This is a genomic window from Cetobacterium sp. NK01, assembly GCF_024506395.1.
Taxonomy (GTDB): domain Bacteria; phylum Fusobacteriota; class Fusobacteriia; order Fusobacteriales; family Fusobacteriaceae; genus Cetobacterium_A; species Cetobacterium_A somerae_A.
This window is the reverse complement of sequence record NZ_JANIBO010000001.1, coordinates 1,498,995-1,729,680: the sequence shown is the minus strand read 5'-3', so window position 1 is coordinate 1,729,680 and position 230,686 is coordinate 1,498,995. Positions and strand designations below refer to the sequence as shown.

203 protein-coding genes, 1 tRNA gene, 3 rRNA genes, 1 other RNA gene and 4 riboswitches (2 of these 212 only partly in view) are annotated in these 230,686 nt (G+C 29.6%); of the genes, 47 read left to right on the top strand and 161 right to left on the bottom strand.

Annotated elements, in window-relative coordinates; translation table 11 throughout:
• The 18 genes from nuoF to NON08_RS08260 all read right to left on the bottom strand — a co-directional run.
• Window positions 1–52, bottom strand: the beginning of a protein-coding gene (gene nuoF, locus NON08_RS08345) for an NADH-quinone oxidoreductase subunit NuoF (protein WP_256691002.1). It extends 1,736 nt beyond the left edge of the window; only the first 52 of its 1,788 coding nucleotides appear in the window; its start codon is at window positions 50–52; the stop codon falls past the left edge of the window.
• 39 nt (window positions 53–91) lie between these two features.
• On the bottom strand, window positions 92–586 hold the full coding sequence (locus tag NON08_RS08340) for a complex I 24 kDa subunit family protein (RefSeq protein WP_256691001.1): 495 nt from the start codon (window positions 584–586) through the stop codon (window positions 92–94).
• A 145-nt stretch (window positions 587–731) separates the two neighbouring features.
• Window positions 732–1,709, bottom strand: coding sequence for a class II fructose-1,6-bisphosphate aldolase (gene fba, locus NON08_RS08335; protein WP_256691000.1), 978 nt, complete (start codon window positions 1,707–1,709; stop codon window positions 732–734).
• A gap of 72 nt (window positions 1,710–1,781) precedes the next feature.
• A complete protein-coding gene (locus NON08_RS08330) occupies window positions 1,782–2,255 on the bottom strand; it encodes a hypothetical protein (protein WP_319941556.1) in 474 nt (157 codons plus the stop codon).
• Complete coding sequence (gene serS / locus NON08_RS08325) at window positions 2,239–3,510, bottom strand: serine--tRNA ligase (protein WP_256690998.1); 1,272 nt, start codon at window positions 3,508–3,510, stop codon at window positions 2,239–2,241. The genes NON08_RS08330 and serS overlap by 17 nt, the downstream gene beginning before the upstream one ends.
• A gap of 31 nt (window positions 3,511–3,541) precedes the next feature.
• On the bottom strand, window positions 3,542–4,129 hold the full coding sequence (locus NON08_RS08320) for a TIGR03936 family radical SAM-associated protein (protein ID WP_256690997.1): 588 nt from the start codon (window positions 4,127–4,129) through the stop codon (window positions 3,542–3,544).
• A 131-nt stretch (window positions 4,130–4,260) separates the two neighbouring features.
• On the bottom strand, window positions 4,261–5,259 hold the full coding sequence (lpxD, locus tag NON08_RS08315) for a UDP-3-O-(3-hydroxymyristoyl)glucosamine N-acyltransferase (RefSeq protein WP_256690996.1): 999 nt from the start codon (window positions 5,257–5,259) through the stop codon (window positions 4,261–4,263).
• Between the two features lie 22 nt (window positions 5,260–5,281).
• Window positions 5,282–5,767 carry an OmpH family outer membrane protein gene (locus NON08_RS08310; RefSeq protein ID WP_256690995.1) on the bottom strand — a complete coding sequence of 162 codons (486 nt, stop codon included), beginning with the start codon at window positions 5,765–5,767 and terminating at the stop codon, window positions 5,282–5,284.
• A 27-nt stretch (window positions 5,768–5,794) separates the two neighbouring features.
• On the bottom strand, window positions 5,795–7,879 hold the full coding sequence (locus tag NON08_RS08305) for an outer membrane protein assembly factor (RefSeq protein ID WP_256690994.1): 2,085 nt from the start codon (window positions 7,877–7,879) through the stop codon (window positions 5,795–5,797).
• Window positions 7,880–7,896: 17 nt separating this feature from the next.
• Window positions 7,897–12,237 carry a hypothetical protein gene (locus NON08_RS08300; RefSeq protein ID WP_256690993.1) on the bottom strand — a complete coding sequence of 1,447 codons (4,341 nt, stop codon included), beginning with the start codon at window positions 12,235–12,237 and terminating at the stop codon, window positions 7,897–7,899.
• A 26-nt stretch (window positions 12,238–12,263) separates the two neighbouring features.
• Complete coding sequence (rsmG, locus tag NON08_RS08295) at window positions 12,264–12,968, bottom strand: 16S rRNA (guanine(527)-N(7))-methyltransferase RsmG (RefSeq protein WP_256690992.1); 705 nt, start codon at window positions 12,966–12,968, stop codon at window positions 12,264–12,266.
• Window positions 12,969–14,858, bottom strand: coding sequence for a tRNA uridine-5-carboxymethylaminomethyl(34) synthesis enzyme MnmG (gene mnmG / locus NON08_RS08290; RefSeq protein ID WP_256690991.1), 1,890 nt, complete (start codon window positions 14,856–14,858; stop codon window positions 12,969–12,971).
• 15 nt (window positions 14,859–14,873) lie between these two features.
• Complete coding sequence (locus NON08_RS08285) at window positions 14,874–15,530, bottom strand: potassium channel family protein (RefSeq protein WP_256690990.1); 657 nt, start codon at window positions 15,528–15,530, stop codon at window positions 14,874–14,876.
• Window positions 15,531–15,546: 16 nt separating this feature from the next.
• Complete coding sequence (locus NON08_RS08280; protein WP_264759778.1) at window positions 15,547–16,893, bottom strand: TrkH family potassium uptake protein; 1,347 nt, start codon at window positions 16,891–16,893, stop codon at window positions 15,547–15,549.
• Window positions 16,894–17,019: 126 nt separating this feature from the next.
• Window positions 17,020–17,820, bottom strand: coding sequence for an ankyrin repeat domain-containing protein (locus tag NON08_RS08275; protein WP_256690989.1), 801 nt, complete (start codon window positions 17,818–17,820; stop codon window positions 17,020–17,022).
• Window positions 17,821–17,839: 19 nt separating this feature from the next.
• Window positions 17,840–19,645: a translational GTPase TypA gene (typA, locus tag NON08_RS08270; RefSeq protein ID WP_256690987.1), complete on the bottom strand. Its 1,806-nt coding sequence runs from the start codon at window positions 19,643–19,645 to the stop codon at window positions 17,840–17,842.
• 18 nt (window positions 19,646–19,663) lie between these two features.
• Complete coding sequence (gene truB, locus NON08_RS08265; protein ID WP_023051838.1) at window positions 19,664–20,521, bottom strand: tRNA pseudouridine(55) synthase TruB; 858 nt, start codon at window positions 20,519–20,521, stop codon at window positions 19,664–19,666.
• Between the two features lie 68 nt (window positions 20,522–20,589).
• Window positions 20,590–22,188 (bottom strand): putative glycoside hydrolase, encoded by a 1,599-nt coding sequence (locus NON08_RS08260; RefSeq protein ID WP_256690986.1) that lies wholly within the window; start codon window positions 22,186–22,188, stop codon window positions 20,590–20,592.
• A 138-nt stretch (window positions 22,189–22,326) separates the two neighbouring features.
• On the opposite strand from NON08_RS08260, the gene NON08_RS08255 reads away from it, so the two are divergent.
• Genes NON08_RS08255 through NON08_RS08240 form a run of 4 tightly spaced genes read left to right on the top strand, consistent with a single transcriptional unit; the run spans window position 22,327 to window position 26,743 of the window.
• The gene (locus NON08_RS08255; RefSeq protein WP_256690985.1) at window positions 22,327–25,104 is read left to right on the top strand and encodes a M16 family metallopeptidase; all 2,778 of its coding nucleotides are present in this window, start codon (window positions 22,327–22,329) and stop codon (window positions 25,102–25,104) included.
• Window positions 25,105–25,434 (top strand): DUF1904 domain-containing protein, encoded by a 330-nt coding sequence (locus tag NON08_RS08250; RefSeq protein WP_256690984.1) that lies wholly within the window; start codon window positions 25,105–25,107, stop codon window positions 25,432–25,434.
• Between the two features lie 5 nt (window positions 25,435–25,439).
• Window positions 25,440–25,958, top strand: a complete 519-nt coding sequence (locus NON08_RS08245) for a shikimate kinase (protein ID WP_256690983.1) — start codon at window positions 25,440–25,442, stop codon at window positions 25,956–25,958.
• An 11-nt stretch (window positions 25,959–25,969) separates the two neighbouring features.
• Window positions 25,970–26,743, top strand: a complete 774-nt coding sequence (locus NON08_RS08240) for an SDR family NAD(P)-dependent oxidoreductase (protein WP_256690982.1) — start codon at window positions 25,970–25,972, stop codon at window positions 26,741–26,743.
• A 35-nt stretch (window positions 26,744–26,778) separates the two neighbouring features.
• Here NON08_RS08240 and NON08_RS08235 read toward each other — a convergent pair whose 3' ends face one another.
• From NON08_RS08235 to NON08_RS08220, 4 genes are all read right to left on the bottom strand, one after another.
• On the bottom strand, window positions 26,779–27,540 hold the full coding sequence (locus NON08_RS08235) for a formate/nitrite transporter family protein (RefSeq protein WP_256690981.1): 762 nt from the start codon (window positions 27,538–27,540) through the stop codon (window positions 26,779–26,781).
• A 145-nt stretch (window positions 27,541–27,685) separates the two neighbouring features.
• The gene (gene brnQ / locus NON08_RS08230; protein ID WP_256690980.1) at window positions 27,686–28,918 is read right to left on the bottom strand and encodes a branched-chain amino acid transport system II carrier protein; all 1,233 of its coding nucleotides are present in this window, start codon (window positions 28,916–28,918) and stop codon (window positions 27,686–27,688) included.
• Window positions 28,919–29,043: 125 nt separating this feature from the next.
• A complete protein-coding gene (locus tag NON08_RS08225) occupies window positions 29,044–29,898 on the bottom strand; it encodes a WYL domain-containing protein (protein WP_256690979.1) in 855 nt (284 codons plus the stop codon).
• Window positions 29,899–29,926: 28 nt separating this feature from the next.
• A complete protein-coding gene (locus tag NON08_RS08220) occupies window positions 29,927–31,276 on the bottom strand; it encodes an alanine/glycine:cation symporter family protein (RefSeq protein WP_256690978.1) in 1,350 nt (449 codons plus the stop codon).
• A gap of 302 nt (window positions 31,277–31,578) precedes the next feature.
• On the opposite strand from NON08_RS08220, the gene brnQ (NON08_RS08215) reads away from it, so the two are divergent.
• Entirely contained in the window at window positions 31,579–32,838 is a 1,260-nt protein-coding gene (brnQ, locus tag NON08_RS08215; RefSeq protein ID WP_256690977.1) for a branched-chain amino acid transport system II carrier protein, read from the top strand.
• A gap of 52 nt (window positions 32,839–32,890) precedes the next feature.
• On the opposite strand, the gene NON08_RS08210 is transcribed toward brnQ (NON08_RS08215), so the two are convergent.
• A complete protein-coding gene (locus NON08_RS08210; protein WP_256690976.1) occupies window positions 32,891–34,177 on the bottom strand; it encodes an NCS2 family permease in 1,287 nt (428 codons plus the stop codon).
• 88 nt (window positions 34,178–34,265) lie between these two features.
• A riboswitch (purine riboswitch) is annotated at window positions 34,266–34,363 on the bottom strand.
• Between the two features lie 111 nt (window positions 34,364–34,474).
• On the opposite strand from NON08_RS08210, the gene NON08_RS08205 reads away from it, so the two are divergent.
• The 5 genes from NON08_RS08205 to NON08_RS08185 all read left to right on the top strand — a co-directional run bounded on the left by NON08_RS08205 (window position 34,475) and on the right by NON08_RS08185 (window position 38,822).
• Window positions 34,475–35,497: a threonine aldolase family protein gene (locus tag NON08_RS08205; protein WP_256690975.1), complete on the top strand. Its 1,023-nt coding sequence runs from the start codon at window positions 34,475–34,477 to the stop codon at window positions 35,495–35,497.
• Between the two features lie 148 nt (window positions 35,498–35,645).
• The gene (locus NON08_RS08200) at window positions 35,646–36,143 is read left to right on the top strand and encodes a PTS glucose transporter subunit IIA (protein WP_256690974.1); all 498 of its coding nucleotides are present in this window, start codon (window positions 35,646–35,648) and stop codon (window positions 36,141–36,143) included.
• Between the two features lie 92 nt (window positions 36,144–36,235).
• Window positions 36,236–37,078, top strand: a complete 843-nt coding sequence (locus NON08_RS08195; RefSeq protein ID WP_256690973.1) for a fumarate hydratase — start codon at window positions 36,236–36,238, stop codon at window positions 37,076–37,078.
• A complete protein-coding gene (locus tag NON08_RS08190; protein WP_264759777.1) occupies window positions 37,075–37,617 on the top strand; it encodes a Fe-S-containing hydro-lyase in 543 nt (180 codons plus the stop codon). Before NON08_RS08195 ends, NON08_RS08190 begins: the two co-directional genes overlap by 4 nt.
• Window positions 37,618–37,646: 29 nt before the next feature.
• The gene (locus NON08_RS08185) at window positions 37,647–38,822 is read left to right on the top strand and encodes an NADP-dependent malic enzyme (RefSeq protein WP_256690972.1); all 1,176 of its coding nucleotides are present in this window, start codon (window positions 37,647–37,649) and stop codon (window positions 38,820–38,822) included.
• A gap of 26 nt (window positions 38,823–38,848) precedes the next feature.
• Here the strand turns inward: NON08_RS08185 and NON08_RS08180 are convergent, their stop codons facing one another.
• Together NON08_RS08180 and dapF are read right to left on the bottom strand one after the other, a co-directional pair.
• Window positions 38,849–40,159, bottom strand: coding sequence for a hemolysin family protein (locus tag NON08_RS08180; protein WP_256690970.1), 1,311 nt, complete (start codon window positions 40,157–40,159; stop codon window positions 38,849–38,851).
• A complete protein-coding gene (dapF, locus tag NON08_RS08175) occupies window positions 40,150–40,983 on the bottom strand; it encodes a diaminopimelate epimerase (protein WP_256690968.1) in 834 nt (277 codons plus the stop codon). Before dapF ends, NON08_RS08180 begins: the two co-directional genes overlap by 10 nt.
• A gap of 156 nt (window positions 40,984–41,139) precedes the next feature.
• Between dapF and NON08_RS08170 the strand changes: the two genes are divergently transcribed.
• The 4 genes from NON08_RS08170 to ffs all read left to right on the top strand — a co-directional run bounded on the left by NON08_RS08170 (window position 41,140) and on the right by ffs (window position 45,032).
• Entirely contained in the window at window positions 41,140–42,729 is a 1,590-nt protein-coding gene (locus NON08_RS08170) for a ClC family H(+)/Cl(-) exchange transporter (protein ID WP_256690967.1), read from the top strand.
• A gap of 78 nt (window positions 42,730–42,807) precedes the next feature.
• Window positions 42,808–43,533 (top strand): 3-oxoacyl-[acyl-carrier-protein] reductase, encoded by a 726-nt coding sequence (fabG, locus tag NON08_RS08165; RefSeq protein WP_256690966.1) that lies wholly within the window; start codon window positions 42,808–42,810, stop codon window positions 43,531–43,533.
• A gap of 63 nt (window positions 43,534–43,596) precedes the next feature.
• Window positions 43,597–44,874, top strand: a complete 1,278-nt coding sequence (locus tag NON08_RS08160; RefSeq protein WP_256690965.1) for a hypothetical protein — start codon at window positions 43,597–43,599, stop codon at window positions 44,872–44,874.
• 58 nt (window positions 44,875–44,932) lie between these two features.
• An RNA gene (ffs, locus tag NON08_RS08155) (signal recognition particle sRNA small type) lies at window positions 44,933–45,032 on the top strand.
• Window positions 45,033–45,109: 77 nt separating this feature from the next.
• On the opposite strand, the gene efp is transcribed toward ffs, so the two are convergent.
• The 3 genes from efp to NON08_RS08140 are packed head-to-tail and all read right to left on the bottom strand — an operon-like array spanning window position 45,110 to window position 47,807.
• Window positions 45,110–45,673, bottom strand: coding sequence for an elongation factor P (gene efp, locus NON08_RS08150; protein WP_256690964.1), 564 nt, complete (start codon window positions 45,671–45,673; stop codon window positions 45,110–45,112).
• An 11-nt stretch (window positions 45,674–45,684) separates the two neighbouring features.
• Window positions 45,685–46,851: an elongation factor P maturation arginine rhamnosyltransferase EarP gene (earP, locus tag NON08_RS08145; protein WP_256690963.1), complete on the bottom strand. Its 1,167-nt coding sequence runs from the start codon at window positions 46,849–46,851 to the stop codon at window positions 45,685–45,687.
• The gene (locus NON08_RS08140; protein WP_256690961.1) at window positions 46,851–47,807 is read right to left on the bottom strand and encodes an NADH:flavin oxidoreductase; all 957 of its coding nucleotides are present in this window, start codon (window positions 47,805–47,807) and stop codon (window positions 46,851–46,853) included. The genes earP and NON08_RS08140 overlap by 1 nt, the downstream gene beginning before the upstream one ends.
• A gap of 168 nt (window positions 47,808–47,975) precedes the next feature.
• On the opposite strand from NON08_RS08140, the gene NON08_RS08135 reads away from it, so the two are divergent.
• From NON08_RS08135 to NON08_RS08120, 4 genes are all read left to right on the top strand, one after another.
• Window positions 47,976–49,598, top strand: a complete 1,623-nt coding sequence (locus NON08_RS08135; protein ID WP_256690959.1) for an ABC-F family ATP-binding cassette domain-containing protein — start codon at window positions 47,976–47,978, stop codon at window positions 49,596–49,598.
• A 64-nt stretch (window positions 49,599–49,662) separates the two neighbouring features.
• On the top strand, window positions 49,663–50,193 hold the full coding sequence (locus NON08_RS08130; RefSeq protein WP_256690958.1) for a chromate transporter: 531 nt from the start codon (window positions 49,663–49,665) through the stop codon (window positions 50,191–50,193).
• Window positions 50,190–50,726 (top strand): chromate transporter, encoded by a 537-nt coding sequence (locus tag NON08_RS08125; RefSeq protein ID WP_256690957.1) that lies wholly within the window; start codon window positions 50,190–50,192, stop codon window positions 50,724–50,726. Before NON08_RS08130 ends, NON08_RS08125 begins: the two co-directional genes overlap by 4 nt.
• Before the next feature lie 22 nt (window positions 50,727–50,748).
• Window positions 50,749–51,516, top strand: coding sequence for a sulfite exporter TauE/SafE family protein (locus NON08_RS08120; protein WP_256690956.1), 768 nt, complete (start codon window positions 50,749–50,751; stop codon window positions 51,514–51,516).
• Window positions 51,517–51,568: 52 nt separating this feature from the next.
• Here NON08_RS08120 and NON08_RS08115 read toward each other — a convergent pair whose 3' ends face one another.
• The 8 genes from NON08_RS08115 to NON08_RS08080 form a co-directional block, all read right to left on the bottom strand.
• Window positions 51,569–52,885 (bottom strand): ATP-dependent nuclease, encoded by a 1,317-nt coding sequence (locus NON08_RS08115; RefSeq protein ID WP_256690955.1) that lies wholly within the window; start codon window positions 52,883–52,885, stop codon window positions 51,569–51,571.
• On the bottom strand, window positions 52,886–53,347 hold the full coding sequence (locus NON08_RS08110; protein WP_256690954.1) for a DUF2147 domain-containing protein: 462 nt from the start codon (window positions 53,345–53,347) through the stop codon (window positions 52,886–52,888).
• 9 nt (window positions 53,348–53,356) lie between these two features.
• Window positions 53,357–54,271 (bottom strand): hypothetical protein, encoded by a 915-nt coding sequence (locus NON08_RS08105; RefSeq protein WP_256690953.1) that lies wholly within the window; start codon window positions 54,269–54,271, stop codon window positions 53,357–53,359.
• A gap of 111 nt (window positions 54,272–54,382) precedes the next feature.
• Window positions 54,383–55,891: a glutamate--tRNA ligase gene (gene gltX / locus NON08_RS08100; RefSeq protein WP_256690952.1), complete on the bottom strand. Its 1,509-nt coding sequence runs from the start codon at window positions 55,889–55,891 to the stop codon at window positions 54,383–54,385.
• Window positions 55,892–55,964: 73 nt separating this feature from the next.
• Window positions 55,965–57,069 (bottom strand): peptide chain release factor 2 gene (gene prfB / locus NON08_RS08095; protein ID WP_256690951.1). Its coding sequence is split into 2 segments (ribosomal slippage): window positions 55,965–56,996 and window positions 56,998–57,069, totalling 1,104 coding nucleotides; the frame shifts between segments, so codons are not numbered across the junction.
• A gap of 19 nt (window positions 57,070–57,088) precedes the next feature.
• Complete coding sequence (locus NON08_RS08090) at window positions 57,089–57,508, bottom strand: NAD(P)H-dependent oxidoreductase subunit E (RefSeq protein WP_023051163.1); 420 nt, start codon at window positions 57,506–57,508, stop codon at window positions 57,089–57,091.
• Window positions 57,505–57,879 (bottom strand): holo-ACP synthase, encoded by a 375-nt coding sequence (gene acpS / locus NON08_RS08085; protein ID WP_256691241.1) that lies wholly within the window; start codon window positions 57,877–57,879, stop codon window positions 57,505–57,507. The genes NON08_RS08090 and acpS overlap by 4 nt, the downstream gene beginning before the upstream one ends.
• 9 nt (window positions 57,880–57,888) lie before the next feature.
• Entirely contained in the window at window positions 57,889–58,647 is a 759-nt protein-coding gene (locus NON08_RS08080; RefSeq protein ID WP_256690950.1) for a TatD family hydrolase, read from the bottom strand.
• A gap of 193 nt (window positions 58,648–58,840) precedes the next feature.
• On the opposite strand from NON08_RS08080, the gene NON08_RS08075 reads away from it, so the two are divergent.
• From NON08_RS08075 to NON08_RS08055, 5 genes are read left to right on the top strand one after another with little or no spacing between them, the layout of a single operon-like run.
• Window positions 58,841–60,448, top strand: coding sequence for a putative manganese-dependent inorganic diphosphatase (locus NON08_RS08075; protein WP_256690949.1), 1,608 nt, complete (start codon window positions 58,841–58,843; stop codon window positions 60,446–60,448).
• 6 nt (window positions 60,449–60,454) lie between these two features.
• A complete protein-coding gene (locus tag NON08_RS08070; protein ID WP_256690948.1) occupies window positions 60,455–62,161 on the top strand; it encodes a YgiQ family radical SAM protein in 1,707 nt (568 codons plus the stop codon).
• A 2-nt stretch (window positions 62,162–62,163) separates the two neighbouring features.
• Window positions 62,164–63,483 (top strand): ribosome biogenesis GTPase Der, encoded by a 1,320-nt coding sequence (gene der / locus NON08_RS08065; protein ID WP_256690947.1) that lies wholly within the window; start codon window positions 62,164–62,166, stop codon window positions 63,481–63,483.
• A 9-nt stretch (window positions 63,484–63,492) separates the two neighbouring features.
• Complete coding sequence (locus NON08_RS08060) at window positions 63,493–64,149, top strand: response regulator transcription factor (protein WP_256690946.1); 657 nt, start codon at window positions 63,493–63,495, stop codon at window positions 64,147–64,149.
• The gene (locus NON08_RS08055) at window positions 64,130–65,470 is read left to right on the top strand and encodes a sensor histidine kinase (protein ID WP_256690945.1); all 1,341 of its coding nucleotides are present in this window, start codon (window positions 64,130–64,132) and stop codon (window positions 65,468–65,470) included. Before NON08_RS08060 ends, NON08_RS08055 begins: the two co-directional genes overlap by 20 nt.
• A 23-nt stretch (window positions 65,471–65,493) precedes the next feature.
• Here the strand turns inward: NON08_RS08055 and NON08_RS08050 are convergent, their stop codons facing one another.
• The 44 genes from NON08_RS08050 to kdsB all read right to left on the bottom strand — a co-directional run bounded on the left by NON08_RS08050 (window position 65,494) and on the right by kdsB (window position 115,397).
• On the bottom strand, window positions 65,494–65,901 hold the full coding sequence (locus NON08_RS08050; protein WP_256690944.1) for a F0F1 ATP synthase subunit epsilon: 408 nt from the start codon (window positions 65,899–65,901) through the stop codon (window positions 65,494–65,496).
• Between the two features lie 2 nt (window positions 65,902–65,903).
• The gene (gene atpD, locus NON08_RS08045) at window positions 65,904–67,307 is read right to left on the bottom strand and encodes a F0F1 ATP synthase subunit beta (RefSeq protein ID WP_256690943.1); all 1,404 of its coding nucleotides are present in this window, start codon (window positions 67,305–67,307) and stop codon (window positions 65,904–65,906) included.
• Window positions 67,308–67,326: 19 nt separating this feature from the next.
• Complete coding sequence (gene atpG, locus NON08_RS08040; protein ID WP_256690942.1) at window positions 67,327–68,178, bottom strand: ATP synthase F1 subunit gamma; 852 nt, start codon at window positions 68,176–68,178, stop codon at window positions 67,327–67,329.
• 14 nt (window positions 68,179–68,192) lie between these two features.
• On the bottom strand, window positions 68,193–69,695 hold the full coding sequence (atpA, locus tag NON08_RS08035; RefSeq protein ID WP_256690941.1) for a F0F1 ATP synthase subunit alpha: 1,503 nt from the start codon (window positions 69,693–69,695) through the stop codon (window positions 68,193–68,195).
• 33 nt (window positions 69,696–69,728) lie between these two features.
• Window positions 69,729–70,250 carry an ATP synthase F1 subunit delta gene (gene atpH, locus NON08_RS08030; protein WP_256690940.1) on the bottom strand — a complete coding sequence of 174 codons (522 nt, stop codon included), beginning with the start codon at window positions 70,248–70,250 and terminating at the stop codon, window positions 69,729–69,731.
• The gene (gene atpF / locus NON08_RS08025; RefSeq protein ID WP_051364176.1) at window positions 70,247–70,753 is read right to left on the bottom strand and encodes a F0F1 ATP synthase subunit B; all 507 of its coding nucleotides are present in this window, start codon (window positions 70,751–70,753) and stop codon (window positions 70,247–70,249) included. The genes atpH and atpF overlap by 4 nt, the downstream gene beginning before the upstream one ends.
• A 47-nt stretch (window positions 70,754–70,800) precedes the next feature.
• Window positions 70,801–71,070: an ATP synthase F0 subunit C gene (gene atpE / locus NON08_RS08020; protein WP_185874994.1), complete on the bottom strand. Its 270-nt coding sequence runs from the start codon at window positions 71,068–71,070 to the stop codon at window positions 70,801–70,803.
• 45 nt (window positions 71,071–71,115) lie between these two features.
• Window positions 71,116–71,928 (bottom strand): F0F1 ATP synthase subunit A, encoded by an 813-nt coding sequence (gene atpB, locus NON08_RS08015; protein WP_256690939.1) that lies wholly within the window; start codon window positions 71,926–71,928, stop codon window positions 71,116–71,118.
• A 23-nt stretch (window positions 71,929–71,951) separates the two neighbouring features.
• A complete protein-coding gene (locus NON08_RS08010) occupies window positions 71,952–72,326 on the bottom strand; it encodes an ATP synthase subunit I (protein ID WP_256690938.1) in 375 nt (124 codons plus the stop codon).
• A 13-nt stretch (window positions 72,327–72,339) separates the two neighbouring features.
• Entirely contained in the window at window positions 72,340–72,525 is a 186-nt protein-coding gene (locus tag NON08_RS08005; RefSeq protein ID WP_256691240.1) for an AtpZ/AtpI family protein, read from the bottom strand.
• A 49-nt stretch (window positions 72,526–72,574) separates the two neighbouring features.
• Window positions 72,575–73,285: a class I SAM-dependent DNA methyltransferase gene (locus tag NON08_RS08000; protein WP_256690937.1), complete on the bottom strand. Its 711-nt coding sequence runs from the start codon at window positions 73,283–73,285 to the stop codon at window positions 72,575–72,577.
• 8 nt (window positions 73,286–73,293) lie between these two features.
• Window positions 73,294–74,652 carry a phosphoglucosamine mutase gene (gene glmM, locus NON08_RS07995; RefSeq protein ID WP_256690936.1) on the bottom strand — a complete coding sequence of 453 codons (1,359 nt, stop codon included), beginning with the start codon at window positions 74,650–74,652 and terminating at the stop codon, window positions 73,294–73,296.
• A gap of 5 nt (window positions 74,653–74,657) precedes the next feature.
• On the bottom strand, window positions 74,658–75,164 hold the full coding sequence (locus NON08_RS07990) for a Gx transporter family protein (RefSeq protein ID WP_256690935.1): 507 nt from the start codon (window positions 75,162–75,164) through the stop codon (window positions 74,658–74,660).
• A gap of 1 nt (window position 75,165) precedes the next feature.
• Window positions 75,166–76,599 carry an adenylosuccinate lyase gene (gene purB / locus NON08_RS07985; RefSeq protein WP_256690934.1) on the bottom strand — a complete coding sequence of 478 codons (1,434 nt, stop codon included), beginning with the start codon at window positions 76,597–76,599 and terminating at the stop codon, window positions 75,166–75,168.
• Window positions 76,600–76,624: 25 nt separating this feature from the next.
• Complete coding sequence (locus tag NON08_RS07980; RefSeq protein ID WP_256690932.1) at window positions 76,625–77,050, bottom strand: GNAT family N-acetyltransferase; 426 nt, start codon at window positions 77,048–77,050, stop codon at window positions 76,625–76,627.
• Window positions 77,051–77,053: 3 nt separating this feature from the next.
• Window positions 77,054–77,980: a signal peptidase I gene (gene lepB / locus NON08_RS07975; RefSeq protein ID WP_256690930.1), complete on the bottom strand. Its 927-nt coding sequence runs from the start codon at window positions 77,978–77,980 to the stop codon at window positions 77,054–77,056.
• A gap of 88 nt (window positions 77,981–78,068) precedes the next feature.
• Window positions 78,069–78,419, bottom strand: a complete 351-nt coding sequence (gene rplS, locus NON08_RS07970; RefSeq protein WP_256690929.1) for a 50S ribosomal protein L19 — start codon at window positions 78,417–78,419, stop codon at window positions 78,069–78,071.
• A 104-nt stretch (window positions 78,420–78,523) separates the two neighbouring features.
• Complete coding sequence (locus tag NON08_RS07965; protein WP_256690927.1) at window positions 78,524–79,102, bottom strand: LA_2272 family surface repeat-containing protein; 579 nt, start codon at window positions 79,100–79,102, stop codon at window positions 78,524–78,526.
• 49 nt (window positions 79,103–79,151) lie between these two features.
• A tRNA-Asn gene (locus NON08_RS07960) sits at window positions 79,152–79,227 on the bottom strand.
• A 10-nt stretch (window positions 79,228–79,237) separates the two neighbouring features.
• Window positions 79,238–79,354 (bottom strand): 5S ribosomal RNA (rrf, locus tag NON08_RS07955).
• 49 nt (window positions 79,355–79,403) lie between these two features.
• Window positions 79,404–82,318, bottom strand: a 23S ribosomal RNA gene (locus tag NON08_RS07950).
• A gap of 176 nt (window positions 82,319–82,494) precedes the next feature.
• A 16S ribosomal RNA gene (locus tag NON08_RS07945) occupies window positions 82,495–84,008 on the bottom strand.
• Together the 16S, 23S and 5S rRNA genes with 1 tRNA gene alongside form the textbook arrangement of a ribosomal RNA operon.
• A gap of 241 nt (window positions 84,009–84,249) precedes the next feature.
• Complete coding sequence (locus tag NON08_RS07940; RefSeq protein WP_256690926.1) at window positions 84,250–85,005, bottom strand: fimbria/pilus periplasmic chaperone; 756 nt, start codon at window positions 85,003–85,005, stop codon at window positions 84,250–84,252.
• A 9-nt stretch (window positions 85,006–85,014) separates the two neighbouring features.
• Complete coding sequence (locus NON08_RS07935) at window positions 85,015–85,923, bottom strand: toxin-antitoxin system YwqK family antitoxin (protein WP_256690925.1); 909 nt, start codon at window positions 85,921–85,923, stop codon at window positions 85,015–85,017.
• Between the two features lie 15 nt (window positions 85,924–85,938).
• Window positions 85,939–88,542, bottom strand: coding sequence for a hypothetical protein (locus NON08_RS07930; RefSeq protein WP_256690924.1), 2,604 nt, complete (start codon window positions 88,540–88,542; stop codon window positions 85,939–85,941).
• On the bottom strand, window positions 88,542–89,378 hold the full coding sequence (locus NON08_RS07925) for a DUF4402 domain-containing protein (protein ID WP_256690923.1): 837 nt from the start codon (window positions 89,376–89,378) through the stop codon (window positions 88,542–88,544). Before NON08_RS07925 ends, NON08_RS07930 begins: the two co-directional genes overlap by 1 nt.
• A 20-nt stretch (window positions 89,379–89,398) precedes the next feature.
• Complete coding sequence (locus NON08_RS07920) at window positions 89,399–90,850, bottom strand: ABC transporter substrate-binding protein (protein ID WP_256690922.1); 1,452 nt, start codon at window positions 90,848–90,850, stop codon at window positions 89,399–89,401.
• An 18-nt stretch (window positions 90,851–90,868) separates the two neighbouring features.
• On the bottom strand, window positions 90,869–92,977 hold the full coding sequence (locus NON08_RS07915; protein WP_256690921.1) for an HD domain-containing phosphohydrolase: 2,109 nt from the start codon (window positions 92,975–92,977) through the stop codon (window positions 90,869–90,871).
• A 52-nt stretch (window positions 92,978–93,029) separates the two neighbouring features.
• Window positions 93,030–93,105: riboswitch (cyclic di-GMP riboswitch) on the bottom strand.
• A gap of 53 nt (window positions 93,106–93,158) precedes the next feature.
• Window positions 93,159–94,616 carry an IMP dehydrogenase gene (guaB, locus tag NON08_RS07910; RefSeq protein ID WP_319941550.1) on the bottom strand — a complete coding sequence of 486 codons (1,458 nt, stop codon included), beginning with the start codon at window positions 94,614–94,616 and terminating at the stop codon, window positions 93,159–93,161.
• 79 nt (window positions 94,617–94,695) lie between these two features.
• The gene (gene purD / locus NON08_RS07905) at window positions 94,696–95,946 is read right to left on the bottom strand and encodes a phosphoribosylamine--glycine ligase (RefSeq protein WP_256690920.1); all 1,251 of its coding nucleotides are present in this window, start codon (window positions 95,944–95,946) and stop codon (window positions 94,696–94,698) included.
• A 13-nt stretch (window positions 95,947–95,959) separates the two neighbouring features.
• A complete protein-coding gene (gene purH / locus NON08_RS07900; RefSeq protein WP_256690919.1) occupies window positions 95,960–97,489 on the bottom strand; it encodes a bifunctional phosphoribosylaminoimidazolecarboxamide formyltransferase/IMP cyclohydrolase in 1,530 nt (509 codons plus the stop codon).
• Window positions 97,490–97,494: 5 nt separating this feature from the next.
• On the bottom strand, window positions 97,495–98,070 hold the full coding sequence (purN, locus tag NON08_RS07895; protein ID WP_256690918.1) for a phosphoribosylglycinamide formyltransferase: 576 nt from the start codon (window positions 98,068–98,070) through the stop codon (window positions 97,495–97,497).
• Window positions 98,064–99,095: a phosphoribosylformylglycinamidine cyclo-ligase gene (purM, locus tag NON08_RS07890; RefSeq protein WP_319941555.1), complete on the bottom strand. Its 1,032-nt coding sequence runs from the start codon at window positions 99,093–99,095 to the stop codon at window positions 98,064–98,066. The genes purN and purM overlap by 7 nt, the downstream gene beginning before the upstream one ends.
• A 6-nt stretch (window positions 99,096–99,101) precedes the next feature.
• Window positions 99,102–100,499: an amidophosphoribosyltransferase gene (gene purF, locus NON08_RS07885; protein WP_256690917.1), complete on the bottom strand. Its 1,398-nt coding sequence runs from the start codon at window positions 100,497–100,499 to the stop codon at window positions 99,102–99,104.
• 2 nt (window positions 100,500–100,501) lie between these two features.
• Window positions 100,502–101,224 (bottom strand): phosphoribosylaminoimidazolesuccinocarboxamide synthase, encoded by a 723-nt coding sequence (gene purC / locus NON08_RS07880; RefSeq protein WP_256690916.1) that lies wholly within the window; start codon window positions 101,222–101,224, stop codon window positions 100,502–100,504.
• Window positions 101,225–101,248: 24 nt separating this feature from the next.
• Window positions 101,249–104,938 carry a phosphoribosylformylglycinamidine synthase gene (locus NON08_RS07875; protein WP_256690915.1) on the bottom strand — a complete coding sequence of 1,230 codons (3,690 nt, stop codon included), beginning with the start codon at window positions 104,936–104,938 and terminating at the stop codon, window positions 101,249–101,251.
• Window positions 104,939–104,947: 9 nt separating this feature from the next.
• Window positions 104,948–106,039 (bottom strand): 5-(carboxyamino)imidazole ribonucleotide synthase, encoded by a 1,092-nt coding sequence (gene purK / locus NON08_RS07870; RefSeq protein WP_256690914.1) that lies wholly within the window; start codon window positions 106,037–106,039, stop codon window positions 104,948–104,950.
• A complete protein-coding gene (purE, locus tag NON08_RS07865) occupies window positions 106,026–106,475 on the bottom strand; it encodes a 5-(carboxyamino)imidazole ribonucleotide mutase (RefSeq protein WP_413774045.1) in 450 nt (149 codons plus the stop codon). The genes purK and purE overlap by 14 nt, the downstream gene beginning before the upstream one ends.
• Window positions 106,476–106,761: 286 nt before the next feature.
• Window positions 106,762–106,862: riboswitch (purine riboswitch) on the bottom strand.
• Between the two features lie 112 nt (window positions 106,863–106,974).
• Window positions 106,975–110,019: an efflux RND transporter permease subunit gene (locus NON08_RS07860; protein WP_256690912.1), complete on the bottom strand. Its 3,045-nt coding sequence runs from the start codon at window positions 110,017–110,019 to the stop codon at window positions 106,975–106,977.
• 22 nt (window positions 110,020–110,041) lie between these two features.
• Window positions 110,042–111,073: an efflux RND transporter periplasmic adaptor subunit gene (locus NON08_RS07855; RefSeq protein WP_256690911.1), complete on the bottom strand. Its 1,032-nt coding sequence runs from the start codon at window positions 111,071–111,073 to the stop codon at window positions 110,042–110,044.
• 14 nt (window positions 111,074–111,087) lie between these two features.
• Window positions 111,088–112,374 carry a TolC family protein gene (locus tag NON08_RS07850; RefSeq protein WP_256690910.1) on the bottom strand — a complete coding sequence of 429 codons (1,287 nt, stop codon included), beginning with the start codon at window positions 112,372–112,374 and terminating at the stop codon, window positions 111,088–111,090.
• On the bottom strand, window positions 112,374–113,012 hold the full coding sequence (locus tag NON08_RS07845; RefSeq protein WP_256690909.1) for a TetR/AcrR family transcriptional regulator: 639 nt from the start codon (window positions 113,010–113,012) through the stop codon (window positions 112,374–112,376). The genes NON08_RS07850 and NON08_RS07845 overlap by 1 nt, the downstream gene beginning before the upstream one ends.
• 94 nt (window positions 113,013–113,106) lie before the next feature.
• The gene (locus NON08_RS07840; RefSeq protein WP_256690908.1) at window positions 113,107–114,663 is read right to left on the bottom strand and encodes a SpoIID/LytB domain-containing protein; all 1,557 of its coding nucleotides are present in this window, start codon (window positions 114,661–114,663) and stop codon (window positions 113,107–113,109) included.
• Window positions 114,660–115,397 (bottom strand): 3-deoxy-manno-octulosonate cytidylyltransferase, encoded by a 738-nt coding sequence (gene kdsB, locus NON08_RS07835; protein ID WP_256690907.1) that lies wholly within the window; start codon window positions 115,395–115,397, stop codon window positions 114,660–114,662. Before kdsB ends, NON08_RS07840 begins: the two co-directional genes overlap by 4 nt.
• A 91-nt stretch (window positions 115,398–115,488) precedes the next feature.
• Between kdsB and NON08_RS07830 the strand changes: the two genes are divergently transcribed.
• Complete coding sequence (locus tag NON08_RS07830) at window positions 115,489–116,103, top strand: histidine phosphatase family protein (RefSeq protein ID WP_256690906.1); 615 nt, start codon at window positions 115,489–115,491, stop codon at window positions 116,101–116,103.
• An 87-nt stretch (window positions 116,104–116,190) separates the two neighbouring features.
• A complete protein-coding gene (ftsZ, locus tag NON08_RS07825; protein ID WP_256690905.1) occupies window positions 116,191–117,135 on the top strand; it encodes a cell division protein FtsZ in 945 nt (314 codons plus the stop codon).
• 37 nt (window positions 117,136–117,172) lie between these two features.
• On the opposite strand, the gene NON08_RS07820 is transcribed toward ftsZ (NON08_RS07825), so the two are convergent.
• The 3 genes from NON08_RS07820 to dut are packed head-to-tail and all read right to left on the bottom strand — an operon-like array spanning window position 117,173 to window position 119,592.
• Entirely contained in the window at window positions 117,173–118,039 is an 867-nt protein-coding gene (locus NON08_RS07820; protein ID WP_256690904.1) for an RluA family pseudouridine synthase, read from the bottom strand.
• Window positions 118,039–119,142, bottom strand: coding sequence for a rod shape-determining protein RodA (gene rodA, locus NON08_RS07815; protein ID WP_256690903.1), 1,104 nt, complete (start codon window positions 119,140–119,142; stop codon window positions 118,039–118,041). The genes NON08_RS07820 and rodA overlap by 1 nt, the downstream gene beginning before the upstream one ends.
• A gap of 9 nt (window positions 119,143–119,151) precedes the next feature.
• Complete coding sequence (gene dut, locus NON08_RS07810; RefSeq protein ID WP_256690902.1) at window positions 119,152–119,592, bottom strand: dUTP diphosphatase; 441 nt, start codon at window positions 119,590–119,592, stop codon at window positions 119,152–119,154.
• Between the two features lie 125 nt (window positions 119,593–119,717).
• Here dut and NON08_RS07805 point away from each other — a divergent pair, with 125 nt between their 5' ends.
• Window positions 119,718–120,743 (top strand): IS6 family transposase, encoded by a 1,026-nt coding sequence (locus tag NON08_RS07805; RefSeq protein ID WP_256690901.1) that lies wholly within the window; start codon window positions 119,718–119,720, stop codon window positions 120,741–120,743.
• Window positions 120,744–120,858: 115 nt separating this feature from the next.
• Here the strand turns inward: NON08_RS07805 and NON08_RS07800 are convergent, their stop codons facing one another.
• The 44 genes from NON08_RS07800 to NON08_RS07585 form a co-directional block, all read right to left on the bottom strand.
• Entirely contained in the window at window positions 120,859–122,106 is a 1,248-nt protein-coding gene (locus NON08_RS07800) for a M16 family metallopeptidase (protein ID WP_256690900.1), read from the bottom strand.
• Window positions 122,107–122,114: 8 nt separating this feature from the next.
• Window positions 122,115–123,194: an LptF/LptG family permease gene (locus NON08_RS07795; RefSeq protein ID WP_256690899.1), complete on the bottom strand. Its 1,080-nt coding sequence runs from the start codon at window positions 123,192–123,194 to the stop codon at window positions 122,115–122,117.
• A complete protein-coding gene (locus tag NON08_RS07790; protein ID WP_256690898.1) occupies window positions 123,191–124,270 on the bottom strand; it encodes an LptF/LptG family permease in 1,080 nt (359 codons plus the stop codon). The genes NON08_RS07795 and NON08_RS07790 overlap by 4 nt, the downstream gene beginning before the upstream one ends.
• Before the next feature lie 9 nt (window positions 124,271–124,279).
• Window positions 124,280–124,813, bottom strand: coding sequence for a CvpA family protein (locus NON08_RS07785; RefSeq protein WP_256690897.1), 534 nt, complete (start codon window positions 124,811–124,813; stop codon window positions 124,280–124,282).
• A 17-nt stretch (window positions 124,814–124,830) separates the two neighbouring features.
• Window positions 124,831–126,015, bottom strand: a complete 1,185-nt coding sequence (locus NON08_RS07780; RefSeq protein WP_256690896.1) for a class I SAM-dependent rRNA methyltransferase — start codon at window positions 126,013–126,015, stop codon at window positions 124,831–124,833.
• Between the two features lie 11 nt (window positions 126,016–126,026).
• Complete coding sequence (gene alr, locus NON08_RS07775; protein ID WP_256690895.1) at window positions 126,027–127,136, bottom strand: alanine racemase; 1,110 nt, start codon at window positions 127,134–127,136, stop codon at window positions 126,027–126,029.
• 61 nt (window positions 127,137–127,197) lie between these two features.
• Window positions 127,198–128,136 (bottom strand): protein translocase subunit SecF, encoded by a 939-nt coding sequence (gene secF, locus NON08_RS07770; RefSeq protein WP_256690894.1) that lies wholly within the window; start codon window positions 128,134–128,136, stop codon window positions 127,198–127,200.
• Between the two features lie 4 nt (window positions 128,137–128,140).
• Window positions 128,141–129,361: a protein translocase subunit SecD gene (secD, locus tag NON08_RS07765; protein WP_256690893.1), complete on the bottom strand. Its 1,221-nt coding sequence runs from the start codon at window positions 129,359–129,361 to the stop codon at window positions 128,141–128,143.
• Window positions 129,362–129,377: 16 nt separating this feature from the next.
• The gene (gene ruvX, locus NON08_RS07760) at window positions 129,378–129,797 is read right to left on the bottom strand and encodes a Holliday junction resolvase RuvX (RefSeq protein WP_256690892.1); all 420 of its coding nucleotides are present in this window, start codon (window positions 129,795–129,797) and stop codon (window positions 129,378–129,380) included.
• A 16-nt stretch (window positions 129,798–129,813) separates the two neighbouring features.
• Complete coding sequence (gene alaS / locus NON08_RS07755) at window positions 129,814–132,420, bottom strand: alanine--tRNA ligase (protein WP_256690891.1); 2,607 nt, start codon at window positions 132,418–132,420, stop codon at window positions 129,814–129,816.
• Window positions 132,421–132,453: 33 nt separating this feature from the next.
• Window positions 132,454–133,179: an LPS export ABC transporter ATP-binding protein gene (lptB, locus tag NON08_RS07750; protein WP_256690890.1), complete on the bottom strand. Its 726-nt coding sequence runs from the start codon at window positions 133,177–133,179 to the stop codon at window positions 132,454–132,456.
• Between the two features lie 9 nt (window positions 133,180–133,188).
• Window positions 133,189–135,945, bottom strand: coding sequence for an LPS export ABC transporter periplasmic protein LptC (lptC, locus tag NON08_RS07745; RefSeq protein WP_256690889.1), 2,757 nt, complete (start codon window positions 135,943–135,945; stop codon window positions 133,189–133,191).
• Window positions 135,946–135,954: 9 nt separating this feature from the next.
• Window positions 135,955–138,579: a DNA mismatch repair protein MutS gene (mutS, locus tag NON08_RS07740; protein WP_256690888.1), complete on the bottom strand. Its 2,625-nt coding sequence runs from the start codon at window positions 138,577–138,579 to the stop codon at window positions 135,955–135,957.
• Between the two features lie 14 nt (window positions 138,580–138,593).
• On the bottom strand, window positions 138,594–139,532 hold the full coding sequence (gene dusB, locus NON08_RS07735) for a tRNA dihydrouridine synthase DusB (RefSeq protein WP_256690887.1): 939 nt from the start codon (window positions 139,530–139,532) through the stop codon (window positions 138,594–138,596).
• A 157-nt stretch (window positions 139,533–139,689) separates the two neighbouring features.
• Window positions 139,690–140,700, bottom strand: coding sequence for a tRNA (adenosine(37)-N6)-threonylcarbamoyltransferase complex transferase subunit TsaD (gene tsaD / locus NON08_RS07730; RefSeq protein WP_256690886.1), 1,011 nt, complete (start codon window positions 140,698–140,700; stop codon window positions 139,690–139,692).
• A gap of 101 nt (window positions 140,701–140,801) precedes the next feature.
• Complete coding sequence (gene pflA, locus NON08_RS07725; RefSeq protein WP_256690885.1) at window positions 140,802–141,527, bottom strand: pyruvate formate-lyase-activating protein; 726 nt, start codon at window positions 141,525–141,527, stop codon at window positions 140,802–140,804.
• A 24-nt stretch (window positions 141,528–141,551) separates the two neighbouring features.
• Window positions 141,552–143,792 (bottom strand): formate C-acetyltransferase, encoded by a 2,241-nt coding sequence (gene pflB, locus NON08_RS07720; RefSeq protein WP_256690884.1) that lies wholly within the window; start codon window positions 143,790–143,792, stop codon window positions 141,552–141,554.
• Window positions 143,793–143,975: 183 nt separating this feature from the next.
• Window positions 143,976–144,701: a lysophospholipid acyltransferase family protein gene (locus tag NON08_RS07715; protein ID WP_256690883.1), complete on the bottom strand. Its 726-nt coding sequence runs from the start codon at window positions 144,699–144,701 to the stop codon at window positions 143,976–143,978.
• A complete protein-coding gene (locus NON08_RS07710) occupies window positions 144,701–145,255 on the bottom strand; it encodes a regulatory protein RecX (RefSeq protein WP_256690882.1) in 555 nt (184 codons plus the stop codon). Before NON08_RS07710 ends, NON08_RS07715 begins: the two co-directional genes overlap by 1 nt.
• Complete coding sequence (gene recA / locus NON08_RS07705; RefSeq protein ID WP_256690881.1) at window positions 145,227–146,300, bottom strand: recombinase RecA; 1,074 nt, start codon at window positions 146,298–146,300, stop codon at window positions 145,227–145,229. The genes NON08_RS07710 and recA overlap by 29 nt, the downstream gene beginning before the upstream one ends.
• A gap of 6 nt (window positions 146,301–146,306) precedes the next feature.
• A complete protein-coding gene (locus NON08_RS07700) occupies window positions 146,307–147,305 on the bottom strand; it encodes a glycosyltransferase family 9 protein (RefSeq protein WP_256690878.1) in 999 nt (332 codons plus the stop codon).
• 1 nt (window position 147,306) lies between these two features.
• Complete coding sequence (locus tag NON08_RS07695; protein ID WP_256690877.1) at window positions 147,307–147,978, bottom strand: lipopolysaccharide core heptose(II) kinase RfaY; 672 nt, start codon at window positions 147,976–147,978, stop codon at window positions 147,307–147,309.
• Between the two features lies 1 nt (window position 147,979).
• On the bottom strand, window positions 147,980–148,990 hold the full coding sequence (locus tag NON08_RS07690) for a glycosyltransferase family 9 protein (protein WP_256690876.1): 1,011 nt from the start codon (window positions 148,988–148,990) through the stop codon (window positions 147,980–147,982).
• A gap of 1 nt (window position 148,991) precedes the next feature.
• Window positions 148,992–150,017, bottom strand: a complete 1,026-nt coding sequence (locus NON08_RS07685) for a glycosyltransferase family 9 protein (protein ID WP_256690874.1) — start codon at window positions 150,015–150,017, stop codon at window positions 148,992–148,994.
• Window positions 149,974–150,762 carry a glycosyltransferase family 2 protein gene (locus NON08_RS07680; protein WP_256690873.1) on the bottom strand — a complete coding sequence of 263 codons (789 nt, stop codon included), beginning with the start codon at window positions 150,760–150,762 and terminating at the stop codon, window positions 149,974–149,976. Before NON08_RS07680 ends, NON08_RS07685 begins: the two co-directional genes overlap by 44 nt.
• Window positions 150,763–150,886: 124 nt before the next feature.
• Window positions 150,887–154,465, bottom strand: a complete 3,579-nt coding sequence (gene nifJ, locus NON08_RS07675) for a pyruvate:ferredoxin (flavodoxin) oxidoreductase (RefSeq protein WP_256690872.1) — start codon at window positions 154,463–154,465, stop codon at window positions 150,887–150,889.
• Window positions 154,466–154,638: 173 nt separating this feature from the next.
• Window positions 154,639–155,844 carry an acetate/propionate family kinase gene (locus tag NON08_RS07670; protein WP_256690871.1) on the bottom strand — a complete coding sequence of 402 codons (1,206 nt, stop codon included), beginning with the start codon at window positions 155,842–155,844 and terminating at the stop codon, window positions 154,639–154,641.
• Window positions 155,845–155,944: 100 nt separating this feature from the next.
• Window positions 155,945–156,943, bottom strand: coding sequence for a phosphate acetyltransferase (pta, locus tag NON08_RS07665; protein WP_256690870.1), 999 nt, complete (start codon window positions 156,941–156,943; stop codon window positions 155,945–155,947).
• A gap of 133 nt (window positions 156,944–157,076) precedes the next feature.
• Entirely contained in the window at window positions 157,077–158,246 is a 1,170-nt protein-coding gene (ftsY, locus tag NON08_RS07660; RefSeq protein ID WP_256690868.1) for a signal recognition particle-docking protein FtsY, read from the bottom strand.
• A gap of 14 nt (window positions 158,247–158,260) precedes the next feature.
• Entirely contained in the window at window positions 158,261–159,652 is a 1,392-nt protein-coding gene (locus NON08_RS07655; RefSeq protein ID WP_256690867.1) for an NAD(P)/FAD-dependent oxidoreductase, read from the bottom strand.
• Between the two features lie 22 nt (window positions 159,653–159,674).
• Window positions 159,675–160,151, bottom strand: a complete 477-nt coding sequence (locus NON08_RS07650; RefSeq protein ID WP_256690866.1) for a hypothetical protein — start codon at window positions 160,149–160,151, stop codon at window positions 159,675–159,677.
• 16 nt (window positions 160,152–160,167) lie between these two features.
• Window positions 160,168–161,277, bottom strand: a complete 1,110-nt coding sequence (yqeH, locus tag NON08_RS07645) for a ribosome biogenesis GTPase YqeH (protein WP_256690865.1) — start codon at window positions 161,275–161,277, stop codon at window positions 160,168–160,170.
• A gap of 32 nt (window positions 161,278–161,309) precedes the next feature.
• Complete coding sequence (locus NON08_RS07640) at window positions 161,310–162,212, bottom strand: tyrosine-type recombinase/integrase (protein WP_256690864.1); 903 nt, start codon at window positions 162,210–162,212, stop codon at window positions 161,310–161,312.
• A 12-nt stretch (window positions 162,213–162,224) separates the two neighbouring features.
• Window positions 162,225–163,532 (bottom strand): methylenetetrahydrofolate--tRNA-(uracil(54)-C(5))-methyltransferase (FADH(2)-oxidizing) TrmFO, encoded by a 1,308-nt coding sequence (gene trmFO, locus NON08_RS07635; protein ID WP_256691237.1) that lies wholly within the window; start codon window positions 163,530–163,532, stop codon window positions 162,225–162,227.
• A 59-nt stretch (window positions 163,533–163,591) separates the two neighbouring features.
• Window positions 163,592–165,883, bottom strand: coding sequence for a type I DNA topoisomerase (gene topA, locus NON08_RS07630; RefSeq protein WP_256690862.1), 2,292 nt, complete (start codon window positions 165,881–165,883; stop codon window positions 163,592–163,594).
• A 63-nt stretch (window positions 165,884–165,946) separates the two neighbouring features.
• A complete protein-coding gene (dprA, locus tag NON08_RS07625) occupies window positions 165,947–167,011 on the bottom strand; it encodes a DNA-processing protein DprA (RefSeq protein ID WP_256690861.1) in 1,065 nt (354 codons plus the stop codon).
• Between the two features lie 12 nt (window positions 167,012–167,023).
• The gene (locus NON08_RS07620; protein ID WP_256690859.1) at window positions 167,024–167,644 is read right to left on the bottom strand and encodes a tetratricopeptide repeat protein; all 621 of its coding nucleotides are present in this window, start codon (window positions 167,642–167,644) and stop codon (window positions 167,024–167,026) included.
• 1 nt (window position 167,645) lies between these two features.
• The gene (gene xseA, locus NON08_RS07615; protein WP_256690858.1) at window positions 167,646–168,845 is read right to left on the bottom strand and encodes an exodeoxyribonuclease VII large subunit; all 1,200 of its coding nucleotides are present in this window, start codon (window positions 168,843–168,845) and stop codon (window positions 167,646–167,648) included.
• Window positions 168,846–168,854: 9 nt separating this feature from the next.
• Window positions 168,855–170,825: an excinuclease ABC subunit UvrB gene (gene uvrB, locus NON08_RS07610; RefSeq protein WP_256690857.1), complete on the bottom strand. Its 1,971-nt coding sequence runs from the start codon at window positions 170,823–170,825 to the stop codon at window positions 168,855–168,857.
• A 56-nt stretch (window positions 170,826–170,881) separates the two neighbouring features.
• Window positions 170,882–171,556, bottom strand: coding sequence for a tRNA1(Val) (adenine(37)-N6)-methyltransferase (locus NON08_RS07605; RefSeq protein WP_256690856.1), 675 nt, complete (start codon window positions 171,554–171,556; stop codon window positions 170,882–170,884).
• 9 nt (window positions 171,557–171,565) lie between these two features.
• Window positions 171,566–172,504: a stage 0 sporulation family protein gene (locus NON08_RS07600; protein ID WP_413774044.1), complete on the bottom strand. Its 939-nt coding sequence runs from the start codon at window positions 172,502–172,504 to the stop codon at window positions 171,566–171,568.
• Between the two features lie 101 nt (window positions 172,505–172,605).
• On the bottom strand, window positions 172,606–173,556 hold the full coding sequence (locus NON08_RS07595; RefSeq protein ID WP_256690855.1) for a TIM barrel protein: 951 nt from the start codon (window positions 173,554–173,556) through the stop codon (window positions 172,606–172,608).
• Window positions 173,543–174,403, bottom strand: coding sequence for an ABC transporter substrate-binding protein (locus tag NON08_RS07590; RefSeq protein WP_256690854.1), 861 nt, complete (start codon window positions 174,401–174,403; stop codon window positions 173,543–173,545). Before NON08_RS07590 ends, NON08_RS07595 begins: the two co-directional genes overlap by 14 nt.
• A gap of 87 nt (window positions 174,404–174,490) precedes the next feature.
• Complete coding sequence (locus NON08_RS07585; protein ID WP_256690853.1) at window positions 174,491–176,368, bottom strand: TonB-dependent receptor; 1,878 nt, start codon at window positions 176,366–176,368, stop codon at window positions 174,491–174,493.
• 25 nt (window positions 176,369–176,393) lie between these two features.
• Window positions 176,394–176,563: riboswitch (cobalamin riboswitch) on the bottom strand.
• A gap of 119 nt (window positions 176,564–176,682) precedes the next feature.
• Between NON08_RS07585 and NON08_RS07580 the strand changes: the two genes are divergently transcribed.
• Entirely contained in the window at window positions 176,683–177,159 is a 477-nt protein-coding gene (locus NON08_RS07580; protein WP_256690852.1) for a methylated-DNA--[protein]-cysteine S-methyltransferase, read from the top strand.
• Window positions 177,160–177,174: 15 nt separating this feature from the next.
• On the opposite strand, the gene putP is transcribed toward NON08_RS07580, so the two are convergent.
• From putP to NON08_RS07560, 4 genes are all read right to left on the bottom strand, one after another.
• A complete protein-coding gene (gene putP, locus NON08_RS07575) occupies window positions 177,175–178,608 on the bottom strand; it encodes a sodium/proline symporter PutP (protein WP_256690851.1) in 1,434 nt (477 codons plus the stop codon).
• 322 nt (window positions 178,609–178,930) lie between these two features.
• Window positions 178,931–179,224, bottom strand: coding sequence for a rhodanese-like domain-containing protein (locus NON08_RS07570; RefSeq protein ID WP_256690850.1), 294 nt, complete (start codon window positions 179,222–179,224; stop codon window positions 178,931–178,933).
• A gap of 9 nt (window positions 179,225–179,233) precedes the next feature.
• Window positions 179,234–179,737: a flavodoxin gene (locus NON08_RS07565; protein ID WP_256690849.1), complete on the bottom strand. Its 504-nt coding sequence runs from the start codon at window positions 179,735–179,737 to the stop codon at window positions 179,234–179,236.
• 2 nt (window positions 179,738–179,739) lie between these two features.
• Window positions 179,740–180,465: a ThiF family adenylyltransferase gene (locus tag NON08_RS07560; RefSeq protein WP_256690848.1), complete on the bottom strand. Its 726-nt coding sequence runs from the start codon at window positions 180,463–180,465 to the stop codon at window positions 179,740–179,742.
• A gap of 167 nt (window positions 180,466–180,632) precedes the next feature.
• Between NON08_RS07560 and htpG the strand changes: the two genes are divergently transcribed.
• On the top strand, window positions 180,633–182,450 hold the full coding sequence (htpG, locus tag NON08_RS07555) for a molecular chaperone HtpG (RefSeq protein WP_256690847.1): 1,818 nt from the start codon (window positions 180,633–180,635) through the stop codon (window positions 182,448–182,450).
• A gap of 29 nt (window positions 182,451–182,479) precedes the next feature.
• Here the strand turns inward: htpG and NON08_RS07550 are convergent, their stop codons facing one another.
• Genes NON08_RS07550 through NON08_RS07540 form a run of 3 tightly spaced genes read right to left on the bottom strand, consistent with a single transcriptional unit; the run spans window position 182,480 to window position 187,613 of the window.
• The gene (locus NON08_RS07550) at window positions 182,480–184,366 is read right to left on the bottom strand and encodes a fructose-1,6-bisphosphatase (RefSeq protein WP_256690846.1); all 1,887 of its coding nucleotides are present in this window, start codon (window positions 184,364–184,366) and stop codon (window positions 182,480–182,482) included.
• Window position 184,367: 1 nt separating this feature from the next.
• Complete coding sequence (ppdK, locus tag NON08_RS07545; RefSeq protein WP_256690845.1) at window positions 184,368–186,938, bottom strand: pyruvate, phosphate dikinase; 2,571 nt, start codon at window positions 186,936–186,938, stop codon at window positions 184,368–184,370.
• 39 nt (window positions 186,939–186,977) lie between these two features.
• Window positions 186,978–187,613 (bottom strand): helix-turn-helix transcriptional regulator, encoded by a 636-nt coding sequence (locus NON08_RS07540; RefSeq protein WP_256690844.1) that lies wholly within the window; start codon window positions 187,611–187,613, stop codon window positions 186,978–186,980.
• 206 nt (window positions 187,614–187,819) lie between these two features.
• On the opposite strand from NON08_RS07540, the gene NON08_RS07535 reads away from it, so the two are divergent.
• Genes NON08_RS07535 through NON08_RS07520 form a run of 4 tightly spaced genes read left to right on the top strand, consistent with a single transcriptional unit; the run spans window position 187,820 to window position 191,298 of the window.
• Window positions 187,820–188,941 carry an aminotransferase class I/II-fold pyridoxal phosphate-dependent enzyme gene (locus NON08_RS07535; RefSeq protein WP_256690843.1) on the top strand — a complete coding sequence of 374 codons (1,122 nt, stop codon included), beginning with the start codon at window positions 187,820–187,822 and terminating at the stop codon, window positions 188,939–188,941.
• Window positions 188,919–189,524, top strand: coding sequence for a pimeloyl-ACP methyl esterase BioG family protein (locus NON08_RS07530; RefSeq protein ID WP_256690842.1), 606 nt, complete (start codon window positions 188,919–188,921; stop codon window positions 189,522–189,524). Before NON08_RS07535 ends, NON08_RS07530 begins: the two co-directional genes overlap by 23 nt.
• Window positions 189,502–190,170, top strand: a complete 669-nt coding sequence (locus NON08_RS07525; protein WP_256690841.1) for a methyltransferase domain-containing protein — start codon at window positions 189,502–189,504, stop codon at window positions 190,168–190,170. Before NON08_RS07530 ends, NON08_RS07525 begins: the two co-directional genes overlap by 23 nt.
• A gap of 18 nt (window positions 190,171–190,188) precedes the next feature.
• Complete coding sequence (locus tag NON08_RS07520; RefSeq protein ID WP_256690840.1) at window positions 190,189–191,298, top strand: pyridoxal-phosphate-dependent aminotransferase family protein; 1,110 nt, start codon at window positions 190,189–190,191, stop codon at window positions 191,296–191,298.
• Between the two features lie 24 nt (window positions 191,299–191,322).
• Here the strand turns inward: NON08_RS07520 and recR are convergent, their stop codons facing one another.
• From recR to accD, 5 genes are read right to left on the bottom strand one after another with little or no spacing between them, the layout of a single operon-like run.
• Window positions 191,323–191,916: a recombination mediator RecR gene (gene recR / locus NON08_RS07515; protein WP_256690839.1), complete on the bottom strand. Its 594-nt coding sequence runs from the start codon at window positions 191,914–191,916 to the stop codon at window positions 191,323–191,325.
• 12 nt (window positions 191,917–191,928) lie between these two features.
• The gene (locus NON08_RS07510) at window positions 191,929–192,249 is read right to left on the bottom strand and encodes a DUF496 family protein (RefSeq protein ID WP_256690838.1); all 321 of its coding nucleotides are present in this window, start codon (window positions 192,247–192,249) and stop codon (window positions 191,929–191,931) included.
• Window positions 192,250–192,263: 14 nt separating this feature from the next.
• Window positions 192,264–193,229: a 6-phosphofructokinase gene (pfkA, locus tag NON08_RS07505; RefSeq protein WP_256690837.1), complete on the bottom strand. Its 966-nt coding sequence runs from the start codon at window positions 193,227–193,229 to the stop codon at window positions 192,264–192,266.
• Window positions 193,230–193,268: 39 nt separating this feature from the next.
• Window positions 193,269–194,213 carry an acetyl-CoA carboxylase carboxyltransferase subunit alpha gene (locus tag NON08_RS07500; RefSeq protein ID WP_256690836.1) on the bottom strand — a complete coding sequence of 315 codons (945 nt, stop codon included), beginning with the start codon at window positions 194,211–194,213 and terminating at the stop codon, window positions 193,269–193,271.
• A gap of 26 nt (window positions 194,214–194,239) precedes the next feature.
• Window positions 194,240–195,124 carry an acetyl-CoA carboxylase, carboxyltransferase subunit beta gene (gene accD / locus NON08_RS07495; protein ID WP_256690835.1) on the bottom strand — a complete coding sequence of 295 codons (885 nt, stop codon included), beginning with the start codon at window positions 195,122–195,124 and terminating at the stop codon, window positions 194,240–194,242.
• Between the two features lie 138 nt (window positions 195,125–195,262).
• Between accD and NON08_RS07490 the strand changes: the two genes are divergently transcribed.
• Genes NON08_RS07490 through citG form a run of 4 tightly spaced genes read left to right on the top strand, consistent with a single transcriptional unit; the run spans window position 195,263 to window position 198,862 of the window.
• Window positions 195,263–195,934 (top strand): chorismate mutase, encoded by a 672-nt coding sequence (locus NON08_RS07490; protein ID WP_256690834.1) that lies wholly within the window; start codon window positions 195,263–195,265, stop codon window positions 195,932–195,934.
• Window positions 195,935–195,959: 25 nt separating this feature from the next.
• Window positions 195,960–196,478 (top strand): hypothetical protein, encoded by a 519-nt coding sequence (locus NON08_RS07485; protein WP_256690833.1) that lies wholly within the window; start codon window positions 195,960–195,962, stop codon window positions 196,476–196,478.
• The gene (gene citC, locus NON08_RS07480; protein ID WP_256690832.1) at window positions 196,475–197,509 is read left to right on the top strand and encodes a [citrate (pro-3S)-lyase] ligase; all 1,035 of its coding nucleotides are present in this window, start codon (window positions 196,475–196,477) and stop codon (window positions 197,507–197,509) included. Before NON08_RS07485 ends, citC begins: the two co-directional genes overlap by 4 nt.
• A gap of 6 nt (window positions 197,510–197,515) precedes the next feature.
• The gene (gene citG, locus NON08_RS07475) at window positions 197,516–198,862 is read left to right on the top strand and encodes a triphosphoribosyl-dephospho-CoA synthase CitG (protein WP_256690831.1); all 1,347 of its coding nucleotides are present in this window, start codon (window positions 197,516–197,518) and stop codon (window positions 198,860–198,862) included.
• 32 nt (window positions 198,863–198,894) lie between these two features.
• Here the strand turns inward: citG and NON08_RS07470 are convergent, their stop codons facing one another.
• Window positions 198,895–199,503, bottom strand: a complete 609-nt coding sequence (locus NON08_RS07470) for an NUDIX hydrolase (protein WP_256690830.1) — start codon at window positions 199,501–199,503, stop codon at window positions 198,895–198,897.
• Window positions 199,504–199,651: 148 nt separating this feature from the next.
• Here NON08_RS07470 and NON08_RS07465 point away from each other — a divergent pair, with 148 nt between their 5' ends.
• From NON08_RS07465 to NON08_RS07420, 10 genes are all read left to right on the top strand, one after another.
• Window positions 199,652–200,395, top strand: a complete 744-nt coding sequence (locus NON08_RS07465) for a DeoR/GlpR family DNA-binding transcription regulator (protein WP_256690829.1) — start codon at window positions 199,652–199,654, stop codon at window positions 200,393–200,395.
• Window positions 200,392–201,306: a 1-phosphofructokinase gene (gene pfkB / locus NON08_RS07460; protein WP_256690828.1), complete on the top strand. Its 915-nt coding sequence runs from the start codon at window positions 200,392–200,394 to the stop codon at window positions 201,304–201,306. The genes NON08_RS07465 and pfkB overlap by 4 nt, the downstream gene beginning before the upstream one ends.
• A gap of 15 nt (window positions 201,307–201,321) precedes the next feature.
• Window positions 201,322–203,178 (top strand): fructose-specific PTS transporter subunit EIIC, encoded by a 1,857-nt coding sequence (locus NON08_RS07455; RefSeq protein ID WP_256690827.1) that lies wholly within the window; start codon window positions 201,322–201,324, stop codon window positions 203,176–203,178.
• 138 nt (window positions 203,179–203,316) lie between these two features.
• The gene (locus NON08_RS07450) at window positions 203,317–203,883 is read left to right on the top strand and encodes a glycerol-3-phosphate responsive antiterminator (protein ID WP_256690826.1); all 567 of its coding nucleotides are present in this window, start codon (window positions 203,317–203,319) and stop codon (window positions 203,881–203,883) included.
• 108 nt (window positions 203,884–203,991) lie between these two features.
• Window positions 203,992–204,747, top strand: coding sequence for an MIP/aquaporin family protein (locus NON08_RS07445; protein ID WP_256690825.1), 756 nt, complete (start codon window positions 203,992–203,994; stop codon window positions 204,745–204,747).
• A gap of 27 nt (window positions 204,748–204,774) precedes the next feature.
• On the top strand, window positions 204,775–206,268 hold the full coding sequence (gene glpK / locus NON08_RS07440) for a glycerol kinase GlpK (protein ID WP_256690824.1): 1,494 nt from the start codon (window positions 204,775–204,777) through the stop codon (window positions 206,266–206,268).
• 140 nt (window positions 206,269–206,408) lie between these two features.
• On the top strand, window positions 206,409–207,836 hold the full coding sequence (locus NON08_RS07435; protein ID WP_256690823.1) for an NAD(P)/FAD-dependent oxidoreductase: 1,428 nt from the start codon (window positions 206,409–206,411) through the stop codon (window positions 207,834–207,836).
• Complete coding sequence (locus NON08_RS07430) at window positions 207,836–209,089, top strand: NAD(P)/FAD-dependent oxidoreductase (protein ID WP_256690822.1); 1,254 nt, start codon at window positions 207,836–207,838, stop codon at window positions 209,087–209,089. Before NON08_RS07435 ends, NON08_RS07430 begins: the two co-directional genes overlap by 1 nt.
• A gap of 2 nt (window positions 209,090–209,091) precedes the next feature.
• Window positions 209,092–209,436 carry a DUF1667 domain-containing protein gene (locus tag NON08_RS07425; protein ID WP_256690821.1) on the top strand — a complete coding sequence of 115 codons (345 nt, stop codon included), beginning with the start codon at window positions 209,092–209,094 and terminating at the stop codon, window positions 209,434–209,436.
• Between the two features lie 47 nt (window positions 209,437–209,483).
• On the top strand, window positions 209,484–210,239 hold the full coding sequence (locus NON08_RS07420; protein WP_256690820.1) for a tRNA1(Val) (adenine(37)-N6)-methyltransferase: 756 nt from the start codon (window positions 209,484–209,486) through the stop codon (window positions 210,237–210,239).
• A 13-nt stretch (window positions 210,240–210,252) separates the two neighbouring features.
• Here the strand turns inward: NON08_RS07420 and NON08_RS07415 are convergent, their stop codons facing one another.
• The 14 genes from NON08_RS07415 to NON08_RS07350 form a co-directional block, all read right to left on the bottom strand.
• Window positions 210,253–210,708: a bifunctional precorrin-2 dehydrogenase/sirohydrochlorin ferrochelatase gene (locus tag NON08_RS07415; RefSeq protein WP_256690819.1), complete on the bottom strand. Its 456-nt coding sequence runs from the start codon at window positions 210,706–210,708 to the stop codon at window positions 210,253–210,255.
• A complete protein-coding gene (gene hemL / locus NON08_RS07410; RefSeq protein WP_256690818.1) occupies window positions 210,698–212,005 on the bottom strand; it encodes a glutamate-1-semialdehyde 2,1-aminomutase in 1,308 nt (435 codons plus the stop codon). The genes NON08_RS07415 and hemL overlap by 11 nt, the downstream gene beginning before the upstream one ends.
• The gene (gene hemB / locus NON08_RS07405) at window positions 212,006–212,980 is read right to left on the bottom strand and encodes a porphobilinogen synthase (RefSeq protein WP_240219524.1); all 975 of its coding nucleotides are present in this window, start codon (window positions 212,978–212,980) and stop codon (window positions 212,006–212,008) included.
• A 1-nt stretch (window position 212,981) separates the two neighbouring features.
• Window positions 212,982–214,457 (bottom strand): uroporphyrinogen-III C-methyltransferase, encoded by a 1,476-nt coding sequence (gene cobA / locus NON08_RS07400; protein WP_256690817.1) that lies wholly within the window; start codon window positions 214,455–214,457, stop codon window positions 212,982–212,984.
• The gene (gene hemC / locus NON08_RS07395; protein ID WP_185891886.1) at window positions 214,450–215,349 is read right to left on the bottom strand and encodes a hydroxymethylbilane synthase; all 900 of its coding nucleotides are present in this window, start codon (window positions 215,347–215,349) and stop codon (window positions 214,450–214,452) included. The genes cobA and hemC overlap by 8 nt, the downstream gene beginning before the upstream one ends.
• A complete protein-coding gene (gene hemA / locus NON08_RS07390) occupies window positions 215,349–216,344 on the bottom strand; it encodes a glutamyl-tRNA reductase (RefSeq protein WP_256690816.1) in 996 nt (331 codons plus the stop codon). The genes hemC and hemA overlap by 1 nt, the downstream gene beginning before the upstream one ends.
• 186 nt (window positions 216,345–216,530) lie before the next feature.
• Complete coding sequence (locus tag NON08_RS07385) at window positions 216,531–217,448, bottom strand: ATPase (protein WP_256690815.1); 918 nt, start codon at window positions 217,446–217,448, stop codon at window positions 216,531–216,533.
• The gene (locus NON08_RS07380; protein ID WP_413774031.1) at window positions 217,448–218,482 is read right to left on the bottom strand and encodes a rod shape-determining protein; all 1,035 of its coding nucleotides are present in this window, start codon (window positions 218,480–218,482) and stop codon (window positions 217,448–217,450) included. The genes NON08_RS07385 and NON08_RS07380 overlap by 1 nt, the downstream gene beginning before the upstream one ends.
• A gap of 13 nt (window positions 218,483–218,495) precedes the next feature.
• A complete protein-coding gene (locus NON08_RS07375) occupies window positions 218,496–218,867 on the bottom strand; it encodes a Mini-ribonuclease 3 (protein ID WP_256690814.1) in 372 nt (123 codons plus the stop codon).
• A complete protein-coding gene (gene cysS / locus NON08_RS07370) occupies window positions 218,855–220,279 on the bottom strand; it encodes a cysteine--tRNA ligase (RefSeq protein WP_256690813.1) in 1,425 nt (474 codons plus the stop codon). Before cysS ends, NON08_RS07375 begins: the two co-directional genes overlap by 13 nt.
• An 11-nt stretch (window positions 220,280–220,290) precedes the next feature.
• Window positions 220,291–221,361 (bottom strand): hypothetical protein, encoded by a 1,071-nt coding sequence (locus NON08_RS07365; RefSeq protein WP_256690812.1) that lies wholly within the window; start codon window positions 221,359–221,361, stop codon window positions 220,291–220,293.
• A gap of 20 nt (window positions 221,362–221,381) precedes the next feature.
• The gene (locus NON08_RS07360; protein WP_256690811.1) at window positions 221,382–222,206 is read right to left on the bottom strand and encodes a nitrilase-related carbon-nitrogen hydrolase; all 825 of its coding nucleotides are present in this window, start codon (window positions 222,204–222,206) and stop codon (window positions 221,382–221,384) included.
• Window positions 222,207–222,224: 18 nt separating this feature from the next.
• Entirely contained in the window at window positions 222,225–222,908 is a 684-nt protein-coding gene (gene ispD, locus NON08_RS07355) for a 2-C-methyl-D-erythritol 4-phosphate cytidylyltransferase (RefSeq protein ID WP_256690810.1), read from the bottom strand.
• A complete protein-coding gene (locus NON08_RS07350) occupies window positions 222,884–225,223 on the bottom strand; it encodes an endonuclease MutS2 (RefSeq protein ID WP_256690809.1) in 2,340 nt (779 codons plus the stop codon). Before NON08_RS07350 ends, ispD begins: the two co-directional genes overlap by 25 nt.
• 160 nt (window positions 225,224–225,383) lie before the next feature.
• On the opposite strand from NON08_RS07350, the gene rpmB reads away from it, so the two are divergent.
• A complete protein-coding gene (gene rpmB / locus NON08_RS07345) occupies window positions 225,384–225,641 on the top strand; it encodes a 50S ribosomal protein L28 (RefSeq protein WP_256690808.1) in 258 nt (85 codons plus the stop codon).
• Between the two features lie 130 nt (window positions 225,642–225,771).
• Here rpmB and rpsR read toward each other — a convergent pair whose 3' ends face one another.
• The 7 genes from rpsR to murB form a co-directional block, all read right to left on the bottom strand.
• Window positions 225,772–225,990 (bottom strand): 30S ribosomal protein S18, encoded by a 219-nt coding sequence (rpsR, locus tag NON08_RS07340; RefSeq protein WP_023051045.1) that lies wholly within the window; start codon window positions 225,988–225,990, stop codon window positions 225,772–225,774.
• 46 nt (window positions 225,991–226,036) lie between these two features.
• Window positions 226,037–226,321: a 30S ribosomal protein S6 gene (gene rpsF, locus NON08_RS07335; protein ID WP_256690807.1), complete on the bottom strand. Its 285-nt coding sequence runs from the start codon at window positions 226,319–226,321 to the stop codon at window positions 226,037–226,039.
• A gap of 103 nt (window positions 226,322–226,424) precedes the next feature.
• On the bottom strand, window positions 226,425–227,495 hold the full coding sequence (ftsZ, locus tag NON08_RS07330) for a cell division protein FtsZ (RefSeq protein WP_256691234.1): 1,071 nt from the start codon (window positions 227,493–227,495) through the stop codon (window positions 226,425–226,427).
• A 17-nt stretch (window positions 227,496–227,512) separates the two neighbouring features.
• Complete coding sequence (ftsA, locus tag NON08_RS07325; protein ID WP_256690806.1) at window positions 227,513–228,820, bottom strand: cell division protein FtsA; 1,308 nt, start codon at window positions 228,818–228,820, stop codon at window positions 227,513–227,515.
• Window positions 228,810–229,502, bottom strand: coding sequence for a cell division protein FtsQ/DivIB (locus NON08_RS07320; RefSeq protein WP_256690805.1), 693 nt, complete (start codon window positions 229,500–229,502; stop codon window positions 228,810–228,812). The genes ftsA and NON08_RS07320 overlap by 11 nt, the downstream gene beginning before the upstream one ends.
• 33 nt (window positions 229,503–229,535) lie before the next feature.
• Window positions 229,536–230,396, bottom strand: a complete 861-nt coding sequence (locus NON08_RS07315) for a D-alanine--D-alanine ligase (protein WP_256690804.1) — start codon at window positions 230,394–230,396, stop codon at window positions 229,536–229,538.
• A 13-nt stretch (window positions 230,397–230,409) separates the two neighbouring features.
• Window positions 230,410–230,686: the final stretch of a UDP-N-acetylmuramate dehydrogenase gene (gene murB, locus NON08_RS07310; RefSeq protein ID WP_256690803.1), read on the bottom strand. 566 nt of this gene lie beyond the right edge of the window; the window shows 277 of its 843 coding nt (coding positions 567–843); its start codon lies beyond the right edge, outside the window; it ends in the stop codon at window positions 230,410–230,412.

Genomic DNA, 230,686 nt, shown 5'->3' with positions numbered 1-230,686 from the left:
CAGACAAACAACCAGTACCACCACAAACAAGTATTTTCTTATTTTCTTTCATAATTAGCCTCCTAAAATACTTTTAATGTAACTTTAATCTTTATCCTACCGATTCTTTTCTATATTTCTCTAATATTTTTTTCATATCTTTTACTTGTTCTTTTCCATAAACATCTTTTCCAATTAACACTACTGGTGCTAATCCACAAGCTCCAACGCATCTCAGTGCATCTATAGAAAACAAACCATCCTCTGTAGTCTCTCCGACATCAATTCCTAAATAATTTTTTACACTATTTAAAACTTTTTCTGCTCCTCTAACATAGCAAGCTGTTCCCATACAAACTGATATTGGATGTTTCCCTTTTGGAGTCATAGAGAAAAAATGATAAAAACTAACTACACCATATACTTTAGCTATAGGAATATTCATCTCTTTTGCTATAAACTCTTGTATCTCTTGAGGAAGATATCCGAATATCTCTTGTCCTTTATGAAGAACTGATATTAAAGCTCCATTTTTTTCCCCAATTTCATCTATATACTTCTTTAACTCTTCAAACATCTCTTTTTTTAACTTATTATCACAAGCCATTTTTACCTCCTGTTTTACTTAAAAATCCCTTCAAAGAATTATTCTATTTTATTACTATATTTTTTTTAAAAAATCAATACTTAAGACAATTTTAATTTATTCAAATAAAAAAAACCTGTAGAAATAACTCTACAGGTTTAAACTATTATTTTGCTGCTTTGTAAGCGTTCTCTGATCCGAAAACTTCTTTAATTTTTTCTTTATAGTATGATTTCATCTCTTCTTTTGCAACACCTAAGTATTTTCTTGGGTCGAACTCTCCAGGTTGCTCAGCAAATACTCTTCTTACTCCTGCTGTAAATGCAAGTCTTCCATCTGTATCTACGTTTATTTTTGCAACACCTGATTTTGCTGCTCCCATTAACTCAGTGTTAGGGATTCCAATAGCGTCTTTTAATACTCCACCATATTTTTTGATCTCTTCAACGTATTTTTGAGGTACTGCTGATGATCCGTGTAATACGATTGGGAATCCTGGGATTCTTCTTTCGATTTCAGCTAATATTTCTAACTCTAACTTTGGATTTGTTCCAGGTTTGAATTTGTGAGCTCCATGTGAAGTTCCAATAGCGATAGCTAATGAATCTACTCCTGTTTTTGAAACAAACTCTTCTACTTCATCAGGATTAGTGAAGATACTGTGCTCAGCAACAACATCGTCCTCTACTCCAGCTAAAACTCCTAACTCAGCCTCTACTGTTACGTCAAATTTCTTTGCGTACTCAACAACTTCTTTTGTAATAGCAATATTCTCGTCAAAAGAATAGTGAGATCCATCAATCATTACTGATGAGAATCCTGCATCTATACAAGCTTTTACTGCTTCTAAGTTTGGTCCATGATCTAAGTGAAGTGCCACTGGAATATCTGATCCCATAGCTCTTGCTCTATCTACAGCTGCTTTAGCTAATAACGGAGTAACCTCTTTTGTCATATATTTTAATGCTCCTGTTGAACATTGTAATATAACTGGTGATCCCATCTCAGCACATGCTTCTACGATTGCTAACATTTGCTCCATGTTATTGAAGTTAAATGCTGGAACTGCATAATGCTCTTTATTAGCTTTAGCAAACATTTCTCTAGTATTTGATAATCCTAAATCTTTGTAATTATATGACATAATTTTCCTCCTGATATTTTATTCATCTATTAATATAACAAATTTTTGCACTAAAATCAATTTTTGAAACTATTAGTTTTTTATCTTTATTTGACTTAAAATATATCTAAAAAACCACTTTATTTTTCTTTTGCTTTTAAATATCTTAAAAACTTCTGGTATCAATTCAATTACATCTTCAATGATTTTTTGATATGAAGCCAAGCTTTTAGGCAATATATTTTGAGTATTAACTAACCACGACAGCAAAATCAGATTAATTATTCTTAAAAAACTTGAAGCAAAATTTAAAATTCCACCCTTTGTTACATATACATTGAATATTTTAAAAAGTACTTCACCCTCTTGATGATAATATATTTGAGCTAAAAATGTAGTTAAATATATAAATATAAGAAACTTTAATTTCTTTAAATGTTTATATAACTCTTTATTATATATAATATTCAAGAGTATTCCCACGCAAAGAAGAACCCCTAAAATTTTCATATCTTTAATAAATAAGTTCAAAACAAATAAAATTAAAAGACTACTTTTTAACAACAGTCATACCACCCATATATGGTACTAAAACTTCTGGTATTAAGAATGATCCATCCTCTTGCTGGTAATTTTCCATAATTGCTAGTAAAGTTCTTCCTACTGCTAATCCTGATCCATTTAATGTGTGACAGAACTCACTTTTCGAACTTCCTTCTGGTCTGTACTTTAATCCCATTCTTCTAGCTTGGAAATCTCCGCAATTTGAACAAGAAGATATCTCTCTAAATTTATTTTGTCCAGGTAACCAAACTTCTAAATCGTAAGTTTTAGCTGCTCCAAATCCCATATCTCCAGAACATAACTGAATAACTCTATATGGTAATCCTAATCTTTGAAGAATAGTTTCTGCATTAACTACCATTTTTTCTAACTCATCATAAGATGTTTCAGGAGTTGCTAATTTTACCATTTCAACCTTATTAAATTGGTGTTGTCTAATTAGACCTTTTAAATCTCTACCATAAGATCCTGCTTCTCTTCTAAAACAAGGTGAGTATGCTGTATAATATTTAGGTAAATCGCTTTCATTTAATATTTCTTGTCTATGGATATTTGTTAAAGTTATCTCAGATGTTGATATTAAAAACATATCATCTGTTGTTTTATACATATCTTCTTCAAATTTTGGAAGTTGCCCAGTACCTTCACAAATCTCTCTTCTTACAATAAATGGAGTTAAGTGTTCTGTGTAACCATGTTCTGTTGTGTGAGTATCTAGCATAAAGCTTATTAAAGCTCTTTCTAATCTAGCTGCTGCTCCTCTATAAACTGTAAATCTTGATCCTCCTAATTTAGCTCCTCTTTCAAAGTCTAAAATTTCTAGATTCTCTCCAATCTCCCAGTGTTCTTTTGGTTCAAATGTAAACTCTCTAGGTGTTCCCCATCTTCTTATTTCAACATTATCATCTTCATCTTTTCCTATTGGAGTACTTGAGTGATACATATTTGGTAATGTCATTTGAAAATAAGTTACCTTCTCCTCAACCTCTGCAAGCTTTGCATCTAATTCTTTTATTTGAGCTGAAACTTTTCCCATCTCTGCTATAATTTCAGAAGCATCTTCTCCAGCTTTTTTTCTTCTAGCTACTTCTGCAGACTCTGTATTTCTTTTATTTTTTAGCATTTCAACTTGGGATAAAATCTCTCTTCTCTCTGTATCTAATTTTACAAACTCTTGAAGATCAATGTTGCTTCCTCTGTTTACCAGCATTTCTTGTAACATATCAATGTTTTCACGAATAAATCTTAAATCTAGCATAGCTTTTCTCCTTCATAATTATTTATATATTTTAGATTTTATAACCTTTTTTTACTATATGTACATCCTTTATATCTACTCCAGCTAAAATTAAAAAAGAGTTTGGTGAAGTATTAACCAATTCTAAATTTATAGTATCTTCAACTCTTGAAAAATCTTTAACTCTTTCCCCTAAATTTCTTTCAGATATTTTTCCTTTTTTTTCTTTTCTTTCAATTATCTCTTCTTGCTTAAAAAGATTTTCTAATATATCTATATTCTCTTTAGAACCTGTTATTTCAAATAAAGCATTTGTATATACATCTACAATACTTTTTTTATCTTCAACTATTTCTACTTTAGTTACCTTAAACCCTGGAACTGCAGCAGAATTCATTTTCTCCATTACCTCTTCATTACTCATTGCTTCTGATAATTCTATATCCATTAGTTCATTAAAAGCTTCTGTCCCCAAAGATACTGGATTACCCAAAGATATTTTTGGTCTTGGATGAAATCCTTGAGTATATTTCATTGGTATATGAGCTTTTTTTAATAATCTATCTGCAAATCTAAGCATGTCTAAATGAGAAATAAATCTCATTTCACCGTACTTATCAAACGTTATTCTTTTTTTCATTAAACTACCTCATTTTTTTATTTTAATATATTGTATCATGTTACACCTTTAAATTAAATACCTTTCTTCAAAAAAATAAAAAATCTAAAGTCGAATTAATTCTCTTTAGATTTTTTTCTTTTATTTCTTTATTAAAGCTTTTTTTCTAACTCTTTTACTCTTTTTAATAATTCTGGTAATTTTTTTTGAGCGGCTTTAACTTTCAAATCATCTTTTAAATTCATTAATGGATGACCTGCTAAAATTTGATTGTCATCAACATTTCCAATAATTCCAGATTTAGCTCCAACCATTACATTACTTCCTATTTTAATATGTCCTGCAACTCCAACTTGTCCACCTAGTGTTGTATTATCCCCTACTTCTGTACTTCCAGCTATTCCTACCTGAGATATTATTAGACAATTTTGTCCTATTATATCATTATGTGCTATTTGAACCAAGTTATCTATTTTTGTATATTTCTTTATTAACGTATTTCCTATTGTTCCTCTATCAATAGTTGTATTTGCACCTATTTCAACAAAATCCTCAAGAATTACAGCACCTATTTGATCTATTTTTGTATTATTTCCATTTATTTTAACAAAACCAAATCCATCAGATCCTATAACTGCTCCCGGTTGAATAACACAACCTTCACCTATTTTACAGAATTCTCTGATTGTAACATTAGAATAGATAATTGTATTATCTCCTATCTCTACTCCTTCACAAATTGTTGTGTTTGGATATATTATTACATTTTTTCCTATTTTTGTATTATGACCAACATAAGTATTTATTCCAATTGTTGATTCTTTCCCTATTGTTGCGGAATCTTCAATCAACTTCTCCATTTTCTTCAATTTTCTTTTAAAAAATGATAAAAGTTTAGGCATTAAAACTCTTGGATTATCTTTTACTATTAAATAAGTCTTTCCATTTTCTGGTAACTCCACCCCAAAAGGTACAATTACAACACTTGCCTTTGTTTCATCTAATTTTTTTAAAAATTTCTCATCTGATGCAAAAGTTACTTCTCCTTCTTCAGCTTGAAAAAAGGGAGATAACCCTGTAATGTTTACCTTGGCATCTCCCTTTATCTCACATTCAAGAAGGGTTATTAACTTATCTATTTTATAAGTCATTTTATCCCTCTCTTTATATTAATTAGTTTACCTTTTTACTTTTTTCCATTACGTTTAATACTTTTGGTGTTATATTTTCTCCACCAAATTTAATTGCTCCTTGCTCAAGAACATAATCATATTTTTCAGATCTTGCTACATTTTGAATAGATATATTTATTAATCTATCAATCTCTTGCATTTTTTTAGCCTCTTCATTTGAAAGTTTAGCTTGAGATTCTCTCACAGATTTTTGGAAAGCTGTTACTTTCTCTTCAAAAGCTTTTTTCTCAGCTTCATTTACATCTTTACCTTTTCCTTGTAATTCAACCTGAAGTTTTTGTAGTTCAATCTCTTTCTTTTGTAAAGTAGCTTCTAAATTTTGCTTTTCTTTTGTTAAAGTATCTCTAATAACTTTTGTTTGTGAATACTTTGCAAAAAGCTCCTGACTATTTACATACCCTACTTTTAGAGCGAACGCAGATGTTGATACTGCTGCTAACATTGCTAACATTGCTATTTTTTTCATTATAAATCCTCCATATGTATATATTTATTAGAATGATTGTCCCATATTAAAGTAGAATTTCATTCCACTCTCTTCTGAATTTCCTACTGGCCATCCAAAATCAAATCTTAAAGGCCCTACTGGTGTATTAACTCTTAATCCAACCCCAACTGTTGTTCCTATATCATCTGGGAATTTGGCATCTCTTTTTTCATTTAAATATCCAGGATCTTCTCCTTGGTAATCCCAAGCTCTTCCTATATCTGAGAATAAAACAAATCCTAAAACATCATTTATTTGAGTTCTATTTTCTATTGTTGCTGTTATCTTTTGTGTTCCTTGATAATATCCACCATCATATCCTCTAAGAGTGCTTCCTCCACCTACCCAGAATCTTTGAGATTCTGGAGTCGTTGTAGTCATTACTCCTCCTACAGCTCTATATGCAAATGTATTATTTTTAAAGAAACCTCTGTGATATTTTCTTAATTCTAAAGTTGTATTAGCAAAAGTTCCAGAATCAATTGTATCAGCATATCCTACTTCAACTTGATACTTTCCATACCATCCTGATGTAGGATTCCAGTAACTATTTCTAGTATCATATGTTATTGATGGATAGATACTGAATAATCCATAACTTCTCTTATCTCCCCATTTATCAAGAAGATTTTCACCATCAAAATTAGTATAATTAGCTAGTTCAGATTTATCAGCTTTTTCTGTTATATATTCAGCTTTAGTTCCTAATCCTAATCTTAAGTTCTTCGTCAAACCTTTACCTATATTTATTTTTGCTCCATAAGTATCAGTTTCATTAAATAGTACGCTATCGCTATTTTCATATTCGTTTTTATATAAACTCCATCCCCAAGATATTCTATCAGTTCCTTTTATCCAAGGATCGGAAAAGTTAATTGAGAAACTTGTATAGTTTTCATCTGATTTTTCAAATGTTACTCCAAGCTCTTGTCCTTTACCTTTCCAGTTCATATCTTTTACTGATAACATTCCTAACAATCCAATTTCCGATCCATAAGATACTGCTCCTTGTAAAGTAGCTGTTCTTTCCTCTTCAAGTAAAAGTACTAAATCTACCCCTTGGTTTTCCCCTGGTGCAGGCTTTGTCTCATACTTTACATTTTTAAAGTATCCTGTTCTCATTAAGTTAGATACAGTTTCATTGTAATCATTTATATTGAATACTTCTCCTGGTTGAATTTCGATCTCTCTTTCTACAACATAATCTCTAGTTTTCAGTAAATTATCTGTAGCTTTTCTTCTTTGACCTTTTTGTTTTGTTACCATTTTTGTAAAGTTAACTTTATCTACTGTTCCTTCATTTATTACAATCTCTAAATCATTTGCTCCAGTTAAATCTATATCTTGAATTTCAGCTAAAACATATCCATCTTCATTATATTTTTTTAATATTTTATCTCTTGCATCTCTTAGGTTATTCAAATTTAATACTTTTCCAGGCTCTATGTTAATCAAACTTTTCAATTCTTCAGTTGTATATTTTGTATTTCCAGTTATTTGGACACCATTTATAATTGGATTTTCAATAACCGAATAAACTACTACTAATCCTTCAGGATATTGGTACACATCAGGAATTACTTCTCTATACATTCCTGTTTCTAAAAGTTCTCTCTGACCTTTTATTATTTTATTTTTTGAGAAATATCCTCCAGCTTTAATAGGAATTCTTTTAGCCACTTCATTTACAGGAACATTAACGCTTCCTATGATTTCTAAACTTGAAACCACTAATGATGTATCTACTCTTTCTCTTTCTGAAGCAGGAAGTATTCCTTGCTTTTCTAATAATTCTTTAGTATCTTTTTTCTCTTTTACATCTACTACTAATTTTATTCCCCCATCATATACTTGAGGATAAATAGCTAATTCGTCTATATAATCACTTTTCTTTATGTTGTTATAGTCTCTCAATAATCCCTCTGTTGAGAATATTTGACCTTTTTTTAAACTCATTTTTTGTATTAAAACATCTTGAGGTATTTCATTTAAATTTTTAAACTCTACCCCTTTTACTAAATATTCTCCCTCTGCTCCAAATGAAACTATTGAAGCTAATAGTGATATTATTCCGATTAGGTGCTTTTTCATCCCAAATTGCCCTCCAATTATTTTTTATTAGAAAAAATATCTTTTATACTATTATATTTTTTTTCAAACTTAAAATCAATATAATAATTTAATTTTCCTTTTTTCTTTTTCTCAATCATATTTGCATCATTTAATTTTGCAGCTCCAATTCCATAAGACCATCCTGATTTATATCGCCGCTCTATTTTAAAATCAAGCTGATTTACTGAGTTTGAAAACTCGTTACTTTGGCTTTCACTATCAGTTCCTCCTATATCATACTTACTACCATCAATTATTCCTAGCTTTAATATCCAAAAATATTTATCTTTATAAATTGGATTCTCAGCCTCTAAGTAAGCTCCAAATCCAAATACATTAGGATCTTGTACTTTAGGATTATCAGAATTAGCTAAAACTTCTTGATTAAATACATCTGAAACTATTCTAAATTTAGATATATGAAATACATTTTGTATTGTCCTTGAGATTGGTCTTAATAATGTACTTGAAATCTGGCTGTCTATAAGAGTCTTAAATAGCAATGCTACCATACTCTTGTCTCCACCTTCCCCTGATTCATCAAAAAGATTTTTTAAACTGCTACTTTCACTTCCTTGACTAGTTACTATATTTAATCTTAAACTATTTAGCTCTCCTTGTAAAGATATTTCTATATTTCCATTAGCTGTTAATGCTGATACATCAAATATTAAATTTGGATTAAAATCTGAAATTAAGCCATTTTTTTTATCTGCAAGTAATAATGCTCTTGTAACTGTAAAATCTTCACTTCCCAATACAAAACTTCCCTTTTGTATTTCTAACTCTCCTACAATTCCTATTTTCTCATTTTTACCAACAACATTAAACCTTCCCAATATAAGACCCTTTACATCTTGGGCAAAAGTAGAAACATCTGGTATATTTATATTTATACCATCTTTAATCATAACTCCAATATCAAACTCAGGAGTTTCATTTAACACTCCCTTTATTTCAAAATCTTCTCCTAACTTTTTGCTTTCACCAATTATGGCTCTTGTTTTATCTATTATAAAATTTAAAATTGTTAAAATCAAGCCTTTATCTTCTTTTAAAATTCCAACAATTTCTCCGTTATTAATGATTACATTACCAGAAATCTTATTTTCTGAATAAACTAAATTAGTTGAAAGATCTATTTTAAAGTAATCCTTAAGTTGATATATCATATTTTTTAAAGTTATATTAAAAGCATAATCTAAATTTTTATAAAACTCATCGTCAGCCTTTATTTCTTCAATAGTTGGGAGTTTTAAATAACCTCGTCCTTTTATATCTCCATCATTTAATTTACCTTCTAATGAATTAATTGTTAATCTCTCATTATCAACTTTTAAAACCATATTTAATCCTTTTAAATTTAATAATACTTTTGGTAAATCTGCATTAAAATTTATTAAATCAATATATCCTGAATTTTCTTTTAAATTGCTTGAAAGCTGAATATCGATATTAGCTGTTCCTTCAATATTTCTTATATTATCTTTTGATAAAATAGCGTTTAAAAAACTCAAATCTATATTTTTAGAAAATATGTTAAATTTATAGTTTTTAGATAAAATATCATACTCACCTTCTCCTTTTATCATATTTTTTTCATAATATGCTAAAAGTTCTTCGATTTTTATTTTTCTTTTATCTCCAACTAGGTTTAAAGATATCTTATCAAAATCAAATCCTTTAATTTCATATTCACCATCAAAAAGTTTTAAACTATACTGAGGATCTTCTAAATCTCCGTTTACTTCGCTTTCGATTCCTATACTTCCACTCATATCTCTAACGTTAAGTATTCCTTGAAGATCCTTTAAATATAGTGATTGATTTGGAACTCTGAAATCAATAGTTTTTTCTATTAAATTTACGTTTCCACTAGAAAATAATATTCTTTTCCCTTCTAGATTAATTATATCTAATTCATCAATACTTAAAGTATTTTCTTGAGAATTTTTAATATAAGTTATACTAGAAGTTAAATTAGGCATTATATCTCCATTTAAATAAACTCTATCTATATTTATTCCAGCTCTAACTTCAATTTCTCCATCTAAAATATTACCTACAACTCTTGATAAAACTCTATATTTTAAAGCTTTAAAGTCATAATATTTTGCTAAATTTTCCTCTAATATATTTAATGTAAACTGTCCACTTTTATCTTTTAAATTATATTCCCCTGCTGCTACACTTTGATTTATTTTAAAATTATTTGTTGAAATAGTGTTGTCTTTATAATTAATTTCTCCATTTAAAAATATCAGTTCTTTATTTGGCATTTCTAAAAAAGCTTCTTTTACATTAGCATTAATGTTGTAATTATCAAAACCTCCAGCTATTTCTCCTTGAACATTATCTAATATTAAAACAACACTGCTTTTTTCAAATTCACTACTTTTTAAGCCGTTTATCTTATATGATAAATCTATATTTTTATTTAAGATATCAACTTCACCGTTAACTTTAAATAAAGCATTTCTAACATCTGATATCATAAATTTTCCATTATCATAAGTGGCATCTATTTTTATTCCTTGAATTTTAAATTTTTTATATCTTCCTTCTCTTAATTCTCCTTGAACATTTACTTGTATTCCCTTATCATTTACAACTGATATATTTGCATAAGAATCTAAATATAAATCTTCATTTTTCAACTTAAAGTCTTTTACAACTCCTCTTAAAATAAATTTTTCTTTTTCTCCTGCAACTTCTCCTATAAAATCTAAATCTGTGTCTAAATTTAAATTGCTAAATAAACTTTTTTCTTTTAAATCTCTCGTATGAATTTTAAACTGGTATTTTAAATTTTCTTTATTTAAATCTCCTGTTATTTGTAAAACTTTTTGTCCATCTTTATTAACCATTGATATTTCATCAAAATTTATTATTTTGTCTTTTTCGTGTGCTTGTAAAAAGAAATCGTAATCTCCTAAAAGATTACTACCTTGAAGGTCAATTAATTCTAGTGTTTGAGTTTTTAAGTTATAACTTAAAACTAACTTTTTTTCCTGGTATAAATTTAATATTTCAGCTTTTTTGTCATATTCACCTTGAAGTTTAATAAAATTTGAATTTACATTAAATTTCAAGTTTTCTCCAGTTAAATCCAAATCTGCTTTGTATGTTAAATCTCTCTTATATTCTAATCCAGGAACTAATATATTCAACTTATTTCCTGCTAATGTTAAAATTCCATTTTCAAATACTACTTTTCCATTTACATTATTTATATTAACTCCTGATGCTTCAAATGGATATCCATTGTAATCAATTTCAGCTTTAAATCCTTTTTCTTTTTCGTAAGAAAGAGAAACATCTACATTTTTAAACTTTAAATTATCTAGAGGTAAATTTAAATCTCCTAATAATTTATAACTTTTTATAACTTTATATGATATATCTTTGAATTTAAAATCTACTTTGACACCTGTCTTCTCCGAATAAAAAACGTCAAATGTTCCTGGATTTTTTTCTAAATCATACTTGAAATTAACATTTATTTTATCTTTTTTAAAATCTATTATTCCATTTACATTTTCTACTTTATTACTTAACCCATCATATATAACAGTTCCATTTTTTAGCTCAGCTTCCCCTGTTAATCCACTTGTTGCTATTGTCAAATTCATATTAAATAAACCTTTAGCACCACTTATATCTTTATCATCATAGCCGTATTGAATAAGTTCTGGATTTACTTGAATATTTTTTAAAATTATATTCATATTTAAAGGTTCATTTAAATTATTTAATCTATATTCATAAATTTCTTTTTTATTATTCCCTTTAAACTCTAAATCTATTCCAGTTTTTTTATTAAAAGAAACATAACCATTAACATTATCTAATTCTTGCTTTATCTCTCTAGAATAAGTTGTGTCTCTAAATAACAAATGAGCATTTTTCACTGTTATTATATCTATTGGCACTGCTGTTCCTGCTTTAGATGGTGAATTCTCTTTTTTATCACTGCTAGAAAAAGCATCTACAATATTTACACTTTCTCCTTTTCTTTCTATGTGAACCCATGGATTTTGAACATTTATTTCCTTTAATCTGAAATTTTTAAGTGACTCCTTAGAGTAAGTTATAACTACCCTTGGAGCTTTTACAATTGTATCATCCCCCTTAGATAACACAACATCAGTTATATCAATTTCACCAAACTTTGGAAATTTAATTTCTTGAGAAGATATTGTTGGACCTATTGTTATTTTCAATATAAATTCTACTACTTTTGGTAAGTTATATTTTATTAACAATCCTCCACTCAAAAAAATAAAAATGGGAAGACATATGATTATTAATTTTTTGTATTTTTCAAAAATTTTCATATCTCTCCCCTCCCTAATTAGTATATTTATAATGGTTTTTTTAAAGCCACTCCTGCTCTTCTTGGGTATTTTTTATCTGTTGATTTTTCTTTTAAAATTTCAACAACTAATCTTTCATCACCATAAGTCGGTAACTTATATCTGTGTATTTTTACAATTTTTGCACCTAAAGTTTCTAATGCATTTGTTGCTTCTCCCTCTTCCTCTGTCCCGGCCATTTTTTGAGCTAAAAAATAACCATCAACTTTTATAAAAGGTATCATATACTCTAAAATAACATTTAATTTATTAACTCCTCTACAAAGACCTATATCAAAACTCTCTCTATTAGAATCATTTATATAATCTTCTGCTCTAGAATTAATTACAGTTACATTTTCTAAATTTAATAACTCTTTTACATTTTGTAAAAATACTGTCTTCTTTCCAACAGAATCCATCAAAACAAATTCCATATCTGGATTAAAAATAGCTAATACCATCCCTGGAAATCCTGCTCCTGTTCCTATATCAATAGCTTTTTTACCTTTTTTCTCATCTATTAAATTTTGCAAAAGAAGAGAATCTAAGAAATGCTTTTCTATTGCATCTTTTGTATCTCTAATAGCTGTTAAATTTGTATGAGAATTGTATTCTACTAAATATTCTAAATATTTAACTAGATTATCTATCTTTTTATCAGTATATTCTAAACCTATCTTTTTTATTCCTTCAACTAAATACTCTTTCATCTATTTATTACCTCTCATTTTTAGATACATTAATAGAACCTGAATATCTGCAGGAGAAACTCCTGAAATTCTAGAAGCTTGACCTATATTATAAGGTCTCACCTGCTTCAATTTGTCTTTTGCTTCTTTTGGCATATTCTCTAAAGAATCGTAATCCATATCTTCAGGAAGCTTTTTATTTTCTAATCCTTTATGTTTCTCTATCATTTTTAATGACTTTTGAATATATCCTGAATATTTTACTTGGACTTCAACTTGATATTCTGTATCTTCATCATAAGATCCTAAATCAAATTTCTCTATCAATTCTGAAATATACTTTATATCTGAATAGCTTACTTCAGGTCTTCTTAATAACTCTATTAATGTTATTCCAGATTTTACCTCTGGTTCATTAGCCTTAATTAAAACTTCATTAACTCTAGGATTACTACTTCCAACATGTTGTTTCTCCAATTTTTCTATTATTTCAGCCACATCTTTTTCTTTTTTTTGAACTCTTGCATATTCTTCTTCAGAAACTAAACCAATATCATATCCTATTTTAGATAATCTTAAATCTGCATTATCCTCTCTTAAAACTAATCTATACTCACTTCTTGCAGTAAACATTCTATATGGCTCATTTGTTCCTTTTGAAACTAAATCATCTATTAATGTTCCAATGTAAGAGTCTGCTCTATCTAATATTACTGGCTCTTGACCAAATACTTTTCTTGTAGCATTTATTCCTGCCATAAGCCCTTGAGATCCTGCTTCTTCATAACCCGATGTTCCATTTATTTGCCCTGCTAAAAATAGATTTTCTATTTTTTTAGTTTCTAAACTATATTTTATCTCTTCAGGAATAATATAGTCATACTCAATAGCATAAGCATATCTCATTATTTTTGCATTCTCTAAACCTTCTATACCTTTTAACATTTCATATTGAACATCTGTCGGTAATGATGATGAGAATCCACTAATATAAACCTCATTAGTATCATATCCCTCTTTCTCTAAGAAAAGGTGATGTCTGTCTTTATCAGGATATCTAAAAACTTTATCTTCAATTGAAGGACAATATCTAGGCCCTGTTCCTTGAATAGTTCCATTAAATAATGGAGATCTATCTTTATTTGAAATTATAGTGTCATGAACCTCTTTATTTGTAAACACCATGTGACATGGTATTTGTTTTCTTGATAGTACTTCATTTGCTGTTGTTCTGCTTGAGAATTTTAAGATTCCTTCATCTCCTGGCTGAACCTCTACTTTTGAATAATCTATTGTTCTCGCATCTATTCTTGGGGGTGTTCCTGTTTTAAATCTTCCTAGTTTTAGTCCTAATGTTTCTAATGATACAGGTAACTCTTCTGAAGATAACTCTCCCATTCTTCCACCTTGGAATTGCTTTTCTCCAATATGAATTAAACCTCTCATGAATGTTCCAGTCGCTATTACTACAGCTTTTGCTCTATATTCCACGCCCTCTTTAGTCTTAATCCCAACAACTTTACTATTTTCAACAATAATCTCTGTTACCATTCCTTGTATAACATCTAAATTATCTGTATTTTCAAGAGTTTTTTTCATCTCTTTGCTATAATTAACTTTATCTGCCTGAGCTCTTAAAGATCTCACCGCTGGACCTTTTTTAGTATTTAACACTCTAATTTGAATAAATGTTTTATCTATATTTCTTCCCATTTCTCCACCTAAAGCATCAATCTCCTTTACTAAATGAGATTTAGCTGGTCCTCCAAGAGATGGATTACATGACATGTATCCTATATTGTCTAATAATATTGTAAAGATGGCTGTTTTAGCCCCCATTCTTGCTGCAGCTAAAGCAGCTTCACATCCTGCATGTCCCGCCCCTACAACTATAACATCAAAATTTTGCATTTTTACTCCTCTCTATTACTTTAAATTCTTTAATTCTGCAGCTGTTTTAGCATCTGTAATTACAAGAAGAATATCTCCCTGCTCTATAACAGTATCCGCTGACAAATTGGGAATAAAATTTCTATTTCCTTTTTTTATTCCTACTATGTTTACATTATACCTTTTTCTTATATCTAATTCTATAAGAGTTTTATTCCAAAATATTTCAGGCGATTTTATTTCTGCTAACAAAAAATCTTTAGAGAATCTAAAATGCTCTATCATATTTGGATCCATTGCAGCCATTGCAGCCCTTTTTCCCATATATTCTTCTGGATAAACAACTTGATTAGCACCTATTTTTTCTAAAACTTTACCGTGTCTTCTTGAAACTGCTTTTACAATTATCTTTTTTACACCTAACTCTTTTAAATTTAATGTTACCATTATGCTTGGTTCTATTGCTCCTATACAAACAAATGCAACATCAAATCCTTCTAATCCAATATTATTAAGTTCTTTATCATCTGTTGCGTCTGCTACCACTGCATTTTCAACTATTCCACTATTTACTGCTTCTTGTATTATATCTTCAGATTCATCAATTGCCAATACTTCCTCATTAGCTTTATATAAAGTCTCTGCAACACTTGAACCAAATCTTCCCATTCCTATTACTACATATTGTTTCATAAATTCCCTCCATTAATTATCCTACTAAAATATTTTCTTTTGGATATCTTAAGTTTTGTTTAACTTTCTTTTCCCCTAAAGCTAAAGCAAATGTCATAGGACCTAATCTTCCTATAAACATAGTAATTATTATAAGTATTTTCGACATCGCACTTAAATCTGCTGTTATCCCCATAGATAATCCAACAGTAGCAAAAGCGGATATAACTTCAAATGTTACCTTTTCAAAACTCATATTTTCTATAGTCATTACAGCCATGATTACTATAGATACATATATAATAGATATTATCAATATTGCTAATGCTCTATTTAGTATATCCCAACTTATTCTTCTATTAAAAACATTTATATTTTCTTTACCTTGTACAACTCCTACAACATAAAAAATAATTACTCCTATTGTTGTTGTTTTTATTCCACCCCCTGTAGATCCTGGAGATGCTCCAATAAACATTAAGATACAAAACATAAATATTGTTGCTGGATTTAAAGATCCCATTGGAACGGTATTAAAGCCAGCAGTTCTTGTAGTTACACTCTGAAAGAAAGAAGCTAATACCTTATCAAACCAACTTAAATTACCAATTGTTGAAGGGTTTTTATACTCCAATAAAAAGAATAAAATCATTCCAACAAATGTTAAAAACATTGAAACTAGAATAGCAACTTTTGAAGTTAATGTAAATCTTTTTACATCCCTTCTAACTGCTACTAAAACTGAATTTATTACTGAAAATCCTATTCCTCCTAATATTATTAAATAGGCTACTGTCATATTCATTAATATACTTCCTGGATAACTTTCTAAATTATTAGAAAATAATGCAAATCCAGCATTACAAAAAGCTGAAATTGAATGAAATATACCAAAATATAAGGCTTTAGAAAACTCAAAAATTTTCAAAAATTCCAATGTTAAAAAAAATGCTCCTATTCCTTCTATCAACATTACAATAATTACTATTTTTTTTATAAACTCTACAACTTCGCCGCTATTTTCAGCGTTTCTTTCTTCTTTTATTAATTCTCGATCTTTATAACCTATTTTCTTTCCAATTAGTAAAAAAAATAATGATGAAAAAGTCATTACTCCTAGTCCACCTAATTGTATAAAAATCAATAAAATTATTTGACCTTGAAAAGATAAAACTTTACTTATATCTATAACTGATAATCCAGTAACACATATCGCAGATGTAATTGTGAAAACTGCTGTTAAAAAACTTATCTCTTGGCCATCTTGAAGAGAAAACGGCAAATATAACAATATTGAACCTAAAATTATTGCTGTAAAAAATCCTAATATCAATTTTCTTGAAAAAGATAATCTATCTATAGGGCTTAAAAGTTTCCTTATCATTTATTTCCTCCTATGAAAAAATGCTTTTGAAATTATACATTATTTTTTTCATTTTTTCAAGTTCACTAAATAGTTAACAAGGATAGAACTAATAAAATTCTATCCTTGCTTTAACTATTATAATTTTTATTTATATGAAGTATAATTAGGATTTACACCTTTTTTTAAAAGAATAGGAATTAGATCATTGTATCCTAATTTTTTTATTTTTAAATACACTTCTCCTAAGATATTTTCTCCATATATATTTTTTTCTTTTGAGTTATATTCACCCTTTAATAATTCTTTTATAACTTCTCTTGAATTTGCATAATATATTGGATAGTTTCCTTTATCATCTTTTAACAAATATTGTGTATTATCTATTTTCAATAATTCTTTTAATATTTCTTCATTTTCTATATTTACTGCCCAAAATATTGGATACCATTTACTTGAGTCCAATATTTTTAAGTTAGCACCATTATTTATTAATTTTATTGCTAACTCCTGTGGTCTTGTTTTTATATAAAAATTTAAAAGAAGCTCTCCGTCACCTGTAAAAACATTTATATCTGCCTTATCATTTAAAAGCATTTGCAAAGACTCCATACTATTTACATAAAAAATAGGTGGTCTTGAAGAAGTTAATGTGTTAACTCCTATATTTTGCCTTGCAGGTAAATTTTTAGTTATATTTGCACCATTAGATAATAAAGCAGCTATAACTTGTAGAGAATCCTCTTTTAAGGCTAAACTTAAAAGAGTATCTCCACTTTTTAATTGTTGATCTATGTTAAAACCATTTTTTATTGCTCTATTTAAAATATATACATTATCTACAACTACTGCTGCTATAACTTCATCTTCTATATATTTTTTCCTATTAAAACTACTACAACCTACAAAAAGAAGTAACAGCATAATTACAAACAACAATTTCTTCATAGATATACCTCTTTAAATATTATTTAGAGTTTTTTCTTCTGTCGCCTTCTTTTAAGAATTTCTTTCTTATTCTAATATTAGTTGGCGTAATCTCTACTAACTCATCATCTGCTATATAATCAAGAGCTTGCTCTAAAGTATATCTTCTAGGTGTAGCTAGTTTTATTGCATCATCACTTCCTGATGCTCTCATGTTAGTTAATTTCTTAGCTTTACATACGTTTACAACTAAATCGTTATCTCTGTTATGTTCTCCTACGATCATTCCTTCATAAACAGCTACTCCTGGATCAGTAAATAATACTCCTCTATCTTGTAATCCACCTAAAGCATAAGCTACAGTTGTTCCTTGCTCTAAAGAAATTAAAACTCCTTTAGCTCTTGTTGGAATTGGACCTTTATATAATTCAAAATCATAGAATGAATGATTTAAGATTCCTGTTCCTTTTGTATCTGTTAAGAATTCATTTCTAAATCCAATTAATCCTCTTGCAGGTACTTTGAACTCTAATCTTGTATATCCATCAGTTCCAGGAGTCATTGTTATCATTTCTCCTTTTCTGATACCCATTTTTTCAATTACAACACCTACGAACGCATCATCAACGTCAACCATTGCTAATTCGATTGGTTCATATTTTTCTCCATCAATATCTTTTAATAAAACTCTTGGTTTAGAAACTTGAATTTCAAATCCTTCTCTTCTCATATTCTCTAAAAGTATTGAAAGTTGAAGTTCTCCTCTTCCTTTTACTACGAAAGCATCTGGACTTTCTGTTGCTTCTACTCTCATACTAACGTTTGTTTGAAGCTCTTTTTGAAGTCTATCCCAAATATTTCTAGATGTTACAAATTTACCTTCTTTTCCAGCAAATGGAGAATCATTTACCATGAATGTCATTGCTAAAGTTGGCTCATCTATATCAATTACTGGTAAAGCAATTGGCTCATTGAAATCAGCAATTGTCTCTCCGATATCAATGTTATCTAAACCTGCAACTGAGATTATATCTCCAGAGAAAGCTTCTTGAATTTCAACTCTTTTTAGACCTTCATATCCATAAAGAACTGAAACCTTTCCTCTAATTTGCTTTCCATCTCTTTTTATTAACATAACATCTTGATTTCTTTTTAATGTACCATTGTAAAGTCTTCCAACAGCTAGTTTTCCAACATAGTTATCATACTCAATGTTTGTTATTAAAAATTGCGTAGGTTTGTTGTTGTCTCCCTCTGCATCTTCAACATGCTCTATTATTGTTTCGAATAAAGGTTGCATATTGTCGCTATTATCGTTTAACTCTTTTTTAGCAAAACCAGCTTTTCCTGAAGCATATACAACTGGGAACTCTAGTTGTAATTCGTTAGCATTAAGTTCGATAAATAGATCGTAAACCATATATAAAACCTCTTCAGGTCTTGCATTTGGTCTATCTACTTTATTTACTACAACTATTGGTCTGTGTCCTTGCTCTAAAGCTTTCTTTAATACGTATTTTGTTTGTGGCATTGGCCCCTCAAACGCATCTACTAGTAAAACAACACAATCAACCATTTTCATAATTCTCTGAACTTCTCCACCGAAGTCCGCGTGTCCTGGAGTATCTATAATATTAATTTTACAATCTCCATATCTTACTGAAGCATTTTTAGAGAATATTGTTATTCCTCTTTCTTTTTCAATATCGTTAGAGTCCATTACTCTCTCAGCAACTTTTTCAAGTTCGTGAGCTCCGAAAACTCCAGATTGTCTTAATAAACAGTCAACCAAAGTTGTTTTTCCATGGTCAACGTGTGCAATAATTGCAATGTTTTTAATCTTCATATTTCTTCCTCTCTATAATTAATAATATTTGTAACCTTTTAATAATCCTTTTGTAACCTCACCTAAGCCTATAAAATTATTCTTAGAATAAACTCTATATTTTCCTTCATTTATTCTTTTTTTACATCTTTGACCATTAACAAAAAGTTTTAAATCATTTTCATCTTCAATATCTACTTTAGGAAATTTAAAATAATCCTCTATTGAAACTAAGAAAGAAAAATCATTCTCTGATACCATTTTTTCAATAGTTTCTAATGTGAATGCTCTTGCTAAATCCTCTTCTCCAACTCTAGTTCTTCTTAAACCAGTCATTGTTGCAAAAGTTCCTAATTTCTCACCTAAATCATAAATTAGACTTCTTATATATGTACCTTTTGAAACTGTACAATCAATCTTAGCCTTTACTCCATCAAAAGATATAGTTTCTAGATTTTTTATACTAACATCTCTAGCTTTTCTCTCAATCTCTACACCTTCTCTTGCTAACTCATAAAGCTTCTTTCCATCCACTTTTATAGCAGAATACATTGGTGGTATTTGCTTTATATCTCCTTTAAATGTTTCTAATGTTTCTTCAAAATTTTCATAAGAAATATTAAACTCTTCTACTTTAGCTAAAACTTTCCCCTCTATATCATAGGTATCTGTTTTAAAACCAAGTTCTAAATCTGCAACATACTCTTTTTCATATCCTTCTATATCCTGTGCTAATTTTGTAGCTTTCCCTACACAAATAACTAGAATTCCAGTTGCTAAAGGATCTAAAGTTCCTGTATGTCCTATTCTTCTTTCTTTCAAATTTCTTCTTAAAACCCTTATAACATCAAAGGAAGTTATACCGATAGGTTTATCTATAACTATTATTCCTTCCAATCTTTTCTCCTTTAAATTAGTTCAAATGACATTATATCATACACTATACTTTTTTTAAACATTTATTTTTATTTCCCTGTGATCTTATAGTTATTACTTGGACTCCATAACAAATACTCTGTTACTCCCAAATCATTCATCGCTTTAATTTGTTCTCTTATTTCCTTTTCATTATAAGGGATATATCCTTTTACCCATTTTGCAGTAAAGGCTTGTATCCAAGGTCTTATTGTTGCCGGCGCCTCCACATTCTCATTTCTATTTATAGAATCTTTAACTGAGTGATAAATTGTTTTATAAGGTTGCGCATCTGGGACAGATATTCCATAAGCTCCATTTCCATAGTGACTTGGATACATCATTGGAGAGATATAATCTACAACTTGAGTTACCGTCTCCCAATGTTGACCTAATCCCATATCATCACTAAATGTTCCAACTTGTCCATACACATCCGCACTTGTATATACTCCTAAAGCATTTAATCTCTGTCTTGCATATTTCAAATACTTCTGTATCGTTTCCGGTTTAGATTCATTTTTTGTATTTCTATAATTTAATTTTGCATCTAATTTCCCTCCGTTTGAAGCTGGAAATCTAACATAATCAAACTGTATTTCATTAAATCCAGCTTTAGCTGCTTCTTCTGCCACTGCTAAATTATATTCCCAAAGATTTCTATCGTGTGCAGAAACCCATATTATTCCATCACTATTTGTGTATGGTTTTCCTGTATCTTTTGATGTTATTACTTTATCTGGATTTGCTTTTGCATAAGTAGGATCTTTAAAAGAAACAATTCTAGCTATTGTATAAATATTATTCTCCTTCATTTTTTTCATAAATTCACCTATATTTTTTATAGGATAATTTTTCGAAACTGGTATTCCAAATTTTTTAGGAGCTTCCATTTCAAAAGATAAAACACCATTATCATCTTTTACATCAATTACAAAGGCATTTATCTCTGTTGTATTAGCTAAATTTATAAGTCTCTCCATCTTTTTTGTGCTTCCTATAGTATAAATATTTAGATATACACCTTTTACATCCACTCTAGGATTATTTGGAAAATTATTTACAGGATAATTTGTTGTAAAATCCAAATTTTTCCAAGTAGAAGGTAAAATTTCATTTAAAGTATTTGCTAAATCAACCTTTGTTATCCAACCACTTCTATTTTTCAAATCTTTTTTGTAAGATATTTTTAAAACTTCTTTTTTCTTACCATTAAGATCTAACTCTTTGGCTTCTAAAACTTCTATTTTAGTTCCCCTTCTTAAAGTATCAACTTTATTCTTTTGAGTTTCATCTTTATAAACAAATAAAGTCTGATTTTTTATATATTTAAAATTTTTAGTAACTACTTCTTTTTCTAATGACTTCTCTGTTTTTTCTACTTTTAAACTTTTTGTGCTATTTTCATCTAAAACTTCTGTTTTTTCTATTTTAACTTCTTCTATAGGCAAATCTTTTTTTTTTAATTCTGTAATTTCTTTAGTTTTATTCAAAGATAAAACATCCACCTTTATTTCATCGCTCACCATTTCTGAAGTTTGCTGTTTGTCATTAAAAACGAATCTTTTCATTCCACAAGAAATTGTAAAAATAAAAATTGTTAATAATATTAAAAATCTAAAAAATTTCTTCTTGTCTTTTACTCTCACGTTATCCTCCACTTTTATATTTATTCGTTATATTTTAACAATTTTATTTAAAAAAATCTACTAAATAATCCTTTTAATAAAAGTTATAAAATGTTAATATTTAAATATATTTTACATCTATAGCGAGGAGGATTATTAATGAAAAAAAGAATATTGTTATTTACTCTAATGTTTTTTACTCTACAACTTTTGGTTTTTAGTAACAGTACCACAGATTTAAAAGTATCTGAAAATTTAATTTCAGGAACTTTTGACAATGGTTTACAATATTATATATTTAAAAATAAAAAACCTGAAAATAGAGCTTCTTTGAACCTTGTAGTGAAAGCTGGTTCTCTTTATGAGGAGGAGGATCAACAAGGATTAGCACATTTTTTAGAGCACATGGCTTTTAATGGTACTACTAAATATAAAAAAAATGAACTTATTAAATATCTTCAATCATTAGGACTTAGTTTTGGTGGAGATTTAAATGCTTACACTAGTTTTTCTGAAACTGTTTATAAACTTCAAGTTCCAACTTCTAAAAAAGATTTAGAAACTGGTTTTGACGTTCTTAAAGAATGGGCTTCAGAAGTAACTTTAGATTCAAAAGATGTTGAAAATGAAAAAAATATAATTATTGAAGAATGGAGATTAAGACAAGGTATTTCTCAAAGAGTTGGTGATTTGCAAAAGAAAATTCTATATGGTGACTCTTGGTATTCTAAAAGATTTCCCATTGGTTTTCCTGAAACTATAAAAAATGCAACTTCTAAAAGATTGAGAGATTATTATGAAAAATGGTATCAACCTGAAAACATGGCTGTTGTTGCTGTTGGAGACTTTAATGTAGATGAGGTTAAGCAACTTATTACCAATAATTTCTCTCAATTAAAAAATAAAACAAAGGTTGTCGATGAACATTTTTCTATCGCTCTTCCTAAAGAAGACTCTGTAACTATTTTTACTGATCCTGAATTAACTACTACTAACTTTAATATAATGTGGAAAGAACCTATAATATCTATAAATACTGAAGATTCTTTCAAGAAAAATTTAGAAAAAATATTACTTAACTCTATTTTAAATACAAGATTTTCTATTTTATCTAAAGACAAAGACTCTCCATTTATTTATTCATCAATCTATAATTTTCCTCTTAATAAAGATACTGGAATTTACGCTGTTTCATCTTTAATAAAAGACAACAATATAAATCAATCTATAACTTATATAATTGATAATCTTAAAGATATTTCTATAAATGGTATTTCTAAAACTGAGCTAGAAAACGAAAAAATAAATTTATTAAACAATCTTAAAACTATTCTTAATAATAAAGAAAGTATTAAAAACGATACTTTCATGGATTCTATCATAGATTATATTTTGAATAATAACGTTTTTATGGAACCTGATACTGAGTACATATTAACTAACAAAATTATAGAAAATATAGATACTAATGATCTAAAAGGCATTGCACAATCTATTCTTTCTTCAAATTATGATGTTTTATTGACATCAAGAGAGAATATGAAAGAAACCCTTCCTAAAGAAAAAGATATTAAAGACCTTATAGATTTACTTTTATCTCAAAATACAACATCCATTAAATTAAATTCTTTTAATACTAAGTTAGTTGATTTAAAGTTAGTTCCTGGTACCTCTAAAATTCTTTCTGTTGAAAAAGATTATACTAAGCTTCTTCTTTCTAATGGAATAGAAGTTTTATATAAAAAAACTACTTTTGATAAAGATAAAATAACATTTAAATTAACAAAACTACAAGGAAATTCAAGTTTAAATTACTCACAATATATAAATTCACTTTTTTTACCAGAAATTCTTTCTAGTTCTGGAGTTGGAGATATCGACTATTCCTCTCTTGAATTATACTTTAAGGGTAAAAATTTTAGTGTTGAACCATTTATTGATGATTATACTCAAGGATTCTTAATTTCTACAAATAAAGAAAACTTGTCTGAAGCTTTAAAGTATTTTAGAACACTTATTTCAGACCCTAAATTTGATGAAAATATTATTGAATCAAATTTAAAAACAAATAGAGAGTTGATTAAAAATAGAGATTTTTCTCCTAGAGCTTTATTAAAAAAAGAATATTTAGAAACTCTTAATAATAATCACCCTCGAAAAAAACCTTTAACTCTTGAGGATCTATCATATATTAACCAAAATGAACTCAATAATACTTTTAATAATTTATTCACTAATTTTAAAGATTATAAATTAACTATCGTTGGTTCTATTGATGAAAAAACTTTGCTAAAAGATTTAGATTATTATTTCGCTAATCTGCCTACTAATGAAAATTCACAAAGTTATAAACCTTTAGATGTCTCTTATCCAAATACTTATATAAAAAAGGTTGTTACTAAAGGAGTTGATAAAAAAGCAACAGTTATTTTAACCTTCCCTTATATTGGAGATTTCTCTATAGAAAATAGAGTTATGTATGGAGCTTTATCAAATCTTCTAAATATACTTTTAATAGAAGATGTTAGAGAAAAAATTGGTGGAGTTTACTCTATCTCCTCTTCTTCAAATCTTGAAAAATTAAATTTTGGAGAAAATTATCTTCAAATTGCTTTTAATACTGATACTAAGAGAGTTGACGAAGTAATCTCTAAAGTTAAACAAACTATAAAAAACATACAAGACGGAAATTTTCCAGAAAATAAAATTTTAGATATACAAAAAAATTACGAACTTAATTTTGAGATAGCTTTAAAAACTAATAACTTTTGGGATAACTTCTTAGATAAAAAAAATTTAATATCAGACTATGAATTTTATACTCCTATGAGGTATAATAAGATTGTAGATTATAATTCTATAAGAAGCTTTTCTAATAGAGTACTTAATATAAACAACTGTGTAGAAGTTATACTTCTGCCAGAAAAGGAGGAGTAAATGCCACACTTAAAATTTAGAGGTATTGATAAAAAAGTTTTAATTGAAAATAGTAAAGAACTAATTGATGAACTTACTTCAATTATCAAATGCGACAGAACTTGGTTCACTATTGAACACACTGAAACTGAATATATTTTTGATGGAGCTATTGTTCCTGGATATACTTTTGTAGATGTAGCTTGGTTCGATAGAGGTCAGGAAACAAAAGATATTGTTGCTGATTTCATTACAAAGTTTTGTAAAAAATTGACAAACAATAACGACACTACAGTTATCTTCTATCCCCTTGAAGGTTCTAACTATTACGATAATGGAGAGCATTTTTAAATTTTATGAAATCTAATATCGCTCTGATAGGCTTTATGGGAAGTGGAAAAACTACTATTGGTAGAATTTTAGCTAAAAGTTTAGATATGAAATTCATAGATATTGATCGTTGTATATCTATCCGGGAAAAAAAAACTATTCCTGAAATATTTGAAGAGCATGGTGAAAAATATTTTAGAGATTTAGAGAGATCTATTATCGAAGAGGAATCTAGAGATAACAACATAGTCATTTCTACAGGTGGTGGAGCTATTATAGATAATGTAAATATTAAAAATTTAAAATCCACTTCTTTTGTAGTGTACCTAGATTGTGATATAAATACTATTTATGAAAGAGTTAAAAGAAGTAAAACAAGACCGCTTCTTAATAATTCCGAAGATGTTTTTAAAACTATCCAAGATTTGTATGAAAAAAGACAAACTCTTTATAAAATCTCTTCTGATTTTTCTATTAAGATAGATTTAAATACAAATATTTACGATAGTGTTGAAAAAATAAAAAATGCTTATATATTAAGCTAAGGGGGTTTTCTATGAACAATTTATATGGTAAAACTGTTTTTATCACTGGAGCAACAAAAGGTATTGGAAGAAGTTGTGCATTGGCGTATGCTGAAAAGGGAGCTAACCTTATCTTAACAGCTAGAAGTTCTGATTTATTAGATTCTTTAAAAGAGGAAGTGGTTAGAAAATACGGTGTTAGAGTTTATACTTTAGTTATTGATGTTCGTAACAGTAAAGATGTTGAAACTAAAGTTAATCTTTTACCTGAATCATTTAAAAAAATTGATATTCTTATTAACAATGCTGGTTTGGCTTTAGGTTTAGATAAAGTTTACCTAGCTTCTCCTAGTGATATCGACACTGTTATTGACACGAATATAAAAGGAATGCTTTACATTACTAGCGCCATTGTTCCTCTAATGTTAAAAAATAATTCTGGACACATTGTCAATATTGGATCAATTGCTGGAGATACCGCTTATGCTGGAGGAGCAATTTATTGTGCCTCTAAAGCAGCTGTTAAAACTTTTTCAGATGGACTTAGAATTGATTTAGTTGATACAAACATAAAGGTTACAAATATAAAACCAGGTTTGGTTGAAACTGAATTTAGTAAAGTTAGATTCAAAGGAGATATTGAAAAAGCAAATAATACTTATAAGGGAATTGACGCCTTAACACCTGATGATGTTGCTAATGTTATCATTTACGCAACTGGTTTACCTGAAAATATTCAGCTGACAGAGATTGCTATGACACCTAATCATCAAGCTGACGGAAGAACTGTTCATAGAGAAAATTAAAAAATTAAGGAGTAGAAAATTCTACTCCTTTTTCATTACTCATTCATATATAATTTTTTGTATATTAGAGGTAAAAATAGAGCTCCTGATAAGAAATTTCCTATTGTCACAGCTAAAAAATGTATTGCCATTTCACTTGGTGTGTATACTGATGACATCAATATTTTTCCTATACTTACATAATACATATTTGCAACAACGTGCTGAAAACCACCTAATATAAATAACATAATAGGAAACCATATTGCTAATATTTTTCCTGCTAAATCCTTTGCAGCTAAAGCAAACCAAACTCCAATTGCAACTAACACATTACATAAAAATCCACTAGCTACAGCTTCTACAAATGTAAGATGAACCTTGTGTTCTGCTACTCCAACTACATATTTTGAAAATTCTGGCGATGAGTAATTACCAGCTAAATAAGATACATACGCTATAAATATTGATCCTAAAAAATTCCCTATCCAAACTGCACATAAATTTCTTGTATATGTTGTTTTTTCTACTTTTCCTTTTGTAAATGCTAATAATCCTAAACAATCACCTGTAAATAAAGATCCTCCGACTAATACAACTAACATTAGTCCTGTTGGGAAAACAGCAGCTCCTATAAATTTACCTGCTCCACCACCTACTGTGAAATTGGCAATTAAGTTTCCTAAAGCTGAAAGAGCTATATATACACCTCCCATAAAACCTAATAAAGTTGTTTTAGTAAACGAGTAATGCCCTTTATTTTCTCCTAAAAGAAGAACTTGCTCTGTTGTTTCTTTGTTTGTTAAATAAACCTTCACTCTTTCCCTCCTGATTTTTTTTCATACAGTTTCGAATTATACACCTATTATCCTTTTTTTTCAAGCTAATATTTAAAAAAAACTCAATCAAATATTGATTGAGTTCTATTTTAATATATTAAGTATATATAAACAAACTTTATAATTAATTTTTTATTACTTTTCCGATTAAGAAGGCAATAATTGCTGGAATTATCCATGCAAAACCTAATCCTGCTAATGGAATAAATGATAAATTAACTTTTAAAACTTCTAAAATGCTAACAATTAAAGTTACAATCGTAGGAAAAACAAAAGAATTTCTATTTTCAACTCCAAAAATATTTAAAATTATTAAAACAATTGTAACTGGGTAAAGAACTACTAATACTGGTACTGCTAAACTTATAATATAATCTAATCCCGCAACTGCTAGAACTGCTGAAAATAAACAAGTTATTGTAGCAACCATCTTATAAGAGACATTAGTTAACTTTGAAAACCAATCGCTTACCAAAGCCGTTAATCCCACTGAGGTTGTTAAACAAGCAGCAGCTACACAGATTCCAAAAGCAACTTTCCCTGAGTTTCCTAATGTTAACTCAGCCACCATTAAAGCTGTTTGAGCAGTTGATAAATTTTTTACACTACTTATTTGAGCTCCTAAATAAATTAAACTAAAGTATATTAATCCTAACCCAATAGCTGCAATAAATCCAGCACCTGTTAAGAATACTTTTTGTTCTTTTGAATCTGTTACTCCTTTTCCCTCTAATCCCTTAACTATTATTACTCCAAATAATACCGATGCTAATGCATCCATAGTTTGATACCCATTAATAAATCCATATGAAAATTGACTTCCTTCAACAATACTTTCTACTGGAGTCCCTATAGGATTAATAATTCCAAAGAATGTTATCAAAGCTAAAATTATTAAAATAATTGGAGTTAAGAACTTCCCTAATACATCTGTTACTTTTGATTCATTTAAAACTAAAAATAAAGTTACTCCAAAGAATATAATTGAAGTTAATATAGCTGTAATCTTTGGATCTAACCCTCCAATCAATGGTAAAACTCCCATTTCAAAAGTAGTTGATCCTGTCCTTGGAATAGCAAATAATGGCCCTATAACTAAGATTAATGTTGTTAAATAAACTGTGTTAAATTTTTTAGATACTTTACTTGAGAACTCCTCTAAACTTCCACCTTTTGTAAAAGCTAATATTCCTAATAAAGGTAACCCTACTCCTGTTATAAAAAATCCAATTCCAGCAACAAACCAACTTTGACCAACAGCAACTCCCAACGATGGTGGAAATAATAGATTTCCTGCTCCAAAAAACATAGAAAATAATGCCAACCCTAAAACTAAAATCTCTTTTCTTTTATTCATCTTTCCTCCCCTTGATTAAAATAAATATTATTAAAAAAGCAATCTGAAAATTAGATTGCTTTTATTTTGATAATTAATTTTAATTTTTGTAAATAATAACACTTTTTTTTTATTTTTTCAAGTTTTTAATTGCTTTTATTTTCATAGATTTTATAAGCTTCTAAAAAAGATTTTTTTAATTCTTCTCTTAATTTTTCAGGTTCTATTATATTTACTTCTTTTAAAAAAGATGCAAAATAAAATTTAGCATTTTCTAAAGTCATTTCAAATTGATAGATATTTTCATCTTTTTTTATAAACTTTGGTTTATAATTTGTAAAACTTTTCAGCATACTTTCTCCAACAGGTGTAAAAACAGCTTTAATCAATAACCTTTCACCTAAAAATGGATCAAAGTTTTTTCTCATATTTTCAATATATTTTTTATCTTTAGCTTGAATTTTTTCATTCAAAACTCCTAAGATTATAACATCTTTTAATTTTATACTTCTATAAATTTTATTTTCATCATCATAAGAAAAAATAAAATTTTCATCTCCTTGATCTTCTCTTTTTATAAAATAAGGTGATATTATAAGACTTTCTTCCATATACAACACTCTTATTTTAACTTTATTTTTTATGGCTTCTAAAACTACTTTATAGGTATCTTGAAATATGAAAATTTCTCTTTGATATTTAAATTGTGACGAATAAAGTTCAAACAATTCTCTAAAAAATTCTGCTTCTATATCTACATTATTTGCTTTTAATATATCATAATATATGCTTTTATTAGCTACATTCAAATCAAACTGTACAACTTTTTTTAAAGGTCTTCCTTGAGGTTCAATAAGTTTATCTATATCAAATTTTTTAGTATATTTAAATTTATCCAGAATAAAATTACATAATTTATTATTATTTATTCCAAATTCTTCTGAGTCTTTCTTTAAAAGTCTCCAAATATCTTCAGAAACTGTAACTCTTACCTTTTTCATTACTTAATTCCCCCATAAAATCAATTATTTATGAGTTCATTTTAGCATATCCTTTTAATTTTTGCTCATATTTTTCCAAGTAGACAGTACTTTCACTAACTAATGGAGCTATTGTCAAAATATTTATAACAGTCATTAGCCCCAACCCAAAATCTGCTAAAGACCAAACGAAGTAATTTTGTTCAACTCCTCCAATATAAACCATCCAAACTACTACTAATTGATAAATAATATTTATTTTAGAATTTTCAGTAATAAATTGTAAAGCATTTCTTCCATAAAAAGTTACACCAAGTATTGTACTAAAAGAGAAGAAAAATAATATTATAACTGTAAAAGGTATTCCTATCCATCCTATATGTCCTCTTAAAGCTTCTTGGAATAGTATCATTCCACTCATTCCTTCTAACGCATTCATATCTCCTAAAAGTACAACAAAAGCTGTTGCACTACATATTATTAATGTATCTACAAATACACTCAAAGATTGAATCATTCCTTGCTTTACAGGTTCATCTACATCTGCTAGTGCAGCTGCATAATTTCCATTTCCACTTCCAGCTTCATTTGAAAATAACCCTCTTCTAACTCCTTGCATAATAACTCCTCCTAAAGCACCACCTGCAATTTCGTTTACTCCAAATGCAGCTGAAAATATCTTTCCAAAAACAAATGGTATTTGAGTTATATTTGTTAATAGTACATAAACTACAACTGCTAAATACATGAATGCCATTATAGGTACAACTTTATTAAGTGCTTTTACAATTGTATCCTTTTTTCCTTTTATAAAAATTGTTGCACCAACTAGTATAGCTAAAATAATAGCTACCACTTTCGCGTTTATCTTATACGCACCCACTATTGATTCTGTAACTGAATTAGACATAACCTGAATTACACCTACATAACATACAATTGAAGCTAAAGCATAAACTATACCTAACCATTTATTTTTTAAACGATTTTTTATAATCCATGGAGTTCCACCTCTATAATTTCCTTTAACATCTTTTTCTCTATAAACAACTGCTAGAACCGATTCAATGAAAGAAGTTGATGCTCCTAACAGAGCTACTATCCACATCCAAAATAAAGCTCCTGGGCCTCCTATAGATATTGCAGCAACAACACCAGCAATATTTCCTGCTCCTACTCTACAAGCTGTTCCAAGATAAAAGGCTTCTAAAGAGCTTATTTTCTCCCCATCTATTCTCTCTCCTTTTAATGTTTTTATTATTTCTTTAAATAATCTAATTTGCATAAACTTAGTTTTATAACTTGCATACAAAGCCATTCCTATAAGCATAATAACAAGTACATTCTTTTCCCATAAAATTACGTTAGTTCCATTAATTACAGATCTTAAAATATCCATTTTTTCCTCCTTTTAAATCTAATTATTTTCTAACATAATCCTAACATTTATTTTTTTTGATTAGTAGATAACAATTTTTTTATTTTTTTGTTCGTATTTTTGGAAAGCTTTCCCCTTATTTATAAAGGGTTTTCTAATTTTAGAAGTAGTTTTTTTGTTCTGTGTACTTATTTTTAAGTACAAACATACTCTTTTTTCAATATTTTTTCTTGATTTTTTTCCTATTTTTTGATACAATTTTTCTAATTATTTAAACACACACATTTTTTTATTACAATAATACTAAAATTTTGGAGGTTATAATGAACAAAAAGAAAGAAATTTTAATTTTAGGTTTCGCTCTATTCTCTATGTTTTTTGGTGCTGGAAATCTATTATTTCCCCCATCAGTTGGAGTTGCCGTAGGAAAAGAGTGGTTTCAAGCTGGTCTAGGTTTTTTCCTAACTGGAATTGGATTACCTTTACTTGGTATATTAGCATTTACAAAGGTTGGGAGCTTAGATGAGTTTGCAAATAAAGTTTCAAATAAATTTAATACTATTTATTCAACTATATTAATATTGGTTATAGGTCCACTATTTGCTATTCCAAGAACAGGGTCAACTACTTTTGAAATGGGAGTTTTACCTTTATTCCCCAATTTTGATCCAACGACTCTTGCTATAATAACATCTGTTGTTTTCTTTGGAATAACTTTGTTTTTAGTTTTAAATGAATCTAGTATAACTGATATTTTAGGAAAATTCTTAACACCAATTATTCTTCTTATACTTTCTTTAATAACTATTTTAGGAATAACTAGTGATTTAGGAACTCCTGTTGATTCTATTGTAAAAGGTAATCCCTTTTCATATGGATTTGTTAGTGGATATCAAACAATGGATGCTTTAGCTTCTGTTTTATTTGGAGTTATTATTATCAGAGGACTTGAAGGAAAAGGTGTAACTGATACAAATGAACAAAAATCTTTCCTAAGTAATGCCGGTTTTATAGCTGCTATTGGTCTTGGATTTATTTATCTTAGCTTAATATATTTAGGAGCGCAAATTAGTAGTATAAAGGGTCTTACAACTGCTCAAACCACTTTAACTCTAGCTCAAATGACTTTAGGAAATGTTGGTAAAGTTGCTTTTGGAATCTGTGTTGCTGCTGCTTGTTTAACAACTTCTGTTGGATTAGTTGCTCTTGCTAGTGAATGGTTTTCAAAACTAACAAAAATTTCTTATAAAAAAATAGCTTTAGGTATCTGTATTTTTTCTACAATTCTTTCCGTTGCAGGATTAGATTATATTATAAGTTTATCTGTTCCAGTTTTAGTAATACTTTATCCTGTTACAATTGTTTTAATCTTACTAAATATACTTGGAATTAAAAATCATTTTACGTTTAAAGCCGTTGTTTCAATAACTTTAATTATAAGTATTGCTGAAACTTTGAAGATAAATTTAAGTTTTATTCCTTTAGCTGAATCTGGTTTCCCTTGGATTGTACCTGCTTTAATAACTTTTGTTATTACTTTATTTTTTAAGAAAGAAAAATTTTCTATAAAAAAGAATGCTTAATTTTCTATAAAATAAAAAAAGGATGTATCTCTAGAGATACATCCTTTCTTTATTACTTAAACATCAATTCTACTACTGAGAAAAATCCTATTGCCCACATTATAGGTTTTACATGAGATAATTTTCCATTGAATAAACATACTAATATATATGATATAAATCCAAAAGCTATTCCTATAGATATACTATAAGTTAGTGGCATTAAAATTATAATTAAAAAACACGGTATCGCAACTTCTATATTATGAAAATCTATATCTAACAAGTTTTTAAACATATAAACTCCTACTAATATAAGAGCTGGAGCTGTTGCGAAAGCAGGTACAATTCCTATTAATGGTGAAAAGAACAATGAAATTGCAAATAATGCTGCTGTTGTTAAAGCTGTTAATCCTGTTCTTCCTCCAACTGCTATTCCAGAAGCTGACTCAACAAAAGTTGTTGTTGTTGATGTTCCTAAAAGTGAACCTATTACTGTCGCTATTGCATCTGCTTCTAAAATCTTACTAACATTTTTTATTTTTCCTTTTTCATCTATCATCTCTGCTTCATGAGCACAAGCCATTATTGTTCCTAAAGAGTCAAACAAATCAACAAACATGAAAGAAAAAATTGAACCTAAAAATATTGGTTTAATTGCTCCAAGTATATCTAGTTTTAATGCTATTGGAGCTGGACTTGGAGGCATTGATATCAACTGTGATGGTAATTGAACTGCTCCAAATATTACTCCTAAAATTGTAGTTACTACTATCCCTATTAGAATTCCACCTTTTACTTTTCTCATCTCTAAGAATCCCATAATTGCAAATCCAACTAACCCTAAAACAACGTTTAAATTAAATTTTCCTAAAGCTACAACAGTGGCTGGATTACTTACAATCAGCCCCATTCCTTGCATTCCTATAAAAGCTATAAATAATCCTATTCCTGCTCCCACTGCTAATCTTATTTCTGCTGGAATAGCATCTATTATTTTTTCTCTTAGTCCTGAAAAAGTCAGTGCTAAAAATATTATTCCTGATATGAAAACTACTCCTAAAGCTTGCTCCCAAGTTGCTCCATTACCTAAAACTAATGTAAATGTAAAAAATGCGTTTAATCCCATTCCTGGAGCCATTGCTAGTGGTGCGTTTACCCAAAATGCTGTAATTGCTGTTCCTATTGCTGATGCTAAACATGTTACCGTTATTAGAGCACCCTTATCCATCCCAGTCATTGATAAAATAGAAGGATTTACAAAGATTATGTACGCCATTGTTAAGAATGTTGTAATCCCCGCTATTATCTCCTGCTTCACTGTTGTGCCATGTTCCTTTAATTGAAACAATTTTTCCATGTTTTCCTCCTGAATATATTTTAATATTTAATAATTAACAATTAAAATAAAAAAAGACCTGCAAAAAACAGGTCAAAAAACTTAATAACAATCTTAAGTTATGACCCATAGAAAGCTATTTAAGGTAGCTCGTAGAAACTCTCCGCCGTATTCGGAGTATATATGGTTCAAGTGAAATATATCTTTATCTAAATATTAAGGATTTATTCCAATTTTGTCAAGCATTATTTATTTTTGCTTTTTATCAAGAAAAAAACTATAATGTACTAAAATATTTTTTGGGAGGTTATATTATTTATGAAAAAATCTTTTGCTAGTGATAATTACAGTGGAGTTCATCACAAAATTTTAGAAAAAATTATAGAAGTTAATAGTGGTCACGTAGCTGCTTATGGAGCTGATGAAACTACTGAAGAAGCAATAAATTGCTTAAAAGAAATTTTTGGAGATGTTGAAGTATTTTTTGTTTTTAATGGTACTGGTGCTAATGTTCTATCTTTAGAAGGAATGAAAAAACGTGCTTCTGCTGTTATTTCTCCTGAAAGTGCTCATATAGTTCAAGACGAAACTGGAGCCCCCTCTAAGATAACTGGAATGCAACTTTTAACAGTTCCTAGTACAAATGGAAAACTTGATTTAGATCTCTCTAAAAAGTGGCTAACTTTCAAAAATAATTTTCATAAACCTAAAGCAGATATTATATCTATCAGTCAGACTACGGAATACGGAACTGTTTATACATTAGATGAAATAAAAGCTATTTCAGAATTTGCTAAAGAAAACGATATGTTACTTCATATGGATGGAGCTCGAATATCTAATGCCGCTGTTGCTTTAGGTTGCTCTTTTAAAGAAATGACTGGTGATTTAGGAGTTGATGTTTTATCTTTTGGTGGAACTAAAAATGGATTAATGTTTGGAGAAGCTCTAATATTTTTCAATAAAGATCTTGCTAAAGACTTTTCTTGGATTCGAAAACAAAATCTTCAACTATATTCTAAAATGAGATTTATGTCAGCTCAATTTATTCCTTACATCAAAGAAAACATCTGGTTTGAATGTGCTAAAAATGCTAATGATATTGCTCAGTATTTAAAAATAGAGCTCGAAAAAATTAATATTGTCGTTACAAAGGAAGTTTTAGCTAATGCTGTCTTTGCTATTTTACCACCTGCCATTATCCCTAAACTTCAAGAATATTTTCATTTTTACATTTGGAATGAAAATATTAGCGAGGTAAGACTTGTAACTTCCTTCGATAGTACAAAAGAGGATGTTGATAATTTTATTAAAAAAATAAAAGAATTACTAGGAAATTAATTAATTTTTATGATATAATTTATTTATAGTACATGAATTTTTCTTTTATTCTTTGTATGCTTTTTTTTAAAAATATTATTGATTTAATGAACTAAATGTGAAATAATATTACATATATTTCGCATTTAACTTGAAAGGAGATTTAACTATGGGATTATTTGATTTCTTTAAAAAGAAAAAAGAGGATGAATGGTTTAATATCTATTCACCATTAAACGGAAGAGTTATTCCTTTAAGCGAAATACCTGATGACGCTTTTTCTCAAAAAATGATTGGAGACGGGTGTGGAATTGACCCTGCTGAAGGTGCAATCTGTTCGCCTGTTGCTGGGGAAATTGATATTTTCGCTACTAACCACGCTGTTAGTTTTGAAGTTTCTAACGGACTTGAGTTAATTGTTCACTTTGGAATTGACACAGTAAAATTAAATGGAGAAGGATTCACTAGAATCGCTGAACCTGGATCAACTGTAGAGGTTAAAGATGAGCTTATTAAATATGATTTAGCTTATATTAAAGAACATGCTAAATCAACAAAAACTCCTGTTATTATTGCTAACATGGACCAAGTTGAAGCACTTGAAGTAGTTGCTTCTGGCGATGTTAAAATAGGAGACCTTTTAATGAGAGTTAAAATCAAAAAGTAGTTTTTTAAGAAGGTGCCTCTTTGCTATTAAGATAAAGATGGTGCCTTTCTTTATTAATAAAAAAGCATACACGGAATTTTAAGGAGGAAAAAATGAAAGTACTAGATTTAAATTTAGTTACTAACGAAGTGGCTAGACTTTGTATTGAAGCTAACTACTTTATCGGTAGCGATGTTTTAAACAAAATTAAAGAATGCCAAAAGACAGAAACTAGCGAATTGGGGAAAGTTATTTTAGGACAAATCATTGAAAACGATGAGATTGCTGCTAAAGATAATGTTCCTATGTGCCAAGATACAGGTCTTGTTGTTGTTTTCTTAGAAATTGGAACTGAAGTTAAAATTAACGGGGATATTTATGCAGCTATTAATGCTGGAGTGGCAAAAGGATATAAAGATGGATACCTAAGAAAATCAGTTATTAGACATCCACTTGATAGAGTTAATACTCAAGACAACACGCCTGCTGTTATTCATACAAAACTTGTTCCTGGATCAGATAAAGTAAAAATTATTGTTGCTCCTAAGGGTGGCGGTTCTGAAAATATGAGTACTTTAAAAATGTTTAAACCTGCAGATGGAGTCGAAGGAGTTAAACAATTTGTAGTTGATAGTATAAAAAATGCTGGTGGAAATCCTTGTCCTCCTATTGTCGTTGGAGTTGGTATTGGAGGTAACTTCGAAAGATGTGCCGAACTAGCAAAAGAAGCTCTTTTAAGAGAGATTGAAGATATTAATCCTGATCCTATTGCTGCAGCTCTAGAAGCTGAACTTTTAGATTTAATTAATAATACTAATGTTGGACCTCAAGGTCTTGGTGGAAAAACTACTGCACTTGCTGTTAAGGTTGAAACTCAAGCTTGTCACTTTGCATCTTTACCAGTTGCTGTTAACTTAAATTGCCATGCTGCTAGACATAAGGAGGTAACATTATGATTAAATTAACTACTCCATTAAGAGATGAAGATATAAAAAAATTAAAATCTGGAGATGCTGTTTCTATAACTGGTATAATTTATACTGCTAGAGATGCTGCTCATGCTAGATTAGTTAAACTTCTAGAAGAGGGTAAAGAGTTACCTTTTGATGTAAAAGGACAAATTATTTATTATGCTGGTCCTACTCCTGCTAAACCAGGTCAACCTATAGGAAGCTGTGGACCTACTACTAGTTATAGAATGGATTCTTATTCTCCTGCTATTTTAGATCAAGGTTTAAAAGGAATGATTGGTAAAGGAGCTAGAGATCAAAAAGTTAAAGACTCTATTGTTAAAAATGGAGCTGTTTATTTTGCTGCTGTTGGTGGTGCTGCAGCTTTAATAGCTAAATCTGTTAAAAGTAGTGAGATTATTGCTTATGAAGATTTAGGAGCTGAAGCAATTAGAAAACTTGAAGTTGTTGATTTTCCAGCTATCGTTATCAACGATTGTGAAGGAAATGATTTATATGAAATAGCTAGAAATAGCTCTAAATAAAATAAATTTAATTAAAGGGGTAATATATTATGTCTACAGTTTTTGAAAAATCTTTAGAATTGCATGAGACTCATTCAGGTAAAATTGAAGTTGTGTCAAAAGTTGCTGTTACAAACAAAGAGGAATTAAGTCTTGCTTACTCTCCAGGAGTTGCTGCTCCTTGTTTAGCTATAAAAGATGATGTAGAAAATGTTTATAAATACACATCAAAAGGGAATATGGTTGCTGTTGTAACTGATGGGTCTGCTGTATTAGGTCTAGGAAATATCGGACCTGAGGCTGCACTACCAGTTATGGAAGGAAAAGCAATTCTTTTCAAGCAATTTGCAGATGTTGATGCATTCCCAATATGTTTAGATACACAGGATACTGAGGAGATTATAAAAGCTGTTAAATTAATAGCTCCTGGTTTTGGTGGAATAAATCTAGAAGATATTTCTGCACCTAGATGCGTAGAAATTGAAACAAGATTAAAAAATGAACTTAACATCCCTGTTTTTCATGACGATCAGCATGGAACAGCTATAGTTGTTGTTGCTGCTCTTATAAATTCATTTAAGTTAGTTAACAAATCTTTTGAAACTGCTAAATTTGTTGTTAGTGGAGCTGGTGCTGCTGGAAGTTCAATCATTAAACTTCTTATTAAAATGGGAGCTAAAGATATTGTTGTAAACGATATTGATGGTATTATTAATAAAGACGATAAATCTAATTATAATTTCCTAAAATCAGAGATTGCTGATATTACAAATCCAGATAATATAAAAGGTGGGCTTAAGGAAGCTGTTTTAGATAGAGACGTATTTATAGGCGTTTCTGCTGCTAACATTCTTTCTACTGAAATGGTTAAATCTATGAACAAAGATGCTATCGTTTTTGCAATGGCTAATCCTAATCCTGAAATTATGCCTGAGGATGCTATTGCTGGTGGTGCAAAAATTGTAGGTACTGGTAGATCAGATTATCCTAATCAAGTTAATAATGTTCTAGCTTTCCCTGGAATTTTCAGAGGAGCTCTTGACGCTAAAGCTAAAAAAATAACTGAAGAGATGAAAATTGCTGCTGCAGTTGGAATTGCTAAACTAATTCCTGAGGAGGAGCTAACACCTGAATATGTTATTCCTAACGCTTTCGATCCAAGAGTAGCTACTGTTGTTGCTGAAGAAGTTAAAAGAATTGCTAAAGAACAAAATATTACAAGATAAAAAAAGGTAGCGTATGCTACCTTTTTTTATTCCTCTTCTTTGTTTTCTAAGCTATTTAACATTTTTTTATCCTCTTTCATTACTAAAAGTTGATCTATTTTAAAGTTGTCTACATCTACCACTTCAAAACTATACCCATCAAATTCTATATGTGCTCCTTTTTTAGGTATGCTTTTTAACATATACATCATAAATCCTGCTATTGTTTCATAACTATCCTCTTCTGGAAAAGATTCTATTTCTATTACTTTTTTTACATCTTCAATTGCTGTAACACCATCAATTAGCCAAGAACCATCTCCTCTTTTTATAATATACTCTTCTTGCATAGGATAAACTACATCTCCCATTAATGTTGATACAACATCGTTTAATGTTATAACTCCAACAACATGGGCATATTCATTTAAAATTACTGCAAAATCTTCTCTAGCTTCATTAAACCTATCTAACATTTCTGAAAGTGTTAATGTATTAGGAATTATAAGTATATTTCTATTTGTTATTTCTTTTATATTTTGAAGACCACTTGATTCTCCCTTTAAAATTCTAGGTAAAATATCTTTTGATCCTACATAACCATATATAGAATCTATATCACTTTCACAAACTAAAAATTTAGAATGAGGATATTCTGCTATTTTTTTCTTTATACTTTCTTCTGTTTCTTCTAAAGTAAAATAAATAATTTCATCTCTTGTAGTCATTGCTGATGATACCCATCTTTGCTCAAGTTCAAATACATTTTCAATTAAATGATGCTCTTTTGTATCTACTACTCCTGCTTCTGCTCCAGCATCGACTAAAGCAAATATATCGTCATGAGTTATTAATTCATCTCTTGAGTTTGGTGTATTAAAAATTTTAAATACCAAATTAGCTACTCCACTAAAAATCCAAACTATTGGAGTTAGTATTTTTATTGTAAATGTCATAGGATTTACTAAAGTTAATGCTATTTTTTCTGGATAAACCATTGCTAATCTCTTAGGAATTAAATCAGCAAATTCAACAAAACACCCCGTTACAAAAGTAAAAGATATTAAAAATGCTATTGTTGGATTTGATATATATTTTGTTATAATTGGAGATAATACTCCATCACCAATTATACCTGCTAAAATCGCAACTATATTTAATCCTATTTGAACTGTTGTAAAAAAGTTTCCAGGATTACTTTGTAAAGCTACTACTTTTCTTGCATTTTCATTTCCTTCATCTACTAATAGCTGTAATTTTATTTTTCTAGCTCCAGCTAAAGATATTTCTGCCATAGAGAAAAATGCACTTATTAAAATTAAAAAAAGAATAAATACTAACTTTTCTGCTATTCCCATATTACTTCTCCTTTAAATGTGGTCTCTGCTGCTCCTGTCATAAATACTTCATCTCCTTGTATTTTTATTATCAATATTCCACCTTCTGTTTCCACAAATACTTCCTCTTCTACTAATCCCAGTAGATTAGCAATATAAACACCTGAACATGATCCTGTTCCACAAGCTAATGTTCTACCAGCTCCTCTTTCCCAAGTTTTTATTTTTATTCTATTTTTATCTAAAATTTGAATAAAATTAACATTAATATTTTTAGGGAAAAGTTTATTTTTTTCTATTCTTTCTCCTAAAAAATTCACATCTAATGTGTCTAATTCTTTGCTGATAATAATAGCATGAGGAACTCCTATTAAAACTGCTGAAAAAACTAAATCTTTACCATCAATATTAATTTTTTCATTTATAACACTTTCTTTTTCTAGCAATACTGGAATCTCTTTTGGTGTCAATCTCGCTTTTCCCATTGATATTGTTATTGATTCCACTTGATTTTTGTTATTCACTTTTAAATAAGCTATTTTTATTCCATCACCTGTTTCTATTGCTATTTCTTTTTTTTGAACAATTTCCTCTTCATAAATAAACTTAGAAAAACATCTAATTCCATTTCCACACATTTCACCTTTTGAACCATCAGAGTTATAATACACCATCTTTATATCTGCACTTTCACTCTTTTCGGCAATCATTATACCATCTCCTCCAACTCCATAACGTCTATCACAAAGTTTTTTGGCCATTTTTGAATAATTCTCATATTTATTTTTCACTCCATTAAAAAGTAAAAAATCATTACCAGCTCCTTGCATCTTGTTAAATTTCAAATTAATCACCTCGTAGTATAACTTTTCTATTACTTTATATTTTACCTTATCCTTTCATTTAACGCAAGCCTTTCAGTTTTGTTTGATTCTACTTTACTTTTTATATGTTTTGTGTTAATATTCCCAAGTAATACAATATATAATCAAGGAGATTTTATGAGCAAAAAAAGAGAAATCAAAAATCATGTTGAACTTCTCCAAAAAGGAAATAGAGGCTTATACGGTTTATCTCTTCTTGTAGGTGTTATTACTGGGGTTATTGTATCTATTTATAGATATGGTTTAGGTATAGCTGGAAATCTCAGAGAACACTACATCGGTAAAGAGCTTCTTACTAATCCTTCTAGACTTCTTTTAATTTGGGGAATTTTTATTGCTATAGGTCTTTTTGTAGATTATCTATCTAGAAAATTTCCTACAACAGGTGGAAGTGGTATTCCACAAGTAAAAGCTCTAATTTTAAGAAAATTAGACTACATATTTTGGGTGAAAGAACTTTTAGTTAAATTCTTTGGTGGATTATTAGGGATTGGAGCCGGTCTATCCCTTGGTAGAGAAGGACCCTCTGTGCAATTAGGCTCATACATAGGATTTGGATTTACTAAAATATTTAAAAGAGATTATACTGATGAAAAATATCTTGTAACAGCTGGTTCTAGTGCTGGACTAGCAGGAGCTTTTGGAGCCCCTCTTGCTGGAGTTATATTTAGTATGGAAGAGTTACATCGTTTCTTCTCTTCAAAACTTATTATTTGTACATTTCTAGCGAGTATTTGTTCAAACTTTGTAGCAAGACGAATTTTTGGAATGGATCCATCTTTTAATTTAAATATTAAGTATCCAACTGACATCAATCCATATTTTCAGTTTTTATGTTTTATATTTTTTGGTATTGTAATCGCTTTTTTTGGGAAGCTTTTTACTGTTACATTAATAAAAACACAAGATATTTTCAAAGGAATTAAACTTCCTAGAGCATTTAAAATATCTTCTGTTATGACTTTATCTTTTATAATATGCTTTATTATGCCAGATATAACTGGCGGTGGACATCATTTAGTTGAGGAGCTTCCTCATCTTAATCAAACCATCATGTTCTTACTTTTAATATTTATTGTTAAGTTATTGTTTACAACAATATCATATGCAACTGGTTTTCAAGGTGGTATATTTTTACCAATGCTAGTTCTTGGTGCAATTTTAGGAAAAATTTATGCTCTAAGCCTTATTACTACTTTTAATCTTCATAGTGATTTCGTTATTCATTATATGATTTTAGGAATGGCTGGTTTTTTCGTAGCAGTTGTTAGAGCTCCTATAACTGGTGTTATTCTTATTTTAGAAATGACTGGTAGTTTTGATCATCTTCTAGCTATTGCTACAGTTTCTATTGTTGCATATTACATTACAGATATTTTAAAATTAGAACCTATCTACGAAATTTTATATGAAAGAATGCCTAAGAAAAAATTAGCGGATGATTTTGAAGAAGAGCGTCATGAACATCATGAAAAAACACTTATTTGTATCCCTGTTTCTGCAGAATCTGAGTTTGATGAAAAGTTAATTAGAGATATATCTTGGCCTAAGAATACTCTTGTTGTTGCTATTAGAAGAGGAGAAACTGAATATATTCCTAAAGGAAGTAGTCGAATTTTAGCTGGAGACGTTTTAGTTTTACTTCTTCCTGAAAAACAAGCTGATAAACTTAATGAAACCCTATTCAAAATGGGAACAGCTCACTAATTTTTTTAGGAAGTTATTGACATTTTTTTAAAATGATTATACTATTAAATGACACATGTATTTTATAGGAGGATCTTTATGAATAGAATAGAAGGAAAAATTGCTTTAGTAACTGGTGGAGCTAGAGGAATTGGAAGAACTATAGTTGAAAAATTAGCTTCTGAAGGTGCTGAATTAGTTATATCTTGTGATATGGGAGATGCAACTTTTGAACAAGCTAATGTTAGACATGAAATTTTAAATGTTACTGATAGAGAAGCTATTAAGGAATTAGTAAAAAAAATAAAAGATGAATTTGGTAGAATTGATATCTTAGTTAACAATGCAGGAATTACTAAGGATGCGCCTTTTGTTAGAATGAGCGAAGATGCTTGGGATGCTGTAATAAATGTTAACCTTAAAGGAGTATTTAATGTTACTCAAGCTGTGGCTCCTTTAATGACTAAAAATAAAAAGGGATCTATTGTTACTATCTCGTCTGTAGTTGGTTTATATGGAAATATTGGGCAAACTAACTACGCTGCTACTAAAGGTGGAGTTATAGCAATGACTAAAACTTGGTCTAAGGAATTAGCTAGAAAGGGTGCTCAAGTTAGAGCTAACTGTGTTGCTCCTGGATTTATTTCAACTCCAATGACTGATGTTTTGCCAGAAGATGTTATACAAGGAATGCTTGAGAGAACAGCTCTTGGGAAGTTAGGAATGCCTGAGGATATTGCAAATGCAGTATTATTTTTAGCAAGCGATGAATCAGCGTATATTACTGGTCAAACTATTGAAGTTAGCGGTGGATTAGCTTTATAATTTAAAATACTAGTTAGAGGCAGGAAATTTTATTTCTTGCCTTTAATATTTTAGGAGGTTTTTATGAAGAATAAAATGCTAGTTATAATTTCTAGTATTTTAATATTTTTTAGTATACTCTTTTTAGGAAAAGATATTTATTTAAAAAATATTATAACTAAAAAATTGTCAAACTCTTTAAAGCAAGAGGTTAATATAAAAAAAGTCAGCTTAAATATTTTTAATAATTCATTTGAATTAAAAGACTTATTACTAACTAAAGACAATATTTCTATTGAAAAAGTTCATGGCAATATGAGTTTTAAAAATTTTTTAAAAAATAAAAATAATTTTATTATTGATAATTTAAATTTAACAGGTATAAATGTTTATAGTAACTTAAGTTTTAATAATAAAAGTGAACCTTTAAATTCAAAAAGTGATAATAATGAAAATACCCTTGAATTTCTTAAAGAAATCGATGAAAAAATAGCATTTGATAAAAATATTTCTAAGTTTTTTAGCTCTAGCTTTAGCAAAGATAATTTTTCAAAATCATTATCAAATAATTTAACTGATTTCTTAATAAAAAATAGTGACTACATAGATACTATCATCCAAAAAGAGATTAATATTCAGTTTAAGAATCAAATTGAATATTTTACTAAAAGATCAAAAGATATTTTAGTAGATTTACAAAAATATGATAATACAGAAATTGTTAATAATATTTTTATAAAAAACATTATTATCTCAGGACAAATAATGGATATAAACTTTTCTGGTTCTTTTAAAGATTTTAATACTAATCTATCTAAAAATAACTCAGTTCCTTTAAACATAATATTATCTCATGAGAATAGTACTGGAAAAATCTATGGGGAGATTAATACTAAAAATTTATCTGGTAATCTTTATATTTCTCTTTCTAACTTTAATGTAGAATCTTTTTCTAAAATTAAAAATTATATTTCTAGTGGAACTCTAACAACAGAACAATCTATAACTATCTTAGGAGACCTTTTAAAAATAGATGGCACTACAACAATTTATAATTTCTCTTTAAATAAAGAATTTATATTAGAGTCTGAAAAATTAGATACTACAAAGAAGGAAATTTTAAAAGAGTTAATTAATTTAACTGAAAAAAATTATCACTCCTTAACTATTTCCAATAATTTTTCAAATAATATAGGAATTATAGCTATTAAAACCTCTATTCCTTTAGAAATAAAAAGAGTTTTAACAAATAATAGACAAACTTTCGTTGAATTTTTAGATAAACAATTAAAAACGAAATATGAAGAAAATATAAAAGAGAAAAAAAATAAATTAAAAAACTTTTTTAAAAATATTTTCTAATTTTTTTACTTGTATTTTCTTTTATTTGATGATATAATTATTTATGTCACAAGTGTGGTGGCAGGAGCCTTATGGCGTATTATTATCGAACCGTGTCAGATCTGGAAGGAAGCAGCACTAAGGTATTTAATACGGGTATAAGATTACTCCTGTTATCCCTTGTGGCATTTTTATTTTTTGAATAGTTTTCAAGTAATTAAAAAAGGTTGAAGATATAATCTTCAACCTAATTTTATTACTTTTTAATTCTCTCTACATATTCGTTAGATCTTGTATCAATTTTGATCCACTCATCTTGCTCAACAAATAAAGGTACTTGAATTTCGAATCCAGTGTTTATTTTAGCTGGCTTCATTACTTTTCCAGAAGTATCTCCTCTTAGTCCAGGCTCAGTATATGTTACTTGTCTCTCAACGAAAGTTGGTAACTCAACAGCAACTGGAGTAGACTCATAGTAAACTACTTCTAATTCCATTGACTCTTCTAAATAGTTTAAAGCGTCTCCTAAATCTTCATCTTTTAATTCGATTTGATCCCAAGTTTCAGGATTTGAGAATACATAGAAATCTCCATCGTTATATGAATATACAGCTTTAACTTTATCAAGTCTGATATCATCCATTTTATCATCCGCTTTATATATAGCGTCAGATATGTTTCCATTTAATAAGTTTTTCATTTTGTACTTCATAACAGCAGCGTTTCTTCCTGATTTGTTATACTCTGCTTTTAGAATTACGTAAGGATCGTTTCCAATCTTTACTGTACTTCCAGCTCTTAGTTCTTGAGCAGTTTTCATAATTGAACCTCCTAATATTTTAAAATAAATCTATTTAGTTTATCTATAAGATTACATTTTAATTGAATATACTCTGAATAAACTTTAGTTAATTTAGAAATATTTTCAAACTCTTTAAAAAAGTCTTCATACTCTTCTTTTCCAAGTTCTAAAGAATTACTATCTCTTAAATTGTAATCTCTTAATAGCTTTGTGTGAATATTTAAAGAATCCTCTAAATTTAAATCTTTTAAAGTTTCTTTATATCGTTCTATAAAACCATCTATTTTATCCATATGCGCCATTTCTTCTTGTAAATATATATGCCAAATAAATGGTTTCCCTGTAAGTAAAGATCTCACAAAAGAATCTTCCCCTCTTACAAAATTATAGTCAACTAAGTTAATTAACTCTTCGTAATCTTCTTGTTCTAAAAACGGCATAAACTTAATTTTTATATTTTTAAAATCAAAGACATTTTTTGAACTTTCTATAAATTTTAAATCTAATAAAATCGATTTTATACTTTCTTGAGATTTTTCACCTAGTACTAATAAACAATTATTTTTACTATTTTTTAATAAAACATTTAGAAGAGGTATAAAATTCTTTTCATAACTAAATATAGTTCCTACAAAATAATCCTTATCTTTTAAATCCTTTAAATATTTGTTTAAATAATACTCTTTATTTGTCTGAACTTTTAATTTTCTATCTAAAAACAGGCTATCTACTATAACTCCGCCAGTATTTTCTTTGAACCCTGGCATAAAAAAATACTTTCTTAATTTCTTTGCTCCTATTGGAGACTCCATCAAGTGTACACTTTCTATCCAACTCTCTCCAGATAAATATTCTAAATTAATAAGTAAACTAGATTGTTCCTTAGCTTTTTCCAAATACTCTTGTAAAATATTACATCCAAAGGCCTCTATTATAACATTTGCCGGAGAAAATGTACATATATTTTTAGTCAAATATTCATTAGTTATGTATTCTATTCCGTCTATGTTTTGATATCCTATATTTTTTGCTCTTTTATTTAAAGCTAAAAATTCATCCAATCTATTTAAAAAAACTCTAATTTTTATCTCTTCATTATATATTTTTTTAAACTCTTTTGCAACTCTATAAACAACTCCAATATCACCAAAGTTATCAATAATTTCACAGAAGATATCTAAACTTTTTATTTCCATTAATCCACCATTTTTCCAGTTCTTTTAAAGTACTCTTTTTTAGCAAATTCCACCCAATTTGGTCTAGCTATCATTCCTCTACCAATAGCAACTAAATCTAACATCTCATTTTCTATTAAAAAACTTGCTTGTTCCTCTGTTTTTATATTTCTTACTCCAATAACAGGAATATTTACATGCTTTTTTATCTCTACCCCTAAATAAACTACCCAGTCAAAAGGAAAATCATCTGGTAAATCTATTTTTATCTCTTGTTTTTTTTCTGGGTTTGGTACTCCAGAAGATACATGTATTAAATCCACGCCTAATTTTTCTAGATATTTAGCTATTTTTATTCCATCTTCTAACTCGGGTTCATTACCTCCCATTCTATATCCTAAAATAAAATCATCATTAAATAACTTTTTTGTTCTTCTTATTAACTCCTCTGTAAAAAACATCCTTTTTTCCAAAGAACCACCATATTTATCTGTTCTTAGGTTCCATATTCTAGAATTTAATTGGGATATCAAGTATGTGTGTGCTCCATGTATTTCAACGCCATCAAAACCAGCTTTTTTAGCTCTTTTAAAAGCTTCTACAAATTGATTTAAAATTTGGTCTAAAAGTTCTTCAGGTACTTCAGCTACTTTTTCTTTAAAACCTGCATGATGAATTTGTATCAACATAGGAACCTCATATTTTTTTCCTATTGCTGCAATTTTTGACAATCCCTCTATAAAAGAATCTTCCCATATCCCTATCTGATTATCTCTTAATTTCCCATCCTCTGCTACACAACTAGCTTCAACAATAATTAATCCTGCACCACCTTCAGCTACATCTTTATACCATTCAAGTAGTGACTCTGTTACTAACCCATCTTTTTCAACCATTGAAAATCTTACTAGAGGAGGTAATACAACTCTATTTTTTAACTTCTTATTTTTTATGTTTAAAGGAGTAAATAAATTCACTCATTTTCCTCTCTTTCTTAATATAAATTTTATAGAATATTTTAACATAAATTAAAAAAAAAGAAAATATATTATATTTCCTATTATTAAAATTCATGATATAATATTTAAGATATGTGTTCAAAATTTAAATTTATATTATAAATATATTAGGAGGAATTTTTTAAAATGATAGCAACTAGTAATCTAAGTATGAGATTTTCTGGTAGAAAGCTTTTTGAGGATGTAAATGTTAAGTTTACTCCTGGAAACTGTTATGGACTTATTGGTGCTAACGGTGCTGGAAAATCAACATTTGTAAAAATACTTTCAGGGGATTTAGATCCTACTGAAGGAGAGGTAATCTTTGATAAAAATAAAAGAATGGCTGTTCTTAAACAGGATCACTTTGCTCATGAAGATGAGTCAGTTATAAACGTTGTTTTAATGGGACATACAAAGCTTTGGAAGATAATCGAAGAGAGAAATGAAATATATGCTAAAAGTGAATTTTCTGATGAAGATGGTATGAGAGCTGCTGAACTTGAAGGAGAGTTTGCTGAATTAAATGGATGGGAAGCTGAAACTGAAGCTGAAATGCTTTTAACAGGTCTTGGAATAACAGCTGACTTACATTATAAATTAATGAGAGAATTAAGCGAACCCGATAAGGTTAAAGTTTTACTAGCTCAAGCTTTATTTGGAAATCCTGATGTTCTATTACTTGACGAGCCTACAAATGGACTTGATATCCAAGCTATAGCTTGGCTTGAGGAGTTCTTAATGAATTTAGAAGATACTACTGTTATTGTTGTATCTCACGATAGACACTTCTTAAACAAAGTTTGTACTCACATAGCTGATATCGATTATGGAAAAGTTAAGATGTATGTTGGAAACTACGACTTCTGGTACGAATCTAACCAATTAATGCAAACATTAATAAATAACAAGAATAAAAAATTAGATCAAAAGAGACAAGAACTTCAAGAATTCATTGCTAGATTCAGTGCTAACGCATCTAAATCAAAACAAGCAACTTCTAGAAAGAAACAACTTGAGAAATTACAACTTGAAGATATGCAAATATCTAATAGAAAGTATCCATTTGTTGAATTCAAGCCTGAAAGAGATGCTGGAAACAATCTTCTTAAAGTTGAAAATCTTACAAAAGTTATCGATGGAGTTAAGATTTTAGATAATGTATCATTTACAGTAAATACAAATGATAAAGTTGTATTTATTTCTCAAAACGATATTGTTAAAACAACTTTATTCTCTATATTATCTGGTGAGATGGAAGCAGATAGTGGTACTTATACATGGGGAGTTACAACTACTCAAGCATATATGCCAAAAGATAACTCTGCATTCTTTGAAAACTGTGATTTAGATTTAATTGACTGGTTAAGACAATATTCTCCTGATCAACATGACGCTTTTGTTAGAGGATTCTTAGGAAGAATGTTATTCTCTGGAGAAGAAGCTACTAAAAAGGCTAAAGTTCTTTCTGGAGGAGAAAAAGTTAGATGTATGTTATCAAGAATGATGCTTACTAATGCAAATGTTTTAATCTTTGATAATCCTACTGACCACTTAGATCTTGAGTCAATTACTTCTCTTAATAAAGCTTTAACTAACTTTAAAGGAACTATACTATTCGGTGCTCACGACCATGAGTTTATTCAAACAGTAGCTAATAGAATTATTGAGATTACTCCAAGCGGACTTGTTGATAAGTTAATGGAATATGATGACTATATTGCTGATGAAGAGTTACAAGCTAAAATAAAAGATATGTACAATGTATAATAAATAAACTAATTTAAAAAGCAGAGGATTTCCTCTGCTTTTAATTCAATTAAGGGGGTTTTTTGTGCTAGAGCTTTTTCTTACTTTTTTTAAAATTGGAATGTTTACTTTTGGAGGTGGATATGCAATGATTCCTCTAATTGAAAGAGAGATGATATATGGGAAACAGTGGATTGATAGAGATGAACTACTTGAAATAATATCTATATCACAAATGACTCCTGGTCCTATTGCTATAAATGCTGCTACTTTTATAGGAAAGAAAAGAATGGGTATTTTAGGGTCTATTGCTGCTACTTTAGGTGTTGTTGGTCCATCACTTTTCGTTATTATTATAATATCAGCATTTTTTGCTCAGAGCTTTTTAAATCCAATAATGCAAAAATTATTTATTGGTCTTAGAGCTGGAATTGCTGCTTTAATTTTATCCTCTGTCATAAAACTTTCTAAAAATACTTTAGTTGATAAACTAAGTTACTCTATATTTTTAATATCTCTTTTAGGATTAATTTTATTTAATGTGTCACCTATATTTTTAATCTTATTTTTTGGAATTGGTTGCATTATATTTTTTACACTTAAGGGGGACAAATGATTTATTTTACACTTTTTTATGAATTTTTTAAAATTGGATTATTTTCTTTTGGAGGAGGACTTGCTATGCTTCCTCTTATGCAAGATGTAGTTTTTAGACAAAATTGGTTAACAGAACAGCAATTTTTAGATATTATAGCTATTTCTCAAGTTACACCTGGTCCTATTGCTATCAATACTGCCACTTTTGTTGGACATCAGGTTGCTGGTATTCCTGGGGCTTTTGTTGCTACTTTTAGCTCAGCATTACCATCTTTTTTGATTATTTTAATTGTAGCTAATCTTTTCTATAAAATAAAAAATAATCCAAAAAAAGATCTTTTTTTCAGAGGAGTTAAACCTGTTACATTAGCTCTTATTTCATTTGCTGGTATAATTATTGCTAAGCCAACTTTTCTTGTTAAAGATTATTCTCAAGGATTTAAAGCAGCCTTTATTTTTCTTATTGTTTTTTTAGGAACTAGGTATATTACTAGAGTTAATCCAATTATTATACTACTACTTTCATCTTCACTTGGAATTTTTCTTTTTTAATATACTAATTTTAGGAGGTCTTATGTTTTTTATTTATTTTATGACAGCTCTTTGTGCTACAACATTAGGATCTTTAGCTGGATTAGGTGGGGGAGTTATTATAAAACCTGTTCTTGATACTCTAAATAACTATGATTTAGGCACAGTCGGTTTATTATCTTCTGTCACAGTATTTTCAATGGCATTTGTTACAACTATAAAGCAATTTAAATCTGGATTTAAAACTGATTTTAATACAATTATTTTAGCTCTTGGATCTATTTTAGGTGGAGGTATTGGAGAAAAAGCCTTTGATATTTTTCTAAATCTTTTTAAAAATGAAAATACTAGTAAAGGAATTCAAGCTTTTATTCTAATATTACTTTTAGCTTTAGTTTTATTTAAAAGTTTTTTACCTAAATACGATATTAAAAATATTTTTATTGTTTTTATAGTAGGAATTTTTCTTGGATCTATTGCTTCTTTTTTAGGAATTGGGGGAGGTCCTATAAATGTTGCTATTTTAGTTATGCTTTTTAATTTTCCAACTAAAAATGCTGCAACTAGCTCTGTTTTTATAATACTTCTTTCTCAATTTTCAAAAATTTTTCTAATAGCTATTACTACTGGATTTTCATCATATAATTTAAGTATGCTTCCCGTAATGGTTATTGGCGGTATCTCAGGAGGTTTTTTAGGAGCAAAGCTTAATCGTAGACTTTCTAATGAATACATTGATAAAATATTTAACATATCTGTTATCTGTATAATTATTCTTAATGTTTTTAATTTATATATAGCCTTTTATTAAAAAGTTTATGATAAAAAGAAAATAGAGCTTACAAGCTCTATTTTTTATGATTTTATTTATAAATTTTTCTTATTTTCTCTTCTAATTTTTTAGGTATCAAGTAGTTATCCTCATTTATTTTTTGTAAAGTATAATACGGTTTATTTTTATAATTTTTTCTTTCTCTCTCTTCATGGTAAATCTCTTCTTCTATATCATTTTCAAATTCAATAAAGTCGCCTATATATTTATTTATTATTTTTTTTATATTTTTATTTTTTAAGTTCGAACTTTCTAATTCTGTCTCACTTCTCCATTTATGGTTATCTTTATCATAAACAGCTACATACGGTATTTTATAAGCATTTAATACTTTTATAAATTGTGGTATTATACTTTTGCTTCCACACTCTACTATTGAATAGTTATAATTATATATATCTAATTTTTTAGCTAAGTATGAAATAGCAATCTTATCAGTTTGTCCTTCTACCAATATTACTTTTTTAGCAAAAAACATCTCGCCTCTATCTGGATTTATCCAATAGTTCATATTAAAGTTTTTAATCTCATCTCCATTTAAAAGTTTTCCAGTATGTTGATAAACTTTTATATTATTTTTTACTTTTCTAAGTAAGCAAATAGATTTATATTGTTTTAATCCCACAAAATAACTAGAGTGAGTTTCCATTACTATTTGAACTCCTATTTTAGATAATTTAATTAGTAAATAATACATTTCTCTACTCTCTTGTGGGTTTAAATGTAGTTCTGGTTCTTCGAATATTAAAAATATACTATAAAATATATTTTTTAAATCCATCTCATATATTTCTATATCTGCTAATATTTTTTTTAAAAAACTAAAAAATACTTTTCTTTGTAAACTTTGTGATAAAATATTAGTTTCTATATGTTTTAACTTACTTTCTAACTCTTTAATAATTTTACTTTCTTTATTTTGTAAAAGAAATATTTCTTTCATTTGATGTAGTGCATTATGTACTCCATTTTCTTTAGAAGATATAACAACTCCTTTTACATAAAAAAACTTACTCTTAATTTCCTCTATCGTTAACTCTTCTTCAACTCCATGACTTATTAGAATATATCTATTTTTTTCTCCTATTTTTTTTGTCATTTTTAATGTAAAGAAACCCTTTTCTTTAAAAAAATATTTTATTTTTATCTCAATAACTCTATCTCTATTTTTAAAATCATTCTCTTTAATCTCATAACTTCCTATAATTGCAGATAAAGCCTTTAGAATACTAGTTTTTCCTCTATTTGATTCGCCAATTAGTATTAACATTTTTTCAAATTCAATATTCAGATATTCTATATTTTGCCAATTTGTTATGCTTAATCTTTTTAACTCCAAATCTTTCACCTACTTTTCTTTTGGTAATTGTACTCTTTTTACTTTCATTGAATATCCTAACAGACCCCAGGGATCTAAAGAACCTTTTAAGTTTAAAGTATTTTCATCTATAACTCTCGCTGCTCCATAATATTTTTTTCCATTCCACGAATCATAAATCCAACCATCTGTTATTGCATCACCTTTTTTATTTAATTTTAGTCCTCCTACAACCTGCAAATTCATAACCTTTCTATTCTTTAAATTTTTATCAGGATTATTTCTATCAATCTGCTCTTTTCCTTCCATTGAATCACCTTTTGGATATTTTAAATCTTTTAACCATCTCACATATCCAACGTATTCTTGATCTATTTTTTTAATCTCTATTATAACTTTTTTGTCTGGCATTTCCCAATAACCAACATAAGGATCTTTACTAAATATCTGACAAAATATTAATAAAAATAGAAAAGTAATATATTTTTTCATTTCTCCTCCTTAGTCTAAGATATATGTATATTCTTTTAATCCTCTCAATTCAAATAATTTCTTTAATACTTTCTTTGCTTCTTTTTGATTTATCGGAAAATCATTATTTTCTAAAATTTTAAACCCATTATAAGCATTAGATGAAACTTTTTTTAAGTATTCTTCTTTTATCTCTTCATCTTTTTTTTCTATTTTTTTATATACCAACTCCGCTTTTAAAAGATTTATCTTACCACTTTCCTCATCTTCATCAATATCAAAAAAATCATCTAAAGCCTGTAAAGACATTCCTATTTCATATATGCCTTTTGAAAATTCTTTTAATTTTAAATTTTCTTCAACAATTAATGGAATTTCTAAACTTATTTTTAAAAGTTCACCTCCTATACCACTATGTATCTCTTCTAAAATATATTTATCTTTTGGATATTCTTTATATTGTGATTTATCTCTTAAACTCTCACTTATAGCAATTATATATATTTTTTCAAATATTTTTTTTACTGCTTCATCATTTCCTTTAGTAATTTCTAAACACTCTTTTGTTAAAAGGTTTTGACACATTAACATCACTAAACTATTAGAAACAATATTATTTTTTAATTTTTTTATAAAAATTAGGCCTTTGTTTTCATTGTCTAAAATATTATCTGTAGAAGTAACAATTTGTCTTAAATATATTATAATTTTAGTATAACTTATAATATATTTTTTAGACACTTTACTTTCTATAAGGAGAGATATTATTAATAATGTAAAAAAATTCTTCTTAAATGACTCTTTAAAATTTAGATTTTTAAAGTCTTTTACTATTTCTTCTGAAAATTTAAATTTATTTAACTCTATCTCTATTTCTTTTTGTGCTTTTCCTAGTATTTTAAAGGCATTCATTAATAACTTTCCCAGTAAAATATGATTTTTCATAATGCCCTCCTTAATATTTTTTATATTTTTTATATTCTTAATTACTTTATTTTTTGTTTTTTCTTTTATTTTAAGCTAAAAAAAGTGGAGCTTTTAAACTCCACTCTATTATTAAATATTATATAATTTTTTCATTCTTTCTATTCTAGCTAAAGTTCTATCTCTACCTATAATAGAAACTAAGTTATAAAGATCTGCTCCTTTTGGAAGTCCAGTTAATACTGCTCTTAAAGGCATGTAAACTTTTCCTGGTCCCTCTCCTACTTCATCAAGAGTCTCTTTTAATAATTCTTTAGCTCTATCTATAGAAATAGCCTCATCGCATGCTGCTATTTTCTCTTGGAATAAGTTTATTGATCTCTTTCCAGCCTCATCTTGAATAACTGTATAAAGTCTTTCTATTCCTTTTACTTCTTTTTTATCTGTTTCTTCAGTTACAACTGGTAAAGTATACTCATCTTTAAAGTAAACTTCTGATTGTTCTACAATTTCCTTTATAGTTTGAGCTCCTTCTCTTAAAATATCAACTACTCTAGATAACGTATCAAACTCTTTTTCTGTTAATTCTTCACCAATTAATCCAGCACTTCTAAAGAACGGAACAGCTAACTCTGTTAACTCTTTTAAATCTTTCATTCTCATATGTTGATTATTTACCCAACCTAATTTAACTAAATCAAATACTGGTCCTCCTAAAGATACCTTATCTATATCAAAGTTATCTTTAAATTCTTGAAGAGTAAATATCTCTTTATTTTCTCCAAATGAATATCCCATTAGTCCTAAGAAGTTTACGATACCCTCTTTTAAGTATCCTTCTTCTCTATACCAGTTTAGCGATACTGGATTTTTTCTCTTAGATATCTTTGTTCTATCAGAGTTTCTAAGAAGTGGCATATGTATAAATTCTGGCTCTTGCCATCCAAATGCTTTATATAATTGAATATGTTTTGGTGTAGATGCAATCCATTCTTCAGCTCTAATTACGTGAGTAATATTCATTAAGTAATCATCTACAACATTTGCTAAGTGATAAGTTGGGAATCCATCGCCTTTTAATAAAACTTGATCATCTATTTTATTATTTTCAAAAACGATATCTCCTCTTAGTCTATCTTTTATTATTGTTTCTCCCTCATAAGGCATTTTAAGTCTGATTACATACTCTTCACCAGCTGCTAACTTAGCCTCAATTTCCTCTTTAGAAAGAGATCTACAATGACCATCATATCCAGGAGCTTTTCCCATAGCTTTTTGTCTTTCTCTTAACTTTTCTAATCTATCCTGAGTACAGAAGCAGTAATATGCTTCACCTTTTTCAACTAATTTATGTGCGTACTCTCCATATAAGTGGAATCTCTCTGACTGTCTATAAGGTCCTACTGGCCCTCCTACATCTGGACCCTCTGCATAATCTAATCCTAGCCATTTTAAAGCATCGAATATCATTTGCTCTGATCCTTCTGTGTATCTATTTTGGTCAGTATCCTCTATTCTTAATATAAAGTCTCCACCATTTTTATAAGCAAAAGCTAAGTTGAATAACGCAATGTAAGCTGTTCCTACGTGTGGATCTCCTGTTGGAGAAGGCGCGATTCTTGTTCTTACTCTTCTTTCCATTATAATCTCTCCCTTTTTTGTAATTTGTACCCTATATTATAATCCATATAGATAATAATTTCAAGATTACTTACTAGTTTTTATTTTTTGACCATCTCAGGTATCCATTTATAAAGTCGTCAATGTCTCCATCCATAACAGCTCTTATATTTCCTGACTCTACTCCTGTTCTATGATCCTTCACCATTGTATAAGGTTGAAATACGTATGATCTAATTTGATTTCCCCAACCTATATCACTTTGTTCTCCTTGAATTTTTTTCAATTCTTCCTCTTTTTTCTTCATCTCAAGCTCTAAAAGTTTTGATTTTAAAAGTTTCATAGCTGTCTCTCTATTACTTAGCTGAGATCTTTCTCTTTGACAAGTTACAACTACTCCCGTTGGAATATGAGTTATTCTAACTGCTGAGTCAGTCATATTTACGTGCTGACCTCCAGCTCCTGAAGCTCTATATGTATCTATTCTTAAATCTCCAGAATCTATTGTTATTTCCACTGTATCATCAACCTCTGGCATTATATCAACAGATGCAAATGATGTATGTCTTTTTTTATTAGCATCAAAAGGTGATATTCTTACAAGTCTATGAACTCCCTTTTCTCCTTTTAAATATCCGTATGCTCTTGTTCCTTCAACTAAAAGAGTAATTGATTTTATTCCAACAGAATCTCCCGCCATATAATCCATCTCTGTAACTTTAAAGCCTCTAGTATTGAACCATCTCATATACATTCTATAAAGCATATCAGCCCAATCACAAGCCTCTGTTCCTCCTGCTCCTGAGTGAATTGTAACTATAGCGTTATTGCTATCATACTCTCCATCTAAAAGCATCTTAGTATCAAAGTTATCAATCATATGCATAAGTTTATTATGTTTTTCCTCTAACTCATCAGCGAAGTCATCTTCTCCCATAGAAACAAAGTCTATTAAAACTTCCTCATCAAAAAACATATTCTCTATAGATTCAAACTCTTTTACAATATCTTTTTCTTCATTCATCTCTTTTATTATTTTTCCACTAGTGAGTTTATCATTCCAAAACCCATCCTCTAGTGTTTTTTTCTCCAAAGTGGCAATTTTTTCTCTTCTACCATCTAAGTCAAAGAGACCCCCTTATGGCATCTATTTGATTTTTAAACTGGTTATATTCTCTTTTTAATTCTAAAATATCCATTAAAAACTCCTCCTAATATTTACTTTAAATTTAATAATAATTTTTCTAATTCTTCTAATGTTTTATACGAATAATACTCCTCATTAATCTTTAGAGCACTACCCTTTCCACATCTTCCTAAACAGTGTCTCTCCTCTATTGGAAAATCAACTTCTGATTTTAATTCTGCTAGTTTCTCTTTTAAACCAGGTTGAATACAATTTCTTCCTGTACAAATTTGAACATAGTTTTTAGTTCTTGCCTTTTGTAACTTAGGATAAAATTTTATTGTACTTTCTAATGAAAATGGAAAAATATCCATTTTTTTAGCTATATAATTCAAAACTTCATCTGGTAAATATCCTAACTCATCTACAACAAAAGATAAAACCTTATAATCATTTTTTTTATCTTCTAAATTTTCTATATAATTATCTAATTCTTGATAAAACTCTTTCATTTTACCTCTCTTTCCATTATTATCGCAACAGCTGTTGCATACTCTTTACAATGAGATATTGATATATCCACTATAAATCTATCATTTTTATTTTCTAAATTACCTTTTAAAATTACCTCAGGTTTTCCTAAAGAGTTATTTAAAATCTCTATATCTACAAGATTAAATCCTCTTACTCCAGTTCCTAAAGCTTTAGATATAGCTTCTTTAGCCGAAAATCTTCCTGCATAACTTTCTGCTTTATCTCCTTTTTCCTGTATTTGGGCTATCTCCTTTGATGTAAAGACTCTCTCTTTAAAACCATTTTTTCCAATAGCTTTTGATATTCTTTCTATTTCTACAATATCATTTCCTATTCCTATAAATTTCATAGCCATATTCTAACCTATTCTATATAGCTTCTTAGCGTTTTCTGTAGTTATTTTTGTAACATCTTCAACACTAATCTCTTTTATTTCAGCTATTTTCTTTGCTACATATTCAACGTAAATAGGTTCATTTCTTTTTCCTCTGAAAGGTTCTGGAGTTAAATATGGACAATCAGTTTCAATAACTATCCTATCTAAAGGAATATCTTTTACAACTTCAACTGCTTTTTTGCTATTTTTAAAAGTTAAAGTTCCACCAATTCCTAAGTAAAATCTATCAACCAATTGCTTTGCTGTTTCTAAAGACCCTGGATAACAGTGAATAACTCCAGTTATATTTGGATACTCTTTTAAAATGTTAACAGTATCTTCCATAGCATCTCTTGTATGAATAACAACTGGTTTATTTAATCTTTCTGCAAGCTCTAGTTGTTTTTTGAATCTCTCTTGTTGAACCTCTTTAGGTTCTGTCATCCAATGATAATCTAATCCTATCTCACCAATGGCTACAACCTTTGGATTTTTTCCTAGGAGTTCAAGTTCTTTTTCAACCTCTTCACTATACTCAGCTATATCAATTGGATGAACTCCTATTACAGCATATATAAAATCATATTCTTTGGCTAACTCTAAGCTTTTTTTAGAACTAGCTAAGTCATATCCTATATTTACACAAAACTCTAAATTTTCTTTTATTCTTTCTATTACTTCTAATCTATCTTCATCGAATTTTTCATTGTCTAAATGACAATGTGTATCCACTAATTTCATAACTTCACCTCTTTTGAATTTTCAAAAAACTTTTAATATATTTTATCACAATAACAGTATATTTTCCAGATTCTACTACACTCTATTTAATATTTATGTTTTTTTATAAGAAAAGTAAAGATTTTGTTGTTCTATTTTCAAAAAAATGATAAAATAACAAATAGACTTATAAAGAAAAAGGAGAGTATTTTACATGGAACCAATTTTAATTTTTGGACACAGAAATCCAGATACAGATTCAATCTGCTCAGCTATCTCATTAGCTAGATTAAAAGAATTAAAAGGAGAATCTGCTCAAGCTTGTAGATTAGGAAACATTAGTAAGGAAACTGAATTTGTTTTAAAAAGCTTTAATATAGATGCACCAAAACTACTTTCAACAGTAAGTGCTCAAATATCAGATTTAACTCGTGTTGAAAAGAAAACTATTAATCATAAAGATTCATTAAAAAGAGCTCTAGAAATAATGACTGAAGAAAACTTCTCTAGTTTACCTGTTGTTAATAGCAAAAATCATCTAAGAGGAATGATTCATGTTTCAGATATTGCTAATGCTTACTTAAACATTGATTATTCTGAATTATTTTCTAAATACTATACAACTTATGAAAATTTAAAAGATGTTTTAGAGGGAGAAGTTATCAGTGGAGAATATCCTTCTGGTAAAATAGAAGCTAGTTTAAAAGGAGTAAGCGAGTATAGAAATATTGCTGCTGGTGATATTGTTATTACTACAACTTTACTTGATTCTATTGATGATTTAATTGATTTAGGTGTTAATATGATTATTCTTTGTTGCGATAAAGATGATGTTATTTTACCTAGAGATTCTAAAACTCCTATTTTAAGGGTTAATAAATCTCTATTTAAAGCTATTCCACTAATATCGCAATCAGTATCAATATTATCTATTATGAATCACGACAAGTTTTATTCTTTCTCTACAGATGATTATTTAATTGATATTAAAGATATTATGAAAGAATCTACACAAACAAACTTCCCAGTTGTTGATAAAAATGGAGAAGTTTATGGTACTATAAGAACAAAAAACTTAATTAACTTTACTAGAAAAAATGTTGTTTTAGTTGACCACAATGAAGCTGCTCAATCAGTTGCTGGTTTAAAGGATGCCAAAATAATTCAAGTTGTTGATCACCACAAGTTCGGAAACTTTGAAACAAACGAACCTGTTAAAATAAATGCTGAAACAGTTGGATGTACTTGTACAATTATTTATGGATTATATAAAGAAGCTGGTCTAGTTCCTCCTAAAGAGATTGCTGGATTAATGATGAGTGCTATTCTATCAGATACACTTTTATTTAAATCACCTACTTGTACAGAAAAAGATGTTCAAGTTGTAAAAGAACTAGCTGCTATATCTGGTATAGAAAACTATGAGGCTTTCGGTATGGATATGCTTATTGCTGGTACATCTCTTTCTGATAAAACTCCTGAAGAGATTTTAACTATGGATCAAAAAGAGTTTTCTATGAATGGTGTAAAATTAGCTATTTCTCAAGTTAATACTGTTGATGTTAAAGGTGTTCTAGATCAACAAGCTTCTCTTGAAAAAGCAATGGCTGAAACAAATGCTAAAAATGATTATCAATTATCTGTATTAGTTATTACAGATATCGTTAAAGCTGGATCTATGCTACTTGTTGTTGGTGAACCAACACTTGTTGAAAGAGGATTCCATACAACTTTAAACAATAATACGGCATGGGTTGATGGTGTTGTATCTAGAAAGAAACAAGTTGTTCCTTTCTTAATGGCTGCTTCTCAAGGAGTGTGATTTTAAATGTTTCTACCTACTACAATGGAAGAGGTTAAAAAATTAGGTTGGGACTCTTTAGATATAATACTTATATCTGGGGATACCTATTTAGATACTTCTTATAACGGTACTGCTATTATTGGTAAATGGTTAGTTAAGCATGGTTTTAAAGTAGGAGTAATTGCTCAACCAGATATTAATTCTGATAAAGATATAACTAGATTAGGAACTCCCAATTTATATTGGGCAGTTTCTGCTGGTTGTGTAGATTCAATGGTTGCTAACTATACTGCTGTAAAAAAAAGAAGAAAAAGTGACGATTTTACTCCAGGTGGAATTAATAATAAAAGACCTGACAGAGCTACTATTCAGTATACAAATCTAATTCGTCGTTTCTTTAAAAATAGTCCTGTTCCCATTGTATTAGGGGGAATAGAGGCTAGTCTTAGAAGAGTCGTTCATTATGATTACTGGAGTAACTCATTAAGACGTCCGATTATTTTTGATGCTAAAGCTGACATTCTTTCATATGGTATGGGAGAGAAGTCTATGCTTGAATTAGCTAATGCATTAAAAAATAAAACAGATTGGAAAAATATTAGAGGTATAGGTTACATTTCTAAAGAACCTAAAGAAGGATATTTAGCTCTTCCAAGTTTTGAAGAATGTGTTGAAAAAAAAGAAAACTTTATAAAAGCTTTCGAACTTTTCTATCATAATTGTGATCCTATAACTGCTAAGGGAATTTATCAAAAAAATGCTGATAGATATTTTATTCAAAATCCTCCTTGTGAAAATTTTACTTCTCAAGAGATGGACGATATTTATGGGTTAGATTTTGAAAGAGATGTCCACCCTTATTATAAAAAAGATGGACATGTTAAAGCATTAGACACTATAAAACACTCTGTTACTACACATAGAGGATGTTATGGTGAATGTAATTTCTGCGCAATTGCTGTTCATCAAGGAAGAACAGTTATTTCTAGAAGTGAAGACTCTATAGTTAAAGAAGTTACAAATATAGCTAATTCAAAAGGATTTAAAGGAAATATATCGGATGTAGGTGGCCCTACAGCTAATATGTATGGTCTTGAATGTACTAAGAAATTAAATCATGGAGCTTGTTCTCACAAAAGATGTCTTTACCCTGAAACTTGCCCTGCTTTAAAACTTGATCATTCTAGACAAATTTCTCTTTTGAAAAAGTTAAAATCAATAGATAAAATTAAAAAAATATTTATTGCATCTGGAATTAGATATGATATGATTTTAGATGATAATAAATCTGGTGATAGATATCTTGAAGAACTTATCAAAGACCATATTTCAGGACAGATGAAAATTGCTCCTGAGCATACAGAGGATAAAATTCTTTCTCTTATGGGTAAACAAGGAAAAAGTATTTTAAAAGAATTTAAAAATCGTTTCTATGAACTTAATAAAAAACACGATAAGAAACAATTTTTAACTTACTATTTAATTGCTGCTCATCCTGGGTGTAACGAAAAAGATATGTTAGATTTAAAAAGATTCGCATCCTCTGAACTAAAAATAAGTCCAGAGCAGGTACAAATTTTTACTCCTACTCCATCAACTTATTCTACACTTATGTATTATACTGAAATGAATCCACTTAACAATAAAAAAATATTTGTTGAAAAGGATAACGGTAAAAAACAAAAACAAAAAGATATTATCACTCAAACAAATAAAACTAGGAGGTATTAAAATTGAAACCTATTGTTGCAATCGTTGGAAGACCAAATGTTGGAAAATCAACACTATTTAATAAATTGGTTGGAGATAGAGTAGCTATCGTTGATGACCAACCAGGAGTTACAAGAGATAGATTATATAGAGAAACTGAGTGGGCTGGAAAAGAGTTTGTTCTAGTTGATACTGGAGGACTTGAGCCTAGAAATAATGATTTTATGATGACTAAAATAAAACAGCAAGCTGAAGTTGCTATGAATGAGGCCGACGTTATTTTATTCGTTGTAGATGGAAAAAATGGTTTAAATCCATTAGACGAAGAGATTGCTTATCTTTTAAGAAAAAAGAAAAAACCTGTTATCCTTTGTGTTAATAAAATTGATAATTTCCAAGCTCAGCAAGATGATGTTTATGATTTCTGGGGATTAGGATTTGAGCATTTAATTCCTATTTCAGGAGAGCATAAAGTAAACCTTGGAGATATGTTAGATTTAGTTGTTAATATTATTGACCAAACAGTTGAAGAGTACGAAGAGGAGGAAGGTCTTAAATTAGCTATTATCGGTAGACCAAATGCTGGAAAATCATCTCTTGTTAATAGATTATCAGGAGAAGAAAGAACTATCGTTAGTAACATAGCTGGTACTACTAGAGATGCTATTGATACAGCTATTGAATTTGATGGCAACAGATATATCCTTATAGATACTGCTGGTATCAGAAGAAAATCTAAAGTTGAAGAAAGTTTAGAGTACTACTCTGTTTTAAGAGCTATCAAAACTATAAAAAGAGCTGATGTATGTATTTGGATGATTGATGGAAGTGAAGGACTTACTGAACAAGATAAGAGAATCGCTGGTATTGCTTATGAAGAAAAGAAACCAATTATTATTGTTATAAATAAATGGGATACTATTCCTGATAAGAAAAATGATACAATGAAAAAAATGAGAGAGGAACTTTATGCTGAATTACCATTCCTATCTTATGCTCCTATTGAATTTGTATCAGCTTTAACAGGACAAAGAACTACTAAATTACTAGAACACGCAGAAGCTGTGTTTGCTGAATACAATAAAAGAATCTCAACAGGATTACTAAATACAGTTATCAGCGAAGCTATAATTATGAATAATCCACCTACAAGAAAAGGAAGAGTTGTTAAGATTAATTATGCTACACAAATTTCTACTGCTCCTCCAAGATTTGTTCTTTTCTGTAATTATCCAGAGTTAGTTCACTTCTCTTATGGTAGATATATTGAGAACAAATTAAGAGAATCTTTTGGATTTGAAGGTACTCCTATTGACGTTATTTTTGAACATAAAAATAGCTAAGGTTTTAAAATGAAGAAGATTCTTATTGTTGAAGATGAAAAATCTCTTGCTACAGTTATTTCAGACTCATTAAAAAATGAGGGTTTTGAAACAGTTGTAACTTATAGAGGAGATGAAGCAATTGATTGCTTTTATAAAGAAAAACCAGATCTTATATTATTAGATATAAATCTCCCAGGCTTAAATGGTTGGGAGGTTTGTAAAAAATTAAAAACATTATCACATATTCCTATAATAATGGTTACTGCTAGAGATAGTGAATTTGATGAGATTAAAGGTCTTGAGCTAGGAGCCGATGACTATATTACAAAACCATTTACTCCTAAACTTCTTATTATTAAGTTAAAAAAAATTTTTAAACTTAATAACGATACATTTTTTAAAGTTGGAGATATTATATTTGATTTTAATACATTCAAATTAGATACTCCTGACGAAAGTAATATTCTTCCTCGAAGAGAGGCACAACTTTTAGAGTTTTTTTTAAGAAACCAAAATATTATATTTTCTCGTGAAACTTTACTTAATGAAGTTTGGGGATTTGAATTTTTTGGCGATGAAAGAGCAGTAGATACTATTGTTAAAAGATTACGAAAAAAACTCGGAATTTATGATAATTATATTAAAAGTGTACGAGGGGTTGGTTATGTCTTTAAAACAGATTAATTTTCCAATAAAACTAAACTTCTTTAAAAAACTATTCCTATTAACTATAGGGATAGTTTTTTTAACTATAATAACAAGTTTTATATTTAATTCATTTTTTTTAGATAAATTTTATATTTATCGAAAAAAGCAAAGCATTATTGAAATTAGAAATAATATTGTTAAATTAATGGATAATAAAGATGAACTTAAAAATTATATATATTTTGCAGAAGATAATTTTGGAGTAAAAATAGATTTAAATCTTCGACCCCATATGAACAGTACAAAAAAAATATATAATTCTTTAAAGATTAATGATTCTACATTTAAAATAGGAGAAATTGATGGCACTTCTGGAGTTATGTTTATTCGTTATTATGAAAAATTGAATAACGGTTATATGTTAAGTATTAGGAGTTCTATGGCAGTTATTGCAAAACATATCCATGATATTTTTATTTTTAATATTTTCACTGCTTTTTTCTCTTTATTTATTGGTGGACTTTTAGTATCCCTATTTTCTAAAAAAATAAATAAAAATATTATGTATTTAAAAAATAGTGCAAAAAAAATAGCAAAACTAGAATACCCTGATAAGATTTCATTAAATAGTGGTGATGAATTAGAAGAATTAGCTACTAGTTTAAATGAAATGTCTAAAGAATTAGCTTTTGCTATTGAAAATTTAAAACTTTTTGTTTCCAATGCTTCACATGAGTTGAAAACTCCAATATCAGTTTTATGTCTATATTCTCAAGCACTAGCTAGAGATACTGTTCCTATAGATAAAAGAAAAGAATATTATAAAACTATGCTAGATAAATCTTTAGAAATGAGATCTCTGACCGAAAGTTTATTAACTCTTTCTAAAATAAATTCTCCTGATTATAAAATATTATCTCAAGAAATTGATATAAGTAGTTTAATAGAAATATCTTTAGAACAGTTCGATTATATTGAATTTGAAAAAAATATTAATGTTGTAACAAATATTTCAACTTCATATATTTTAGGTGATTATAACTTACTTAAAATTGCTATAAATAATCTAGTTCAAAATATGTTAAAATATTCTCCTGAAGATTCTACAGTAGACATATCTTTAAAAAATAATCTACTTATTTTTAAAAACCTTACAACTAAAACAATTACAAAAAATTTCAACGAACTTTTCGAACCTTTTCAAAGAGGTGAAAATGCACTAAATGAAAATGTTGAAGGTAGTGGGTTAGGATTATCTTTAGTTAAAAGAATTCTTGAACTGCATAATCTACATTTTACTTTAGACATTAAAAATAATTATTTTATATTTAAAATTTTAATAAAAAAAACCGATTAGAAATCTAATCGGTTTTTGATTTGTTATAACATTTTTTCTGCTAATTTAACCTTAGTTAAAGCTTGAGTTAATGATTTTTGCACATTAGCAATATCAATATCTTCAGCTATTTTTTCTAATTTTTCTTTAGCAATTTGAGCTTCTCTTCTAGCAGCTTCTAAATCTATATCTTTAACATCCATAGCTTCATCTGCTAAAATTGTTACAATATTATCAGAGATTTCAACAAATCCACCTGATACATAGTAAAATTTTTCTTGCCCATTATTTCTAACCTTCATTTCTCCAGTAGCTAATCCAGCAACAAAAGGTGAGTGATTAGGTAATATACCCATATCTCCCTCTGTCGTTCTTAGCATAACAAAGTTTACCTCTTCAGATAATATCTTTGCTAACGGAGTTACTAGCTCTAGCTTAAAAGAGTTTGCCATAATTACTCAGCTCCCTTCATAAGGTCTCTTCCCTTAGCTATTGCCTCCTCAATTGTTCCAACATAAAGGAATGCTTGTTCTGGAAGAGCATCGTGCTTACCTTCGATAATCTCTTTGAAAGCTCTTATTGTCTCTTTTACTGGAACATATTTCCCTTCCATTCCTGTAAATTGCTCAGCAACTGAGAATGGTTGTGAGAAGAATCTCTCGATTTTTCTTGCTCTAGAAACTGTCTGTTTATCTTCGTCAGATAACTCATCCATTCCTAAGATTGCAATGATATCTTGAAGTTCTTTATATCTTTGTAATATCTCTTGAACCTGTCTAGCAACTGCATAGTGTTCGTTTCCAACTATTGTTGGATCTAACGCTTTTGAAGTTGAATCTAGAGGGTCAACTGCTGGATATATTCCTAGAGATGCAATTCTTCTTGAAAGAACTGTTGTAGCATCTAAGTGAGCGAATGTAGTCGCTGGTGCTGGGTCAGTAAGGTCATCTGCTGGTACATAAACTGCTTGAACTGACGTTATTGATCCTGACTTAGTTGATGTAATTCTCTCTTGTAATTTACCCATTTCTGAAGCTAGTGTTGGTTGGTATCCAACTGCTGAAGGTATTCTTCCTAATAGGGCAGAAACTTCTGCTCCAGCCTGAGTAAATCTGAATATGTTATCTATGAATAGAAGAACGTCTTGTCCCTCTTTATCTCTAAAGTTTTCCGCTACTGTTAGTCCAGTAAGAGCAACTCTTAATCTTGCTCCAGGCGGCTCATTCATCTGTCCATATACTAGAGATGTCTTAGAAATAACTCCTGATTCTGTCATCTCATCATACAAGTCTCTTCCTTCTCTTGTTCTTTCTCCAACACCTGCGAATACAGACAATCCTCCGTGTCCTTTAGCGATGTTGTTGATAAGCTCCATTATAAGAACTGTCTTTCCTACTCCAGCTCCTCCAAATAGACCTATTTTTCCACCTTTGATATAAGGTGCAAGAAGGTCAATTACCTTAATTCCAGTTTCGAATATTTCTACTTCTGTTCCTTGCTCATCAAAGTTTGGAGCTTCTCTATGTATAGGTAAATGCTCCTCTGTTGTTACTGGTCCAGCTTCGTCAACTGGCTCTCCTAAAACATTTAGAATTCTTCCTAAAACAGCTTTTCCTACTGGAACTGTTATAGCTGATCCTGTATCTATTACTTCCATTCCTCTTTGTAGACCCTCAGTAGCGTCCATTGCTACTGTTCTTACAACGTTATTTCCTAGGTGTTGTTGAACCTCAAGAACTAACTCTTTTCCATCTTCACCTTTTACTTTTAAAGCGTTGTAAATTTCAGGCAATCTATCATTGAACATAACGTCTACAACAGGACCTATTATTTGGGTAAGGGTACCTTTGTTTTCCACTATTGCCTCCTCATTATTCTTAATTTAACGCTGCTGCTCCACCAACAATCTCTGATATTTCTTGAGTTATTGATGCTTGTCTTCTTCTATTATACTCTAAAGTTAATCCCTTTATCATATCTTCAGCGTTATCCGTTGCACTTTTCATTGCATTTTTTCTCGCAGAATGCTCACTTGCAGTATTATCTAGTAAAGCTTTATATAATTCTATATTTAGATACTTTGGTAATAGAGATGATAAAATCTCTTCTGGAGAAGGCTCAAATATATAAGCTTTATTCTCACTTCCCTCAGCTCTTTCTATAGGAATTAATTTACTTACTGTTAGATCACTTACTAAAGCTGATATAAATTTATTATATATTACATATACCTCATCAAAAATGTGATTATAGTAATATTCAACAATATTTTCACTAATCTCTTTCGCTTTGTCATACATAGTTTCAGGGATAAGTTGTATATATTCAGCTTTTACATCGTAATTTCTCTTAGCACAGTATTCTTTAGCTTTCTTTCCAACTGCGATTACAGAGACCTCTTTTCCACTATTTTCAGCAATTAATCTCTCTAATGCTTTAAGAGTGTTACTGTTAAAACTTCCTGCTAGTCCTCTATCAGAACACATAACAATAACTCCTACTTTTTTTACATCATCTCTTCCATCAAAAAGTGGGTGTTTTTCACTTTTAACACCTGCTGCAATATTTTGTAATATTTTAGCTATACTTTCTGAATAAGGTTTTGATTGAGCTACTATTGTTGAAAACTTTTTAAATTTAGTAGTGGAAACTATTTCCATGGCCTTTGTAATTTGGTGAGTAGACTGAACACTTTTTATTCTGTTTTTTATCTCTCTAGTTCCAGCCATTTTCCCACCTCTCTTTAATTAAAATTCTTTTTAAATGCTAATATAGCTTCTACTATTTTAGCTTCAAGCTCCTTATCTAAGCTCTTTTTCTCAACGATTTCATCTAAAATAGTTGTTGTATTTCTCATTTCAGTAATTAACTCTTTTTCAAATCTTCTTACATCTGCAATAGCAATATCATCTAAGAATCCATTGATTACAGTATAGAATGATACAACTTGCTCTTCAACTGGGTAAGGACTATATTGTGGCTGTTTTAAAACTTCCATAATTCTATGTCCTCTTTCTAGTTGAGCTTTTGTAGCTTTATCTAAATCTGATCCAAATTGTGCAAATGTTAATAACTCAGTATATTGAGCTAATTCTAACTTAACTTTAGCAGCAACTTGTTTCATAGCTTTAATTTGTGCAGATCCTCCAACTCTTGATACAGATATTCCGGCATTGATTGCTGGTCTAAATCCAGAGTTGAATAGTTGTGCATCAAGGAATATCTGTCCATCTGTTATCGAAATAACATTTGTTGGGATATACGCTGATACGTCTCCTGCTTGAGTCTCGATTATTGGTAGAGCAGTTATTGATCCTCCACCTAATTCATCAGATAACTTTGCAGCTCTCTCAAGTAATCTTGAGTGAAGATAGAATACGTCTCCTGGATAAGCTTCTCTTCCAGGTGGTCTTTTTAATAATAGAGACATTTCTCTATATGCTACCGCATGCTTAGATAAATCATCATATACTATTAAAACTGCTTCTCCTTTATCCATGAAGTATTCTCCCATAGATACACCTGAGTATGGTGCTAAATATTGTAAAGGAGCTGACTCAGAAGCTGTTGCAGCAACAACTATTGTATATTCCATAGCTCCTGCATCTTCTAATCTCTTAACGATCTGTGCAACTGTTGATCTCTTTTGTCCAATTGCAACATAGATACATTTTACTCCTGTATTTTTTTGATTTAATATTGCGTCAATAGCAACTGCTGTTTTACCAGTTTGTCTATCTCCGATAATAAGCTCTCTTTGTCCTCTACCAATAGGTACCATTCCGTCTATTGACTTGATTCCTGTTTGTAAAGGCTCAGATACTGGTTTTCTTGAGATAATACCAGAAGCTTTTCTTTCTATCTCCATGTATTTCTCAAACTTGATTTCACCTTTTCCATCAATTGGCTCTCCTAAAGCGTTAACTACTCTTCCTAATAAAGATTCTCCAGCTGGAACTGAGGCAATTCTTCCTGTAGCCTTAACCTCGTCTCCCTCTTTAATCTTTGTATAGTCCCCTAGTATAACTGCTCCAACGTTATCCTCTTCTAGGTTTAGAACCATTCCTGTTATTCCGTTAGGAAACTCTAAAAGCTCTCCCGCTTTTGCACTGCTTAATCCGTAGATTCTAGCGATACCGTCTCCTACTTCTAATACAGAACCTGAAGTTTTGACATCAAGACTCTTTTTGTAATTCTCGATCTCAGTTTTGATTATATTACTTACTTCTTCTGGTCTGATTTTCAACTGATTACACCTCCTAATTTTACAAGTAGTTTTTTATTTCTGTGTTAGAGTTTCTAATTGTCTACGGATACTTCCATCCGTTACCTCATCACCTATTTTGATAATTCCTCCACCTATTAGAGATTTATCTACATTAACTACTAGCTTTATCTTTTTACCTGTTTTCTTTTCAAGATTTTTAGAAAGTTTCTCTTTTTGCTCTTCACTTAGTGCAACAGCAAATGTAGCTTCCACATCTAAAATCTGATTTTTTGCATAATCTAACTTAACATATTCTGCTACGATCTCTCTAATTTGTGCAATTCTTCCTTTTTCTAAAATATAAAAAAGAATTTCTATTCCATCATTAGAATCTGAGAAAATTTTCTTTAAAGTTTCTTTTTTTTCACTCTCTTTAATTAGAGGATGAGTTATAAAGTTTCTAAAGTCAACATCTGTTTTATAAAGCTCCATTGTAGAGTTTAAAACGTCATATATTGATTTAACTTCATTTCTTTGCGCAGCAACTTCATATATTGCTTCTGCATATCTTTTACCAATTTGGTTTCCTATCATTTTACTCCCCCTACCTCATCTATAAATTTGTCAGCTAGGGCAGCTTCTAAATCAGAGTTTAAATTCTCTTTTATTATCTTCTCAGCTAATGTTACTGCTAATTGGTTCATTTCAACCTCAAGCTCTTTCTTAGCTGCATGTTTCATCTTTTGAATTTCTAGCTCTGCTGATTTAAGCATTTTGTCTCTTTGTACTGTTGCTTCAGAAATGATTATTTCTTTTCTTTCATCAGCTTTTTTCTCTGCTAATTGAACTATTTTTGTAGCTTCATCTTTAGCATCTTTTAATATTTTTTGAGCTTCTTTATTTTTTAATGCAGCATCCTCATTATTCTTTTGAGCTTCTGAGAATTCAGCTGCAATCTTCTCTTTTCTTGTATCCATTAACTTCATTAATGGAGCTTTAAAGTATTTATTAAATATAAACACTAAAATGAAGAAGTTTATTATTTGCCAAAACATGTTAATATCTATCGATACTGCAGGCATATTTGTTGGTGCCAAGTCTTCTACCTCCTTCCTAAAAGTATTTGATGTATTTTACAAAAAAATTATCCTAACATTCCTACGAATGGGTTAGCATATAATAAGATTAGTGCAATTACTAATGAATAGATACCTGTTGACTCAGATACTGCTTGTCCAAGTACCATTGTAGAAATGATATCTCCTTTAGCTTCTGGTTGTCTAGCTACTGCCTCAACTGCTTTACCAGCTGCGTATCCTTGTCCAACTCCTGGTCCTATACCTGCGATCATTCCACATCCTGCTCCTATTGCTGATGCTGCTAATACTATAGTTTTTGCTAACATTAAATCCATAATCATTTACCTCCTAGTTATTTTAAAATTTAATCTTGTTAGTTTTTATTTATCATCGGGACATTCTGCATCCCCTAATGAACCTTGAATATATACCATACTTAGCATTAAGAATACAAAACTTTGTACTACTCCACTAAATATATCAAAATAAAGATGTAACGGTGCTGGAATAACCATAGGTGCTGCTTTATAAATAAGCCCCATTATTACCATTCCGGCAAACATATTTCCAAACAAACGTATAGAAATATTTGTTGGCTTCGCTAATTCTCCAACTATATTAATAGGTAGCATAAATGGCATAGGCTCTAGTAATCCTTTGAAATATCCTAGTATACCATTTAATTTGATGCTTGTTCCTAAGAATGTAGCTGTAGTTAATAATGCTAATCCAACTGTTGTATTAAGATCTGCTGTTGGAGCTCTAAATGCAGGTGCTATAGTAAACACTCCATTTTCGAAGCTTCCCCAAGGAATTGGTGCAAACATAAGTAAGTTACATCCTAGTATGAATACAAATAATGTAGCTAGATATGTGAAATACCTTGCTGTCCATCCTCCTAACATTTGATGAATAATACCATGTAGAAAATCGTAAACTGATTCAGCTGCAACTTGTGCTCTTCCTGGAATCATCTCTAATTTTTTTGTTCCCATTTTAAATAGAAGTGTTAACACTAATATTACGAACCATGTACTTATTACAGTTATTGTAACTGGTAATCCAAATTTTCCATCAGCATATTCCATAGAAAATGGAATTTGATGTAAAAAATGTGGTAATGGTACATAAAACATTACTGCAGGTCCCTCTACCAATGGTGGGGTAATAAACTCTATTGGTCCTATTCTCATAAGTTTCGCCTCCTTTCAATAGTTTATTTTAAATACTTAGATTTAAACTTTTTTATATTGTTAAATAAAGTTATAGCTAAAATATTAATTTTAATATTTAGTAATCCTATAACTCCACTAACTAACATTGGAAAACCATAAAATTTTGTAGCCAGTGCTAAAAATATACCGTATAAAAAATATCTTTTTAAATATCCTATTACTCCAACTTTAAATGGAGAGTTCGAAGCTAAACTTGCTTTTGCGTCAAGACATATCATATAAAACCCAACTACTGATAAAATTGCTCCTGAAAACATTCCCATATAAACATATTTGTTTCCTGATAACACTCCGTATATTAAAACTACTAATGCGGTTATAATTCCACGTTTTATTATTTTTTTCAACTCATCCATATATCACTCAATCCTATTTTTTCATTATCAATTTATAAGCGTTATAAAATGCACTAAATACACCTACTATAACGAAAAAAATAAATAATGGTGTGCTTTTAAAAAAATATTTTTCTATTAATTTGTAGATCAAAATAAAAATCCCTATATTTCCAATTATTACAAACCCTAGAAATCCTAATAGTGAAAAATAATGCATAAAATCTTTATTAAAAAATATCATAAATTTTCACTTCCTTAGAGAGTAGTTATTTTTTTACCATGTAAAAAAATCTTTCCCCTGCTATTCTATCATTTTTACCAATACTTAACAAGTTTAAATTATTTTTTTCAACAATTTTTCTAATTTCGAACTCTTCAAATATTCTCTTTTCATATAGTTCTTTTAATTTTTCATAATGACCTGCTCTATTTTTAACAAAGTATACGGCTTCAACAATATCTAGCTCATTTTCCCTAAAATGTTCCCAAATAATAGTCATATCCTTTCTATCATCATAATATACTCCTCCAGGAAACATATTATCTATAAACTCTCTATTTATTACATCAAATATATATATTCCTCCTGGATTCAAAGATGAGTATATGCACTTCATTAAATCATCTAAATCTTCTAATGAAGTTAAATGGTTCACTGTATCAAAAAGTGACACTATTATGTCATAGTTTTCACCTGTATTAAACTCTCTCATATCCCCTAAATACAGCTTCACATTCTTATTTTTTAGTTTTTTATTAGCTATTGTTAACATATCTGCTGATAAATCTAATCCCGAGCAATCAAAATCATCTTTCAATCTTAAAAGAGTTTCTCCTGTACCACAACCTAAATCTAATAACTTTTTCCCTTCTACTCCCGACTCTTTTATCTTTTCTTTAACTAAATCAGCCCATTGATCATAATCACAATGTTGCATAAATTTATCATAAACTTTTGAAAAATTTTTATAATACATCATATCTCCTAAACTAATTCTTTTTCAACAACTGCAGCAATCTCTTTTGCCACTCTATCAACTGTTTCCATCTCTTTTCCTTCAACCATTACTCTTACTATTGGTTCTGTTCCTGATGTTCTTACTAGCACTCTACCTAATCCTGCCATTTCTTTTTCTTTTTCTTCTATATATTTAACAATTACTTCATTTTTATTCCATAGATTTTTTTTACTATTATCTACTCTTACATTTATTAATAATTGAGGCCAATCTACAATCTCATTAACTAATTCATCTAATGATTTTCCTGAGTCTCTTATTGCCTCTACCAATTTAACTGATGTTAGTACTCCATCTCCTGTAGTTCCAAAGTCTGATAATATTATATGCCCTGATTGTTCTCCACCTATATTTACATTAAGCTCTTTCATTTTTTCAAGAACATATCTATCTCCTACATTAGCTCTTATTAAGTTTACACCTTTATTTAATAAATAATTTTCAAATCCCATGTTACTCATTACTGTTGTTACAACTTGATTCCTTTTTAATTCTCCTCTATTTTTCATTCCTAAAGCTAGTACAGCAATAATCTTATCTCCATCTATTATATTTCCATTTTTATCCACTGCTATTAATCTATCTGCGTCTCCATCATATGCTAATCCTAAGTCCGCTTCATAGCCCATAACTACTTTAGATAATATCTCTGGATGTGTCGATCCACATCTTACATTTATATTTTTACCGTTTGGAGCATCATTTATTATTACTATCTCTGCTCCTAAAGCTAAAAATACTTCTTTTGCTACTCTATATGCTGATCCATTAGCTGCATCTAATATGATTTTCATTCCTGAAAAATCACCTTTTACTGTTGAAATTACATGATCTCTATATAAGTAATACTCATCCTCTGCGTATGTAAATCTTCCTACTTCATCTCCCGCTATAGGATCTTTTGTTATTTCTTCTACATTATCCATCAATGCTTCTATTTGTAATTCTACTTCATCAGGAAGTTTGTACCCATCTTCCCAAAATATTTTTATTCCGTTGTCTTTTGCTGGATTATGAGAAGCTGATATCATTATTCCTGCTTTTGCCGTACTTTTCTCTGTTAAATAAGCAACTCCTGGAGTTGGAATAACTCCTACAAAATCTATATTTATTCCCATAGAGTTTAAACCTGCTGTTAATGCTGATCTTAACATATATCCTGATCTTCTTGTATCAGATCCCATTATTACTCTTATTCTTTTCTTATCTGGATACTGTTTTTTTAGCGTATATCCCAATGCATATCCTAATTTTAATGCCAACTCTACTGTTAACTCTTTATTAGCTTCTCCTCTTATTCCATCTGTTCCAAAATATTTTCTCATTTTAATCATCTCTCCCTTCTAAGTTGTAATTTTTCACATATGTACCCTGTTATAATTCCTGAAATACATCCCATAAATAAAAATCCCCAAATAAATATAAATATTGATTTACTCATTATACTAATGCTTCTAAAAAGCAAAAAATAAACAACTATTAACTGTGTCAAATTATGCACAAAAGCACCACTTATACAAATAGCTATCAAAGATAGATTTTTTCGATATTTAAATAATAAAATGGTCAAGAGGGTACTAGCCCCTCCTGAAGTTAAACTTATTATAAAACTTGGTGAAAAAAGAGTTCCCAACATCATTCCTTGAATAAAAATTCTAAGTAATAAAATCTCTATTGCCATTTTATCATCGAACTTTTCTAAAGCTATAATTGTTGCAATATTTGCTAATCCTAACTTCATCCAAGGAAAAGGTTTTGGTACTAACGTTTCTATCAATGATAAGTAAAGAGCTAATAACACAAAAGCTGTCAAATATCTCCTTCTTTTATCTGTCATATTACACCTTTAAGTCTGTATCCATTCCTAATAATTCTTTATTTTTTTCAAGAATAGGATTTACTTCAGAGTTTAAGAAATCCACTACCTGTTCTGGTGCAAATCCAATAAAGTTTTTAGGGTCTAAAATTTCCATTAATTTTTCTCTATCTATATCAAAAGATGAATCATTTAAAATTCTTTCTATTAAATCATTTTCAAGACCTTCAACTTTAACTTGTTTTCCAGCTTCCATTGAGTGAACTCTTATTAACTCATGAAGTTCTTGTCTATCTCCACCTTTTTTTACTCCTTCCATTATTATGTATTCTGTAGACATAAATGGAAGTTCTGCCATTATATGCTTTTCTATCATTTTAGGATATACAACTAATCCTTCTAATATATTTTTCCAAATAATAAGAATTGCATCAATAGCTAAAAATGCTTGAGGTAAAGCTAATCTTTTATTTGCTGAATCATCAAGTGTTCTTTCAAACCATTGTGTTGAAGCAGTCATTGCTGTACTTTGTTGTAAAGCTATTACAAACTTTGCTAAGGAAGAGATTCTTTCACTTCTCATTGGATTTCTTTTATATGCCATTGCAGATGATCCAATTTGATTTTTTTCAAATGGTTCCTCTATCTCTTTTAAATGCTGTAATAGTCTTAAATCATTTGTAAATTTATGAGCTGATTGTGCAATATTTCCTAATAGATTAGATACTTCTGAATCTATTTTTCTATCATAAGTTTGTCCTGTAACTAAAAATCTCTTATTGAATCCCATTTTTTCTGCTACTTTTTCATCTAATTCTTTTACTTTTTGATAATCTCCATTAAATAACTCTTGGAAAGATGCTTGAGTTCCAGTTGTTCCTTTAACTCCTCTAAATCTAAGTGTATCCTGTCTAAATTCTAACTCTTCTAAATCTAAAACTAAACTTTGTAACCAAAGAGTTGCTCTTTTACCAACAGTTGTCAATTGAGCTGCTTGAAAATGTGTAAATCCCAATGTAGGTAAATCTTTATATTCATAAGAAAATTTAGCTAATCCATCCATTACATTTATTATTTTTTTCTTTAATACATTTAAAGCTTCTTTTATTTGTATTAAATCTGTATTATCTCCAACATAAGCACTTGTTGCTCCTAAGTGAATTATAGGCATAGCTTTTGGCGCCGCTGTTCCAAATGTATGTACATGAGCCATTACATCATGTCTAAATTTCTTCTCCATCTCATTTGCTAGTTCATAATCAATATTATTTATATTAGCTTTCATTTCTGCTAATTGTTCATCTGATATATCAAGACCTAGTTCTTTTTCAGTTTCAGCCAATACATACCATAATTTTCTCCAAGTTGAAAATTTAAATTTTGGTGAAAATATTTCTAGCATTTCCTTCGAGCTATATCTTTCTGCTAAAGGATTCGAATAAATTTCTTTGTTCATTATAAGTTTTCCTCCTAAATATATATTAATTTCTTTCTAGCGACATTAAAATTGCGGTTTCTCCATTTGAGTAATAATTTTTTCTTTTTCCTATATTTACAAATCCTAATTTCTCGTAAAATTTTCTTGCTATTTCATTAGTTTCTCTAACTTCTAAAAGTAAATTCTTATTAAACTCTTCTAAGTAAAAATTTATTAGTTCTTGTCCAATTTTTCTATTTCTAAAATTAGTTGTTACAGCAATTTTCATTATTTCATAAACATCATATGAATCATGTAAAATTAGATATCCCTTTACATCTTCATCATAAACTATTATTGAGTATTCTTTTTTTAAACTCATCTCTTGTAAAGTTATAATAGAGTAATAGCTCTCTGGAAATATCTCTTTTTCTAGAAATGATATTTTTTCTAATATTTCTTTATTAGTATTGTCAATTTTTATAATCATATGTTATTTCAATATCCCTATTCTATTAAGTGGCCAGAATCTAACAAGAGCCTTTCCTTTTATCCTGCTATCTTTTACAAATCCCCACATTCTAGAGTCATAACTTCCGTTTGTATTATCTCCTAAAGCTAAATAATAATCCTCATCTAAAGTTTTTGTTACAGTTTCTCCTTTTAAAAGTTTATTTAAAACTTCTTGATCATGTATAAAATCTAAAATCATTCCTGTTGGTACACCATTTACTAGAAATTTTACATCTGGTAATAACTGTGAAACATAAGCTCCATTTTCTTTCAATAAATTTTGAACTTTTGCTACATCAATATTTTCTTTCTCAAAAGTTTCATTATAATTTTGACCTGGAATAATTGTTATAACATCACCTTTTTTAGGAACAGTCCACTCGTTATAACTTAATTCACCTAAAGGAGTATATTCTCTATCTGATATTTTCTTTCCATTTATAAATAATTTATCATATTTTATTTGAACTTTTTCTCCTGGTAATCCCATTAACCTTTTAGTGTATAAAACTTTATCTTCTATCGGCTCTTTAAATACAATTATGTCCTCTCTTTCAGGAGCTTTAAAATTATACACTACCATATTTCCAAACAATCTATCTTTTGGAATGATTGTTGGTATCATTGAACCTGTCGGTACTAAAAAATTTCCTATATAAAATTTTTGAATAATTAATACTAAAATTAAAGCGCTTCCTAAGCTCTCTATTAATTTAATTGTTTTTCTTAGAATTTTTTCTGATGTTTTACCATTTAATTTAAATTTATTAACAAGATAATCTTCAAATATTGTTCTTTTTTTGTCTATTTTAGCAACTATTTTCTTTTCTTTAACAAATATGTATATAAAAAAAGCTGTTAAAATTACATAAAATATTGTATTTAGAATTAAATTTTCTCTACTCATAAACCCACTCCTCTAGTCAATTTATATATATTTTAACACAAAAAAAAGAAAAAAGCTAAGGAATTGTTCTTCCTTAGCTTTAGAAATCTTACTTTCTGATCTCTTTGATTCTTGCTTTCTTTCCAGAAAGTCCTCTTAAGTAGTAAAGTTTTGATCTTCTTACTTTTCCGATCTTTAAAACTTCAATTTTGTCGATCATAGGTGAGTTTACAGGAATAATTCTCTCTACTCCAACTCCTCCAGTTACTTTTCTAACTGTGAAAGTTTTTGCAATTCCTCCACCGTTTACTCTGATTACTACTCCTTCGAATAACTGTATTCTTTCTTTGTTACCCTCTACAACTTTGTAGTAAACTCCGATAGTATCTCCAGCTTTGAATTCTGGAATGTCGTTTCTTAAGTAGTTTTGCTCTACTAATTGGATTAATTTTTCTTTCATTTTAGCCTCCCTGAATATTCATTTAATATTCCATTAAAGCGGAATATTCGTTTTAATAACTATATTAGTGTATCATAAAATATTAACTTTGTCAATTTAGAAGATTAAAATCTAAAGTTAAAGTTTAATAATGGTAATACTTCAAACAATTCACTATTATCTGCCATATTTACAAGTCCAATTTGTAGCCCTTGTAAATTTTCTGCCATATTTACAAAACCTAATTGTAATCCTTTAATTTGTTTTGCTTTATTAAAAAATCCAAATTGTACTCCTGTCCCTGTTCCTGTAAAGTTAGCCCCTCCTACCTGAACTCCTTTTGTATTATGTCCTACCATATTTACTAAACCAAGTTGTACTCCTGTCATATTTCCACCAACACTATTAAAAGTTAACGGAAGAAAAAACCAACCTAATTTAGCTCCTTCAAAATTCCCTTCTGTTCTATCATAAAAAGATCCTATTGATAGTCCTTTAAAATTTTGTTTTTTATTTGCTATTATATTTACATCTAAACCTTCTACATTTTGATTTTCAGTGTAAATCAATCCCAATCTTACACCTTTTACACTTGTTTGTGGTCCTTTTAACTGTGTAGGTGATAAAAGCCCTAACTCTAAACTTTCAGCTCCAAAAGAAGCTAGTGATAATCCTAATAGCCCTGTTACTAATTTCTTCTTCATTAAATTCCCCTTTTATTTTGATCTTTAATTTTTGCAAAAAATAAAAAAATGGCGCTTCTTGCTGGGCTCGAACCAGCGACAACACGATTAACAGTCGTGCGCTCTACCAACTGAGCTAAAGAAGCACTTTTTTAAGATTGGCAACTTCCTATCCTCCCAGGGGGCTGCCCCCCAAGTACTTTCAGCGTTTATGGGCTTAACTTCCAGGTTCGAAATGTTACTGGGTGTACCTCCATAGCTATCGTTGCCAATCAATATTTATTTGTGTTCTTGAACACTTGAAACTATATAGTAGTATATTAAGGTTAAAACTTCGATATATTAGTATTGGTCAGCTAAAAGTCTCACAACTCTTACACCCCCAACCTATCAACCTCCTAGTCTCGAAGGTATCTTAAAGAGTACTTATCTTGAAGTCAGTTTCCCGCTTAGATGCTTTCAGCGGTTATCTGTTCCAAACGTGACTACCCAGCTGTGCCACTGGCGTGACAACTGGTACATCAGAGGTTTGTCCATCCCGGTCCTCTCGTACTAAGGACAGATCTTCTCAATACTCTAACGCCTACAGTGGATAGGGACCGAACTGTCTCACGACGTTCTGAACCCAGCTCACGTACCGCTTTAATGGGCGAACAGCCCAACCCTTGGGACCTTCTCCAGCCCCAGGATGCGATGAGCCGACATCGAGGTGCCAAACTCTACCGTCGATATGGACTCTCGGGTAGAATCAGCCTGTTATCCCCAGGGTAGCTTTTATCCGTTGAGCGACGACCCTTCCATTCGGAATCGCCGGATCACTATGTCCTGCTTTCGCACCTGCTCGACCCGTCAGTCTCGCAGTTAAGCTCTCTTATGCCATTGCACTCTACGGTTGATTTCCATCCAACCTGAGAGAACCTTTGAACGCCTCCGTTACTCTTTCGGAGGCGACCGCCCCAGTCAAACTGCCCACCTAGCACTGTCTTCGAGGGTACAAACCTCAAATTAGAATTCCGACATAGTATGGTTGGTATTCCACCAGTGACTCCGCGTAATCTAGCGACCACGCATCATAGTCTCCCAACTATCCTATACATACGATGCCAAAACCCAATACCAAGCTACAGTAAAGCTCCATGGGGTCTTTCCGTCCTACTGCAGGTAACCGGTATCTTCACCGGTAATACAATTTCACCAGGCCTCCCGTCAAGACAGCTCTCAGATCGTTACACCATTCGTGCAGGTCGGAACTTACCCGACAAGGAATTTCGCTACCTTAGGACCGTTATAGTTACGGCCGCCGTTCACCGGGGCTTCAATTCGGAGCTCTCACTCCTCCTCTTAACCTTCCGGCACTGGGCAGGTGTCAGCCCATATACGTCGCCTTACAGCTTAGCATAGACCTGTGTTTTTGTTAAACAGTCGCCTGAGACTCTTCACTGCGGCCTCTCATAGCTTTGCGTCGCGTGTACGCTCACCATAAAAGGCACCCCTTCTCCCGAAGTTACGGGGCTATTTTGCAGAGTTCCTTAACGAGAGTTAGCCTGTCCGCCTTAGATTTCTCATCCTGACCACCTGTGTCGGTTTGGGGTACGGGCACTAATATCTTTATAACGCTTAGAAGCTTTTCTCGGCAGTGTGGTATTTGCACCTTCCATCTTACGACTCCTCATCACACCTCACGTTTAGTCTAGCGGATTTTCCTACTAGACCACGCTACATGCTTGAACTGGCACTTCCGTTCGCCAGCGTGCATAACCTCCTGCGTCCCTCCATCACTTGATATCAGTGGCACAGAAATATTAATCTGTTTTCCATTCGCCTACGCAATCTAGCCTCGGCTTAGGACCCGGCTTACCCAGGGGAGACAAACTTTACCCTGGAACCCTTGGTCTTCCGGCGTGGGGGATTCTCGCCCCCATTCTCGCTACTTATTCCTGCATTCTCACTTCTGATACCTCCAGAGTCTCTTATCGATTCTCCTTCAACGGCCTACAGAACGCTCTCCTACCAGTCGCTTACGCAACTCCACAGCTTCGGTTTATAACTTAGCCCCGTTACATTGTCGGCGCAGAGACTCTCGACCAGTGAGCTATTACGCACTCTTTAAAGGTATGGCTGCTTCTAAGCCAACCTCCTGGTTGTTTGTGAATCTCCACCTCCTTTCCCACTTAGTTATAATTAGGGACCTTAGCTGGTGGTCTGGGTTGTTTCCCTTTTGACCATGGAAGTTAATTCCCATAGTCTCACTCCTGAGCTCTAGAATTATGGTATTCGGAGTTTGATTGACTTCGGTAAGCAGTATGCCCCCTAGGTCATTCAGTGCTCTACCCCATAATTGAACACTCAAGGCTGCACCTAAATGCATTTCGGAGAGAACGAGCTATCTCCTGGTTCGATTGGCTTTTCACCCCTAAACCTACCTCATCTCCCAACTTTTCAACGGCGGTGAGTTCGGGCCTCCACTGTGTCTTACCACAGCTTCACCCTGGACAGGCTTAGATCACCAGGTTTCGCGTCTACGCCCAGCGACTATGTCGCCCTATTCAGACTCGGTTTCCCTTCGGCTCCGTTAAACTTAACCTTGCCACTGAACGTAACTCGCAGGATCATTCTCCAAAAGGCACGCCATCACCCCAAAGGGCTCTGACCGCTTGTAAGCACACGATTTCAGGTTCTATTTCACTCCCCTCCCGGGGTTCTTTTCACCTTTCCCTCACGGTACTATGCGCTATCGGTAAGTAAGAGTATTTAGCCTTACGAGATATGGTCCTCGCAGATTCACACAGAATTCCTCGTGTTCCGTGCTACTTGGGAGAGATCATACATTTGATACGGTTTACCTGTACGAGGCTTTCACTCTCTACGGCAGGCCTTTCCAGACCTTTCCAGTTCGGCGTATCAATATGTCGAATACCTTGCAGTTCTTCAGACGATCTTCCCGCTACCCCGTAGATGCAACGGCTGCATCCTTGGCACATCTACGGTTTGGGCTCACCCCCGTTCGCTCGCCGCTACTTAGGGGATCGTTTTTACTTTCTTTTCCTCGGGTTACTTAGATGTTTCAGTTCACCCGGTTCCCCTTTCGTGCTAAGACTCCATCTTAGCAGATTTCTCCATTCGGAAATCTTGGCATCACAGTTCGATTGCAACTCCACCAAGCTTATCGCAGCTTACCACGTCCTTCATCGGCTCTTACTTCCTAGGCATCCTTCGTGTGCCCTTAATATTTTAACCTTGTAATATAATTCATATTATTTAGACAGACTAACTACTCAATTTAAGATTGACTTAAAAATGAATTGTTAGTTAATTTAGAATATTTTCTCAATATCTACTATATAGTTTCCAATGTCCAAGTTTGATAGTAAAGAACACTATCAATCGAATAGAGAAAAAGTTAGTCTCCTTAGAAAGGAGGTGATCCATCCGCACGTTCCCGTACGGATACCTTGTTACGACTTCACCCCAATCGCTAATCACACCTTAGGAACATCCCTCCTTACGGTTAGGCCTGCTACTTCAGGTGCAACCAACTCTCGTGGTGTGACGGGCGGTGTGTACAAGACCCGAGAACGTATTCACCGCAACATGCTGATTTGCGATTACTAGCGATTCCAACTTCATGTACTCGAGTTGCAGAGTACAATCCGAACTAAGAACAGCTTTAAGAGATTAGCTCACCCTCGCGGGTTGGCAACTCTCTGTACTGCCCATTGTAGCACGTGTGTAGCCCAGCGTATAAGGGGCATGATGACTTGACGTCATCCCCACCTTCCTCCTGCTCATCGCAGGCAGTATCGCATGAGTGCTCAACTTAAATGGTAGCAACATACAATAGGGGTTGCGCTCGTTGCGGGACTTAACCCAACATCTCACGACACGAGCTGACGACAGCCATGCACCACCTGTCACTAAGTTCCGGCAAGCCGGCACGAATCTATCTCTAGAAACTTCTTAGGATGTCAAACGCTGGTAAGGTTTCTCGCGTTGCGTCGAATTAAACCACATGCTCCACCGCTTGTGCGGGTCCCCGTCAATTCCTTTGAGTTTCACACTTGCGTGCGTACTCCCCAGGCGGATCACTTATCGCGTTAGCTTGGGCGCTGAGGTTCGACCCCCAACACCTAGTGATCATCGTTTACGGCGTGGACTACCAGGGTATCTAATCCTGTTTGCTCCCCACGCTTTCGCGCTTCAGCGTCAGTATCTGTCCAGTGAGCTGACTTCTCCATCGGCATTCCTACAAATATCTACGAATTTCACCTCTACACTTGTAGTTCCGCCCACCTCTCCAGTACTCTAGAAAAACAGTTTCCAACGCAATACGGAGTTGAGCCCCGCATTTTAACATCAGACTTATTTTTCCGCCTAGACGCGCTTTACGCCCAATAAATCCGGATAACGCTTGCGACATACGTATTACCGCGGCTGCTGGCACGTATTTAGCCGTCGCTTCTTCTGTTGGTACCGTCACTTTCTTCTTCCCAACTGAAAGCACTTTACAATCCGAAGACCTTCATCGTGCACACAGAATTGCTGGATCAGGCTTGTGGCCCATTGTCCAATATTCCCCACTGCTGCCTCCCGTAGGAGTAAGGGCCGTGTCTCAGTCCCCTTGTGGCCGTTCACCCTCTCAGGCCGGCTATCCATCGTCGCCTTGGTGGGCCGTTACCCCACCAACTAGCTAATGGAACGCAAGGCTCTCTCTTGGCGCATATAGCTTTCATAAGTTTCCCATGCGAGAATCTCATAATATCCGGTATTAGCTGTCGTTTCCAACAGTTGTCCCAGACCAAGAGGCAAGTTCCTTACGCGTTACTCACCCGTCCGCCATCCTCGTTACCCGAAGGTAACTTGAATCGACTTGCATGTGTTAAGCATTCTGTCAGCGTTCATCCTGAGCCAGGATCAAACTCTTCATTCAAATATATTTAAAGTCCTAAGACTTACGTTTACACCATTTATTGGTTTGCCATTTCTGGCATTTGTTATTTTCATAACTTCTGACTATTTTCTCTATTCGGTTGTTAATGTCCTTTTCCATAATTCTTGCCGGCGGTGTTTCCCGCTGACAAAAATTATAGTATCATAAATTTTAAAATACGTCAATAACTTTTTTATAAAAAAAATACATATCTATTTTAAATATGTATTTTTTCTTAATTTTATAATGTTTCTGTTGTTTTTTTAGTTATTATTTTTCCTTCTGAATCAAATATAGTTACTCTAACTTTCTTTCCTTTTAGGTTTTCAATTTTCATTGAACTCTCAATTTTAGATTTACCCCCTCTTTCTGTTCTACCTAATTGAGAATCAATTGTATTTACTACAGCTCCTCCTGCACCTAAAACTTCTATTTTTTGCTTTAATAGTTCCGAGCTATTACCTTTTGAATCTGAATCTACAATTATTTTAAATAATGAATGTTTTTCATTATACGAAAGTTTTAAATTAGAAATATTCGTTCCTCTATTTATCTCCCCATAATAACCATAAACACTGATTCCAACTTCTGTTATCATTTTTATTTGAGCATCAACTTTTCCCATTTTCTCTTCTTTATTCTCTTTTAAAGGAATCTCTTTAAACACTACATAGCTTTTATATTCTCCTGATGTCATACTTGCTTCAGGTTTAACTCTAAATCTTACTACTTGTTTTCCTCCTGGTTTAATAGCTACCATCTTTGGATATAATTTTATATAATTATTTAAACTATATTTTTCATATCCTGGTGCATTTTCTAAAAAGCTCTCTAATCTCATAGGACTTGTGGTATTGTTTATCAATGTTATTTCATTTGTATTTACTTTATCTAAACTTATTTCAAATCTAGTTGGAGCTACGCTAAAATTAAACGCATAACTCATTAATGTCAATAAAAAATATAAAATTCCTATCGCTGTTTTCTTTAGTTTCATCTTTTTCCATCACTCCAATTCACTTAATATTTTATCGTACTTTTCATATTTTAAACTTCTATTAAACTTTTTAAATCTATCAACAATAGGATCTTTTAATTCATTGTTTTTTTTCAAAATTTTCCCATTATCATCTATTTCATTCCCATTTTTATACTTAGACTTTTGAGCTATTAATCCAGCCTTATCGTAAATTATTACTTCACCATCTTTCAATCCATTTTTATAATTTACAATAGTTTTTATATCTCCACTTTTATAAAAAAATCTCCACTGGCCTTCTCTTTTATCATTTCGATATTCGCCTTCTAAAATTTGAGCACCATCAATTCCAAATATTTTTATTCCACCATTAATTTTTCCTAATTTAAAATTTGTTAAAGTTTCTAAAATTTCTCCTTTATAGAAAAAAACTGCTTCACCCTCTAAAAGACCATGAAAATACTCTATCTTTGTTAATAACTCTCCTCCATTTCCATATTTTACAACTTTTCCATGTAAAATTCCATCTTCTATATTTTCATACCCTTCCATATTATTATTGGGATAAAAATATGTCCATTGACCATTTGGTTTATCGTAATTATATCTCAGGACTCCTTTTGTATTTCCATTTAAATATTTTATTGTCCATACGCCATGCTTTATTCCATTTACATATCTGCCTTCATAAATAAACTTTTCATTTTTCTCTTGAAAAAACCCTTGAAAAAATCCATTTTTTATTCCATTTTCATATTGTTCTTTTATTCCATTTCCTACTAATTCTCCTGTAAAAGGAGATGTTTCATTAGATATGTAAACTATTTGGTTTTTTAGCATTTTTTTATTTATACTTTCTTTTCTCGAATTAGAAAAAGAAAGATTATATAATACAGTATAAGCAATCAAAAATGTTATAACCCATCTTTTTTTCACTCTCTATTTCTCCTTTTAAAAATTATTTAAAATATCATCTAAATTATATCCCTCTTCATCCTCATCTTGAACTGTAGTCTCCTTTATAATTTCTTGATCATATTTATTAACCAAAATATCATATCCTTCAAAATATTCTCCTTCATCTTCATGATCAAGTACTATGTTAACATCTAATTTATCTTGAGAAAATTTAACACCATCATTTCCTAAATATTTAAACTTCATTTCATACTTCCCCGGTAAGACATTTTCAAAGAAAAACATCCCATCAAATTCTGGATCTATTTCTTGATATAACTCTCCATTCTTTTCTAAAATTACATTGGTCATACTAAGTATTCTAATCAATTCTTTTGAACTTACATTCTCTCCTGGGTTTATATTTCCTGTTACCATGGATACCGCTTGAACTCCAACATCATATTTTGTTCCTATAGATGCCCTTGTTTGAACTTTTCTTTTATCAATAACCTGAGTTAACATAGGATCAATGCTTTTTCTATCTACTTCTACCTTATAATTTTCTAAAGGTAGCAACCCCGAAATAATATATTCTCCATTAATATCTGAAACCACTCGTTTACCATCAACTACTAAAGCAACATCTGATAAAGTTGTTTCTCCATCATCATAAATACCATTATCATTAGAATCTATATAAACTTTTCCAAATATCCAAGAATTATCAACTTGCCTATCTTTTATATCTCTTTTTAAGTTAGATAAGTCTAAAGTTTTTTCTATAGTTACTCCAGCATTTATTCCCCCATCTTCTCTTCTAGAAGTAGGTAATTCAACGTATATACTTCTGTCCAAATAAAGAGTAAAATCTACTGTAAATCTGCTTTTCTCCTCTTCGTTATATAAAAGTTCTGTTCCTAACATGTACTCTATTCCTGTAGACATCAACTCTCTTCTTCTTCCTAATATTTTCAAAGAATAATCTGTTCTCAACGTTTCATTTCTTTCTATATTTGCTTGAAATACCATTGTAAATCCTGATACTCCACCATAACTAATTCCGGGATTTATAGAATAACTTTTCTTATTTTTATTAGAATCTGTTACTTCTACATCTAAAAATAAAGAGAAATTTCTTAAACTTCTATTCTCTAAGCTTATATAATAGCTCTTTTCCTTACTTTTTTCATCTATTTTTAACTCTTCTTGATAACCAAACCCTATTCTTGTAGATAAAAAATCTCTTGATATTCCAATTGAATTATATTGCTTAATACTATTTTCTTCTGCAACAAAATTAGAATAGTTAAAATGTTTAAGTAATAAATTATACTCTTTTATTTTTTGATTTACCCTAATTTCATAACTATTTTCTTGTTTTTCATATTCGTAAAAATTTTGATAATTAATTAAAATCGGATAGCTATTTGATAAATTAAATTTGTAAATAATTTCATTTTTTAACATGCTATATTTTCTATTTTTCTCTGATTCTAACTCAAGAGCACCTAAACCAAATGTTAAATTTTTAGTTAAACCATAACTTACTTCATTTACACTCTGTTTTTTTCTTTTATTTTTTTCTTGACCTAGTTGAAGATTATAGCTCCATTCTTTTTCATTAAGAAGTTTAGAATCCCCTACTGTATAAACTTTTCTAGTTTCTATTTGTCCATTTTTATAATAAATTTTTAGTGAATAATCTCCACCATAATTTCTATCTCTAACTTCAAATATAAAGTTCTTTTCCATTGGTCTTTGATAGTCTAAAAGTACTCCACTTTGATACAACTCGATAATATCTGCCCCTTGTGCCTCTCCCTTAATCGTTGTTATATTCCCTACTGTAGAGCTATATGTATTTTTTTCTCCGAAACTAATCCCCTCTACCATCCCATTTATATTTAAAAAATCTGGAGTTTTAATATAAAAATCACCTAAAATCAAATCATTATCTTTATATACATTATTATATGTTAGATTATAATTTTTTATAGAACTTTCTGGTTCAACAGAGTAATTAACGTAAAAATCTCCATATAAAAATTGAGTTCCATATTCTAAATTTATTTGATTCCCATTTCCTTCTAAATCATTTTTAGAGTAGTTTATCTTTAGTAAACCAGGTGCAAGAATTTGTTTTTCCGGTTTTACTAAATTGAATATATCATCTTCTTTTTTGTCATTTAGTCGAAGTCGTTCAACCTTTCCTTTTTCCCTTATCTCAAAAGGTAAAATAAAATCTGGCTCCAGAACTAATTTTAAATCTTGACTAGACCAAGAAGATTTTTTAAATTTAAAATCGTCCTCTAAAACTTTTATCTCAACATATAAATCTCCATCTATTACAAAACTTTTTCCATTTTTTATCAAAACTTTATATTTTTCATTATCAATTTGAAAATCAACAACTTTTTTTTCTAAATCAAGATTAACTGAATAAACTTCTAAAAAATAAAACAACCCTTTTATAGGTATATATATTTGATCATTTTCAAAGTCATACCTAGCCATAAAAAAGTCATCTTTCAATGCTTTGCTTTTTATTTCTATATATGCCTCATCTAACTCTACCTCTTGAGCTAATAAACCAAATGAAAGAAAAAAGAAAAAAATAGTCACCATACTCAAATAGACTATTTTTATTTTTTTCATCAATCATACCTTACCTTTATTTTCAACTCTCCACTATAATTACCAGGAGAAGCTTTTTTTGTATCTCTTACCTCTCCGACAAATGTAACTCTTCCCTCTCCTCTAGATGTTAATCTAATTTCATAATCTTCATCATCCTTTTTTCCTAACTCGGGACTATATACTTTAACTTTTAAACTACCACTATTATTTTTATTAAATATTTCCACATTTTCTGGATAACTTATCTCAACCTCTCTATTAGGTTCTCCTTCTATTTTTAAATATCCATGAGTCCCTTGGTTAGAAGACATTTTTTGGCCTTGTACACCTACACCTAAATCCATTGGAGTAGTGGAAACTCTTAATCTTCTTATAACATTTAATTCAAGATTAATTTCTATCTCTACCTCTTCATTTTTTTCTTTTCCATCACGTATTACTAAAGTTATTGGTTTCGATCTATATTTTCCACCTAATCTAGTATTACCATTTACGTTAACAGTTGCTATAACTTTTAAATTACATTGACCTTTAGATGAATTTATCATTTGATTATTCTTATCTATATTTGCACTGCCATCAGAAGAAATTAATTCTATATTATTTATTTTAATTAGTTCTTCAATTGTTCCGTTTTCATCAAAAAAATATATATTTCCAAAATTTTCAATTTTATAAGATAGTTCTCTATTTCCAAATCCACTAATTTTAAAAGTACTTGTTGAATACTCTATACGTTGAATCCAATCTCCAATAATTTCTCTATTTACATTTATTTTTGATTTATCTGAATGTATTTTTGCAAAAGTTACTAAATTAAGAACACACAGTAATATCAATATTTTTTTTAGCATATTTCACCCCCTATAATATTTTAATAATTTAATTTTATCTTTTTGCTTTCTAAAATTACTTTTTCTCTATGAACTAATGGAATATACGGTTTATTTTTAGAAATTAAATATACTATCTTATCATATATTTTATCTCTATTTTCTTGCTTCTCCTCATCTTTCAAAATTTCTAAAAATGGTAAAGTTGCATTGTACATCTCTTTATTTCCCATATCATGAACCATTACTTTTCCTAAATTATAAATCAAATATTTTTCATCAAATAGAATATTATAGATAGCTATTTCATAATCTTGTTTTTCCATTTTCATTAAATACGCTTCTTGCTGATAAGGCGTTATATTTACTTGCAGCCCCTTTTCTATTAATTGAGTTTTTAAATTATTTGCAATTTTTAAAGAAATATCATCATTTAGAGTTATTATTTCTATCTTTTCATTTAACAATTTATTTTCTTTTATAATCTCTAATGTATTCTCCTCTTTTATAGTAGATAAGTTGGCTTTAAATAATTTTTTAGGAAAAAATGTATTTGCAATCTCCACATTATAGATATCTTTCACTATTCTTTCTCTGTCTATAATAGAGTCTATAATTTCTCTATTCTTTTTTTTATTAAAAATATTATTCTTATTTCCAAACATAATCGCTATCGTATCTAACTCTTTTGTCTCTATTACATCTGTATTTTCACTAATAACTCCTTCTTTTTTTAGTTCCTTAATTTGTTTTGGACTTAAATCTAAAACTACATCAACAGCTTCATCAAAATATAATAACGCTCTTTTCCTATCACTAACTTCTGATAAAATCTCGATTTTAGAAGGTTTTACATCTTTTCTAAAATACTTATTTTTAGATAGAACAACTTCTTTGTTTGTAATTTTATCCAACTTATACGGCCCAGTTCCATAGATAATTCCATTCACTTCTTTTGTTATAGAACACATATAATATGTTAGCATTGATGTAAATAGCTTGTTTTTTCCCTTTAATTTTATCTCTAATAAATTTTTATCTAACACTTTTACATTTTGAACATCATTGAAGAAATCTTTAAAAACAGCGCTTTCTAACATTCTATCCAACGAACTTTTTACATCTTTAGCTGACATTTTATCTCCATTTTGAAAATAAATATCATCTCTTAATTCAATCTCTAAATTCCTTTCACCGTTCCATGTCCATTTTTGAACTAAATTTGGAACAATCTCACCTTTTTCATTATAATTAAAAAGCGTTTCATAAAGATAATTTACAACTCTTATTGAATACTGATCTTTCATAAAAATAGGATCTATGTTCGTTACTTTTACCGCTTGAACTATTTTCATTTCATCTTTTTCTTCAAAAATTTCCTGTTGAAAATTATCATATTCATTTAATTGAACTTCATCAAAATATATCTCCGATTGTCCAAAAGATAAAGAGATTGTAAAGGTAAATAATATTAGGCATAGATATCTTTTCAATTTTTCACCCTCTTTACACTATTTGTTATTTTTTATTGCAGAATAAAACTCCGTTGCTAGGTCTAATGACTCCTTATTTTCTTCATATATTTTCTCAAACTCTTTGTCATTGTTAACAAATATGTCTACTAATTCTGGATCAAAACTTTTTCCCTTTTCCGCTTTTATAACTTTTAAAGCATCCTCATGAGTTAAAGCATCTCTATGAAATTTTTTCTGTCTCAGCGCATCATAAACATCTACTATTGCTACAATTCTAGCTTCTAGTGGTATATCATCTTTTTCCAGTCCAGAAGGATAGCCTGTTCCATCCCATTTCTCATGATGATATCTCACTATGTTTTCTGCAACACTTCCTAGTTTTAATTTCTTCACCAAATCGTACCCTATATTCACATGCTCTTTAACCTTTTTAAATTCTTCTTCAGTTAATTTAGATGGTTTTTTTAATATTTCTGATGGTATTGCTACTTTTCCAATATCATGTAATGAAGAAAATCTTTTTATATCTTCTTTTGTATCATTAGACAAATTCGCCTTTTCAGATAAAAGAGTCGAATACATTCCTAATCTTTTTACGTGATCTCCTGTATCCTCGTCATTTAATTGATTAGCCATTTCCAAAACTTCTATTAAAGAAAAACTTAACTCCTCTGCTTTTTTTCTATTTTTTTCAGATTTAATTATTAGAATTATCAAAATTATAATAAAAGCAATAACTGGTATCGATATTTTTACAATTAATTTATAATTTTGTGTCACTATAGAATTTTTTAACAAATTATTATCTATTATAGTTTTATCCACTGTAAAGCTTTCTAATATTGTTTCTATTAAATTTGAAAGCTCTCTTTTCTCTTTAGAAATTCCAAAACTAACTCCAAAAGAATCATCTAGTATTCCTGCAACCTTTATTTTATCATCTAAAAAATTATTACTAATTACTCCTGTAAGTATATTAAAATACCCAACTAGATAATCCCCTTTTTGATTTAATAACTTTTCTAATCCTTCTTCATAACTTTCAACTTCTATTATTTCACTGTTTTTTAATACATCTTTTAAATAAACGTAGCTATAATCATCTTTTAAAACTAATACTCTAGTTTTATCTAAGTCTGAAATATTTTGTATAAAACCATCAGACTTTCTATTAGCTACAGATAATTTCATCTCATAATACGGCTTAGTATAATTTATATTTTTGTTATTTTTACTATCTTCTATAGATATCCCTTCTATATCATACTCTCCATCCTTTACAAAATTAAATGGAATACCTATAATTTCTTCCAATTCACGTGAAATATTTATAGTTAAGCCTTGATACTTATTTTTTTGCTCATAATAAAAGGGTAACATAAATTTATCTTTTCCCAATTTCACTTTTATATTTTTATACTTTTCTCTAACTGTCTCATAACTTGGAGTATCCTTTAATAAATATCTATAAAATTCTACTCTATTTTTAGATAAAATTTCTTGTATTTTTTCTCCCTCTAAATTATTTAAAGTGTTTTGAATTTTTTCCTGTATATCTTGTAACCCTTTTTTTATCGCAATCTGTTCATTATATCTAATATTTTCTAACAATTTATAATTTATTTCACCTGAGTTTTTATCATACCAATCTTGAGTTATAAATGCTTCTACTTCTCCACTTTCAAGTTTTTCCAATCCTTCATCGATATTTTTAACTTCTATTTTTTCTAATTCTAAATTCTTATATCTTTCTTGAAACTCTTTTAATCCATGCTGGTTTGGAATATATGCTACTTTTAATTTTTTTATGTTTCTCAAATTTGAAAACATTGAATTTTTATTAACAACAACTCCTACTCTATATATCATAGGGGTATCTATATATTCATATTCCTCTTGACCTTTCTGAGTCTCAATTGTTCTTAATACAACGTCACTATTTTCTTCATCTAATTTTATATCTATTTCCTTGTTATTTAATATATTTGAAAAAAGATCAACATAAACTCCCTGATATTCACCTTCTTCTAAATTTTTATACAAATACATATCTGTCGTATTTGATGGTATTGTTATACTTATATCACTTTGGGAAAAAGTTATATAATTTACAACTATCAAAATTAAAAATATTACTTTTTTCATCGTTCCTCCCTCTAATTTTTTGCAAAAAAAAACTGCAATAGTCCACAAAGACTACTGCAGCTGGCTGCCATTTTAAAGACCCTATAGCTTTGCGTCATAGGGTTTCCCCTACTTTGCCTTATAATATAAAAATTTCTCTTTAATTATAATCAATCACGCTTCTAAAGTCAACATTTTATATCTATTTAGAATAGTTTGGTGCTTCCTTAGTTATAATAATATCGTGTGGATGACTTTCTTTTAAGCCTGCTCCTGTTATTTTTACAAATTTTCCATGAACTTTCAAATCTTCTATTGTAGGTGTTCCACAATACCCCATTCCAGCTCTTACTCCTCCACATAATTGGAATACAACATCTTTCAAGCTTCCTTTATAAGAAACTCTTCCTTCAATTCCTTCTGGCACAAGTTTTTTAGCATCGTTTTGGAAATATCTATCTTTAGATCCTCTTTTCATCGCTGCCATCGAACCCATTCCTACATACACTTTATATCTTCTTCCTTCGTATATAATCTCTTCACCTGGAGCTTCTGTCGTTCCAGCTAAAAGCCCTCCTAGCATAACACAATCTGCTCCTGCTGCTAAAGCTTTTACCATATCTCCAGATAGCTTTATTCCTCCATCTGCAATAACTCCTATTCCTCTTGTTTTACAAACTTCATATACATCATTAACTGCTGATAACTGCGGTACTCCTACTCCTGCTACAACTCTTGTTGTACAAATAGATCCCGGTCCTACTCCTACCTTAACTGCATTCACTCCTGCTTCTATTAAATCTAGAGCTGCTTCAGCTGTTACAATATTTCCACCTATTATATTTAATTTTGGGAAATTTTCTCTAATCTCCTTTATTTTTTGCATAACACCTTTTGAATGTCCATGTGCTGAATCTACTGTTATTATATCTACTCCTGCTTCTACTAAAGCTTTTACTCTCTCTAAAGTATCTGCTCCAACACCTACAGCTCCTCCAACTCTTAATCTTCCTTGAGAATCTTTACATGCAAATGGATACTCAACTAAATTATCTATATCTTTTATTGTTATTAACCCTTTTAATTTCCCATTTTCATCAACTATCGGTAATTTTTCTATCCTATTTTCTAGTAAAATATCTTTTGCTTGATCTAATGTAGTTCCCACAGGAGCTGTTACTAAATTTTCTTTAGTCATTATATCACTTACTAATTGATCCATATCTTTTCTATATTTTAAATCTCTATTTGTTATAATTCCAATTAAAGACCCATCTTCTTCAATTACAGGTAATCCTGATATTTTATATCTTCTCATTATCTCTTCTGCATGCCATACTGTTGAGTCTTTTGTTAAAGTTACTGGGTTTTTTATCATTCCACTTTCGTTTCTTTTTACTCTATCAACTTCTGCAGCTTGGTCTTCTATGCTCATATTCTTATGAATAAACCCTATTCCACCTTGTCTTGCTAAAGCTATAGCCAGATCTCCTTCTGTCACAGTATCCATTGCTGCACTTAAAACTGGAACATTTAATTCGATATCCTTTGTAAGTTTAGTTTTTAAACTTACCTCATGCGGTAATACCTCTGACCTTGCTGGAACTAATAGCACATCATCAAAAGTTATTGCTTCTTTTATTATTTTTCCATTCATCATTTCCTACTGCCTCCAATTTCAATTTTCCAATTTTTAAATAAAGACCTGCACTTTTTTTTAGTATTGTGCAGGTCTTTTTTTATTTATTTTCGTTATTATAGCACATTTTTGAGCCTATGTCATTTCTAAAAAATAATTTTTTGCATTTTATTTTTTTTACATCTAAATATGCATTTTTTTTAGCCTCTTCTAACGTATTACCATAAGCTACTACAGATAGAACTCTTCCTCCATTTGTCTCAACCTTTCCATCTACTTCTCTAGTTCCCATATGAAATATTGTTGAATTTAAATTTTCAGGTATATGTATTTCACAACCTATTGTTGAAGATTTAGGGTAGTTTTCAGAAGCCATAACTACAGCCACTGTATATCTTTTATCCCATTGTAATTCAACACTTTTATTATTCATCAAATCTAATATTGCTTTCACAAAATCAGATTCTAATCTTGGCAAAATTCCTTCTGCCTCAGGGTCTCCAAATCTAGCATTGAATTCTATTGTCTTTACTCCATCTTTCGTTAGCATTATTCCACCAAAAAGAAATCCTTTAAATGGGATTCCATCTTTAACCATTCCTTTTGCCATTGGTTTTAGTATTTTTTCCAAAGTTTCATTTATTACATCCGAATTAATTCTATCAACTGGTGAATAAACTCCCATACCACCAGTATTTGGACCTTTATCATCATCATATGCTCTTTTATGATCTTGAGCAATTTCTAAAGGAATTACTATCTCTCCATTCGTTAAAGCTATAATTGAAAATTCAAACCCATCTAAATATTCTTCTATTACAACTTTATTATTAGGAATACTAAAAGCTATTTTTAGAGCATCTAAAGCTTCCTTTTCTGAAAATGCAACTGTAACCCCTTTTCCAGCCTTTAATCCATCTTCTTTTATAACTATTGGAGCACCTTTTTCTTCCACATATTTTATTGCTTGTTCTAGATCGATAAACGTTTCATAATCTCCAGTGGGTACATCATATTTTTTCATAAGTTCTTTAGCAAACTCTTTACTGGATTCAATTTTTGCAGCTTCTTTTGTAGGTCCAAAAATTTTCAATCCTCTTTTTTCAAATTCATTTACAATTCCTAAGGCAAGAACATTTTCTGGTCCAACAATTGTTAAGTCTACTTTATTTTTTTCTGCAAAATCTGCTAACTCTTCAATTTTTTCTTCTGAAATATCAAGTAATGTACCTAAGTTTTCCATCCCAATATTTCCAGGAGCTATAAATACTTCTTTAACCATATCACTCTCTTTTACTTTCCATGCAATTGCATGTTCTCTTCCACCTTTTCCTACTATAAGAACTTTCATAAACTCCTCCAAATTAATGTTTAAAATGCCTAACCCCTGTAAACACCATAGCTATTCCATATTTATTACATGCTTCTATTGAAAGTGAATCTTTTATTGATCCTCCTGGTTGAATAATTGCTTTTATTCCATATCTTGCAGCTAACTCAACTGTGTCATCCATTGGAAAAAATGCATCAGAAGCTAAGATTGCTCCTTTACATTTTTCTCCTCCTTGTTCTAAAGCTATTTTAGCTGCTCCGACTCTATTCATCTGTCCTGCTCCTATACCTATCGTTTGATTTTCTTTTCCTATAACAATAGCATTTGATTTTACATGCTTAACCACATTCCAATTAAATAATAGCTCCTCTATTTCATCATCTGTTGGTTTTTTCTCGGTAACATATATAAGTTCATTTTTCAATACTTTCATTTCATCAAACTCTTGAACTAATGCTCCATCCATAACAGAAGTTATTTTCATTTTATTTAAGATATCATTTTTCGTATCTAACTCCAGCACTCTTATATTTTTCTTTTTTGTTAAAATTTCTAAAGCTTTTTCTTCATAGCTTGGAGCTATTACAATTTCTAAGAATAGTTGAGAAAGTTGCTCCGCTACTTCAATAGTTATACATGAATTTACAGCAACAATTCCACCAAAAATTGATATTTTATCTGCTTCATAAGCTTTATTCCAAGCTTCTTTGATATTTTTTCCACTACCTACTCCACAAGGATTCATATGTTTTACTGCGACCACAGTAGGTTTATCAAACTCTTTTAATATCTCTAACGCTGCATTAGCATCTTGAATATTATTGTATGATAACTCTTTTCCATGTAATTGTCTTGCGTTCCCTATTGAATATCCTACAAAACTTTTTTTATAAAATCCAGCTTTTTGATGTGGATTCTCTCCATATCTTAAATCTTGTACTTTTTCGTAAGTTACAGTTATTGTTTCTGGGAATTTTTCTTCTACTTTATTTGTTAAATACTCTGCAATTAAAGTATCATATGATGACGTATGTCTAAATACTTTTGCCGCTAATCTCTCTCTCGTTTCTAATAAGGTATCACCATCTTCTTTTAACTCACAAACTACTGTCTTATAATCCTTTGGATCAACTATTACTGTAACTGATTTGTAATTTTTAGCCGCTGATCTTAGCATACTTGGCCCACCTATATCTATATTTTCAATTAACTCTTCATGAGTTACATTTTTTCTAGCTAACGTTTCTTTAAATGGATACAAATTTACAACTACCATATCTATTAAATCTATTTTATTATCTTCTAAAGCTTTTAAATGATTTTTATTATCTCTAACACACAATAATGCTCCATGAACATTTGGATGTAATGTTTTTACTCTTCCATCCATAATTTCTGGAAAACTTGTAATATCCGATATACTTAATGTCTTTATCCCAGCTTCATCTAATGTTTTCTTTGTCCCACCTGTAGAAATTATTTCATATCCTAACTCTACTAACTCTTTACTTAATTCTACTATTCCTGTTTTATCAGATACACTTATTAACGCACGTTTCATCTATATTATTCTCCCTTTTTAAATAACTTTGTTAAAATCATAGGATAAATTCTATGTTCTATTTCATGTATTTTATTTTTAAGATCCTCTAATCCCCATTGAGAGTCTATTTTTAATCTTTCTTGATATATTATCTCCCCTGTATCAACTCCACTATCCACATAATGAATAGTCACTCCTGTTTTACTTGCTCTAGCTTTGTATGCATCTCCAATACCATCTTTTCCTGGAAATTCAGGTAAATAAGCTGGATGGATATTTATTATTTTATTAAAATATTCCTCCAATAATATTGGTGATATTATTCTCATATATCCCGCCAAAACTATGTATTCTATCTTATATTTTTTTAATATATCTATAATCTTCTCTTCAAATTCCATTTTTGTATTATAATCTTTTGGATTAATAAAATAGTATGGTATCCCCAACGACTTTGCTCTTTCTATAGCATATGCACTCTCTTTATCAACAATTAGAACTTTAACTTCGTATCCTTTTCCCTCTCCTGACTTTTGAGCTTCAACTATTCTCTGAAAATTCCCACCATTTCCAGAAGCAAAAACAGCAATTTTTACCATTTTATTTCTACTCCTACTTTTCTATTAACTTCCCCTAATATCATTGGCTTTTCTTGTAACTCTTCTAATTTTTCAACTAATTTATCTAAATTTTCTTTAGATACAACAAATATAAATCCAACTCCCATGTTGAATACATTAAACATCTCTTTTTTAGGAATATTTCCTTTTTCTTCTAAAAATCTAAATACTTGAAGCTCATTTATATTTTTAGAATCGATTTCTACTCCCATTCCCTCAGGTATAATTCTAGGTATATTCTCATAGAATCCGCCACCTGTAACATGGCACATTCCTTTTATATCTATATTTTTTAAAACTTCTTTTACTGTTTTTACATATATTTTTGTTGGTGTTAGTAACTCTTCCCCTAAAGAGTTTTCAAATCCCTCATATATTTTTTTTAAATCTAAATTTGCATCTTTTATTATTTTTCTAACTAAAGAAAAACCGTTTGAATGAACTCCACTAGATGATATTCCTACAAGAACATCCCCTTCTTTTATATCCTTTCCAGTTACTAAATCTTTTTTCTCTACAGCTCCAACTGTAAATCCAGCTATATCATAATGCCCTTCACTATACATTCCAGGCATCTCTGCTGTCTCTCCCCCTATTAATGCACATTCTGACTTAACACATCCATCAGCTACACCTTTTACTATAGCTTCAATTTGTTCTGGATAGTTTTTCCCAACAGCTATATAATCTAAAAAATATAATGGCATTGCACCTTGAACTAAAACATCATTTACACACATAGCCACAACATCTTGACCTATTGTATCGTGTTTATCCATTTCAAATGCTAGCATTAATTTTGTTCCAACACCGTCTGTTCCACTAACTAAAACTGGTTCTTTCATTCCAAGTTCTGATAAATCAAACATTCCACCAAATGCTCCTAAACTATTCATTGCCCCTTTTACTTTAGTTCTTTCAACATGACTTTTAATTCTTCTAACTGATTCATATCCAGCTTCTAAGCTAACTCCAGCTTCCATATATTTATTACTCACTTTTATCGACCCCTATTTCTTTAAATTTTCTAATAAACTAAACATACTAGTTGGATATTTTCCAGTAAAACATGCTAAACATATATTTTTTCCTAATCCTTCTACCATTCCATCATTTGATAAAAACGCTAGAGAATCTGCTCCAATATATTCTCCTAATTCTTTTGGTGATAATCTTGTACTTATCAATTCATTATATGTAGAGGTATCCACTCCATAAAAACATGGACTTATTATTGGAGATGATGCTATTCTCATATGAACCTCTTTTGCTCCTGCATCCTTTAATAATTTTATTATATGTTTAGATGTTGTTCCTCTTACTATCGAGTCGTCTACAAGTACAACTCTCTTATCTTTAACAACAGCTTCCATAGCTGAAAGTTTCATCTTTACTCCACGTTCTCTTTGGTGCTGATTTGGCTTTATAAATGTTCTACCCACATATCTATTCTTTACAAGTCCCATTTCATAAGGAATTCCTGAGAAATCTGAGTACCCCATTGCTGAAGATAAAGATGAGTCTGGTACTCCTATAACTATATCTGCTTCAACTGGACTTTCTTTCGCAAGTATTGCTCCACAGTTTCTTCTGCTTGTATGAACATTTAAACCATTTATACTGCTATCTGGTCTTGAAAAATATATGTATTCCATAGAACACATTTTATCTTGAGTACAGTCTGTATACTGAAACGACTCTATTTCATCTTTAGAAACTTTTAAAACCTCTCCTGGCTTTAACCCTCTTATGTAATCAGCACCTACTATTTCAAAAGCTGAACTTTCAGAACTAAACACATATCCATCCTCTAATTTTCCCATCGATAAAGGTCTAAATCCATTTTTATCTCTAATCACAAAAAGATTTTCGTTATTCATTATTAAAAATGAAAAAGCCCCTTCTAATTTAGGTAATGCTTTAAGTATTTTTTCATGAAAATCCCCAACTTCTCTCTGAATTAAGTGTCCTATTATTTCACTATCTGATGTTGTGTGAAAAATACTTCCCATTGCTTCTAATTGCATTTTTAATTCTTTTGCATTTACTATATTTCCATTGTGAGCAATTACAAAGTCTCCAGTGTGAGAACGAACTAATATAGGTTGAACATTTTCAATTCCTCCTCCACCTGTTGTTGAGTATCTAACATGACCAATAGACATATTTCCAGGAAGTTTAGCTATTCTTTCTGTATTAAAAACTTCAGTTACTAATCCTTCTCCTTTTTCTCTAATGATACTTTCTCCATCAGAGGAAGCTATTCCAGCTCCCTCTTGACCCCTATGTTGTAATGAATGTAGCCCATAATATGTTAGTTGCGCTGCATCCTCTACATTAAATACTCCAAACACTCCACACTCTTCATTTATTTTTCCACTTAAAAAATACTCTATCTCTTTTATCATTTTTACCCCACTATTTTATTTAGTCTTGCTAAAACTTCTTGATAAGCTTCTTCGATATCTCCTAAATCTCTTCTAAATCTATCTTTATCCAATTTTTTTCTAGTTTCTTTATCCCATAGTCTACAACAATCTGGTGATATCTCATCTGCTAGAATAATATTCCCTTCGTTATCTTTTCCAAACTCTATTTTAAAATCCACTAACTCAATCCCTACTTTATCAAACAAATCTTTCAATAACTCATTGATCTTTTTAGTTTGAGAATAAATATTTTCTAACTCATCTTTTGTAGCAAGTCCTAACGCAACTGCATGATAATCATTTATCATAGGATCACCTAGCTCATCTTTTTTATAACATATTTCAAATATTGGGTTTTCTAAAATTTGTCCCTCTTCCATCTTAAAAAGTTTTGCAGTAGATCCTGCTAGAGTATTTCTAACAATTACTTCTAGTGGAATAATCTCTACTTTTTTACAAAGTTGAGCTCTTTCTGATAAATTTTCTACCAAATGAGTTTTTACACCGTTTTTCTTTAAATAATCATATATTAATGTTGTAATTTGACTATTTAATATTCCTTTATTGTGTATTTGACCTTTTTTTAAATTATTAAAAGCTGTTGCATCATCTTTATAATAAATAATAACTTCGTTAGGATTCTCTGTTTTGTATACTTTCTTTGCTTTTCCCTCATATAATTTATTTGCTTCTACTAATAACATTTGGTCACTCTCCCATTTTAATATTTATTTTTTAAAATAATTAACTCCATTAGTAAAAATATCTTGCATCTTATTTCCATCTATATTTTTTAATAGTCCATCCTCATATCTTTCTGAATGTCCCATCTTCCCTAATATTTTTCCACATTTAGAAACAATCCCTTCTATTGCATATGTTGACCCATTTAAATTATGATTTTTATCCATTGTCACTTGATTATTTTCATCGCAATATTGTGTTATTACCTGTCCATTTTCAAATAACTCTTTTGCGAAATTTTCACTTACTACAAATTTTCCCTCTCCATGAGACATTGGTATATTATGAGTTTCTCCTACAGTAAATGAGCTCATCCATGGAGAATTATTTGAAACAATTTTTGTGCTAACTACTCTTGATACATGCCTGTTTATATCATTTCTAAATAATGTTGGTGAGTCTTTAGTTACACTATCTACATTTCCATAAGGTAATAACCCTGATTTTATAAGAGCTTGGAATCCATTACATATTCCTAGTACCAATCCATCATTTTCTAAGAACTTTTCCATACTCTCTTTTATCTTTTTATTTTGTAAAATATTTGCTATAAACTTTCCAGAACCATCTGGTTCATCCCCTGCACTAAAACCTCCAGGAATCATAAATATTTGAGCTGATTTTATTTTTTCAGATAAGGTATCTATACTTTCTTTTATCTCTTCAACACCTAAGTTATTGAATACATATATTTCAACCTCTGCTCCAGCTCTTTCAAAAGCCTTTTTAGTATCATATTCGCAATTGGTACCTGGAAATACTGTTATTAAAACTTTTGGTTTATTATAAAGTTTTTTAGCTTTAAACTCTTTTTTAGTAATATATTCTTTTTCGATTACTTCTCCAATTGTTTCTGCTGTATATGGATATATTTTACTGTATCTCTTTTCCCATATATTTATTAAAGAGTCTATTTCAAACTTTTCTTTATTTAATTCAATAACTTTCTCATCAATTGTTGTTCCTAAAAGAATTCCATAATCTAATTCTTTAGCTGATTCTACTATTATATCCCCTGGCATTAAATTAAATAGATTTTCTTTTGTTTCAATTTTAGCTCCAATTTTATTTCCAAAAGACATCTTTATAACAGTTTCTGCTATTCCACCAAACTTTATTGTTGATGCTGATATTACTTCTTTTGATTTTATTGAATTTTCTAATAGTTCAAAGTTTTCTTTTAATCTTTTATAATTTGGTAAATCACCAAAAAGTCTTTCACTTTTTATTAGATATATTTTATTTCCTACTTCTTTAAATTCAGACGATATTATATTTTTTACACTCTCTGTTGTTACTGCGAAAGATATCAAAGTTGGAGGTACATCTAAGTCTTTAAAAGTTCCACTCATACTATCTTTTCCACCTATCGCTGGAGTTTCAAATTCAAGTTGTGCTTCAATTCCTCCTAATAATGCAGCAAAAGGTTTCCCCCATCTTGTTGAATCTTTTCCTAATTTTTCAAAATATTCTTGGAAAGATAATCTTGCTTTTTTATAACTTCCACCTAATGCAACAATTTTTGCTAAAGATTCTATTACTGCATATTGAGCTCCCAAATATGGAGAATATTCCGATATTAGTGGGTTATAACCATAAGTCATTATTGAACAAGTATTTGTAAATTTATCTGTTGGAAGCTTTTGAACACTTCCCTCTGATTCGGTTAATTGATACTTTCCTCCATATGGCATAAGTACTGTGCTTCTTCCTATTGAAGCATCAAACATCTCTACCATTCCCCTTTGAGAAGCTACGTTCATATCCTGTAAAACTTTTTCTACTTTTTCTTTTATATCCGTTACTTTATTTTCTAAAAATGGATTTTCTATTTCTGTAGAGACAACTTTTACATCTTGAATTTGTCTAACACCATTTGTATCTAAAAAATCTCTTGAAATATCTACAAGTATTTCATTTTTATATTTTATTACTAATCTTTCTTCCTCTGTTACTACAGCAACCAATGCCGATTCTAAGTTTTCTTCTTTAACTAATCTTTGAAACTTCTCCACATCTTTTGCCTCTACTACTACAGCCATTCTTTCTTGAGATTCTGATATAGCTAATTCAGTTCCATTAAGTCCTAAATATTTCACTGGTACTGTATCTAAATTTATCTCTACTCCCCTTGCAATCTCTCCAATAGCAACACTAACTCCACCTGCTCCGAAATCATTTGATTTTTTTATAAGTTTTGTTACTTCTGGGTTTCTAAATAACCTTTGGATTCTTCTCTCTACAGGGGCATTACCTTTTTGAACTTCTGATGAACATTTAGTTAATGACGTTTCATTATGTTCCTTAGATGATCCAGTCGCTCCTCCTACACCATCTCTACCAGTTTTTCCTCCAAGTAAAATTACTGCATCACCTGGAACAGGGCTTTCTCTTCTTACATACTCTTTTTTTACTGCTCCAACAACTGCTCCAACTTCCATTCTTTTAGCTTTATACCCGTTATGATAAATCTCTTTTACAAAAGTAGTTGTTAGTCCTATCTGATTTCCATATGAAGAATATCCATGTGCTGCTCCTTTAGATATTTTTTCTTGTGGTAATTTATTTGCTAACGTTTCTTCTATACTTTCAGTTATATCTCCTGCTCCTGTAACTCTCATAGCTTGATAAACATATGCTCTTCCTGATAATGGATCTCTTATGGCTCCACCTACACAAGTGCTTGCTCCTCCAAATGGTTCAATTTCTGTTGGATGGTTGTGAGTCTCATTTTTAAACATCAGTAACCATTTTTCTAATTTGCCATCAACATCTACCTCTATCTCGATGCTACATGCATTTATCTCTTCTGATTCCTCTAAATCATCTAATTTACCCATCGATTTTATATATCTTCCACCAATTGTTGCCATATCCATTAAAGTTAAAGGTTTTTCTTCTCTACCTAATTTCGCTCTCATATCTATATATTTTTCAAAAGCATTCTGAATATTTTTTGTTAAATCTCCACATTCAATTTTTATATTTTTTAAATATGTTTCAAAAGTTGTATGTCTACAATGATCAGACCAATAAGTATCTAAAACTTTTATCTCTGTCTCTTTTGGATCTCTTTTCTCTTCATCTCTAAAATAATTTTGAATATGTTTTAGGTCTTCAAGAGTCATAGCTAGTCCATGCTCTAATAAAAAACTTTCTAGTTCTTCTGAATTTTTATTTATAAATCCTACATAAGTTGGCACTGGTTCTATATCAACATTTTCCTCTAGCGTTAAAACATTTAATTTTTTTTCTCTAGTTTCAATAGGATTTATTAAGTAATCTTTTATTTTATCAAAACTTTTTATCTCTCCATGAAAAATTAAAAGTTTACCACTTTTTATTTGTACACCAGCTTTATTATTTAATAACATTAAACATTGCTCTGCAGAATCAGCTCTTTGATCATATTGTCCAGGTAAAAATTCCATTGCTAAATATTTTTTTCCATGCAATTTAACTTCTTCATAAACGTCATCTGTTACTGGTTCAGATAAAACCTTATTTTTTAAAAGATTTAAATCCTCTTCTGTGCAGTTAAAAATATCATATACGTTATATAAATCTATTTTATTTATCTTATCCTCTTTTAAGTTTTCTAAAAGCTCACTCTTTAGTCCTAAACTCTCTACTTGAAATCCATCCTTTTTTTTAACAAATACTCTTTTATTCATTATTCCTCCCTAAAATGAATCAGCTTTTAAAATTAGCTCTTCTAGATTTTCACCACAATAGTTTATATGGCCCATTTTTCTATCTTTTTTCCACTCTGACTTTCCATATATGTGAACATTCATATTATGTTCTTTTTTAATTTTTTTTACTTTCTCTTGATCTTCACCCATTATATTTAACATTACTACTTTTGTTAAAAGTTTTATTTCAGGTAGTTTCTCTCCCAAAATCCCCATTAAATGAATATCAAATTGAGAGTAATTACATGCATCCATTGTATAATGTGCACTATTATGAGGTCTTGGTGCCATCTCATTAAAATATATCTCATTGTCTTTTATAAAATACTCTATCCCAAGAGGACCATAAATATCTAAATCTTTTACTATTTTTTTAGATATACTCTCTATTTCTTTTGCTATTTCTTTAGAAATTCTAGCTGGAACTATTGTCATATTCAAAATTCCATTTTTATGAATATTTTCCCCTATTGGAAATGCAACTATATCTCCTGTTGTTCCTCTAATAACCATACATGAAACTTCTTTTTGAAAGGGGATCATCTTTTCTAAAATATACTCTTGGTTATCACTCCATTTAATTTCAAATATATTTTTTTCATCTAGTAACTTCCACTGTCCCTTTCCATCATATCCTCCTGAACAAGTCTTCAATATAGCTGGATATCCAATTTCTATCAAAGCTTTTTTTAAGCTATCTATATTTTGAACTTTCCTAAACTCTGCTGTTTTAACCCCTATTTTTTTTACAGCTTCTTTTTCTCTAATTCTATGTTGGCTCAAATGCAACGGTTTTTTCCCCTGTGGAATATCTTTTCTCATTTTTTCTAAATAATCTATTGTTTCACTGGGAACATTTTCAAACTCATAGGTTATAATATCTGCGTTTTCACAAAGAATATTAAGACCTTTTATATCATTGTAATCAGCAATAATATGTTTATTTGCACTTAATTTTCCACATGATTCTATATTTGGATCTAAAATTGTTGTTTTATAATTCATTTTTTTTGCAGAATCACAAATCATTTTAGCTAATTGTCCTCCACCTAAAATACCAACTCTTCTAGATTTTTTCATTTAAAATCATCCTTTCCATATTCTCTTTATATTTAGCTACCTTTTCTGCTAATATCTCATCTTTTAAAGCTAAAATTTTTATTGCTAACAGTCCCGCATTTTTAGCTCCCCCTATTGCTACTGTTGCTACTGGAACTCCACCAGGCATTTGAACAATGGATAAAAGAGAATCTATTCCTTTTAAAGTCTTACTTTCAATAGGCACTCCAATAACCGGTAAATCTGTTAAACTAGCTACCATCCCCGGTAAATGAGCAGCTCCTCCTGCTCCAGCTATAATTATATTAATTCCACGATTTTTAGCTTCTTTTGCATATGTAAACATCAAATCTGGAGTTCTATGTGCTGAAACTATTTTCACTTCATGTTCAATCTCGAACTCCTTTAAAATATTTACACATTCATTCATAGTTGGTAAATCTGATTTACTTCCCATTATTACACCTATTTTCAATCTCTTTCCTCCCTAAAATTAAAAATAAAAAAACGCACATTACTAAAAAGGTTACAACTATCCCTTTTCAATAATCTGCGCTTTTACACACTTATTCCATTTATTTGATTTTCTATTTTTGATTCTCTCTTGTCTATGTTTTTTCTTTATTCTCAGCACCTTCGTTACTCCCCTTTATTTTTTGGGTCAACAAAAAAGTCTATAAAAAAAGGAAATTACAACTGTAATTTCCTACAAGATCAAATTTAAAACATATCAAAAAAAACATATATTTAAAATTTATCCTTGTAGTCTGTCAATTTACGGTGACAGGTAGAGACTCGTTGACCTTATTTCAACTATTATACAAGTTTTTATTTTTAGTTTTTGTTTTTTAATACTTTACTTGATTCAATAATAACACAGTGTTCTTTTTTTTTCAACTATTATTTTTTTTAATAAAAAAGTTCTCTGATTTTATTTCAGAGAACTTTTGATTTTACTACGCTTTCTTCTTCGATAATTTTTTTCTCATTTTTTCTATAAACTCTTCAACTATAATGTATAGAACTGGAATAACAACTAATGTTAAAAGTGTCGAGAACGACAATCCAAATATAACTGCAATTGACATACCTGAATATAGTTCTGCTCCCTCTCCAAACCCTAGTGCTAGTGGAATCATTCCACACACAGTAGTCATAGTTGTCATTAAAATTGGTCTAAGTCTTGTTTTACATGATTCTCTTACCGCATCATTTAACTCATAACCTCTTTCTCTTAAAATTTTAATGAAATCTATTAGAACAATAGCATTGTTTACAACTGTTCCTGCTAGCATTATTATTCCTATCATAACCATCATATCAAATGGAGAGTTTGTTATTAATAATCCTCCATAAACTCCAATCATTGCCAATGGAACTGAAGCTAAAATTATTCCTGGAAGTAAGAAGTTTTCAAACTGTGAAGCTAATATTGCATAGATTAAGAATATAGATATTGCTAAAGCCATACCCATTTGTACAATAGCTTCATTGAATAATTGTGACATTCCACCCCAAGAGTAAGAAACGCCTTTTGGTGGATTTGTTGATTCAAATGCATCAACAATTTCACTTTGAACCTTACTTAATCCAATTCCACCATCATTTGCTGAAACTGATGCATAGAATATTTTATCTGTCTTAGTTACTTCTGATGCACCTTCTGCCATAACGATATCTGCTACGTCTGATACTTTTACAAACTTACCATCTGACCCTCTTACATTTAACTCTTCTAGTGATGAAATTTTAGTTCTAGAATCTTTTGGTAATCTAATAAGTACATCTATTTCTTCTGTTCCTGTTTTAACTGAAAGTGTTTGTCCTGTAGCTCTATTTCCTCCTAAGAATGAATAACTTATAGTTCTACCTATATCAAAAGGACTAATTCCATGTGCTCTTAATTTATCTCTATTTAAAATAACTCTAGCTTCTACATTTCCTGGTTCAATACTTGATGTTATATCAATAATTCCTGGATTTTTACTAATCTTGTCTTGAACTTGTTTTGCTATATTTTCTGCAACTTCTAATGAATCTGATGAAATTCTAAACTCAACATCTCTGTCTCCTCCACCAGATTGATAGTCATCTTTTAAATTAAATTTTACTCCTGGTATTTTCGAAAGTTCAGGTCTTAAATTATCCATAACTTGGAATATTGAAACATCTCTATCTGTCTTAGGACCAATATCTACGTTTACAATTCCTGTATTTGCATTTACCATTGATATATATGTTTTTGTTAATGGATTATTTTTTACTACTTCAACTGCTTGTTCAGTTATTTCTTCAGCTCTTTCCACTGAAAGTCCCTTTTCCAACTCTAAAACTACTGAATATCTACCATAATCCTGCTTTGGTATAAACTCCGTTCTTGTTAACATAGGGCCTAATATCATCATTACCATAAATGTTAAAAATGCTAATGCCACTGTTTTCTTTCTATTTGATATAGCCCATTCAATAAGTTTCTCATAGTTTTTCTTTACTCTTCCAAATATTTTACCCTCTTTTGTTATATCAGCATTAGCTTTTAGGAATCTACTTGCTACCATTGGCATTAAAGTCAATGAAACTATTAATGCTGCTACGTTAGAGAATATTATAGATAAAGACATATCTCTAAATATCTCTCTTGCTATACCTGGAATAAATAGTACTGGAATAAATACAACCATTGTTGTTAAAGCTGATGCTAATATTGCTACTGCAACCTCTGATGCTCCATCTTCTGCTGCTTCCATTACTGGTTTTTTTAGCTCAGTTATGTGTCTATAAATATTATCTATAACAACAACTGAGTTATCCGTTAGCATTCCTACTCCAATAGAAAGACCCATTAATGATATTACGTTTATTGTTACTCCTAAAAGAGATAAAAACGCAAATGTAAATATAATAGCTATTGGTAAAGCTAAAGATATAAGCATTGTTGCTCTTATATTTTTTAAAAATACTAAAAGTACTATTGTAGCTAAGACAAGTCCTGTTACAGCATTTCCTTTTACCCCTGAAATTGATGAATTAATATTTTCAGAGTAATCCATTACTGTTGTTACCTCTACTCCACTTGGTAAGTAAGGCTTCATTTCTTCCATCGCTTTTTTTGCACTATCAGTTATTGATAAAATATTTCCATCTGTTGATTTCTCTATTGTTATCATTACTGATGGTTTTCCATTTAATTTAGCTATTTCTTTTGAATCTTCAGTTGTTAAAACTACGTTAGCAACATCTTTTAATCTAAGAGTTTTTCCATTACTTCTCAAGATCATGTTTTCAAACTCATCTAAATAGTTAAACTCTCCCATAAATCTTGCAACAACATCTTTTCCACCAGTTTTAATAACTCCTAACGGAACATTTATAGATGATGTTTTTATTAAATCATATAATTCATTTGGTGTTAAATTATAAGAAGCTAATTTATCTGTATCAAATTGTATTTGAATCTGTTTATCTGATGCTCCTGAAGTATCAACACTTCCTACTCCTCCAATTCTTTCAAATCTTGGAGTCATAAACTCATTAACAAATGTTGTTAATTCTAAAAAATTTGGTCCAGAAACATTTATCATCATTGCTGTATTTCCAGAACCAGCCAATTTTTTTTGAGTAACTGGTTTTGATGCATCATCTGGTAATTCTCCTGATATAGCATCTATTTCTCTTTGTACATCTCCTCTTTTTAAATCTATATTTACTCCATAATCAAACTCTATATTAACCATAGATTTTTCAAATGATGATGTTGACGTTATCTTTTTAATTCCATCTACACCTGATAATGAATCCTCTATTTTTTTTGTAATCTGACTGTTTACATCCTCTGGAACAGCACCATTCCACGTTGTAGTTATGATTATCATTGGAATGTTCATATTAGGAAGTAACTCTGATTTCATTGATATCATTGAAACAATTCCTAAGAATACCATAGAAACCATTACCATTATTGTAGCAACTGGTCTACGTATAGCAATACCTGCTAATGACATTTACTTTCACCTCTTTAAATTTCTATTTTGTTTCGTTATTTATTGTAACTTCATCTCCATCAGCTAATCCAAATATACCATCAGATACTACTAAGTCTCCTGGTTTTAACTCTTCAGAAATTACTTCAATATTTGGTTTTACAGTTGCTCCTGTAGTTACTTGAACTCTTTTTACTTTTCCATTTTCAATCTTATAAACATAACTTAATAAATCTCTTATAAATACTGCTTGTTGAGGAACCACAATTCCATCTCTTTTTTCAGTTGGAATTACAACTTTTGTATACATACCATCTTTTAACTCTTTAGTTTTATTATCTATAGCTATTTTTACTGGGAATTTTTTTGTCTCAGTATCTGCTATAGGGTTTATTGATTTTATTTTTCCTTCGAACTCTTTTCCACCTAAATCTGAAACCGTTACAATAACTGGTGATCCCTCATTTAAGCTATTTAACCAGTATCCTGGGAAATCAACTGATATTTCCATTAAACTTTCATCAACAACTGTAAAAACTGGAGTATTTGCATCTACCACATTTCCAGATTTTAGATTTAAATTTCCTACTACTCCTGTCAATTCAGATTTTCTTGTTAATTTATCATAATTAGACTTTTTAGCTGTATAATCTGCTAAAGCATTTGTGTATGCATCTCTATAGTTTAAAAACTCTAATTGCGATACCATTTGCTTCTCATAAAGTTTATTAAATTTTTCAAAGTTATTTTTTGTTGATTGTAAGTTAGCTTTAGCTGCTTCGAAGTTTGACTCTACTTTAGCATCTGTAAATTTAACTATAACTTCTCCTTTTTTTACTGAATCTCCATTTTTCTTTAAAACTGTAGATACCGTTCCTTGAGTATCTAGTGTATGATTTACCTTTTCTTTAGGAACTATCGCTCCATCAGTTGTATAAACATCTGCAACTTGTTCTTGCTTAACTTGTGATGCTATTACTGGTTTCTTTGGTTTCTCTACTACTGCTTCCTCTTTTTTTCCACAAGCAGTCATTAAAATAGCTGCTGCTGTTAATATGAATAATCCCTTTTTCATTTTTCCTCCCGACATTAAATAAGTGATGATCTATATCTTTCAAATGCTACATAGTAATTTAATATTGCTGAATTATAATCTACAGCTGCTTGTCTATATTGACTTTCTGATAATAAGAAATCTACTGTAGAAATTAATCCTGCATTATATCTTTCTGTATCTATATTAAAGTTCTCTGTTGCTGCTTCTAAAGCTTTTTTTCTCGAATCTCTCAGTTGTTGTAAACGTATTAATTCTCTATAATTTTTTGTAACAGATAACTTGATATTGTCTGTTGTTAACTCTTGATTTATAGACTCTATATTTTCATTATTTTTTGCTACATTATACTCATCTATTCCACTTCCAAAAGAGAATACATCCCATTTTACTGAAACTCCACCTCTCCATTCTGCGTTATCAAAACTATTATCAAAATGATGACTTTCTTTAGCTGTACCATAAGTTGCGAATGCATCAACTTGCGGTAATAAACTTGATCTTGCTACAACTTTTTCAGCTTGAGCATAATTCACTTTATTCACTGCTAATTTTGCTGATAAACTATTTGTTAATGCTTGATCTAAATCTTTGCCAAAATCAATTCCAGATGTTAAATTTTCTGGTACTTGGAAATCTTTTAAAGTAACATTTTCATTATTTGGAATCATTAATTTTAATTTTAAGTCTTTTTTTGCAATTTCTAAATTTGTTTTAGTTCCTGTTATTTGTGCTTCCAAATCTAAAATTGAGTACTCTGTTTTTAAAAGATCTGCTTTTGTAACTAATCTTAAATTCAGTTGCTCATTTTGCTTATCATATCTCGCTTGTAACTCTTTTCTTGAAGATTCTAAAACTGTTAAATCTTTTTCAAAGTTTATTATGCTTGAATACAGAGATATTATGTCCAATCTTACATCTCTTTTTTCAGATAAAAGATATATATCTGCCATATTTCTTGAAGCTTCAGCCCCTAAAATTCCACCTGTTATAGCTCCTCCTCTAAATAATGGTTGATAAATACCTATAGTTTGAGTATATCCACTTTTTGCTCCTACTCCTGTTGTTCCATCTGATTCAACTATATCTAACATATTACGATTCGTATGCTCTGATCTTTGATACTGACCATTATATGTTACTGTTGGTAAAGCTGTTTTAAATGCTCTTCTTACGTTTAATTTTGCATTTTCTTTAGAAAGCTCTGATGTTTTTATTGTCTTTCCATTTTCTAAAGCTAAATCGATTGCACTTTCTAACGTCAACTCCCTTGAAAAGGCTGCAGTTGAAAGTAATACTAGTAATCCTAATAACTTTTTCATTAATTTCCTCCTGTTAGTAACTTCAAGATACTTTCAATAACTAATTGTATCTCTTTATCTAAATCAATATTTTGTAACCGCTCTTCAAATTCTGAAATATCACTTATAAAGTAATCTTCAGTATTTTTGTAAAACAATCTCTCTAATCTATAAGATTTTATTCCACCCATAATAAAAATTATCAAAATATTCATTTCATTTTCTGAATACTGAGCTCCTGGAATATTTTTAATTATCTCTTTTAAATATTTTCTATTTAAAATTTCTATTTGTAAAAGTTTTTCTCTAAGAAGAGGTGTTAAATGTTCTAAATTTCTAGTTAAATTTATAAGTATCAGATGAGATTTCAAATTATCCGTTACTACCATAAATCTCTTCATTATAAATAACTTTATTTTTTCTTTATAATCAACTTTTTCTATTAAAAGTTCTTCTAATTCAGTTTTTCTTATTTCATAAACTTGACTTATAATTGCCTCTAAAAGTTGATCTTTTGATTTAAAGTAAGTGTAAAAGCTTCCTTTAGCTATCCCAAGATGATTTGTTATATCTTCAACTCTTGTTTTAAAAACTCCTTTTTTCAACAAAACATCTTTTGCAGCTTCTAAAATCTGCTCTTTTTTTTCCTCCTTTATCATCATGCCCCCTTACTAAATTTGAAATTAAAATGACTAAATAGTCATAGAACATTCTAATCTATAATGACTATTTAGTCAATGGTTTTTTTATATTTTACCAAACATTATGAGCATTTGAGTTAAATCCTGATGATGTCGAATAATACTTTGCATCTATTGGTTTGTCCTCATGGACTAAAATAAGTCCTTTTGTTGTTTTTACTCCTTGAGTTGACAGTTCATTTTCATCTAAATTATTATAAACTTGGCTTTGCGTACTATCTAATATATGAAAACCTTGTTTTACATATCTATTTCTTAATATGTCTTTTGCAGCATAAGTTCTTGCAGCTATTGCTTGTACTTTTAAAGCCTCTAAACCAAAACTTTGTGGCATCTCACTTGGAACAACTTGTAATAAATAGTCTTCAATATTTATTTCATTTATTAAATTTAATTTTGTTCCTGCTTTAGCTAATCTAATTTCAAAACTTCCTCTATATGTTGGATACTTATATTTTTTTACATTTCTTCTGATATTAGTTACTGATATCATATCTTTAGATGTTATAGATATATAATTTTTTGTTTTTAATCTTACTTTCCCTTGAACTACAACTTGAGTATAGCCATCCTTTACTATAAAGTCTACAGCGGTTCTAGGTAAAATATTCACACTACCATCTTTACTATTCACTTTCATAGAACTTAATGAAATCAAAGATATTTTGCTATGATCAACACTTGAAAATCCACTAGTCATTATTCCTACTCTAATTTTATCATTTATTCCGTCTACAGATCTTATATTTTTTAATTTTGTATCCGTATAATATCTTTGTAAAACTTGTCTATAAGAATACCCTTTATTCTTTGTTAAATCCATCGCAGACCATTGTGGAATTCCAGACCCATGCCCAAATCCTCCACCATAAATATTAAATCCTCCATTGCCTAATTTTTCAAAAGCAATAAATGCAGATGGTAACATACTTGGATTTCTAGATATTGGTTTCTCGTTATAGCTATTACTTCCACCTTTTGTTCCATAAATATTTACTGTTGTACCAACACTATTTTTACTTAAATTTAATAAATTCCGTATATTTCCCTCTTTTGCAACAATATATTTTCCTCTAGTTCCATTTATTAATAATTTTGTTACTAATCCAGATTTTCCTCTTTCTAAAACTCTTATATCTATAACATCTCCAACTGGATTTAAAGGAACTTTTTTAGCTATCCAGCTATTATTAGAGTACGTTAAAACTTCTTTTGGTCTTCTCGAACTTAAAGTAACTAAATTTTTATTTAAAATATTTCCAATCTCTTTTTTATTTAAGCTAACTTTCCATCTCCAATAATTCGAATTATCTCCATGTCCCTTTGCTCTTGTATTTTTATAAAATAATAGAAACTCACTTTCTTTATAAGTTTTAAATGGTATTCTTGGAGTTTCCATATCGTTTACATATTTTAAATAAGGAATAGGTCTTGCTATTGGAATATTATCTTTTGAATATCTACCATACAGATCTACTCTATCTCCTCTTAAATTAGATGAACTTTCCATTCTTTCATAATAGTCTTTTTTTGAACTACTACTACAACCTGCAAAAGCTAAAAGACATAGTCCTATTATTATATTTTTTGTCTTCTTAAGTTTCATCATATCTCTATTCCTTTTTCTGTAATATATTTTCTAACTTTTTCAAGTTCCTCTTGTGTATCAACTCCAATTATTTCAAAAGGTGTTTCTAAAACTTTAATTTTATAACCATTTTCTAAAACCCTTAATTGTTCTAATGATTCTGAGTTTTCCAAAGGAGTGCTTTCCAATTTTGAATATTCTAATACAAAATCTCTTTTGTAGCCATATATACCAACATGTTTAAAATAAATATCTAAGTTTTCATTTCTTGGATATGGAATTACACTTCTTGAAAAATATATTGCATAATCATTTTTATCCGTTATTACTTTTACAAAATTTGGATTTTCAATATCCTCTTTTCTATGTAACTTATGCTTCAATGTCCCCATTTTTAAATCGTGCTCTTTTTTAAATATATCTATTAAAGAGTTAATCATATCAGGCTCTATTAAAGGTTCATCTCCTTGAACATTTATAATTACATCGTAATCTGTTATCTTTTCACAAACTTCAGCTATTCTACTTGTTCCATTTGAATGATTTTTATCTGTTAATATAACTTCTCCTCCAAAACTTTTCACTTCATTAAAAACTTCGTGAGAATCTGTTGCTATTATAACTTTATCTAAATTAGATTTCATAGCTCTTTTATAAACCCATTCTATCATAGAGTGACCACAAATATCTTTTAATGGTTTCTTCGGTAATCTTGTTGATTCGTATCTTGCTGGAATTACTCCTAAAAACTTCATTTTACAACCTCCGCAATTCAATGTATAATAAGATTATACAAGAATATCGTATTAAAAAAAAGAGTTTTTATACTTAAAAAAGGAGAAAGTTATGTTACGTATTTATTTTGTAAGACACGGTGAAACAGTTTGGAATACATTAAAAATTTTTCAAGGAAGATCTAACTCTCCATTAACAGAGTTAGGAATTGAACAGGCAAAAAAACTTTCAAAGCATCTTGAAAGTATTGACTTTAAAAAAGTTTACTCGTCTCCACAAGAAAGAGCTCTTCAAACTACTAAACTTTTATTAGGAAGTAAAAATATAGATATTATTCCTATTGATGAGTTTCAAGAGATAAACATGGGGAAAGTTGAAGGAATTCCTAGGGAAGAGTTTGAAAAAAATTATCCTATTGAATACCACAATTTTTGGAACAATGCTGTTGAATATAATCCTACAGCTTACAATGGAGAAAGCTACGATGAAATTTTAGATAGAGTTAGAGTTGGATTAAATAAACTTATTCAAGAAAATAATGATGGAAACATTCTAGTAATTAGTCATGGTGTTACACTTAAGGCATTATTTAACATTATTAATGAAAAAGGCATTGACGAATTCTCTAAACAACCTGTTCCTGAAAATACAAGTACAACTATCGTTGAGTATGATTCAAATAAATTTAAAATTATCAAGTTTTCTGACACAGAACACTTAAAATAATTTTTTTCTTGTTGACACAAAGGAAATCATGAAGTATTAAAGTACTATTGTATATATTGATGTTATTTTATTCAGGGGGTGAATTTTTTGGGAGATAAGTTCAATGTTAATATAAAGGTTATGGGTATTGGAGGTGGCGGAATAAATGCCATCGACGAGATTGTTACTTCTGAAATTGATGGCGTTAACTTTTTTGCACTTAATACTGATCTACAAGATTTAAATAATTCTAAAACACCTCATAAAATTCAATTAGGAATCTCTACAACTAAAGGTCTTGGTTGTGGTGGAAATATTGAATTAGGAGAAAAAGCAATAAAAGAAAGTTTACCTTTTATTAAAAATATTCTAAGAGGAACTGATTTTCTTTTTTTAACTTCTACTATGGGTGGTGGAACTGGTAGTGCAGCTACAGCTCTAATTGCTAAATTAGCAAAAGAAATGAACATATTAACTGTTGCTATAGTTACAAAACCATTTTCTTTTGAAGGAAAAAGAAGAATGAAAATTGCTGAAGCTGGAATAAAAAACCTTAAGCCTTTTGTTGATTCTCTTATTGTTGTCCCAAATGATAAACTTTTAGATAATTCATCAGCTAATATAACAGTACAAGAAGCATTTAAAAAAAGTAATTTTGTTTTATATACAGCAGTTAAAGGTATGACTGATCTTATGCTTGCTAAAGGACTTATAAATTTAGATTTTGCAGATATTAAATCGCTTTTACTAGAATCTGGAGAAGCTATCTTGGGATTTGGTGAAGGTTCTGGTGAAAATCGTTCAGAAAAAGCTGCTCTTGCTGCTGTCGACTCATCTCTTTTTGAAAGAACTATTTTAGGAGCAACTAAATTTTTAGTAAATATTATTGGTCCTAAGGATTTAAATCTAATTGAGTCTAGTATTATTGTAGAAACTATAAAAAAAGAGTGCGAAGGTGAAATAGATGATGTACTTTTTGGAGTTTCTATTGATGAAGATTCAGATGATAACATAAAAGTTATCTTAATTGCTAATTCTTTTTTTAAAATTTAATTAATAAAAAAAACGGTTTAAATTTATAAACCGTTTTTTAAATTAAGTTTTTAATATAATTTTCTGGTAGAGGTAACTCTATCTTTATATTATATTTTGGAATTTCACAGTAGTAAGAAAATAAAAACATATTTTTTTCTTTTTTACCATACTTTCCATCTCCTACTATTGGATATCCTAAATTTGATAGTTGTACTCTTAATTGATGAGTTCTTCCCGTTTCAAGAGTAGCTTCTAAAATTGTTCTATTCTTACCTCTTTTTAAAACTTTAAAATAAGAAATACTTTCTTTAGCACCACTCTCATAAGAATCTAACTCTATAACTTTTGTCTCTTCTTTTTTTAAATAGCTTTTTAAAGTAAATTTATCCTTATCAACTATCCCATCTACCAATATGTAATATTTTTTTTCAGTATTTCCTTCTCGAACTTCTTCAGCTAGTTCTCTAGTTACAACTAGATTTTTTGCTCCTATCACAAGACCCGAAGTTGATTTATCTATTCTATTTACAAAATTAAATTCATCTGTTTTATAAAAACTTTTAAATAATTCTGATAATCCGTATTCATGGCCACTACCTTTATGCATTACCATATCCGCTTCTTTATTAAATAGAACTACTTTTTCATCTTCATAAACAATACCATTTTTTAACACATCTAAATCTTTTGAAGATATTTCAATAAATTTTTTTTCCTTTGTTTCACCACCAGATATTAAAACCTTTACTATATCTCCCTCTTTTAATCTATAATTTTCTTTAGATTTTTTTCCATTAACTTTAATTTTCCCTGTTCTAATTCCTTTAAAAATTTCTGTTAACGGTATCTTCTCATATTTTTTTCTTAAAAATCTGTCTAATCTTACCTCATGAAAACTAGAATCTATAATATATTCCATCATTACTCCCTATATACATTTATACTTTGGACAATTCCTAACATTGCAAAGGCAAACAAAAAAGAAGTTCCTCCATAACTCATTAAAAGAAGAGGTAATCCTGTTACAGGCATTACTCCCATTACCATACCAATGTTTATAACTATATGAAAGAAAAAAATAGCTGATATTCCATAACATATTAATTTTCCATAACCTTCAGCTTTATCTCCTATTCTTAATATTCCCCATAAAAGCAACATATAAAGTACTAATAAAACACATCCTCCAACTAATCCTCTCTCTTCTAAAAATACTGCTGCTATAAAATCTGTATGTGATTCTGGCAAAAATCTTAACTTACTTTGAGTTCCTTGTAAAAAACCTTTTCCAAAAATTCCACCAGATCCTACTGCTATCATCGATTGAGTTACATTCCAACCACTTCCTAATAAATCAGCTTCTGGATTTAAAAATGTTAATACTCTTTCTCTTTGATAATCTTTCAATAAAAAAAAGTATCCAATTGGTGCCATTGATAACCCAACAATTGCTAAGATTATTATAGTTTTCCAATCAATTCCATTTATAAATATTAAAATTAAATATAAAAATATTATAACTAAAGATGTTCCTAAGTCTGGTTGTGCAGCTATTAATAAAAATATTGGTAAAACATGGATACTTGTGGATAAAACACTTTTTAATCCTGAAAATTTATGGTTATATTTTGTAGCTAAAACTTCTGCAAAAGTTAAGACTATAAATAACTTTGAAAATTCTGATGGCTGAATTGTTATAAATCCTAAATCAATCCATCTCTGAGCTCCTAGTCTTTTATCCCCTATTATAAATACCAAAAGTAATAAAATTACATTTATCAAGTATATCACTTTATAGTATTTTCCATATACTTTATAATCTATAAAAGAAAATATAAAATATGTTAAAACTCCTAATCCTATCCATGCAATCTCTTTATAAAAAAAAGATGTTCCTTTATGTATTGTGGCACTATAAACAGTTAATAAACTTATTAAAACAATGCACAAAGCAATATATAAAATCATATTTTTCATCTTTTTTATTCTTTTTATAGTAACTACCAAATCATGATTTTTTCCCATTTACTTCTCCTATTTCCCTGTATGCCCAAATCCACCTTCAGCTCTTACAGTTGTTGATAGTTCCTCAACTTCTTCAAATTCCATTTTATAAACTTTTTGAAGAACTAATTGACCTATTCTCTCTCCAGGATTTACAACAAACTCCTCATTACTTAGATTTATTAATATTATTCCAACTTCCCCTCTATAATCTGAATCAATTGTTCCTGGTGCATTTACTAGTGTTACTCCATGCTTTAAAGCAAGTCCACTTCTTGGTCTAACTTGAACTTCATATCCATATGGAATTTCCATTTTAATTCCTGTAGGAACTAATTTTCTTTCTAATGTTTTTAAAATAAGTGGCTCTGAAATATTTGCTTTAACATCCATTCCAGCCGCTCCTTCTGTCATATATTTAGGTAATTCTATTCCATTTTCTAATACTAATTTCACTGTTACTTTTTTCATTTTTTCCCCTTTATATATTTCCGTTTCTGTTAACTTAAAATTTATTGAAACTGTTCCAATCCTTTGAGGTATAATAGTTATTCGACCAACCAATATTCCCCCCAAGAAAGGAGCAGTTTTTAACTATGTATATTAATAATATCTCTTGTCCTCGTTGTTTCTCTAAAAACCTTTATCGTTTTGGTAAAAATAATCTTGGACATCAAAAATACCAATGCAAAGAATGCGCTAGACAATTCTCTGCTAATTCTAAACTCGGTGATAATAGGCGTTCATATCCTAAATGTCCTATTTGTAATTCAGGAACATATTTGCATCATGATTATCTTTACTATTCTAGGTTTAAATGCAATTCCAGAAAGTGTAATCATATTCATATTGCAGTAAAAAAGACTTCTAATTTTGATAGTATTTCTTCTGAATTTAAATCTAAAACAATTAATATCAAAAGACTTCGAACAAATATCAATGTTGTCATTGATGCTTTGTATATGTATTTTGTTCATTCAGCTACCACAAGAGCTATTTCACAATACCTTTTAGATCGTAAAAATATTAAAATCTCTCATGTCTCCATTTACAAATGGATCAAAGGTTTTGCAGGCATATTTAAAGATATTGTTTCTAAACATACTCCGCAAGATTTAAATCTATCTGATGAGTGGCACGTTGATGAAACTGTAATTAAAATCAAAGGTAAAAGATATTACATCTGGACTTTAATTGACTCTGAAACTAGATACGTTATTGATTGGTACCTTACAACTTCAAGAGAAGCAACCTCTGCTTTCCACCTGTTTGATAAGGTTAAAAAGCGATTTGGAGCACCTAAATCAATAGTATCTGATAGATTACCTAGCTACAATATTCCAACAAAAATAGTATTCTCAGAATCTAAACATATTAAAGTTCAATCATGGTATGACGAAGTAACTAACAACCTAATTGAAACCTTTTTTAAAAGATTCAAACATAAATATAGAACAACCCACGGTTTAAAGTGCGAAACAAGTGTAAACGCACTATTAGAAGGCTTCTTTTTCTTCTACAACTACATTACACCGCATAAAGGATTGAGTAACCTTACTCCTGCCAAAGTTGCTGGCGTAGAATATAGCGAAGTCAGCAGAAAAAATCTACTGCTATTTTAACAAAGAAAAAGAATATTCTTTTTGAGGCATAGACAAGCTATGTCTTTTTGTGATATCATTTTTTTACAAAAATATTTCAAGTCGAAAATCTTTATCCCTTTTTTAGGAATTGGACCTATTTTTCATCTTTAGTTAACAGATTCATATTTCCTAAAATTGTTTTAGAAATATATTTTTCATCAAATATTTTTTTCGCAACTCTTTGAATATCTTCTAGATTAACACTTTCAATCTCTTCTATTACTATTTCAATATCTCTTACTTCGCCATATACTAAATAAGATCCTGCCATTCTTGACATTTTTCCTTTACTACTTTCAAGTCCAAAAGTTACCATACTTAAAAACTGATTTTTAGCTCTTTGTAATTCTTTTTCAGTTATTCCCTTTTCTTTTATTTCTTTTAATTCATTTTCTATAATAGATATAACTTCTTTATAATCATCATGAGTCGTTCCTGCGTAAATTGTAAACAATCCCCCCTCATCAAAATTCGTTGTATATGAATATACCGAATATGCAAGGCCTCTTTCCTCTCTAATTTTTTGGAAAAGTCTTGAACTCATATTTCCACCTAATACATTAGAAATTACTGACATTGAAACTCTATCTTTATCTATATTTGATGCACCTAATGTGTTCACACATAAATGTACTTGATTCGTTTCTTGATTTATTATTTTTTCACCAGAATTTATATTCATAGATCCATCATAAAACCTTTTAGTACTTTTATCTTTTAATTGTCCTATACCTTTATTTAATCTTTCATAGGTATCCTCTACGTTTATATTACCCGCAACTGCAATAACTATGTTTTCAGGTTTATACATATCGTTAAAATACTTAATTATCTTATCTCTATTTATTCCCTTTAAACTTTCTATTGTTCCGGCTACTTTTTGACTTTGAACACCATTTATAGCAAAACTTAAATTCTCTTCATGTACAACTTCCTCTGGTATATCTTCATACATTCTTATTTCTTCTATTATAACATTTCTTTCTTTTTCAATATTTTCCTCTGTAAATGTAGAATTTAAAAACATATCATTTAAAATATCTATACCTATTTCTAAAGTATTTGATGTCATTTGTATGTAATATGCAGTTTTTTCTACACTTGTATATGCATTTATCATTCCACCCTGATCATCTATCTCTTCTGAAATCTCTTTTGCTGAACGATTTGTTGTTCCTTTAAATAATAAGTGTTCAATAAAATGTGATATACCTTCTTCACCTGGTAGCTCGTTTTTAACTCCTGCTCTCACAAAAAATCCTAAACTAGCTGTATTTATACTTTTTATATCTTCAATTAAAACTGTTATCCCGTTATCTAACCTCTTAGTAATTATGCTCATTTTCCTCCTCAATACTCCGCTCTTTTCATAAAGTATATTCCTAAAGATAAAAATATAATATTTGGTATCCAACCACTTACAAATGGATTTAATATTCCATTTACACTTAATGCTTCAAAAGATGCTTGAACAATATAGTACGAATATCCAAGTCCTACACTTAATGCTATACTTATAGCAGAAGCTCCTCTAACATATCTACTTCCTAAAGATAAACCTAAAAACGATACTATAAAACTTGCAAAGGGAAAAGAATATCTTTTTCCTAGAACAGAAAGAGGTTCTTTTATATCTCCTCCTGTTATACGAATATCTCTAATTGCTTTTCTTATCTCTGCATTTGTTAATTCATCTGGATCTCCTTGTATTGTTATGAAATCTTCTGGTGCTTTATCTAACTCTTCATTTGAATATGTCTTATATGTTTCTTGAGTCTTATTTCTTAAATTGTTAACAACAGCATCTTTTAATATCCAAGAATTTTTCTCTACACTAAATATACCTGTTTTAGCTGTTATAATTTTTTCTATTTTTTCAAAATTTTTATCTAATTTTATTATTTCAATTAGAGATCCTGTATTTTTTACTCTATCAACTTGTCTTATATAATAAACTAAATTATCTTCTGTTCTTAAAAATGCGTTGTTTTTAGTTGCAGGTAAAACTCTTTCTGAAATCTTTCTTCCTGCTCTTAAAGCTCTACTTTTAGCTAAAGCCATTGGATGAACTTTATTCATAACTTGGAAAACTATAAGTGATATAAAAAACGATATTATTATTGGATATCTAGCTATTCTTCTAAAACTTATCCCTGATGTTTTTAATGATATTATCTCTAAATTTGAAGCCATTTTATTTATGCACATTAGAGACCCTAATAAAACTGCTAAAGGTGTCACCTCTATAAAAATTTTTGGTAACAAATATAATATATAGGTTGCTGATTCAGATACACTCATTCTTCCAGCTGTAATATATCTTATTATTTTAAAAAGTTGACTTAAAATAAAAATGTTTATAAAAGCTATCAAACTTAATAAAAATGATTTTATAAAGTTCTTACTTATATATATATCTAATTTTTTCATCTAGCACCACCTGCTTTTCTTTTATATAGTAGAGCTGTTCCACCAAATAATAGTAAATTAGGTAACCAAACTCCTATATAAGGTGATACCACACCCTTATTTGCCATTACCATTCCTACATTTAAAAATACAATATATATAAATATAACTCCTAAACTTACTCCAAAACTAGCCCCTTTACCACTTCTATGATGTCCAATAGATAACAAAACACCTAATACTGCTAATACAATAGTTGATAAAGGTATCGCTATTTTTCTATTAATTTCTACTAAATATGGAATCTTCTCTTCATATGTTTTTCCTTTTAAACTTTTAAAGAGAGTCATTATTCCCATGGCCTCAATATCTTTTACATCTATAGATACTTCCTGAAAATATGAACTTAGTGGTATTTTTTTCTGCTTAAATTCTCCTTCTAATTTAATAGTACCATCTGGATTAAATGTATAAAATTTAGAATCTTCTAAAATCATATTTATATTTTTCCAATATGCTTTATCTCCTAATAAAATAGTTGGAAAAGTATTTTTATCTTCTTTTTGGAATATCAATACATTTTCTGCTTCGTTTGTTTTTCTATTTATTTTTTCAATATATAAACTATATTCATCAACTTCATCTATTAAGATTCTTTCTTTTAATTGAAATACTGGATTTTCATATGCTATCTTCATAGTTATCTCTTCTAATTTACTAAAAGATCTTGGAATAATACTTTCTTGTAAGAAAAAAATAAAAATAGTTACAATTGAAGCTAACATTACTATTGGCTTCAATATATCTTTTAAAGACATTCCTATTGAGCTCATTGCTGTTGCTTCACTTGTTCTAGTAAATTTAGAAAAAGTTATCATAACACCTAAAAATACTCCCATAGGTATTGTTTGAGATAAAATTGGTGGAAGATAAAATGATAGTATTCTTAGTACATCTATTAAAGAGATTCCTTTTACTATTATATTTTCCATAAGAGAAACAATAATTTCAATTAAGAAAATAAATGTAAATAGTGAAACTCCAAATATTATTGGCATTTTTACATCTTCCAATATATATTTTTCAATTATTTTCATCTTTCTCTCCTAAAACATTTTATTAAAGTATTTTTCAACTAGCTCTTTTCCTTTTATATAATTTAACTCCGATTTCAACTCTTTAGGTAGATATTCTTCTATATAATGCGATTTATTTAAGAAAAATTCATTTGTTTTACTATCTACTCCATATTTTTTTAAAGCTGTATATTTTTGGGAAGTATAGTTAAATATAAATAAAATTATTAAAGAGATTACAAGTCCTTTTACAAAACCAAAAACTCCTCCTAATCCTCTAGATAAAAATCCTTTATTTTGGTTCTTCAAAATAATTCCTATAAAAAACATTAAAATAGCAATAACAAAGTAAGAAGCTATAAATACACCTATATATGTTAATAAGAAGTTGCTTTCATTAGTATTAATAGCTAATTTTTCCATTACTATTGGAGTAAATTTTTGAGCTATTATAAAGTCTATAAATATCCCAAATATTGAAAAGAACTGTAATAAAAATCCATCTTTTAGGCCTTCAACTATTGCAAATATAAGTATTACTGCTATTAAAATATCTAAGTACATAATTATTCCCCCTTAAATTAATTATTTACTACTCTAACCCATAAAGCTTTTAAATAAAGTGTTTCTGGCACATGTAAAATCCAAGGATGATCCTCTGGTTGATAATTTACACCAATAACTTGTAATAATTTCCCATTTTTTGAAGCTGCCATTCTCGTAACTTCAATTAAATCTTGTAAACTCATATGGTATGCACACGTTATAATACCTACAATACCACCATCTTCTATTAATTTAAAACTTTCATCACATAAACTAAAGAACATATCTCTTCCTCTGTGAATATCAATTTTTTTCTTTATTAATGACGGAGGATCTAATGTTATTACATCAAATTTTTCACCTCTATTTGCTAAGATTTTTAACATTAAAAATGCATCTCCCTCAGCTGTTTCAAAATCGTTTTTAAACTCATTTAATTCATAATTTTCTTTACATAACTCTAGTGCATGAGGTTCTTTATCAATAGCAATAACCTTCTTACATCCTTCTTTTAATGCTGCAACAGAAAATCCACCACTACTTGAAAATACATCTAAGAATCTTGTATTTTCATTTAAAAATGGTCTTATAAATTTTCTTGAATCTCTTTGATCTAAGAAGAATCCTGTTTTTTGTCCATCAATTATATCTACATAATACTTTAATCCATTATCTTCCATTACTATTCTTTCAGGAATCTCACCGTATATTATTCCAGTTTGTTGCTCTACTCCCTCATGAGTTCTATTTTCAACATCACTTCTTTCATATATTCCCTTTGGTTTCATAACCTTTTTTATAGCATTTATTATTTCTTGTCTAAAAGCTACTTCTAATCCTGAATTTCTAAACTGCACTGAAACATACTTATCAAATTTATCTATTATTAGACCTGGTATTCCATCTGCTTCAGAATAAAATGCTCTTATACAATTTGTTTCAGCTAAAAGATGTTTTCTTTTTTCATAAGCTCTCTTTATTTTTTCTAAAATCAAAGTTTTATCTACAGGTATATCTTTAGTTGTTAAAACTCTTACAAAAGCATTTGTTGCCTCAGCAACATAACCTTTTCCAACTATTTCTCCATCGGTTGTACAAACTTCTACTATATCTCCATTTGATACATTTCCCAATATATCTTGAATTTCATCTTTAAAAACATTAGGATAAAAATTCCTAATTTTCTTTTCTTTTCCTGATTCTAATATTATTTTTGCCATTTATCTCTCCTTTATAACTTTCCTATTAAGCTATTTACAATATGGGGTTTTCCTTTTTTCAAGTAAACTCTACTAACTCTTCTACTTAATCCAGTAAATAACTCATAAATTGATGATCCTACCATTTTTGATTTTTCAAAAATGTCTTCACCCATCACAATAACTTCATCACCTATTTTTACTTTTGTTTTTATTTCTTCTGGTATTTTTATCATTAACATATCCATACAAACTTTACCAACTATTTTACAAGGTATTCCATGAATTTCTACTGTACCTTTGTTAGATAACTCTCTTCTAAATCCGTCAGCATATCCCACAGTTATAGTTGCTATTAATTCATTTTTATATCCTTTACCTACTCTTCCATAAGATATATCTATATCCTCTTTTAGTTCTTTTAAAAAAAGAATTCTACTTTTTAAAGTAAATACTCTTTTTAAATTTTCTATTACTCCCTCTCCATAAACACCATACATAACTATTCCAGCTCTAACTAAATTACTTTGAGGAATTTCAGAAAACTTTAATATTCCTCCACTATTAAGAATATGGATATATTTTATCTCTTCTAACTTTTCAAAATATTTAAACTTTTCTAATTGCTTTTTTGTATAGCTTACTGATTCTTCATCTGATTCATCTGAAACTGATAGATGCGAATAAACTCCAACTACATTGATACTTTTATTTTTACACATCTCAATAGCCTTTTTTCCCTCTTCTACAGTAAATCCTACTCTACCCATTCCAGTATCTACTTTTATGTGTACATTTAATAGAAGATTATTTTCATAAATATAATCTATTTGAGAAAGATCAGTCAAAGTAACTTGAAGATTATTTCTTTCAGCATCTTCTAACTCTTCATTAAAAGTTCCTGCTAAGATTAGAATATCATTAGTAATTCCATTATTCCTCAGTTCAATCCCTTCTTCTAAAGATGAAACTCCGAATATTTTTACTCCCATCTTTGAAAGTTCCTTTGCTATTGTGACTGCTCCCATTCCATAGGCATCTGCTTTTATTATTGCCATTATGTCTCTGTCATGAGATAGTTCTTTTATTTTGTTTATATTGTATTCTAAATTATCTAGATCTATCTCTGCCCACGTTCTCATTTTTTCCTCCAACATCTTATTAAGTAGATTAAGCCACCTTCTACAGGTGGCTTTTTTGTTTTTATACTACAATTTTTTCTTCAGGATGTGAATCATCATCATCATCATCTTTTTTTGGCTCATATTTATCATCTCTTTTTTTCTCAAATAAATATACCAACGGTGTTGAAATATATATTGATGAATACGTTCCCACTCCAATTCCCACTAACAGTGTTGTTGTAAATGTTCTTAAACTATCTCCACCAAAAATTAATATTGCAACTAACGCTAATAATGTTGTCACTGAAGTATTAATTGATCTTACTAAAACCTGATTTAAACTTTTATTTAGTACTTCTCCGAAAGTCATATCTGATTTTTTTCTTAAACTTTCTCTTATTCTATCGTAAATAATTATTGTATCATTGATAGAGTATCCTAAAATAGTTAAAATTGCTGCTATAAATGGAGTATCAACTTCATACCCCAATAACGCAATCACTCCTAAAGCTGCTGTAACATCATGCAATAGTGTCAAAATTCCTGCTATTGCAAACTTAAATTCATATCTCATTGTTATATATAAAACTATAAGTAGTCCACCTATTGTTAAGGCATATATAGCTGAAGTTTTTAATTCTTCCCCTATTGTAGCTCCAACTTTTTCAGCTCTTTCTAACTTATATTCACCTAATGTTTGAAGTTTTGTTAACAATTCTTCAGTTTGTTTATCACTCATTTCAGCAGTTCTTATTATAACATTATTATCACTTTGTGAAACTTGAACTTTTCTAGCTGTAGACGTTAGTTGTGGTATGTCTACTGCTAATGAATCTAGCTCTTTATTTATATCAGATAATGTTATAGTTTTAGAATAATTCAATTGAATTAAACTTCCTCCTGTAAAATCTATACCATAATTCAATCCTTTTACAAAAAACATTCCTAGGAATATTATAAAAGATATTGTTGATAATGTTATCCATTTTTTGCTGTGTTTTATTACCTCAATATACATTTATTTACCCCCTTTTCACACCGAAGAACTCTGTTCTTTTTATTTTAAATAAATCCACTGTTGTTGTTAACAGAACCTTTGTTATGAAAATTGCTGTAAGCATCGATGCTACAGTTCCAATTGTTAAAGTTACTGCAAACCCTTTTACAGTTCCTGTTCCAAACATAAATAATACAAGAGCTGTTAATAACGTTGTTACGTTAGAGTCAATTATTGAAGCTATACCTTTACTAAATCCAAGCTTTATTGCTCCATTTATTGTATTTCCTAATTTTAACTCATCTTTTATTCTTTCAAAAATTATAACATTGGCATCAACTGCCATTCCTGCAGAAAGAATCATACCAGCTATTCCTGGTAAAGTTAATGTTGCATCTATAAAGTTTAACATTGCAAACATTACTAATCCAAAACTCACTAATGCTAAATCTGCTACAAATCCTGGTAATCTATACATAATTAACATAAATGTGGCTATCAATCCAACTGCAACCATCGCGGCAGTTTTACTTTGAGCTATTGATTCATCACCTAAAGATGCTCCAACTATTCTAGTTTCTATAATTTCTGCTTTTACTGGTAATGCTCCTGCATTTAATAGTGTTGCTGTTTTTTTAGCTTCATCTGGTGTATAATTTCCTGTTATAACTCCATTTCCACTTGGGATTTCACTATTAATTGATGGTGCAGTTTGAACTTCTCCATCTAAAGTAATTGCTAATCTTTTTCCAATGTTCTCTCTTGTTATCTTAGCAAACTCCTTAGCTCCTTCTATATTCATTTCAAATTGAATTTGAGGTCTTCCTAAGTTGTCGTATGAAACTTCTGCCTTTTTTAATGCTCCTCCAGTTAGTAGTGTATCACCTAAAGATCCATCATCATTCATTATTCTAAACTCTAGTAAAGCTGTTTTTCCTATCATTTTCACTGCATCATCAGAGTTTGTTATTCCAGGTAATTCTATAATAACTCTATCCATACCTGCTCTTTGTACAACTGATTCCGCTACCCCAAGACCATTTATTCTTCTATCTAAAACTTCTATTAATCTATTCATTGCATCGTCATCTAACTCAGTTCCAGCTTCTGGTTGAGCTTGTAAAACAACGTAAACTCCCCCTTTTAAATCTAATCCTAGTTTTGTTGGTTTCATTACTGCTAACCACCAAGAACACACTAGTATAACTAATACAAAAAATAATTTGGTCATCCCCTTAAGATTCATGCTAGCCTCCACTTAGTTATTTTTTCATGTCTAAAAAAGTTTGTAATATTATAGCTGCTGCTACTTTATCCACAACCTTTCTTTTCTCTTTGGCTCCCCTTAAATTTGTTTCGTTCAACATTCTATCTGCTGAAACAGTGGAAAGTCTTTCGTCTATTTCAAAAAATTCTAAACCTTCAATAGACTTATTTAGTTTTTCTATAAATTCTCTCACTTTTTCTGCTTGACGCTTTTCTGTTCCATCTAAACTTTTAGGTATTCCTATAACTATCGATTTAGTATTTTCTTGTCTACACAGCTCAGCAATTCTTTTTACAGCTTTAGTCTTTCTTCTATCAATTACCTCTAAGGGAGTGGCAACCATTCCCATTAAATCCGATTTTGCCACCCCTATTCTTACATCTCCTACATCTAAAGAAAGATATCTTTTATACATAATTATCTTCCTCCAATTATAATGATTTTGCTAAAATCTCCTTTACAGCAGAAAGTGCTTCCTTAACTTTTGCTCCATTCTTTCCTCCAGCTTGTGCAAAATCAGGTCTTCCTCCACCATTTCCTTCAGCTATCTTAGCAGCTTCTCTTACTAAATCTCCAGCTTTAACTTTTCCAATTAAATCTTTTGTAACTCCAATAGCAAATATGGCTTTCTCGTTATCTGATCCTAATGCAATAACACAACTTCCTAATTTATCTTTTGCTTTATCTACAATCTCTCTTAACGAATCTGCCTCTTTATCTTTAAAGTCTTTTACTAAAACTTTAATTCCATTTATTTCTTCAATCTCATCAAATAATGAGTTTGCTTCAAATGATGCTACTTTAGCTTTTAAAGTTTCAACTTCTTTTGATAACTCTCTCGTTTCTTCAACTACTTTTTCTGATCTTTCTTCAATTTTATGTAAATCAGTTTTTAAGTTTTTAGCGACTCTTTTCATAGTTTTTTCCATCTCTAAAACTGCTAAGTATGCTTTATAACTAGTTTGAGCTTCTATTCTTCTAACTCCAGCTGCAACTCCAGCTTCTGAAACAATTTTAAAGATTCCAATTTTTCCAATATTACTTATGTGAGTTCCTCCACAAAGCTCCATTGAATAATTACCTATTGAAACAACTCTTACTTCATCTCCATATTTATCTCCAAATAGAGCTGTTGCTCCTTTCACTTTTGCATCATCCATAGACATTACTTCAGCATTTACAGATGTAGCCATAAATATTCTTTCATTTACTGCTTTTTCAACCTTTTCAATTTCCTCTGCTGTTAAAGCTTCATAGTGATTAAAGTCAAATCTTAATCTTTCTGCACCACATGATGATCCAGCTTGCTGAACATGAGTTCCTAAAACATCTTTAAGAGCTTGATGTAGTAAGTGAGTTGCTGTGTGGTTCTTTGCAATCTCTTCTCTTCTAACTGGATCTACAGTTAGATTTAATAATGTACCTTCTACTAATTCCTCTAATCCACTTTCGATTTCAACTATATGAGTATAAATTTCTTTTTGTTTTTGAACATCTAGTACTTTTGCTACTAAATTTTCTCCTTCTATAATACCTTGGTCAGCCTCTTGTCCTCCAGATTCTGCATAAAATGGTGTCTGATCAAAAATAAGAGCATACTTTCCATTTTCTAATTCTCTTGCACTTAAAAGAGTTGCAGGAGTCATTAAGTCACAGTATCCTGTAAACTCTGTCTTCCCATGTTTATCATAGAATTCCTCTATAAAGCTATCTTGCCCTTTTTCCATAACAACTGCTCTAGCTGATCTAGCTTTTTCTCTTTGCTCTTCCATCTTCTCTAAGAACTCATCTTTTGAAACTTCAATTCCATTTTCTTCACAAATCTCTTCTGTTAATTCATAAGGGAATCCATATGTATCGTAAAGTTTAAATGTTACATCTCCTGATAATTTTGTTTCACCTTTTGATTTTACCATTTCTATTTCGTTCATAACTAGTTGCATACCTTGGTCTAAAGTGTTTGAGAATTTTTCTTCCTCAATCTTTACAACTTTTTTAATATGCTCTATATTTTTTCTTAATTCAGGATATGCTCCTTCCATGATTTCTACAACTTTATCTACCATTTGATACATAAATAGTTCTTTTCTTCCAAGAAGTCTTCCGTGTCTTACTGCTCTTCTTAAAATTCTTCTTAGAATATATCCTCTTCCTTCATTAGATGGTATAACTCCATCATTAACTAAGAAAGTTACTGCTCTTGCATGGTCTGTTATTACTTTTAGTGAGAAATCTTTTTCAGGCTCTATTCCATATTTTGTATTTGTAAGTTTTCCAGCTTCTTCAACAATTGGAAATAATAAGTCTGTTTCAAAGTTATTTGATTTTCCTTGTACCATTGCCGCTACTCTTTCTAGTCCAGCTCCTGTATCAATATTTTTCTTTGGAAGTGGTTGTAATGATCCATCTTCCATTCTATTCCACTCTGTAAAAACTAAGTTCCAAATCTCTATAAATCTGTTATCAGTTCCTTCATCACCTAATTTAGAATTTTCATCTCCACCATAAGCTGGTCCTAAATCCACGTGGATTTCTGAACATGGTCCACATGAACCTGTTGGTCCTGCTGCCCACCAGTTTTCAGACTCTCCCATTCTTACGATTCTTTCTTTTGGGAAATTACATTTTTCAACCCAAATTTTTTCTGCTTCATCATCTGTAGTAAATACTGAAACCCATAATTTATCCTTATCTAATTTTAAAACTTCTGTTATAAATTCCCATGACCAAATTATTGCTTCTTCTCTAAAGTAATCTCCAAAAGAGAAGTTTCCTAACATCTCAAAAAAAGTATGATGTCTAGCTGTTCTTCCAACATTTTCTAAATCATTTGTTCTGATACATTTTTGATAAGTTGTTACTCTTGGTGTTGGTGCCTCTTTTTGTCCTAAAAAGTATGGTTTAAATGGAACCATTCCAGCAACTGTTAGTAAAAGAGTTGGATCATCTGGAATAAGTGATGCACTTTCAAAGTGCTTATGGTTTTTCTTTACAAAAAACTCTATAAATTTGCTTCTAATTTCGTTACCTGTTAACATCTCTTTGTTTCCTCCACTGTATTTTTAAAATTTTTAATCTAATTTAAAATTTTCTCCTAAATAAACTTTTTTAGCCATAGGATTTGATGCAATCTCCTCAGGAGTTCCGCTTATTAAAACTTTTCCGTTAGCCATTATATAAGCTTTTTCAGTTATAGATAAAGTTTCTCTAACAGAGTGATCTGTTATTAAAATTCCCAATCCTCTTTGCTTTAGATATCTAATTATTTGTTGAATATCTTCAACTGCTATGGGGTCAACTCCAGCAAAAGGTTCATCTAGTAGTATGAAATCTGGATCATTGGCTATAGTTCTTGCTATCTCTACTCTTCTTCTCTCTCCACCTGAAAGAGAATATCCCATAGATTTAGCTACATGTGTTAATTTAAACTCTTCTAATAGTTCTTGCATTTTTTTTATTTGTTCTTGTTTTGGTAAACCTTTCATCTCCAATATAGCTAATATATTATCTTCAACTGAAAGATTTCTAAAAATTGATGGTTCTTGTGCTAAATATCCAATTCCCATATCAGCTCTTTTATACATTGGATACTCTGTTATATCTACTTCATTTATAAAAACTTGACCTTTTTCAGGTTTTACTATTCCTGTTATCATGTAAAATGTAGTAGTTTTTCCAGCTCCGTTAGGTCCTAAAAGTCCTACTATTTCCCCTTTTTTTACCTCTAAGCTTACATTTTTAACTACTTGTCTTTTTTTATAGCTTTTACATAATCCTTGAGCAACTATACTTCTCATAGATTCTCCTTATTTTTTTAAGATTTTATTATATCCTGAATTTATTTGACTTGCGTTTGTTACACTTTTCTTCTCATTAGTTTTATAATCTACAAATACATTTCCTCTAGCCTTTACTTTGTTTGTTTTTGTATTATAATCTGCTTCATCTGCTGTTATTATCGATTCACCATCGTCTACAACTACATTTTTTCTTAATTCAATTAAATTTTCTTTATTTTTTATCTTTGCTTTTGTCGATGTTGCATTTAAAGTTTTATCTTTATCTTTTCTTACTATTACAACTTTTCCAACTAAATCAATAACTTCTGTATTTAAATTACCATTCATCATATTTGAAGTAACTGTTGTTATAACTCCATCTTTATCTTTTAAAACTGCTTTAGTATTATCTTTTCCAAATACTAATTTTTTCTCTGGTTGTATCTCTAAATAATCTGAATATAATGTATTACCTTCCTTTTTTATAATTGCATTTTTTCTAATTTCAACTCTTTGAATTTGATTTTTTCCTTGGGAATCTTTCTTAAAATATGCTCTTACAAAATCTCCTTCAAAGTCTACAGGTACTCCATCTTGATATATTCGTCCTGATACATTCCCTATAAAATCTAAATTCATATTATTTAAAGTACCATCCACTCTATCACCTTTAAACTCTTCATTCAATTTAGACTTAATAACTACATTAGCTCCTGTTAAATGACTTGTTTTTTTATCTAATGTTCCACTTGTTCCAAAAATATCGTAATCTCCATATTTTATAGTAAATGGTTTCGGTGATTTTGCTATTTCTGTATTTTTATTATACTCTAAATGATTTCCCTTTAAAGTTGTTGTTTCATCTTTTATCTCAGCATTTTTTTCTAAAACAAAATCTCCTTGAGAAGTAAAGTATCTTATTATATCACTTTTTAAAGTATTCTTCACATCTTTTCCACTAAAATTTTCACCAGTGAATAATTTTTTACCAGTTTCATAAACTCCATTATACATTTTTCCTGAACTATTTTTTACTTTATCCTCAAATAAAATCTCACCAGGAATAAATATTTTTTCATCTTTTATTTGATAATCAGCTGAACTTGCATTAGCTACAATATCACCACTTGTTAAAATTAATTTATCTTTAATTTTTACAAATTCATTTTCTTTAAATTCACCATATGAGGATACCACTTTAGTTTCTCCCTTTTTATCAAAAGCAACTAAATCTTTTTCAACTATTCCAACTCCAGTTTTTTGATTAAACTCTAAATTTATCCCCTCAACTACATTGTCTGGGCTAGTGTATTTAAATTGACCAAAGGATTTAAATACCTCAGTTGTTAAATTATACTCACCCTTTAATCCTTCAAACATATCTTTTTCTTTTTTTCTCTTTAAAACATATTTTTCAGGTAAATATACATACCCTTTTTTCCCTAAATAATCTATTTTTTGACTTTCAAATATATAGTCATTATCTTCAAAGTAAGCATCTCCTTGAACTAAATAACTATCTTCTTCCCTATCAAAATCTACTCTATCACCTGATGCATATTGATCAGTAACAATATTTTTTATATCTCCTTTTAAAACATAACCTTTACCAGTTATTTTATTATAGAAGAAATTTTGTCCTTTACTATTATATTTTTTACTAAAATAACTATATCCATCTTTTAAGTAAAGTTCTCCTGTTTCAGTTAAATAAATTAAATTTTTTGTTAAAATTTTATTTTCAGGACTTGTATATTCTACATTTTTATCACTAATTAATTCTAATTCTTTTGTATCAGTTGCATATATTGCCATATCTGCAATTAACTTTCCTCCGTCTTTATCAGTTCCTTGAACATTTCCCTTTACAACAAATTTTTTAGTTACTTTATTATAAACTCCATCATCACCTTTAAAAGAATATATCCCATTAGTTCCGTCAATTTTTCCATTAAAATTAATATTATCTCCACCATCTGATGTTATACTTTCCATATTAATTTTATATCCATCTGCTAAAACATACACATTTTTTGTAATTTCAAATGCCTCTGTTTTATCATTTAAAACTAAATCATCACCATATAACTTTATTCCATTATAGTCTAACATAAAAGAATTTGAAGTAGTGAGTACATTTGTTTCTGTATTGTACTTTAACCCTTTAAAGTTTCCGCTCAATATTCCAGAACCATCTCCAAAATTAGATCCTGATAAAAAAGAATTTCCCTCTATATTAATTATTTTATCCTTATCATTATAATTCGCTTTTTCAGCTGATAACGTCATATTTTTAGTTTTAAATTTTACATCTCCTGATAAAACTACATTCTCCATTTTTGTATCACTTTTAAAGTTTTTTCCCGATACCTCTATGCCTTCAGCTTTATTTATTGCTGTTACCCCAATAGTCGATTCAACTTCTCCATTTTCTTTGTTATATTTAGCTTCTTGTGTTTCAAATTCCCAGCCATTTAAACTCTTACCTAAAATATTTGACTTTAATAACAAATTTTTTCCTGCATCTAAAAATGCATTATCTCCTGTTAAGATCATTCCATCTATTACCGCTTTAGCTTTTTCAAAGGTAGTTTCATCTGTTTTAAGAAAATCCTTTTGCTTATCTGCTTCAATATGATATCCCTCACTATCATATATAGCTCCAGTTGTTTCTACTACCTCCTCTTTTTTTTCTACTTTCTTTTCATCACCAAAATAATTTAAATATCCCAAAACCAATACTGCTACTATAACAACTTTATAGGCAATCTTTTTTTTATCCATACTACCCTCCTAGTTTAAGATACGTTTCAATTCATTTAACTTTAAAAAAGCATCCATTGGTGTCATTTTATCTAATTCTATCTCTTTTAAAAGACGTAATACTATTTTTTCTTCACTTTCTAATTCTACTGTAATTTCTTCTATTTTTTTCTCTTCTTTTTTTGTAATCTCTGTTTCAAAATCTCCAAATAATATTAGTTGTTCTTTTTTTACTTTTTTTTCTATTATCATCTTTCTATTTTCTAAAACTTTTACCATCTCTTTAGCTCTATCTAAAATTTCTTTTGGTAGTCCAGCTAATCTAGCAACCTCTATTCCATAAGATTTGTCTGCTCCACCTTTTACAATTTCTCTTAAAAATAGAATTTCTTTTTCATCCTCTTTAACTTCAATTCTAAAATTCGTAGATTTACTTAATTTAGATTCAAGTTGTGTTAACTCATGATAATGTGTCGCAAATATTGTTTTAGCACCTATATTATCATGAATATATTCTGTTATTGCTGTTGCTATTGATATACCATCAAATGTTGAAGTTCCTCTCCCTATTTCATCTAATATAATAAATGAATTTTTTGTAGAACTATTAACTATATTTGCCACTTCACTCATCTCTAGCATAAATGTTGATTGTCCTGTCACTAAATCGTCACTTGCGCCTATTCTTGTAAATATTTTATCTACAATTCCTATTTTAGCATATTCTGCTGGAACATAACACCCTATATGTGCCATAATTAAAATTAGCGCCACTTGTTTCATATAAGTAGACTTTCCTGACATATTTGGTCCAGTTAAAATTATTAGATTCTTATTTTCATTTAAAACAATACTATTTTTAACAAAATTTTCTTTTCCAACTAGTTGTTCTACAATTGGATGTCTTCCTCCTATTATTTCAATATCTCCTTCTGTAGTAATCTCTGGCTTTATATAACCATTCTTTGTTGCTATGTAGGCAAAATTTGTAATTACATCTAAATAGGCTAATTTGTATGCTAGATCGTGTAAAATATTTTTATATTTTTTTATTTGTTCAGAGATTTCTTTAAATAATATATACTCTAAATTCTCTATTTTATCCTTTGCATTTAAAACTTTTTCTTCATAAATCTTCAAATCTTCTACAATATATCTTTCTGCATTAGCTAATGTTTGTTTTCTTATATAATCTTCTGGAACAAGATGAATGTTGGCCTTAGTTATTTCAATAAAATATCCAAAAACCTTATTATATTTTATTTTTAACCCTTTTATTCCAGTTCTTTCTCTTTCTCTATTTTCAATATTCAAAATCGTATCTTTTCCATTATTTGATATATTATGCAAATCATCTAACTCACTACTATATCCATCTTTTATCATTCCACCCTCTCTAATCGAAAATGGAACTTCATCTTTTAGAGATTTTTCTATTAAATTATAAATTTCAACTAACTCATTTAAAGCTATTTCAAAAATGCTATTTCCTTTTAAAATTTTATAAATTTCTAAACTATTTAATATAGATTTTTTTAAAGCAACTATATCTCTTGCATTTTCATTTCCTAAAACGAGCTTTCCTATTATTCTTTCAATATCATATATCTCTTTTAACTTTTCTCTAGTTTCTTCTCTTAAAAGAACATTGTCATAAAAAAAACCAATATCTTTTTGTCTTTCTAATATAACTTTTTTAGAAATTGATGGATTTTTTAAAAAATGTTTCAACAGTCTGCTTCCCATAGAACTTTTACAACTATCTAAAACCCATTGTAATGTTCCTAAAACACCATTTTCTCTATTAGATGCAACAATATCTAAATTTCTTTGTGTTGTTAAGTTAAGTTCCATTATATCTTCACTTCCAGTATATATTATTTTATCAACTGGAATATTATTTCCTTTTTGAAGTTCTAAAACATAATCTAAAATCATTGCCGATGCTTCTATAGCTGATATCTTCCCATTTAGATCAAAACTATCTAGTGAAATAATCTTAAAATATGCTTTTATAAACTCTTCACTTTTTTTTACTTTTAAACAAGAGTTTATATTTATTTTATTTAATTGAGCAAACTGTTTCAATTCTTTTTCTAATTCTACATATGAATTTTCATCTATTAAAATCTCTCTAGGTGAGATTTTATTTACCTCTCCTAATATTTTATATATATAGTCTTCCGTTTTTTCTTTTTCACTAGCTACAAACTCACCAGTTGTTATATCTATATATGATAACCCTATAGAATCCTTCTTCAAAATAATTCCCATTAAATAATTATTGCTTTTTTCATCTAAATATTCTGTATCAATTATTGTTCCAGGAGTTATAACTCTAACTACCTCTCTTTTCACAATTCCTTTTGTCGTCTTCGGATCTTCAACTTGCTCACATATAGCTACTTTATAACCTTTAGCTACAAGTTTACCTATATATCCAGCTGAAGAGTGATAAGGAATTCCTGCTAATGGAACTTCTATTCCCTTTTCTTTATTTCTACTTGTTAAAGTTAATCCTAACTCTTTAGATACAACTACTGCATCCTCAAAAAACATTTCATAAAAATCTCCTAATCTAAAAAATAGGATATTATCTTGATTTTCTTTTTTTATTTCCTTGTATTGAGCCATTAATGGCGTATCTGCTGACAAAAAACCACATCTCCTTATTTTAAATTTTCCTTAGCCCTCTCTAATAGTTCAATTAATTCATCATAATTTTCTATTTGATTTATTGCTCCTTTTAAGGCCGCTCCATTTCTTATTCCCTTTAAATACCAACATAAATGTTTTCTTAATTCAAATAAAAATTTTTTATTTGGATTATCTAGTTTACCTTGTAAAGCATGTCTAATCGCCATATCTAATCTCATCTCAGGAGTTACTTCAGTTTGAACTTCTCCTGTTTCAAACTTCTCTTTTATTTGCTTTATTAACCAAGGATTTCCACAAATTCCTCTCGCTAACATTATACCATCAACGCCTGAGTACTTCACTTTTTCGTATGCATCTTCAGCTGTAAATATATCACCATTACCTATAACTTCAATGTTTACACTTTCTTTCACTTCTTTTATAAGCTCCCAATTAGCATGTCCACTATACATCTGTTCTCTTGTTCTACCGTGTATTGTAATATGCTTACATCCTGCCTCTTCAGCAATTTTCCCCACTTTTTTATGTTGTTTTTCACCTTTATAACCTACTCTTGTTTTCAATGAAAGATCAACATTTTCTGGTATAGCCTCTCTTATCTCACATAAAATTCTTTTTATATGATCTGGATCTTCTAATAAAGCCGCTCCATATCCATTTTTTATGATTTTATTAACAGGGCATCCTGCATTTACATCAATATGTTTTACACCTAGCTTTTCAGTTATATATTTTGCACTATAAACCATTTTTTCTACATCTTTACCAAAAATCTGAACAGCTTCTCCATCTCTTATTCTTAAAATTTGATTTAATGTTTTTTCATTTTCCATTTCTAAAGCATTTATACTAACCATCTCTGTGAACATCAAATCTGGTTTATAATCATCTAAAATTCCTCTAAATGTATAATCTGTAACTCCTGCTAAAGGAGCAATATATATCTTCATTTTACCTCCAAAATAACATTTTGTTATCCAAAAATTTTACCATATTTTCAATAGTTTTTCAATGTAAAATACCCTTGATCTTTAATCAACTATTGAATACTCTTCCACATTAAATTATATCATAAAATTTAAAATACCCCAAAATTTGGGGTATTTTTTAGTCTTTCATTATGTCTAATGTTGCTTTTCCATTCAATGTTAAATCAGCAAATATCGGTTCTTTTCCGTACTTCAACTTATAATATGCTGCTTCAGCTATCATAGCCGCGTTATCTGTACAGTATAATATTGAAGGATAATTTACTTTTACTCCTATTTCATTCGCTCGCTTTGTTAATTCACTTCTCAATAAAGAGTTTGCAGCAACTCCTCCAGCTATTATAATCTGTTTAACTTTTTTATCCTGAACTGCTTTCAATGTTTTTTTACATAAAATATCAACTACTTTATCTTGAAATGATGCCGATAAATCCTCTGGTTTAAAATCCTCACCTTTCATTCTAGCTTTATTTACAGCATTTATAACCGATGTCTTAATCCCTGAAAAACTAAAATCATATCCCTCAACTTTAGGTTCAGGTATCTTTAAAGCATTCTTATTTCCTTTATAATATAATTTATCAACTATTGGACCACCTGGGTAACCAATTCCCATAACTCTTGCTACTTTATCATAGCTTTCTCCAACAGCATCATCTAATGTTGAGCCTAAATTTACAAAGTTATGATCTTCATCTATATGAACAATATTGGTATGTCCTCCTGATACAACTAAGGCTATACATGGAAGCTCAATATCATGTTCTATAAAATTTCCATATATATGTGCCTTTATGTGATGAACAGGTATTAAGGGTATATCATGACCATATGCTAAGCCTTTAGCAAAAGATATTCCAACCAATAGAGCTCCTATTAATCCAGGAGCATATGTTACAGCGATGTAGTCTACATCATTCATAGTTATCTTTGCTTCTTCTAAACTCTCTTCTAATATTGTTGCAATATTTTTTATATGTTGTCTCGAAGCTATTTCTGGTACTACGCCTCCATACTCCTTATGTATATCTATTTGAGAAGATATGTTATTAGATAAAACTTCTTTCCCATCTTTCAAAACAGCTATAGATGTTTCATCACAAGATGTTTCTATTCCTAATATTATCATTGTATTCTCCTTAATTTTTTATTTAATTATACCATATTTTTTACTAAAATATATAAAAAACTACCTCAGAACTTTTTTGTTCTAAGGTAGTCAAAACTTTACTATTTAACTGATAAACCTCTACTTTTAAATATGTTTTTTGCATTTTCAAATCTCTCAGCTGAAAGCTGTTCAACTCCTTTTAAAGGATAATCTAGCCCCATCTTTTGCCATTTGTACTCTCCTAAAGAGTGATATGGTAAAACTTCTACTTTTTCAAGATTATCAAAATCTTTCAAGTAATCAGCTAACTTTCCTAATAATTCATCATTATCAGTAATTCCTGGTACAACAACGTGTCTTACCCACATTGGCTTCCCAATCTCCTTTAAATACTTTGCAAATTGAAGTGTTGGCTCTAATTCAACACCAGTCAATTCTTTGTATTGTACTGGATCTATTGATTTTATATCTAACAGAACAAGATCTGCATACTCTAAAGCTTCTTTAACTTTATCATTAAATAAATACCCTGAAGTATCAATTGCTGTATGTATACCTTCCTGTTTACAAAGTCTCAATAGCTCCTTTACATACTCAGGTTGAGTTAACGGATCTCCACCTGTCACCGTAACTCCACCTGTTTTTATAAAGTTTTTATATCTACAGATCTCTAAGAAAGTTTGTTCAGGAGTTTCCAAGAATTTTGCATCCTCTCTTTTCCAAGTATCACAATTGTGACAGTATTTACATCTTAAAGGACATCCTTGAGTAAACACTACATATCTAATACCTGGTCCATCTACAGTTCCAAAACTCTCGTGTGAGTGAATAAATCCCTTTTTCATTTCTTAGCACATCCTTTTTTATTATTACATATTTCCGTTAATTGTTCTTGAAATAACGTCTAATTGTTGCTCTTTTGTTAATCTTACAAAGTTAACTGCATATCCAGATACTCTAATTGTTAATTGAGGGTACTTCTCAGGATTTGCCATTGCATCCTCTAATAACGCTCTATCAAATACGTTAACATTTAAGTGTTGTCCTCCATCAGCTGTGAAGTATCCATCCATTAATCCTACTAAGTTAGCTACTCTCTCTTCTCTAGATTTTCCTAAAGCTCCTGGAGTTATAGCGAATGTGTAAGAAATTCCATCCTCTGCATGGTGGAATGGTAACTTAGCTACTGAAGCAAGTGCTGCTACAGCTCCTCTAGTATCTCTTCCGTTCATTGGGTTAGCTCCTGGAGAGAATGGAGTTCCTGCTTGTCTTCCACAAGGAGTAGTTCCTGTTTTCTTTCCATAAACTACGTTTGAAGTTATTGTTAAGATTGATTGTGTAGCTTTTGAATTTCTGTAAGTTTCATGAGTTCTGATGTAGTTCATGAATTTCTCCATTATTTCAACTGCTAACTTATCTGTATTATCATCGTTGTTTCCGAATGCTACGTATTCTCCTTCTCTTACGAAGTCAACAGCGATTCCTCTCTCATCTCTGATTACTCTTACTTTTGCATCTCTAATAGCTGCTAATGAGTCAGCAACGATTGATAATCCTGCAATTCCTGATGCTTGAGTTCTTAAAACTTCTACATCATGAAGAGCCATTTCAAATGCTTCGTAAGAATATTTATCGTGCATATAGTGGATAACTTTTAGAGCATTGATATATACTCCTGCTAACCATTTTAATACTAAGTCATACTTTTCCATTACTTCATTGAAATCTAAGTACTCAGAAGTGATTCCTTCGAATTTAGGTGCAACTTGTGCTCCTGACTTCTCGTCTCTTCCTCCGTTAATAGCATATAATAAAGCTTTTGGTAAGTTTACTCTAGCTCCGAAGAATTGCATTTGTTTTCCTATTTTCATTGGAGATACACAACATGCGATTCCGTAATCGTCTCCTAACTCAGGTCTCATTAAATCATCATTTTCATATTGAATAGCTGATGTATCTATTGAAACTTTAGCACAGAAGTTTTTCCAGTTTGCTGGAGATTTTTGTGACCATAATACTGTTAAGTTTGGTTCTGGAGCTGGTCCTAAGTTATAAAGAGTATTTAAGTATCTGAACGCTGTTTTAGAAACTAATGTTCTTCCATCTACTCCTTCTCCTCCTAAAGCTTCAGTTACCCAAGTTGGATCTCCTGAGAATAAATCATTGTACTCTGGAGTTCTTAAGAATCTGATAATTCTTAATTTTATGATAAATTGGTCGATTAAATCTTGAGCTTCGCTCTCTGTAATTAATCCTTTTGCTAAATCTTTCTCAATATATATATCTAAGAATGTTGCAGTTCTTCCAACTGACATTGCTGCTCCATCTTGATCTTTTGTAGCTGCTAAGTATGCAAAGTATACCCATTGTACAGCTTCTCTAGCGTTTGAAGCTGGCTTAGTTACGTCAAATCCATAAGAAGCACACATTTTAACAAATGCTTTTAATGCATTGATTTGCTCAGTAATCTCTTCTCTTTTTCTGATAATCTCTTCAGTTAATTCTGGAGCTTCAGCTTTCTTTAATTCAAATTTTCTCTCTTCGATTAATCTGTCTACTCCATATAGAGCTACTCTTCTGTAGTCTCCGATTATTCTTCCTCTTCCGTAAGCATCTGGTAATCCAGTTACGATTCCTGATTTTCTTACAGCTTTCATATCATCTGTATATGCTGAGAAAACTCCTTCGTTATGAGTTTTTCTATATTTTGTAAAAATCTCTTTTGTTATTGGATCAATTTCATATCCATATGCATTTAAAGAGTTCTCAACCATTCTTAATCCACCTTTTGGATAGATTCCTCTCTTTAATGGTGCATCTGTTTGTAGTCCTACGATTGACTCGTTATCCTTTGAAATGTATCCAGGTCCATAAGTAGTTATTGATTGAGGAGTTCTAGTTTCTGCATCATAAACACCTCTTGCAATCTCTTCTTTGAACATTTCTGTTAACTTTGACCAAACAGCTTTTGTATTTTCAGTAGCTCCAACTAAGAATGACTCATCCCCAGTGTATGGTGTGTAGTTGTTCTGAATAAAATCTCTAACATTGATTTCTTTCTTCCATAAGTTTCCTTTGAAATCTGACCAGTAAGATTGTAAGTTTTCCATCTTTTTCCTCCTGAGTGGATTATAAATAATATATATTCCATTTATATTTTTCGTTTAAGCCCTGTTAAGCTCAACTTAATTTTCAAGGAGATTATAGCACAAATAATAATTAGTGTCAAACTTTTCCCGAGTTTTTAACGATTAATTTTATACTTATTTAGTGGTTATTTTTTAATTATTTTTTTATTTTATTTCTTTTACTATCGATTCTCGAACAATCTCGCTAATGTTTTTGCTATTTTCTTGGCTTATTTTTCTCAAATCTATCGGTTTTCCTACAGTCAATCTAACTTTTATATTTGGTTTAATAAAAATACTTTTTCTATTTTGAACAAAAAAGGTTCCATCTATTGTTAACGGTAAAATAATTCCATTAGTTTCTGTAGCTAATTTAAAACTTCCTTTTTTAAAATTTCCGATCTCTCCTGTTAATGTTCTTTCTCCCTCTGGAAAAATAACAGTTGGATATCCTTGCTTTACTATATCAACAGCTTTTCTAATACTTTTTATTCCCTCTCTTGGATTTGATCTATCTAAAAAAATACATTTACTTAGTTTCATCCACATTGAATAAAAAGGCCAATTTTCCATCTCCTTCTTGGCAACAAATCCTACAGGTATACTTAATGCTGTAACTATTACAGGTATATCTAAATTACTTGCATGGTTAGCTACTATCACTATTCCATCTTCTAATTTCATTTTCTTATATGCTTTTTCATCTAAATAAACTACTTCTAAATCTATTTTAGATGCTTTTACTATTCTTTCAGAAAGTTTTTTCAATTCTTTTCTAGCTTCAAACGGCGCTTTATCACTAGCCATTTTCTTTATTTTGCTAGCTTTAAATAACGTTATATAGGTAAAATTCAGTAGCGCTACTAATGTAACTTTAAATAGTGTTAACATTATTCCTCCCTTTTCTTTGCTATAACTTTTTTTATATCACCATATGAGAATCCTTTTCTCATTAAAGAAGCAATTTTTTTTTGCTCGTCTTTGTTTCCAAGTTTTTCCCATGCTCTGTTTAACTCTTCTAATTCTTCATCTTCTTCATAGAACTCTAAAACTTCTTCTAGTATTTCTGAAGTTATTCCTTTCATTTTTAATTCATATTCTATTTTTTTTCTACCACATTTTCTATTTTTTATATAGGAGATTGCAAACTCTTTATCATTAATATATCCAGATTTTTCTAATTTTAAAATCACTTTTGATACAGGAATTTTTTCCCAATATTTTTGCAATAATTTATTGTATATCTCTTTTTTGGTATAGTCTCTTTTAGCTAAATAATAATATGAAGTAGAGAGAGCAGCTAACTCTAACACTTGTAAGTATTCTTCCTGAGATAGCTCCTCTCTCTTTTTTAAATCATATTTATTTATTATTTCATTATTTAGTCCAATATTCAAACCATTTTCAAAGAGATATTTATTCTTCAATACTCTCTTCAGTTTCAACTTCTTCCTCTCCTTCTGATGTATGAAGTACTATTGTATTTTTTTCTAAAAGTTGGTTTACCTTTTCTTCAATTGCTGCTAGTAATTCAGGTTCAGTTTCTAATCTAGCTTTTACATTCTCTTTACCTTGACCTAATCTAATATCTCCAAAACTAAACCATGCACCTGATTTTGCAACAATATCATTATCTAAAGCCATATCTAAAATTTCTCCAACTCTAGATATCCCTTTCCCATACATAATTTGGAATTTAGCCTCTTTAAACGGTGGAGCAACTTTATTTTTCGTAACTTTTACTACCGTTTCATTTCCAATGACCTCTTCTCCTTGTTTTACACTTCCAACTCTTTTAACTTCCATTCTTACAGATGAATAGAATTTAAGAGCTTTACCACCTGTTGTCGTTGTCTGAGGACCAAAACTAAATCCACCTATTTTATCTCTAACTTGATTTATAAATATCATTGTTGTTTTTGATTTATTTATAGATCCCGTTAACTTTCTTAAAGCTTTTGACATTAATCTAGCCTGAAGACCCATTTGTTGATCTGACATTTCACCATCAATTTCAGCTTTTGGAACTAAAGCTGCTACAGAGTCAACAACGATAACATCAATTGCACCTGATCTAACTAGCATATCTGCAATTTCCAATGCCTGTTCTCCAAAATCTGGTTGAGAAATCAATAACTCTTCTACATCTACTCCTAAAGCTTTTGCATATACTGGATCTAAAGCATGTTCAGCATCTATAAAAGCTGCTACCCCTCCCATTTTTTGTGCTTGTGCTACAATATGTAATGCAATTGTTGTTTTTCCTGAACTTTCTGCTCCATACACTTCTATTATTCTTCCTCTAGGAACTCCACCTAAACCAAGAGCTAAATCTAAATTTATACTTCCTGTAGGGATAACTTCAATATTCATACCTTGGTTTTCCCCAAGTTTCATTATTGATCCCTCTCCAAAATCTTTTCTTATCTGTTTTAATGCCGTCTCTAAAGCCTTTGACTTATCTGTTGTATCCACTGATTTTTTTGCCATATTCAATTACCTCCCATTTTTTTCTATTACTTCCATTACCATCTGTGCACTCAATTTTTTCATACAATTAAAATGTTTTTGCGGACACTCTTTATCACCATGCAAACTACAAGGCGAACAAGATTCATTTAAATAGATTAAAATGTTATCTTTGTCATACTCAAACATTTCTGGACTAGTTGGTCCAAATATAACAAATGTTGGACATTTTACTCCTCTTGCTATATGAAATGGTCCCGAATCATTAGTTATTAAAAACTTAGCTTTCGATAATAATGCTCCACTTTCTTTTAAATTTAATTTTCCTGCTAAATTAACTGCTAAATTACCTGAAAGTTTTTTAATTTCTTCACACATTTCATATTCATTATTTCCACCTATTATAATAGGTTTCTTCCCATATTTATTATAAAGTAGTTTTACTAATTCTGCAAATCCTTCTTTTGTCCATTTTTTAGTTTCCTTTGAAGCGCCTGGTGCTATCATCGGTACATTTTCATATTCTATACAAAGTGAACTCAATTTATCCAAGTCTTTTTTTTCAAAACTAAAAGTTAAATCCTCAGTTTTATACTTTAATCCCAAAACTTTAAACGCTCCAAAATAATTTCTTATAATTGTGTCATCAACCTTATATTTTATAGCTTTTGTTTTTACTAAAATAGTTTTTAATAAACTTCTTTTTTTATATGTATAAACTTTAGCTCCAACAGCATTTCCTATAATTTTTGATCTAACTTTAGCATGTAGATCAAAAATATAATCATAGTTATTTTTTTTCAACTCTTTACCAAAAGTAATCATTTTTTTTAAACCGTCATGTTTTTTCTTGTTAAATAAAATCAAATTATCTATATATGGACATCCTGATATTGCATCTTTAAAATTTTCCATAACTAAAAAATCTATAATTATATCTGGATATTTTTTTTTCAACTCTTTTAATACAGGAGTCGTTAATATTACATCTCCTATTGAACTAAGTCTTATTATTAAAACTCTCAATTTATCTTTCCTTTCCTCGAATTGTTTTTTTCATTCTCCCAATCCAATGCAGGTAACTATTCAAACCTTTTGCTAATTTATAACTCAAGCTTTTTTTATCATATATATTTATCTCTTCATGACAACTCTCTTCTAAGTATATAAATTCATACGCTTCCCCTGCTCTTTTGTATCTATTTTTTATTAATTTTGCATCAATTAAATAAGTTTCATCATTTTTTATTATAAAATTATTAAGTTGTGAATCACCATGTAAATATCCTTTTTCATGTATCTTTTTCAACTCTTTCTCAACTTTATCTAATTCATTTTTAGTAGCTGGATTCCCTTCTAAATAAAAGCTCACTAAAAATGAATCTATACATATTCCGAAGATTTTTTTTTCCCAATACATAACTGGAATTGGCCCCTTAAATCCTAACTCTTGTATTCGTAGATAATTTTTGTATTCTCTCTTACTTTCACTACCTCTTATTAAAGAGATTATTCTTTGCCAAATTCTTTTATTTTTTTCTTTTGGAATTTTATAAACATATCTATTTTTATCTATCTCTATTAAAATAACTTTACTTCTTTTATCATCTTTTAAACTTTTTATTATTTTGAAATCCATTTTTTTTATTTTATTTACTATATTAAAGTCTATATTTTCATTACATACAACTTTTTCCATATTACCTCTTTAGTTTTTGTAGAATCTTTTCATAAACTTTCTCTGGTTTTATTTCCAACATACATTTAAAATGTCCTTTCGGGCATTTATTCCCTCCATGAATTGCACAAGGTCTACATGCTAATTCTTCAATTTCTAAAACTTCACTATTTCTACTCCATGGGAAAAAACCAAATTCCTTTACTGTTGGTCCAAAAATAGCTAAAATAGTTGTTTTTGAAAATGCAGACGCTATATGAATAGGCGATGAGTCGTTTGTTAAAACAACTTCAACTCTTTTTAATACTTCTGCTAGTTCTAATAATGTTGTCTTACCTCTCAAATCAATAATATTTTTATGAGTTTCCATATTTAAAAAAAGTTCATCCTTTCCACCAATGACAACTACCTTTACATTATCCTTAAGAAGTAGTTTTATAACTTCGTTAAAATACTCTAAAGGCCACTTTTTAGTGAACCATTTACTTCCTGGAGCTATTGCAACAATTTTTTCGGAAAACAAACCATTCTCATTCCAAATTTTATCAACTGTATCACTATCTTTTTTATTAGGGTATAATTCTATCGGATAACCTTCTCTAGGATTTTTAGGAACCTCTCCTAAAAATGACAATAACTTCTCTACCTCATGTTTATTTTTATCGTATTTTATTTTATTAGTAAATAGAAAACTACCACTTGCTATATCATACCCTATTCTTTTAGGAGATCTCGTTAACCAAGCCAAAACCGAGCTACGTAAATATCTATGTGGAGTAATTACAATATTAAAATTCTCATATCTTAATCTTCTTCCTAAAGCTACAAGACCTTTTATTCCTGAGTGATTTCCTCTTTTATCGTATTCTATTATTTCAGTTATGTTTGGATTATTCCTTAAGATAGTTGCTCCTATTGGAGTAGTTACGTAAGTAATTTTAGCCTCTGGATAAACCTCTTTTATTCTTTTTAATAATGGTGTTGATAACACTATATCTCCTATAAAAGCTGTATGTATAATTAATATCTTCATGTTATCTCTCCAATCTTTTTATTATTTCTTGAACTAAGGTATTCTCTATCTCTTTAGTATACGAATCAAACTCTTTATGTTTATAATTTTCTTTTGAATTTTCATCTGGAATAATATATGTTACATCATCATTACCAAAAATTCCCCATCTCACTGGACTTTGACTTGGTTTTTTAGGATATAATGCAACAATGCTTTTTTGTAACGAACCCGCTATGTGAGTTGGACCAGTAGATCCTCCAAAATAAACTTTAGCTTTATTTATAACTGCACCTATATTTAGCAACTCTCCACCGTTGGCAAAAAGATAAACTTTTTCTCTATCTATTTTTTTTAAGAGATTTATACCTCTATCTTCATCTGATATATGAGCTGTTATAATAACTTCTATATCCTTATCGTAATCTATAACTCTTCTTATTATGTCAGCATATTGACTATCTGTTATATTTTTAGCAGAACCACCCATAAACGGATTTACCACTAAAACTTTTTTACCTATGTTATTATCTTTAAAAAATTTTTCTGCAGCTTCTATATTATTTTTATCCAAAAATATTTGAGTATTTATCTCAAATCTCTCTTCAAAAATTTTTTTATCTAATTTTTTTATTAAATCTAAATTATATTCTGCTTCATGTTTTATCGATTTAGATCTTTTTTGTAAAATGCCTTTATTAAATGTAAAAAAAGATTTTAATTTTGAAAGTGGTCCAATCTTTATCTTAGCTTTACTAGCTTTTGCTAATTCCATAACAAAATTATCTACATACAGGGCTATAAAAACATCTGCATTAAAATATTTGATTTTTTCTAAAAGCTCTTTTTGTCTGTAATTATCTATTTGAACAACTCTATTTATATATGGCAAATTTTTCACTATATTATAATTATAATTTCTTACCAATAGAGTTATCTCAGCATCAGGATACATTTTTCTAAGCATAAAAAAACTAGGGATTGATAGAATTAAATCTCCTATTTTATCCGTTCTTGCTACTATTATTCTTTTGTATGTATGAGCCATTCTTATATATCTCCCTTAACTTAAAATATTTAACCATTGAATATAAAGAACTCGTAGAAGCTATAACAAATCCTTCAACTCCATCTAAAAATCCCAATCTAAAAATATACATTTTAAAAAACTTATATATTGGATTTACTACTATATCGAAAATATTTACTCTTTTTCCTTTATTGTAATAGTCTTTTGCTCCTTCAGTAGTGTATCTATTAAATCTATTAAAATAATCTTCCATTGTTAAATATGAATGATGGTATATATTTTCTTTTATTTTATATATTTGTTTATTTGTCTCAAAAGCTTCATGGACAACATTATTATTAAAAATTCCAGCTCCTTTTTTAAACAATCTAATTGCGTAAGATGTTCCCCAGCCTCCATGTTTTATTTTTTTTCCAAAACAAACTGATAATCTATTAATCTTATAAATTTCTTTCGTTGTATTTTCGTCAGATATTATCTCAAGTATTCTATTTTTTAATTCTTCTGAAATCTCTTCATCTGCATCTATATTTAAGATCCACTCACCTTTACATTTTTCAATAGCTAAATTTCTTTGAGGACCATATCCTTTCCACGATTCATAATAAAATTTAGCTCCAAATTCTTCAGCTATTTTCTTAGTTGCATCTGTTGATCCGCTATCTACAATAACTATTTCGTCTGCTAGATTTTTAACTGATTCCAGAGTTTTTTTTAATATTTTTTCCTCATTAAAAGTTATCATTGCAACAGATATCTTCATTTTTTCACCCTTTCTTTTTTTTGTTGCTTACTCTTAATTATACCAAATAATATACTATTTTACAAAAAAGTTTTACAATAAAAAAAGGATAAGATATTTCTATCTTATCCTTTTAATCAAAGAATTACTTAGCTTCTGCTGTGAAGTCTAATGACGCAAGTCTTTGATATTGTCTCCATCTTCTTTGAGATTCTGCTTTATTCTTAGTGAATAACTCTTTTGCATGCTCTGGATGAGATTTTGCTAATGTAGCATATCTAACCTCTCCCATTAAGTAGTCGTTATAGTTATCCCAGTTAGGTTCTTTACAATCTATTTGAAGAGGATTTTTTCCTTCTTTTTCTAATACAGGATTGTATCTGAATATTGGCCAGTATCCACACTCAGTAGCTCTCTTCATCTCAAGTTGACTGTTACCCATTCCACTCTTTAATCCATGACTGATACAAGGTGCATAAGCTATGATTAATGATGGTCCTGGATAAGCCTCAGCTTCAGCGATAGCTTTTAAGTATTGAGCTTGGTTAGCTCCCATTGATACTTGTGCAACATAGATATGTCCATAAGACATTGCTATTGCAGCTAAATCTTTCTTCTTGTTAGGTTTACCTGCTGCAGCGAATTTTGCTACCGCTCCTGTTTGAGTTGATTTAGATGCTTGTCCTCCAGTATTTGAGTAGATCTCAGTATCCATTACTAAAACATTAATATCATCTGAAGAAGCTAAAACGTGGTCTAATCCTCCATAACCGATGTCATAAGCCCATCCGTCTCCTCCAAATATCCATTGTGATTTTTTAACTAGATATTGTTTTAATTCTAAGATTTCAGTAGATACACCACAGTTACATGCTTCTAAAGCTGGAACTAATCTATCTCTAATTTCTTTTGTTTTGTTTCCATCTGCTCTATTTTCAATCCATTCAGCAAACATTGCTGCAACTTCTGGAGAAACATTTGCCATGTTCTCTTCCATAATTGTTTGGATTCTATCTCTCATTGTTTCAACAGCTGTTGCCATTCCGTAACCAAACTCTGCGTTATCCTCAAATAATGAGTTACCCCATGATGGTCCTTCTCCACAACTATTTGTTGTATATGGAGTTGATGGTGCTGATCCTCCATAAATTGAAGAACATCCAGTAGCGTTAGCTATCATCATTCTGTCTCCAAATAATTGAGTTATCGCTTTAATGTAAGGAGTTTCTCCACATCCTCCACAAGCTCCGTGGAACTCAAATAATGGTTGTGCAAATTGAGATCCTTTTACTGATGTTTTAGGCATAAATTCATCTTTGTAAGTTACATTGTTGAATAGGTAATCAGCGTTTTCTTGCTCTCCCTTTTCTACTTCTTGACCAATTGGTACCATTACTAAAGCTTTCTCTTTAGCTGGACATACGTTAGCACATAGTCCACATCCTGTACAATCTAAAGGAGAAACTTGAATTTTATACTCTAATCCTTCTAATCCTTTTCCTACTGGAGTCTTTGTTTTTAACTCGTTTGGTGCTCCTGCTTTTTCCTCAGCAGTCATCAAGAACGGTCTTATTACTGCATGTGGACATACATATGAACACTGGTTACACTGAATACAATTTTCAGATTTCCACTCAGGAACGTTTACTGCAACTCCTCTTTTTTCAAAAGCAGTTGTTCCGTTCTCAAATGTTCCATCTTCATATCCTAAGAATGTAGAAACTGGTAACTCTTCACCTTTTAAAGCATTTATAGGTTTTGCAATCTTCTCTACAAATGATTCTAATTTAGATGTAGATCCACATCCACATCCTGTACAAGAGCAAGTTCCTTTTTCTTCAACAACTTCAGTTGTTAAGTTAGCCCATGAAGGATCAACTGTAATTTGAACTAATTCTCCAGCTCCTTTATCAATAGCCTCATAGTTCATTTTAACAATTGCGTCACCTTTTTTAGCATATGACTTTTCAGCATATTGCTTCATGTAAGTTTGTGCATCTTCAAATGGAATAACATCTGCTAATTTGAAGAATGCTGATTGCATTATTGTATTAGTTCTTCCTCCTAATCCAATTTCTGCAGCTAATTTATTAGCATTTATAATATAGAACTTAGCGTTTTTCTCTGCTAATTGCTTCTTAACTGAGTTTGGTAAGTGAGCAATTACTTCATCTTTATCCCATACACAGTTTAATAAGAATGTTCCACCTTGCTTTAATCCACCAATCATATCATATTGAGTTAAATATGCCGGTACTGAACAAGCAACAAAGTTTGGTGCAGATACTAAGTATGTTGATTTAATTGGGTGTTTACCAAATCTTAAGTGAGATCTTGTAGATCCTCCTGATTTTTTAGAGTCATATGCAAAATATCCTTGTGCATATAAATCTGTTTTATCTCCAATAATTTTGATTGAGTTTTTGTTAGCTCCAACTGTTCCATCTGATCCAAGTCCAAAGAATAAGCACTCTCTTACTCCTTCTGCTCCTGTATCAATGTGTGATCCAACTTCTAATGATTTGAAAGTAACGTCATCATTAATACCTACTACAAATCCATTCATTGGCTCATCTTTCTTTAAGTTGTCAAATACAGCTTTCATTTGTGCTGGTGTTGTATCTTTTGAAGATAATCCATATCTTCCACCTACGATTACAGGAGCGTTTTCCATTCCATAGAATAGTCCTCTTACATCCATATATAATGGCTCTCCTAAAGCTCCAGGTTCTTTTGTTCTATCTAATACAGCAATTTTCTTAACTGTTTTAGGGAATACATTGAAGAAATACTCAGAAGAGAATGGTCTATAAAGGTGAACATTTATTAATCCAACTTTTTCTCCTTTTGCTACTAAGTAATCTACAGTTTCTATTAATGTCTCGCATACAGATCCCATTGCAATAACAATGTGCTCTGCATCTGCAGCTCCATAATAGTTAAATGGCTTATAGTCTCTTCCAGTTACTTTAGAGATTTCTTCCATATAATTAGCTACAATTGCAGGTACTGCATCGTAGAATTTATTTTGTACTTCTCTAGTTTGGAAGTAGATATCATCATTTTGTGCTGTTCCTTTTGTTACTGGATGCTCTGGATTTAAAGCTCTTTCTCTGAAAGCTTTAATAGCATCCATATCTACTAATCTCTTAAATACATCAAAATCCATTACTTCAACTTTTTGAATTTCGTGAGAAGTTCTGAATCCATCAAATATATTCATGAACGGAACTCTAGATTTAATCGCTGCTAAATGCGCAACTCCTGACAAGTCCATTACTTCTTGTACTGAACTCTCAAATAACATAGCAAATCCTGTTTGTCTTGCTGCATAAACGTCTTGGTGATCTCCAAAAATTGATAACGCTTGTGCTGCTAAAGATCTAGCTGATACATGGATAACTCCTGGTAAAAGTTCTCCAGCTATTTTATACATATTAGGCACTTTTAATAGTAATCCTTGTGATGCTGTATATGTTGTAGTTAAAGCTCCTGCTTGTAAAGATCCGTGAACTGTTCCAGCTGCTCCTGCTTCTGATTGCATTTCAACAACTTTTACTGGAACTCCAAACATATTTTTCATTCCTCTTGATGCCCACTCGTCAGTGTACTCAGCCATTGGCGATGATGGAGTTATTGGATAGATACCTGCTACTTCTGTAAATGCATATGATGCATATGCTGCAGCTTGGTTACCATCCATAGTTTGCATTTTTTTAGCCATTTGAATTGTCCTCCCTTTTTTAATTGACTCTAAAGTTAACTCTATTTTACGAGCATTCTTATTAATTGTCAATTAAAGTTCTTGATTTTTTTAAGAAATTTTTAAACTAATTCAACCAAATATAATTTTTTACTGACTAATATGTTTATTTTTTAGACAACTTTCAATACTTATTACTTTGCAGCGTTTACAATTTCGTAAGTATCTCTAGCTATTACTAACTCTTCATTTGTAGGTATTTTAAATACTTTTACCTTAGATGTTTCTTTTGTTAAAAGAACATTTCCTTTTTGTCTCTTAGAATTAATTTCTTTATCTAATTCAACTCCAATGAATTCTAATCCTTTTAATACATCTTCTCTTACTTTTCCAGAATTTTCTCCAATTCCTCCAGTGAAGCAAATTGCGTCTACTCCACCCATTTGAGCTGCATAGTTTCCAACATATCCTCTTATTTTATAAGCAAACATATTTTCAGCTAGTAATGCTCTTTCATTTCCTGCTGCTGCTGCAATTTCCATATCTCTACAATCTGAAGACTCTCCAAATACTCCTAAGATTCCAGATTTTTTATTCATTCTGTCATCCATTTCTTTATCTGATAATCCTCTTTTGTTCTTTATGAATAATACTGCTGCTGGGTCGATATCTCCACATCTAGTTCCCATCATAATTCCTTGTAATGGAGTTAATCCCATTGTTGTATCAATACATTTACCATCTTTAACTGCAGATATTGATCCACCGTTTCCTAAATGACAAACAATTATTTTTGACTCAGCTGGATTTCCTAATAACTCTCTAGCTACTCCTGAAACAAACTTGTGAGATGTTCCGTGGAATCCATATTTTCTAACTTTTAACTCTGTATAATCCTCATATGGTAATGCATACATATAAGCTTCTTTTGGCATTGTTTGGTGGAATGATGTATCAAATACTCCAACATTTGGTTTTCCTGGCATTAACTCTTGCATTGTTCTAATACCTAATAAGTTTGCAGGGTTATGTAATGGAGCTAACTCTGAACACTCTTCCATAGCCGCCATAACTTCTGGTGTTACTAATACTGATGAAGCAAATTTTTCTCCACCATGTACTACTCTATGACCAATTGCATCAATTTCTTCAACTGATTTTATTACTCCATATTCTGGATTTGTAATAGCACTTATTACTAACTCTAAAGCTTCTTTATGAGTTGGCATATCTTGCTTTATTTCAATCTCAAAATCATTTGCTGGAGTTTCATACTCCATTTTTGATCCTTCAATTCCAATTCTTTCGCAAAGTCCAATTGCAAATAATTCTCCTGATTCAGGATTTAATAATTGGTACTTTAGAGATGAACTACCACAGTTAATAACTAAAACTTTCATTAAATTTACCACCTTAATTTTATTTTTTATTTTAATATATTTAATTAGTAAGGAGTATAACTCCTTACTAATTTTTTACCCTTAATTTAAATTTTATCTATTATTTTCCAGCTTGCACTGAAGTTATTGCAGCTAAATCTACGATATCTTTAACTGAACATCCTCTAGATAAATCATTTATTGGTGCTGCTAATCCTTGAATTAAAGGACCATATGCTTCAGCATCTGCTAATCTTTGAACTAATTTATACCCTATATTTCCTGCTGCTAAGTTAGGGAAAATTAATACATTAGCATGTCCTGCAACTTTTGAATTTGGAGCTTTTTTAGCTCCTACTGATGCTACTAAAGCAGCATCTGCTTGTAGCTCTTCTTCAAATGCAAAATCAGCATTTCTTTCTCTTAAAATTTCTCCTGCTTTTTTTACAACATCTACAGATTCATGTTTTGCAGATCCCTTTGTAGAGAATGACATAAGTGCAACTTTTGGATCTAATCCTGCTACTGTTGATGCTGTTACTGCTGCTTCTGATGCAATATCTGCTAATTGCTCAGATGTTGGCTCAGGAATTACAGCACAATCTCCAAATACTAATATTTCTCCGTAAGTTTCTATATTATGCTTTAACTCCATTAAGAATACTGATGACACAGTTTTCACTCCTGGTTTTGTTCCAACAACTTGTAAACCTGCTCTTAAAACGTTAGCTGTAGGCGAGTCTGATCCAGAAACCATTCCAGCTACATCTCCCATTTTAACCATCATAGCACCAAAGAAGTTAACATCAGTTGTTAATATTCTTTCTGCCTCTTCTGGAGTCATTCCTTTTTTTGCTCTTAACTCACAAAGTTTTTCAACATATGAAGCTAATTTGTCAGTAGTTTTAGGATCAATTATTTCAACACCTTCTAAAGATACTCCTAATTTTGTAGCAAACTCTTTAATTGTCTCTACATTTCCAACTAATACTGGAGTTCCTAACTTCTCCTCAACTACTCCTGCAGCTGCTCTGATTACTCTCTCATCAGTAGCCTCAGGAAGAACTATTTTGTTTCCTAAAGTTTTTGCTTTTTCTTTAATTTGAACTATAATGCTCACTTTAAGTCCTCCTTGATTTTTATTAAATAAATTGCACTTTTTTAACTATACTGTAATAGTGCTCGTAATTTTCAACTATATATTAACAAATTTTATATATATTTACAACAGAAATTCTATTTTTTTTAATATATTAGTCAAAAATTGCCTGTATATACTCTTTACTATTAAATTCTCTTAAATCCTCTATTCCTTCACCTACTCCAATATATTTAATAGGTTTCTTTAACTCTTCTGAAATACTAAATAGTATTCCTCCTTTTGCTGTTCCGTCTAATTTTGTTACAATAAATCCAGTTAAATTTGTAACTTCATTAAATACTCTTGCTTGAATCAATCCATTTTGTCCAGTAGTTCCATCTAAAACTAATATTGACTCATAAGATTCATCTCCTATTTTCTTTTTAATAATATTATTAATCTTCTCTAATTCTTTCATCAAATTATTCTTATTATGCAATCTTCCTGCTGTATCTATTATTACAACATCTGCATTTTTATCCTCACCAGCTTTTAATGTATCAAAAACTACTGCTCCAGGATCTGCTCCAGCTGGATGCTTTACAATTTCTGCTCCGGCTCTTTTTGCCCACTCTTCTAGTTGTTCAACCGCTGCAGCTCTAAAAGTATCAGCAGCACCTATAACAACTTTCTTACCATCTTTAACTAATTTAGCTGCAATTTTTCCAATAGTAGTGGTTTTCCCTACACCATTTACTCCTACTATTAGTATTACATTCATTTTTCCTGGTTGTATATTTAATTTTGTATTTTCTGTAATTAAATATCCTTCTAACACATCTTTTAATACAGGATATACATCTTCTGGCTTTTTTACACCCCTCACTTTTACTTCAGCTTTTAAATCTTTAACAATTTTCAAAGTCATTTCGATACCTATATCTGATTGTACTAAAGTATCCTCTAGCTCTTCGTACATCTCACCATCCACAATCGATTTACCTGTAAATATATTTTTTAAAGTACCAAATAGACCTTCTCTTGATTTAAATAACTTTTCTTTTAATGAAGTAAAGAAACTTCTTTTTTCAACCTTTGGTTTCTCTATATAAACTACTTCATCTTTTATTTCTTCCTTTTGTATTTCTTGCTCTTCAGAAGATTCTTTTTCTAGGGCTTTTTCTACAGCTTCTTCTATTTTTTTATCTTCTTTTATTTCTTCTTCTTTTATCTCACTAATAGTCTCAATCTCTTCTTGAACTATTTCTTGTTCTAACTTTTCTTTTTGCTCTTCAACTTTATCCTCTTTTTTTCTACCGAAAAGTTTATTAAAAAATCCCATTATACTCCTCCATATTATTTAGAAATTATATGTCTTACAGCTAGTATCCCCATTACAGCAGCTATATTTAGTCCACTTCCATATCCTGAACTATCTCCTGCTGCATATAATCCTTTTATATTAGTTTCCATATTAGCATCTATCTTTATTCTTGTACTTCTAAATTTAATCTCTGGGAAATATAATAATAAATCACTTGATGCAAATCCTGGTGTTATTTTATCATGTACTTCAATAAATTCTATTATATTATCAAGAATTCTTTTCGGACAAGCAAGAGCTATGTCTCCAGCTACATAATCCTCGGTTGTTGGTATAATGTTTAATCTTGCTATTGATTCATCCGTTGATCTTCTTCCAACTTTAAGATCACCATAAGATTGCATTAATATCTTTCCACCAGTTAACATCGATGACATTTTTGCTATTGCTGTTGCATATTCAAATGGTTGTTTAAATGGTTCTGTAAATGTTTTTGTACATAATAAAGCTAAATTTGTATTTTGTGATTTTTTATCTTTATATGCGTGTCCATTTGCTAAAACAACATCATCACTATGTTTTTCTGCTGCAATAAATCCACTTGGATTAGAACAGAAAGTTCTCATTTTATCTCTATATTTTGTTGTATGATAAATCATTTTAGCTTCGTAGAAGTTTTCATTAATGTCCTTCATTACTAAATCAGGAATTTCTACTCTAACTCCTAAGTCTACAGCTCCTGTTTCATAAGACACCCCTGATTCTTCACACATTTCCATCAGTTTTTTTGCTCCACTTCTTCCAAGGCCAATCACAACATTTTTTGAATAATAATTTTCTACTTCATCTTTCTTATTTTTTACAGTTACACCTTTAATTTCACCATTCTCTATTATTAGACCTTCAGCAGATCTTTCTGTTATAAATTCTACACCCTTTTCTAAAAGAGAATTCACCAATTTTGTATATAATTCTCTCGATCCATCTGTTCCTAAATGCATTGTTGGTGTATCAACCAATTGAACATTATTTTCAATACATCTCTTTTTCAAATCTAACATAACTTGATTATATTCTAATCCAGATGGTTTTTCATCAAAACCAAAATCTTTATATATGTCTGCTACGTATTGAATAGTTTCATTTACAATTACTTTCCCAGTTAAAACATGTACATCTCCACCAACTCTATAATCCATATTAAACTTAGAATCAGAGAATGCCCCTGCTCCTGAAACACCATATATTATTGCACAAGTTGGACATTTTACACATGTTCCTAATTTTTCTTTTGGACAAACTCTTTGTGTAAGCATCCTTCCTTTATCCAAAACTAAAATTTTTAAATCCTTATTTTTTTTAATGGCTTCGTAAGCTCCAAAAACTCCAGCTTGTCCTCCACCTAAAAATATAATATCGTACATTTATTTTCCTCCATTTATGTTCTTACTGTCTAATCCAGTTTACTTTTTCTAAATATATATCTTCTGGTAAATTAGGATGAATTTCTCCTGTTTTTTGAGAATAATTGTAATTCCATCCCCCAGTTTTAGTTGTATTTTCAAAATCTTGTACATCATAAACATTATTTGATGCTATTATTGAGTTACTTCCATATGTTTTTGCTAAAGTTTTTCGCCCATATATCTCTGCAAAAGATATTTTTCGTCCTTTTGAGTCAATATAATCTAAAATATGTAAATTTATATTTGCTCCTTCTTTAGTTAATTCTGGATAACTTCCTGTTTTTTGGTAATACTTTTCCAAGGCAATTCGTAACTCTTTTGTATTTCTAACAGTTTCATCTATTTTATATGTTCCAGTGAGATCATCGATACCTCTCATAGCCAAATAAATAAATAAAATTGTAACTCCAATATTTATAATCCAGTTTAAAGTAGTTATTCTTCCATCTTTTTCCATACTTTCATAACCTCATCTATCTTTTTGGTTTTATAAAAGCCTCTCTAATAATTATATCTCCACCTTTTGGTGATGTTATTTCAACTTCTAATGGTCCTCTTTTTACAGATAACCATCCTAACCCTTTAAATACTAGTTCTTCTCCTGTTTCAACAGTAAAAATTTCTACATTTTTTTCTAATGCATTAAATTCATCTCTACATTCGTCACACGGCGGATTTAAAAATTCTGCTTTTTGCATTAATTCTTGTGCTTTTTCTATATTTGTTTCATGAAATGTTACATCCTTAGAAGCATACAAAGAAAATATCGGTTTTAAATCTTCATCATTTAGAACTCTCATTTGAATCATTCCACCTATTAAAATAACTCTATCCTTTTGAACTTTATATGTTTTTCTTGAAATTTCATTAGCTGGTATTATACTTTGATTACATTCTTGACATACAAAATCTGAAAATCTTCCAGCTGGAATCAATCCTGGTGTATCTATAAGAGTTATTTTTGAAAATGGTATTTCAGTCTTAACACTTTTCAAAGTTGTTCCTGGAAATTTCGATACCGTAACTCTTTTAGCACCAATAAGTTTATTTATAATACTTGATTTCCCAACATTTGTAACACCTAAAACTAAAGCATTGGCACCATTAGGATAAAAATGTTTTATTTTTTTAAATATTCCATTTATTCCGTAACCATTTTTTGAACTTACTATAGCTACATCAAGAGGTGATATCCCCTCTTCTCCTAATCTTCCTTTTACCCAATCTGCAACTTCAGACGGATGTTTATCATCTGGAATTAAATCCAATTTATTTATTACTACAATTGAATCCATTTCTCTTAGAATATCTAATATTTCATCGTCAAAAGATCCCTCAAAATCAATAATATCAAATACAGGTATTGCTACATCTGCTTCCTCTAAACTCTTTTGAACCTCTTTTCTATAATCATCTTTTGTCATTTTTATAGGAATATATTGTCCATAGTTTTTTATTTTAAAACATCTTTGACAAAGCAATTCTTTATTATCTCCCTCTAAAACTGATTTAGGTAAATACCCATTAGAGTTGGGATTTTCTCCTTGAAGTTCAATTCCACATCCTATACATTTTTTTGTCATAAACTCTCCTTCAATCTATACTATTAATATTTTTATACCATATCTAACTCTTTAGACAGTTCTTTTTTCCTTTTTTTCTCTAAAGCTTCTAAATATATTTTTGTTGAATCTAAATTAGAATGTCCTAAAAGTTTTTGTAGCTGTAGTAAACTCATACCATTTTCTAACATATGAACTGCAAAAGTATGTCTAAAACTATGAGGACTAATCTCTTTTATTATTTTAGCCTTAATTCCATATCTATCTATAAGTCTTCTTAAAGAACGATCTGTTAATCTCCCTCCAGAACCATTAACAAATAATATTTCTTTATTGTATTTACTACCTAACTTTTCTTTTTTTGCTGCTATATATCTCTTAAAAAATTCTTTTGCTCTTTCACTAAAAAATACAGTTCTATATTTTTTAAAACTTGTTACAATAACTTCTCTATCATCTAAATTAAAAACATCTTCTCCTAATCCTAAAAGCTCTTGAGATGTGATTCCACTAGAATACAATAATTCTACAATCAATCTATCTCTCAAACTATGATAATTTTTTAATTCTATTGATTTTCTGATTCTCTTTATTTCATCTAAATCAAGTACTTCAGGAACCCCTCTATCGTAACTTGGTGCTACAATTAATTGAGCTGGATTATTTTTTACTTTTCCTATTTCTTTTAAATATTTAAAAAAAGATTTTAAAGATGATATCTTTCTATTTAAAGATCTTTTTCCTATATCACTACTTTGAAGTTCTATTAAAAATTCTCTAAAATTAAATCCATCTATATCTGATATTTTTTCCAAATCATTACATTTTAAAATATATTCATTAAATCTATATAAATCTATTCTTAATGATTTTATTGTATTTAAACTTTTCCCTTTTGCAAATTCACAGTAATATAAAAATTCTTTTATATCCACTAATAAATTAAGAGTACCCATCCCAAACTCCTTTTACTTCTCTTGACTTAACTTTTCATCCAAATAATCCAATGCTATTTTAGATATTTTATTATATTTCTCTTTTTTATCTTTAATTCTTTCATCTAAAGATTTTATAACACCAAAATTTGGCCCCATTGGTTGAAAGTTTTTTTTCTCTTCTGTTATATATTTTATAATTGCACCAATTGAACTTCTATCATCTAAAATTAAAGGTTCTTTTCCATTCATTTTTCTTAGAATATTTTTAGCAGCCATCAACCCTGTTGCAATTGCACAAACATATCCTTCACCACCAGTAATCTGACCAGCAAAATATATATTTTCATTCTCTTTTAGATTTAAAGCGGGAGTTAATAATTTTGTTGAATTTATGAAAGTGTTTCTATGCATTACTCCATATCTTACAAACTCGGCATTTTCAAGTCCTGGTATCATAGAGAATACTCTTTTTTGCTCTCCCCATTTTAAATTCGTTTGAAAACCTACTAAATTATATAATTTTCCGTCTTTATCATCTTGTCTTAGCTGAACAACAGCGAAATCTTCCTTTTCTGTTCTAGGATTAACTAGTCCTTTTGGTTTTAATGGTCCAAATAATAATGTTTTAAACCCTCTTTGAGCTATTCTTTCTACAGGCATACAAGCTTCAAATAATTTTTCCTCTTCGAATTTTTTTAAAGGAGCTCTTTCCGCTGTAATTAAAGCCTCATAAAAAGCTTCGTATTCTTCTTTATTCATTGGACAATTTATATATTCCCCTTCACCTTTATCATATCTAGATTGAAAATATACCTTATTTTGATCTATTGACTCTAAAGTTACAATAGGAGCTGCTGCATCATAAAAATATAGATAATCTTGCTTTAATGATTCTCCTATATTTTTAGATAAATCATCAGATGTTAACGGTCCACTAGCTACTATAACTAATTTATCTTTTGGGATCTCTTTTAACTCTTCATTTATTATTTCTATGTTTTCCATAGAATGCAACTTTTGTGTAATTTTCTCTGAAAAACCTTCTCTATCTACAGCTAGAGCTTGCCCCGCTGGAACTTTTACTTCATCTGCGATTTCAATTAATAAAGATCCCATTCTTCTAAGTTCTTCTTTCATTAATCCAGAAGCATTTCCCAAATGATCTCCCCCTAAAGAATTACTACATACCAATTCACCAAATTTATCGCTTTTATGAGCTTCTGTTGAAACTTTAGGTCTCATCTCATATAATTTAACTTTTACTCCACCTTTAGCTAACTGATAAGCAGCCTCTGATCCAGCTAATCCTGCTCCTATTACTATAACTTCTTTATTTATCATCTGTTCTCCTTTTTTTATACATACAAAAGTCTCGCCTATAAAGGCGAGTCCTTTTATTAATCTTTTTTTTCTTTTTCCAATTTTTTTATATTTTTACATTCAGGGTATCCAGTACAAGCTAAAAATTTACCCCATCTTCCCCTTCCAATTTTAAAAGGTCTTCCACATTTTTCACAATTACCTGCATTTTTTAATATTTCATTTTCTTCTTTTTGAATTTTATCCATAATCCATTTTAATTGAACTATACCATCTTTCTCTTCAATTGAACCATTTACAAGAAGTTTTTTTACTTCTCCTGGTAAAGATACTCTTTCATTATCTTCTTTAAAGTTTTCACTTTCTAAATAACTACCAAAACGTCCTAATTTCAAAAGAAATCTACTTCCTTCAGAAGAAAATACATCTGTTAATTTACCCTGCTTAACTCTTAATTGCTCCTCTAGTAAATCTTTTACTTTTATACTTCCATTTTTTATATCTTCTAAGGGTATTTCAATTCCTTTTAAAGAATATTTTTCTTTGCAATTTTCATCTATACAACATAAATATCTTCCAAATCTACCATTTTTCATAATCATATTCCCTTTTCCACATGGACAAGGAACATCTGAAGTTACTATTCTACTCGATTCTTCTTCTACTTTAATTTTATATAGTTCCAAATCTTTTGAAAGTTTTGAATAGAAATCTTTTAATATTTCAATCCAGTCTCTTTCACCCTCTTCAACTAAATCTAAACCATCCTCTAATGAAGCCGTGAATTTAACATCCATTATATCTTTAAAGTTTTTTTCTAATATTGATTTTATTTCATATCCTAGCTCTGTTGGAATAAAACTTTTTCCTTCTATAACAACATACTCTCTCTTTTTTAAAGTTTCTATTATTGAAGCATATGTTGATGGTCTTCCTATCCCATCAGCTTCTAATTTTTTTACTAAAGATGACTCTGTTAATCTTGAAGGTGGCTTTGTCCAATCCTCTTTTATATTTAATTTTTTTAGCTTTAAAAAATCTCCTTCATTTATAGTAGGAAATTCTCCCAAAGGAAGATCTTCTTCATCTTTAAAGACTTTATAATATCCATCAAAAATTATCTTATTTAAAGTTCCTCTAAACTGATAATCTCCATTTTCTAAAATTATTTCAAATTGCTCATATTGCATCGGAGCTAACTGAGATATCATAAATCTTTCCCATATAAGTTTATATAGCTTATATTGATCTGGAGCTAAATCTTTTTTTATTTTATCTGGCTCTAAATATATATCTGTTGGTCTTACAGCTTCGTGGGCATCTTGAATTTTTTCTTCTTTTTTCTTTTTTATGCCCTCTTTACCTAGATATTCTTTTCCAAAATTTTCTAAGATATAACTTTTTGCCATTTCTTTTGCTTCATCAGATATTCTTGTAGAATCTGTTCTCATATATGTTATTAAACCTTTTTGGTTTCCATCAATACTTATACCTTCGTATAACCCTTGAGCTACAGACATAGTTTTCGATGCAGAAAATCCTAAATATGATGATGAAAGTTGCTGTAATGTACTTGTTTTCAATGGTAGTGGTGGATTTTTAGTTTTTTTAGTTACTTTTGAATTTATAACTGAATATTCTGAATTAAGAGTTAACTGCACATTTTTAACAATATCCTCATCTGTAACTCTTTCAAATCTTTTTCCTTCAATTTTGTATAGAGAAAGGTTCATTTTATTTTCAAATTCACCTTTTATATCCCAAAATTTTTCAGGTATAAATTTTCTAATTTTATCTTCTAAATCACATATTAATTTTAAAGCAACTGATTGAACTCTTCCAGCACTAGTATTTGAAGAAATCGATTTCCATAAAAGTGGACTTATCTCGTATCCTACTAATCTATCTAAAATTCTTCTAGCTTGTTGAGCATTTACTCTATTTATATCAACTTTTCTAGGATTTTTTATTGCCTCTCTTATTGCTCCATTTGTTATTTCATTAAACTCTATTCTATTTGCTTCATTTTCATCTAATTTTAATGTTTGAGCTATATGCCAAGCAATAGCTTCTCCTTCTCTATCCGGGTCTGATGCTAAATAAACTTTATTTGACTTCTTTGCTAAATCTTTTAAAGTCTTTATTACATCTCCTTTTCCTCTTATCGTAGAATAGCTTGGTTTAAAATCATCTGCTACATCTACTCCGATTTTACTCTTTGGTAAATCTCTTACATGTCCAAAGGAAGCTGTAACATGAAAATTATTCCCCAATATTTTTTCAATTGTTTTCGCTTTTGCAGGTGATTCTACTATTACTAAATTTTTTTTCGCCACTGCTTTCACCCCTAATTTTTTCTCTATATACATTATTCGCTCTTAATTATATTAGAAATTATTAAAAAAATCAACTAAGGTCACTAAGTTTCCCATTTATAAACGCCTTCGATAATTTCCAGCTGGCAAACTTTGTACATATCCTTCTATTTCTAATTCCATTAAATTACTCAGCAATTCCTTAGTTTCACAAGTGATTTGTTCCTTTATTTCTTCTAGATGCATTTTCGTTTTTAATACACTATATATTTTTAATTTTATACCTGTCAATTTATTTAAATTTTTATTATTTTCAGTTTTTCTACTCCAATTATACTCTTTTAAAATATCATCCCCTGAAGTTATTAACTTTGCTTGAGATAATTTTATAAGCTCATTGCACCCTTGAGATAAAGGATAGGTTATATCTCCTGGAAGAGCAAAAACATCTCTTCCCTCTTCTAATGATAAACTTGCAGTTATTAAACTACCACCCTTTAAAGAACTTTCTATTATAATAGTTCCTTTAGATAATCCAGAAATTATTCTATTCCTTATAGGAAAATTTTTAGGTGCTGGCATTGTTCCTAAGGGAAATTCTGAAATAACTAGGCCTACTTTTTCAATCTCTTTCCTCATTTTTATATTTGTTCTTGGATAATATATATCTATTCCACATCCTAAGATAGCAATTGTATTTCCTTTTAGTTTTAAAGTTTCATTATGAGCTAAAGAGTCAATTCCTAAAGCTAATCCACTTACAATTACTACGTCACCATCTACAAGATCTTTTATTATTTTCTCGCATCCTAACTCTCCATATTTAGTAGCTCTTCTTGTTCCTACTACTGATATTACTCTTTCTTTAGTCAAAAGTTCTATATTTCCTTTATAAAAAAGAAAAAGTGGAGGCTTTGTAGTATTTTTCAAATTTTTAGGATATCTATAGTCGTTTATATCTATAAGTCCTATCCTATTATTCTCCAAATATTCCATAACCTCCAAATATTTTTCGCAAGTTTTTGAGTTCAATATCATTTGGGTATCATTTATGGTTAAATCCAGAGTTTTTGTAAGTTCTTGTAAGTTTTCAAAAATATCATTATATCTTTTACAATTTTCCATTAAAATTCTGATCTTACTACTTTTTAAACCTATTAATTTCAATCGATACCACTCCATCTCTCACCTCTTTTATCTAGAATATGTAGATGTTAACATGTTGCTTATCTCCTTTGATTGAGGGTATAATCTTCGTCCCTCTTGTAAAACTTCTCTTGCTCTTTCAATTTTTTTCTCTGCTAAATATATATCTCCTAAAGCTAAGAACCCCTCTACACTTGGTGAATAATTCATGTAAATTTGAATATCCTCTACAGCTTTATTATATCTCCCTAAATTTCTATAGGCTAATCCTCTTCCTAGATAAGCCTCTCTCATACTTGGTTCTATACTTATTGCAACACTATAAAAATCAACAGCTTTATTATAATTACCTATAAATCTATAGCTTGTTGCTGCACCGAATAGATTTCTTGAGCTATCAATATTGCTACTAAATATTTGCGCAGCTCTTTCATATTTTCTATTTCTAAAATATTGATCACCTAAATAAAAAACTTGATTCTCATTATTACTTATAGAATCTATATAACTTTTAAAATATCTTTCGTATTCTTTTAGTAATACCGCTGCTTTATCTCTATCGTCTTCTCTTGATATTTGACTTTCTAAGCTTTGAATATATGGCGGCCTTTGATCACTTAAGGCCATAAAACTAAAAAATAGAAATAATATTCCCACTAATTTTTTCATCTTAATTTATCTCCTCTACTTTACTAATTATTTTCCCATCTCTTAATATTGTTTCTATTCGATCTCCAACTTTTAATTTTTTACAATCTTTAACTATATGTTGATTTTTTCTAGTTATAGTATAACCTCTTTTTAAAATTTCTAAAGGATTCAAGGCAATTAACTTTTCTGTTCTAATTTTTATTTCGTAACTCTTTTCTCTAAGTACCTCTTTTAACCCTTTATTAAGTTTCTCTTCCTTTAAAAGAAGTTCGTAATTTTTTTCCTCTATTGTTTTTATAAAATTTTTTAAAACATAATTTTCTTTTAATTGATTTAGATCATTTTTTTTATTTTTTATTAGCCTATTAATACAATTTTTAACCTTTATTTCTTTTTCTAGAAGTTGTTTTTCAATATCTTTTTTTACTGGTATTGCTATTTCTATAGCTTGCGTTGGAGTTGCAGCTCTTATATCTGCTACTAAATCTGATAAAAGATTATCTATTTCATGCCCTACTGCTGATATTATTGGCTTTTCACTTTCATAAAATGCTCTAGCTACATCCTCTTCATTGAAAGCCCATAAATCTTCAACACTACCTCCACCACGACCTGCTATTATTAAATCAATATCTGATATTTTATTTAGAGTTTGTATTCCCTTTACTATCTCTTCTTTTGCTCCAATACCTTGAACTTTAGCCGAATATATATATATATCAATATTTGAAAATCTCTTCCTAGTTGTATTTATAATGTCATGAAATGCTGCCCCTGTATATGCTGTAACAACACCTATTGCTTTAGGATACTTTGGTAAAGTTTTTTTAAAAAGAGGTGAAAACAACCCCTCTTTTTCTAAAATTTTCTTTAACTCTTCTAATTTAGCAAACATCTCTCCTAGTTTATCTTCTTTTTGTATATGTCTAACTAAAACTTGAAAATCTCCTCTAGTCTCATAGAATCCCACATCTCCAAAAATTTTTATAGAATCTCCCTCTTTTAAATCTTCTGGTATTCTTTTAAACTTATAATTAAATGCTGCACATTTTATCTGACTTTTAGTATCTTTTAAAGTAAAATAAAGATGTCCACTTTTATAATAAGTAATACCTGATAACTCTCCCTTTAAAAAAAACTCTTGGAAATTTGGATTTTCATCAATGTAGCCCTTCACCATTCTATTAAATTCTGTTACATTATAAATTCTTTCTTCCATAATCAACTCCTACATTTCCAATAACATCAGCTTTAATTTATTCATTTCATCTCTTTTTTCAATAGCCTTTTCAAAATCTAACTCTTCAGATAGTTTTTTTATCTCTATCAATAATTTTTGAATCTCTTTCTCTATATCCCCTTTACATGTAAAGTGCTTAGATTCTACTATTTTTTCTTCTTCCACTTCCCAAGTAAAAATAGATTCTGAAACTTCTCTATATATATTTTTAGGTTCTATTTCATTTAAAACATTATATTTATTCTGCTTTTTTCTTCTTCTATTTGTTTCTTCTATAGCATATTTCATTGAATCAGTTATAATATCTCCATAAAGAATAACTCTTCCATCAACATTTCTAGCTGCTCTTCCTATAGTTTGGACTAATGATCTTTTGCTTCTTAAAAATCCTTCTTTATCAGCTTCTAGAATAGCAACTAAAGATACTTCAGGTATATCAAGTCCCTCTCTTAACAGATTTATTCCTATTAAAACATCAAATTCACCTTTTCTTAAACCTTTTATAATCTCTATTCTTTCTAAGGTATCTATGTCCGAGTGCATATATTTGACTTTTATACCAAAAGTTAAGTAATATTCTGTTAGTTCCTCTGCCATTTTTTTAGTAAGTGTAGTTATTAAAACTCTTTCTTTTTTTAGTGTATTTTTTCTTATCTCTTCTAGCAGATCATCAACTTGATTCTTAGTTTCTCTTACCTCTATAATAGGATCTAATATTCCTGTTGGTCTTATTAATTGTTCTGCTATATGTCCATTTGATTTTTCTATTTCAAAATCTCCTGGAGTTGCTGAAACAAAAATTGTTTGTCCACAATTTTCTCTAAATTCTTCAAATGTTAAAGGTCTGTTGTCTAAAGCTGATTTCAATCTAAATCCATTTTCTACAAGTGCTGTTTTTCGAGCTCTATCTCCATTATACATCCCCCTTATTTGAGGAACTCCTATATGAGACTCATCAATATAAACAATAAAATCTTTTGGAAAATAATCCATCAAGGTGTCTGGTTTATCTCCTGGATTTTTATGAGTTAAATATCTCGAATAATTTTCTATTCCTTTACAATATCCAACCTCTCTTATCATTTCTATATCATATTCTGTTCTTTGTTTAAGTCTTTGGGCTTCTAAAAGTTTCCCCTTATCTTCAAAATCTTTTACTTCTTTTTTTAAATCTTTTTTTATTTGTTCTATAATTCTTTCCTGTTCCCCTTCTTCTGTAACATAATGAGTAGCAGGAGAAATAGCTACTCTTTCTAAATTTCTCTTTATTTTTTGTCCTGTTAATGTATTTATCTCTGAAATCTCTTCAATTTCATCTCCCCAAAATTCAATTCTATAACCATTTTCCATATATGATGGGTAGATATCTATTACATCTCCTTTTACTCTAAATTTCCCTCTTTCAAAAGCAACATCATTTCTTTCATATCTTAGCTCTATTAACTTTGATATCAATTTTTTTCTACTATATCCTGTTTTTTTATCTATTGCAATAGTTAATTTCTTATATGTCTCTGGAGATCCTAATCCATAAATTGCTGATACTGATGCTACTATCACTACGTCTTTTCTATTTATCAAGGCTGCCGTTGCAGCATTTCTAAATTTATCAATCTCGTCATTTATTGATGAGTCTTTCTCTATATATGTGTCTGTTGTAGCTATATATGCTTCTGGTTGATAGTAATCATAGTAAGATACAAAATACTCTACAGCGTTTTCTGGAAAAAAACTTCTATATTCTGAAAAAAGTTGTGCTGCCAATGTTTTGTTTGGTGCTAAGATAAGTGCTGGTCTTCCACTTTCTTTTATTATATTTGCTATTGTGAACGTTTTTCCAGATCCTGTCACTCCTAATAAAGTTTGATCTTTAACTCCGTTTTCTAATCCTTTAAGTAAACTCTTAATTGCTTCTGGTTGATCTCCAGTTGGAATATATTTTGAATTTAATTTAAACATCTTATGACACCTCCATTAAAATAGGGAGAGGTCGCTCCTCTCCCTTAAAGTATCTCTTAATTATCGTTTAGAAAAATTGGAGTTTCAATTTTTAATATGTTTTTTCTCCCTTTGCTAGCTTCAATTAAAACAATGCTTGAATCTTTATCTCTTGAATAATGAACAAATTTAACTCTTTTAACTGAAAATCCATTTTTTATAAGTTCTTCTGTAATTTCTAAAAATCTATAGCTTTTATGTACCATAAAAAGCTCACCTCTTGGTTTTAATAACCTTTTAGCATTTGCTATAAACTCTTTCAAGTTAAGTTTTATTTCATGTCTTGCTATACTTTTTATATCTTTATCATTAATTTCTTTTCCATCCAAAACCATATATGGTGGATTTGAAATTATATAATCATATGTATTTCCTTCTTGGATATTTTTTATATCCATATTAACAACTTCTATTCTATCCTCTAATCCGTTTCTTTTAACATTTCTAATTGCTAAATCTGCAATTTCTTTTTGAATCTCTACCGCTTTTATTTTAGATATTTTATCTTTAGCACATAACAGTACTGGAATTATACCATTTCCTGTTCCAATTTCTAATATTTTAGAATTTTTCTTTCCATTGAAAAAATTAGCTAATAAAACCGCATCAGTTCCAAATCTAAATCCCTCTTTTTTTTGAATTAAAGTGTACCCTTCACAAATATTAGCTATATCTTCATTTTCAAAAATCATTTTCTTTTATTACTCCTTTTCTAAAACCTTATGCTGTAGCTCTTCTGTTGATAAAACATTCTGCAATTTCTTTGCTTCTTTTTTATTAAATTTTATCTCATCAATAAGAACCTTCATAATTCCTTTCCCTTCAACATCTACATATAAAAATCCATTTAATGGACTTATACTTGTTACTTTTCCCTCTCCTTTTTGAGTTTTAACAAGCTGATTCACAGCAGGATAAACTCTCAACGCTTCTTCATACTGTTTATATTCATAATTTATACAACAAAGTAATCTTCCACATACTCCAGATATCTTAGTCGGATTTATTACCAATCCTTGGTCTCTTGCCATTTTTATTGATACTGAATCAAATTTATTTATAAATGTTCTACAACAAAGCTCTTTTCCACATACTCCTATATTCCCAAGTATTCTAGCTTCATCTCTTACACCAATTTGTCTTAGTTCTATTCTTAATTTAAATATATTAGCTAAATCCTTTACCAAGTCTCTAAAATCAATTCTTCCTTCAGCTGTAAAATAAAATATTAATTTTGTTTTGTCAAAAGTATACTCTGTTTCTATTAGTTTCATTGGTAGTTTATGATGTGCAATTCTTTCTTTACAAACTTTAAATGCTTCTCTAGCTTCTTGACGAAGTAAATCATATTTTTTTATTTCATCTTCACTAGCTTTTTTTATTACAGGTTTTAATGGTAAAACTAATACTCTTTCTGGTAGTTGCATGGGTCCTCCATAGACAACTCCAATTTCTTTTCCTCTTATAGTATCAACTATTACTTTATCACCTTTTTTATACTCTAAATCATCTACTATTTCAAAACTATATCTTTTTTTAGTCGTCTCAAACATCACACCTAAAATGTTATATAATTTATTAGGATCTGATACTACTTCTTCTTTTACTTCTGCATTATCTTGTTGTACTGTTTCATCTATATTTTTATCTATATCTAAATTTCCTTGTGTCATATATCCTCCCGCGAAAATCTTAACATTCTACACTATAGAGTATACCATATTTTTTATCTTTTAAGAATTTATTTTATATAATTTAATTGTTCCTTTACTACCTCTTTCAAATTGTCGATAGATGAAAACTTTAATTCCAAATTTATATATTTTAAATTCGGAAGTTCATTAAATATAATTTTTAAATCTCCTCTATAAATCCTGTGTGGATCAAGTTTTTTCATATGTTCCCACTCTATTTTAAATTTCTGATTTCTATTTCCTATTGACCACTTCTCAATTTCTCCTGAAAAATCTTTTTTCAAATAGTTTTCAAAGCTAATTCCATTTACATGAACACCATATATGTATTTATTCAAGTCTTTTAAATTTTTAATTCTACTTAAAATATATCTATCTGCATCTTGAAAGTTCTTTATATTTTTTTCTGTGCATATTATATGAGATAAATCTAATAAAAAACCTTTATTTTTATACTTTACTCTTTCAAAAAAATATTTTGTTAATTCGTAATCTTTTAAAGTTAATCCTGGCCATGGTAAATTTTCAAAAAGCAGTAACGGTCCATCGCCTTTAAAAACTTCATTTACTATTTTCAAGGTTTCATCTAATACCTCTATAGATGTATAATCAAAATTACAAGTAAATATATCTTTAGGTCTTACGTGTGAAACATGAAAAACTAAATACTTTGCTCCAATTTTTTTTGCATCTTCAAATTGTTTTTTAAAAGTTTCTAATAAAATCTCTTTTTTAAAAGAACGATAATAACTTAATATTCCTTCATCATCGTAAAAATCTTCTCTTACCTTTTCCATATCCTCTCTCCAAAATTCTAACCAAGTAGGATAGTATAATAGATGTACTCCTTTTACAGGATACTTTTCATAACTTTCTAAAGGTAAATGATCCCCAATTATAGTTTCTATACCTGTTATACCTTCGTTTCTTAATTTTTCATATACTTTTAAAAATTTTTCTTCCTCTTCATTTTTAGGAATAAAACTAAAACTTATCATTTGAAAGCACTTCCTTCATCTGTTTTAAAGATTTTAAAACTCTTGTTGATGGTCTATTAATCCCTTCGTCTATAAAATATACTTTTCCAGTTTTTATAGCATCAATCTCTTGCCATTCTGGTCTACTTTTTATATCCTCTATAATCTCTTTTCTATCCTCACCTACAAATATAAATTCAGGATTTTTTTCAATAATAGATTCTAAAGTCGGTGAAATCCATCCCTCTTGATTTTCAAATATATTTTTTCCACCAGCATTTTCTATAACATCATTTAAAAATGTTTTTCCTCCTGTTGTATATATAGGATTATTTAAAATTTCAAAGTATACTCGCTTTCCCTTTCCCTTTTGTGATTTTAACTTTTCTAATTCTTCAGCATAATTATTTTTTAAATTATCACTCTTTTTTCTCTCATTTAAAAGATTTCCAATTTCATCTATAGAATTTTTAACTTCTTCTAATGAATTTGGAGTTTTCATTACATAAATAGGAATTCCAACCTCATCAAAAATATTTAAGCTCTCTTTTCCTTTAGATAGATTGTGTTGGGATGTTATAACTAAATCTGGCATCAGTTCCATTATTTTTTCTTCATTCAATCTATCTGTATTTAGAATTCCTTTACCTTCTAATTCTTTAGATATTTTTTCAGAATATATATCTACTCCAGCTAAAATATTAACTAATCCCATATCTACTATTATCTCTGTATTTGATGGAACTGTTGAAATTATTCTTTCTACTTTTTCAGGAATTTCAACTTTACGACCAATTCCATCTACTAATATTCTTGAATATCCAATTGAAAATACAAATATATTTAACATAAATACCTTTTTTAACACTCGCCCACCTCTTCTATAAAAATATATTTCAATTATAACACATATGTAAAAAATGCTCTTCTCATATATTGAAAAGAGCATTTTTTATTAAAAACTATATTTAAATCCAATATAATAATTTCTTTCTGGTGCAGGGTAGTAATTACGAGTTTTACTATAACTACTATATCCTACATAATCATAATATTTTTCATTAAATAAATTATTAATTCCAGCATTTATAACTAATCCATCTTGAAAATCATATACAAAAGTTAATCCACTTAATAAATAGCTATCTATTTTCTCTCTTTCATTGGCTTCATCATTACTATCGTAAGATTTTCCATAGTATTCCCAAGAGTTATTCATACTTAATTTTTCATTAAATTTATAATTAAAGTTTAATACTCCCTTTATATTAGGAATTCCAGGAATATCTTTCCCTTCTTTAAACTCTGTTTTCATATAAGTTATTGATTCCGATATTGTCAATTTATCAAAATAGTGTTCTAAAGAAAACTCTATTCCTTTTCTCTTACTTGTTCCATCTAAATTTCTATTTTTATTAAATTCATCGTTTTTATTTACTCCATAGAAAATTTCATTTTCTGTTTCTATATAGAATACTGATGTTGAGATATATGTATTCCCTACAAAATCCTTTACTCCAATTTCATAAGTTTCTGTTTTTTGAGGATTAAATTCTCCTGCCCAAGCATTTATTTCATCTGTATTAGGTGCTCTAAATCCTTTGGTATAGCTTACATATGTAGATCCCGAATCAGAATATAAATAGCTTCCTGTCAGTTCTATTGCATCTTCTTTAAACTTTCTTGTTGCAAATCTATCTCCCTTGTATTCAATATTTTGCCTTCTGTATCCTTGAGTAAATCTAAACTTCTCTATTGTAGAACTATTTATTATAAATCCACCTAAAGAGTTTTTTTCAGATTTTCCATTTCCATAAGCAAAATCTCTTGTCTCTCCCTGATAAATATCTCCACCAAATACAACATAATTCTCATCTAAATATGAATATTTAAGTTGTGGCTTTAAATATTTAACTTCTGTCTTGTAATTACTTCCATTTGAAGAGTAGTTTTCATGAGCATATCTTCCTAATAGTTTAAATTCTAAATCAGAATTTATATTATATAAGTAATCTCCTACAAAATTATTTTTCTCTGTTTTTCCATCAATTCTCCAAGCATTTGGATTAGATTGTGTTCTGTCTTCATTAACTTCATCTTTAGTCAATGCTCCCGGAGCTTTAAAATCATTTTTAGAATAATTATATTTAAATTTTAACTCTCCATCATTAAGTTTATATCTACTTCTAAATCCAAAACTTTGTAAATCATCTTTAGAATAATCCCTATATCCATCTTTTTCTTTTTTCAAATAATCTACTTCAACTAAAAGCTTTTCTCCTATTTTAGTTCCATATGTAATTTGCTGTTTTTTTAATCCATAAGATCCTATTTCACTATTTAAGCTTCCATAATTTTTTTTATTTTCAGGTGCTTTTGTCACTATATTTATTGTTCCTCCAACTGCTCCATCTCCGTATAAAACTGACCCTCCAGAAGGTATTACTTCAATTCTCTCTATATTATCTACTGGAATATTGCTTGTTTGATATCCTGATAAATCAATCGAATTAATTGGCGCTCCATCAACTAATACTATAACATTTGACTTTGCTGTAGGCCCTTGACCTCTTATATCAAAAGCGGCATCTGCTCCACCCATCTCTTTTACAGTGACACTTGATACTAATTTTAAAGCTTCTGCTACTGTTTTCGCTCCCCTTTGCGTTATCTCTTCCCCTGTTAATACAGTTATATTTTTAGGTATATCTGCTATTGTTGTCTCTGTATTTTCACTTGTTATAACACTTTCTTCTAACTTCACAACCTTGTCTTGTCCCATTGATAAACTAGATGCAAGAATCAATCCTGCAATATAAAATCTTTTTTTCATTTAATTTAATCCTCCCATTCTGTCACTCGCAGTTTATTTTTATGGCAGGTATCCTGACTCAACTTCATCCTCCAATAGCCCTTCCCAGTTTCCCAGTGGTTTATCTATTTTTGTCCATTTTACAGTGGCGTGACCGTTTAAGCTTTTCACTTAATTCCCTTTTAATTTATAAAAACCATAACGTCTTATTATACTATAATCACTTCATTTTTAAAAGTTTTAAACAATAAGTGAACAAAATATATTTTAAATTAACCTTGATTTATTTATATTTTTTAAGTACAATTTAGATAAAAAATTTTTAAGGAGAGTTTATGAAAAATATTATCCCAGGTTATTTTTATATTTTTGACACTCCATTTGGTTTACTTAAAATTGAAGAATTAAATAATGAAATTATTAAAATTGAACTTAACAACCCTACTTCAAATAGAACTTTTAAACTTACAAAATTTTTAAAAGAGTCGTTTAAAGAGATTGATGAATTTCTAAATGGCAAGAGAAAAAAATTTACATTTAAAATAAATCCTATTGGAACAGAGTTCCAAAAATCTGTTTGGACAGCATTACTTAATATTCCTTATGGAGAAGTTAAAACTTATAAAGATATTGCAATTGCTATTGGCAATCCTAAGGCATGTAGAGCTGTGGGATTAGCAAACAACAAAAATCCCATCCCCATAGTTATTCCTTGTCATAGAGTAATTGGTTCTAATGGCAAACTAACTGGATATGCCTATGGATTATCTATAAAATCCCATTTACTTAATTTAGAAAAAGGTGCAAAATAATTTTGCACCTTTTTTTTAAGCTTCAACTACATTTTTAAAAACTACTTTCTCTACTATATAAACCGTTATTAAATTAGTAAAAAATCCTGGTAATAACTCATACATATAACTATCTAATCCTAAAACTTTCCACATTAAAAATATAAACATTCCAACTAAAATTCCCGATAAAACACTTTTACTATTCACATTTTTAAAATAAAGCACCGATATTATCGCTGGTCCAAATATTGTTCCAAAACCTCCCCATGCGTAAGCTACTAATGACAGTACTTTAGCATTTTGATTTAAAGCAAATAGTAATGCTAATAAAGCGATTACAACAACACATAGTCTTCCAACCCACATTATCTCTTTGTCAGAAACATCTTTTTTCATATATTTATAAAAGTCTTCTGTTAAAGTAGTTGATGAAACTAACAATTGTGAATCTATCGTTGACATTATAGCTGATAATATTGCAGCTAATAAAATTCCTGCTACCCAAGGATTAAACAACTCTTTTATCATATAGATAAATATTTTTTCTGCATCTCCTCCTAACTCTGCAACATTTTTAAAAAGTGGTATTCCTAAAAGTCCAATTGCTATTGCTCCAATTAAAGAGATAATTACCCATATCATAGCTATTCTTCTAGATTTTTTTAATTCTTTTACATCACTTATACTCATAAATCTAACTAAAATATGAGGTTGTCCAAAATATCCTAATCCCCAAGCTAAAGAAGACAATACTCCTAATATTCCTATATTCTCTCCATTTTGTTTAAATATATTAAATGAAATTCCTTTCAACTCAATTCCTTGTCTAACTGTCTCAATATCTCCAATTTTATAATATGCTGCTAACGGAACAGCTATTATAGCTAAAAACATTAGCCCTCCTTGAAAAAAATCTGTCCAACAAGAAGCTAAATATCCTCCCATAAATGTATAAACAACTATTGTTACTGCACCAATTATTACTGCAACTTTGTAATCAATTCCAAGTATTGATTCAAATAGTTTTCCTGCTGCTACCAGTCCAGATGATGAATAAATTGTAAAGAAAAATAGTGTTCCTAAAGCTAGAACTTTTCTTATTGTTCCTTTATCATCTTTTAATTTTTTTTCTAAAAATGTTGGTAAAGTTAAGGTATCTTCTATTTCAGTTTCAACTCTAAGTTTTGGAGCTATAAATTTCCAATTTAAATATGTTCCCACGGTTAAACCTATTACAACCCAAATTTGTCCAAATCCTGAAAGATATACTGCTCCTGGTAATCCCATTAATAACCATCCACTCATATCACTAGCTTGTGCTGATAGCGCAGTTACCCAACTTCCTACTCCTCTACCTCCTATTAAGTAATCCTCGGAACTGGAGGTTTTTCCATAAAAATAAACTCCTACTCCTATTAAAAATAATAAATATGCTCCAAATGTAATAAATGTTTCTACTCCTATCATTTTATACTCCTCCCAAATTTTTAATAAAAATAAAAGAGGGTCACTCAAGTACAGTTTTGTACCTAAGTGACCCTCATCAAAAGAATCCTATTAAAAATAATCTTTTATTAAAAGTTATTTCCCCTTAGATACAGATCCAAAATCGTAACACAAAATGGATCTGTATCTAAACATAAACTAATGCTTAAAACACAAATCCCTATCTAGGGGGGATGGGTTGTCTATTTACATTATTTGAAATAACTTGATCTTTTCTCATTAGAACTCTCCTTTAATTTTTTATTTTCATTATGGTAACATATGAAAATAATTTTGTCAATTTTTATTTCCAAGTTAATATTCCCTCTTGAGAATTAAAAACTTTTGCGAATCCCTCTTCTAATAAAATTAAAGCTGCTGTTTTAGAACGAACTCCGCTTCTACAAAAAGTTATATACGTCTTATTTTTATCCAGTTCAACAACTCTTTCTTCTAATTCATGTAGTGGAACATTTAAACTATCTTCAACTGATTCTTCCCAGTATTCATCTTCTGTTCGTACATCTAAAAGTACTGTATTCTCCTGTGTTAGCAGTTCTTTTACTTCAATTTTATTTAATGTTTGATATTTTTTCATAATTTTTCCTTAATTAAATAGAGGTTTAATCTCTTCTATCCACGCTTTGATTCTATCAGGTGTTTCATTATCTTGATTACTTTCATCTAAAGCAAGACCAATAAACTTATCATCCACAACTGATTCAGTTTCTTCATAGCTATATCCTTCTGTTGAAGTAAATCCTATTACTTTAGCACCTTTAGCTATAACTGCATCATATAATTTTCTCATTGCTCCAACATATGACTCACCAAATGCAAATTGATTTCCTACACCTACTATTCCTACTACTTTATTAGTAAAATCTAAACTTTTTAATTTATCATACACATTTTCCCAATCTTTTTGTAGCTCTCCAACTCCATAAGTTGGTGAAACTAAAATTAGATTTTCAATATTCTCCATCTCATCAATTCCATTTGCTACATCAAAAACCTCGTATTCCTCTCCTCTTAAGTAAAACTCTATTTCATCAACTATTCCAGCTGTTATTCCTGATGTTGTTCCATAAAAAATTCCTATTTTTTTCATAATTAATTTCCTCCTAAATTTTTCAAACCAGTTATATCTTTTATAACCTCACTTGCAATTATAAGACCTGCTACAGATGGTACAAAAGATATACTTCCTACGTTATTTTGCTTCTCTCTATTATTCTCTAAATTCTTCGGTTTCATTGGTAGTTCTTTTGAAAATAATACCTTTACCTTCTGAATTCTTCTCTTTTTTAATTCTGCTCTCATAACTTTTGCTAATGGGCAAACAGATGTTTTTGATATATCTGCAATCTCTAACATTGTTGGATTTATTTTATTTCCTGTTCCCATTGATGATATAATTGGAATTTTTAATTCCTTTGCTATAGTTATTAAATCTAATTTTGCTGTAACTATATCTATCGCATCAACAATATAAGTATATTTTTTATTTTCTGAAAAGAATATTTCTCTTTTGTCTTTAAAAAATTTCTCTTTATAGGCATTTATCTTTATATTTGGATTTATTGATAAAGCTCTTTCTTTTATAATTTCAACCTTGTCTTTACCAACAGTATCTTGAGTAGCGATTATTTGTCTGTTAAGATTTGTTATATCAACTGTATCAAAATCAACAACTGTCAACTCCCCAACACCAGCTCTAACTAAAGCTTCTACTACAAATCCACCTACTCCTCCCACTCCAAATACAAGCACATGGGAACCGTTTAACTTATTTAAGTTTTCTGTACCGATCAACAACTCTGTTCTTTGAAAAATCATCTATTTACCAACCTTTTTATATTCTTTACTAATTACATAAAGATTATATACTAAACAACTATAAAATACAAGTTTTTCTTTATAAACTCTTGACATTTTTTCTAAATTTATGATATATATTTTATTAGCCACGTTATATGTGGAGTGCTATTTTTAAGGAGGATACAATGAAAAAAGAAACAAAAGTATTTCAAGCTGAAACTAAAGAACTTTTAAACCTTATGGTACACTCTATTTACACTCATAAGGAAATTTTTTTAAGGGAACTTATCTCAAATGCTAGTGATGCCACTGATAAATTAAAATTCAAGGCTCTTACAGATACTCATATCTTAGATTCTTCTGAAGAACTTTGTATAACTATTACTCCTAATGAAGAATTAAGAACTCTAACTATTACTGATCATGGAATAGGTATGACTTTTGAGGAAGTTGTAGAAAATATCGGTACTATTGCTAAATCTGGATCAAAAGCATTTTTATCTTCACTAGAAGAAGCTAAGAAAAATAATGATTTAAATATAATCGGGCAATTTGGAGTTGGTTTTTACTCTGCATTTATGGTTGCTGACAAGATCATTTTAGAAACTAAATCACCGTATTCTGATAAAGGAGTTAGATGGACATCTACAGGTGAAGGAAGTTATGAAATTGAAGAGATTGATAAGACAGAAAGAGGAACTTCAATTACTTTATATTTAAAAGACAATGATGAAGATAAAGAATTTTTAAATGAATATAAAATCAAAGGCCTTATAAAAAAATATTCTGATTATGTTAAATATCCAATAATGTTAAAAGATGAAAGAATTAATTCAACTAAACCTATTTGGAAAACACCTAAAGATGAATTAAAAGATGAAGATTATAATGAATTTTATAAATCTACTTATCACGATTGGCAAGACCCTCTTTTACATTTTAACTTTAATGTTCAAGGAAATTTAGAGTATAATGCTATCTTATTTATACCACAAGTTCCTCCATACGATCTTTATACAAGAGAATACAAGAGAGGACTTCAGCTATATACTAAAAATGTTTTTATAATGGATAAATGTGAAGAACTAATTCCTCAATATTTTAATTTTATAAAAGGATTAGTTGATACAGATGATTTATCTCTTAACATATCAAGAGAAATTTTACAAAAAACTCAGCAATTAAAGGCTATATCTAAAAATTTAGAGAAAAAAATTATAAGCGAATTTGAAAAATTAATGGCTAATGACAGAGATAAATATATAAAATTCTGGGAAGTTTTTGGAAGACATATTAAATTTGGTGTTCATGAAAACTTTGGGTTAAATAAAGATAAATTAGAAAATCTTCTTCTTTTCAAAAGTTCTAAGAATTTAGATTATACATCTCTTAAAGAGTATGTAGACAGAATGAAAGATGACCAAAAGGAAATTTATTATGCAGTTGGTGAAAATCTAGATATTCTTCAAAAAATGCCTAAGGTTTTAAACGTTATCAATAAAGGTTTTGAAGTTTTATATCTTACAGAGGGTGCTGATGAGTTTGCTTTAAAAACTATGAACACTTTCAAAGAAAAGACATTTAAATCAGTTACTGAGGTAACTTTTGAAACTGAAGAAGAAAAAGAAGAAATTAAAAAACTTTCTGAAATAAATAAATCTCTTCTTGATAAAATAAAAGAAACATTAAAAGAAAAAGTTGTTGAAATCAAATTAAATCCTGAACTTGGAGATAGTTCTGTTTCTTTATCATCTAAAGGTGAAGTTTCTTTAGAAATGGAAAAACTTTTATCTCAAATTCCAGGTAATGAAGGTGTAAAAGCTGAAAAGGTTCTAGAAATAAATCCAAATCATCCACTATTCAACAAACTACAAAACGCTTCAGAAGCTGAACTAAAAGATTTATCAGATATTCTTTACAATCAAGGATTATTAATAGAAGGATTTGCTCTTGAAAATCCATTAGACTTTGTTACAAAATTGAATAATATTCTAAGCAAATAAAATAAGGAAGGGATAGTCCCTTCCTTATTTTATACACTTTTTATTATTCCCATTTTATAGCAGTATAATAACTTTTTTAACTCTTTAACTTGGCTCTCTAAATCTTTTCCTATATCTGTATCTCTCACTTTTAATCTTTCTTTCTTACTATCTACAATCTCAGTTGTAGATTGAAAATCTAAACATTTTTCCACAGAATCTCCAATATTTTCAAATGGTTTATGACAAACTAATCTCTTTCCATGAGAATTAAATATTAGAGTATATCCTGCTATTCCTGTTGTAGATTGATAAGCTTTTGAAAATCCACCATCTATAAGAATTAATTTCCCTTGAGCTCTTATTGGTGTTTCACCTTTTCTTACCTTTACTGGAACATGACCATTTATTATATGAGAATACTCATCTAATATTCCAAACTCTTTTAATATTCTATCAGCAACCTCTTTATTTTCAGAAAATTCATAATAATAATCATAATTCTCCTTATGACTCTCTTTATCTACGAAAAAATATCTTTCAAAAGTTCTCATTTTATCTTTTCCAAAAAGTGGTGAATCTTTCCCGCACCAAAGGTACCATATAAAATCTTTACCTTGAATACTATTTTCATCATAATATCCCTCTCTACAAAGTTGATCACATCTTTCAAACAATCTTTTTCCTGAATATTTTTTTCCAAAAATATCTACCTCTCTAAATCCACCTTTTTCATCTAACGGCATACATCCATGAAATAATAGATTTGAGTTCTTTTTTAAATATACGCTTCCTTTTTCTAATAAAAACTTTATATGCTCTTGAAGTTTTTCACTATTTTTAAAACTTCTCATCAATCCCTCTACTACTTCTTTTTCTCTTTCATTTAAACTATAAAGATTATCTCTATCTAATGTTAAATATGAGTTATCTAAATTATGAAGTAGAAGTCTATCCTCCATATTAAATGTTGGATTTCTTTTTATTACTTCTCCCTCTAATTTAAACTGAATAATCGAAATCGCTTTATGCATTTTAGAAAGTAACTCTTCATCACTACTTTTATCTTTTGTTTTTGGTTTAAACTCACTACATGAATCACCACCGTAAAACTCCATAGCTAAGGTTGCCAAAGGTAATAGATTTATTCCATATCCATCTTCTAATATCTCTCTATTAGAATATCTCAAGCATATTCTAATAGCATTTGCTATACAAGCTCCATGCCCACAAGCTGCACCTACCCATAATATGTCATGATTTCCCCATTGAATATCCACATTATGGTATTTCATAAGCTTATCCACTATTTTATGTGGATATGGTCCTCTATCATAAATATCCCCCACTATATGTAATGTATCTACAACTAATCTTTGAATAAGCATGCTTACATTTATTATAAACTCTTTACCTCTTCCAATATCTATTATCGTATTTATAATACCTTCTATGTAGTCCTTTTTATTTTGCTCTTCAGCTCGTTCATATAAGAGCTCTTGAATGATATAGGAAAATTCTTTTGTCATAGCCTTTCCTACTTTTGATCTTGTATACTTAGAGGAAACTACTTTTAAAACTTCTAATATTCTTGGTATAGTTCTTTTATACCACTCTTCCATATCTATACCTAAAGATTGAATAAGCTCTATTTTTTCTTTAGGATAGTATATTACCGTTGCCAATTGATTTTTTTCCTTTTCAGGTAAATTTATAAATATATTTTCTATTTTTTCTTTTATTACACCTGAACAATTTTTTAAAACATGATTAAAAGCTTCATATTCTCCATGTATATCACTTATAAAATGTTCCGTCCCCTTTGGTAAAGATAAAATTGCCTCTAAATTTATTATTTCTGTTGCTGTTTCAGCAATTGTTGGAAAATTTTTAGCTAAAAGTTTCAAGTATTTTAATTCTTCCTCTTTTATATTCATATCAACTCATCCTTTTTAGTATGGTACTTTGTGCTGCTGCAACTATTGCAATTGGAACTCTAAATGGTGAACAACTAACATAATTAAATCCTAACTCATTGAAATACTCAATACTCTTAGGATCTCCCCCATGCTCTCCACAAACCCCTATTTTTATATTTGGTTTTACACTTTGACCTAACTCCTTAGCTAAAACTATTAATTTACCAACTCCACGAGTATCTATCGATTGGAATGGATCTCTTTTCATTATATTTTTAGCCTTGTAATGATCTATAAACTTTATAGAATCATCTCTTGATATTCCATATGTTGTTTGAGTTAAATCATTAGTTCCAAATGAGAAAAATGCGCTCTCTTCAGCTATTTCATTAGCTATTAGACAAGCTCTTGGTAGTTCCATCATAGTACCTAATTTGTAATCTATCTTCTCATTTTTTTCATCAAAAACTTTTTCAATCTCATTTAAAATTCCATCTTTTATATATTTAAACTCACTAATACCTCCAATAAAAGGTATCATTATCTCTATTTCACAACTTCCGCCCTCTCCTTTACACTCAATAGCTGATTCTATTATAGCCCTTGCTTGCATTTCGTAGATCTCAGGAAAAGTAATTGCTAATCTACACCCTCTATGTCCCAACATCGGATTTTCTTCTTTTAACTCTTTTATTCTACTTTCAATATCTTTTGGACATTTTTCTAATAACACTGCTAACTTTTGTATATCTTTCTCTGTTTTTGGTAAAAACTCGTGAAATGGAGGATCCAAAAGTCTTACATTCATAGGCAATCCACCTAATTTATGTAACATCTTTTTGAAATCAACTTTCTGAAGTTCTAAAAGTTTTTCTAAAGCTTTATCTCTATCCTCTTTTGTATTAGCAATTATCATCTCTCTAACACTCCATATTTTTTCATCTTCAAAAAACATATGTTCTGTTCTACAAAGTCCTATCCCTTCAGCCCCAAAACCTTTTCCAACTATTACATCTGTTGGAGTATCTGCATTCATTCTAACTTCTAAAGTCTTAATCTCTTTACACCATTCTAAAAACTCTTTTAACTCTTCACTAAGCTCTCCCATTTTTAGTTTTATGGCACCTTTATAAATATCTCCATTATATCCATTTATAGAGATTACCTCTCCTTCTTGAACCCTCTCTCCATTTATAGTAAAGAACTCTTCGCTAGAATCTATTTTTATCTCTTCACATCCTGTTACACAACATTTCCCCATCCCTCTAGCTACTACAGCTCCATGAGATGTTGCTCCTCCTTTAACAGTTACAATTCCTTTAGCTAAACTCATGCCTTTGATATCTTCCGGGGAAGTTTCCACTCTTACTAAAATTACAGATTCTCCTTCTTTTATTTTGTCTGTGGAAAGAACTACTTTTCCCACCGCTACTCCCGCTGAACCTGGTAACCCTTTCCCTAAAAACTTTTTTCCAACTATGTCAGCCTCCTCAAATGTCCCATTGAAAACTTGAGGTAATAATTCTGTATCTACCATCAATATAGCTTTTTCTTTAGTTATGATATTTTCATTTACCATATCTACAGCTATCTTTATAGATGCATTTGGACTTCTTTTTCCATTTCTTGTTTGAAGTATAAACAGTTTTCCATCCTCTATAGTAAACTCAATATCTTGCATATCTCCATAGTGTTTCTCTAGGGATTTTGCAATACTTAAAAATTCTTCATAAATATTTGGAAGTTGATTTTTCATTGTTTCAATAGAATATGGTGTTCTTATTCCTGCTACAATATCTTCCCCTTGAGCTTCTAATAAATATTCTCCAAATAATTCATTTTCTCCTGTTGATGGATTTCTTGTAAAAGCTACTCCTGTTCCTGATAGCTCATTAAAATTACCAAATACCATTTCTTGAACTACAACAGCTGTCCCCATACTTTCATCTATATTATTTAGTTGTCTATATATTTTTGCTCTTTCATTATTCCAAGATTTAAAGATAGATTCAATTGCCATTAAAATTTGTTCCTCTGGATTCTCTGGGAAAAACTCACCGGTTTCAATCCAGTATAACCCTTTAAAAGCTTCAATTATTTCCTTGTAAGTTTTCTCTTTAGAATACTCTTTAATTTTTACAAACTTTTCTCTTGAAACTCCTTTTACAATTTCTGAAAACATCTCTATAAATCTCAAATATATTTCATATACAAATTTTTCATTTTTAGTTTTCTCAATTAATTTTCGAACTGTATTATCATTTAATCCTAAATTAAGAATAGTATCCATCATTCCTGGCATAGATACCGGTGCACCTGATCTCACTGAAACTAGTAAAGGATTTTCTCCCTCAAACTCCTTACCTGTTTCTATTTCTAATTTTTTTATTCCCTCTTTTATATCTTTTATCATATTTTCTGATAAACAATTCTCATTCTTAAAATAATTATTGCAAGCTACTGTTGTTGCTATTAACCCATTTGGAATAGGCAATCCTATCTTTTTCATTTCTACTAGGTTAGCTCCCTTTCCACCTAATATCAATTTTTCTAAACCATACCCTTCATTAAATAAGTAAATATTTTTCATAATATCTCTCCTGAACTTTCTAATTTATTTTAATTAAAACTATTCACTTTTTTCTTTGTTCTTATTTTCTAATATATCAAGTAGTAATTTGCTAACATTTGTTTTAGTAAATCTCCCAACTACTTTATATATCTCCTTTCCATTCTTCTCTGTTATTCTAACAACAGGTACTGAGTCTATCTGATGTTCAATTATTTTTTTCACACAGTCCTCTATTGTCTCATCCTCTGTAGAAAATACTATGTTAGGCATTCTTGTCATTATAAGATTTATTGGTATTTGCTCGATATCTCTTTTCCCAATAGCGATTCTAAGCAAATCTTTTCTTGAAACAATACCTGAAAGATTCCCATCCTTTGTTATAAATATTGTTCCTATATCTTTTTCAAACATAAGAAGTACTGTTTTGTAAACTGAATAGCTTTCATCTATAGTTATTGGCATTCCCATTATATGTTTTACTAGTGTTTTATTATTTGATTCTACAAAAGCCTCATTATAAGTATATCCTACTTTTTGCTTTGATTTTATTATTGACATTTTCTTTAAAATTGAAAAATCTGTTCTCAGAGCTGATCTAGTAATATATATCATCTTAGCTATTTCATCTCCTGTTATAGGCCCATGTTTTTTTATTATCTCTACAATCTCTCTTTGTCTTTCCGTTAACTGCATATTAACTCCTTTTTTTAAGTGCGCACTTTATTTTAAAAATTTACTTTATTTTATTAATTTTATAGTAACATCTACTATTTAAAATTGCAACATTTATTATAAAGTGCACATTTATTTTTAAAGTATATATTAACATATATTTTTCATTCTCTCTTTCTAATGGCTTTTTTTTCTCTTTTTAGGTATAATATTTTTGGTGATTAACAATGTTAAAAGAAAAAATAAAAAAAGAATTAAATAATTTTAAAAATGAAAATCGTTTCAGAAAACTTCATATTTTAAATGAAGAACTTTTAAATCTTTCTTCTAATGATTATATGGGACTTGGTAATGATCCTCTTTTAGTTGAAGAATTTTATAAATTATATCCAAATCTTCCTTTATCCTCTAGTTCATCTAGATTAATTAGTGGATCTTATTCTTTAGTTATGGAACTAGAAGAGTTTGCCCAAAGTATTTATAAAAAACCTGTTTTATTTTTTAATAGTGGCTTTGATTGCAACTGTTGTATTATTGAAACTTTTTGTAATGAAAAAACTTTAATTATTAGCGATAAATTAAATCATGCTAGTATTCACGATGGAATCTTACACAGCAAAGCTACTTTATTGAGATACAAACATCTTGATTTAAAACATTTAAAACAACTTTTAGAAAAAAATAAAGATAAATACGAAGATATTTTTGTTATCTCAGAAACTATTTATAGTATGGACGGAGATTGTGTTCATTTAGAAAATTTAATAGATTTAAAATCTCAATATAATTTTTCACTAATTATTGATGAAGCTCATTCTTTTGGAGTTTACTCATATGGTATGGCCTATGAAAAAAATTTAATAGATCAAATAGATTTTCTAGTAATTCCTCTTGGTAAAGGTGGAGGCTCTACAGGTTCTTACTTAATTTGTAATGAACTGTACAAAGAATATATAATTAATCGTGGTAGAAAATTTATATACACTACTGCTCTTCCACCTGTTAATATTGCTTGGAATCTATTTATTTTACAAAAAATGATCACATTTAAAAATAGAAAATCTTTACTTTTAGAATTACAAAGTTTAGCTCATTCTTTAATCAAAGAGTATAATATGCAAACTCTTTCAACTACACATATTATTTCTATTATTGTTGGAAATAACGATAAGCTTGATAAAATTACTCTTTATTTAAAAAATAAAGGATATTTTGTTTACGGAGTAAAAGAACCTACTGTTCCTAAAGGAACTTCTCGCATTAGAATTGGATTATCGCCAAATTTAACAAAAGATAATATCATTAATTTTTTTCAGGAGTTGAATTATGCACTTAATACTTTTTTTTAATGGATGGGGAATGACAGAGAGGATAATCAATCATATTAGCTCCCATGATAATTTAGATGTTCATTGTATCAACTATCCTTATAATATTGAAAATATTGATTTTTCTAAATATAGAAGAATATATGTTATTGGATGGTCTTTTGGTGTATACTATGCTTCTCGATTTTTATTAAAAAATAAAAATCTCAATTGTACTTCTATTGCTATAAATGGAGTCCCATACATTATTGGACAATACGGGATATCTTTAAAAATGTTTCAATTTACTTTAAAGACTTTATCACTAGAAAATTTAAAAAAATTTTATCTAAATATGGGGCTGTCTTTAGAATATTTTGATAAGTCCATAAATTTAGATATCTTAAAAGAAGAATTAGAATTTATTCTTAATAATCCTATAACTAATCATCACTCTTTTGATTATGTTTTTTTAGGGAAATTAGATCGGATTATTCCCTACTCTAAGCAGCTAAAATTTTATAAAAAAGAGGTTAGCAAAATTATAACTCTTCAATGCGATCACTATGCCTTTAAAAGTTTTAAAAATTGGAGGGATATAATTGGTAAAGAAAATGAACTTTGAAAAACAATTTAAAAATTATGATTATAATGCAATTACTCAAAAAAAAGTTGCCGAAAAATTATTAACATTTATTGATAATTCTGAAAAATATGATACTATTTTAGAGTTGGGATGTGGTACTGGAGTTTTTACTAAAACTCTTTGTGAAAATTTAAAATTTAATCACTTAGATTTAAATGATATTTTTAATACTCAAGAATTTTTTAAAGATATCGCATACAGAAATTTTTTTATAGAAAATATGGAGTTACTAGAATTAAAAAAATATTCATTGATTGTTTCTAGTTCTGCATTTCAATGGGTTGATGATTTAGAAACTCTTATACAAAAAATTTCTAAAAATACTTCTCAACTAATTTTTTCCATTTATTCAAAAGGAAATCTAATTGAGATACTTAATCATTTTGGAGTATCTTTGAATTATAAAAGTACTAATGAAATTTATAAAATTTTAAAAAAATACTATACTTTTGTAAAGTTTCAAGAGGATGAGTTCATATTAGAATTTCCAACTCCTCTTAAAGCTTTAAAACATTTAAAAGAAACTGGAGTGACTGGATTTTCTAGCTCTAGCTACTCTTTGACTAAAAGTTTTAAATCTACTTTACTAACATATAAAGTAAGTTATTTTTCTTGTAAAAATTAAAATCAAGGAGGATTTAAAATGTTATTTTACAGACCTAACTACTTAATGATGACTGCTGGACCTACAACTGTTTCTGGTAACACCCTACACGCTAGAAGCAAGGTATTCGGAAATCCAGATCTGGATCCTGACTTCTTAAGTTATTACAAATTTGTTTGTCATAGGCTTAGAAATTTTATTGGATCAGATCACTCTAAAATTCTTATAATGAGTGGAGAAGGAATGCTTGGGCTAGATGCAGCGTGTGCCTCTCTTACTGAAAAAGATGACAAAGTTTTAGTTATCTCTAATGGTTTCTTTGGAGAAGGATTTAAAGAACTTATTGAGCCTTACGGAGGAAAAGTTACTTTATTCGAATCTAGCTGGAAAAAATCAATTGATTTAGATAGCTTAAAGTTATTTTTAGAAAAAGATTCAAATTTTAAATATGCAACTATTATCCATTGCGATACACCTAGTGGTTTATTAAATGATATTGGCCCTATATGTCAACTATTAAAATCAAAAGGTATTTTAACTGTTGTTGATACTGTAGCAGCACTTGGTGGAGTAGACTTCAGAATGGATGAATGGGGTGTAGATATAATGCTTTCAGCTTCACAAAAAGTTTTTTCTGCTGCTCCTGGTTTAACAATTGTAGCAGTTAGTAACGATGCTTGGAAAGTAATGGAGAATAGAGCAACTCCTATTCCATCTTTTTATTGTAATCTGTTACATTGGAAAAATATTGAAGAAAAAAGATCTTTTCCATATACTATGCCTGCTAGTGATATAATCAGTTTAGGAACTGCTATTGATAATCTGTTATCTGAAACCCTATTCAGAGTCTTTGATAGACACGAAGAAATGAGAGATCTTTGTATTGAAAGATTGAAAGAACTAGGTTGTAAATTATTTTTAGAATCTAATTTTTCTCCTACTGTTACTGCTTTCTACCCTCCTGATGGTATTAGAGCAGAAGATCTATTAGTTCATTTAAGAACTAAATATAATATTTTACTTTCAGGATCTTATGGTCCTTTAGCTGGAAAAGTTATTAGAATTGGACATATGGGTGAAAATGCTCGTGAAGACAGAGTTAGATTTACTCTTGATTGTCTTGAAAAAGCTATCATAGATTTAAAATAAAAAAGTCGGGATATCCCGACTTTTTTATATCTCTTGTCTTCCATCTAAAGCTCTTGATATAGTTGCCACATCTGCAAATTCTATATTTCCACCCATTGGAATTCCACTAGCTATTTTTGTTACTTTTACATCAAATGTCTTTAAAAGTTTTGTCAAATATAAAGCTGTTGTCTCTCCCTCTAAATCTGGATTTAAAGCAAGAATAACTTCCTTTATATTCTCTTTTGCCACTCTTTCTAACAATGATTTTAAATTTAGTTTATCTGGAGTCATACCATTTAATGGATCTATCTTACCATTTAAAACATGATAACTTCCTTTATATCTCTTTGTTTTTTCTAAAGGAATTATATCTCTACTATCCTCTACAACACAGATAATATTCTTATCTCTAAATTCATCTCTACATATATCACATATGTCATCTTCACTAAAATTACCACAAATTGAACATTTTTTTACAGTTTCCTTTACATCTTTCAAAGCTTTTGAAAATCTTTCAACTTCTTGATCTGACATCTCTAAAACATGAAATGCCAATCTCACTGCACTTTTTCTTCCAATTCCAGGTAATCTATTAAATTCATCTATCAATATCTCTAATGACTTAGTTGCCATTTAAACTCCTTATTACTTTTTTTCTATTGGAGCTTTTTGAGCTAATGTTCTTGTAATCTCTTTTATGCTTTTAGAAATTTCTCTTCTTTCTTTTCCTAACTCAGCATTTTTGATTATATAGTCATCAACTCTATCCTCATAGTCACCTTTCATATTTTCAATTATATCAATAATCTCAGCATAAGTCATTCCAGGCTTTAGATACTCCTTTAAGTTTGTTAGAAGATCAACTCTTTTTCTGTTGTCTCTTATTTTTCTATCGTTATCTTCAATTTCTCTTTTAATCTTATTTTTTCTTCTTTCTTTTCTAACAACGTCTAAAACTGTAATCATATTCTCATCAGCTCCTATTTACAAAGTGTTAATGCTAATTCATAATCTTTTCTAATATCATATTTTCTTTTACCTTCCCAAGCAAACGAAATTGGATGAGTTACTAATTCATTACTTTCAATTCCTACCATAACTCCACCTTCTCCTGCTTCAAGAAGCTCAACTGCTTTTGCTCCCATTTTTGTTGCTAAAACTCTATCAAATCCAGATGGAGTTCCACCTCTTTGAACGTGAGCTAAAACTACACTTCTTACTTCTGTTGTTACTTTTTCCTTTAATTGCTTTTCAATTTCAAAAACACTTCCAACACCTTCTGCTACAAGAACAATATCATGTAACTTCCCTTGTCTTCTTCTTTCTTTTATTTGATAAGCTAGCATCTCAATAGGTTCATCAATTTCAGGTATTAAAACTCCGTCTCCTCCACCTGCTAATGTAGCATGAAGAGCTAAATCTCCAGCGTGTCTTCCCATAACTTCCATTAAAATTGTTCTCTCATGAGAAGTTGCTGTATCTCTTAATTTTGACATAGCATCTAATATTGTGTTTAAACAAGTATCAAAACCAATTGTATAATCTGTCCCTATTATATCATTATCTATAGTTCCAGGTAAACCTACAACTTTAAATCCATGCTCTTTTGATAATAGATCTGCACCTCTATAAGATCCATCTCCTCCTACAACAACAATACCTTCAATTCCTCTTTTCTTTAAATTTTCAGCTGCTATTGCTCTAAATTTAGGATCTTTAAATTCTAAACATCTTGCAGTTAAAAGAACTGTTCCACCTCTATCAATAATTCCAGATACATGACTTCCATTCATTTGAAATATTTCATCATGAACCATTCCTAAATATCCTCTTCTTATTCCATATACTTCCATTCCTTTTGCTAAGGCTACTTTAGCTACTGCTCTTACTGCAGCGTTCATTCCTGGAGCGTCTCCTCCACTTGTTAAAACTGCTATTTTTTTCATAAGCTTAACACCTCCGACACTTTCTATTAAAATTTAGATTTAGTTCTCTGTAAAACTTCCCATTTTTCTAAACTTATTATATCTATTTTTTAGTAAAGTATCCACATCTAATTTAGATAACTCTAAAAGTGATGATAAAATAACACTTTTTAGGTCATTTGCTGCACACTTATAATCTCTATGAGCTCCTCCTAAAGGTTCTTTAATTATCCCGTCAATTATACCTAAACTTTGTAAACTTGGACCTGATATTTTTAAGTTGTTTGCTGCTTCTGGGGCTTTTGATGAATCTTTATATAAAATTGCTGCACATCCCTCTGGAGAAATAACTGAGTAAACAGAATTTTCTAACATATAAACTTTATCAGCTACTCCTAATGCTAATGCTCCACCTGATCCACCTTCTCCTATAACTACAGAAATTATAGGTACTTTTATTCCAGCCATCTCTAATAAATTTCTAGCTATAGCTTCTCCTTGACCATGCTTTTCCGCTTCAATTCCTGGGTAGGCTCCAGCTGTATCTATAAGATTAACAATTGGTATAGAAAACCTTTCAGCCATCTTAAATAATCTCAATGCTTTTCTATAACCTTCTGGACTAGCCATTCCAAAATTTCTAAAAATATTCTCTTCTATTGTTCTTCCTTTTTGATGTCCAACAATCATCACTTTCTTTCCATCAACCTTACATAAACCACCTACCACAGCTGCATCATCCTTACATAGTCTATCTCCATGTAATTCAATAAAATCAGTTGTCATATGCTTTATATAATCTAAAGTATATGGTCTTTCTGGATGTCTTGCTATTGAAACTCTATCCCAATCATTTAAATTTTCATAGGCTGCCTTTAAATACTCATCTCTTTGTTTTGAAAGTTTTTCTATTTCTAAACTTAAATCTATATTTTTTTCTTTTGAAAAATTCTTAAGCTCTACTATTTTAGTTTCTAAATCTAAAATTTCACTATTAAATTTCATGACACTCTCCTATAACTAAACTCTTTCTAGATGATATTATCTAAAACTTTATGAAGAGTTCTCTTCATATCCTCTCTTTTTGTTATTACATCTACCATTCCACACTCTTGTAAAAATTCGCTTCTTTGGAATCCATTCGGTAATTTTTGTTTTATTGTTTGCTCAATTACCCTTTGTCCAGCAAAACCAATTAAAGCATCTGGTTCTGTCATTATTATATCTCCTAACATAGCAAAAGAAGCTGTTACTCCTCCCGTTGTTGGATTAACTGGTATTGATATAAATGGCAAACCTGCTTCTCTTAATTTTTCTAAAGCTGCTGATGTTTTAGCCATTTGCATAAGCGACAAAATCCCTTCATGCATTCTAGCTCCACCCGAAGAAGCTACAATTACTACAGGTATTCTAAATTTTATTCCTCTTTCTATAGCTCTTGTTATTTTTTCTCCTACTACTGATCCCATACTTCCACCTAAAAACTCAAAATCCATAACAGCTATACTTACTTTTATTCCAAAAATATCTCCAATTCCTGCTACTACTCCTTCTAGCATCCCTGTTTTTTCAACTGCAGCTTCGTATTTCTCCGTATACCCTGGAAAATCTAATGGATTTTCTGAAACTAAATTCTTATCCATCTCTTGAAATGTTCCTTCGTCTATTAAAAGAGATATTCTCTCTTTTGCACTCATTGAAAAGTAATAATCGCAATGCGGACATTTTTGTAAATTCTGTTCGATATCATTTTTATAAACAATCTCATGGCATTCAGGGCATTTTTCCCAAAGGCCTGTTATTTTAGTTTTCTTTATTATTTTTTCTTCTTTTTCTTCAACTTTTTTATTTTCTGATTTATTTTCTTTAACAGTTAAAGTCGCATACTTCTTTTTATTCAAAGAAAAAAACTTCATAATTTTCCTCCTGAAACTTTATTTATTTTTAAATATTTCAATATCTCATTCTATAAGATTTTTCACTATATTTCAATATTTATTTGATTTTGACACCTTTATATTATAGAATATGTATTGATAATGTTCATGAAATGGGTGATTAAAATTACAGGTGATATTAATAAATTAAGAGATGAAATTGATGCTATTGATAAAAAAATTATAGACTTAATTTTAAAAAGAATGGATATTGTTCATCAAGTTGGTTTAACTAAATCTAAATCTAAAACTAGAATATATGTTCCAGAAAGAGAAGTTGCTATATATAAAAAATTAAGTTCTTGTTCTAATCTTTCATCGAAAGAAATTCAAAGTTTTTACACAGAGATCATATCAGTTTGTAGAAAATTAGAAGATACTCTAAATGTTGGAATAAATAGAGATATCTTTTCTCTACTTGGGGTTAAAAAAATTTTTGGAGAGTATGTAAATCCTATTTTTTTTAATACTTTAAATGAAATAGATTTATCTTCAATCCATTATATACTTCTTAAATTTTCTAAAGAAATGATAGATTTTCTTTTAAAAAATAATTGGTATATTATAAATAAAATAGATGTTGAAGAAGAAACTCTGTATCTTTTTTCATTTTATAAAAACGAAATATTAAATTACGACGATATTATTGTTTTTCTTTATAAAGACATACTTTCAGAAGATCATATAAAAATAGAAAATAATCTTTTTATAAATTTTCTTTCAAGAAAGCAAACTGAAAAATTAAAAAATTTAGATATCAATATTATAGGTTTTATTCCTAATATATAACTAAATTTATAAGGGGGGAGTTACAATGTTAAAAAAACTTATTGGTATATTTTTTAGCTTTTTATTAATAGGGTGTAATAACCTTTCAATTCCTAATCCTATGGAAAGTTCTGAAAAAAGTGAAAGAATGACGACATCTGTGGATTCTGAAAATGAAGTAATAGGAATTGGGTCTTCTAAAATTGGCAGTAGCGGTACTTTAGTTGCAAATGGTAAAGCTACTCGAGAAGCAAAAGAAAAATTAAAATCTAAAATTTTATCTGAAGAAGATATCATTTTCAAGTCATTTTTAGTTTCAGCTGATCCTTATACTAAAAAAATTCTTTCTCCTGCTTTATCTGATTTAATGGATTATACCGCAACTCAGCTTGTTCAAAAATCTATAGAAAAAGATAATTGGATGGAAAATAATAAAGTTTATGTAGTTTATAGCATCTCTAAAAATGAGATTTTAGCTGAATCCCAAAATATATTCGTTCAATATATCGATGATATAACTAGTAAATTTCAGCTTATTAAAGAGGGGGTAACTCAAACACAATGAATATAGAAACACTAAATTTAAATAGTAATTATCAAAAAAACGAATTAAAAAACTTTTTAAAAAAATTTGATCTTAACTTTGATGAAACAATTGATTATTCCTTAGTTATTAGAAAAGATGAAGAAATTGTTGCTACAGCTTCTAAAAGTAAAAATATTATAAAATGCTTTGCTATTGACGATTCTTTAAGAGGAGAAGGAGTTACTAATACTCTTGTAACAACGCTTCTTAACAAATCTTTTGATCAAGGAATTTTCCACACTTTTGTTTTTACCAAACCTTCTAATGAAGATATTTTTAAAGGTGTTGGATTTAAACCAATCTCAAAAACTGATAAAGTTGCGCTTCTAGAAATTGGAATGAACTCAATTGATAAAACTATTGATAAAATTAAAAACCAATTAAATTGGTCTAATAATACCAACAACGGACTACTTATAATGAACTGTAATCCTTTTACTTTAGGTCACCAATTTTTAATTGAAACTGCAGCTAAAGAAATGGATAATGTTCTTGTTCTAGTTGTTGAAGAAGATAAATCTTCGTTTCCATTTTCAGATAGAATTGAATTAGTAAAAGAGGGAACAAAGCATTTGAAAAATGTAACTGTTTTACCAAGTACAGAATATGTTATTTCTTCTGCTACTTTTCCTAACTATTTCCTTAGAAAAGAAGACGATTCACTAATTGAGTTTATGAAATTAGATACTAAAATTACTGCAGAACATTTTTGTAAAAAACTTGGTATTTCAACTAGATTTGTTGGTGAAGAACCTTATTGCGATGTTACTAAAAAATATAACGAAACTATGATAGACACATTTAAAAATTTCAACTTAAAAGTTGTAATAATCCCTAGAAAAGAGATGGGACATTGTGCTATTAGTGCTTCACAAGTTAGAGCTCTTTTAAAAGCCGATAAATTAGATGAAGTTAGAAATTTAGTTCCAAATTGTACTTTCGAATATTTAACTTCAGAAAAAGGAAAGGAGATTACAGAGAGAATAAAAAATTCTAACTCTGTTCACTAATTATAGATGTTTAACTTAGAAGAATTTTTATTAATGAGAGAAAAAAGAGTTGATATTCAAAACTATATTATTAAAAAATATAACAACCCAATTTTAGTTCTTAGGGCCAATTACCCCGGAGAAGATAAGAATGCTTTTGTTCCCAAATATATAATAGAAATTATTAAAGAAGAGATTTCACAAATTTTTAATTCACAAATTATCTTTATAAAAAAACTAGAATCAATAGAGGGTCCAACCTATATTTACTCTATTAAATCTATTGGAAAGAATATTAAAAAAATAGCTATGGAAATTGAAGAATCTCATATTTTAGGTAGATGTGTCGATATCGATGTATTCGATAAAGATGGATATGCATTTTCTAGAAAAGATTTTGGAGGAGAAAAAAGACAGTGTCTTCTTTGTGAAGAGATGGCTTTTATTTGTGGAAGAAATAGAACTCATACACAAAAAGAAGTACAAGAAGCAATCGAAAAAAAATTAGAAAAGTATTTAGATATAAAGAGAAGAAAAGATTCAATAATTGATTCTTTTTCAAATTTAGCTTTAAAATCTCTTATTCTAGAAGTTTCTGCTTCCCCATCTTTTGGTTTAGTCTCACCGCACACCAAAGGTTCACATGAAGATATGGATTTTTTTACATTTGTTGATAGTAGTTTTTCTTTATCTACTTATTTTAAACAAGTTGTTGGAGCTGGGTATTCTTCTTTATCAGTAGATTTGATTTTTAAAAAAATAAGATATATGGGAAAATTAGCAGAGCGAGACATGTTTCTTGCCACTAATAATGTAAATACACATAAGGGAATGATTTTTTTAATGGGTATTACTGCTGCATTAGCAGCTAAAGCTAAATTTGAAAATCTTCCTTTTAATGATATCTCTTTCTTAATTAAAAAGATGTGTAAAGATATTTTAAAAGATTTCGATAATATTCACCAAAAAACAAACCTTACTCACGGAGAAAAACTTTATATAAAATATGGAGTTGTCGGTGTAAGAGGAATTGTTAAAAATGGCTTAGATCTTATTTTTAATAATGCTATCGCCATTTTTCAAAATTCTATTGAAAAGCAGGAGCATATTAACCATGCTATGATTAGAACTCTTGTATTTTTAATGAGTAATCTTGAAGATACTACAATCTTACATAGACATGATATTGATGTTTTAAATTTTGTTAGAAATAAAGCTAATGAACTTCATTTAAAATTTGATAATAATTTTTTAGATTTAATTCTTTTAAAAGAGATTGAGGATAGCTTCATAAGTAAAAGAATTAGTCCCGGTGGAGCTGCTGATCTTCTTGCAATAACTATGTTTTTAGCATTTATTAAAAAATATTTTTAGTAAATTTAAAGAGGCTGTTTATAGCCTCTTTTTTATAAATATTTTATCGTTTCTTTTATGATTTCAGCTGTTAATCCCCAAATAACTTTGTTTTCATATATATACAAAAAAACTTCTCTTGGAGAACTTTTCCAAGGCGAATGATACATTTTAGGTAAATTTAATTCTGCTGCAGGGAAACTATATTTTATGCCATTTTCATAATAGTATGGTTTTGTTTCTACTTCTAATTTTTCAATTCTGGGTTTATTTATTTTAAAAAATTCAACTGGAACTAAAAAACTTTCTTCTACTTCATTTTTATTCAACTTTAAATTCTTAAGTTCCTCTTCATCTATAACTCCTAAAAAAGCTTCTACCATTATGCCTGATGGTATTACAAGTGTTCCCACTTTTCCCATCACAGTTATTTTTTTTATTCCAATCTCTTCTTCGCATTCTCTTAAAGCCGCTTCTAAACTTGTTTCATTTTCCTCTATTTTTCCTCCTGGAAAAGAAATATCTCCTCCCTGCCTAACATTACTAGCTCGCTTTTCAAATAAAAAATATTTTTCCTTATTTTTTTCAACAACTAAAGCTATTACTGCTGAATTAAAATATCTTTCTTTTCCAATTATTTTTTCTGTAAAATCTATTTTCATTTTAACTCCCTCCTATTATTTATTATAATATTTATTTTATGAAATTCCTTCTATTTTTTCATGATTACTTTTGAATGACTTTGAAAGAAATTGATTGATTTTTATTTTATACTGTGATAATATAGTTTTTATAAAGGAAGTGATTTTTATGTTAAATATAGAACGAGAAAATTCTATTTTAGAACTATTAAAACAAAAAGAGGTTGTTAAACTTCAAGAAATTGTTGAACTTTTAAATATCTCAGAAGCTACTGCTCGAAGAGATTTAGCTTCTCTAGAAAAAAAAGAACTTATTACAAGAGTTCATGGAGGAGCAATTTTAAACAACTCTTTCGATACTATAAAGGATTTTAATATACAATACAGAAGAAATCTTAATAGAGAAGAAAAAGAAAAAATTGCAAAATATGCTGTAAGCTTTATAAAAAAAGATTCATACATCTTTCTTGATGCAGGTACAACAACTCTTTGTATGATTAAATATTTAAAAAATCTTAATATAAAGGTAGTTACAAATGGCTTAAATCTAATAGACGAATTAGAAAAATATAAAATTGAGAGTTTTTTAATTGGTGGAAAAATCAAAAGTAAAACTAGTTGTACTGTGGGATTTTCTGCTGCAAAATATTTAAAAACTTTTAATTTTCAATATGCCTTCATTGGAGTAAACGCTCTTAATTTAGATGGATATAGTACTCCTGATTTTGAAGAAGCTCTTGTTAAAAGTGAGGCCATAGATAAAAGTGAGCATACGTTTTTTCTTTGTGATCACTCGAAAATTGGGAAAAGTAGTTTCACTATTTTCTCAACTTTAGATAAAGGAACTTTAATTACAGATCGGTTGCTTTCTAAAGAATATCAAAATATAGTAAAAGTGGAGGTAGCAAAATGATATACACATTAACTTTAAATCCAGCTCTAGATTATTTTTTAAGCTTCGATTCATTTGTTGAAGGAAATTTAAACATTCCGAAAGAGACGTATAAACTCCCTGGTGGTAAAGGAATCAATGTTTCTAAAATCCTAAAAAATTTTGATACAATTTCAACTTGTTTAGGATTTATAGGTGGTTTTACAGGAGAGTTTATAAAAACTACTTTAACTAATGAAGGATTAAATACTAATTTTTTCTATATCAATGAAGATACTCGTATAAATATTAAGATAAATAATAATGGTCTTGAAAGTGAAATTGCTGGTACTTCTCCTACAATTTCAAATGAAAATTTAGAAGAATTATTTAATTTTTTAAAAAATAATCTTAAAGAAAATGATATTTTAGCTTTATCTGGAAGTGTTCCATCATCAATAAAATCTTCTATATACGCTGACATTATTGATATTATTCCCAAAGGTGTTAAAGTTATTTTAGATACTAGAGGGCTTCCTTTTGATATTGCTTTAAAAAAAGGTGTATTTTTAATAAAACCAAATAAAGATGAAATTAATGAATTTTTCCAAGCTAATTTTTCAACTAATGAAGAATTAATTGAAGCAGGAAAAAAGCTTCAAATTCTTGGTGCTCAAAATGTTTTAATATCTTTAGGATCTAAAGGTTCTATCTTTATAGCAGATAATGACATTTTTATAAGTGGAGTACCTGAAGGAACTCTTATAAGCTCTAATGGATCAGGAGATTCTATGATTGGAGGATTTATTTATGGTCTTAACAATAATTTTTCTTTAAAAGAATGTTATAAAATTGGAATTGCTTCTGGAAGTGCAACAGCTTTTTCTAAAGGTTTAGCAACTTTTGATACTATGAAAAATTTACTAAAAGATATTAAAATTTTAAAATTATAACTAGGAGGATATAGAATGTTAGACAAAATGTTAGTTAAAAGTTGTATTAAATTAAATTTAAATGCAAAAAATAAAATAGAAGTTATTGATGAACTTGTTGATCTTCTTTATAGTGCAGGAAGACTTAATGATAAAGATGAATTTCGAAAAACAATTTTAAGAAGAGAGGAACAAAGTTCTACAGGTTTAGAGGAAGGAATCGCTATCCCTCACGGAAAATCTGCTTCCGTTAAAATTCCAACAGTTGCTTTTGGCCTTTCAAAAGATGGTATTGATTATGATTCTCTAGATGGAGAACCTTCTAAATTATTCTTTATGATTGCCGCTCCTGCAGATGCCACAGATTCACATATCGAAACATTATCTCAACTTACATCTCTTTTATTAGATGATGATATTAGAGAACAACTTTTAAAAGTTAAAACAGAGCAAGAAGTTTTAGACATACTTTTAAAAGAAGATAAAATTGGAGAAGAGCTTGTCCAGCCTAAAAACGCCAATGAACAATACGATGTGCTCGCTGTAACTGCTTGCCCTACTGGGATTGCTCACACTTATATGGCCGCTGAAGCTTTAAATAAAAAAGCTAAAGAGATGGGAATTAACATAAAAGTTGAAACTAATGGTTCTACTGGTGTTAAAAACCAGCTTACTGATGAAGAAATTAAAAATGCAAAAGGAATTATTGTTGCAGCAGATAAAAATGTTGATATGGCTAGATTTAATGGAAAGCACGTTGACATTGTTGGAGTTAAAGAGGGTATTAAAAGACCACAAGAATTAATCCAAAAAGCTATTGATCAACAAGCACCTTTATATTCTAATAATGAAACGAAATCATCTTCAGGAGCTAGTGAAAGAAAAGGATTTTATAAGCATCTGATGAGTGGAGTTTCAAATATGTTACCTTTTGTTGTTGGTGGAGGTATATTAATTGCAATCTCATTTATCTTTGGTATAAAAGCTTCTGATCCAAGTGATCCAAGTTTTAGTCCAATTGCTAAACTTTTAATGGATATTGGTGGTGGAAATGCTTTCTTTTTAATGGTTCCAGTTCTTGCAGGATTCATAGGAATGAGTATTGCTGATAGACCTGGATTTGCACCTGCTATGGTCGGTGGTTTAATATCGGCTAACAATGGTGGAGGTTTTCTTGGTGGATTAGTTGGTGGATTCCTTGGTGGGTATGTTGTTCTTTTCTTAAAGAAAATATTTTCTAAATTACCTGAAAAATTAGAAGGAATTAAACCTGTTCTTTTATACCCACTATTTGGAATTTTAATAACTGGTATTCTTATGTATGGTGTTGTTATATCTCCAGTAGCTGCTGTTAATAATAGTATTACTAATTTCTTAAACTCTTTAGGAACTGGTAATTTAATATTGCTTGGTGCGATTGTTGGAGGAATGATGGCTATTGATATGGGAGGTCCTATAAATAAAGCTGCATTTACCTTTGGAATTGCTGCTATAGCTGCTGGAAACTACTATCCTCATGCTGCTGTTATGGCTGGAGGAATGACTCCTCCATTGGGAATTGCTTTAGCTACTACATTTTTTAAACACAAATTCTCTACTGAAGAGAGAGAAGCTGGTTTAACTAACTATATTATGGGAGCTTCTTTTATAACTGAAGGAGCAATACCTTTTGCTGCTGCTGATCCTATTAGAGTTATTCCTAGTTGTGTTATTGGTTCTGCTTTAGCTGGAGGTTTATCAATGGCATTTAAGTGTCAATTACCAGCACCTCATGGTGGATTATTTGTTTTACCTATCATTACTAACCCAATGATGTATCTATTATCTGTTGTTATAGGTTCTCTTGTTACTTGTGTTTTAATTGGTGTTACAAAACCATCAAAAAATTTATAATATATTGAATTTAAAGGGGTTTATTATAACCCCTTTATTATTTTTTTGTCAAATTTAAAAAATTAACTGTTAATTAACTTGACATTTAAAATTAATATAGTATACTTAATATTGATAAGACACAAAAAGGAGATCAAAATGAATCCAAATTTTGAAAAGATTTTAATCAAAAATAACAAAATATTAGCTGTGAAAGATCAACAATCTTTGGAAAAAGCTCTTCTTAGCTCTTCAAAGATAATATTTCTTCTTAGTAGCGATATCTGTTCTATAGAAGAAACTACTCGCCTTATTAAAGCAAGTGGTAAACTTTGCTTTATACATCTTGATATGATACAAGGGTTAAATACTAAAGATAACTCTGCTATCGACTATTTAAAAGATAATACTTTTGCAGATGGAGTTATAACTACAAAATCTCAAGTTGCAAAATATGCTCATAAAATTGGATTTTTAGTTATTCTTAGGTGTTTCTTAATCGATTCCCTTTCTTTAACAACAACAGAAAAACTTTTTAATGAAACATATATTGATGCAATTGAAATTCTGCCTGGAGTTATGCCTAAAATTATTGAAAAAATTTCAAAGGAAAGCTCTATTCCTATTATTGCTGGAGGCTTGATATCTGACGAAGAGGATGTTCAAATAGCCTTAAATAGTGGTGCTGTAGCTATATCTACAACAAAACTAAATATTTTAAATTAGTTTAGCTAGAGATATTAGAGAAGCTATTCAATTAAAAAGGATTTCTTAGAATTCTCTTTTTTTGAATAGCTTTTTTTAATATAAAAAAAATAATAAGGGAGGATAATCATGAATGTTTTTGTAGCTGAGTTTATTGGTACTGCAATTCTTGTTTTACTTGGTAACGGTGTTGTTGCAAACGTGGTTTTAAACAAAAGTAAAGGAAACAGCTCTGGTTGGATTGTTATTACTACAGCTTGGGGACTTGCTGTTATGACGGGAGCTTATTGTGTGGGATGGATTAGTGGAGCTCATCTTAATCCAGCTTTAACTATTGGATTTGCTGTTGCTGGACTTTTCCCAGGAAATCTTGTTTTAGGTTATGTTATTGCCCAAATTTTAGGTGCTATGTTTGGACAAATTTTTGTATATCTTACTTACAAAAGACATTATGACGAAACAACTGATACTGGTGCTATCTTAGGTTCTTTCTCTACTGGTCCTGCTATTAGAGATTTAAAATGGAACTTTGTAACAGAAGCTATTGGTACTTTTATGCTTGTTTTTGGACTATTAGCTATTGGTCATGTTAACAACCAAGCTTTTACTGCTACTTTACCAAACGGAGATATGGTAAGAGGGTTTACAGGTATTTTAGGACCTCTACTTGCTGGATTCTATGTTTGGAGTTTAGGTTTAAGTTTAGGTGGACCTACTGGTTATGCTATTAATCCTGCTAGAGACCTTGGTCCTAGAATTATGCACGCTATTTTACCTATTACAAACAAGGGTGACTCTGACTGGTCATATGCTTGGGTACCTGTTGCTGGTCCTATAGTTGGTGGAATTATTGGTGCTATTACTTTCGCTGCTCTTTTCAATTAAATTATAATAACCTAGGGAGGATTTTCTATGAAATATATAATCGCATTAGATCAAGGAACAACTAGCTCAAGAGCTATAATTTTTGATGAACAACAAAATATTGTGGCAAGTGCACAAAAAGAATTTAGACAAATCTATCCAAAAGAGGGATGGGTTGAACATGATCCTATGGAAATTTGGGCTAGTCAAAGTGGAGTTTTAGCTGAGGCTATAGCGCAATCTGGAGTTTCTCAACATGATATTATTGGTATTGGAATTACAAATCAAAGAGAAACTACTATTGTTTGGAATAAACTAACTGGAAAACCTGTTTACAATGCAATTGTATGGCAATGTAGAAGAACTGCCCATATATGTGATGATTTAAAAGCTAAGGGACTAGCTGATTATATCAGAGACAACACTGGTCTTGTTGTTGATGCATACTTCTCAGGAACTAAAATCAAATGGATTTTAGATAATGTTGAAGGTGCTAGAGAACAAGCTGAAAGAGGAGAGTTATTATTTGGTACTGTTGATACATGGTTAATTTGGAAATTGACAAATGGTAAATCACATGCAACAGATTATACTAATGCTTCTAGAACTATGATTTATAATATTAAAGATCTTTGTTGGGATGAAAAATTATTAACAGAATTAAATATTCCTAAATCTATGCTTCCTGAAGTTAAAGATTGTAGTGGAACATTTGGGTATGCTAACCTTGGTGGAAAAGGTGGACATAGGGTTCCTATTTGTGGGGTTGCTGGAGATCAACAAGCAGCTTTATTTGGACAAGCCTGCTTTGAAAAAGGAGAAGCCAAAAATACCTATGGAACTGGTTGTTTTATGCTAATGAATACAGGAAGTAGAATGTACCAAAGTAAAAATGGGCTTTTAACTACAATAGCTATTGGATTAGATGGAAAAGTTGAGTATGCTCTTGAAGGAAGTATTTTTGTTGCAGGTGCCGCTGTTCAATGGTTAAGAGATGAATTAAAGCTAATTACTGATTCTAAAGACACTGAATATTTTGCTAGTAAAGTTAAGGATAATGGTGGCGTTTATTTTGTTCCAGCTTTTGTTGGATTAGGAACTCCTCACTGGGATATGTATGCTAGAGGTGCTATTGTTGGTTTAACTAGAGGTGCTAATAAAAATCATATTATTAGAGCTACTTTAGAGTCTATTGCATATCAAACTAGAGATGTTTTAGAAGCTATGCAAGAAGATTCTGGAATTGAACTAAAAGCTTTAAAAGTTGATGGTGGAGCTTCTGCAAATAATTTCTTAATGCAATTCCAATCAGATATAGTTGGTAAAGAGGTTCATAGACCTTCAACTGTTGAAACAACAGCTTTAGGTGCAGCATACCTTGCTGGACTTGCAGTTGGATTCTGGAACGATAAAAATGAAATTAAACAAAACTGGTGTCTTGAAAAAACATTTGTTCCAACTATGACTGAAGAGGACAGAGACTTAAAACATAGCAAATGGAAAAGAGCTGTTGAAAGATCTTTAAATTGGGAGCTTGACTAATTTGAAAAAAAGTAGTATATTTAAATTAGATAAAAATTAAATATAGCATTAGAGATGAAGAGAGCTAAAAAAGTGTTGGTAATTTTATTACCACCTTTTTCTGCTCTCTTTTTTGCTATTAAAAACTAGGAGGGTATTTTATGTATGATATTTTAATCATTGGTGCTGGTATTGTTGGAACTGGTATCGCAAGAGAGCTTTCTAAATATAAATTAAAAGTTGCTGTTTTAGAAAAAGATACTGATGTAGCTAACGAAACTACAAAAGCTAACAGTGCAATTGTTCACGGAGGATACGATGCTAAAGAGGGATCTCTTATGGCTAAGTTAAACGTTTTAGGTAACTCTTTATATGAAGATTTATGTAATGAGCTTTCTGTTCCTTTTAAGCGAAACGGATCCCTTGTATTAGCTTTTAATGATGAAGAAAAAGATCACCTTAATGTTCTTTATAATAGAGGTATCATAAATAAAGTACCTGGCTTAGCTATTATTGATCAAAAAAAATTAAGAGAACTTGAACCTAATGTTGATGAAAAAGCTATTGCTGCACTACACTGTTCTTCTGCTGGAATAGTTTCTCCATGGGAATTTGCTGAAGCTCTTATAGATAATGCTGTTGAAAATGGTGTTGACCTTTTCTTAAATACCGAAGTTAAAAATATTGAAAAAATTGGAGACACTTTTGATGTTCATACAAACACAGGTATTTTCCACGGGAAATATGTTTTTAATTGTGCAGGAGTTCATGCAGATATCATTCATAAAATGATTGCTCCTGAATCATTTAAAATACTTCCTAGAAAAGGAGAATATTTTGTTTTAGATAAAAATCAGGGAAAAAGAGTTAATCAAACAGTTTTCCAATGTCCATCTAAACTTGGAAAAGGAATTCTTGTTACTCCAACAGTTCACGGAAATTTATTAGTTGGACCTGATGCTCAAGATATTAATAACAGATACGATGTGTCAACTGCTACTGATAGACTTGAGTATATAAAATTTAAAGGTAGCCATTCTATTAAGGATATAAATTTTAGAGAAAACATTAGAACTTTTGCTGGAATTAGAGCAGAATCAGATAGAGGAGATTTTATTGTTGAAGAGTCGTCAATAAAAGGATTCTTTGATATCGCTGGAATCAAATCTCCTGGTTTATCCGCCGCTCCTGCTATAACTTTAGCGGCTATTGATTTATTGAAAGAAACTGGTGCTGAACTTACAAAAAAAGAGAATTTTATTTCTCCTAGAAAGCATACACTTTTCATGCATCTTTCTCCTGAAGAAAAAGCTAAAAAAATTAAAGAGGATAATAGATTTGGTAGAATCATTTGTAGATGTGAGATGATTACAGAAGGTGAAATTGTAGAAGCGATACATAGACCTGTAAAAGCATCAACTATGGATGCTGTTAAGAGAAGATGTAGACCTGGATCAGGTAGATGTCAGGGAGGCTTCTGCGGACCAAGAGTTCAAGAAATTATTGCTAGAGAATTAAATGAAGATATTAAAGATGTTATTTTAGATAAAGCTAATTCTTACATTCTAATAGAGGAGTTGAAGAAATAATGAGATATGATGTTGTTGTTATAGGTGGAGGTCCTGCTGGCCTTGCTGCTGCTAAATCAGCTTATGAAAATGGAGCTAAAAATATTGTTATTTTAGAAAGAGATAAAGAACTTGGCGGAATTTTACAACAGTGTATTCATAATGGTTTTGGTCTTCATAGATTTAAAGAGGAACTTACTGGACCAGAATATGCTCAAAAGTATATTGAATTTGTAAAACAATATCCAATTGATATAAAGCTTGAAACTATGGTATTAAATATATCTAAAGATAGAGTTATCTCTATGATTAATCCTGTGGATGGATATCAAGAGATTGAAGCCGGATCAGTTATTTTAGCTATGGGATGTAGGGAAAGAACCAGAGGAGCTATTGCTATCCCTGGAGAAAGACCATCTGGAATATTTACAGCTGGTGCAGCTCAAAGATATATTAATATGGAAGGATATATGGTTGGAAAAAAAGCTCTAATTCTTGGTAGTGGAGATATTGGACTTATTATGGCTAGAAGAATGACTTTAGAAGGTGCTAAAGTTGAAGCTGTTGTAGAATTAATGCCTTTCTCTGGTGGTTTAAACAGAAATATTGTTCAATGTCTTGATGACTTTAACATTCCTTTACTTCTTTCTCATACTGTTATAGATATTAAAGGAAAAGATAGACTTGAAAAAGTGGTTGTCGCTAAAGTTGATGAAAATAGAAAACCTATTCCTGGAACTGAAACTGAATACGAATGTGATACTCTTCTTCTATCTGTTGGACTTATTCCAGAAAATGATCTTTCTAAAGAAGCTGGAGTTATATTAGATAATAGAACTAATGGACCTATTGTTAATAACTCTATGGAAACTAGTATCCCAGGAGTTTTTGCATGTGGAAATGTTGTACATGTTCATGACCTTGTAGATTTTGTTAGTGAAGAAGGTGAAAGGGCCGGTAAATTTGCAGCATGTTATATTGCTACAGAAAATTGCAAACTAGAGAATGTTTCTAATATCAAAAATGGTAGTGGAATAGTTTATACTGTACCTCAAGTTATTAACTTAGATAATTTACAAAATAAATTAGAAATTTTTATGAGGGTAAATAATATATATAAAAACAAAAAAATTGTAATTAGAGAAGGAGATAATATTATAGCTAGCTTTAAAAGAGCTCACTTAGCTCCAGGAGAAATGGAAAAAGTTCTTCTTCCTGAGATATTATTAAAAAGAATTTCTAAAGATATTGTTATAGAGCTACAGGAGGTATAGTAATGAAAGAGATGATTTGTATTTTATGTCCTATGGGATGTCACTTAACTATAGATATTGAAAATGATTATAAAGTTACTGGTAATTCATGTCCAAAAGGAGCTATTTATGGTAGAGAAGAACTTATTGCTCCTAAAAGAGTAGTTACATCTATTGTCAGAGTAATCGGCGGAATTCACCATATGGTTCCTGTAAAAACTGATAAGCCTATCCCAAAAGAATTAATTTTTGAATGTATGGAACTTTTAAAAGATATTAAAATCCAATCACCACAAAAAATTGGAACTGTTGTTTTAAACAATATCTTAGGTACTGATGCTAATATTGTTTTAACTCGAGATATCTAGACTTGAATTTTGTATCTTTTTTGTTATAATAACTTTGGAGGTACATAATGAAACTTAATAAAAACGAAGTTATAAATAACTTATTAAATAAAAATTTAAAAATAATTCAAAGACCTGATTACTTTAATTTCTCTTTAGATTCTCTTTTAATATCTAACTTTGTCTCTTTAACAAGAGGTACAAAAAAAATATTAGATTTAGGGACAGGAAATGGGGCCATTCCTCTTTTTCTTTCACAAAGAACTAATGCAAAAATATCAGGAATTGAAATTCAAGAAATTTCTGCTGATCTAGCTAAAAGAAATGTTGAACTAAATAATCTACAAGAACAAATTAATATTATTCACGATGATATGAAAAATTGGAAAGAGCATTTTGACTTTGGTTCTCAAGATATAGTTATAACTAATCCTCCTTTTTTTAAATTTCATGGAAACGAAAATCAACTGAATAATTTAGATCAACTTACTTTAGCTCGTCATGAAATAACAATTGATTTAGAACAACTTATTGAAGTATCTTCTAAACTTTTAAAAGACAAAGGATATTTTGCAATGGTTCATAGACCGGACAGATTTTTAGAGATTATTGATGCTATGAGAAAGTATGGAATAACACCTAAAAAAGTTCAATTTTGTCACTCAAAAGTTGATAAACCTGCTAAAATTCTTTTAATTGAAGGTATTAGGAACGGTAAGAATTCCTTAACTATTCTTCCTCCGTTTATCTCTCATGATAGCGATGGGAAATACTCTAAAAAAGTTCTAGATCTTTTTCAGGATTTAGAAGTAGAAAAAGACTAGAAACATAATGTTTCTAGTCTTTTCTATTTTTTAAATAATCTATCAATTCTTTTTTTAATTTAACAGATTCTCTAGGATTTCCTTTTGCTGAAATCGCAATTTGGTACTCTTCAGTATCTATATGAGCTGTAAATCTAGCAGACATATAAACTTTCGAAGTAATATTATTTACAAGTATATTATTATCCTCACATAAATCCACTATCATTTCATTTAATTTCTCATCATTAGTTGCTGCAACAACTAAAAATTTATCTTTTATATCTTCAACTTTAAAATCTCTTTTTTCAATCTCCACATCTAACTCTAAAATTTCTGGAAGGATAAATGGCGCTATTACAACTACCCTAGCTCCATATTCAACAAGACTTTTTACTTTTCTCGAAGCTATATTTCCTCCACCAACAACCAAACAACTTTTATTAGTTAAATCTATAAATAGTGGAAAAAAAGATTTTTTACTTTCCATTAATTTCACCAATTTTTTTAAATGCCATTTCAATTACCTCTAAGGTTCTATCTAAATCTTCTTTAGTATGAGCTGTTGATACAAAATGTGCCTCATATTTAGATGGTGGTGCTACTACTCCATTATCTAATAATGTATTAAAATATATCGAGTAGTGTGTTGTATTAGAGTTTATAACATGCTCTAAATCTGTTATTTCATCTAAATCACTGAAGAATATCGTAAATAAAGAACCTAACTTATTTATTGTAATTGGTACTTTATATTTATTAGCAATTTTTTCAATCGAATCTGTCATATAAATAACTTTCTCTTCCAATTCTTTATAGAGAGTTTCTTTATTTTCTAGAAGATGACTAACCATTTCAAATCCAGCTCTAACAGCTACTGGATTTCCAGATAGAGTTCCTGCATGGTAAACTCTTCCAACAGGGGCAATCATATCCATAATCTCTTTTTTACCACCAAAAGCTCCAACAGGATAACCTCCACCTATTATCTTTCCTAAAGTTGTTATATCAGGAGTTATTCCATAAAATTCTTGAGCTCCACCTAAAGCTACTCTAAATCCAGATATTACCTCATCAAATATCAAAAGAGTTCCTGTCTCATCACATATCTCTCTCATAGCTTGTAAAAACTCTTTCGAGCTATTTATAAGTCCCATATTCGCTGGTACTGGCTCCATTATTAAACATGCCACATCTTTTGCAGATAATATCTCTCTTACTTTTTCTATATTTCCAAAAGGTGCTACTAAAGTATCTTTTAAAACTCCTTCTGTTATCCCATTACTATCTTGATAACCATCTGTTAACAATCCTGATCCAGAACTAACTAATAATGAATCTGAATGTCCATGATAGCATCCTTCAAATTTCAATATTTTATTTCTACTTGTAAAAGCTCTTGCCACTCTTACAGCAGCCATTGTAGCTTCTGTTCCAGAAGTTGTAAATCTAATCATATCCATTGATGGATAGCACTTACATACTAACCCCGCTAATTCTACTTCCATTTTAGTCGGTAGCCCAAAAGAACTTCCAAGTTCAATAGCTTCTCTAACACCTTTTAAAACTTTCTCATTGTTATGCCCTAAAATAAGTGGACCCCATGAGCAAATATAATCAATATACTCATTTCCATCCTCATCATATATCTTTGATCCTTTTCCTCTATTTACAAAAATTGGATATGTTTTATCAACTGATTTAAAAGCTCTAACAGGACTATTTACTCCTCCTGGTATAATCTTCACAGCTTTTTCATATATTTTCTCTGAATTACTATATCTCACTTAATTTACACCTCTTTTTAACCATTTTGCTATATCTTTAGCATGGTATGTTATTATAATATCTGCTCCAGCTCTTCTCATAGCATACATGTTTTCCATAACTATTTTTTCTTCATCTATCCAGCCATTTTCTGCTGCTGCTTTTACCATAGAATATTCACCACTTACATTATAAATAGCAACAGGATTTGATATAGCATCCGCTACTCCTTTAACTACATCTAAATAAGGCATTCCAGGTTTTACCATTATTATATCAGCACCTTCTAAAATATCATTTTCAACCTCTATCAAATAATCCTTAGAATTTCTAAAATCCATTTGATACGTCTTTCTATCTCCAAATGCTGGAGCTGAGTCAGCTGCATCTCTAAACGGACCATAGTAAGCTGATGCATATTTCACACTATATGCCATAATTGGTAAGTTTATAAATCCATTTTCATCTAGTATCTCTCTTATAGCTTTTATTCTACCATCCATCATATCTGATGGTGCCACCATATCTGCCCCTGCTTTAGCATGAGAAAGAGCTACTTTTTGTAAAAGTTTTAAAGTCTCATCATTTAATAACTCCTCTCCTCTTAAGATTCCACAATGTCCATGAGATGTATACTCACATAGACATACATCTGTAACAACTAAAAATTCTGGAAATTTAGATTTAATAAATCTTATCGCCTCTTGAACTATCCCTTTATCATTGTACCCTTCACTTCCTACTGGATCTTTCTTTTTAGGAATTCCAAATAAAAGCAATGATTTTATTCCTAAATTTTTTAATTCTACTAGTTCCTCTTCTAATCTATCTATTGATATTCTATACTGTCCCTTCATCGATGGAATCTCAACTTTTATATTTTCTCCCTCTTCTATGAATAGTGGATAGATTAGATTATCTAAAGTAAAATCTATATTTTTCACTAAATTTCTCATAACTTGAGAACTTCTTAGTCTTCTAGTTCTATTAAACATATTATTTCTCTCCTATTACTGCAATTACTCCATCAACATCAAAAACTTTTGCCTCTAAAGCAACTCTATATCCTAATTCATTTAAAGTTTTTGTAGTAACTGGTCCTATTGACACTATCTTTTTATCCTCTAATAATTTTAAATCTCCTTGTATACTCTCATTAAATGCTTCAACTGTTGATGAGCTTAAAAAAGTTATATATTCTATGTCATTTAATACTTTCTCTACTTCATCTTTAGAATAGATATGTTTTCCAGTTTTATATACTACCAATTTTTCAAATCTTCTATTATATTCTTCGCTCCATTTCCCACAATTAGCAGGAGATATATCTGAAGTTATAAATAATACTTTGTCATTTTCCTTTGTATAATTTTGTACTTCTTTTGCTAACTCTGTTCCCATATATTTTTCTGGAATAAAGTCTGGTATTATTTTATATTCTCTTAATAGCTCATCTGTTTTAGCCCCAACAACACCAATTTTTAGATGACCTAAAGATCTGATATCCTTTATGTTTTCCATAAAGTACTTCACCCCATTTGGAGAGTTAAATAAAAGAGCACTATAATCTTTTAAATCTTTTTCATCAAAACTATAAGCATTTTCTATTTTTATAAAAGGTAGCTCTCTTACAGTAGCTCCTTTTATTCTTAATTTTTCACTAAACTCTTGTGATTGATTAGTATCTCTTGTCACCAACACTTTTTTTCCAGAAAGAGGTTGATTTTCAAACCATTTAAAAGTTTCTCTCATCTTTACAACATCGCCAATTATTGTTATTGCAGGAGGAACAATTTTTTCAGATTTAGCTTTTTCTACAATATCTTCTAAAGTTCCAACTGTTACTCTTTGGTTTTCACTTGTTCCTTTTTCTATTACAGCTACTGGAGTTTTAGGATTTTTACCATTTTTTATTAAATCACCTGTTATCAAATCTAAGTTTTTAATTCCCATTAAAAATACTAAAGTTCCATCTAATTTAGCTATAGTAGGAAAATCATGCCATTCTCCATTTTCCATTGTATGTCCTGTAAATACATGGAATGATCTTGCTAATCCTCTGTGAGTTACTGGAATTCCTGCATATTCTGGCACAGCTATCGAAGAACTTATTCCAGGTACAATTTCAAAGGGGATAGAGTATTTAACTATCTCCTCTATCTCTTCTCCACCTCTTCCGAAAACAAAAGGATCTCCCCCTTTTACTCTAGCTACAATCTTTCCTTCTAAAGCTTTTTTAGCCAATGTCTTATTAATTTCATCTTGGATAACTCCACCTTCAGTATTACCTTTTCCTAAATATATCATTTCAGCTTCTTCTTTAGCTAACTTCAACACTTTAGGATCTATTAATCTATCGTATACTATACAATCAGCTTCTTCGATACATCTTTTCCCTTTTAGAGTTAAAAGGTCAATATTTCCACAACCTGCTCCTATTATATAAACCTTCCCCATCTTATTATTAACCATTTATTTTCTCCCTTATTTTTGCAGCTAATTTGTGTGCTATCTCTTTTCCTAATACTTCATCTTCTAATACTTCTGCTTTATACATAATATCATCTTGGCAGTACACACCTCTTAAAAAAATCTTACCATCAAATTTTTCCCCTGTACATCCCATCGGTGTATGACATCCTCCATCAAATATCTTAGAAAACTCTCTTTCTATCTCTACAATTTTTTCTATTTCTGGATTATGAATAGATTTTAAGATATTTTTTACAAACTCATCGTTTTCTCTACATTGAATATGAAGTGCTCCTTGAGCTGGTGCTGGCATCATTAAATCATAATCTAACTCTTCAGTTATTCTATCTCTTAATCCAACTCTTTTTAATCCTGCTGCTGCTAAAAGAATAGCATCATACTGACCTTCATCTAGTTTTCTAAGTCTTGTATGAATATTTCCTCTTAATTGTTTTATCTCTAAATCTGGTCTTAAGGTTTTTAATCCCATGGTTCTTCTCAATGAACTAGTTCCTACAATAGCTCCTTCTGGAAGCTCTAATAACTTTTTTCCACTTCTCGATACAATAACATCCCTATTATCTTCTCTATCAGGAGTTGCTCCACAAATTAAACCTGGCGGAGAAACTATTGGCATATCTTTCATTGAATGAACTGCTAAATCTACAGTTCCGTCTAATAATTCGTGTTCAATCTCTTTTGTAAAAAAGCTTTTTAAAGATTTATCACTATTATTCCAGTTACTAACTAAATCTTTATCTCCACTTGTTACTATAACCTTTATTTCAAATTTTAACTCTGGGAAATTTTTCTCTAATCTTCCTTTTATCATTTCACTCTGAGCTAAAGCTAATATGCTTCCTCTACTTCCTATTACGATTTTTTCTTTCATTATGCTATCCCTTCTTTGTATTCAAACCATTTTTTTAAGTTTATCATCTGTTCTCCAAGCATATACTCATATTTAGTCAATAAATTCTCTCTATTTTCTAAATTCTCATAATATACTCCCCAAACATCATCTATATTATATAAATTTATATTATCTAATTCATTTAATTCCTCTTCAATATCTCTAGGAACTGCTAAATCTAAAAATACATATTCTTTTTCATTATCTAATAATGAAATTATCTCATTTTTTTTTATAATAGCATGAGGAGCTGAAGTGGCTGATATTATTACATCACTATTTGCAACCTCTTCTAACTTATTCTCAAAACTTATAACATCTGCATTATATATATTACTAACTTCAAGAGCCTTATGATAGCTTCTATTAGTTATTGTTAAACTTTTATATTCTTCTTTTGTTATAAGCTCCATTATATCTCTAGCTAAATCTCCTACTCCAAGAATAAGAATTTTTTTATCTTTCAGTTGCGAAACTTTATTTTTTATAAACTTCAAAGAGATAGCCTCTAAAGATAAAGCATTATGACATATTTTGCTTTTATTTCTAAATTTTTTTCCCAATTCAATAGCTTTATTAAAAATCACATTTATATTTGAGCTAGAAATCTTATTTTCCATACTAGTCAATTGTGCTTTTTTTATTTGTGCTAAAATTTGGTCCTCTCCTTTTATAACGGACTCAAAACCGCAAGTTACTCTAAATAAATAATTTACTGCATCATGTCCTTGTTTTATAAAAATATTTTCCAAGCCTATTTCTTTTTGAAAATCTGCCACTGAATAGTTTTTATCTAAATGCAAGTAGTACTCTACTCTCAAGCAAGTTGATAGATTTACATAACCTACAACTTTTTTCTCTTTAAATAATCTTTCAACTACAGAAGTGGGGTCATTTTGTATAAAATTTTCTCTTTGGCATAAATCTAAGTTTTTATGAGTTATTCCAAAAACAATAAAATGTTTAAAATACATCTAGATTCCTTCTCTCCATGATTTATTGATTACATATATATATTATAATACTTTTTTTTAATAATTTTAAGCCTATTTTCGAAAAAATTATATTATTTTTGAATGATTACTCTTTAAATCATCAAAAAATATTATAAAGTACATATAAATAATATAAATGAAAGAGAGTGATTATACATCACCCTCTTAAATATTTGTATAAAAAGTTACTAGTAAATTTTTCAAATTTATAGAGCTTCTTCCCATATTCTTTATCTCTAATAATTTTTCTAAATTTTTAGATCTATTTCCTATGAGTGATATTGTATACCCTAAAATATCTTTTATGAACTCTCTATCTGAAATAGATGAGACTATTTCATCTACAAAATATAATTTATCTATCGTTGTTAAATAATCTTTTGTATTTAAAAAATCTCTTATGGATTTATAAATTTCAACTTTATATTGAAACTCTCCTGTATCTATCCAATTCTTTATATTATGACCAATTCTTTCAAAAGAACATCCCTCATTTAAATCTATTGTTCCTACTCTTTTGTAATCTTCAATATCTTTTGATTTACCTAAAAAGAATTTATACTCCTCTTGAGTTACTCCAATCTCTTGTGCATTCTCTTGAAGAATATTCACTAGGATAGATCTTGATTTTATCGTTGGTAGAACATTTAACCCTGTAGAAGTAAGTATAAAAAAGCTTCCGCTGTTTGGTTCTTCTATCATTTTTAAAAGTGCATTAGCTGATTCTTTTCTTAATTTTTCCACATCTCTTATTATATATATTTTCCTTTTTCCTTCATAAGATGTTGTCGAATCTTTAAAAGCTAGCTCTCTTATTTTTTCGATTTTTATTCCTGTTATATCATCTAGTATTTCTAAATCTCCATGAGTTTCACTTTCAATTCTTATACAACTCTCACATACATCACAAAAATCATCTCTATAATTAGAGCAGTTTAAACTCTTAGCAAAGGCTTTTGCAAACTTTTTTAAAAGCTCTCTATCTACACCATAAAAAAGATATGTTCCAGATTCTCTTTCAAAATTTAACTCTTTTTGTAAAAACTCAATAGCTTTTTTATTAGAGTTTAAATCTTTAAACATTATCTCTCTGCCTTCTCAATCTTTCTTAAAATTGATATTTGATCAAGAGCCATTCCTGCTCCTTTAACAACACTTTCCAATGGTGACTCTGCTAATCTGACATTTAATGATGTATGTTTTGATATTAATTCAGGGAAATTTCTAATTAAAGATCCCCCTCCAGCCATAACTATTCCTCTATCTATTATATCAGCTGCTAATTCTGGTGGTGTTTTTTCTAAAACGTCTTTTACACAAGTTACAATCTCCATTAAAGAATCCATAATAGCCTCTCTAATCTCTTCAGATCCAACAGTAACAGATTTAGGTAGTCCTGTTATTAAATCTCTTCCTTTTATCGTCATTGTTTCTTCTTCTGTTAAAGGAATTGCTGTTCCAATTTGCATTTTTATACTTTCAGCTGTTTTATCTCCAATTAATAGTGTATGTGTCTTTTTTATATATTTTATTATATCCATATCAAAATTGTTTCCAGCTGTTCTTATAGTCTTGCTTACAACTGTTCCACCTAAAGATATTACAGCAACATCTGTTGATCCTCCACCTATATCTACTATCATATTCCCTTCTGGAGCTGATATATCTATTCCTGATCCTAAAGCAGCAGCTCTTGCCTCCTCTATTAAATAAGCTTTTTTAGCTCCCGCTGAAAGAGTAGCTTCTAATACAGCTCTTTTTTCTACACCTGTTACATCTATTGGTACACAAATCATAACTTCTGGCATAAATAGCGAATATTTTCCAAAAACTTTTTTTATAAAATATTTTATCATTGCTTCAGTTATATCATAATCTGCTATAACCCCTTCGCTTAAAGGCTTTACAGCCACTATCGAATCTGGAGTTTTTCCCAACATATCCTTTGCTTCATTTCCAACAGCTAAAACTTTTCTACTTTCTCTTTCTACTGCCACAACAGAAGGTTCATTTAATATTATCTTCCCATGTTTTTTGCTATATACAAGCGTGTTTGCCGTCCCTAAATCTATTCCTATACTTCTACTAAATCCAGGTAGTTTCAATTTGAATCCCACTTACTATCACTCCTTAACCTAAGTTTTTTTCCACTATTTTATTGATATCATCTATTTTTCCTTCTGTATAAAGCGCTCCAATTAAAGCTTCAAAAGCTGTAGCTTCTTTGTATTCCATTACACTACACGATTTAGGAAAAGTTTTTATATTGCTATTTTTAGATCTATTAACTAATGTTAATTTATCTTCATCTAGTTCGTCTATTATATTTTTTAAATATTTACTTTGAGCTTGTGCATTTACATGCTCTTTTACTAATCTATTTAAATTTTTTATATTATACCCTTTATTTATAAAATAAGTTCTAACTGAAAGTTCCCATACACAATCACCTAAATACGCTAAAACTAATCCATTTGCTTCACGCACATCTAAATTGACCATGTTGTTTTTTCCTTCCCATCCTTTATTTTAATTCCCATCTCTAAAAGTCTATCTCTTACTTTATCTGAAAATGCCCAATCTTTATTATCTCTGGCTTCTCTTCTCAATTCTAACAGAAATTCTATTAGTTCTGTTGTCATATCTCCAACTTGAACTTCAATTTTTAATAAAACTCCAAGCACATCCTCCATAACAACTCTTACATAATCAATAGTTTCCTCTAAAACTTCTAATCCATTTTTTGATATTTTCTCCTCTTCAGTTGCTTTATTTAATTCCTTTACTAACTCAAAGATGGCACCTATTCCTCCAGCAGTATTAAAATCTTCATCCATGCATCTTACAAATTTATCTTTTGAACTCTCTAGTGTTTCTTTTAAAACTACTAAATCAGATCCGCTTTCAACTGGTTTTGAAGTTAACTTTTCTTTTCCTCTAGCAACAGCATTTTCAATTCTTTCTAATCCAGCTTTACTTTGAATCAATTCATTATCAGAGAAATCTATTGGCTTTCTGTAATGAGAGCTCAGTATAAAAAATCTTACCACTCTTCCTTCAAACTGCTCTAAAACTTCTCTTAAAAGAAAGAAATTTCCTAGTGATTTAGACATTTTTTCACCTTTTACATTTATATAGCCATTATGTATCCAGTACTTAGCAAACTCTCCTCCTGTTCCACATTTTGATTGAGCTATTTCATTTTCATGATGTGGAAATATTAAATCTTGTCCTCCACCATGAATATCAAATGTTGCACCTAAATATTTATTTGACATTGCTGAACATTCAATATGCCATCCAGGTCTTCCTTTACCCCAAGGTGAATTCCAATAAGGTTCTCCATCTTTTGCTTTTTTCCATAGTGCAAAATCTAATGGGTCTTTTTTTATTTCTGAAACATCTATTCTTGCTCCACTTTTTAAGTCATCAATACTTTGGCCTGATAATTCTCCATACTCTTGTTTATAGCTATTTATATCAAAATATACATCCCCTTGAGACTCATATGCATAACCTTTTTCAATAAGAGTTTTTATGATTTTTATCATTTCACCTATATGTTCTGTTGCTTTAGGTCTTATCATTCCTTCCTCTTTTAAATTAACTTTTGCTGTATCCTCAAAATAAGCATCTATATATTTTTTGGCTATATCTTGTAGAGTTACTCCCTCTTCATTAGCCTTTTTTATCATTTTATCATCCACATCTGTAAAATTTTGAACATACTTAACTTTATATCCTCTGAATTCAAAATATCTTCTTACTGTATCAAAAAATATTGCTGGTCTTGCATTTCCTATATGTATATAGTTGTAAACTGTAGGCCCACATACATACATCGAAACCTCTCCCTCTTTTAGAGGTTTAAATATTTCTAACTCACCTTTAAGTGTATTGTATATTTTTATCATCTTATGTCCTCCTATTTAAACGCTTTTAATAGATTAAGAGCTGTTTCTTCATTCAAAATTGTACTTATTTTTAATCTATTTTCTTCTGCCAATCCTTTTAATTCTGCTGTTCCAATTATTTTATTTTTAACTTTTATATCTATATCTCCTGACACAAACTGTTTTTCCCCTATATCCACACTTACTGCGTTCTCTTTTGGTAGATTTGATATATGTTCACTTTCTTTTGGATTATTTATATAGATATTAGAAGATATGCCTTCTATAAAACTATTCTTAGAAAAGTAATTTAAAAAGAATAAAAATGATCTTAACTCAGCATCTCTTGTGCTTCTTAAATAAAGTTTATTTCTTTCAATAACTCTTTCTCCTGATAATCCATCTTGAGATATCCCGTTAAAACTTTTTATTATATCGTTTTTTCCACCTATATTTGCAGTTAAAATTACTTGTTCTTTTTTATTTACATCTCCTGTTAACACAAATTCATCGAAGCCACCCAGAGGATTTTTTCCTAAATTCAATATTAACATTCCTAAATTATTTCCTTTCTCTTTATCTAGTATATTCAAAAGATTTGGATTAAAATATTTTTCATTTTTTAAAATTCTTTCTATATCTTTCTCTTTTTTTCCAATTATAAAATTCCCTTTTTCTATTTTTAGATAAATTTTTTCTCCATTTAAATATTTTTTTCTATATTCATCTTTTAAAACATAGAAATCATTAATTTTATCAAAATATGTTTCAACTTTTAAAACTATAAGAGGATATATATATCCAAAATCTATTATTCCTACACATGCTTTTCTATCTGATATAAAACTACTATCAGATACCATATAAAGTCCTCTTACATAACCTAAAGCTTTTTTAACCTTATCATCTATATTAAAGTCAGCTTTATTTAAAAGATTTATTACATTATCAAAATTTTTATGATCAATCTCCTCATTTACATATGCTACATTTATTCTATCACTTAAATAAACTCTAGGATTTTCTTTACTTGCATAAAATACACCAGCTAAAATACTAAAACCACAAAAAATTCCTATAGCTATTTTTAAAGTTTTTTTCATCGGTACTCCTTCTAATAAATTTATCTACTTTTTTTTATTCTTTTTAGTTCATTTAGCACTAAATCTATTTTTTCATTTTTACATGATCCCGATGCAAATCTAACTTTTACTATCTCTTTTTTATCAATTTGGATATTTTTCCCATCCTCTTCAAATTGCTCTAATTTTTCTATTGTATCTCCTGAAGGGCTTATTGCAAAACTTCCACCCCAGAAGTTTACACCATCCTCTACTCCCACTCTATTTACAACAACTGTATAACATCCATTGCTAATCGATGTTGTTCTACAAATATTTTCCCATATTTTTTCTATTTCTAAACCTTTATCAGTTAATCTAGTTGGACTACTAGCAATTACAAATACCATTTGTGCTCCATCTTGACCTAATACATATGGATTACTTTGATGAAAAATATCCTCACATATTAGCATTCCAACTCTACCAAATTTTGTGTCAAAAGCTCTAATTCTATCTCCTTCTTTAAAATATCTTCCTTCATCAAAAAGACCATAAGTCGGCAGATATATTTTTCTATGCTTATGCTTTACTTCTCCGTCCTCTAAATAAAAAGCTGTATTATAGTGATATAAGTCCTCTCCTAGTTCAACAGCTCCAAAAATTATTGATATTTTTTTAGATAACTCCAATAATATCTGTGGAACTCTTTCTATTGCTACATCATACACCATTTCTTCTAAAAGATATCCTGTTAATGAAAGTTCTGGAAAAATAACTATCTCTGTATTTTTTTGTATCTCTTTTTCAACAACCTCAACTATTTTTTTTAAATTTTTCTCTGTATCTCCTAATATTGGCTTCATTTGAGCTAAAAATATGTTCATTTATCTCTCCCTTTTTAATTAAAGAAATTTTAAATCCTCAATTGTTGTAATTTTTAAGTTATCATAATCTCCTATTATAACTTTTATTCGCCCTCCGATTCTTTCAACTAAAGACGAATCATCTGTTCCTAAAAAATTATCTTCTCTAGCTTTTTTATAAGCTAATTTTAAAATTTGTCCTCTAAATATTTGTGGTGTATGAACAGCTATATATTCATCTCTTTTAGGTGTTTCTACAACTTCTCCCTCTAAATTAATTCTTTTAATTGTATCCTTTAATGGGATTCCTACCACAGCACCATCTATTTCTAAATTTTCCTCTAATATTTTTAAACCTTCAGAAAAATATTTTTCTTTTAAAAAAGGTCTAACTCCGTCCTGTACTGCTATTATACTATTATCTTTACAATATTCCAACGCATTTTCAATAGAATATTGTCTTTCACTTCCACCTTGAACAACCTTTTTCACTTTTTGAATACTATATTTTTCACATAAGTCCTCAACTGCTTCTATTGAATCTTGTCCTGTGACAATAACAATGCTTTCTATAAGTGAGCTCTCTTCAGCAACCTCCAAAACTTTTAAAAACAAAGGCTTTCCATCTACCTCTAAAAACTGTTTTGGATATCCTAAATTCATTCTTTTTCCAATACCCGCAGCAGCAACAATTAAGGTTATTTTAGTGTCACCACAGTACATCCTATTCCTCCTTCATTATGACCGCCTGTTCTAAAGCTTTTTACATATCTTGAAGTTTTTAAGAAATCCATAATACCTGTTCTAAGAGCTCCTGTTCCTTTTCCATGAATTACATATATTTCAGTGTATCCGTTCATTAAAGCTCTATCCATATATGTTTCTAGCTCATGTATGCCTTCATCTACAAGCTTTCCTCTTAAGTCAATTTCATTTTTTACTCTAGTTTTAGCATGAGCATTTATAGGTCTATACTCTTTCTTTTTTGGTTCTACAACTGTTTTTACATCATCCATAGATACCTCAAGTTTTAATATTCCTGCTTGAATATTAAGAGTCTCTTTATTTAAGTTTATTTTATTTACAATAGCATATTGATTTAAACTATTTACGAATACTCTGTCTCCAACTTTATAATCTATCTTTCTAGCAACTTTTGGCTTTACTTCTACATTTTCAGTTTTTTCCTCTTGTAAAGATGTTCTAAGCATATTTAATTTTTTTTGAACATCTTTCATTTCCTCTTTAGTTTTATCTTCTTTTTGTATCTTATTAACTAAAGCAGCAGCTTTATTTTGCATATCCCTCATCATTAATTCTGCTTTTTCATAAGCTTCTTTTAAAATTTGATTTTTTTCTTTTTCTAAAACTCTTAATTTTTCCTCATATTCATCTTTATCTTTTTGAGCTTGAGCTTTTAATGTCTCAACTTCCGCTTGTTTATTTTCTAATTCTAAAGATTTATCTTTTATATTTAAAATCATTTTTTCTACTTTTTTATCTTCATCACTTATATAGCTTTTTGCTCTTTCTATTATGCTTTCAGATACACCTAATCTTCTAGCTATTGTTAGTGCATTACTTTCTCCAGGAACACCTATTAAAAGTCTATATGTCGGTGATAAAGTTTCCACATTGAACTCCATTGATGCAGTCTCTATATCTAACTCATTATAACCATAAGCTTTTACTTCACTATAGTGAGTTGTTATTAATGATTTACACTTTTTATCTTTTAAGTAATCTATCACTGCCATTGCAAAGGCTGACCCTTCCATTGGATCAGTTCCTGAACCTAACTCGTCTAATAAAACTAAAGAAGCTTTTGTAACTGAATTAAGTATTTCTTGAATATTTTTTAAGTGAGCTGAAAATGAAGATAGTGATTGTTCAATACTTTGTTCATCACCTATATCTGCAAATACTCCATTAAAAAATCCAATACTTGTTTTTTCATCTGCAGGAATTGGAATTCCAGTTAATGTCATTAATGTTAAAAGCCCTGCCGTTTTTAATGCTACAGTTTTTCCACCTGTATTTGGTCCTGTTATAAGTAAAGTATTATATTCTTTTCCTATCTCAAAAGTTAAAGGAACTACTATCTTTTCATCTATAAATGGGTGTCTAGCTTTTACTAAAGAAAGCATCTCTTTATTATTAATTTCAGGAATTGAGCATTTTTTTTCTATACCAAATTGAGATTTACCATTTAATATATCTAAATACATTATTGCATTTCCAATTTCATTTATTATAGAGGTGTTTAGTCTAACTTGATCAGTTAATCTTAATAAGATTTTTCTAATTTCTTCTCTTTCTCTAACTTCAAGTTCTCTCATCTTATTATTTAAAGATACAATTGATATTGGCTCTATAAAGACAGTAGATCCACTTGATGATCTATCATGTTCAATACCTTTTATAAGACCTTTGAAATCTGTTTTGATTGGTATTACACTTCTTCCATCTCTAGTTGTTATAATTTTTTCCTGAATAGCTTTTGCAAAATTTGCATTTGAGAAAATTTCTTCAAATTTTCTTTTTATATTTGTTACCATATTTTTCTTTTGAAATCTTAACTCTCTTAATTCAATTGAAGCATCATCCTTTATATTTTTATCTGGATCAATAGCTTTATTAATTAAATCTTCAAAGTTTTTAAGTGTAGGTATATTTATAAACCTGTTTCTTAAATCTTTATATTTTTCTAAAGTCTCTAATCTACCTTTAAAAATTCTAAAAATTCTTAGATTTATATTTAACGACCATAGATCTTCTGGCTCTAAATACATTCCAACAAGTTGCGCTTTTCTTGTTATATTTGTTACATCTTTCATTCCTGCAGGTTCAAAACCACCATCGAACTTTAAAAAATCCATAAAATCCTTTATTATATCTAACTCTTTTCTTAAAGAATTTATATCTTTAAATGGTTCTAGTTCTAATATTTTCTCTTGATTTTCTTCAATAGTCATATAATGAGATAACTCTTCTCTTAACTTATTGAATTCTAATACTTTATAACTATGAATATTCATATTTCATATCACCTTTTCTTTATGTATTTTACCTAGGTATTATAACATATTTAATGTTTTTTATGAACTATTCCAAATAATTTAAAAAATACCTTGATATTTTCTCTCAGTAATGGTATAATAATTTGCATGTTTATAACGAAAGCGAGGTGTAAATAGAATGCAAAGATGTGAAATTACTGGAAAAGGAATGACTTTCGGAAATCAAATTTCTCACTCTCACAGAGTAACAGGAAGAGTTTGGAAGCCTAACTTACAAACAACTAAGATTGTTATTAACGGTGTTACTGTTAAAGTTAAAGTTTGTACAAAAACTTTAAAGACTTTAAAGAGTGCTAACGATGTGGAAGTTATGCAAATCCTTAAAGCAAATGCTAATACTCTAAGTGCTAGACTTAGAAAAATATTAAGCAAATAATGCTTATAAAAAAAGACAGCTTTAAATAAAAAAGCCTGTCTTTTTTTTATTTTTGTAACTCTATTAAAACAAGCCTAATATTTCTTTAGAGAAAAAGGGGCCGAAGATATTATCTTCAACCCCATTATTTTTACTTCTCTACTCTTGTGTATGGAATAAGAGCAATGTTTCTAGCTCTCTTAACAGCTTTAGCTATCTTTCTTTGTAACTTAGCGTTAGCTCCAGTTACTCTAGAAGGATTGATTCTTCCTTTATCAGAAACGAATCTCTTTAATAAATCAACATTTTTGTAATCGATCTCTTCAGCTTTAACTCTTAATTTAGCTCTTCTTCTTCTGAATTCTGCCATTCTAATAACCTCCTTATTTGAGAATAAACGTTTTCTTTAGTTTTAATTAGTCGTTCTTAACTACGATGTATCTCATAACTTCTTCAGTTATGTTAAGCTTTGACTCAACCTCAGTTAACTTAGTACCGTCCATCTCTAAAGTAGTTAGTACGTAGAATCCTGTCTTCTTCTTATCAATTGGATAAGCAAGCTTTCTCTCTCCCCACTTCTCAGATTTAAGAACAGTAGCTCCAGCTCCAGCTAAAATGTTATTAACTTTAGCGATTACAGCTTCTCTTCCCTCTTCTAATATAGTTGGGTTGATGATGAACATTAATTCATACTTTTTCATGTTATTACCTCCTCCCTATGGTTTTAGCCCAAAATACACAATGATCTTGAGCAGGGCATTATTAATTCTAACACAGAATCAATATTTTTACAAGTATTTTTTATTAATCTCTTCTATTAGCTCTAATCCATGGTGGAAGATCTAACTCATCTCTTACTTCAGCTGTTTCCTCTACCTTTGGAGTTTCTGCTTTTTTCTCTACATTTATAAATGATTCTGTTTTTTCTTGCTCATCACCAAAACTATTTGCAATTATTGTAACTTGAATTTTATCTCCATATGTTTCATCTGCAGTAATACCAAACATTATATCTTCAGCTGTTTTTCCAGCAGCTTCTTTTACGATGTTAGCTATAGCCTGTGCTTCCATCAATCCTAAGTTTGATGATCCTGCTATATTTATTAAAACTTTGCTTGCTCCCATAATTGATTTTTCTAAAAGAGGTGATGATAAAGCTTTCTCAGTAGCTTTAGCAACTCTGTTTTCTCCCTCTCCTTCTCCAAATCCTAAAACAGCTACTCCAGAATTTTGCATTGTTGCTTTAATATCTGCAAAGTCTAAATTTATAAGACCTCTACCTATCATTAAATCGGCAATACCTTTAATTCCTATTTTTAAAATATTATTAGCTTCTTTAAATGCGTTTTGAAGAGTTATTGTTTTTTCTGGTAATTCAAATAACTTATCATTAGGTATAATTACCAATGAATCTACATGCTTTTCTAAATTTGCTAATCCTAAATCTGCATTATTTTTTCTCTTTCTTCCCTCAAAAGAGAATGGTCTAGTTACAATACCTATTGTTAAAACTCCCATTTCTTTTGCTATTTTAGCAATTACTGGTGCTGAACCTGTTCCTGTTCCACCACCCATACCTGCTGTTATAAATAACATATCTGTTTCTTCTAGTAGATTTCTTAATTTTTCAACATCCTCTTCAGCTGCTTGTTTACCAACTTCTGGATCTGCTCCTGCTCCTAAACCTCTTGTTAATTTTTCTCCTAATTGAACTCTTATATCTGCTAAAGAGTTATTTAAATCTTGGGCATCTGTATTTGCCGCAATATATTCTACTCCTGTTACTCCAGCTGAAATCATGTCGTTTATTGCATTTCCTCCAGCTCCTCCAGCTCCGATTACTTTTATCTTTACTTCACACTCGTTATTAAACATTTTCATACAGCTCCTTATTATATAAAGTTAGAAATCCATTTTTTAATTTTATTTAATGCTCCATCTGTAACCACTTCTTCTTCGTATTCCTCTTCATAGTCCTCTTGTCTAAATGCTGTTTCATTTATAGGAAGTTCTACAAACGTTTCCTCTTCTTGTTCAATAGCTATAAATTCATCTTTTAAACTATCAGTTTTTACTTCGTTTCTCTTTTGAAATTCTGTTTCTAGTTTTGTTAATAAAATACCTATTACTGTTGACATTGATGGATTAACATTCTCTAATCCTCTCAATGGAAAAGGATTAACTTTTCTTACTGCACATTCCATTTTACTTCCTACTTTACTAAAAATTTCATCTATTGCTACAGCTCCTCCAGTAAAGGCTAATCCTTTACCTAAATAACCATTAAAACCTGACTCCTCTATAGTTTTAGAAATAAAATTAATTAAATCTCCTGTTCTAGCATCGATTATTTCCTTTATTTCATCTAAACTATACTCACCATTTTCTGTTTTTATAACTCCATTTGAATACTGCTTACTTCTCAATTTTTCCAGTATCTCTTTGGCTTCTTTTTTTGGTATTTTTAAAAGATAACTTATATCATTCACAAAATGCATTCCACCTATTGATAAAGATTTTGTATAAATTATTTTATCATTTTTATAAATAGCAATGTCTGTAACTCCTTCTCCTATATCTATCAAAGCTACTCCCATTTGTCTATCTTCATATTCTAGTGTAGATTTTGCAGAAGATGATGCATTTAAGAATATATCTTCAATCTCTAACCCAGCATTATTTACAACCTCTACTATTGGGTCTAGTTGATCTTTTTTTATAGTTATTAAATGTACATCTCCTTGAATACTTTTTCCAATCTGCCCAATTGGATTTTTTAATATTCCAGAACTATTAACTCTAACGTTATAAGCTTCTTGTTCTATTACAATTTCATCCTCTTTTAAAAGATTACTTTTTACTAATTCAATTAAATTATACATATCTTGAGCGGTAATCTCTTTTTCATTAAATTCGATACAACCATGATCAGTTTTTGATATAATTCTGTCATTACTAACTCCTAAAGATACTACCTCAAATTCTCTTCCATTTCTTTGTTGCAACTCTTTCAAACCTTTAGCTATGCTTGCACTTAAAAGCTCTGAATCTTCTACTATTGATCTCTTTATACCTTCACTAGGCACCTCTAAGTAATCCAGTACTCTTAACTTTAATCCCTCTGTACTAAGTTCTCCAAGAATAAATTTTATTTTTCCATTTCCAATATCTAAAGCTAATTTTGTAATATTATCTCGCACTTTTCCCCTCCTTTTCCCTTACTACTATATCTTTAAATCTTATATCTATATAATCTATTAATTTAGTTTTTATTAATTCCTTATATAGATTCATTGTTATTTCATACTTATTTTTTGAAACTTCTGGTTCTGTTTTTATTCTCGTTCCATCTCTCAGTATTATATAGATTAACTTTTTATTATCTACATATAATTGAGAAACTTCATCTTTTAAATCTAGCTCTTTTAATTTATCCATTATTTCTAAAAGTTCTTGTTGTTCTCCATTAGCCTTTACTACAAGAATTGGCATACTTTTTTTAGGATATTCTTCTAGTTTTCCAAAAATCGTACCTTCTTCATCCATCGTATAAATTCCTGATTTATGCTGAGCATAATAGCTACTATCTTTTTCTGTAATATCTATAGTTATTTCATTTAAATTTTGCTTAGAAACAACCGCTTTTTTTATTCTTATATCTTTTAGTAATTTTTTTTCTAGTCCTTCTAAATTTAAATCATTAATATTTTTTCCTAAAATTTCATTTTTTATTTTTTCTAAGTCTGATTTTAGATTTGGCGAAACTTCACTAATTTGAACTTTTGAAATGTTGAAAAAATCTCTATTTTTAAAGTCTTTCTCAACTTGAATTATAATAAAAGTTAGTGCCAATATTATAGCAATTTTAAATATTTTTTTCAAGAATCTCTCCCTGTTATTTCATATATTTTCTACTTAGCAGCTTTCTACTATTATTCTTGTTAAATCATCAAAAGAATATCCCTTTAGTGTTGCTAATTTTGGTGCTAAACTTGTTTCTGTCATCCCTGGGCAAGTATTCACTTCTAAAAAGTAAGTTTTTCCATCTTTTAATATAAAATCACTTCTTGTTACACCTTTCAATCCTAATTTCTCATGAATTTTTCTAGCAGCTTCAGAAGCTTCTTCATAAGCATTTTTATCTATTTGTGCAGGACATTCGTATTCTGTCATTCCAACTGTGTACTTTGACTCATAATCATATAATCCTGATTTTGGTTTTATTCTAACTACTCCCAATTTTTCACCATTTAAAACACCTGCAGTTAACTCTTCTCCTTTGATAAACTCCTCTATTAATGGTTCTTTTTCTTTTAATATTTCATATGCTTTTCTTGCCTCTTCCTCAGTATTACATATATATAGTCCTACACTAGATCCCTCTTTAGCAGGTTTTATAACTACTGGATAACTATCAATATATTCTACAGCTTCATAAGTTTTAGCTATTCTAATTCCTAAATCTTTAGCTATTATTTTAGTTAAAATTTTATCCATAGCAACAGCACTTCCTGTTACTCCAGAACCTGTATATTTTTTCCCTAGCATATCTAATACTGACTGAACTCTACCATCCTCTCCATATTCTCCATGAAGAGCTAAATAAACTAAATCATATTCATTTTCAATAAATGCTGATACTAAATTATCTTTTGTTAAATCTATTTTATAAGCATCATATCCTTGTCTTAATAAGCTATTCAAAATAGCTTGTCCACTTCTTAAAGAAACTTCTCTTTCTGATGTAATCCCACCCATAACAACTGCTATTTTCACTTTTTCCTCCTAGTTAGTTTCTTACAATTATAATCTCTTCTTCTAATTGTATTCCAGTTTTATTTTTTACACCTATTTTTACTTCTTCAATTATTTCAATAATATCTTCAAATCTTGCTTCTCCCTTATTTACAACAAAGTTTGGATGAATCATAGATATTTCAGCTCCACCAACTCTTTTTCCTTGAAGTCCTGCCTCTATTATAAGTCTTGCAGAAAAATGCCCTTCTGGATTCTTAAAAGTGCTTCCTAAATTTGGTTCATTTAATGGATGATTTTCACTTCTTTTA

Excerpts from the sequence above, each read along its gene's own strand:
- NON08_RS08340 (WP_256691001.1), bottom strand. The coding sequence starts at position 586 with ATGGCTTGTGATAATAAGTTAAAAAAAGAGATGTTTGAAGAGTTAAAG.
- fba (WP_256691000.1), bottom strand. The coding sequence starts at position 1,709 with ATGTCATATAATTACAAAGATTTAGGATTATCAAATACTAGAGAAATG.
- serS (WP_256690998.1), bottom strand. The coding sequence starts at position 3,510 with ATGCTAGATTTAAGATTTATTCGTGAAAACATTGATATGTTACAAGAA.
- NON08_RS08320 (WP_256690997.1), bottom strand. The coding sequence starts at position 4,129 with ATGAAAAAAAGAATAACGTTTGATAAGTACGGTGAAATGAGATTTATT.
- lpxD (WP_256690996.1), bottom strand. The coding sequence starts at position 5,259 with ATGACTTATAAAATAGATAAGTTAATAACCCTTCTTGAATGTGAGATA.
- NON08_RS08310 (WP_256690995.1), bottom strand. The coding sequence starts at position 5,767 with ATGAAAAAAATAGCAATGTTAGCAATGTTAGCAGCAGTATCAACATCT.
- NON08_RS08305 (WP_256690994.1), bottom strand. The coding sequence starts at position 7,879 with ATGAAAAAGCACCTAATCGGAATAATATCACTATTAGCTTCAATAGTT.
- NON08_RS08300 (WP_256690993.1), bottom strand. The coding sequence starts at position 12,237 with ATGAAAATTTTTGAAAAATACAAAAAATTAATAATCATATGTCTTCCC.
- rsmG (WP_256690992.1), bottom strand. The coding sequence starts at position 12,968 with ATGAAAGAGTATTTAGTTGAAGGAATAAAAAAGATAGGTTTAGAATAT.
- mnmG (WP_256690991.1), bottom strand. The coding sequence starts at position 14,858 with ATGCAAAATTTTGATGTTATAGTTGTAGGGGCGGGACATGCAGGATGT.
- NON08_RS08285 (WP_256690990.1), bottom strand. The coding sequence starts at position 15,530 with ATGAAACAATATGTAGTAATAGGAATGGGAAGATTTGGTTCAAGTGTT.
- NON08_RS08280 (WP_264759778.1), bottom strand. The coding sequence starts at position 16,893 with ATGATAAGGAAACTTTTAAGCCCTATAGATAGATTATCTTTTTCAAGA.
- NON08_RS08275 (WP_256690989.1), bottom strand. The coding sequence starts at position 17,820 with ATGAAGAAATTGTTGTTTGTAATTATGCTGTTACTTCTTTTTGTAGGT.
- typA (WP_256690987.1), bottom strand. The coding sequence starts at position 19,645 with ATGAAGATTAAAAACATTGCAATTATTGCACACGTTGACCATGGAAAA.
- NON08_RS08255 (WP_256690985.1), top strand. The coding sequence starts at position 22,327 with ATGAAAAAAAGAATATTGTTATTTACTCTAATGTTTTTTACTCTACAA.
- NON08_RS08250 (WP_256690984.1), top strand. The coding sequence starts at position 25,105 with ATGCCACACTTAAAATTTAGAGGTATTGATAAAAAAGTTTTAATTGAA.
- NON08_RS08245 (WP_256690983.1), top strand. The coding sequence starts at position 25,440 with ATGAAATCTAATATCGCTCTGATAGGCTTTATGGGAAGTGGAAAAACT.
- NON08_RS08240 (WP_256690982.1), top strand. The coding sequence starts at position 25,970 with ATGAACAATTTATATGGTAAAACTGTTTTTATCACTGGAGCAACAAAA.
- brnQ (WP_256690980.1), bottom strand. The coding sequence starts at position 28,918 with ATGAATAAAAGAAAAGAGATTTTAGTTTTAGGGTTGGCATTATTTTCT.
- NON08_RS08225 (WP_256690979.1), bottom strand. The coding sequence starts at position 29,898 with ATGAAAAAGGTAAGAGTTACAGTTTCTGAAGATATTTGGAGACTTTTA.
- NON08_RS08220 (WP_256690978.1), bottom strand. The coding sequence starts at position 31,276 with ATGGATATTTTAAGATCTGTAATTAATGGAACTAACGTAATTTTATGG.
- brnQ (WP_256690977.1), top strand. The coding sequence starts at position 31,579 with ATGAACAAAAAGAAAGAAATTTTAATTTTAGGTTTCGCTCTATTCTCT.
- NON08_RS08210 (WP_256690976.1), bottom strand. The coding sequence starts at position 34,177 with ATGGAAAAATTGTTTCAATTAAAGGAACATGGCACAACAGTGAAGCAG.
- NON08_RS08205 (WP_256690975.1), top strand. The coding sequence starts at position 34,475 with ATGAAAAAATCTTTTGCTAGTGATAATTACAGTGGAGTTCATCACAAA.
- NON08_RS08200 (WP_256690974.1), top strand. The coding sequence starts at position 35,646 with ATGGGATTATTTGATTTCTTTAAAAAGAAAAAAGAGGATGAATGGTTT.
- NON08_RS08195 (WP_256690973.1), top strand. The coding sequence starts at position 36,236 with ATGAAAGTACTAGATTTAAATTTAGTTACTAACGAAGTGGCTAGACTT.
- NON08_RS08190 (WP_264759777.1), top strand. The coding sequence starts at position 37,075 with ATGATTAAATTAACTACTCCATTAAGAGATGAAGATATAAAAAAATTA.
- NON08_RS08185 (WP_256690972.1), top strand. The coding sequence starts at position 37,647 with ATGTCTACAGTTTTTGAAAAATCTTTAGAATTGCATGAGACTCATTCA.
- NON08_RS08180 (WP_256690970.1), bottom strand. The coding sequence starts at position 40,159 with ATGGGAATAGCAGAAAAGTTAGTATTTATTCTTTTTTTAATTTTAATA.
- NON08_RS08170 (WP_256690967.1), top strand. The coding sequence starts at position 41,140 with ATGAGCAAAAAAAGAGAAATCAAAAATCATGTTGAACTTCTCCAAAAA.
- fabG (WP_256690966.1), top strand. The coding sequence starts at position 42,808 with ATGAATAGAATAGAAGGAAAAATTGCTTTAGTAACTGGTGGAGCTAGA.
- NON08_RS08160 (WP_256690965.1), top strand. The coding sequence starts at position 43,597 with ATGAAGAATAAAATGCTAGTTATAATTTCTAGTATTTTAATATTTTTT.
- efp (WP_256690964.1), bottom strand. The coding sequence starts at position 45,673 with ATGAAAACTGCTCAAGAACTAAGAGCTGGAAGTACAGTAAAGATTGGA.
- earP (WP_256690963.1), bottom strand. The coding sequence starts at position 46,851 with ATGGAAATAAAAAGTTTAGATATCTTCTGTGAAATTATTGATAACTTT.
- NON08_RS08135 (WP_256690959.1), top strand. The coding sequence starts at position 47,976 with ATGATAGCAACTAGTAATCTAAGTATGAGATTTTCTGGTAGAAAGCTT.
- NON08_RS08125 (WP_256690957.1), top strand. The coding sequence starts at position 50,190 with ATGATTTATTTTACACTTTTTTATGAATTTTTTAAAATTGGATTATTT.
- NON08_RS08120 (WP_256690956.1), top strand. The coding sequence starts at position 50,749 with ATGTTTTTTATTTATTTTATGACAGCTCTTTGTGCTACAACATTAGGA.
- NON08_RS08110 (WP_256690954.1), bottom strand. The coding sequence starts at position 53,347 with ATGAAAAAATATATTACTTTTCTATTTTTATTAATATTTTGTCAGATA.
- NON08_RS08105 (WP_256690953.1), bottom strand. The coding sequence starts at position 54,271 with ATGAAAAATCATATTTTACTGGGAAAGTTATTAATGAATGCCTTTAAA.
- gltX (WP_256690952.1), bottom strand. The coding sequence starts at position 55,891 with ATGGAAAGAAGAGTAAGAACAAGAATCGCGCCTTCTCCAACAGGAGAT.
- NON08_RS08090 (WP_023051163.1), bottom strand. The coding sequence starts at position 57,508 with ATGAAAGAGTTTTATCAAGAATTAGATAATTATATAGAAAATTTAGAA.
- acpS (WP_256691241.1), bottom strand. The coding sequence starts at position 57,879 with ATGAAATTTATAGGAATAGGAAATGATATTGTAGAAATAGAAAGAATA.
- NON08_RS08080 (WP_256690950.1), bottom strand. The coding sequence starts at position 58,647 with ATGAAATTAGTGGATACACATTGTCATTTAGACAATGAAAAATTCGAT.
- NON08_RS08075 (WP_256690949.1), top strand. The coding sequence starts at position 58,841 with ATGGAACCAATTTTAATTTTTGGACACAGAAATCCAGATACAGATTCA.
- NON08_RS08070 (WP_256690948.1), top strand. The coding sequence starts at position 60,455 with ATGTTTCTACCTACTACAATGGAAGAGGTTAAAAAATTAGGTTGGGAC.
- NON08_RS08060 (WP_256690946.1), top strand. The coding sequence starts at position 63,493 with ATGAAGAAGATTCTTATTGTTGAAGATGAAAAATCTCTTGCTACAGTT.
- NON08_RS08055 (WP_256690945.1), top strand. The coding sequence starts at position 64,130 with ATGTCTTTAAAACAGATTAATTTTCCAATAAAACTAAACTTCTTTAAA.
- NON08_RS08050 (WP_256690944.1), bottom strand. The coding sequence starts at position 65,901 with ATGGCAAACTCTTTTAAGCTAGAGCTAGTAACTCCGTTAGCAAAGATA.
- atpG (WP_256690942.1), bottom strand. The coding sequence starts at position 68,178 with ATGGCTGGAACTAGAGAGATAAAAAACAGAATAAAAAGTGTTCAGTCT.
- atpH (WP_256690940.1), bottom strand. The coding sequence starts at position 70,250 with ATGATAGGAAACCAAATTGGTAAAAGATATGCAGAAGCAATATATGAA.
- atpE (WP_185874994.1), bottom strand. The coding sequence starts at position 71,070 with ATGGATTTAATGTTAGCAAAAACTATAGTATTAGCAGCATCAGCAATA.
- atpB (WP_256690939.1), bottom strand. The coding sequence starts at position 71,928 with ATGAGAATAGGACCAATAGAGTTTATTACCCCACCATTGGTAGAGGGA.
- NON08_RS08010 (WP_256690938.1), bottom strand. The coding sequence starts at position 72,326 with ATGGATGAGTTGAAAAAAATAATAAAACGTGGAATTATAACCGCATTA.
- NON08_RS08005 (WP_256691240.1), bottom strand. The coding sequence starts at position 72,525 with ATGCATTATTTTTCACTATTAGGATTTCTAGGGTTTGTAATAATTGGA.
- NON08_RS08000 (WP_256690937.1), bottom strand. The coding sequence starts at position 73,285 with ATGTATTATAAAAATTTTTCAAAAGTTTATGATAAATTTATGCAACAT.
- glmM (WP_256690936.1), bottom strand. The coding sequence starts at position 74,652 with ATGAGAAAATATTTTGGAACAGATGGAATAAGAGGAGAAGCTAATAAA.
- NON08_RS07990 (WP_256690935.1), bottom strand. The coding sequence starts at position 75,164 with ATGACAGATAAAAGAAGGAGATATTTGACAGCTTTTGTGTTATTAGCT.
- purB (WP_256690934.1), bottom strand. The coding sequence starts at position 76,599 with ATGAACAAAGAAATTTATTCGAATCCTTTAGCAGAAAGATATAGCTCG.
- NON08_RS07980 (WP_256690932.1), bottom strand. The coding sequence starts at position 77,050 with ATGATTATAAAAATTGACAATACTAATAAAGAAATATTAGAAAAAATA.
- lepB (WP_256690930.1), bottom strand. The coding sequence starts at position 77,980 with ATGAGTAGAGAAAATTTAATTCTAAATACAATATTTTATGTAATTTTA.
- rplS (WP_256690929.1), bottom strand. The coding sequence starts at position 78,419 with ATGAAAGAAAAATTAATCCAATTAGTAGAGCAAAACTACTTAAGAAAC.
- NON08_RS07965 (WP_256690927.1), bottom strand. The coding sequence starts at position 79,102 with ATGAAGAAGAAATTAGTAACAGGGCTATTAGGATTATCACTAGCTTCT.
- NON08_RS07940 (WP_256690926.1), bottom strand. The coding sequence starts at position 85,005 with ATGAAACTAAAGAAAACAGCGATAGGAATTTTATATTTTTTATTGACA.
- NON08_RS07930 (WP_256690924.1), bottom strand. The coding sequence starts at position 88,542 with ATGAAAAAAATAAAAATAGTCTATTTGAGTATGGTGACTATTTTTTTC.
- NON08_RS07925 (WP_256690923.1), bottom strand. The coding sequence starts at position 89,378 with ATGCTAAAAAAAATATTGATATTACTGTGTGTTCTTAATTTAGTAACT.
- NON08_RS07915 (WP_256690921.1), bottom strand. The coding sequence starts at position 92,977 with ATGAAAAAAGTAATATTTTTAATTTTGATAGTTGTAAATTATATAACT.
- guaB (WP_319941550.1), bottom strand. The coding sequence starts at position 94,616 with ATGATGAATGGAAAAATAATAAAAGAAGCAATAACTTTTGATGATGTG.
- purD (WP_256690920.1), bottom strand. The coding sequence starts at position 95,946 with ATGAAAGTTCTTATAGTAGGAAAAGGTGGAAGAGAACATGCAATTGCA.
- purH (WP_256690919.1), bottom strand. The coding sequence starts at position 97,489 with ATGAAACGTGCGTTAATAAGTGTATCTGATAAAACAGGAATAGTAGAA.
- purN (WP_256690918.1), bottom strand. The coding sequence starts at position 98,070 with ATGGTAAAAATTGCTGTTTTTGCTTCTGGAAATGGTGGGAATTTTCAG.
- purF (WP_256690917.1), bottom strand. The coding sequence starts at position 100,499 with ATGATAAAAGAGATAGAGTATTTTTTAAGTGGAAAAATAAATGAAGAG.
- purC (WP_256690916.1), bottom strand. The coding sequence starts at position 101,224 with ATGTTATTAGTAGAAGCAAATAAATTATATGAGGGAAAAGCAAAGAAA.
- NON08_RS07875 (WP_256690915.1), bottom strand. The coding sequence starts at position 104,938 with ATGAATAAAAGAGTATTTGTTAAAAAAAAGGATGGATTTCAAGTAGAG.
- purK (WP_256690914.1), bottom strand. The coding sequence starts at position 106,039 with ATGAAAAAATCTAGAAGAGTTGGTATTTTAGGTGGAGGACAATTAGCT.
- purE (WP_413774045.1), bottom strand. The coding sequence starts at position 106,475 with ATGGGAAGTAAATCAGATTTACCAACTATGAATGAATGTGTAAATATT.
- NON08_RS07860 (WP_256690912.1), bottom strand. The coding sequence starts at position 110,019 with ATGTCATTAGCAGGTATTGCTATACGTAGACCAGTTGCTACAATAATG.
- NON08_RS07855 (WP_256690911.1), bottom strand. The coding sequence starts at position 111,073 with ATGAAAAAGGGATTATTCATATTAACAGCAGCAGCTATTTTAATGACT.
- NON08_RS07850 (WP_256690910.1), bottom strand. The coding sequence starts at position 112,374 with ATGAAAAAGTTATTAGGATTACTAGTATTACTTTCAACTGCAGCCTTT.
- NON08_RS07845 (WP_256690909.1), bottom strand. The coding sequence starts at position 113,012 with ATGATAAAGGAGGAAAAAAAAGAGCAGATTTTAGAAGCTGCAAAAGAT.
- NON08_RS07840 (WP_256690908.1), bottom strand. The coding sequence starts at position 114,663 with ATGATGAAACTTAAGAAGACAAAAAATATAATAATAGGACTATGTCTT.
- kdsB (WP_256690907.1), bottom strand. The coding sequence starts at position 115,397 with ATGAAGTTTTTAGGAGTAATTCCAGCAAGATACGAATCAACAAGATTA.
- NON08_RS07830 (WP_256690906.1), top strand. The coding sequence starts at position 115,489 with ATGTTACGTATTTATTTTGTAAGACACGGTGAAACAGTTTGGAATACA.
- NON08_RS07820 (WP_256690904.1), bottom strand. The coding sequence starts at position 118,039 with ATGATGGAATATATTATAGATTCTAGTTTTCATGAGGTAAGATTAGAC.
- rodA (WP_256690903.1), bottom strand. The coding sequence starts at position 119,142 with ATGGGAAAAAATCATGATTTGGTAGTTACTATAAAAAGAATAAAAAAG.
- dut (WP_256690902.1), bottom strand. The coding sequence starts at position 119,592 with ATGAAAAAAGTAACAGTGAAATTAGTATTAGAAAATGGAATAGAATTA.
- NON08_RS07805 (WP_256690901.1), top strand. The coding sequence starts at position 119,718 with ATGTATATTAATAATATCTCTTGTCCTCGTTGTTTCTCTAAAAACCTT.
- NON08_RS07800 (WP_256690900.1), bottom strand. The coding sequence starts at position 122,106 with ATGAGCATAATTACTAAGAGGTTAGATAACGGGATAACAGTTTTAATT.
- NON08_RS07795 (WP_256690899.1), bottom strand. The coding sequence starts at position 123,194 with ATGAAAAAATTAGATATATATATAAGTAAGAACTTTATAAAATCATTT.
- NON08_RS07790 (WP_256690898.1), bottom strand. The coding sequence starts at position 124,270 with ATGAAAATAATTGAAAAATATATATTGGAAGATGTAAAAATGCCAATA.
- NON08_RS07785 (WP_256690897.1), bottom strand. The coding sequence starts at position 124,813 with ATGTACTTAGATATTTTAATAGCAGTAATACTTATATTTGCAATAGTT.
- NON08_RS07780 (WP_256690896.1), bottom strand. The coding sequence starts at position 126,015 with ATGGCAAAAATAATATTAGAATCAGGAAAAGAAAAGAAAATTAGGAAT.
- alr (WP_256690895.1), bottom strand. The coding sequence starts at position 127,136 with ATGAGAACGTGGGCAGAGATAGATCTAGATAATTTAGAATACAATATA.
- secF (WP_256690894.1), bottom strand. The coding sequence starts at position 128,136 with ATGTATATTGAGGTAATAAAACACAGCAAAAAATGGATAACATTATCA.
- secD (WP_256690893.1), bottom strand. The coding sequence starts at position 129,361 with ATGAATCTTAAGGGGATGACCAAATTATTTTTTGTATTAGTTATACTA.
- ruvX (WP_256690892.1), bottom strand. The coding sequence starts at position 129,797 with ATGTATAAAAGATATCTTTCTTTAGATGTAGGAGATGTAAGAATAGGG.
- alaS (WP_256690891.1), bottom strand. The coding sequence starts at position 132,420 with ATGTTAACAGGTAACGAAATTAGAAGCAAATTTATAGAGTTTTTTGTA.
- lptB (WP_256690890.1), bottom strand. The coding sequence starts at position 133,179 with ATGAGAAGTATAGTTGCTCAAGGATTATGTAAAAGCTATAAAAAAAGA.
- lptC (WP_256690889.1), bottom strand. The coding sequence starts at position 135,945 with ATGGATAAAAAAAAGATTGCCTATAAAGTTGTTATAGTAGCAGTATTG.
- dusB (WP_256690887.1), bottom strand. The coding sequence starts at position 139,532 with ATGAAGATATATATTGCTCCTTTAGCAGGAGTTACAGATTATACATTT.
- tsaD (WP_256690886.1), bottom strand. The coding sequence starts at position 140,700 with ATGATAATATTAGGAATAGAAACATCTTGTGATGAAACATCTATAGCT.
- pflA (WP_256690885.1), bottom strand. The coding sequence starts at position 141,527 with ATGAAAAAGGGATTTATTCACTCACACGAGAGTTTTGGAACTGTAGAT.
- pflB (WP_256690884.1), bottom strand. The coding sequence starts at position 143,792 with ATGGAAAACTTACAATCTTACTGGTCAGATTTCAAAGGAAACTTATGG.
- NON08_RS07715 (WP_256690883.1), bottom strand. The coding sequence starts at position 144,701 with ATGTTAACACTATTTAAAGTTACATTAGTAGCGCTACTGAATTTTACC.
- recA (WP_256690881.1), bottom strand. The coding sequence starts at position 146,300 with ATGGCAAAAAAATCAGTGGATACAACAGATAAGTCAAAGGCTTTAGAG.
- NON08_RS07695 (WP_256690877.1), bottom strand. The coding sequence starts at position 147,978 with ATGGAAAAAGTTGTATGTAATGAAAATATAGACTTTAATATAGTAAAT.
- NON08_RS07690 (WP_256690876.1), bottom strand. The coding sequence starts at position 148,990 with ATGAAGATATTAATTATACATACAGCTTTTATAGGAGATATAGTGTTA.
- NON08_RS07685 (WP_256690874.1), bottom strand. The coding sequence starts at position 150,017 with ATGGCTCATACATACAAAAGAATAATAGTAGCAAGAACGGATAAAATA.
- NON08_RS07680 (WP_256690873.1), bottom strand. The coding sequence starts at position 150,762 with ATGAAGATATCTGTTGCAATGATAACTTTTAATGAGGAAAAAATATTA.
- nifJ (WP_256690872.1), bottom strand. The coding sequence starts at position 154,465 with ATGGCTAAAAAAATGCAAACTATGGATGGTAACCAAGCTGCAGCATAT.
- NON08_RS07670 (WP_256690871.1), bottom strand. The coding sequence starts at position 155,844 with ATGAAAGTTTTAGTTATTAACTGTGGTAGTTCATCTCTAAAGTACCAA.
- ftsY (WP_256690868.1), bottom strand. The coding sequence starts at position 158,246 with ATGGGATTTTTTAATAAACTTTTCGGTAGAAAAAAAGAGGATAAAGTT.
- NON08_RS07655 (WP_256690867.1), bottom strand. The coding sequence starts at position 159,652 with ATGTACGATATTATATTTTTAGGTGGAGGACAAGCTGGAGTTTTTGGA.
- NON08_RS07650 (WP_256690866.1), bottom strand. The coding sequence starts at position 160,151 with ATGGAAAAAGATGGAAGAATAACTACTTTAAACTGGATTATAAATATT.
- yqeH (WP_256690865.1), bottom strand. The coding sequence starts at position 161,277 with ATGACAAAAAAATGTATAGGATGTGGAATTGAACTTCAAGGAGAAAAT.
- NON08_RS07640 (WP_256690864.1), bottom strand. The coding sequence starts at position 162,212 with ATGGGTACTCTTAATTTATTAGTGGATATAAAAGAATTTTTATATTAC.
- topA (WP_256690862.1), bottom strand. The coding sequence starts at position 165,883 with ATGTATATAGAGAAAAAATTAGGGGTGAAAGCAGTGGCGAAAAAAAAT.
- dprA (WP_256690861.1), bottom strand. The coding sequence starts at position 167,011 with ATGGAGTGGTATCGATTGAAATTAATAGGTTTAAAAAGTAGTAAGATC.
- NON08_RS07620 (WP_256690859.1), bottom strand. The coding sequence starts at position 167,644 with ATGAAAAAATTAGTGGGAATATTATTTCTATTTTTTAGTTTTATGGCC.
- xseA (WP_256690858.1), bottom strand. The coding sequence starts at position 168,845 with ATGGAAGAAAGAATTTATAATGTAACAGAATTTAATAGAATGGTGAAG.
- uvrB (WP_256690857.1), bottom strand. The coding sequence starts at position 170,825 with ATGTTTAAATTAAATTCAAAATATATTCCAACTGGAGATCAACCAGAA.
- NON08_RS07605 (WP_256690856.1), bottom strand. The coding sequence starts at position 171,556 with ATGATTTTTGAAAATGAAGATATAGCTAATATTTGTGAAGGGTACACT.
- NON08_RS07595 (WP_256690855.1), bottom strand. The coding sequence starts at position 173,556 with ATGATAAGTTTTAGTTTTATTCCTAAAAATGAAGAGGAAGAAAAATTT.
- NON08_RS07585 (WP_256690853.1), bottom strand. The coding sequence starts at position 176,368 with ATGAAAAAAAGATTTTATATTGCAGGATTGATTCTTGCATCTAGTTTA.
- NON08_RS07580 (WP_256690852.1), top strand. The coding sequence starts at position 176,683 with ATGAAAAATATTATCCCAGGTTATTTTTATATTTTTGACACTCCATTT.
- putP (WP_256690851.1), bottom strand. The coding sequence starts at position 178,608 with ATGATAGGAGTAGAAACATTTATTACATTTGGAGCATATTTATTATTT.
- NON08_RS07570 (WP_256690850.1), bottom strand. The coding sequence starts at position 179,224 with ATGAAAAAATATCAAACATTAAATAAAATTGAAGTAAAAGAACTGCTA.
- NON08_RS07565 (WP_256690849.1), bottom strand. The coding sequence starts at position 179,737 with ATGAAAAAAATAGGAATTTTTTATGGAACAACATCAGGAATAACAGCT.
- NON08_RS07560 (WP_256690848.1), bottom strand. The coding sequence starts at position 180,465 with ATGATTTTTCAAAGAACAGAGTTGTTGATCGGTACAGAAAACTTAAAT.
- htpG (WP_256690847.1), top strand. The coding sequence starts at position 180,633 with ATGAAAAAAGAAACAAAAGTATTTCAAGCTGAAACTAAAGAACTTTTA.
- NON08_RS07550 (WP_256690846.1), bottom strand. The coding sequence starts at position 184,366 with ATGAATATAAAAGAGGAAGAATTAAAATACTTGAAACTTTTAGCTAAA.
- ppdK (WP_256690845.1), bottom strand. The coding sequence starts at position 186,938 with ATGAAAAATATTTACTTATTTAATGAAGGGTATGGTTTAGAAAAATTG.
- NON08_RS07540 (WP_256690844.1), bottom strand. The coding sequence starts at position 187,613 with ATGCAGTTAACGGAAAGACAAAGAGAGATTGTAGAGATAATAAAAAAA.
- NON08_RS07535 (WP_256690843.1), top strand. The coding sequence starts at position 187,820 with ATGTTAAAAGAAAAAATAAAAAAAGAATTAAATAATTTTAAAAATGAA.
- NON08_RS07530 (WP_256690842.1), top strand. The coding sequence starts at position 188,919 with ATGCACTTAATACTTTTTTTTAATGGATGGGGAATGACAGAGAGGATA.
- NON08_RS07520 (WP_256690840.1), top strand. The coding sequence starts at position 190,189 with ATGTTATTTTACAGACCTAACTACTTAATGATGACTGCTGGACCTACA.
- recR (WP_256690839.1), bottom strand. The coding sequence starts at position 191,916 with ATGGCAACTAAGTCATTAGAGATATTGATAGATGAATTTAATAGATTA.
- NON08_RS07510 (WP_256690838.1), bottom strand. The coding sequence starts at position 192,249 with ATGATTACAGTTTTAGACGTTGTTAGAAAAGAAAGAAGAAAAAATAAG.
- pfkA (WP_256690837.1), bottom strand. The coding sequence starts at position 193,229 with ATGAAAAAAATAGCAGTTTTAACAAGTGGAGGAGACGCTCCAGGAATG.
- NON08_RS07500 (WP_256690836.1), bottom strand. The coding sequence starts at position 194,213 with ATGAAATTTAATAGTGAAATTTTAGATTTAGAAACTAAAATAGTAGAG.
- accD (WP_256690835.1), bottom strand. The coding sequence starts at position 195,124 with ATGAAGTTTTTTTCTTTGAATAAAAAGAAGTATGCGACTTTAACTGTT.
- NON08_RS07485 (WP_256690833.1), top strand. The coding sequence starts at position 195,960 with ATGTTAAAAAAACTTATTGGTATATTTTTTAGCTTTTTATTAATAGGG.
- citC (WP_256690832.1), top strand. The coding sequence starts at position 196,475 with ATGAATATAGAAACACTAAATTTAAATAGTAATTATCAAAAAAACGAA.
- citG (WP_256690831.1), top strand. The coding sequence starts at position 197,516 with ATGTTTAACTTAGAAGAATTTTTATTAATGAGAGAAAAAAGAGTTGAT.
- NON08_RS07470 (WP_256690830.1), bottom strand. The coding sequence starts at position 199,503 with ATGAAAATAGATTTTACAGAAAAAATAATTGGAAAAGAAAGATATTTT.
- NON08_RS07465 (WP_256690829.1), top strand. The coding sequence starts at position 199,652 with ATGTTAAATATAGAACGAGAAAATTCTATTTTAGAACTATTAAAACAA.
- pfkB (WP_256690828.1), top strand. The coding sequence starts at position 200,392 with ATGATATACACATTAACTTTAAATCCAGCTCTAGATTATTTTTTAAGC.
- NON08_RS07455 (WP_256690827.1), top strand. The coding sequence starts at position 201,322 with ATGTTAGACAAAATGTTAGTTAAAAGTTGTATTAAATTAAATTTAAAT.
- NON08_RS07450 (WP_256690826.1), top strand. The coding sequence starts at position 203,317 with ATGAATCCAAATTTTGAAAAGATTTTAATCAAAAATAACAAAATATTA.
- NON08_RS07445 (WP_256690825.1), top strand. The coding sequence starts at position 203,992 with ATGAATGTTTTTGTAGCTGAGTTTATTGGTACTGCAATTCTTGTTTTA.
- glpK (WP_256690824.1), top strand. The coding sequence starts at position 204,775 with ATGAAATATATAATCGCATTAGATCAAGGAACAACTAGCTCAAGAGCT.
- NON08_RS07435 (WP_256690823.1), top strand. The coding sequence starts at position 206,409 with ATGTATGATATTTTAATCATTGGTGCTGGTATTGTTGGAACTGGTATC.
- NON08_RS07430 (WP_256690822.1), top strand. The coding sequence starts at position 207,836 with ATGAGATATGATGTTGTTGTTATAGGTGGAGGTCCTGCTGGCCTTGCT.
- NON08_RS07425 (WP_256690821.1), top strand. The coding sequence starts at position 209,092 with ATGAAAGAGATGATTTGTATTTTATGTCCTATGGGATGTCACTTAACT.
- NON08_RS07420 (WP_256690820.1), top strand. The coding sequence starts at position 209,484 with ATGAAACTTAATAAAAACGAAGTTATAAATAACTTATTAAATAAAAAT.
- NON08_RS07415 (WP_256690819.1), bottom strand. The coding sequence starts at position 210,708 with ATGGAAAGTAAAAAATCTTTTTTTCCACTATTTATAGATTTAACTAAT.
- hemB (WP_240219524.1), bottom strand. The coding sequence starts at position 212,980 with ATGTTTAATAGAACTAGAAGACTAAGAAGTTCTCAAGTTATGAGAAAT.
- cobA (WP_256690817.1), bottom strand. The coding sequence starts at position 214,457 with ATGGTTAATAATAAGATGGGGAAGGTTTATATAATAGGAGCAGGTTGT.
- hemC (WP_185891886.1), bottom strand. The coding sequence starts at position 215,349 with ATGAAAGAAAAAATCGTAATAGGAAGTAGAGGAAGCATATTAGCTTTA.
- hemA (WP_256690816.1), bottom strand. The coding sequence starts at position 216,344 with ATGTATTTTAAACATTTTATTGTTTTTGGAATAACTCATAAAAACTTA.
- NON08_RS07385 (WP_256690815.1), bottom strand. The coding sequence starts at position 217,448 with ATGTTTAAAGATTTAAACTCTAATAAAAAAGCTATTGAGTTTTTACAA.
- NON08_RS07375 (WP_256690814.1), bottom strand. The coding sequence starts at position 218,867 with ATGGTCAATTTAGATGTGCGTGAAGCAAATGGATTAGTTTTAGCGTAT.
- cysS (WP_256690813.1), bottom strand. The coding sequence starts at position 220,279 with ATGATAAAAATATACAATACACTTAAAGGTGAGTTAGAAATATTTAAA.
- NON08_RS07365 (WP_256690812.1), bottom strand. The coding sequence starts at position 221,361 with ATGAAAAAAACTTTAAAAATAGCTATAGGAATTTTTTGTGGTTTTAGT.
- NON08_RS07360 (WP_256690811.1), bottom strand. The coding sequence starts at position 222,206 with ATGAACATATTTTTAGCTCAAATGAAGCCAATATTAGGAGATACAGAG.
- ispD (WP_256690810.1), bottom strand. The coding sequence starts at position 222,908 with ATGTACTGTGGTGACACTAAAATAACCTTAATTGTTGCTGCTGCGGGT.
- NON08_RS07350 (WP_256690809.1), bottom strand. The coding sequence starts at position 225,223 with ATGAATATTCATAGTTATAAAGTATTAGAATTCAATAAGTTAAGAGAA.
- rpmB (WP_256690808.1), top strand. The coding sequence starts at position 225,384 with ATGCAAAGATGTGAAATTACTGGAAAAGGAATGACTTTCGGAAATCAA.
- rpsR (WP_023051045.1), bottom strand. The coding sequence starts at position 225,990 with ATGGCAGAATTCAGAAGAAGAAGAGCTAAATTAAGAGTTAAAGCTGAA.
- rpsF (WP_256690807.1), bottom strand. The coding sequence starts at position 226,321 with ATGAAAAAGTATGAATTAATGTTCATCATCAACCCAACTATATTAGAA.
- ftsZ (WP_256691234.1), bottom strand. The coding sequence starts at position 227,495 with ATGTTTAATAACGAGTGTGAAGTAAAGATAAAAGTAATCGGAGCTGGA.